General features: G+C 67.2%; 194 protein-coding genes, 4 tRNA genes, 1 pseudogene and 1 riboswitch (2 of these 200 cut by a window edge). Of the genes and pseudogenes, 62 read left to right on the top strand and 137 right to left on the bottom strand.

The window, feature by feature from the left end; translation table 11 throughout:
- On the top strand, positions 1 to 938 hold the 3' portion of the coding sequence (locus FPY90_RS19785) for a GNAT family N-acetyltransferase (RefSeq protein ID WP_498682936.1). The gene continues 58 nt to the left of window position 1, outside the view; only the last 938 of its 996 coding nucleotides appear in the window; its start codon lies beyond the left edge, outside the window; its stop codon occupies positions 936 to 938.
- Positions 939 to 1,141: 203 nt separating this feature from the next.
- Here the strand turns inward: FPY90_RS19785 and FPY90_RS19780 are convergent, their stop codons facing one another.
- Together FPY90_RS19780 and FPY90_RS19775 are read right to left on the bottom strand one after the other, a co-directional pair.
- Positions 1,142 to 2,770 (bottom strand): monocarboxylic acid transporter, encoded by a 1,629-nt coding sequence (locus FPY90_RS19780; protein WP_071215627.1) that lies wholly within the window; start codon positions 2,768 to 2,770, stop codon positions 1,142 to 1,144.
- A gap of 3 nt (positions 2,771 to 2,773) precedes the next feature.
- Positions 2,774 to 3,073, bottom strand: coding sequence for a DUF485 domain-containing protein (locus FPY90_RS19775; RefSeq protein WP_286135462.1), 300 nt, complete (start codon positions 3,071 to 3,073; stop codon positions 2,774 to 2,776).
- 287 nt (positions 3,074 to 3,360) lie between these two features.
- Here FPY90_RS19775 and FPY90_RS19770 point away from each other — a divergent pair, with 287 nt between their 5' ends.
- From FPY90_RS19770 to FPY90_RS19755, 4 genes are all read left to right on the top strand, one after another.
- Positions 3,361 to 4,560, top strand: coding sequence for a sensor histidine kinase (locus tag FPY90_RS19770; RefSeq protein WP_498682934.1), 1,200 nt, complete (start codon positions 3,361 to 3,363; stop codon positions 4,558 to 4,560).
- A 47-nt stretch (positions 4,561 to 4,607) separates the two neighbouring features.
- Entirely contained in the window at positions 4,608 to 5,324 is a 717-nt protein-coding gene (locus FPY90_RS19765; RefSeq protein WP_071215622.1) for a LytR/AlgR family response regulator transcription factor, read from the top strand.
- A 65-nt stretch (positions 5,325 to 5,389) separates the two neighbouring features.
- Positions 5,390 to 5,746 carry a hypothetical protein gene (locus FPY90_RS19760; protein ID WP_071215621.1) on the top strand — a complete coding sequence of 119 codons (357 nt, stop codon included), beginning with the start codon at positions 5,390 to 5,392 and terminating at the stop codon, positions 5,744 to 5,746.
- Positions 5,746 to 7,227 (top strand): sodium/solute symporter, encoded by a 1,482-nt coding sequence (locus FPY90_RS19755; RefSeq protein ID WP_071215757.1) that lies wholly within the window; start codon positions 5,746 to 5,748, stop codon positions 7,225 to 7,227. Before FPY90_RS19760 ends, FPY90_RS19755 begins: the two co-directional genes overlap by 1 nt.
- Before the next feature lie 130 nt (positions 7,228 to 7,357).
- Here FPY90_RS19755 and FPY90_RS19750 read toward each other — a convergent pair whose 3' ends face one another.
- The 6 genes from FPY90_RS19750 to rpsB form a co-directional block, all read right to left on the bottom strand.
- A complete protein-coding gene (locus FPY90_RS19750) occupies positions 7,358 to 7,942 on the bottom strand; it encodes a DivIVA domain-containing protein (protein ID WP_071215620.1) in 585 nt (194 codons plus the stop codon).
- Between the two features lie 129 nt (positions 7,943 to 8,071).
- Positions 8,072 to 9,004 carry a phosphatidate cytidylyltransferase gene (locus tag FPY90_RS19745; protein WP_498682932.1) on the bottom strand — a complete coding sequence of 311 codons (933 nt, stop codon included), beginning with the start codon at positions 9,002 to 9,004 and terminating at the stop codon, positions 8,072 to 8,074.
- Positions 9,004 to 9,561: a ribosome recycling factor gene (gene frr, locus FPY90_RS19740; protein WP_071215618.1), complete on the bottom strand. Its 558-nt coding sequence runs from the start codon at positions 9,559 to 9,561 to the stop codon at positions 9,004 to 9,006. Before frr ends, FPY90_RS19745 begins: the two co-directional genes overlap by 1 nt.
- A 99-nt stretch (positions 9,562 to 9,660) precedes the next feature.
- Complete coding sequence (pyrH, locus tag FPY90_RS19735; protein ID WP_071215617.1) at positions 9,661 to 10,404, bottom strand: UMP kinase; 744 nt, start codon at positions 10,402 to 10,404, stop codon at positions 9,661 to 9,663.
- 207 nt (positions 10,405 to 10,611) lie between these two features.
- Positions 10,612 to 11,451 (bottom strand): translation elongation factor Ts, encoded by an 840-nt coding sequence (gene tsf, locus FPY90_RS19730; protein ID WP_498682931.1) that lies wholly within the window; start codon positions 11,449 to 11,451, stop codon positions 10,612 to 10,614.
- A 137-nt stretch (positions 11,452 to 11,588) separates the two neighbouring features.
- On the bottom strand, positions 11,589 to 12,506 hold the full coding sequence (rpsB, locus tag FPY90_RS19725; RefSeq protein ID WP_071215616.1) for a 30S ribosomal protein S2: 918 nt from the start codon (positions 12,504 to 12,506) through the stop codon (positions 11,589 to 11,591).
- 436 nt (positions 12,507 to 12,942) lie between these two features.
- Between rpsB and FPY90_RS19720 the strand changes: the two genes are divergently transcribed.
- Entirely contained in the window at positions 12,943 to 13,464 is a 522-nt protein-coding gene (locus tag FPY90_RS19720) for a M23 family metallopeptidase (RefSeq protein WP_071215755.1), read from the top strand.
- Between the two features lie 16 nt (positions 13,465 to 13,480).
- Here FPY90_RS19720 and FPY90_RS19715 read toward each other — a convergent pair whose 3' ends face one another.
- The 13 genes from FPY90_RS19715 to dusB form a co-directional block, all read right to left on the bottom strand.
- A complete protein-coding gene (locus tag FPY90_RS19715) occupies positions 13,481 to 14,683 on the bottom strand; it encodes a glycosyltransferase (protein ID WP_498682929.1) in 1,203 nt (400 codons plus the stop codon).
- A gap of 287 nt (positions 14,684 to 14,970) precedes the next feature.
- A tRNA-Ile gene (locus FPY90_RS19710) sits at positions 14,971 to 15,044 on the bottom strand.
- A 126-nt stretch (positions 15,045 to 15,170) separates the two neighbouring features.
- Positions 15,171 to 16,358 (bottom strand): glycosyltransferase, encoded by a 1,188-nt coding sequence (locus tag FPY90_RS19705; RefSeq protein ID WP_071215614.1) that lies wholly within the window; start codon positions 16,356 to 16,358, stop codon positions 15,171 to 15,173.
- A 92-nt stretch (positions 16,359 to 16,450) separates the two neighbouring features.
- Entirely contained in the window at positions 16,451 to 17,362 is a 912-nt protein-coding gene (locus FPY90_RS19700) for a DMT family transporter (protein ID WP_071215613.1), read from the bottom strand.
- Positions 17,350 to 17,970, bottom strand: a complete 621-nt coding sequence (locus tag FPY90_RS19695; protein ID WP_071215612.1) for a CDP-alcohol phosphatidyltransferase family protein — start codon at positions 17,968 to 17,970, stop codon at positions 17,350 to 17,352. Before FPY90_RS19695 ends, FPY90_RS19700 begins: the two co-directional genes overlap by 13 nt.
- A gap of 124 nt (positions 17,971 to 18,094) precedes the next feature.
- Positions 18,095 to 18,907 (bottom strand): phage holin family protein, encoded by an 813-nt coding sequence (locus tag FPY90_RS19690; protein WP_498682926.1) that lies wholly within the window; start codon positions 18,905 to 18,907, stop codon positions 18,095 to 18,097.
- A gap of 225 nt (positions 18,908 to 19,132) precedes the next feature.
- Positions 19,133 to 19,205 (bottom strand) — tRNA-Asn (locus FPY90_RS19685).
- A gap of 97 nt (positions 19,206 to 19,302) precedes the next feature.
- Positions 19,303 to 20,985: an ABC-F family ATP-binding cassette domain-containing protein gene (locus FPY90_RS19680; RefSeq protein WP_498682924.1), complete on the bottom strand. Its 1,683-nt coding sequence runs from the start codon at positions 20,983 to 20,985 to the stop codon at positions 19,303 to 19,305.
- 89 nt (positions 20,986 to 21,074) lie between these two features.
- Entirely contained in the window at positions 21,075 to 22,499 is a 1,425-nt protein-coding gene (locus FPY90_RS19675) for a lipase maturation factor family protein (protein WP_071215609.1), read from the bottom strand.
- Positions 22,500 to 22,604: 105 nt separating this feature from the next.
- Positions 22,605 to 22,680 (bottom strand) — tRNA-Asn (locus tag FPY90_RS19670).
- A gap of 66 nt (positions 22,681 to 22,746) precedes the next feature.
- Entirely contained in the window at positions 22,747 to 24,624 is a 1,878-nt protein-coding gene (gene dnaG / locus FPY90_RS19665) for a DNA primase (RefSeq protein WP_071215608.1), read from the bottom strand.
- A gap of 74 nt (positions 24,625 to 24,698) precedes the next feature.
- Positions 24,699 to 25,982: a deoxyguanosinetriphosphate triphosphohydrolase gene (locus FPY90_RS19660; protein ID WP_498682922.1), complete on the bottom strand. Its 1,284-nt coding sequence runs from the start codon at positions 25,980 to 25,982 to the stop codon at positions 24,699 to 24,701.
- A gap of 8 nt (positions 25,983 to 25,990) precedes the next feature.
- Entirely contained in the window at positions 25,991 to 27,187 is a 1,197-nt protein-coding gene (gene dusB, locus FPY90_RS19655) for a tRNA dihydrouridine synthase DusB (RefSeq protein ID WP_175475495.1), read from the bottom strand.
- A 130-nt stretch (positions 27,188 to 27,317) separates the two neighbouring features.
- Between dusB and FPY90_RS19650 the strand changes: the two genes are divergently transcribed.
- Positions 27,318 to 28,337: an LLM class flavin-dependent oxidoreductase gene (locus tag FPY90_RS19650; RefSeq protein ID WP_498682919.1), complete on the top strand. Its 1,020-nt coding sequence runs from the start codon at positions 27,318 to 27,320 to the stop codon at positions 28,335 to 28,337.
- A 70-nt stretch (positions 28,338 to 28,407) separates the two neighbouring features.
- Here FPY90_RS19650 and FPY90_RS19645 read toward each other — a convergent pair whose 3' ends face one another.
- The 6 genes from FPY90_RS19645 to FPY90_RS19620 all read right to left on the bottom strand — a co-directional run bounded on the left by FPY90_RS19645 (position 28,408) and on the right by FPY90_RS19620 (position 34,492).
- Positions 28,408 to 29,622, bottom strand: a complete 1,215-nt coding sequence (locus FPY90_RS19645) for a hypothetical protein (RefSeq protein WP_498682917.1) — start codon at positions 29,620 to 29,622, stop codon at positions 28,408 to 28,410.
- 159 nt (positions 29,623 to 29,781) lie between these two features.
- Entirely contained in the window at positions 29,782 to 30,216 is a 435-nt protein-coding gene (locus FPY90_RS19640; protein ID WP_498682916.1) for a GntR family transcriptional regulator, read from the bottom strand.
- Positions 30,217 to 30,387: 171 nt separating this feature from the next.
- Positions 30,388 to 31,305: a GNAT family N-acetyltransferase gene (locus FPY90_RS19635; protein WP_498682914.1), complete on the bottom strand. Its 918-nt coding sequence runs from the start codon at positions 31,303 to 31,305 to the stop codon at positions 30,388 to 30,390.
- Positions 31,306 to 31,309: 4 nt separating this feature from the next.
- Positions 31,310 to 32,695: a glycine--tRNA ligase gene (locus tag FPY90_RS19630; RefSeq protein WP_498682912.1), complete on the bottom strand. Its 1,386-nt coding sequence runs from the start codon at positions 32,693 to 32,695 to the stop codon at positions 31,310 to 31,312.
- Between the two features lie 594 nt (positions 32,696 to 33,289).
- Positions 33,290 to 33,706: a hypothetical protein gene (locus tag FPY90_RS19625; RefSeq protein ID WP_498682910.1), complete on the bottom strand. Its 417-nt coding sequence runs from the start codon at positions 33,704 to 33,706 to the stop codon at positions 33,290 to 33,292.
- A 210-nt stretch (positions 33,707 to 33,916) separates the two neighbouring features.
- Positions 33,917 to 34,492, bottom strand: a complete 576-nt coding sequence (locus tag FPY90_RS19620) for a hypothetical protein (protein ID WP_498682908.1) — start codon at positions 34,490 to 34,492, stop codon at positions 33,917 to 33,919.
- A gap of 676 nt (positions 34,493 to 35,168) precedes the next feature.
- Here FPY90_RS19620 and FPY90_RS19615 point away from each other — a divergent pair.
- A complete protein-coding gene (locus FPY90_RS19615; RefSeq protein ID WP_498682907.1) occupies positions 35,169 to 38,099 on the top strand; it encodes a helix-turn-helix transcriptional regulator in 2,931 nt (976 codons plus the stop codon).
- A gap of 118 nt (positions 38,100 to 38,217) precedes the next feature.
- Here FPY90_RS19615 and FPY90_RS19610 read toward each other — a convergent pair whose 3' ends face one another.
- Positions 38,218 to 38,472 carry a hypothetical protein gene (locus tag FPY90_RS19610; protein ID WP_071215597.1) on the bottom strand — a complete coding sequence of 85 codons (255 nt, stop codon included), beginning with the start codon at positions 38,470 to 38,472 and terminating at the stop codon, positions 38,218 to 38,220.
- A 147-nt stretch (positions 38,473 to 38,619) separates the two neighbouring features.
- Here FPY90_RS19610 and FPY90_RS19605 point away from each other — a divergent pair, with 147 nt between their 5' ends.
- A complete protein-coding gene (locus tag FPY90_RS19605; RefSeq protein WP_498682906.1) occupies positions 38,620 to 41,553 on the top strand; it encodes a helix-turn-helix transcriptional regulator in 2,934 nt (977 codons plus the stop codon).
- Between the two features lie 26 nt (positions 41,554 to 41,579).
- Here the strand turns inward: FPY90_RS19605 and FPY90_RS19600 are convergent, their stop codons facing one another.
- The 3 genes and pseudogenes from FPY90_RS19600 to FPY90_RS19590 all read right to left on the bottom strand — a co-directional run.
- Positions 41,580 to 42,173 (bottom strand): carboxymuconolactone decarboxylase family protein, encoded by a 594-nt coding sequence (locus tag FPY90_RS19600; protein WP_498682905.1) that lies wholly within the window; start codon positions 42,171 to 42,173, stop codon positions 41,580 to 41,582.
- Between the two features lie 143 nt (positions 42,174 to 42,316).
- Positions 42,317 to 43,306, bottom strand: a complete 990-nt coding sequence (locus FPY90_RS19595; RefSeq protein WP_498682904.1) for a DMT family transporter — start codon at positions 43,304 to 43,306, stop codon at positions 42,317 to 42,319.
- Positions 43,307 to 43,419: 113 nt separating this feature from the next.
- Positions 43,420 to 44,217: pseudogene (locus FPY90_RS19590) on the bottom strand (DMT family transporter); the annotation flags it as partial.
- Between the two features lie 210 nt (positions 44,218 to 44,427).
- Between FPY90_RS19590 and FPY90_RS19585 the strand changes: the two are divergent.
- A complete protein-coding gene (locus FPY90_RS19585; RefSeq protein WP_071215594.1) occupies positions 44,428 to 44,655 on the top strand; it encodes an RNA-binding S4 domain-containing protein in 228 nt (75 codons plus the stop codon).
- A 395-nt stretch (positions 44,656 to 45,050) separates the two neighbouring features.
- Here the strand turns inward: FPY90_RS19585 and FPY90_RS19580 are convergent, their stop codons facing one another.
- Complete coding sequence (locus FPY90_RS19580; RefSeq protein WP_071215593.1) at positions 45,051 to 45,707, bottom strand: alpha/beta hydrolase; 657 nt, start codon at positions 45,705 to 45,707, stop codon at positions 45,051 to 45,053.
- An 88-nt stretch (positions 45,708 to 45,795) separates the two neighbouring features.
- On the opposite strand from FPY90_RS19580, the gene FPY90_RS19575 reads away from it, so the two are divergent.
- Complete coding sequence (locus tag FPY90_RS19575; protein WP_498682903.1) at positions 45,796 to 46,659, top strand: SGNH/GDSL hydrolase family protein; 864 nt, start codon at positions 45,796 to 45,798, stop codon at positions 46,657 to 46,659.
- A 168-nt stretch (positions 46,660 to 46,827) separates the two neighbouring features.
- On the top strand, positions 46,828 to 47,214 hold the full coding sequence (locus FPY90_RS19570) for an SHOCT domain-containing protein (protein WP_071215591.1): 387 nt from the start codon (positions 46,828 to 46,830) through the stop codon (positions 47,212 to 47,214).
- Positions 47,215 to 47,307: 93 nt separating this feature from the next.
- On the opposite strand, the gene metX is transcribed toward FPY90_RS19570, so the two are convergent.
- Together metX and FPY90_RS19560 are read right to left on the bottom strand one after the other, a co-directional pair.
- Positions 47,308 to 48,456: a homoserine O-acetyltransferase MetX gene (gene metX, locus FPY90_RS19565; RefSeq protein WP_498682901.1), complete on the bottom strand. Its 1,149-nt coding sequence runs from the start codon at positions 48,454 to 48,456 to the stop codon at positions 47,308 to 47,310.
- A complete protein-coding gene (locus FPY90_RS19560; protein WP_071215590.1) occupies positions 48,453 to 49,796 on the bottom strand; it encodes a bifunctional o-acetylhomoserine/o-acetylserine sulfhydrylase in 1,344 nt (447 codons plus the stop codon). Before FPY90_RS19560 ends, metX begins: the two co-directional genes overlap by 4 nt.
- Before the next feature lie 72 nt (positions 49,797 to 49,868).
- A riboswitch (SAM riboswitch) is annotated at positions 49,869 to 49,984 on the bottom strand.
- Between the two features lie 168 nt (positions 49,985 to 50,152).
- Here FPY90_RS19560 and FPY90_RS19555 point away from each other — a divergent pair.
- A complete protein-coding gene (locus FPY90_RS19555) occupies positions 50,153 to 50,797 on the top strand; it encodes a VOC family protein (protein WP_071215589.1) in 645 nt (214 codons plus the stop codon).
- Between the two features lie 72 nt (positions 50,798 to 50,869).
- On the opposite strand, the gene FPY90_RS19550 is transcribed toward FPY90_RS19555, so the two are convergent.
- The 3 genes from FPY90_RS19550 to FPY90_RS19540 all read right to left on the bottom strand — a co-directional run bounded on the left by FPY90_RS19550 (position 50,870) and on the right by FPY90_RS19540 (position 52,498).
- Positions 50,870 to 51,160 (bottom strand): hypothetical protein, encoded by a 291-nt coding sequence (locus FPY90_RS19550; protein WP_071215588.1) that lies wholly within the window; start codon positions 51,158 to 51,160, stop codon positions 50,870 to 50,872.
- An 84-nt stretch (positions 51,161 to 51,244) separates the two neighbouring features.
- Positions 51,245 to 51,538, bottom strand: a complete 294-nt coding sequence (locus tag FPY90_RS19545; RefSeq protein WP_498682898.1) for a hypothetical protein — start codon at positions 51,536 to 51,538, stop codon at positions 51,245 to 51,247.
- Between the two features lie 147 nt (positions 51,539 to 51,685).
- Positions 51,686 to 52,498 (bottom strand): CPBP family intramembrane glutamic endopeptidase, encoded by an 813-nt coding sequence (locus FPY90_RS19540; protein ID WP_498682894.1) that lies wholly within the window; start codon positions 52,496 to 52,498, stop codon positions 51,686 to 51,688.
- Positions 52,499 to 52,561: 63 nt separating this feature from the next.
- Here FPY90_RS19540 and FPY90_RS19535 point away from each other — a divergent pair, with 63 nt between their 5' ends.
- On the top strand, positions 52,562 to 53,401 hold the full coding sequence (locus FPY90_RS19535) for a phosphotransferase family protein (RefSeq protein WP_498682892.1): 840 nt from the start codon (positions 52,562 to 52,564) through the stop codon (positions 53,399 to 53,401).
- On the opposite strand, the gene FPY90_RS19530 is transcribed toward FPY90_RS19535, so the two are convergent.
- From FPY90_RS19530 to FPY90_RS19480, 11 genes are all read right to left on the bottom strand, one after another.
- Positions 53,398 to 54,201 (bottom strand): DeoR/GlpR family DNA-binding transcription regulator, encoded by an 804-nt coding sequence (locus FPY90_RS19530; protein ID WP_071215586.1) that lies wholly within the window; start codon positions 54,199 to 54,201, stop codon positions 53,398 to 53,400. The genes FPY90_RS19535 and FPY90_RS19530 overlap by 4 nt on opposite strands.
- A 151-nt stretch (positions 54,202 to 54,352) precedes the next feature.
- Positions 54,353 to 55,210: a carbohydrate ABC transporter permease gene (locus tag FPY90_RS19525; protein ID WP_498682890.1), complete on the bottom strand. Its 858-nt coding sequence runs from the start codon at positions 55,208 to 55,210 to the stop codon at positions 54,353 to 54,355.
- Positions 55,211 to 55,214: 4 nt separating this feature from the next.
- Positions 55,215 to 56,138, bottom strand: coding sequence for a carbohydrate ABC transporter permease (locus FPY90_RS19520; protein WP_071215585.1), 924 nt, complete (start codon positions 56,136 to 56,138; stop codon positions 55,215 to 55,217).
- 115 nt (positions 56,139 to 56,253) lie between these two features.
- Positions 56,254 to 57,519, bottom strand: coding sequence for an extracellular solute-binding protein (locus tag FPY90_RS19515; protein ID WP_498682887.1), 1,266 nt, complete (start codon positions 57,517 to 57,519; stop codon positions 56,254 to 56,256).
- A 262-nt stretch (positions 57,520 to 57,781) separates the two neighbouring features.
- Positions 57,782 to 58,624, bottom strand: coding sequence for a class II fructose-bisphosphate aldolase (locus FPY90_RS19510; protein WP_498682885.1), 843 nt, complete (start codon positions 58,622 to 58,624; stop codon positions 57,782 to 57,784).
- Between the two features lie 35 nt (positions 58,625 to 58,659).
- Positions 58,660 to 59,595, bottom strand: a complete 936-nt coding sequence (locus FPY90_RS19505) for a 1-phosphofructokinase family hexose kinase (protein WP_498682883.1) — start codon at positions 59,593 to 59,595, stop codon at positions 58,660 to 58,662.
- Complete coding sequence (locus FPY90_RS19500) at positions 59,592 to 60,521, bottom strand: ROK family protein (RefSeq protein ID WP_498682881.1); 930 nt, start codon at positions 60,519 to 60,521, stop codon at positions 59,592 to 59,594. Before FPY90_RS19500 ends, FPY90_RS19505 begins: the two co-directional genes overlap by 4 nt.
- A 26-nt stretch (positions 60,522 to 60,547) precedes the next feature.
- The gene (locus FPY90_RS19495; protein ID WP_498685627.1) at positions 60,548 to 61,426 is read right to left on the bottom strand and encodes an SIS domain-containing protein; all 879 of its coding nucleotides are present in this window, start codon (positions 61,424 to 61,426) and stop codon (positions 60,548 to 60,550) included.
- A gap of 393 nt (positions 61,427 to 61,819) precedes the next feature.
- Positions 61,820 to 62,317, bottom strand: a complete 498-nt coding sequence (tpx, locus tag FPY90_RS19490) for a thiol peroxidase (protein ID WP_498682879.1) — start codon at positions 62,315 to 62,317, stop codon at positions 61,820 to 61,822.
- A gap of 61 nt (positions 62,318 to 62,378) precedes the next feature.
- Entirely contained in the window at positions 62,379 to 62,849 is a 471-nt protein-coding gene (locus FPY90_RS19485) for a hypothetical protein (RefSeq protein ID WP_498682877.1), read from the bottom strand.
- A gap of 266 nt (positions 62,850 to 63,115) precedes the next feature.
- Positions 63,116 to 63,850 (bottom strand): TetR/AcrR family transcriptional regulator, encoded by a 735-nt coding sequence (locus FPY90_RS19480; RefSeq protein WP_498682875.1) that lies wholly within the window; start codon positions 63,848 to 63,850, stop codon positions 63,116 to 63,118.
- A 104-nt stretch (positions 63,851 to 63,954) separates the two neighbouring features.
- On the opposite strand from FPY90_RS19480, the gene FPY90_RS19475 reads away from it, so the two are divergent.
- Entirely contained in the window at positions 63,955 to 65,175 is a 1,221-nt protein-coding gene (locus tag FPY90_RS19475; RefSeq protein ID WP_498682873.1) for a glycosyltransferase, read from the top strand.
- A 127-nt stretch (positions 65,176 to 65,302) separates the two neighbouring features.
- On the opposite strand, the gene hutI is transcribed toward FPY90_RS19475, so the two are convergent.
- The 5 genes from hutI to FPY90_RS19450 all read right to left on the bottom strand — a co-directional run bounded on the left by hutI (position 65,303) and on the right by FPY90_RS19450 (position 71,475).
- Positions 65,303 to 66,508: an imidazolonepropionase gene (gene hutI, locus FPY90_RS19470; protein ID WP_498682872.1), complete on the bottom strand. Its 1,206-nt coding sequence runs from the start codon at positions 66,506 to 66,508 to the stop codon at positions 65,303 to 65,305.
- Positions 66,505 to 67,734 carry a formimidoylglutamate deiminase gene (locus tag FPY90_RS19465; RefSeq protein ID WP_498682870.1) on the bottom strand — a complete coding sequence of 410 codons (1,230 nt, stop codon included), beginning with the start codon at positions 67,732 to 67,734 and terminating at the stop codon, positions 66,505 to 66,507. Before FPY90_RS19465 ends, hutI begins: the two co-directional genes overlap by 4 nt.
- Positions 67,731 to 69,002: an allantoate amidohydrolase gene (locus tag FPY90_RS19460; RefSeq protein ID WP_498682869.1), complete on the bottom strand. Its 1,272-nt coding sequence runs from the start codon at positions 69,000 to 69,002 to the stop codon at positions 67,731 to 67,733. The genes FPY90_RS19465 and FPY90_RS19460 overlap by 4 nt, the downstream gene beginning before the upstream one ends.
- A gap of 95 nt (positions 69,003 to 69,097) precedes the next feature.
- Positions 69,098 to 70,777, bottom strand: a complete 1,680-nt coding sequence (gene hutU, locus FPY90_RS19455; RefSeq protein ID WP_498682866.1) for a urocanate hydratase — start codon at positions 70,775 to 70,777, stop codon at positions 69,098 to 69,100.
- Positions 70,774 to 71,475, bottom strand: a complete 702-nt coding sequence (locus FPY90_RS19450; RefSeq protein ID WP_071215746.1) for an IclR family transcriptional regulator — start codon at positions 71,473 to 71,475, stop codon at positions 70,774 to 70,776. Before FPY90_RS19450 ends, hutU begins: the two co-directional genes overlap by 4 nt.
- Before the next feature lie 140 nt (positions 71,476 to 71,615).
- Between FPY90_RS19450 and hutH the strand changes: the two genes are divergently transcribed.
- The 4 genes from hutH to FPY90_RS19430 all read left to right on the top strand — a co-directional run bounded on the left by hutH (position 71,616) and on the right by FPY90_RS19430 (position 75,089).
- Positions 71,616 to 73,178 (top strand): histidine ammonia-lyase, encoded by a 1,563-nt coding sequence (hutH, locus tag FPY90_RS19445; RefSeq protein ID WP_498682865.1) that lies wholly within the window; start codon positions 71,616 to 71,618, stop codon positions 73,176 to 73,178.
- Positions 73,179 to 73,314: 136 nt separating this feature from the next.
- Entirely contained in the window at positions 73,315 to 73,737 is a 423-nt protein-coding gene (locus FPY90_RS19440; protein WP_498682864.1) for a hypothetical protein, read from the top strand.
- A gap of 70 nt (positions 73,738 to 73,807) precedes the next feature.
- On the top strand, positions 73,808 to 74,464 hold the full coding sequence (locus FPY90_RS19435) for a LysE family translocator (protein ID WP_498682862.1): 657 nt from the start codon (positions 73,808 to 73,810) through the stop codon (positions 74,462 to 74,464).
- Between the two features lie 19 nt (positions 74,465 to 74,483).
- Complete coding sequence (locus FPY90_RS19430) at positions 74,484 to 75,089, top strand: HutD/Ves family protein (RefSeq protein ID WP_498682860.1); 606 nt, start codon at positions 74,484 to 74,486, stop codon at positions 75,087 to 75,089.
- A gap of 63 nt (positions 75,090 to 75,152) precedes the next feature.
- Here FPY90_RS19430 and FPY90_RS19425 read toward each other — a convergent pair whose 3' ends face one another.
- The 3 genes from FPY90_RS19425 to FPY90_RS19415 all read right to left on the bottom strand — a co-directional run bounded on the left by FPY90_RS19425 (position 75,153) and on the right by FPY90_RS19415 (position 76,253).
- Positions 75,153 to 75,416: a hypothetical protein gene (locus FPY90_RS19425; protein ID WP_498682859.1), complete on the bottom strand. Its 264-nt coding sequence runs from the start codon at positions 75,414 to 75,416 to the stop codon at positions 75,153 to 75,155.
- A gap of 103 nt (positions 75,417 to 75,519) precedes the next feature.
- A complete protein-coding gene (locus FPY90_RS19420) occupies positions 75,520 to 75,798 on the bottom strand; it encodes a ribbon-helix-helix protein, CopG family (protein WP_498682857.1) in 279 nt (92 codons plus the stop codon).
- Positions 75,799 to 75,860: 62 nt separating this feature from the next.
- A complete protein-coding gene (locus FPY90_RS19415; protein ID WP_498682855.1) occupies positions 75,861 to 76,253 on the bottom strand; it encodes a HesB/IscA family protein in 393 nt (130 codons plus the stop codon).
- A gap of 418 nt (positions 76,254 to 76,671) precedes the next feature.
- Here FPY90_RS19415 and FPY90_RS19410 point away from each other — a divergent pair, with 418 nt between their 5' ends.
- The 3 genes from FPY90_RS19410 (at position 76,672) to FPY90_RS19400 (ending at position 80,288) form a co-directional block, all read left to right on the top strand.
- Positions 76,672 to 79,209: a PEP/pyruvate-binding domain-containing protein gene (locus FPY90_RS19410; protein WP_498682854.1), complete on the top strand. Its 2,538-nt coding sequence runs from the start codon at positions 76,672 to 76,674 to the stop codon at positions 79,207 to 79,209.
- Positions 79,206 to 79,820 (top strand): TetR/AcrR family transcriptional regulator, encoded by a 615-nt coding sequence (locus FPY90_RS19405; protein WP_498682852.1) that lies wholly within the window; start codon positions 79,206 to 79,208, stop codon positions 79,818 to 79,820. The genes FPY90_RS19410 and FPY90_RS19405 overlap by 4 nt, the downstream gene beginning before the upstream one ends.
- Positions 79,821 to 79,892: 72 nt before the next feature.
- Positions 79,893 to 80,288 carry a hypothetical protein gene (locus FPY90_RS19400; RefSeq protein ID WP_498682850.1) on the top strand — a complete coding sequence of 132 codons (396 nt, stop codon included), beginning with the start codon at positions 79,893 to 79,895 and terminating at the stop codon, positions 80,286 to 80,288.
- Positions 80,289 to 80,299: 11 nt separating this feature from the next.
- Here FPY90_RS19400 and FPY90_RS19395 read toward each other — a convergent pair whose 3' ends face one another.
- Genes FPY90_RS19395 through FPY90_RS19385 form a run of 3 tightly spaced genes read right to left on the bottom strand, consistent with a single transcriptional unit; the run spans position 80,300 to position 84,314 of the window.
- Positions 80,300 to 81,712: an alanine racemase gene (locus FPY90_RS19395; protein WP_498682849.1), complete on the bottom strand. Its 1,413-nt coding sequence runs from the start codon at positions 81,710 to 81,712 to the stop codon at positions 80,300 to 80,302.
- Positions 81,709 to 83,325: an FAD/NAD(P)-binding protein gene (locus tag FPY90_RS19390; protein ID WP_498682847.1), complete on the bottom strand. Its 1,617-nt coding sequence runs from the start codon at positions 83,323 to 83,325 to the stop codon at positions 81,709 to 81,711. Before FPY90_RS19390 ends, FPY90_RS19395 begins: the two co-directional genes overlap by 4 nt.
- Positions 83,322 to 84,314 (bottom strand): pyridoxal-phosphate dependent enzyme, encoded by a 993-nt coding sequence (locus tag FPY90_RS19385; protein ID WP_498682845.1) that lies wholly within the window; start codon positions 84,312 to 84,314, stop codon positions 83,322 to 83,324. The genes FPY90_RS19390 and FPY90_RS19385 overlap by 4 nt, the downstream gene beginning before the upstream one ends.
- A 362-nt stretch (positions 84,315 to 84,676) precedes the next feature.
- Between FPY90_RS19385 and FPY90_RS19380 the strand changes: the two genes are divergently transcribed.
- The 4 genes from FPY90_RS19380 to FPY90_RS19365 all read left to right on the top strand — a co-directional run bounded on the left by FPY90_RS19380 (position 84,677) and on the right by FPY90_RS19365 (position 92,556).
- The gene (locus tag FPY90_RS19380) at positions 84,677 to 85,198 is read left to right on the top strand and encodes a peroxiredoxin (protein WP_498682844.1); all 522 of its coding nucleotides are present in this window, start codon (positions 84,677 to 84,679) and stop codon (positions 85,196 to 85,198) included.
- 574 nt (positions 85,199 to 85,772) lie between these two features.
- Positions 85,773 to 88,373 carry a biotin carboxylase gene (locus FPY90_RS19375; RefSeq protein WP_498682842.1) on the top strand — a complete coding sequence of 867 codons (2,601 nt, stop codon included), beginning with the start codon at positions 85,773 to 85,775 and terminating at the stop codon, positions 88,371 to 88,373.
- A gap of 80 nt (positions 88,374 to 88,453) precedes the next feature.
- Entirely contained in the window at positions 88,454 to 89,749 is a 1,296-nt protein-coding gene (locus FPY90_RS19370) for a serine hydrolase domain-containing protein (RefSeq protein ID WP_498682840.1), read from the top strand.
- A gap of 62 nt (positions 89,750 to 89,811) precedes the next feature.
- The gene (locus FPY90_RS19365) at positions 89,812 to 92,556 is read left to right on the top strand and encodes an aminotransferase class I/II-fold pyridoxal phosphate-dependent enzyme (protein ID WP_498685626.1); all 2,745 of its coding nucleotides are present in this window, start codon (positions 89,812 to 89,814) and stop codon (positions 92,554 to 92,556) included.
- Positions 92,557 to 92,629: 73 nt separating this feature from the next.
- On the opposite strand, the gene FPY90_RS19360 is transcribed toward FPY90_RS19365, so the two are convergent.
- The 10 genes from FPY90_RS19360 to FPY90_RS19315 form a co-directional block, all read right to left on the bottom strand.
- Positions 92,630 to 93,115 carry a universal stress protein gene (locus FPY90_RS19360; RefSeq protein WP_071215559.1) on the bottom strand — a complete coding sequence of 162 codons (486 nt, stop codon included), beginning with the start codon at positions 93,113 to 93,115 and terminating at the stop codon, positions 92,630 to 92,632.
- Between the two features lie 44 nt (positions 93,116 to 93,159).
- A complete protein-coding gene (locus FPY90_RS19355; protein WP_498682838.1) occupies positions 93,160 to 94,347 on the bottom strand; it encodes a TerC family protein in 1,188 nt (395 codons plus the stop codon).
- A gap of 361 nt (positions 94,348 to 94,708) precedes the next feature.
- Positions 94,709 to 95,245: a ferritin gene (locus FPY90_RS19350; protein WP_071215557.1), complete on the bottom strand. Its 537-nt coding sequence runs from the start codon at positions 95,243 to 95,245 to the stop codon at positions 94,709 to 94,711.
- A 342-nt stretch (positions 95,246 to 95,587) separates the two neighbouring features.
- A complete protein-coding gene (locus tag FPY90_RS19345) occupies positions 95,588 to 96,559 on the bottom strand; it encodes a PDR/VanB family oxidoreductase (RefSeq protein ID WP_498682836.1) in 972 nt (323 codons plus the stop codon).
- Between the two features lie 45 nt (positions 96,560 to 96,604).
- Positions 96,605 to 97,408 (bottom strand): amino acid ABC transporter ATP-binding protein, encoded by an 804-nt coding sequence (locus FPY90_RS19340; protein ID WP_498682834.1) that lies wholly within the window; start codon positions 97,406 to 97,408, stop codon positions 96,605 to 96,607.
- Positions 97,405 to 98,340: an amino acid ABC transporter permease gene (locus tag FPY90_RS19335; RefSeq protein WP_498682833.1), complete on the bottom strand. Its 936-nt coding sequence runs from the start codon at positions 98,338 to 98,340 to the stop codon at positions 97,405 to 97,407. The genes FPY90_RS19340 and FPY90_RS19335 overlap by 4 nt, the downstream gene beginning before the upstream one ends.
- 17 nt (positions 98,341 to 98,357) lie before the next feature.
- Positions 98,358 to 99,284: an ABC transporter substrate-binding protein gene (locus FPY90_RS19330; protein WP_498682831.1), complete on the bottom strand. Its 927-nt coding sequence runs from the start codon at positions 99,282 to 99,284 to the stop codon at positions 98,358 to 98,360.
- A 67-nt stretch (positions 99,285 to 99,351) separates the two neighbouring features.
- Positions 99,352 to 100,395, bottom strand: coding sequence for a M14 family metallopeptidase (locus tag FPY90_RS19325; RefSeq protein ID WP_498682829.1), 1,044 nt, complete (start codon positions 100,393 to 100,395; stop codon positions 99,352 to 99,354).
- The gene (locus FPY90_RS19320; protein ID WP_498682828.1) at positions 100,392 to 100,841 is read right to left on the bottom strand and encodes a hypothetical protein; all 450 of its coding nucleotides are present in this window, start codon (positions 100,839 to 100,841) and stop codon (positions 100,392 to 100,394) included. Before FPY90_RS19320 ends, FPY90_RS19325 begins: the two co-directional genes overlap by 4 nt.
- Positions 100,842 to 100,846: 5 nt before the next feature.
- Positions 100,847 to 101,887, bottom strand: a complete 1,041-nt coding sequence (locus tag FPY90_RS19315) for a Rieske 2Fe-2S domain-containing protein (protein WP_071215549.1) — start codon at positions 101,885 to 101,887, stop codon at positions 100,847 to 100,849.
- 169 nt (positions 101,888 to 102,056) lie between these two features.
- Here FPY90_RS19315 and FPY90_RS19310 point away from each other — a divergent pair, with 169 nt between their 5' ends.
- Positions 102,057 to 102,719 (top strand): GntR family transcriptional regulator, encoded by a 663-nt coding sequence (locus FPY90_RS19310; protein WP_071215548.1) that lies wholly within the window; start codon positions 102,057 to 102,059, stop codon positions 102,717 to 102,719.
- An 89-nt stretch (positions 102,720 to 102,808) separates the two neighbouring features.
- Here FPY90_RS19310 and FPY90_RS19305 read toward each other — a convergent pair whose 3' ends face one another.
- The 3 genes from FPY90_RS19305 to FPY90_RS19295 form a co-directional block, all read right to left on the bottom strand.
- Positions 102,809 to 103,033: a helix-turn-helix domain-containing protein gene (locus FPY90_RS19305; RefSeq protein WP_071215745.1), complete on the bottom strand. Its 225-nt coding sequence runs from the start codon at positions 103,031 to 103,033 to the stop codon at positions 102,809 to 102,811.
- 210 nt (positions 103,034 to 103,243) lie between these two features.
- Positions 103,244 to 103,717, bottom strand: a complete 474-nt coding sequence (locus tag FPY90_RS19300) for a hypothetical protein (protein WP_498682827.1) — start codon at positions 103,715 to 103,717, stop codon at positions 103,244 to 103,246.
- Entirely contained in the window at positions 103,609 to 103,992 is a 384-nt protein-coding gene (locus FPY90_RS19295) for a hypothetical protein (protein ID WP_498682825.1), read from the bottom strand. Before FPY90_RS19295 ends, FPY90_RS19300 begins: the two co-directional genes overlap by 109 nt.
- A 499-nt stretch (positions 103,993 to 104,491) precedes the next feature.
- Between FPY90_RS19295 and FPY90_RS19290 the strand changes: the two genes are divergently transcribed.
- Positions 104,492 to 104,752, top strand: a complete 261-nt coding sequence (locus tag FPY90_RS19290) for a GlsB/YeaQ/YmgE family stress response membrane protein (RefSeq protein ID WP_071215546.1) — start codon at positions 104,492 to 104,494, stop codon at positions 104,750 to 104,752.
- Between the two features lie 147 nt (positions 104,753 to 104,899).
- On the opposite strand, the gene FPY90_RS19285 is transcribed toward FPY90_RS19290, so the two are convergent.
- From FPY90_RS19285 to tdh, 3 genes are all read right to left on the bottom strand, one after another.
- Positions 104,900 to 105,130, bottom strand: a complete 231-nt coding sequence (locus FPY90_RS19285; protein WP_498682824.1) for a hypothetical protein — start codon at positions 105,128 to 105,130, stop codon at positions 104,900 to 104,902.
- A gap of 259 nt (positions 105,131 to 105,389) precedes the next feature.
- Complete coding sequence (locus FPY90_RS19280; protein ID WP_071215544.1) at positions 105,390 to 106,589, bottom strand: glycine C-acetyltransferase; 1,200 nt, start codon at positions 106,587 to 106,589, stop codon at positions 105,390 to 105,392.
- A gap of 49 nt (positions 106,590 to 106,638) precedes the next feature.
- Positions 106,639 to 107,685, bottom strand: a complete 1,047-nt coding sequence (gene tdh, locus FPY90_RS19275; RefSeq protein ID WP_071215543.1) for an L-threonine 3-dehydrogenase — start codon at positions 107,683 to 107,685, stop codon at positions 106,639 to 106,641.
- Between the two features lie 131 nt (positions 107,686 to 107,816).
- Between tdh and FPY90_RS19270 the strand changes: the two genes are divergently transcribed.
- Positions 107,817 to 108,725, top strand: a complete 909-nt coding sequence (locus tag FPY90_RS19270; protein ID WP_498682823.1) for a LysR family transcriptional regulator — start codon at positions 107,817 to 107,819, stop codon at positions 108,723 to 108,725.
- 130 nt (positions 108,726 to 108,855) lie between these two features.
- Here FPY90_RS19270 and FPY90_RS19265 read toward each other — a convergent pair whose 3' ends face one another.
- From FPY90_RS19265 to FPY90_RS19235, 7 genes are all read right to left on the bottom strand, one after another.
- Positions 108,856 to 110,037 carry a Gfo/Idh/MocA family protein gene (locus FPY90_RS19265; protein WP_498685625.1) on the bottom strand — a complete coding sequence of 394 codons (1,182 nt, stop codon included), beginning with the start codon at positions 110,035 to 110,037 and terminating at the stop codon, positions 108,856 to 108,858.
- Positions 110,038 to 110,169: 132 nt separating this feature from the next.
- Positions 110,170 to 111,237, bottom strand: a complete 1,068-nt coding sequence (locus FPY90_RS19260; RefSeq protein WP_498682822.1) for an ABC transporter ATP-binding protein — start codon at positions 111,235 to 111,237, stop codon at positions 110,170 to 110,172.
- On the bottom strand, positions 111,224 to 112,255 hold the full coding sequence (locus tag FPY90_RS19255; RefSeq protein ID WP_498682821.1) for an ABC transporter ATP-binding protein: 1,032 nt from the start codon (positions 112,253 to 112,255) through the stop codon (positions 111,224 to 111,226). Before FPY90_RS19255 ends, FPY90_RS19260 begins: the two co-directional genes overlap by 14 nt.
- A gap of 1 nt (position 112,256) precedes the next feature.
- Positions 112,257 to 113,240 (bottom strand): ABC transporter permease, encoded by a 984-nt coding sequence (locus FPY90_RS19250; protein ID WP_083411338.1) that lies wholly within the window; start codon positions 113,238 to 113,240, stop codon positions 112,257 to 112,259.
- Positions 113,237 to 114,160 carry an ABC transporter permease gene (locus tag FPY90_RS19245; protein ID WP_071215539.1) on the bottom strand — a complete coding sequence of 308 codons (924 nt, stop codon included), beginning with the start codon at positions 114,158 to 114,160 and terminating at the stop codon, positions 113,237 to 113,239. The genes FPY90_RS19250 and FPY90_RS19245 overlap by 4 nt, the downstream gene beginning before the upstream one ends.
- A gap of 115 nt (positions 114,161 to 114,275) precedes the next feature.
- A complete protein-coding gene (locus tag FPY90_RS19240) occupies positions 114,276 to 115,877 on the bottom strand; it encodes a peptide ABC transporter substrate-binding protein (RefSeq protein ID WP_498682820.1) in 1,602 nt (533 codons plus the stop codon).
- A gap of 251 nt (positions 115,878 to 116,128) precedes the next feature.
- Positions 116,129 to 117,355 carry an ROK family transcriptional regulator gene (locus tag FPY90_RS19235; RefSeq protein ID WP_498682818.1) on the bottom strand — a complete coding sequence of 409 codons (1,227 nt, stop codon included), beginning with the start codon at positions 117,353 to 117,355 and terminating at the stop codon, positions 116,129 to 116,131.
- Positions 117,356 to 117,675: 320 nt separating this feature from the next.
- Here FPY90_RS19235 and FPY90_RS19230 point away from each other — a divergent pair, with 320 nt between their 5' ends.
- Positions 117,676 to 117,849, top strand: a complete 174-nt coding sequence (locus tag FPY90_RS19230; RefSeq protein WP_498682817.1) for a hypothetical protein — start codon at positions 117,676 to 117,678, stop codon at positions 117,847 to 117,849.
- A 343-nt stretch (positions 117,850 to 118,192) separates the two neighbouring features.
- Here the strand turns inward: FPY90_RS19230 and FPY90_RS19225 are convergent, their stop codons facing one another.
- From FPY90_RS19225 to FPY90_RS19215, 3 genes are read right to left on the bottom strand one after another with little or no spacing between them, the layout of a single operon-like run.
- The gene (locus FPY90_RS19225) at positions 118,193 to 119,101 is read right to left on the bottom strand and encodes an aminoglycoside phosphotransferase family protein (protein ID WP_071215536.1); all 909 of its coding nucleotides are present in this window, start codon (positions 119,099 to 119,101) and stop codon (positions 118,193 to 118,195) included.
- Complete coding sequence (locus tag FPY90_RS19220; RefSeq protein ID WP_071215535.1) at positions 119,098 to 119,499, bottom strand: VOC family protein; 402 nt, start codon at positions 119,497 to 119,499, stop codon at positions 119,098 to 119,100. The genes FPY90_RS19225 and FPY90_RS19220 overlap by 4 nt, the downstream gene beginning before the upstream one ends.
- On the bottom strand, positions 119,496 to 119,867 hold the full coding sequence (locus tag FPY90_RS19215; protein WP_217641916.1) for an ArsR/SmtB family transcription factor: 372 nt from the start codon (positions 119,865 to 119,867) through the stop codon (positions 119,496 to 119,498). The genes FPY90_RS19220 and FPY90_RS19215 overlap by 4 nt, the downstream gene beginning before the upstream one ends.
- 108 nt (positions 119,868 to 119,975) lie before the next feature.
- On the opposite strand from FPY90_RS19215, the gene FPY90_RS19210 reads away from it, so the two are divergent.
- Positions 119,976 to 121,757, top strand: coding sequence for an HNH endonuclease signature motif containing protein (locus FPY90_RS19210; protein ID WP_498682814.1), 1,782 nt, complete (start codon positions 119,976 to 119,978; stop codon positions 121,755 to 121,757).
- Positions 121,758 to 121,881: 124 nt separating this feature from the next.
- On the opposite strand, the gene gatB is transcribed toward FPY90_RS19210, so the two are convergent.
- The 5 genes from gatB to FPY90_RS19185 all read right to left on the bottom strand — a co-directional run bounded on the left by gatB (position 121,882) and on the right by FPY90_RS19185 (position 126,647).
- Positions 121,882 to 123,396 (bottom strand): Asp-tRNA(Asn)/Glu-tRNA(Gln) amidotransferase subunit GatB, encoded by a 1,515-nt coding sequence (gene gatB / locus FPY90_RS19205; RefSeq protein ID WP_286135432.1) that lies wholly within the window; start codon positions 123,394 to 123,396, stop codon positions 121,882 to 121,884.
- A 1-nt stretch (position 123,397) separates the two neighbouring features.
- Complete coding sequence (gene gatA / locus FPY90_RS19200) at positions 123,398 to 124,945, bottom strand: Asp-tRNA(Asn)/Glu-tRNA(Gln) amidotransferase subunit GatA (protein ID WP_071215533.1); 1,548 nt, start codon at positions 124,943 to 124,945, stop codon at positions 123,398 to 123,400.
- Between the two features lie 3 nt (positions 124,946 to 124,948).
- Positions 124,949 to 125,245, bottom strand: a complete 297-nt coding sequence (gene gatC / locus FPY90_RS19195) for an Asp-tRNA(Asn)/Glu-tRNA(Gln) amidotransferase subunit GatC (RefSeq protein WP_071215532.1) — start codon at positions 125,243 to 125,245, stop codon at positions 124,949 to 124,951.
- Between the two features lie 131 nt (positions 125,246 to 125,376).
- Positions 125,377 to 125,961 (bottom strand): maltokinase N-terminal cap-like domain-containing protein, encoded by a 585-nt coding sequence (locus FPY90_RS19190; protein ID WP_071215531.1) that lies wholly within the window; start codon positions 125,959 to 125,961, stop codon positions 125,377 to 125,379.
- A gap of 161 nt (positions 125,962 to 126,122) precedes the next feature.
- The gene (locus FPY90_RS19185; protein ID WP_071215530.1) at positions 126,123 to 126,647 is read right to left on the bottom strand and encodes a GNAT family N-acetyltransferase; all 525 of its coding nucleotides are present in this window, start codon (positions 126,645 to 126,647) and stop codon (positions 126,123 to 126,125) included.
- Between the two features lie 320 nt (positions 126,648 to 126,967).
- Between FPY90_RS19185 and FPY90_RS19180 the strand changes: the two genes are divergently transcribed.
- Complete coding sequence (locus FPY90_RS19180) at positions 126,968 to 128,509, top strand: glycoside hydrolase family 3 N-terminal domain-containing protein (protein ID WP_498682813.1); 1,542 nt, start codon at positions 126,968 to 126,970, stop codon at positions 128,507 to 128,509.
- A gap of 70 nt (positions 128,510 to 128,579) precedes the next feature.
- Complete coding sequence (locus tag FPY90_RS19175) at positions 128,580 to 129,368, top strand: glucosamine-6-phosphate deaminase (protein ID WP_498682812.1); 789 nt, start codon at positions 128,580 to 128,582, stop codon at positions 129,366 to 129,368.
- Positions 129,369 to 129,472: 104 nt separating this feature from the next.
- Here FPY90_RS19175 and FPY90_RS19170 read toward each other — a convergent pair whose 3' ends face one another.
- The 7 genes from FPY90_RS19170 to FPY90_RS19140 form a co-directional block, all read right to left on the bottom strand.
- The gene (locus FPY90_RS19170) at positions 129,473 to 130,501 is read right to left on the bottom strand and encodes an inositol monophosphatase family protein (RefSeq protein ID WP_498682810.1); all 1,029 of its coding nucleotides are present in this window, start codon (positions 130,499 to 130,501) and stop codon (positions 129,473 to 129,475) included.
- Positions 130,502 to 130,585: 84 nt separating this feature from the next.
- Complete coding sequence (gene ligA, locus FPY90_RS19165) at positions 130,586 to 132,934, bottom strand: NAD-dependent DNA ligase LigA (protein WP_498682808.1); 2,349 nt, start codon at positions 132,932 to 132,934, stop codon at positions 130,586 to 130,588.
- 83 nt (positions 132,935 to 133,017) lie between these two features.
- The gene (locus tag FPY90_RS19160) at positions 133,018 to 134,169 is read right to left on the bottom strand and encodes a PP2C family protein-serine/threonine phosphatase (protein ID WP_498682807.1); all 1,152 of its coding nucleotides are present in this window, start codon (positions 134,167 to 134,169) and stop codon (positions 133,018 to 133,020) included.
- Positions 134,170 to 134,199: 30 nt separating this feature from the next.
- On the bottom strand, positions 134,200 to 135,495 hold the full coding sequence (locus tag FPY90_RS19155; protein WP_071215527.1) for an adenylate/guanylate cyclase domain-containing protein: 1,296 nt from the start codon (positions 135,493 to 135,495) through the stop codon (positions 134,200 to 134,202).
- Complete coding sequence (locus tag FPY90_RS19150) at positions 135,488 to 136,117, bottom strand: hypothetical protein (protein ID WP_071215526.1); 630 nt, start codon at positions 136,115 to 136,117, stop codon at positions 135,488 to 135,490. The genes FPY90_RS19155 and FPY90_RS19150 overlap by 8 nt, the downstream gene beginning before the upstream one ends.
- A gap of 226 nt (positions 136,118 to 136,343) precedes the next feature.
- Complete coding sequence (locus FPY90_RS19145; RefSeq protein ID WP_498682804.1) at positions 136,344 to 137,309, bottom strand: biotin--[acetyl-CoA-carboxylase] ligase; 966 nt, start codon at positions 137,307 to 137,309, stop codon at positions 136,344 to 136,346.
- Between the two features lie 93 nt (positions 137,310 to 137,402).
- The gene (locus FPY90_RS19140; protein ID WP_498682802.1) at positions 137,403 to 138,263 is read right to left on the bottom strand and encodes an SDR family oxidoreductase; all 861 of its coding nucleotides are present in this window, start codon (positions 138,261 to 138,263) and stop codon (positions 137,403 to 137,405) included.
- Between the two features lie 195 nt (positions 138,264 to 138,458).
- Between FPY90_RS19140 and FPY90_RS19135 the strand changes: the two genes are divergently transcribed.
- The 3 genes from FPY90_RS19135 to FPY90_RS19125 all read left to right on the top strand — a co-directional run bounded on the left by FPY90_RS19135 (position 138,459) and on the right by FPY90_RS19125 (position 142,193).
- Positions 138,459 to 140,072, top strand: a complete 1,614-nt coding sequence (locus FPY90_RS19135; RefSeq protein WP_498682800.1) for an acyl-CoA carboxylase subunit beta — start codon at positions 138,459 to 138,461, stop codon at positions 140,070 to 140,072.
- On the top strand, positions 140,069 to 140,299 hold the full coding sequence (locus FPY90_RS19130; RefSeq protein ID WP_071215523.1) for an acyl-CoA carboxylase subunit epsilon: 231 nt from the start codon (positions 140,069 to 140,071) through the stop codon (positions 140,297 to 140,299). Before FPY90_RS19135 ends, FPY90_RS19130 begins: the two co-directional genes overlap by 4 nt.
- A gap of 226 nt (positions 140,300 to 140,525) precedes the next feature.
- Complete coding sequence (locus FPY90_RS19125) at positions 140,526 to 142,193, top strand: DUF885 domain-containing protein (RefSeq protein WP_498682799.1); 1,668 nt, start codon at positions 140,526 to 140,528, stop codon at positions 142,191 to 142,193.
- A 517-nt stretch (positions 142,194 to 142,710) separates the two neighbouring features.
- Here FPY90_RS19125 and FPY90_RS19120 read toward each other — a convergent pair.
- A complete protein-coding gene (locus FPY90_RS19120; RefSeq protein ID WP_498682797.1) occupies positions 142,711 to 145,284 on the bottom strand; it encodes a helix-turn-helix transcriptional regulator in 2,574 nt (857 codons plus the stop codon).
- A 234-nt stretch (positions 145,285 to 145,518) separates the two neighbouring features.
- Between FPY90_RS19120 and FPY90_RS19115 the strand changes: the two genes are divergently transcribed.
- The 7 genes from FPY90_RS19115 (at position 145,519) to FPY90_RS19085 (ending at position 155,024) form a co-directional block, all read left to right on the top strand.
- Entirely contained in the window at positions 145,519 to 146,916 is a 1,398-nt protein-coding gene (locus tag FPY90_RS19115; RefSeq protein WP_071215520.1) for a dicarboxylate/amino acid:cation symporter, read from the top strand.
- A 201-nt stretch (positions 146,917 to 147,117) separates the two neighbouring features.
- Positions 147,118 to 147,762 (top strand): TetR/AcrR family transcriptional regulator, encoded by a 645-nt coding sequence (locus tag FPY90_RS19110; protein ID WP_071215519.1) that lies wholly within the window; start codon positions 147,118 to 147,120, stop codon positions 147,760 to 147,762.
- A 6-nt stretch (positions 147,763 to 147,768) separates the two neighbouring features.
- Positions 147,769 to 151,257 (top strand): MMPL family transporter, encoded by a 3,489-nt coding sequence (locus FPY90_RS19105; RefSeq protein ID WP_498682795.1) that lies wholly within the window; start codon positions 147,769 to 147,771, stop codon positions 151,255 to 151,257.
- Positions 151,254 to 151,967, top strand: a complete 714-nt coding sequence (locus FPY90_RS19100) for a Maf family protein (RefSeq protein WP_498682794.1) — start codon at positions 151,254 to 151,256, stop codon at positions 151,965 to 151,967. The genes FPY90_RS19105 and FPY90_RS19100 overlap by 4 nt, the downstream gene beginning before the upstream one ends.
- A gap of 192 nt (positions 151,968 to 152,159) precedes the next feature.
- Positions 152,160 to 152,381, top strand: coding sequence for a hypothetical protein (locus tag FPY90_RS19095; RefSeq protein WP_498682792.1), 222 nt, complete (start codon positions 152,160 to 152,162; stop codon positions 152,379 to 152,381).
- Between the two features lie 162 nt (positions 152,382 to 152,543).
- Complete coding sequence (locus FPY90_RS19090) at positions 152,544 to 154,310, top strand: acetyl/propionyl/methylcrotonyl-CoA carboxylase subunit alpha (protein ID WP_498682789.1); 1,767 nt, start codon at positions 152,544 to 152,546, stop codon at positions 154,308 to 154,310.
- A gap of 177 nt (positions 154,311 to 154,487) precedes the next feature.
- The gene (locus tag FPY90_RS19085) at positions 154,488 to 155,024 is read left to right on the top strand and encodes a DinB family protein (RefSeq protein ID WP_217641915.1); all 537 of its coding nucleotides are present in this window, start codon (positions 154,488 to 154,490) and stop codon (positions 155,022 to 155,024) included.
- A 63-nt stretch (positions 155,025 to 155,087) separates the two neighbouring features.
- Here the strand turns inward: FPY90_RS19085 and FPY90_RS19080 are convergent, their stop codons facing one another.
- Positions 155,088 to 156,485 carry an MFS transporter gene (locus FPY90_RS19080; protein ID WP_498682788.1) on the bottom strand — a complete coding sequence of 466 codons (1,398 nt, stop codon included), beginning with the start codon at positions 156,483 to 156,485 and terminating at the stop codon, positions 155,088 to 155,090.
- Between the two features lie 250 nt (positions 156,486 to 156,735).
- Entirely contained in the window at positions 156,736 to 158,142 is a 1,407-nt protein-coding gene (locus FPY90_RS19075; RefSeq protein WP_498682787.1) for an NAD(P)H-quinone dehydrogenase, read from the bottom strand.
- Positions 158,143 to 158,287: 145 nt separating this feature from the next.
- On the opposite strand from FPY90_RS19075, the gene FPY90_RS19070 reads away from it, so the two are divergent.
- The 5 genes from FPY90_RS19070 to FPY90_RS19050 all read left to right on the top strand — a co-directional run bounded on the left by FPY90_RS19070 (position 158,288) and on the right by FPY90_RS19050 (position 162,674).
- Positions 158,288 to 159,097: a purine-nucleoside phosphorylase gene (locus FPY90_RS19070; protein ID WP_071215513.1), complete on the top strand. Its 810-nt coding sequence runs from the start codon at positions 158,288 to 158,290 to the stop codon at positions 159,095 to 159,097.
- A gap of 60 nt (positions 159,098 to 159,157) precedes the next feature.
- Positions 159,158 to 160,903, top strand: a complete 1,746-nt coding sequence (locus FPY90_RS19065; RefSeq protein ID WP_498682786.1) for a phospho-sugar mutase — start codon at positions 159,158 to 159,160, stop codon at positions 160,901 to 160,903.
- Between the two features lie 58 nt (positions 160,904 to 160,961).
- Positions 160,962 to 161,645: a deoxyribose-phosphate aldolase gene (gene deoC, locus FPY90_RS19060; RefSeq protein WP_071215511.1), complete on the top strand. Its 684-nt coding sequence runs from the start codon at positions 160,962 to 160,964 to the stop codon at positions 161,643 to 161,645.
- A 51-nt stretch (positions 161,646 to 161,696) separates the two neighbouring features.
- Positions 161,697 to 161,945 carry a hypothetical protein gene (locus tag FPY90_RS19055; protein WP_071215510.1) on the top strand — a complete coding sequence of 83 codons (249 nt, stop codon included), beginning with the start codon at positions 161,697 to 161,699 and terminating at the stop codon, positions 161,943 to 161,945.
- A 291-nt stretch (positions 161,946 to 162,236) separates the two neighbouring features.
- Positions 162,237 to 162,674, top strand: coding sequence for a universal stress protein (locus FPY90_RS19050; RefSeq protein WP_071215509.1), 438 nt, complete (start codon positions 162,237 to 162,239; stop codon positions 162,672 to 162,674).
- 91 nt (positions 162,675 to 162,765) lie between these two features.
- Here FPY90_RS19050 and mfd read toward each other — a convergent pair whose 3' ends face one another.
- Entirely contained in the window at positions 162,766 to 166,380 is a 3,615-nt protein-coding gene (gene mfd / locus FPY90_RS19045) for a transcription-repair coupling factor (RefSeq protein WP_071215508.1), read from the bottom strand.
- Positions 166,381 to 166,553: 173 nt separating this feature from the next.
- On the opposite strand from mfd, the gene FPY90_RS19040 reads away from it, so the two are divergent.
- A complete protein-coding gene (locus FPY90_RS19040; RefSeq protein WP_498682784.1) occupies positions 166,554 to 167,051 on the top strand; it encodes a DUF2505 domain-containing protein in 498 nt (165 codons plus the stop codon).
- Between the two features lie 278 nt (positions 167,052 to 167,329).
- Entirely contained in the window at positions 167,330 to 168,682 is a 1,353-nt protein-coding gene (nhaA, locus tag FPY90_RS19035) for a Na+/H+ antiporter NhaA (RefSeq protein ID WP_498682782.1), read from the top strand.
- Between the two features lie 92 nt (positions 168,683 to 168,774).
- Here nhaA and sufU read toward each other — a convergent pair whose 3' ends face one another.
- From sufU to FPY90_RS19015, 4 genes are all read right to left on the bottom strand, one after another.
- Complete coding sequence (gene sufU, locus FPY90_RS19030) at positions 168,775 to 169,224, bottom strand: Fe-S cluster assembly sulfur transfer protein SufU (protein WP_071215505.1); 450 nt, start codon at positions 169,222 to 169,224, stop codon at positions 168,775 to 168,777.
- A complete protein-coding gene (locus tag FPY90_RS19025) occupies positions 169,221 to 170,564 on the bottom strand; it encodes a SufS family cysteine desulfurase (protein WP_498682780.1) in 1,344 nt (447 codons plus the stop codon). Before FPY90_RS19025 ends, sufU begins: the two co-directional genes overlap by 4 nt.
- 327 nt (positions 170,565 to 170,891) lie before the next feature.
- Positions 170,892 to 171,476, bottom strand: a complete 585-nt coding sequence (gene pth / locus FPY90_RS19020) for an aminoacyl-tRNA hydrolase (protein WP_498682778.1) — start codon at positions 171,474 to 171,476, stop codon at positions 170,892 to 170,894.
- A 22-nt stretch (positions 171,477 to 171,498) separates the two neighbouring features.
- Positions 171,499 to 172,080 carry a 50S ribosomal protein L25/general stress protein Ctc gene (locus tag FPY90_RS19015; RefSeq protein WP_498682777.1) on the bottom strand — a complete coding sequence of 194 codons (582 nt, stop codon included), beginning with the start codon at positions 172,078 to 172,080 and terminating at the stop codon, positions 171,499 to 171,501.
- Positions 172,081 to 172,350: 270 nt separating this feature from the next.
- Here FPY90_RS19015 and FPY90_RS19010 point away from each other — a divergent pair, with 270 nt between their 5' ends.
- Positions 172,351 to 173,472 (top strand): glycosyltransferase, encoded by a 1,122-nt coding sequence (locus tag FPY90_RS19010; RefSeq protein WP_498682776.1) that lies wholly within the window; start codon positions 172,351 to 172,353, stop codon positions 173,470 to 173,472.
- A gap of 80 nt (positions 173,473 to 173,552) precedes the next feature.
- Here FPY90_RS19010 and FPY90_RS19005 read toward each other — a convergent pair whose 3' ends face one another.
- The 3 genes from FPY90_RS19005 to FPY90_RS18995 form a co-directional block, all read right to left on the bottom strand.
- Positions 173,553 to 174,533: a ribose-phosphate diphosphokinase gene (locus FPY90_RS19005; protein ID WP_071215501.1), complete on the bottom strand. Its 981-nt coding sequence runs from the start codon at positions 174,531 to 174,533 to the stop codon at positions 173,553 to 173,555.
- Positions 174,534 to 174,579: 46 nt separating this feature from the next.
- A complete protein-coding gene (glmU, locus tag FPY90_RS19000; protein ID WP_498682775.1) occupies positions 174,580 to 176,052 on the bottom strand; it encodes a bifunctional UDP-N-acetylglucosamine diphosphorylase/glucosamine-1-phosphate N-acetyltransferase GlmU in 1,473 nt (490 codons plus the stop codon).
- 96 nt (positions 176,053 to 176,148) lie between these two features.
- A tRNA-Gln gene (locus tag FPY90_RS18995) sits at positions 176,149 to 176,220 on the bottom strand.
- Positions 176,221 to 176,372: 152 nt separating this feature from the next.
- Between FPY90_RS18995 and FPY90_RS18990 the strand changes: the two genes are divergently transcribed.
- The 4 genes from FPY90_RS18990 to FPY90_RS18975 all read left to right on the top strand — a co-directional run bounded on the left by FPY90_RS18990 (position 176,373) and on the right by FPY90_RS18975 (position 181,005).
- On the top strand, positions 176,373 to 177,026 hold the full coding sequence (locus tag FPY90_RS18990) for a TetR/AcrR family transcriptional regulator (protein WP_498682774.1): 654 nt from the start codon (positions 176,373 to 176,375) through the stop codon (positions 177,024 to 177,026).
- 102 nt (positions 177,027 to 177,128) lie between these two features.
- Complete coding sequence (locus FPY90_RS18985; RefSeq protein WP_498682772.1) at positions 177,129 to 177,719, top strand: acyltransferase; 591 nt, start codon at positions 177,129 to 177,131, stop codon at positions 177,717 to 177,719.
- 326 nt (positions 177,720 to 178,045) lie between these two features.
- Positions 178,046 to 179,845, top strand: a complete 1,800-nt coding sequence (locus tag FPY90_RS18980; protein ID WP_498682771.1) for a glycosyltransferase family 2 protein — start codon at positions 178,046 to 178,048, stop codon at positions 179,843 to 179,845.
- Positions 179,842 to 181,005, top strand: a complete 1,164-nt coding sequence (locus FPY90_RS18975; RefSeq protein ID WP_498682770.1) for a glycosyltransferase — start codon at positions 179,842 to 179,844, stop codon at positions 181,003 to 181,005. Before FPY90_RS18980 ends, FPY90_RS18975 begins: the two co-directional genes overlap by 4 nt.
- Here the strand turns inward: FPY90_RS18975 and FPY90_RS18970 are convergent.
- From FPY90_RS18970 to FPY90_RS18875, 20 genes are all read right to left on the bottom strand, one after another.
- Positions 180,971 to 182,584: a glycosyltransferase gene (locus tag FPY90_RS18970; RefSeq protein WP_498682768.1), complete on the bottom strand. Its 1,614-nt coding sequence runs from the start codon at positions 182,582 to 182,584 to the stop codon at positions 180,971 to 180,973. The genes FPY90_RS18975 and FPY90_RS18970 overlap by 35 nt on opposite strands.
- Before the next feature lies 1 nt (position 182,585).
- Positions 182,586 to 183,326: a hypothetical protein gene (locus tag FPY90_RS18965; RefSeq protein WP_498682767.1), complete on the bottom strand. Its 741-nt coding sequence runs from the start codon at positions 183,324 to 183,326 to the stop codon at positions 182,586 to 182,588.
- A complete protein-coding gene (locus tag FPY90_RS18960) occupies positions 183,323 to 184,585 on the bottom strand; it encodes an O-antigen ligase family protein (RefSeq protein WP_498682765.1) in 1,263 nt (420 codons plus the stop codon). Before FPY90_RS18960 ends, FPY90_RS18965 begins: the two co-directional genes overlap by 4 nt.
- A gap of 77 nt (positions 184,586 to 184,662) precedes the next feature.
- The gene (locus FPY90_RS18955) at positions 184,663 to 185,535 is read right to left on the bottom strand and encodes a hypothetical protein (RefSeq protein ID WP_498682764.1); all 873 of its coding nucleotides are present in this window, start codon (positions 185,533 to 185,535) and stop codon (positions 184,663 to 184,665) included.
- 143 nt (positions 185,536 to 185,678) lie between these two features.
- Positions 185,679 to 186,971 (bottom strand): hypothetical protein, encoded by a 1,293-nt coding sequence (locus tag FPY90_RS18950; protein ID WP_498682763.1) that lies wholly within the window; start codon positions 186,969 to 186,971, stop codon positions 185,679 to 185,681.
- Positions 186,964 to 188,424 carry an oligosaccharide flippase family protein gene (locus FPY90_RS18945; protein WP_498682761.1) on the bottom strand — a complete coding sequence of 487 codons (1,461 nt, stop codon included), beginning with the start codon at positions 188,422 to 188,424 and terminating at the stop codon, positions 186,964 to 186,966. Before FPY90_RS18945 ends, FPY90_RS18950 begins: the two co-directional genes overlap by 8 nt.
- Positions 188,421 to 189,593, bottom strand: a complete 1,173-nt coding sequence (locus FPY90_RS18940; RefSeq protein ID WP_498682759.1) for a DegT/DnrJ/EryC1/StrS family aminotransferase — start codon at positions 189,591 to 189,593, stop codon at positions 188,421 to 188,423. The genes FPY90_RS18945 and FPY90_RS18940 overlap by 4 nt, the downstream gene beginning before the upstream one ends.
- Entirely contained in the window at positions 189,590 to 190,285 is a 696-nt protein-coding gene (locus tag FPY90_RS18935) for a NeuD/PglB/VioB family sugar acetyltransferase (RefSeq protein WP_498682757.1), read from the bottom strand. Before FPY90_RS18935 ends, FPY90_RS18940 begins: the two co-directional genes overlap by 4 nt.
- Before the next feature lie 3 nt (positions 190,286 to 190,288).
- A complete protein-coding gene (locus FPY90_RS18930; protein WP_498682755.1) occupies positions 190,289 to 191,455 on the bottom strand; it encodes a DegT/DnrJ/EryC1/StrS family aminotransferase in 1,167 nt (388 codons plus the stop codon).
- On the bottom strand, positions 191,452 to 192,501 hold the full coding sequence (locus FPY90_RS18925) for an NAD-dependent epimerase/dehydratase family protein (RefSeq protein WP_498682754.1): 1,050 nt from the start codon (positions 192,499 to 192,501) through the stop codon (positions 191,452 to 191,454). The genes FPY90_RS18930 and FPY90_RS18925 overlap by 4 nt, the downstream gene beginning before the upstream one ends.
- A 34-nt stretch (positions 192,502 to 192,535) precedes the next feature.
- Positions 192,536 to 193,609: a Gfo/Idh/MocA family protein gene (locus FPY90_RS18920; protein WP_498685624.1), complete on the bottom strand. Its 1,074-nt coding sequence runs from the start codon at positions 193,607 to 193,609 to the stop codon at positions 192,536 to 192,538.
- Positions 193,610 to 193,618: 9 nt separating this feature from the next.
- Positions 193,619 to 194,920: a sugar transferase gene (locus tag FPY90_RS18915; RefSeq protein ID WP_498685622.1), complete on the bottom strand. Its 1,302-nt coding sequence runs from the start codon at positions 194,918 to 194,920 to the stop codon at positions 193,619 to 193,621.
- 833 nt (positions 194,921 to 195,753) lie between these two features.
- Positions 195,754 to 198,396: a LuxR C-terminal-related transcriptional regulator gene (locus FPY90_RS18910; RefSeq protein ID WP_498682753.1), complete on the bottom strand. Its 2,643-nt coding sequence runs from the start codon at positions 198,394 to 198,396 to the stop codon at positions 195,754 to 195,756.
- A complete protein-coding gene (locus FPY90_RS18905) occupies positions 198,393 to 200,489 on the bottom strand; it encodes a helix-turn-helix transcriptional regulator (protein ID WP_498682751.1) in 2,097 nt (698 codons plus the stop codon). The genes FPY90_RS18910 and FPY90_RS18905 overlap by 4 nt, the downstream gene beginning before the upstream one ends.
- Positions 200,490 to 200,641: 152 nt before the next feature.
- Positions 200,642 to 203,401: a helix-turn-helix transcriptional regulator gene (locus FPY90_RS18900; protein WP_498682749.1), complete on the bottom strand. Its 2,760-nt coding sequence runs from the start codon at positions 203,399 to 203,401 to the stop codon at positions 200,642 to 200,644.
- 144 nt (positions 203,402 to 203,545) lie between these two features.
- Positions 203,546 to 205,354: an ABC-F family ATP-binding cassette domain-containing protein gene (locus tag FPY90_RS18895; RefSeq protein WP_498682747.1), complete on the bottom strand. Its 1,809-nt coding sequence runs from the start codon at positions 205,352 to 205,354 to the stop codon at positions 203,546 to 203,548.
- 18 nt (positions 205,355 to 205,372) lie between these two features.
- Positions 205,373 to 206,314, bottom strand: coding sequence for a 4-(cytidine 5'-diphospho)-2-C-methyl-D-erythritol kinase (locus FPY90_RS18890; RefSeq protein ID WP_071215474.1), 942 nt, complete (start codon positions 206,312 to 206,314; stop codon positions 205,373 to 205,375).
- Positions 206,311 to 207,192, bottom strand: coding sequence for a 16S rRNA (adenine(1518)-N(6)/adenine(1519)-N(6))-dimethyltransferase RsmA (gene rsmA, locus FPY90_RS18885; protein WP_498682745.1), 882 nt, complete (start codon positions 207,190 to 207,192; stop codon positions 206,311 to 206,313). Before rsmA ends, FPY90_RS18890 begins: the two co-directional genes overlap by 4 nt.
- Before the next feature lie 185 nt (positions 207,193 to 207,377).
- On the bottom strand, positions 207,378 to 208,475 hold the full coding sequence (locus FPY90_RS18880) for a resuscitation-promoting factor (protein ID WP_498682744.1): 1,098 nt from the start codon (positions 208,473 to 208,475) through the stop codon (positions 207,378 to 207,380).
- 321 nt (positions 208,476 to 208,796) lie between these two features.
- Positions 208,797 to 209,756: a TatD family hydrolase gene (locus FPY90_RS18875; RefSeq protein ID WP_498682742.1), complete on the bottom strand. Its 960-nt coding sequence runs from the start codon at positions 209,754 to 209,756 to the stop codon at positions 208,797 to 208,799.
- 184 nt (positions 209,757 to 209,940) lie between these two features.
- On the opposite strand from FPY90_RS18875, the gene FPY90_RS18870 reads away from it, so the two are divergent.
- Genes FPY90_RS18870 through FPY90_RS18860 form a run of 3 tightly spaced genes read left to right on the top strand, consistent with a single transcriptional unit; the run spans position 209,941 to position 214,810 of the window.
- Complete coding sequence (locus FPY90_RS18870) at positions 209,941 to 210,921, top strand: AAA family ATPase (protein ID WP_498682740.1); 981 nt, start codon at positions 209,941 to 209,943, stop codon at positions 210,919 to 210,921.
- 32 nt (positions 210,922 to 210,953) lie between these two features.
- Positions 210,954 to 212,378 (top strand): DUF58 domain-containing protein, encoded by a 1,425-nt coding sequence (locus FPY90_RS18865; protein WP_498682738.1) that lies wholly within the window; start codon positions 210,954 to 210,956, stop codon positions 212,376 to 212,378.
- Complete coding sequence (locus FPY90_RS18860; protein WP_498682737.1) at positions 212,375 to 214,810, top strand: transglutaminase TgpA family protein; 2,436 nt, start codon at positions 212,375 to 212,377, stop codon at positions 214,808 to 214,810. Before FPY90_RS18865 ends, FPY90_RS18860 begins: the two co-directional genes overlap by 4 nt.
- On the opposite strand, the gene FPY90_RS18855 is transcribed toward FPY90_RS18860, so the two are convergent.
- Positions 214,792 to 216,207: a sugar nucleotide-binding protein gene (locus FPY90_RS18855; RefSeq protein ID WP_498682736.1), complete on the bottom strand. Its 1,416-nt coding sequence runs from the start codon at positions 216,205 to 216,207 to the stop codon at positions 214,792 to 214,794. The genes FPY90_RS18860 and FPY90_RS18855 overlap by 19 nt on opposite strands.
- Positions 216,204 to 217,250 (bottom strand): dTDP-glucose 4,6-dehydratase, encoded by a 1,047-nt coding sequence (gene rfbB, locus FPY90_RS18850; protein ID WP_071215466.1) that lies wholly within the window; start codon positions 217,248 to 217,250, stop codon positions 216,204 to 216,206. The genes FPY90_RS18855 and rfbB overlap by 4 nt, the downstream gene beginning before the upstream one ends.
- Positions 217,251 to 217,306: 56 nt before the next feature.
- Here rfbB and rfbA point away from each other — a divergent pair, with 56 nt between their 5' ends.
- Positions 217,307 to 218,191 (top strand): glucose-1-phosphate thymidylyltransferase RfbA, encoded by an 885-nt coding sequence (gene rfbA / locus FPY90_RS18845; protein ID WP_071215465.1) that lies wholly within the window; start codon positions 217,307 to 217,309, stop codon positions 218,189 to 218,191.
- Between the two features lie 131 nt (positions 218,192 to 218,322).
- On the opposite strand, the gene FPY90_RS18840 is transcribed toward rfbA, so the two are convergent.
- Both FPY90_RS18840 and rsmI read right to left on the bottom strand, forming a co-directional pair.
- Positions 218,323 to 219,807, bottom strand: a complete 1,485-nt coding sequence (locus FPY90_RS18840) for an NAD-dependent succinate-semialdehyde dehydrogenase (RefSeq protein WP_071215464.1) — start codon at positions 219,805 to 219,807, stop codon at positions 218,323 to 218,325.
- Positions 219,808 to 219,978: 171 nt separating this feature from the next.
- Complete coding sequence (rsmI, locus tag FPY90_RS18835; protein ID WP_071215463.1) at positions 219,979 to 220,827, bottom strand: 16S rRNA (cytidine(1402)-2'-O)-methyltransferase; 849 nt, start codon at positions 220,825 to 220,827, stop codon at positions 219,979 to 219,981.
- Positions 220,828 to 220,907: 80 nt separating this feature from the next.
- Between rsmI and FPY90_RS18830 the strand changes: the two genes are divergently transcribed.
- Both FPY90_RS18830 and FPY90_RS18825 read left to right on the top strand, forming a co-directional pair.
- Positions 220,908 to 222,500 carry a dolichyl-phosphate-mannose--protein mannosyltransferase gene (locus FPY90_RS18830; protein WP_071215462.1) on the top strand — a complete coding sequence of 531 codons (1,593 nt, stop codon included), beginning with the start codon at positions 220,908 to 220,910 and terminating at the stop codon, positions 222,498 to 222,500.
- Between the two features lie 74 nt (positions 222,501 to 222,574).
- Complete coding sequence (locus tag FPY90_RS18825) at positions 222,575 to 224,422, top strand: AMP-dependent synthetase/ligase (protein ID WP_071215461.1); 1,848 nt, start codon at positions 222,575 to 222,577, stop codon at positions 224,420 to 224,422.
- 85 nt (positions 224,423 to 224,507) lie between these two features.
- Here FPY90_RS18825 and FPY90_RS18820 read toward each other — a convergent pair whose 3' ends face one another.
- From FPY90_RS18820 to FPY90_RS18805, 4 genes are all read right to left on the bottom strand, one after another.
- The gene (locus FPY90_RS18820) at positions 224,508 to 225,902 is read right to left on the bottom strand and encodes a TIGR01906 family membrane protein (RefSeq protein ID WP_071215460.1); all 1,395 of its coding nucleotides are present in this window, start codon (positions 225,900 to 225,902) and stop codon (positions 224,508 to 224,510) included.
- Between the two features lie 268 nt (positions 225,903 to 226,170).
- Positions 226,171 to 227,637 (bottom strand): adenosylhomocysteinase, encoded by a 1,467-nt coding sequence (ahcY, locus tag FPY90_RS18815; RefSeq protein WP_498682733.1) that lies wholly within the window; start codon positions 227,635 to 227,637, stop codon positions 226,171 to 226,173.
- Between the two features lie 12 nt (positions 227,638 to 227,649).
- Positions 227,650 to 227,847, bottom strand: coding sequence for a Trm112 family protein (locus FPY90_RS18810; protein ID WP_071215458.1), 198 nt, complete (start codon positions 227,845 to 227,847; stop codon positions 227,650 to 227,652).
- Between the two features lie 10 nt (positions 227,848 to 227,857).
- Positions 227,858 to 228,256: a DUF3499 domain-containing protein gene (locus tag FPY90_RS18805; protein ID WP_498682730.1), complete on the bottom strand. Its 399-nt coding sequence runs from the start codon at positions 228,254 to 228,256 to the stop codon at positions 227,858 to 227,860.
- A gap of 99 nt (positions 228,257 to 228,355) precedes the next feature.
- Here FPY90_RS18805 and FPY90_RS18800 point away from each other — a divergent pair, with 99 nt between their 5' ends.
- Positions 228,356 to 228,871: a metallopeptidase family protein gene (locus tag FPY90_RS18800; RefSeq protein WP_498682729.1), complete on the top strand. Its 516-nt coding sequence runs from the start codon at positions 228,356 to 228,358 to the stop codon at positions 228,869 to 228,871.
- Between the two features lie 7 nt (positions 228,872 to 228,878).
- On the opposite strand, the gene FPY90_RS18795 is transcribed toward FPY90_RS18800, so the two are convergent.
- Positions 228,879 to 230,686, bottom strand: the 3' portion of a protein-coding gene (locus FPY90_RS18795) for a DUF5719 family protein (RefSeq protein WP_498682727.1). It continues 76 nt past the right edge of the window; 1,808 of the gene's 1,884 nt are visible here — the last part of the coding sequence; its start codon lies off the right edge, out of view — the gene reads right to left on this strand; it ends in the stop codon at positions 228,879 to 228,881.

Here is a 230,686-nt window from a genome sequence, read left to right as displayed (position 1 = left end):
CATCACCGGAACGATTCAGCTCCCTCGCGCCCGACCGCGGCGCGGACCTGGAGCGGCTGACGCACAACATCGAACGCGGCTCGGTCAAGGCCCGCCACCTGGTCGTCGCCAGCGACGAGGACGGCGTCGACGTGGGCCGGGCCGGCCTGTTCACCCATCCCGACGGCACCACCGTCGCCTACGCCTTCCAGTTCGGCCCGGGGTGGACCGACGCCGAAGAACTGTACCGCGTCCTTCTCGACGGCCTCGCCCATGCCGCCCGGGCGACCGGCCTGCGGAGAGCCGAAGTGTCGGTGATCGACCGCCGGGACCCTGCGCCGGAGGCCAAGCGCGCGGCACTTCAGTCACTCGGGTGGGTGGTGGACAGCGATCGGCTCGAATTGGAGGCGGGCACCGAAGGCCGCTCCCTCCCCGTCGATGCCCGCGGGACCGGTCCCGCGGCCCGGCCGGGAGCGGACCCAAGGGAAAGCCGGATCATCGAGATCGACCCGACGGACGAGGACGTCGTCCGCGTCATGGCGGCCGCCATGGGCAACAGCCTGGACGACTACGACCGGACCCGAGTCGCCGAGGTAGGCGCGCAGCAGGCAGCCATTGCCTACCGGGACATGATGGCCGATAGGCAGGTCAGGGTGCCGTGGTTGGCCCACCGCGATCGGTCAGGGATCAGCGGCATCGCCGCGATCCAGGCGTACCCCGCCGACTGGAATCTCGGTTACCTGGCCGTGCTGCCTGAAGCGAGGCGTACCGGGGTGGGCGCCCGGCTGGCATCGGCCGTGCTGGCGGCCACCGCGCAGGCAGGAGTTCCGTTGGTGACAGCCAGCGTGGCAAGGGCCAATCCACCGATCTTGCGGACGCTTCGGAAGGCGGGGTTCCGCATCGCCTCGGCACGGACGGATTTCGTGCTGCAGCTGGATCGGGGGAACCACGTAGCCTGAATCCTTCCGCCACCTGGCGGCTGCACGGCGATGGGCCCCGGCCAGGGCCCTTCCATGACCGTCGATCCGGGGCCGGAAGGGCAGCCTCCCGGGCACGACACAGGCGGTGCCGTTTCCCCATGGTGGGAGGAAACGACACCGCCTGTGCGGTTCGGCGGGGGGTGGGACGCTGCCCTCCCCCGCCAGGGGGGAATGCCTGCTTGCTAGTGGTCGACGGCCTTTTCGGCGCCGACACCGGTGAGCGAGCGTACTTCCATTTCCGCGGACTTGATCGGGTCCTCGGTGTTCTTGTCCAGGACCGAACCGAGCCAGCCCAGTGCGAAGGCCAGCGGGATCGAGACGATGCCCGGGTTGGCCAGCGGGAAGAGCGCGAAGTCCGCACCCGGGATCATGGAGGTCGGCTGGCCCGACATGACCGGGGAGAAGACGATCAGCAAGATGGCCGAGACCAGTCCGCCGACCATGGACCAGACAGCGCCCTGGGTGGTGAACTTCTTCCAGAACAGCGAGTACAGGATGGTGGGCAGGTTGGCCGAGGCGGCGACCGCGAAGGCCAGCGCCACCAGGAACGCGACGTTCTGCCCCTGGGCGCCGATGCCGCCGACGATCGCGAAGATGCCGATGACAACCACCGTGCGGCGGGCCACCTTCATTTCCTTCGCCGGGGTGCTCTTGCCCTTGGCGATGACCGAGGAGTACACGTCGTGGGCGAAGGATGCCGCGGCGGTGATGGTCAGCCCGGCCACCACCGCGAGGATGGTGGCGAAGGCGACCGCGGAGATCAAGCCCAGCAGCAGCGGGCCGCCGAGTTCGAAGGCCAGCAGCGGGGCCGCGGAGTTCACACCGCCCGGGGCGGCCTTGATCTTCTCGGCACCGATCATGGCACCGGCACCGTAGCCCAGCACCAGGGTGAAGAGGTAGAAGCCGCCGATGAGCCAGATCGCCCAGACCACCGAGCGGCGGGCCTCCTTGGCGGTGGGAACGGTGTAGAAACGCATCAGCACGTGCGGCAGGCCGGCGGTGCCGAGCACCAGGGCCAGGGCCAGGGAGATGAAGTCGATCTTCGAGGTTTCGGACTTGCCGTACTGCAGGCCCGGGTTCAGGATGTCAGGGGTTCCGGCCGACTCGACCGCCGCACCGAGCAGGGCGGAGAAGTTGAAGCCGTAGGCGGCCAACACCATGATGGTCATGATGAAGGCGCCGGCGATCAGCAGGCAGGCCTTGATGATCTGCACCCAGGTGGTGCCCTTCATGCCGCCGATCAGCACGTACACGATCATCAGCGCGCCGACCACGACGATGACCAGGGACTGTCCCAGCTTGCCGTCGATGCCCAGCAGCAGGGAAACCAGTGCACCGGCGCCGGCCATCTGCGCGAGCAGGTAAAAGACGCAGACCGCGAGGGTGGAGATCGCCGCGGCGATGCGCACCGGGCGCTGCTTCAGGCGGAAGGAAAGCACGTCGGCCATGGTGAACTTGCCGGTGTTGCGCAGCAGTTCGGCGACCAGCAGCAGGGCCACCAGCCAGGCGACCAGGAAGCCGATGGAGTAGAGGAAGCCGTCGTAGCCGTTGATGGCGATGGCCCCGACGATGCCCAGGAACGATGCGGCCGAGAGGTAGTCACCGGCGATCGCGGTGCCGTTCTGGGTGCCGGTGAAGGAACGCCCGCCGGCGTAGTAGTCCGCAGCGGTCTTGTTGTTGCTCGAGGCCTTGAGCACCACCACCAGGGTGATGCCCACGAAGAGGCCGAAGATCCCGATGTTGACCCACGGGTTGCCGACCTTGGTCGATTCGCCGGCAGCGGCGAGGAGCGTTGAGGAAAGGACGTTCATGGCCTACTCCCCTTCCTGTGCTTCGAGGCGCTGGCGGATCGCCGTGGCCTTCGGGTCGAGCTTCTTGTTGCTGTAGGACACGTAGGCGGCGGTGATGCCAAAGGTGGAGACGAACTGCAGCAGGCCCAGCAGGATGCCGACATTGACGTTGCCCCACACCTTGATGGACATGAATTCGTGTGCATAGTCCGCCAACAGCACGTAGGCGAAGTACCACAACAGGAAAATAACGGCCATCGGGAAAACGAAGCTGCGATGGGTCTTGCGCAGCTCCCTGAACTCTTTCGAGTCCTGTTCCGCCATGAAATCGATGCCGGTTCCAAGGTCAGACTCTTCGGTGGTGCTCATGGTTCCTCCTTCTCAAAGGGATCCAGGCGCCAGGCGCGGAGCCTTCTGCTTGGTGAACCGGCTCATCCCGGCCTGCGAGGCGCGTCACCTGGCATGGTGACTGAGATCACTGTGTGCCATGCGGACACCGCGCGGGAAGGGGGTTGGCTGGAACTACCGCCAAGCGGTCACCCGGATGCGCCAAGCGGTGCGGCGCAGCGACGAGCGGCATGCCCGTTTCCTGCCCGCGTAGGCTTGTGCCCATGCTCTCCACCGCACTGCAGATGACCCTGATTGTCGCCACCGTCGTGGTCGGCGCCGCCCTGGTGGGCTACCTGGGATTCAAGATCGCCCGTTCCACCCGCGACCTGGGCACGGACGCAGAAAAGGCCACCTTCGAGACGCTGCACCGGGTCTCGGTTGCGGCCCCGCACCTGGCCCAGGGATTGACCCCGGAGGGCGCGGCCACCGCCTCCAAGCACCTGCGCGCGCTGCTGGCCGCCCGCGCCCTTCTCATCACCGACACCTCCGCGGTGCTCGCGCTGGACGGCACGCTTCCGGACACCGAGGAGCGCGGCAGCGCCGCGGCACTGGAACTTGCCGCCGCGGCATTGTCCGCCACCCGCACCCAGGTCAAGCGCTCCGAGGGCTTCGACATGGTCTGCGCACCGATCATGGTCGGGGACACCCCGGTGGGCACGGTGTGCGCGTACATCCCGCGGGCCGGGGCAGGGTTCGTGCGCGCGGTGGCGGAGGTCGCCGCCTGGGTCGCGGCCCAGGTGGGCCTGGCCGAGCTGGATGCCTCCCGCGCGCTGCTCATGGAGGCCGAGGTCCGCGCGCTGCGCGCCCAGATCTCCCCGCACTTCATCTACAACTCGCTGAACGCCATCGCCTCGTTCATCATCACCGATCCGGCCCGGGCCCGGGAACTGGTGGTGGAGTTCGCCGACTTCACCCGCTACTCCTTCCGCCGGCACGGGGACTTCACCACGCTGTCCGAGGAACTCACCGCCATCGACAGGTACCTGTTGCTGGAAAAGGCGCGCTTCGGCGAACGCATCAAAGTCTCCCTGGCCATTGCCCCGGAAGTGCTTTCCACCGCCATCCCGTTCCTGTCCCTGCAACCGCTGGTGGAAAACGCGGTGCGCCACGGGCTGGAATCCAAGCCAGGCGGCGGACGCATCACCATCAGCGCCTCCGATTCCGGGGAGTACGCGCTGATCACCGTGGAAGACGACGGGGTCGGCATCGACCCCAAGGCGCTCGCCTCCGTGCTGGCCGGGACCACGGAGTCGATCCACGTGGGGCTGCGCAACGTGGACGTGCGGCTGCGCCAAGTCTACGGGGACGCCCACGGGCTGGTCATCGACACCGCACCGGGCGCCGGGACGCTGATCACCATGCGCATCCCCAAGTTCCGTCCCGGCGTGGAGCCCACCGCACCTGCCCTCAACCCGCATTAACGCGCCACCAGAGAACTTTGTCCACGTGGCCGGGTAAAATGTCATGCATGATTAATGTGGTCGTGGCCGACGACGAATTGCCTGCCGTTGCGGAGCTGGCGTATCTGCTGTCGCTCGACTCGAGGGTGGGCACCATCCACCGCGCCAACTCCGGTGCCGAGGCACTGAAGGCCCTGGAGGAGTTCGAGGTCGACGCGCTCTTCCTGGACATCCACATGCCCGCCCTGTCCGGCCTGGACATCGCCCGGGTCATCTCCCGCTTCACCCGTCCCCCGGCGGTCGTCTTCGTCACCGCCGACGAGGACCAGGCCCTGGAAGCCTTCGAGCTAGCGGCCCTGGACTACGTGCTCAAGCCCGTGCGCCCCGAGCGCCTGGCCGAATCGATCCGCCGGATCTGCGAGCTGGTCGAGGAGGACACCGCCAAGCCCGAGGTGGTCACCGTGGACCAGGGCGGGATCACCAAGATGATCCGCCGCGACGAGATCCGCTACGTGCAGGCCCAGGGCGACTACGCCCGGCTGCACACCAAGGACGCCAGCTACTTGATCCGGGTCCCACTCAACGACCTCGAACAGCAATGGGCTTCGGCCGGGTACGTCCGCATCCACCGCTCCTACCTGGTGGCCATGGACAAGATCGACACCGTGAAGCTGGCCACCGGCAAGGCCGCGGTGCTCATCGGCGGGATCGAGCTTCCGGTCTCCCGCCGCGCGCTGCCCTACCTGCGCGAGCGCCTGGCCGCGAACCGCGTCCGGCCGCTGTGAGCGGGCCGGACCCCGGCACCCCTCCCCCGCCCGCCGGCGGGCCGGTCCCGGCGCCGCCGGACGGGATGTTGCCCCCGCCCACCGGGACCCGCGTGCGGGTCAGCGCCCCGGCCGGGACCATGCTGAACATCGCCCGCCGCTCGGCGCCCGATGCGGCCGACACCTTCTACGTCCATTCGCTGATCCGCTCGCAATTGCGCCTGGCGGTCTCCGTGGCCCTGGGCTTCCTGCTGCTGCTCGTGGGCCTGGCCGTGATGGTGTTCACCTGGCCCGAAATCAACAACATCCGGCTGGCCACCATCCCGCTGCCCTGGTGGATCCTGGGCGTGGGCGTCTACCCGCTGATCCTGATCTCGGCATTCCTCTACAACAAGGCCGCCGCACGCAACGAGGCCAAGTACCGGAGCATCGCCAAGCCATGATCAATCCCGCCGTCGCCCTGCTCTCGGTGCTGCTCGTGTCGGTGGCCACCGTGCTCATCGCCGTCAACGGGCTGCGGCTCTCCCGGACCACCGGGGACTTCTACGTGGCCTCGCGCACCGTCAAGCCCTGGTGGAATGCGAGCGCCATCGGCGGGGAATACCTCTCGGCCGCATCGTTCCTGGGCATTGCCGGGCTGATCGTGGTCTCCGGGCAGGACGGGCTCTGGTTCCCCATCGGGTACACCGCCGGGTACCTGATGCTGCTGCTCTTCGTGGCCGCCCCGCTGCGCCGGTCGCGCGCCTACACCATCCCCGACTTCGCGCAGATCCGCTTCGGCTCGATGAAACTGCGCCGGCTCACCAGCTTCCTGGTGGTGGTCATCTGCTGGCTCTACATCGTCCCGCAGCTGCACGGCGCCTCGCTGACCCTGGGCATCAGCACCGGGCTGCCGGGCTGGCTGGGCTCGTTGCTGGTCATGGGGATCGTGTGCCTCACGGTGCTGGCCGGCGGGATGCGCTCGATCACCTTCGTCCAGGCCTTCCAGTACTGGCTCAAGCTCGCCGCCCTGGCGATCCCGGCGGTGTTCCTGCTGCTGCACCTGGGGCTGAACGGGGAGTCGGCAACCCTCGACGGGGCCATCTTCGATACGGCCACCGACCCGTCCGCCAACCGGGGGCTGTACTACAACATCTCGCTGCTGGTGGCCCTGCTCTTTGGCACCCTTGGCCTGCCGCATGTGCTGGTGCGCTTCTACACCAACCCCGACGGGCCCTCGGCCCGCAAGACCACCGCGATCGTGCTGGGCCTGCTGGCCCTGTTCTACCTCTTCCCCACGGTGCTGGGCATCCTGGGCCGGGCCTACACCCCGGAGCTGTCCACCAGCGGGAACGCCGACGCCACGGTGCTGCTGCTGCCCGGTCGGATCCTGGGCGGGGTGGCCGGGGACGCGCTGACCGCGATCATCATCGGCGGGGCGTTCGCCGCGTTCCTCTCCACCTCCTCGGGCCTCGTGGTCTCGCTGGCCGGGACCATCTCCCAGGACCTGTTCCGCGGCACGGTGCGCGGTTTCAGGATCTCCACGCTGATCGCCACCGCGGTCCCGCTGCTGCTGGCCCTGGGCACTTCCAGCTTCGCGCTGGCCGGGGCCATCGGCTCGGTCTTTGCGTTCACCGCCTCGACCATCTGCCCGCTGCTGCTGCTGGGCATCTGGTGGCGCGGCCTCACCGTGGCCGGCGCAATCTCCGGGATGGTGGCCGGGGCCCTGGGCTGCGGGTCGGCCCTGATGCTGGCGGCCGCGCTGCCCAACGAGCCGGATTCCTTCCACGCCCTGGTCTCCCAGCCGGCCGCCTGGTGCGTGCCCCTGGCCTTCCTGGTGATGATCACGGTGTCCCTGTTCACCCGGCACCGCGCGCCCGGGCGCATCGATGCGGTCATGGCCCGGCTGCATGTTCCCGAGGCGCTGGACGAACCGCTTCCCTGAGCCGCCGCCGCCGCCGAACGATTCCGCGGTCCTAGCCCCGCCACAAATAATGCGGCCGGTTGCCGGGGAACCCCCGGCAACCGGCCGCATTCTTGTTCGTCTTTACCTGTGTCGGCGATCCCCCCAGGGATCAGTCGATCGAAGCCATCAGCTCCACAACGCGGTCCAGGAACGCGTCGACCTGCGATTCCTCGTAACCGTGCTCGCCCTCGGCCCGGCGGAATTCGGCGCGGCGCACCGCATCCACGCTCATCGGGACGTCTTTTTCGAAGTAGTCGATGAGCTGGCTGCAGAGCTTGTCCACGTCCTGGACGTTGTAGCTCGACGCGTTGGCGCGCGAGGGGCGGCGGAAACGCTCGCCCGGGGAGCGGTGCAACCGCCCGCGCAGGATCGCCGAGAGCCGCCCGACTTGCTGCAGCCAGGCTTCCTCGCCGTTGGTCTGGATCAGGGCGTCGCGTTCACGCTGGGCGAAGACGTCCTCCAGGCGGTCCAGGGCGCCGTCGACCTCGCGGGCGCTGTAGCCGCCGCGCTGGGCCGGGAAGACGGTGCGGCGCACCATGTGGCTGGTGACAATCGAATCGTCGTCCCCGTCGCCGTTGAACGTGGCGCGGGCGCGGGCGAGGAACACATCCACCTGTTTGGTGTTGTAACCGAATTCCTTCTCCCCCACGCGCTCAAAAGGGGCGGGGACCGGCTGTGCCTTTTCCTGACTCACAATTCTTTCCTTGATCTCGGTAATGCGTACCGGTGAACCGGCACTGTGGTGCTGCGGGTGACACGCGGCCCCGGACGGGGCTGCACCTGCCTGCACATCCATCTTAGGGAGGCGCGGGCGGCCACGGGACTAAAGCGCGCCGGGGATCAGCAAAATGGTGAGGATATACGTCACGGGGATCGCGAAGACCACCGAATCGAGCCGGTCCATGACCCCTCCGTGCCCGGGCAGGATGCTGCTCATGTCCTTGATGCCCAGTTCGCGCTTGACCATGGATTCGGCCAGGTCCCCCGCCGTGGACGCGGCAACCGTGGCCACGGCCAGCGGGATCCCGACCCACCAGGGAAGATCCAGCAGGAACACCGCTGCGGCAACGCCCACGACCGTGGCACCGGCGACCGAGCCGGCGAAGCCCTCCCAGGACTTCTTCGGGCTGATCTTCGGCGCCATCGGGTGCTTGCCGAAGAGCACGCCCACCAGGTAGCCGAAGGTGTCGTTGGAGACCACCAGCAGCAGCATCGTGGTCACCAGCAGGTGCCCGCGCGGTTCGTTGAGCAGCAACACCGCGAAGGAAAGCATCAGCGGAACCCAGGAGAGCACGAACAGGCTGCCGGTGATCGAGGCCACCGACTTGGCCGGGCCCTCGATGATCCGCCAGAGGAACACCAGCAGCGCACTGGCGGTGAACGCCATGCCCAGGGCCTCGAGCCCCCCGTAGTACGCGGAGAACGGCATGGCGATCCCGCCGACGGCCAGCGGAACCAGCGGGGTGTCGATGCCGGTGCTGTTCAGCGCACGGGACACCTCCCAGCAGCCCACGACCCCGAAGACCGCCACCGTGGCGACGAATGCCAACGGCAGCCAGAACAGCCCGGTGAGCACCACGGCCAGCAGCAGCAGGCCCACGACGATGGCCGCCGGGAGGTCCCGGCCGGCCCGCGAGGCCTTCTTGGCGGTGGCCTTGCTGCTTCGCCGCGTCTTTGGTTCAAGCCCGCCGGAATCCGGCGACGGCTCCGGAAGGGACCTTGCGGCTCCCTCGCTCGGCTCGGTGGGGTTGGACATTAGACTTCCAGCAGCTCGGTTTCCTTGCGCTTGAGCAAATCGTCGATGCCGTCGGTGTGGGACTTGGTCAGGGCGTCGAGTTCCTTCTCGGCGCGTGCGCCGTCGTCCTCGCCGACCTCGCCGTCCTTGACCAGCTTGTCGATGCCGTCCTTGGCGCGGCGGCGCACGTTGCGCAGCGCGACCTTGGCGTCCTCGCCCTTGCCGCGGACGACCTTGACGTATTCCTTGCGGCGTTCCTGGGTCAGCACCGGCATGATCACGCGGATGGTCTTGCCGTCGTTGGACGGGTTGGCCCCGACCTCGGAGTCGCCCAGGGCCTTTTCGATCTCGCGCAGGGCGGAGACGTCGTAGGGGCTGATCAAGATGGTGCGTGCGTCCGGGATCGCGAAGGATGCCAGCTGCTGCAGCGGGGTCGGGGTGCCGTAGTAGTCAACCATCACCTTGGCGTACATTCCCGGGTGGGCGCGGCCCGTGCGGATCGCGGAGAAGTCTTCCTTCGCGTTCTCGATGGTGCTGTCCATCTTCTCGGCTGCCTCGACGAGGATATCCTCAATCACGTTCTACTCCTTTGAGTTCGGCCAGGTATGCGTACGGTGACCGGTAGTTTCTGGGCTTGTGAACAATCCTATGCCACGCAGGGCCGTGGCACGGGGCACCTAGATGGTGACGCGGGTGCCGATCTTTTCGCCAAGGATCGCGCGGGTGACGTTTCCGTCGCCCTCCATGCCGAAGACCATCATCTCCAGCTTGTTGTCCTTGCACATGGTCATCGCGGTCTGGTCCATCACGCGGATGTCCTTGATGAGGGCCTCGTCGTAGGTGAGGTGCTCGAGCTTGGTGGCCGTGGGGTCCTTCTTCGGGTCCGCGGTGTAGACGCCGTCGACGCCGCTCTTGGCCATCAGCACCACGTCCGCGTCGACCTCGAGGGCGCGCTGGGCGGCCACGGTGTCGGTGGAGAAGTACGGCAGGCCGGCGCCGGCGCCGAAGATGACCACGCGGTCCTTTTCCATGTGGCGGATGGCGCGGCGCGGGATGTAGGTCTCGGCGACCTGGGCCATGGAGATCGCGGACTGCACGCGGGTGTCGACCCCGGCCTGTTCCAGGAAGTCCTGCAGGGCCAGACAGTTCATCACGGTGCCGAGCATGCCCATGTAGTCCGCGCGGGAGCGGTCCATGCCGGAGGCCGAGAGTTCGGCGCCGCGGAAGAAGTTGCCGCCGCCGACGACGATGGCGACCTCGACCTTGCCCACGGTGGCAGCGATCTGCTCGGCCACTCCGCGCACCGTGACGGGGTCGACGCCCAGCTTGCCGCCGCCGAAGACCTCTCCGGAAAGCTTCAGCAGGACCCGGCGGCGACGCGGGGCGTGGGTGTGTTCAATCGGTTCAGGGGTTGCGTCCATGGGGGTGTGATTCCTCCTGCATGCGGGTCGGTGCCGGCCCACGTCGTTGCTGTTGGGGGGCGGCCGCCGCGCGCGTGCGCGGGGCCTGGGTGCTGGCAGGAAAAAGGGGCGGCCACCGTGAAGTGGCCACCCCCTTTACCTTGGTGTGAAGCAATCGGTCATCGGGGCCTATGGCCCGGGAACCAATTTACCTGCTGTTGGAGCTACTTATGCACCAACGCGGAAGCGTGCGAAAGCAGTGGCGTTGACGCCGGCTTCTTCCAGCACCTTGCCCACGGTCTTCTTGGCATCCTTGGCGAATGCCTGGTCGACCAGCACCTGCTCCTTGAAGAAGCCGGTCAGGCGTCCTTCAACGATCTTGGTCAGTGCGGCTTCGGGCTTGCCCTCGGCCACGGCGGTCTCCATGGCGATGCGACGCTCGGACTCGACGACCTCCGGGTCGATCTCTTCGCGGGACAGCACGGTCGGTGCCATGGCGGCGGTGTGCACTGCCACGTCGTGTGCAACGGTGAAGGCACCGTCGCCGGCGCCATCGACGGCCACGAGGACGCCAACCTGGGCCGGGAGGTCCTTGGAGGTCTTGTGCAGGTATGCATCAACAGTTGCACCCTCGACACGGGACAGGCGGCGGACGATGACCTTCTCGCCCAGCACTGCGCCCTCTTCGGTGACGATGTCGCCAAGAGCCTTGCCGTTGACGTCGACGGCCAACAGGGTTTCCAGGTCGGCTGCGCCGGAGGAGACTGCAACGTCCAGGACCTGGGCGGCCAGGGCGATGAACTTGTCGTTCTTGGCGACGAAGTCGGTCTCGCAGGAAAGCTCGATCATGACGCCGACGGTGCCGTCGATGACCTTGGCGGCAACGAGGCCTTCCGAGGTCGAACGGCCTTCGCGCTTGGTGGCGCCCTTGAGGCCCTTGATGCGGATGAGCTCCATGGCCTTCTCGGCGTCGCCGTTGGCCTCGTCGAGGGCCTTCTTGACGTCCATCATGCCAGCGCCGGTGCGCTCGCGCAGTGCCTTAATGTCAGCAGCGGTGTAGTTTGCCACGTGCAACCCCATTCATAAGTGGTTTTGAGCTTTTTCGCCGAAGGACGGGCCGAATGTGGCCCGTCCCGCGGTTTGTCCCCGATGCCGGCGTTCCCCCGTGCGGGGAAACACCGGCATCCGGAATCTTGGTTTTGTGACTACTCGGCCGAAGCGGCCGGTGCCTCGTCTGCAGCCGGGGCTGCTTCTGCGGCAGGTGCCTCTTCGGCTGCCGGGGCAGCTTCTGCGACGGGTGCTTCTTCGGCTGCCGGAGCAGCTTCAACAGCAGCCTCGGCGGCCGGTGCCTCGGCCTTGGAGGCCTCGAGCAGTTCGCGCTCCCACTCGGCCAGCGGCTCGGCCGGGGCTTCGGTGTTGCCTGCAGCCTTGTTGTTGCGGGCGATCAGGCCAGCGGCAACGGCGTCTGCAACAACGCGGGTGAGCAGGTTGACGGAGCGGATGGCGTCGTCGTTGCCCGGGATCGGGTACTGGACTTCGTCCGGGTCGCAGTTGGTGTCGAGGATGGCAACAACCGGGATGCCCAGCTTGTGTGCCTCGTCGATGGCCAAGTGCTCCTTCTTGGTGTCAACAACCCAGATGACCGAAGGGGTCTTGGTCAGGTTGCGGATGCCGCCAAGGTTGGTTTGCAGCTTGGTGAGCTCGCGCTTGAGCAGCAACAGCTCCTTCTTGGTGTGGCCCGAACCGGCAACATCCTCGAAGTTGATCTCTTCCAGTTCCTTCATGCGCGAGATGCGCTTGGAAACGGTCTGGAAGTTGGTGAGCATGCCACCGAGCCAGCGCTGGTTGACGTACGGCTGGCCAACGCGGGTTGCCTGCTCGGAAATTGCTTCCTGAGCCTGCTTCTTGGTGCCGACGAACAGCACGGTGCCGCCGTGGGCAACGGTCTGCTTGACGAACTCGTAGGCGCGGTCGATGTACGACAGCGACTGCTGCAAGTCAATGATGTAGATGCCGTTGCGCTCCGTGAAGATGAATCGCTTCATCTTCGGGTTCCAACGACGGGTCTGGTGTCCAAAGTGAACGCCGCTGTCGAGCAGCTGGCGCATGGTTACGACTGGCATGTCGCAACTCCTTCCGGCAGTAGCTGGCCGGCCCATTGCTGGACCGCGGTAACTGCCATTGTTATCGGTTGATGGTGCGCATCCGGAATTGGAGGCAACCCCTGGCATGAAAGCAACGGAAGAACCGTCATGCCAAGCCTCAACCGAAGTGAATCGGACCGTGGGCCTAGCCATCGCACGCTGCCATCCGCCACAAAAGTGTTGGAATTTGGCTGCATGGATCATTCATGCGCGAAGTCGGTTTCATGTGTTCCGCTTTTCGCGCAGGCGAGAAGAAGGCACAGAGAACCGCGTGTTCCAGTGTACTACAGGCCAAGGACCGCGAAATTGACCCATCCGCACAGAAGCGCGGGACGTGCATCACATCCCAGCAGTCGCTCCACAGCCCGGCGGCGACCCGCTGCGGGGCGCCGGGTTCGGGCCCATGCTCGTGGACATGAAAACCGTTTCCGCCTTCGCCGGCCTCGTGGTGGGCGCGGCCGTGCTGCTGGCCCCGGCCGGGGCCTCCCCGCTGTCCCCCGTCCGCGCAAACCCGGCCCCGGCAGCGGCCGGTTCCTGGAACTGGCCGCTGCCGCCGGTGCCCGAGGTGCTCAGGGCCTTCGACCCGCCGGCCAAGCGCTGGCTCAGCGGACACCGCGGGGTCGACCTCGCCGGGTCCCCCGGGGACACCGTCAGTGCCCCGGCCGCGGGAATCGTTTCCTTCACGGGGCGCATCGTGGACCGGCCGGTCATCGTCATCGACCACGGCGCGGGCCTGCTCACCAGCCTCGAACCGGTGCGCAGCACCCTGGTGGTCGGTGCGATCGTCGGGACCGGCGACGAGATCGGGATGATCGCCACCGGTGCCCACTGCGATGCCCGCTGCCTGCACTGGGGCCTGCGGCTGGACGGGGAGTACATCGACCCGCTGCTCACGATCCGTGACACCCGTCCCTCGATCCTGCTGCCGCTGGGGTAGGCGCTTCGCGGACTGGCTAGGCTCCCGGGCGCGACTCGGCGGCAAAGCCCGCGATGGCCTCTTCGTAGACCGTGGCCATGAGCCGGGTTTGCCGGCTTTGCAGGAAGGACTCCGGGTCGAAGGATCCGGTCTGCGGTCCGCTGCCGTCGCGCACCTGGGAAACGCAGTGGTCCAGGGCCTTGGCCAGTGCCTCGATCGAGTCGTCTTCCGTGAGCCAGTAGACGCCCGGGGGCAGGTCCTCGGCGATGGCCCGGTCGCTGAGCAGCGACGGGGTTCCCAGCGCGGCTGCCTCGTAGACCGTCATGCCCTGGGTCTCGAATCCCTGGGAGGTCTGCACCAAGGCATCGGCCCGGCGCAGTTCGGCGAGCATTTGCCGGTAAGGGACCTTTCCGCGGATCAGCACGGTTGGCTTGTCCAAGGCGGTGGCCTTGGCTTCGGCCTTGGCGCGGTCCGCGCCGTCCCCGAAGACGTGGACCTCGGCATCCAGGTTGGCCAGGGCCACCGCGTCCAAGAAGGGAAGCAGGCGTTTTTCGGCGCTGAACCGGCCCACCCACACCAGGCGCGGGCGCGGATTGCGGGCCGCCGGGGGCTGGGCCAGGAGCTCGGCGGCGATCCCATCGTCCATGCCGTTCGGCACCACGTCCACGGCGCCAAAGACGCCCTCCTGTTCCAGCAGCCGGGCGAAGTGGCTCGAGGGAGCTGTCACCCGCCGCGCGTGGTCGGTGAAACGTGCCAGATAGGTCCACGCCGTGGCCGCCACGCCCCGGCCGGTGTGCAGGAAGGCCTTCTGGGCCAGGCCGAATCCGCGTTGGACGAGTCCCGGGAACGGCATGGTGGCCGCGATCCCGACGTCGAGGCGGTTGTGCATGGTGTGGACCACCGGCAGGTTCTGTTCCTTGGCGAAGCGGTAGCCGATGATGGCCTGCCAGAAATCGGCCTGGATGTGCACCACGTCCACCGGGCCGCGGCCGGCGATCGCCCGTGCCAGGGCCTTGTCGCTGCGTTTCCCGGGGATGCACAGCGAGTATTCCCCCGGACCCAACGGAATCGAGGGCAGTTCGATGACTGCCGGGTCGGATGCGTGCTTGCCGCGGTACCGCGGGGAGACGATGGTGACCCGGTGTCCGGCCAGTTCAAGGAAGCGTCGCTGCAGCCGCACGGAGGTTTGCATGCCCCCGAGCGTGTCGGGGTGTTGGTCGACGAAGATGACGCAATGCATGGACCGGTTTCGTCCTTTCGGCGGTGATGCTTGGAGTTAACGTGTTGCGGGCGCTGCTTGGGCGAAGTCGCTGCCTCGGGATCGATTCCCCCAGGCCTTTCGAGCCTAACGGAGTCGGCGGCCACCGCCGCGGAGGGTTGCAGGATGCGCCTCGTTCCGTTTGGTTTCCCGTTGTGGTTGGTTTCTGCGGGAAATCCCACCAAAACTCCCGCCAAATAACGCAGAAAGCACGAAAAACGGCCTAGCCAGAATCCCTGTCTGCAGGGTCCGACTAGGCCGTCCAGGTGTAGGGCGGGTGGGGCTTGAACCCACGACAAAAGGATTATGAGTCCTCTGCTCTGACCAACTGAGCTACCGCCCCAATACCGGGTGGACCAGCAAACAATCCGCCAAGAACGGCGATCACTGAAACATCCCCAGCCATCCTAATGGATTACGTCGCGGGTTTTCATCTTCAACATCCAAAAACCGTTGGCCATCGCGAAGATCAGGGCAGGAAGTCCTCGGCGCTCGCGCCCCGATAGATCGCCTCGAAGGTGTCCATTGTCTTGCTGTGGCTGTGCAGGGCGGCCTTGGCATGGCCCGCCTTGCCCATCACGGCCAGGTCCTCGGGGGCCATGGCCAGGATCGAGTCCAGCTTGTCGGCCAAGTCTGCGCGGTCCCCCGGTTCGAACAGGTAGCCGTTGACGCCGTCATCGACCAGGTGGGGCAATGCCATGGCGTTGGCCAACACCACGGGCTTGGAAGCGGAGAGCGCCTCCAACGTCACCAGCGATTGCAGTTCCGCGGTGCCCGGCTGGCAGAACACGTCGCAGCGCAGGTAGGCGCTGCGCAGTTCCTCGTCATCGACGTGCCCCAGGAAGTGCACGCGGTTGGCCACGCCTTTTTCGCGTGCCAGCTTTTCCAGCGGGCCCCGCTGCTCGCCGCCGCCAATGACCTCCAAATGCGCGTCCGGGACGTGCTTCATCAGGGTCAGGGCGTCAATGAGTTCGTTGACGTTCTTCTCCACCGCCAGCCGGCCCACGAACAGGATCGTGGGATACGGGTTGCGGTCGATCGCTTCGGCGGATCCGAGCTCGTAATTGCTGGATTCGATGCCGTTGGACAGCGGGAGCACCTTGCCCAGTCGCGCGTACTGGGTCATGGCCCGGGCGGCCAGTGGGGTCGGGGTGGTGACGACATGCGCCTTGCCCATGATCTTGCCCATGTCGCGCCAGGAATTGCGTGCGACGATCCGCTTGAACCACTTGGGGAACGGCAGGAACGGGTCCAGGTTTTCCGGCATGAAGTGGTTGGTGGCGACCATCCGTATGCCCCGCTTGCCCGCGTAGGCCAAGGCTCCCTGGCCGATCATGTAGTGGCATTGGGCGTGGACGACGTCCGGCTTGATCTCGTTGATCAGCGCCTTGATCTCGGGGTTGACCTCCCAGGGGAAGCAAATGCGGAAGTACTCGTGCGTTGGCACACCATGCGAGCGCAGCCGGTGGACGGTCGCCTCGGGCAGGACCTCGGTGACCGTGGGCCCCTTGTCCGGTCGGGTGGCCATGACGTGCACTTCGTGCCCGCGCTCGGTCATCGCCGTGGCCAGGCGATAGCAAAAGACCGCGGCGCCGTTCACATCCGGATGGTAGGTATCGGCCGCAATCAGGATCTTCAATGGTTTCTCGCCCGTCACGGGGTGTGTTCACTCCTTGACATGACCACTACTTGAGGCCACGGTTGTCGTTTCATTGTCTTGGTTGGGCTGTCGCAGGAAATCGATGCCGGCTATTTGCCGTCGGTGATCCTGGTTCGTCGCTTGGCTTCTGCCTTGCGTTCGAGCACGTCCGGATGGTGCCGGGACAAGGCGATCACCCCCACGATAGCAATGCATCCGGCGCCGACCATGCTCAACGCCACGGCGGGTTGGACATTGGGATCGAGTTCACCAAAGATCGCAATCCCGATGGAGATGCCCACGATCGGATCGATCACGGTCAAACCGGCAATCACCAGGTCGGGCGGTCCCTTGGAATACGCGTTCTGCACGAAATAGGAGCCCAGCAGTCCCGCGACGATCACGGCCAGGATCGAGTACCAGGAAACATTCGCGATGAAGCGGCCGTTGGGATCGAGCAGAGCCACCGAAATGGTCCTGACCAATACCGCCACGAATCCAAAGAGGACCCCGGCCCCGAGGATGTAGAAGAACGCGCTGAGCCTGTGCGGGAACAGCACCACGGCACCGCCGAAGACCGCTACGGCAATGGCCAGGATCATGATCGTCAGCAGCTCCTGGCCGCTGGTGATCTCGTGTTCCTTGGCGCTGACCTCGATGGCCAGGAACACAAATGCCGCGCTGCCCACCATGCAGGCGGTGATCGCCAGGATCGTGGGCCGGTTCATCTTGATGTGGTGTTCCCTGGCGTTGACCACCGTGGTGATCACCAGCGCAATGGCGCCAATGGGTTGGACCACGGTCAAGGGTGCGCTTGCCAGGGCATACACGTTCAGGCTCATGCCCATCCCCAGCAGGATCAACCCGAACACCCAGCGGGGCGTCCGGAAAAGTCGCAGCAGCCCCAAACCCGTGACATTCAACCCGCCGGCGCTCGCACGCACCGCGCTGGATTGCCGTTGGGTGCCGAAGGCCAAAAAGAACGCCCCGGCGATCGCGGCGGTGACCGCTAGCCAGACCATTCAGTTCCCGACTTCAGTGCCTTGGCCTTGCGGTGGGCCAGTATGAAGTAGTGGACCGCCGCGATGACATGCAGGACGCAGGCCAGTGCCAGGCTCCACGTTGCTATGTCCCCCAGGATGGTTCCCTTGCCCCAGTCGGTGTTTCCCATGAGCAGCAACGGGGTCCCGACCAACAACAATGCGGTACGGATCTTTCCAAGGTTGCTCACCGGGAGGTTGGGGCTGCCGCGGAAGAGCACCCACGTGTTGACGATCAGGACGATATCGGGAATCACGATCGAGAACACCAGCCAGGCCGGGGCGATGCCGGTGGCGACGAAGGTCGTGGCGATGACGATCAGGGCAAGCCTGTCGGCGACCGGATCCAGCCACTTGCCAACCGTTGAGATCTGGTCCAGGCGGCGGGCCGCATAGCCGTCGATCCAGTCCGAGGAACCCAGGATCACCAGGGTGAGCGTCGCCCAGCCGTAGTGCATGTCCAGGGTCTGCCAGACGAACAGCGGAACCAGCAGGAACCTGAGAACGGTGATCAGGTTCGGGACCGTCCAGAAGGTGGTGAGCAAGCGGTATTCGAAATTGTCGCGTGTCCCCGCTCCAATGATGCGCATGCTCGCCTCCTTCGTGGGTCTGCGTGATCCTTGGACAGATTTTCCGGTTGTGGGGGGTGCCTCGGCCCTCCGGCTCTTATCCACCGGGGTGGGGGTGAAGCGGAAGCGGTGGGCGGGGAGTTGGCTACTTGCGCAGCAGCTTGCGCAGGAAGACGGCGAACATCGCCATCGAGCCGGCCATGATGGCCAACGGACGCCAGCGTTCGCGCAGGGCTTCCTTGGCGTTCTCGCCTTCGAGGCCACTGAGCGAAGCGAGCTTTTCAGTGGCCCGCTCCATGCCTTCGGTGACCTTCTCCGAAGCGGTGTCCGCGAGGTGGCGGGCTTGGCCGGCGGCCTTGCTCACGGCATCTCCGGCAGCTTGTCCGGCGTCGGAGATCTTCTCGCCCAGGTGCAGGGGCACTTCCAGTTTCTGCCCCAGCCCGTCGCGGTGCAAGGCAATTTCCTCGCGGCGCTCACGCGTGCGGATGACCAGTTCGTTGTGTGTCGGCTTCGGGGCCTTGGGTTCCTTCTCCCCGGCCTGCTCCGCATCCTGCTCGTCCTTCTTCTTCGAAGGCCGTGGCTCGTCAAGCGTGGAGACGTCGAAGGCGCTGCCTTCCTTCACCACGCCGATGTCGTGCCGGAATCCGCGGATTGCCTCCTCGGGCAGCAAGGGCATGGCCTTCTTGACCCTCAGGAACGCGAACAAGCCAAGGATGACGGCCAGGACCAGGAATCCCGCGGCCACCAGCAGCGCGGCAAGCCACGGTGCGATGACGGTGCCGATGCCCATGACCAGAGCGACGACCAGTGCGATCACCATGAGGCCGAGCAGGGCGAGGGCCAGGATTCCGGCGCCTGCGGCAACGCCGACGTTGATGCCCTTTGACTTCAGGACGTTGGCGGCGATGCGGGCTTCGTCGGCCAGTTGGTTCGGGATCAGGCGGCCCAGACCGCTCACTTGTCCCTTTAAAGTTGTTGGCGCTGACTGGTACTGGCTTCCAGTCGATTCCGATCCAGACATGCTGTCTCCATTTCATGCGGCCCCGGCCCGGTCCGCTCAACCCAAAACTACCACTCGGACGTGCTTAAACGACTCAACCCGAAGGGGTACTCCCACGGTATGAGATTGCCCGGACACAAGAAATCCCCGCTCTCCCAAGGAGAGCGGGGATTCCATTTTGCGCTCCCCCGAATGGACTTGAACCAGTAACCTTCCGATTAACAGTCGGACGCTCTGCCAATTGAGCTACGGGGGAATGAAGCGAGTTATACGTTACCAGAGCCCCAAATGGAACCCAAATCCGGGTCCGGATTTTCCGGCCGTGTCCTTGGCCACAGCCGGAAAAGCGCCGCCTACCGGTCCCGCTGCACCCGGGTTTCGTCCCAAACGGGCTCCGTGGATTCGTAGACCTTCCCGTTGGAACCGAACACCAGGAATCGGTCGAACGACCTGGCGAACCACCGGTCGTGGGTCACCGCCAGCACGGTTCCCTCGAACGATTCGATGGCCCGTTCCAGCGCCTCCCCGGAGTGCAGGTCGAGGTTGTCGGTCGGTTCATCGAGCAGCAGCAGCGTCGCGCCGGAAAGCTGCAGCAGCAGGATCTGGAAACGCGCCTGCTGGCCGCCGGAGAGCGAATCGTACTTCTGCTCGGCCTGGCCGGCCAGGCCGTAGCCATCCAGCGCGCCCGAGGCCGCCTCCCGGGCCATGCCCGAGCGGTGTTCGTCGCCGCGGTGCAGGATCTCCAGCAGGGACCGGCCCATGAGGTCCGGGCGGCTGTGGGTCTGGGCGAAGAACCCGGGGCGGATCCGTGCGCCGAGCTTCACGGTTCCGTTGTGCGGGACCTCGGCGATCTCGAAGTCGGCCACCGGCAGGTGCTCGCGTTCGGGATCCGTGCCACCGGAAGCCAACAGGCGCAGGAAGTGGGACTTTCCCGAACCGTTCGAGCCCAGGATCGCCACGCGGTCCCCGAACCAGATCTCGTTGCTGAAGGGCTTCATCAGCCCGGTGAGCTCCAATTTTTCGGCGACGATGGCCCGCTTGGCGGTGCGCCCGCCCTTGAGCCTCATGTTGACGTTCTGTTCCAGCGGGATGGCCTGGGGCGGGCCGGCCTCGAGGAACTTGGCCAGGCGCGTTTGGGCCGCGTGGTAGCGGTTGGCCATGTCGGAGCGGAACGCCGCCTTGTTCTTGTACATGTTCACCAGCTCCTTGAGCTTGGCATGTTCCTCGTCCCAGCGCTTGCGCAGCTCCTCGAAGCGTTCGTTGCGTTCCCGGCGCGCGTCGACGTAGGAGCCGAAGGCGCCGCCGTGGATCCACGCGGTGGCGCCCGAGAGGCCCGGTTCCAGGGTGACGATGCGGTTGGCGGCGTTGTTGAGCAGTTCGCGGTCGTGGCTGATGAACAGCACGGTCTTGGGCGACTCGTTCAGCGTTGCCTCGAGCCACCGCTTGCCCGGGACATCGAGGTAGTTGTCCGGCTCGTCGAGCAGCAACAGCTCGTCGGGGCCCTCGAAGAGCGCCTCGAGCACGAGGCGCTTTTGCTCGCCGCCCGAGAGCGTGGAGGCCAGGCGGTGGGATGCGCGGTCGAAGGGCACCCCGAGGGCGGCCATGCAGACCTTGTCCCACGCGGTTTCCAGCTCGTAGCCGCCGGCGTCTCCCCAGTCGATGATGGCCTGCGCGTAGCGCATCTGCACCTTCTCGTCGTTGGATTCCATCATCAGCAGCTCGGTCTCGTCGATGGCCTTGGCGGCCGCCGCAAGGTCCGCCGAGGCGGTGGAGACCAGCAGGTCGCGCACCGTGGACTCGTCGCGGACCTGGCCCACGAACTGGCGCATGATGCCCATGCCTCCGGAGCGGGAGACCACACCCTCGTCGGATTTCAGGTCGCCGGCGATGATCTTGAACAGCGTCGTCTTCCCGGCGCCGTTGGGGCCGATCAATGCGGTCTTGCTGCCGCTTGTCACCTTGAAGGTGACGCCGCCGAGCAACTGGGTGCCGTCGGAGAGGAAGTAATGGATGTCGGATACGTCGATATGAGCCACCGTCCCATCCTACTGACACCCGGCCCGGCGGACCTGCAGCCTTCCCACGGCCATCCCCGGCCGGTGCGCGCCAGCTGGCGGAGGTCCGTTCATTGCCGCTCGATGGGACCGATCACCAACCGGCGCCGGTCGCGCACCCACAGGTCGCCGGTGCTCCGGTGCTGGGCCGCGGTGGCAAAACGGTAGCGGTAGGTCAGCACGCGGATGAAGCGCGGTTTCCTTCCGGCGAACGGGTCGTGCCGCAGCAGCGCCAGGGTCCGGGCATCGGCCTCCAGCAGCCGGGCCAGCAGCGTGTAGAACCAGCGCTGGTGGATCGAGCCCAGCGGCAGGAACCACATCATCCAATCCAGGCGCAGGTGGTAGGGCGCGAACTGGCGCGGCCGCCTGGCCGGATCCCCGGGCTTGCCCTTGAACCCGTATTCCAGCCAGTTCGCCGCGGCGGCCGCTTCGTCCTCGGTGCCTTCGATGACGATCTCGATCCGTTCCCGGGTGACCGTACCGAAGGCACCGTAGGCGTTGCCCAGCTGCCACTTGTTGAACGCGGCATTCATGAGCTGGGCCGGGGTGGCGAGGTTGCGCAGTGCCGGGATGGAGAGCACCACCAGCAACAGCGTGCCGGCCAGCACCAGCACGGTCCACCAGATCGGGGCCTCGGCGGGCACCCCGCTTTCCGGCGGCAGCCACGGAAGGATCCCCCGCAGCACCGGATCGCTGATCCGGCAGGTGGCCAGCACGATGGTGAGCCAGTTCAGCCAGGCGAAGTTGCCTGTGATCACCAGCCACAGCTGCGTGGCGATGACGACCCCGGCCGCGGCGGAGGCAACCGGCTGGGGCGCAAAGAGCAGGAACGGGACCAGCAGCTGGGCTCCGTGGTTGCCCGCAGCCTCGATGCGGTGCCACCATTTCGGGGCCAGGTGAGCGAGCCTGCTGAGCGGGCCGGGCATCGGCTGGGTCTGGTGGTGGTAGTACATGGCCGTGAGGTTTCGCCAGGCCGGGTCCCGGCGCCACTTGATCATTCCGGCACCGAATTCCAGCCGGAACACCAGCCAGGCGACCAGCAGCAGGATGGTCAGCGGTGGCGGGACCTGCCGGGAACCGAGCAGGCCCACGGTGAACCCGGCCTCGAGCAGCAGCATTTCCCAGCCGAATCCGTAGAAGACCTGCCCCACGTTCACGATCGACATGTACAGGCCCCACAGGGCCAGGAAGGCGGCCAGCGGCAGCCACGGGGGCCCGGCCTGGGGAAGACCTGCAACCAGCACCGCGGAGATTCCGATCCCGGCGGCGCACACCGCCACCAGTTTCCGGTCCGAGTAACCGATCCGGCTGAACAACGAAGGCCGTCGGGCACCGGGCCCGGCAAGCAGCCTTGGCACCGGAAGCAACCCGTGCTCGCCGGCCAGTGCCGGGAACTGGTTCAGCGTGGAAACGAAGGCAACGAGGTAGATCAGCGCGACCCCGCGTTGCAGGATTTCGCGGGCCATGCCGTAGTCGTACGCCGCCAGCCACTCCATGGCACCAGCGTAGATTCACGCGGCGGTCCCGGCCATGCCTGAAACGGGCAAAAACCGGTGTTAAACCAGGAAATCCCGGACCAATTGGACCGGGATTTCCTTCTCTGGCTCCCCCGAATGGACTTGAACCAGTAACCTTCCGATTAACAGTCGGATGCTCTGCCAATTGAGCTACGGAGGAATGCAACGAGGAATACTCTACACAAGGTTTCGGGAAAACAAAAATCGCTCCCGGCCCCGTTGGCGACTACTCCTGGCGCAGTGCCCGGCGACGCAATTCCAGCTCCAAAAGCTCGCGGTTGATGCGCTGGAACCCCTCGGGATCGCCTTCCGGATCCATGCGCTGGAGCTCCCCCATCTTCTCCGCCTTCAGGTGCGTGATCTGCAGTTCGAAGAGGCGGTTGATGATGTCGTTGCAATAGCGCAGCAGGGCATCGGTGGTGCTCGCCGGCAACGGGGTGACGGCCAGCTCGGAGACGAACGAGCGCAGCGGTTCGGGAACTTCCTGGCGGATCGCCTCGACCCACTGCGAGGGGGTGGCACCGGAGAGCCCGGCGGCACGCACGGCGTCGTGGACCGCGGCATGGGCCGGGGCCATGAACCGGGCGTCGTAGAACGCCTGCCACTGCTCGGCGGTCAGTTGCGCCGGCTGCTGCAGCACCACTTCCAGGGCCTCGCGTTCCATCCGGGACACGGGGTCGCGCGGGTCCGGGCGGGAGTAGACCGGTGCGGCGGGTTGCTCCTGCGCCGCGTGGCCCGCGTTTCCGTGGAGGGGCTCGGCGCTCTTGGGCATCCGGTTGCGGCGCACCGAGGCGCCCACGGCGCGGTTCACGTCCTCCATGTCCATGCCGAGCCAGCCGGCCAGTTCGCGGGCGTAGGCCGGACGGATGGCCGAGTCGCGGATGCCGGCGACGATCGGCGCGCTGACGCGCAGCGCCTGCACCCGCCCCTCGACGGTGTTGAGGTTGTAGTTCTTCAGGCCCGCCTTGATGGCGAACTCAAACAGCGGCCGCTTGGAGTCGATGAGTTCGCGCACGGCCTCCGGGCCGCGGGTCTGGCGCAGGTCGCACGGGTCCGCCCCGGTGGGTTCGACCGCGACGTAGGTCTGCGCGATGAACTTCTGGTCTTCCTCGAAGGCGCGCAGCGCGGCCTTCTGGCCGGCGGCGTCGCCGTCGAAGGTGAAGACCACCTCGCCGCCGGATCCGTCGTCGCGCAGCAGTCGGCGGGCGATCTTGATGTGGTCGGTGCCGAAGGCGGTGCCGCAGGTGGCCACGGCGGTGCCGATGCCCGAGAGGTGGCAGGCCATCACGTCGGTGTAGCCCTCGACCACGACCAGTTGGCGGGTCTTGGTGATCTCGCGCTTGGCCAGGTCGACCCCGTAGAGGACCTGGGACTTCTTGTAGAGCTGGGTCTCGGGGGTGTTCAGGTACTTGGGGCCCTGGTCGTCCTCGTAGAGCTTGCGCGCCCCGAAGCCGATGGTGGCCCCGGTGAGGTCGCGGATGGGCCAGATGAGCCGGCCGCGGAACCTGTCGTAGATCCCGCGGTTGCCCTCGGAGAAGATTCCGGTCAGCTTGAGTTCCTCGTCCTGGAAGCCGCGGCCGCGCAGGTGCTTGAGCAATGCGTCCCAGCCCTGCGGTGCGTAGCCGACGCCGAAGTGCGCGGCGGCCTCGGCATCGAAGTCGCGCTCGGAGAGGAATTTTTGGCCGGCCGCTGCACCGGGGGTGGTCAGTTGTTCGCGGAAGAACTCCTCGGAGATCTTGTGGGCGTCCAGCAGGCGCTGGCGGCGGCCGGTCTCCTCGCGGCGCGGCCCGGTGCCACCGTCCTCGTAGTGCAGCTCGATGCCGACGCGGGCGGCCAGCTGCTCGACGGTCTCGGAGAAGGTGCCGTGGTTGATCTTCTGCAGGAAGGCGATCACGTCGCCCGATTCCCCGCAGCCGAAGCAGTGGAAGGAACCGACCTGCGGGCGCACGTGGAAGGACGGGGAGCGTTCGTCGTGGAAGGGGCACAGGCCCTTCCACGAACCGACACCGGCGGATTTCAGCGTCACATATCCGTCGATGACTTCCTTGATGTCCGTGCGGTTGCGGACTTCGTCGATATCTTCACGCTTAATCAGGCCTGCCATGCCCTCCAGTCTAGTGACCATTCACCGGTGGCAGGTTCCGCCGGGCCACGGGCTGTGGATCGGGCGGGCCGGGCCTAGAAGAGCCGCTCGGAAAAGCTCTTGCCCAGCACCAGGGTGGCGTGCCATTCGATGGCCGAGGCGTCGGTGAGCGAGGCCACCTGGTCGATGACGGTGCGCAACCGGTCGGCGTCGTCCGCGGCGTCGCGCCAGTCGGCGGCGAACAGCGGTTCCAGGTACCTGTCCCCGGTCTCGTTGAGCAGTGTCACCAGTTCCATGAGGGTTTCGCGCTGCCGGGCGTAGATGGGCTTGCGCTCGTCGCTGGTCATCACGTACGCGGTGGCCAGGCCCTTCATGGCGGCGATCTCGTGCTCGGTGGATTCGGGGACGATCAGGGCCGCGTTGAAGCGGGTCAGTTCCCCGTGGCCGAACTGCTCGCGGGTCGCATCGATCGCGGACTGGCAGAAGCGGCCGATGAACTGGCTGGTCATGTCCTTCAGCGCGGCCATGGAGCGGCGTGAGCCGTCGGTGTGCGGAACCCATTCCGCGGTGGCCTCCAGGCGCTTGAACGCCGCGTCGATCACGGCGTCCTCGACGTGCGGCAGGTACCACTGGCGGGTGAAGGTGATGACGCGGGCGCGCTGGTCAGGATCCTTGATCCAGCGCAGCTGGAAGCGCCCGGCGTTGATGGCGTCCTCGACGTCGTGCACCGAGTAGGAGATGTCGTCGGCCAGGTCCATGACCTGGGCCTCGATGCAGGTCTGCCGGGCCTCGGCGCCCGAGCCGGAGCGCAGCCAGTCGAAGATCGGGGCGTCGTCGGCGTAGACGCCGAACTTGGAGGTCTTCTTCCCGTTCCTTTCCGGGGCGTCGGCGCGCAGCCAGGGGTACTTGCATGCGGCATCCAGCGAGGCGCGGGTGAGGTTCAGCCCGGCCGAGGCGCCGTTGTGCCGGAAGGTCTTGGTCTCGATGCGGGTCAGCAGGCGCAGGGTCTGGGCGTTGCCCTCGAACCCGCCGATGTCGCGGGCCAACTCGTTCAGGGCGGTCTCGCCGTTGTGCCCGAAGGGCGGGTGGCCCAGGTCGTGGGACAGGCAGGCGGTGTCCACCACGTCCGGGTCGCAGCCCAGGGTGGCACCCAGCTCGCGGCCCACCTGGGCGACCTCCAGGGAGTGGGTCAGCCGGGTGCGCACGAAGTCGTCCGAGGACGGCGCGACGACCTGGGTCTTGGCGCCCAGGCGGCGCAGCGCCGAGGAGTGCAGCACCCGGGCGCGGTCACGTTCGAACGCGGTGCGGTAGGCCTTCTTGGGCGGTTCGGGGGCCCAGCGTTCGGCATCCGCTTCGGTGTATCCGGGAATCTGCAACATGGAGCTCCTTAGCCGCCGGAAATGTCTAGTTCGGCCGCGGCGATCATGGCCTTGTGGTTCTCGTTCATCTCACGGGTCGAAAGCCAGCCGTCGGGCAGGTGCGTCTTTTTCGGGGAGCCGGCGCGGCCGCGCTGGCCCTCGGCATCCTTGCCCGGGTAGGGCATGTCCAGGTCGAGCTGGGCCAGCAGTTCGCGCAAGACCTCCAGGGTGGGGACCTGGGCCAGGGCGGAGCGGATGTCCCCGCCGACCGGGTAGCCCTTGAAGTACCAGGCCATGTGCTTGCGGATATCGCGCAGGCCCTTGAATTCGTCCTCGAAGTACTCGGTGAGCAGTTCCGCGTGGCGGTAGACGGTCTCGGCGACCTTGGCCAGACCGGGCGTGTAGCGCTTGTCGGTCCCCTCGAAGGCTGCCTGCAGGTCCCCGAAAAGCCAGGGGCGGCCCATGCAGCCGCGGCCCACGACGATGCCGTCGACACCGGTCTGCTGGACCATGGCCACGGCGTCCTCGGCGCTCCAGATGTCCCCGTTGCCCAGCACCGGCATGTCCGGCAGGGCCTCGCGCAGGCGTGCGATCGAGTCCCAGTCGGCCTTGCCGGAGTAGTACTGGCTGGCGGTGCGCCCGTGCAGGGCGACGGCCGCGACGCCGTGGTCGCGGGCGATCTTGCCCGATTCGATGTAGGTGAGGTGGTCCTCGTTGATGCCCTTGCGCATCTTGATGGTCAGGGGCACCTCCCCGCGGGCGGCCTCGGTGGTGGCGGCCTCGATGATGGCGGTGAACAGGTCGGTCTTCCATGGAAGCGCCGCTCCCCCGCCCTTGCGGGTGACCTTGGGGACCGGGCAGCCGAAGTTCAGGTCGATGTGGTCGGCGCGGTCTTCCTCGACGATCAGGCGCACGGCGGCGCCGACGGTCTTGGGGTCCACGCCGTAGAGCTGGACCGAGCGCAGTTCCTCGTCCGGATCGTGGGAGATGATGCGCATCGACTCGGTGTTGCGTTCCACCAATGCCCGGGAGGTGACCATCTCGGTGACGTACACCCCGCCGCCGTATTCGCGGCAGAGCCGGCGGAAGGCCTTGTTGGTGATGCCTGCCATGGGGGCAAGGATCACCGGGGTGTCAATGGTGTGCTTGCCCAGTTTCAGCGGGGGCAGCTCAAGCTTCGCCGGGGTGGGCGCGGCGTTTTCGGTTACATCGGCAATTGCAGTCACTAACCCATTCTCTCAAATAGATGCAAATCCGTGTCACCGCGGGGCAGACTTGTGGATCACATCGGGAATATTCACGAGCGTCCCGCCGCTGTAGCCGAAGTAGATACGTTTGCATGAAAAAGGGTGAAGCGTGAAAAAGATCGGTTTCTTGACCTTCGGCCACTCGGGCGGCTCCAGCAATTCGCCGGTGCCCACCGGCGCCGACGCTGTGCGCCAAATGGTGGACCTGGCCGTGGCGGCCGAGGAATCCGGGTTCGACGGAGTCTGGATGCGGGTGCACCACTTTGGCAATTCGCTCTCCACGCCATTCCCCCTGTTGGCCGCCATGGCGGCGAAAACCACGACGCTCGAGGTCGGCACCGGGGTGATCGACATGAGGTACGAAAATCCCCTATACATGGCAGAGCAGGCCGGTGCCGTGGATGCGATCAGCAACGGCCGGCTGCCGCTGGGCGTCAGCCGCGGCTCGCCCGAGCCGGCCCGCGACGGACAGCACCAGTTCGGCTACCACCTGGAACCGGGCAACAGCTGGGCCAACGAGACCCGCGAACGCACCGCCCTGTTCCGCAAGGCGATCTCCGGGGCAGGCATCGCCCACCCGGAACCCGGCGGACACCACCACCACGAGCAGGACGAACTGCTGCCGATCAACCCCATCTCCCCCGGCCTGGAAAACAGGATCTGGTGGGGAGCGGCGACCATCGGCTCGGGGCTGTGGACCGGAGGGGTGGGCATGAACCTGCTCTCCTCCACCTTGCTGCTGGAGGACGACGGGCGGCCCTTCCATGTGCTGCAGGCCGACCAGCTGCGCCGGTACAAGGCTGCATACGCCGCCAGCGGGCACACCACCGGCGGGATGACCGCGGTGACCCGCAGCGCGTTCCCGATCACCACCGACAAGGACGATATCTACTTCGGGCGCCGCGAACGCGGGGACTCGGTGGGGATCCTGGACGGCTCGGTGGCCCGCTCGGGCCCCACCTACTCGGGCTCCCCCGAGGAGGTCGCGGCCCAGTTCATGGCCGACGAGGCGATCGGCGAGGCCGACTACGTGCTCTTCGCCCTGCCGAACCAGCTGGGCGTGGACTACAACGCGCACGTGATGACGGAGATCGCGAACATCGCCCGCGAAATCGGCTGGAAGAACTAGCCATCCCTTATGCCGTTGGCATCCAGCCCTCCCGTTCCGGGGCTGGCGGCCAGCGGGTTCCTACTGCCGGCTACGGCGTTGGGGATGCCGAACCCTGTGGTTCCTCGTCCAGGGCCACCGCAACCGCCAGCGAACGTGCCGCCACCAGTTCAACCACGGCAGCGAAGGCCAGTACCAGCATCAGGATCGCCAGCACCCAGTACAGCAAGCCAGCAACGGCAAGATAAACACCGCTGAGCATGCTGTCGTGATAGAAGAACTCAGCTTGCCCTTCAACCTGACGCACATCCCCCGCCAAGGTCAGCATGGCGCCACCGGCATGGAGCCCCATCGAGCCCAGCGCGGTCAGCAATCCCGCTCCTGCAACACCGGCAACAAACTTGGCCTTCAGGGTGCGTGCCAGGTCATCTACCCCCAGAAGGCCCGGATCCACCGGACGCGGGGCCTGGGCCAGCGACCGCAGCAAGGCACCGGCAATAAGCAGCAGCACCAGCGCCGCCACGATGACCGGAACACCGTAGAACCACCCGGGGAACAGTGCCGATTCGGTCCCCGGGGTCAACGGCAGCCCGTATCCTCCGCTCGGTGAGGGCGCTGAGCTGTTGCGCGGAACAACCAGCTGGGTAAACCTGCCCCAGCCGTCCGGGCTGGAGGCAAGCCCGGTGACCAGGAGCAATCCGAACAGCATCAGGGCTGCGATCCCGGGGATGGCCAGTGCCCAGCGAGGACCAAAGCTCACGATGCCCCGTGGGCGTAGCTGTGCCGAAAGAACCACGGGCTCCGGGGCCGCGGATGCACGGTGCCGGGCCAACATCAGGGCCAGCAGGGCCAGGACGACCAGTGCCGCGACCAGGGGTGCGATCCAGCCAAGCAGTATTGGCCACGCCTCATTGATTTCCGGCGGGCCTGCGGGCGCCTCAACCAAGGCATCCATGCAGCGCTGAACGTCGGTCTCCGTGGCGCCGGGGCTTGCTTCCGGCAGCCTCTGGCAGGCCATGAAACCCTGGAAATTCTCGTCGCTCACCGCAGAGTACGGCTCTAGAACCGCGTCAATCCGGGCCCTCAACCAGAGACCGGCGACCACGCGCGTCGCCACGTAAACCGCGACGCCCGCGCCCAGCGCCCAACCGGCAGCGGTGCCCCATCCGGCCAGCAGCGTGGCGGCGGATCTCCGGGTTGGCGAATCCAGCCGCCCGGTTTCCGCCTTGAGTTTGCCACGGGTGCGCGGCACCGAGCGGGCGACCACCCACACCAGGGCCACCACGAGGATTGTCGCTGCAATCAATATCAGGATCGTACTTGTCGGAATATCCATCGTTCATCCCACCTTGAGCCGGGAGACCCCTGCCGGGGTCCGTCATCCGCAGCCCCTCGACGTGCCCTCGAGGTCCCCGGCACCTGGCGTGCGGACGCCGGCAGGTGGTGGCGGGGACGAAGTGATTTCTCAGCTTGCCGTGCGGTCCCACCCCACCGCGAGCAACGCCTGTGCCTGTTCAAGGTTCAGGCCCGCGGCGCGTGCCGCCCTGGCGAAGACCAGGGCTTCGGCGCGTGCCGGTGCGGCCAGGCCCTGGCCCGGGTTGACCCGGGTTCCTGCGGCGCGGCCGGTGCGGACCAGCCCGGCTGCTTCCAGTTCCCTGTAGGCCTTGGCCACGGTGCCTGCGGCCAGACGCAGGTCCCCGGCGAGCTGGCGCACGGTGGGCAGCTTGGCATTGGCTGCCAGCACACCGCCCTGGATCAGTGCAGCGAGCTGGCTGCGGACCTGTTCGGCGGGACCCGACGGATGCGCCGGGTCCACGGTGACCGCACCGGCGCCCAATGCTTCCGGTGTCGGCGGCGCGGGTGGGCGGGGAGATCCGTCGGACGCGATTGATGCGTTCATGATTCCCCCTCCCCAACTTGTACCAGTGCAACAATACAAGCACCGCCAGCACCTTGTGTCAATAGAGTGATACAAGATGGTGTGCCATCGTTATCCACCCGAAAACGCCAACGGCGCCGAACACTCCCCGAGCAGGGGAAGCATCCGACGCCATCGGCGTTGCAGGTGAAACTACGCGGTCGCCACGATGTGCGTGGTGGCGGTGACCGTGGCGTGCTTGGCCGCGACCAGGATGTCGATCAGCGAGGAGAGCACGACCATGGAACCGTCGACCTCCAGCTTCACCGGGTACTGGTGGGCCAGCATGGCCAGCATCCCGCGGATCGGCTCGGCCGATTCGTCCTGGCCGAGTTCCGGGTTCCAGCCCAGCAGCACGTCGGCGGGCGCATCGGCGCGCGCCGGGGTGTAGCTGATGGCGAAGGACAGGATCTTCCCGCCCTGGGCCTTGGGCTTGTCGCGGAACACGATCACGCCCTGGGCACCGGTGGCGTCATCGAGCAGCATCTTCTGCGCGCTGCCCAGGGTCATGTTCGCCGGATCCCACGCGTGGATCGAGTTGTAGAACCCGATCACCAGCTTGGTGAGCTCGACGCTGCCGGTTCCGATGTCCTCCAGGGTCAGCCCGTCGTCGTCGAAGTGCGGCAGCGCCAGGCCGCCGGGCTCGACGACCACGTCGCGGGCCACCTGGATCTGCTTCATGCCCAGCGACGCGCAGAACCCGGCCGCGGCTCCCGCATCGGTTCCCGCGGTCACGGTGTAGCGGGCCTTCAGCTCGGCGCTTTGCCCGGCCGGGACCAACGCCCGAAGGCGCGCCACCAGCTCGGTGCCCACGCCGGTGCGGCGGTGCTCCCGCGCAACCTCCACATACAGCCACAGCCGCTGCGGATGCAGCGTCGAGGCGAACACCACGCCCGCGGCCACCGCGATGCCCTGGTCGGTGGCCACCAGCGCGCGGCTGAAGGGCGCATCCGAATCCTTGCGGAACATCGTCCGGTCCTGGTGGGCGTGCGGGGAAGCCGGGTCGCCGAAGATCTCCAGCAGCGCCAGATCGTCCCCGTCCGCCCAGGGCCGGTACTCGAGTGTCGACATGGCCCTAGGCTCCGTTGAGGCGCTCGGACAGGTAGGTGCGCACCTTGTCCAATGCCACGCGTTCCTGGGTCATGGTGTCGCGGTCGCGGATGGTCACGGCCTGGTCCTCGAGGGTGTCGAAGTCCACGGTGATGCAGAACGGCGTGCCGATCTCGTCCTGGCGGCGGTAGCGGCGGCCAATGGCGCCGGCGTCGTCGAAGTCGATGTTCCAGGACTTCCGCAGCTCGGCGGCCAGCGCCTTGGCCTTCGGGGACAGGTCCTCGTTGCGCGAGAGCGGCAGCACCGCGGCCTTGACCGGGGCCAGGCGAGGATCGAGCTTGAGCACGGTGCGCTTGTCCACCCCGCCCTTGGCGTTCGGGGCTTCGTCCTCGACATAGGCGTCGACCAGGAAGGCCATCATCGAACGGGTCAGGCCGAAGGACGGCTCGATCACGTACGGGGTGAAACGCTCGCCGGTGGCCTGATTGAAGTAGGACAGCTCGGTGCCCGAGGCCTTGGAGTGGCTGGACAGGTCGTAGTCGGTGCGGTTGGCGACGCCCATGAGCTCGCCCCACTCCGAGCCCTGGAAGCCGAAGCGGTACTCGAAGTCGATGGTGGCCTCGGAGTAGTGGGCGCGCTCGTCCTCGGGGACGTCGAAGCGGCGCAGGTTTTCCTCGTTGATGCCCAGGTCCAGGAACCAGGCCCAGCAGTCCTCGACCCACTTGTCGAAGAACGCCGGGGCGTCCTCGGGTGCGGTGAAGAACTCGATTTCCATCTGCTCGAACTCGCGGGTGCGGAAGATGAAGTTGCCCGGGGTGATCTCGTTGCGGAAGGCCTTGCCGATCTGGCCGATGCCGAACGGCGGCTTCTTGCGGGACGCGGTGAGCACGTTGTTGAAGTTCACGAAGATGCCCTGGGCGGTTTCCGGGCGCATGTAGGCCATGCCGGCGGCGGTGTCGACCGGGCCCAGGAAGGTCTTCATCAACCCGGAGAACATCTGCGGTTCGGTGAACTGGCCCTTGGTGCCGCAGTCGGGGCAGGCGATTTCGCTCATGCCGTCGACCGGCTTGCGCTTCTTCTTGACCTCGAAGGCCTCGAGGAGGTGGTCCGCGCGGTGGCGCTTGTGGCAGGAGGTGCACTCGACCAGCGGATCGGTGAAGGTCTCCACGTGGCCGGAGGCCTCCCAGACGGCCTTGGGCAGGATGATGGAGGAATCCAGTCCCACCATGTCCTCGCGTCCGCGGACGAAGGTCTGCCACCACTCGCGCTTGATGTTTTCCTTGAGCTCGGTGCCCAGGGGTCCGTAGTCCCATGCCGAGCGGGAGCCACCGTAGATTTCACCGGCCTGGAAGACGAAGCCGCGCCGTTTGGCGAGGGAGATGACTTGATCGAGCTTGGACTGAGGCGCCATAACAACTCCAATGGTTCACGAGGCCGCTGGTTGCGGTCCGTTGGGCGAAAACATACTCGCCAAGCCTAACGCGTTTGCCATGTGAAGTCCGAGTTTCCGCCTCGGCCCCGGGGCATGATGCGCGGCACCCCGTATCCACGCCGCACCGGCGGCGTCCGAACCTCCCGATTGCTGCCTCGGCCAGGAGGTTCATGCGTTGCTGGGTCCTTCCCCTGCACGTCACGTGCACGTTTGTCCAGGTTCCGAGTGAGCCCCAATATTGTCGACAACAGGCAGAACAGGACGATCCGTGCGATGACCACGATCGGTAGCATGTCCATGCCTTAATGCGAGTATTGTTTGCACCTTCCAGGTGGTTCGGGGCGGAGAAAAAACCGCTTGAATGCGGTGCCGCACGGTGCGCCATCCTGCGCAGCAGGCGCACCTCGGTGCTGTCTGGTTTCCTGCCTTGGCATTCCGGCGCCAGCCGTCGATCCGACACGGGGGGAACACCGCCCGGACCGTTCCGCCGCAGCCTGCCCTCCGGGCACCGATGGCCGTCGGCCGATACGGCACCGGCCATGGCCGATCCGCAAGGAATCCCCGGCAGCCCTTTCATCGTTCGGGCACGCCCCTGCCGGTGCGTGGCTCCGAGGAAATGACACTCAGGTCGTACTCCACGTCCGGGCTGGTCCAGATCTCCACCAGGGTCGAGGTGCCGTCCTCGGTGCCCCCGCCGCCCTCGGCCTCACGGCAAGGCTCCAGATCGTAGCGGGCCACCACGACGCCGTAGAGGTTCAGCGACCGGATGGTCAACGGCGCCTCGCTCCGGCAGCCGACCAGGATCCACAGCAGCGCGCCGGAACGTTGGGCCGGCAGCACGATCCTGGCCTCGCCCTTGCCGTGGAAGTGCATCAGGACCTTTTCGCTGCCAGGCAGGGCACCGGGCAACGGGCTCTTGCCTTGGGCAATGAGCTCTGCATGGGTCGGGCGCCTGGTGCCCCCGCCGGGTTCGTGCGGGGAAGGGACCACGGGCAAGACCTGGGTTTCGGGGATGAAGGACGGCCCGGTAACCGGTGGACCGGGCTCACCAGTGGGCGGGGGCTCTACGTTGAGCGGGGTGCACCCGGTGGCCAGGCACACCAAGCACAGCCGGGCTGCCAGGGCAAGGAAGGGATGTGGTCCTGGACCTGAACGCCGCGCCGGGCCGGACTCGCGGGCGAGATCCTTCATGTCCGTTCATCACCGCAGGAATTTTCGCGGCCAACGGGTGCCTGCCCGGTCATCGGCGTTCGCGAGTTGGCCGGAGACCAGCGTGAAATGCAACGGGGAGCCGTTCGGGATGGTGAGGATGCCTCTGGTTTCCGTGGTGTCCAGGGGCCCGGCCACCAAGTCGGCCCCAGGGCAGTGGTCCGGCGTGTACATGAGCGTGGTGCGGCCGGCGGCGTCGAAGGCCAGCAGCGACAGCGGAACCGGACGCCTGCAGCGCACCGCGATCCACAAGTACACGCCCCTGGCCCGGGCAGGGAGGGCGAAGGAGAAGCCGCGGTTACGTTCGACACTGAGCAGGACCTGCTCGGAACCCGGGACGGCACCGGCCAGCGGGTGTTCGCCGGAGCGCAGCAGCGCCTCGATGCTGCGCGATGCCTGTTGTGGATCCGGGGCAGCCGACATGGTGGGGGTGGCGACGGCCGGCGGAAGCATGGCAACGGGTGGCTGGGGCGTGCGGCGGGACGACAGCTCGGTGGTGGCCACGTCCACGTCATTGACCACCGCGGTGCACCCCGAAAGGGTCGAGACAACTGTGATGGCGACCATGAGATAAAACGCCCAGTGCTTCTTGTCCAAGGGGAAGAAACGTGTCGTGGTCGGCGCCAGATCGGGCCGGTCCACAAACGGGAATTCACTTGGGTGCGATGGCACAGTAGCAGGGGGTTCATGTGGTTCGCCGAAAAGCGCTGTGCCCACGAGGCCGCACGGAATGTGCACTGCGCTCGGACGCCGCCACCCGGCAAATTCCCGCCAAAAGGACCGAGTCATGTCCGGGACACCCGGGTCTTTCCACCGTGGCCCGGAAGGACCGGGAAATGGGCCAGGCCCTGTTCAGGCTTATGCAGCCACGGCGGAGTACCGACGCCGTCACCGGCGGGACAGACACAACGAACCACTTGCCCCCCAACCCCTGGCAGCACGCAAAAGTACGTGGTTGTCTCTTGGATCGTCGTCCCAGTCGGTGCTGGGTCTGCCGTTGCCATCGCGGATAGAGAGCCCAGACCCGTCAAAAACAGTAGGCTGGCGGCCAAGCCGGTGACCCCCGACGCCTTGTGCGGGAAAAACATGATGCCACCTTCCATATTTCCTGAATTCGATACCTCAACGCTGCTCCCGGGCACATTGCGGCCGCATCGGAACCTGACCCCCAGATCAGGAGGCCACCCCCCTCAGATTCCAGGCGCTCTCGTCTGAGGGGGCCTCAGGTGCGACACTTGTCCACATGGCCCCCGATCGTGAATGGAGCGGTCCGGAACTCGTGGGTCGCTCCCTGGAACTGGATCTCATTGGCGACACGCTGCACAGCGCCGTCGCCCATATGGCGGACACCCTGGTGGTTTCCGGGGACCCTGGCGTTGGAAAGACCGCATTGGTCAGGCATGCCTGCGCAAAGGCGGATCCAGCGGCCTTGGTCCTGGTGGGCGAGTCCCTGCCCCTGGCTTCGGTAAACCTCCCCTTCCTTCCCCTGCGCACAGCATTCCGCGGCGCCAGTCTCGAGGAAGGTTTCCCCCGGCCCGTATTCGGAGCCGGCGGCCAGGCAACAAATGATTCCATTGCGGCCATCGACAATTGGCTGTCGGTGGTCAGCCGGGCCCGACCGGTCGTGCTGGTGATCGATGACCTGCATTGGGCCGACGAGGCCACCCTCGACACCCTGAGGTATCTCATCGCGGGGCCCCGCGACAGGCCACTGTCCATCCTCGCCACCGTGCGCAGCGGCGCTGTCGGCGGCGAGCGCCCGTTGCAGCGCTGGCTGGCGGATGTCCGAAGCATGCCACGTGTGTCCTGGCTGCCGCTGGGGCCCCTGGACTACGCGGCGACGGGGGCCCAGCTGGCCCAGGCGCTGGGCGCGGAACCGCACCGGTCCTTGATCAGCGAGGTTTTTTCGCACACGGCCGGGAACCCCTACCTGAACCGGCTGATGGTTTCCGGTCTGCCGGCGGACGCGCGGCACCTGCCCCCACGCCTGCCGGCGAACCTGAGAGCGGCGGTCCTGCGATCCTGGCATTCGCTTTCGCCCCAGACGCGCGAGCTCACCGAGGTGATGGCCGTCGGCGGGCATCCGATGCGCGCCGAGGACCTGGATGACCTGGTACAGCAACCAGCGGCACTCGGCGAGGCACCGGCGCTCTTGGACGAGGCGGCGGCCGCGGGAATCACCGACCGCGAACCCGGCGGAAGCCTGTGGTGGTTCCACCATCCGCTCATCGCCGAAGTCCTCGAACAACGGCTCGAGAACGGACATCGACGGCGGTTGCACGCGGCTTTCGCGGCACACGAGGCCAGGCGGCTGGATCGCGGGTCCCCCGCGGATTTCGAGACCCTGGCCGCCTTGGCCCACCACCATGATGCTGCCGGGAACACCGCCGACGCCTTCGCATGCACCCTGCGCGCCGCAGCGGCCGCCACCGAAACCGGCGGAATGGTCGGTGAAGTGCGCCTGCTGCGCCGCGCCTTGGAGCTCCAAGGAAGCCTCGGCCACGACCCGCAGGAACGTGAAGCGCTGCTCAAGTCCTTGCGCGCCGCCGCGGCAAACGCGGGGGCCATGGAAGACGAGCTGGAAGCCATCGAAACCTTGACCGCGGAGACCGACCCCGGCCAGCGGCCGCTCGAGCTGGCCGAGTTGCTGGTGCGGGATGCCGAGCTGCGCTTCACCACCGGCCGGGAGTTCCTGGCACGTGCCCGGATGCAGCGCGCCGTCGAACTGGCCGGTGCGGATGCGGACAGCTGGCAATATGCCCTGGCCCTGGCCGGGCTTGCCGCTGCCGAGTTGTGGAACAACGAACCCCGCGGTGCCGCCCATGCATCCGAGGCACTGGCCGCCGCCCGGCGGCCGGGCAATTCCCGGGCCCTGTCATCGGCCCTGAGCGCCAACGCCATGGCCGCCATAGCCACCGGGGACCTGGCCCGGTGCCGCGAGCTCTCGGGACTGGCGGTGGAGGCGGCGGCGCCCGCCCGGGACTTCTGGGCCTTGTTCAGCGCCATCATGTGGCAGGCAAGCGCCACGGAGGCCTGGGACAGCCTGCCCTATATCGATTGCCTCGAGGCGGGGCGCCAGACCCTGGCCGGGTTGGGGGCCCCGCACGTGTACATCGCCACGATCTCCGGATACATGGCCAGCAGCTACATGGCCATCGGCCGGTGGAGGGAATGCGGCACGGCGCTTCGCGTGGCCCTGGGTTCGGACCCCGGGATCATGGGAGATGCCGGGGTCAGGCTGACGGCCGCCCGGCTGGCGCTGTGGCAGGGCCGGCAACACGAGGCGGAAGCGCACCTGGCCCGTGCCGAGGAAATCTCGGCGCAGAAGTCCGAGTTCATGAATCTTCCCTTTGATCCCGTCAGTGCCGAGGTCCACCTGGCGGCGGGCAATCCCGGCGCGGCCTATGAGGCCGCCATGCGCAACGCCAACCCCGAACGCATGGGCCGGAACATGAACGAATGGAAGCTGCCGCTGGCCGCCCGCGCGCTGGCCGACCTGATCCACCGGGCCACGGACGAGGACCGGCCCACCGATGGGCTGTTGGCGCTCGTTGAGGACCTGCTGCGGCGTTTTCCCCGGCTGCCGCACGAGGCCTTCGAATCCGAGCTGTACACCCGGCAGCTCGAGGCCTTCACGCTGCTGTATCGGGCCGAGATCGGCCGTGCCCGTTCCGGCACCGGAACCCCGGAGGAATGGGTACTGGCCGCCGATGCATTCCGGGACACCTCGCTGTGCTGGGAGGAAGCCTATGCCTGTTGGCGGGCCGTGGAGGCCCTGCTGGTGCCTGCCCGCACCGAACGCGCCATGGCCACCGAAATCCTTCGCCGCGGACTCGAGCTGTCTGGGCGGCTCAAGGCGCTTCCGCTCCTCGCCTCGCTGAAGGAAATTGCCGCCCAGGCCGGGATCGCCACGCTCGGACCGGTCCGGGGATCCCCTGCGGGTGGCCCGGTGCAATGGCCGGGCCTGACCGTGCGCGAACGGCAGCTGCTTGGCCATGTGGTCTCCGGTGCCACCTACGCCCAGATCGCCCGGGCATTGGACATCAGCGAGAAGACCGTCAGCACGCACGTGTCGAGCATGCTGCGCAAAACGGGCACGGCAAACCGCAAGGAACTCTCCCGGCTTGTCACTGGCCAGGCAACCGCCCGGGCGCCCGGGCACGGCAGGCCCTGAGCCGGCCACCGGCGGCAGGACACCGGCGGCAGGACACCGCGGTCCACGCGGGCCTCGGATCCGACATGGGTTTGCCGGCCGGGCCGAAGCCCGGCCGGCAAGCCGGTGTCGTTGATGCCTAGCGCTCGGGGACCCAGGACGGGGCCTGGACGCCGGCCCCGGTCAGGCTGTCGCAGTGGACCAGTTGCATTCCGATCCGTGTCAGCGAACACGCCGAGGTGTCCGTGGTGACGGTGCTGACCGTAGTTTGTTCATCGACGATTGGTCCTCCGGGATCCAGCCTGGCATAGGCCGGGGAGGAAGCAGCGAGGGCCACTGCCAGCGAGGCGAAGACCAGGCCGGCGATCCGTGTTGTCTTGCGTGCGGAATACATGGGACTTGCCTTTCGTGTGCAGTGATTCCGATACCTCAACCTTGCTCGCTGGACCCACTCGGGGGCATCGGGAACGGCCCCTTAAAAAACCGGTCAAACCCCTGAGATTACGGTTCCCTCGGGGCCCGATGGTGGCAAACTGGATTTGTGGCACTGGAACTTGGGGTGATGGGCCCGGAACTAGTGGGGAGGGCGACGGAGCTCGACGACATCGGCGCGTCCTTGGAGGCGGCGATATCCGGTGCGGCCTGCACCCTGGTGGTTTCCGGGGATCCCGGTGTCGGGAAAACCGCTCTCGTGCAGCATGCCTGCGCGGCGGTATCCTCCGAGATGTGGATCCTGGCCGGGGCCGCGCTGCCGCTGGCCTCGTTGACCGTCCCGTTCCTGCCGCTGCGCTCGGCCCTCCGGCGTGGCCCGGTTCTCGAGGGGATCCCGACCCCCGGTCTCGGTCCAGGAGGCTGGGCGGCCAACGACGTGGTTGTCGCAATCGATGACTGGTTGACCGAGCTGTGCCTGGTACGGCCGGTGGTCTTGGTCGTAGATGACCTGCAGTGGGCGGACCAGGGCACCCTGGATGCGCTGATGTACCTCATCGCCGGGCCCGCGGGCCGGCGCCTGGCGATCCTCGCCACGCTGCGCAGCGGCGAACTGGGGGAACTGCACCCGCTGCAGCGCTGGCTGGCCGACATCCGGCGCATGCCGCGGATCTCCTGGGTGGCGCTGGAGCCGTTGGACCGCACCTCGACCGGGGCCCAGATTGCCCAGGCCATGGGTTCCGCGCCGCACCAGTCGCTGGTGCAGGAGGTCTTTTCACGCACCGCCGGCAACGCCTACCTCAACCGGCTCATGGTCAGCGGCCTACGCCCCGAGGCGCGGCACCTGCCCCGGACGCTGCCTGAGGACCTCCAGTCCGCCGTGCTGCGGTCCTGGCGCGGCATGTCCGTTGGCGCGCGGCAGCTGACCCAGCTCATGGCGGTGGGCGGGCGGCCCATCCGAGCCCAGGACCTGGCCGGCCTGTCGCAGCAGGCCGGGACACGGCACGACGCCGCGGCCATCCTGCGGGAAACGACGGAGGCCGGGATCACCGAGCGGTGGCCGGACGGGACGCATTGGTGGTTCCACCATCCGTTGATCTCGGAGGTCCTGGAACAGGGCCTGGAAAGCGGGCAGCGCCGGGACTGGCACGCGCTGTTCGCCGCGTACGGGGCACGGCTGCTGGCCCAGGGAACCGCCCCGGACTTCGAATTCATGGCGGCCCTGGCCCAACACCACTACGATGCCGGGAACGCCGGCGAGGCCTACCGCTGGACGCTGCGGGCAGCCGCGGCCGCGGGATCGGCCGGCGGGTCAAACGAGATCCTGCGCCTGCTGCATCGGGCGCTGGCCCTGCACGGAGAGCTGCCGCAGGTCGATGAAAGCCGCGAGGAACTGCTGCATCGGTTGCGCACCGCTGCCGAGGCATCCGGGGCCATGGATGATGAACTCGGTGCGTTGGAGGCCCTGTTGGCGGAGCTGGACCCCGCCAAGCGGCCACTGGACGTCGCCGAGTTGATGGTGCGGCGTGCCTTGCTTCGTTTTTCCTCGGGGCTCGAATTCCTCTCGGTCGAGGCCTTGCTGCAGGCTGTCCAGTTGGCACAGGCCTTCCCCGAGAGCTGGCAATATGCCTATGCCTTGGCCGAGCTCGCCCATGTGCGCCTGTGGAAGGACGATCCCGATGCACCGAGGCAGGCAGCACTGGCGCTGGAGGTGGCCCGGGAGGCGGGAAACCCGCGGGCCCTGTCCTACGCCCTGACGGCCAATTCCATGGCCGCGCTGCTCGGGGAACGTCCCGACGAGGCACGATTGCTGGCCGCCCAGGGGGCCAGGGCGGCCGCGCGGGCCCGGGATTTCTGGGCCTTGCTCCACGCCACGACCTGGCAAGCCAACGCAACCGAGGCCTGGACCAGCCAGGTGTTTGCCGACCTGATGCGCTCGGGCAGGCAACAACTGGCGCTGCTCGGCGCCCCGCACGTGTACCTGTCGAAGATGGCCGCCGACGAGGCCAGCAGCTATCTTTCGATCGGCCGCTGGCGCGAATGCGGGCAGGCGCTGCGCGTGGCCCTGGGCGCGGATCCGGGCCCGTTGGGCGATGTCGCCGCCCGCCTGACGGCCGCACGCCTGGCTGCCCTGCAGGGCAGCCAGGACGAGGCCCGGGCGCACCTGGCCCGGGCGGAGGAATTGTTCGCGCACAAGTCCGGGTACAACAACCTCGACTTCGACGCGGTCCGCGCGGAGGTGCTGCTGGCAGAGGGCGACCCCGCGGCGGCCTACCTCGCGGCCATGGCCGGGGCCGGCAAGGAGGGCCAGCCCCCGACCATGTGCGAGTGGCTGGTGCCGCTGGCGGCCCGCGCCCTGGCGGACATGGTCCAGGGCGCCCGCGACGAAGGCGGCGGCACGGCCGGCATGCTGGCGTCCACCGACGAGCTGGTGGCACGGTTCCCCTCCGTGTTGCGGGAATCGGGCAACGACACCCCGTACTACTCGGTGCAGGTCGACGCCTTCGAGTCGCTCTACCGGGCGGAGACCGGGCGCGCCCGATCGGAGGCCGGAAACCCGGCGCAGTGGACCGCCGCCGCCGATGCCTGCCAATCGGGTTCCCTGCGCTGGGAGGAGGCCTATTGCTGCTGGCGGGCGGTGCAGGCGCTGCTGCTTCACGGCCACTCCGGCCATGGGCGGGCCGCTACATTCCTTCGCCGCGGCCTCGCCCTGGTCATGGAGCTTCACGCACGTCCCATCCAGGATTCGCTGCTGGAGATCGCGGCCCGGGCCAGGATCGCCACCTACCTGCCGGGCATCGGGCAGGCATCGGGCGGATCCTTTGATTTGCCGGGGCTGACGGTGCGTGAACGGGAGATCCTCGGCTACGTCGTGGCCGGGCGCACCTATGGGGAAATCGCCCGGTCCCTGGTCATCAGCGAAAAGACCGTCAGTTCGCACATCTCAAACATGCTGCGCAAGACCGGCGCCGCCAACCGCCTGGACCTGGCTCGCCTGGCAACCCGCCACGGCACGGGACGTTCCTCCCCGGACGGACCGCGCTGACCAACCGGCGCCACCGCGGGGGGCTGTCAGCCGGCTGAGGTCCTCAGGGCCTCGATCGGGTCCAGCAGGGCGCCGCGCATGTCGTCGCTGAGTTGCGGGGGCACATCGATGTCCACGGCCAGTGCCTGCAGGATCCGGCTGAGGTAGTTTCTGGCCGCCGCCGCGAGCGTGATGTCAACGATCTCCCGGTCGGTGAAGCCGAAGTCGCGCAATCGCCGGCTGTCCGACTCGTCCATGGCGGCCGAGTCGCCGCTGAGCTTCACGGCGTAATCCATCATCGCGACCTCTGCCTCGGCCAGGCCGGCGGAACGGTAGTCCCTGGCGATTCCCAGCAGTTCCTGCTCGTCGATGTATTTCAGGGCCTTGTTCCCGTGGGCCAGCCGGCAATGCCGGGACCCGATGCCCAGCGCCGCGGCCAGGGTCACCAATTCGTAGCGGCGCATGCCCATGGATTTGGCGATCGAGGACTGCAGGGCCTTCCACGCCTCGAAGGCCTCGGGGTTCAGGGCCAGGACCCTGGTGTGGCTCGGGACGTAGCCGAGCGCGGCGCGGTCCGCGGCGTAGGCTGCGGCGGTTGCGCCGACGGCTTCGGCCTCGCTGGTGGTCTGGAGAATGCCCATGGCGTCCTGCTCCTTGGTCCTTCGGATGTTCCTGTTCCATCCAAAGCGTAGAAGCGCCGGACACCTTGGCGCATGGGGAAGATGCCCCATCTTCCCCGCGAGGGTGCGGCGGCTGCCTCCGTGCCGGGAAGCCTGCCGCGCCGCTATTTGCGCAGGCGCCGGAACGTGCTGCCGGGGATCGAGGCCAGCGACACCGCTGCCAGGGTGAGCAGCGTCCCGGCGATGGTCGCGGCATCGATGACGGTGCCGGGGGCCGGCACCAACACATCGATCAGCAGGGAACCGAGAAGCTGCCCGCAGATCATTCCCAGCCCGGTCAAAAGAACCCCGAGGTGCTTGACCAGGAACGCCGAAAGCCCGATGAACACGCAGCCCAGCGGACCACCGAGGTAGTACCACCACTCGGTCGGCAGTGCCGCCGGGGGGCCCGTGATCGGCAGGCGCACCAGCAACAGGATGGCCAGCAGGATCCCGCCGACCACGAAGTTCACCAGTGTCGCCGCCACCGGCGTTCCGTAGGCCTGCGCCTGCACGCCGTTCATGGCGGCCTGGAAACCCATGAGGAAGCCCACCACCAGGGGCACGGCCATGGGCACCAGCAACGTGGCGATGGCCCCGGCCGACCCCATCCGCGGGCTGACCGCCCAGATGACCCCGGCAATGGTCAACATGGCACCCAGCGCCCGGATGGTGCTGATGCGCCGGCGTCCCCCGGGCCCGAAGCCCAGGCTGTCGACCAGCAGGGAGCCCAGGGTCTGGCCCGTGACGATGGAGACCGTGAACAATGCGACACCGACCAGCGGCACGGTGAGCGTCTGGGAAATCACCACGAACGCGCCGACGCATCCGGCGGCCAGGTACCAGAGCGGGAAGCGCTTTTCCCGCAGGGCCCGCGGAATGGCCAGCGCCCCGGCCCGTGGCCCCGGCAGAACCAGCGAGGCGACCACCAACAAGATGAGCCCGGTGGTGAAGCTGACCAGCGAGGCTGCCACAGGGTCCCCGAGCTTGGCGCCCAGGGCTCCGTTGATGCGGCTCTGGATCGGCATCGCGAGCCCGGCAAACACCGCCGTCGCCAGGTACAGGGGCATCAGCGAACGCTGGTTGGTCCGGGTGGCTGTTGCTGGTGGATTCATGTGGCATTTCCTGTCCTCAATCGCGGCCTGCCGTTGGGTTGCCAGGAGGCGACCAGGACGGCGAGCAGTGTCACGATGGTTCCCACGATTTCGTTGCCTCCCACTTTCTCGGGAGCGATCAAGAGGTCCATCGCCAGGGAGCCCACCAGCTGGCCCGTGACCAGCCCGATTCCAAGCACCAGGGCCCCGAGCCTCGGCACCAAGGTTACCCCGGTGACCACAAACAGGATTCCCAGGGGCCCGGCGAAGTACATCCACCACAGCGGCACGATCTGGAAACCGAAGGATTCGATGTCAAGTACCGCCAGGGTCACCATGGCCACAAGCAGGCCCGCGGTGGAGGCAAGGTAGTTCAGTGCCGTGGCCGTGGTGGTCGACCCGTACGCCTTGCCGGCACGGCCGTTCATTGATTGCTGGAAGCTCACCAGGATCCCGGCGCCGAGGGCGACCACCAAGGAGATCCACGCCAAGGGCGATTCGGAAATGCGTGCAGCCGTCCCCCAGGAGGCAATCACGGCACCGATCACCAACAGTGCAGCGCCCAGGATGCGTATCCGGGTGATGGGTTGCTTTCCCGCCGGGCTGAAACCGATCATGTCGATGACGATGCTGGTCAACGTCCGGGCGCCGACCACCGCGACGGCGAAGAGCGCCAAACCGATGTTGTTCACGCTGACGGCCTGGGCAACCATGTAGTAGGCGCCCACCAGTCCCGCCAGCAGGAACCAGCGCGGGATCGGGCGATCGCGCCATACCGTCCCGAACCGCCGCCAGCCTTCCCGTGCTCCGGGCAGCGCGAGGCTGGCCACCACCAGGCAGACCAGTGACGTGAGTGAACTGAGCATCGCCGCGGCGAAGTAGCCGCCCAGGTAGCCGGCCGCACTTGAGGTGATCAAGGCCTGCAGGGGCATCAACAGGCCCGCGGCACCCGCCAGCCCGAGCGGGACTGCGTGCGTGTGTGATTCGGGTCGGGCCACGGTTCTCCTCGGGACGTTTTTCCTACAACTGAAACTTACTGGCAAGCGCGTCGGGACTGGGCATTTTGTCGTTCACAGCACAATGCGGGCCCTTGGCCCCTTTTGGGTGCAAGGTCATGGACTCGCATGCGCCATGATGGATACATGGCAAAATCCGAAGCATTCCACCTCCAAATCCGCGACGAATCGATCCGACTGGGCCAGCTGTTGAAGCTGGCCTCGTTCGCCGAAGACGGATTCCACGCAAAGCAGATGATCGAAGACGGCCTGGTGAAGGTCAACGGCGAGATCGAAACCCGCCGCGGCGCCCAGATCCGCAACGGCGACACCGTGAGCGTCAACGGCGAATCCATCACGGTCGAGACGGCCTAGCACCTCGCATCGAACCGGCGGCGGCCGTCGGCCCTACCGGCTGACCGTCACCGGCCCCTGCACTTCTTCCGGGCCCATGCCGGCGGCCGATGTCCCGGCGACCAGGCCCTGGCCCGAGTTCACCCGGGTTCCGGTGGTGCGCCCGGCGCACACCGGTGCGGCGGGCTCGGGTACATTGCCTGCCCTGGCCGCGGCCCAACGGCCCCCATGCGTTCCAGCGGACGCACCAGCGAGTTGCCTCGGACGCGAAACCGATGAACAGCAGCACGGCAATCGGCCAATCGAGGGCGCAGTCCACGGCGTGGGCCGAGCACAAAAACCTCCTGCTTGCACCAATGGTTCACGGCAAGCAGGAGGTTTTGTTTACGTCTTCAGCCCGACAGGCGCCGGAAGCGCTAGATCGAGGCACCCTTGAGCACGACGTGGCTGAGGAATTCATGGACGTGCGCCATTTCCTGCGCATTGACCGAGTGGAGCATGTTCGCATAGAGAACCTTGGTGACGTGCACGTCGGTGGTTGCCCAGGCGTGGGTGTATTCGATCTTGTCCTGGGTGATGACTGGGTCGGCCTGGTCGCGTCCCCAGAACACCGGCTTCTTCATGCCCTTGAGAACCTCGTCCTGGAAGAAGCCTTCGCCCTCCTCCGGCACGGCGAATCCCGACAGGCCAATGACCGTGGAAAACGCCTGGGGCTGGTGGCGCAGCAGGGAGGTGGCCACGGCCATGCCCATGGAGAAGCCCAGCAGGCTCACCGAGGAGTGCTGCTTGGAAACAGGTTCGAGCCATTCCCACAGGTCGGCGATGGCCTTCTTGACGGCATCGAACGAGTAGTCGAGGTCCTGCATCAGCGGGAACCAGGTGTACCCGGGGCCCAAGGCCTGGGGCGCCCTCACCGATACCACGGTGAACTCCTCGGGCAGCATGGGAGCCAGGCCCATCAGGTCTTCTTCATTGGACAGGTAACCGTGCAGAAGCACCAAAAGCGGGGTGCCGGCACGTTCGGCTTCCGGGCGGGACCAAATGACAGTGGGGTTCCAACTTGTTTCACTCACCCGACCAGTCAAGCAGAAATCCGCCTTCCCGGGGGAATCCGGAAGAAACCTACGCCTTGGTAACTTACGTATTCTTTGGTAGGAATAAATGGTGAACAACATCAGTGAGACCCCTTCGACGGAAACAACCGCACCCGGCTCCGCCCTTCATCCCTGGCGACGCTTCGTGGCCCTGGGCGATTCCTTCACGGAGGGGATCGGCGATGCCGACCCACAGAGCCCCGGCGGGTACCGCGGCTGGGCGGACCGCGTGGCCGAACAGCTCAGCCACGGCATTGACGACTTTGCCTACGCCAACCTGGCCATCCGAGGCCGTCTCATCAACCAGATCTTTGACGAACAGGCCGGCCCGGCCCTCGAGCTCAAGCCCGATCTCATCAGCCTCTGCGCCGGCGGCAACGACGTCATCCGGCCCGGCGGGGACCCGGATGCCATTGCCGACAAGCTCGATGCCTTGATGCGCATCCTGGCCACCTCGAACGCCACCATCCTGCTCTTCACCGGACCCGACATCCGTGACACCCCGATGCTCGGGGGTATTCGGGGCAAGGTCGCGATCTACAACGAAAACGTCCGCACCATCGCCGCACGCTACGACGCGGTGGTCGCCGACCTGTGGTCGCTGCGCGAATTGCACGAAACGCGGATGTGGGCAGATGACCGCCTGCATTTCTCCCCCTTGGGCCACCACACGATTGCGGCCATGGCCCTGGACGCGCTGAACGTGCCACACGACCTGCAGCACCTCGAGCCGGGCGAGACCGAGGTCAAGAACTGGCGCGAAGCCCGGCGCGACGACTTCATCTGGGCACGCACGCACCTGGCCCCCTGGGTCCTGCGTCGTATCCGGCACCAGTCCTCGGGCGATGGAATCTCGGCCAAGCGCCCGCTGGCCACGACATTCACCATGCAGCCGCCCAACGACTCGCTGGGAAACGGCCCGGCGATCTAGGGGCCCGAAGGATCGACAGCAGAACGGCAGGCAACCATCAAAGGTGAGGTCACGGTAGGAAAACGTTTCCCGGCCTGAGGGCCTCAGATCCCTGCCCCGTGATCTACTGGTGCAAAGCGAAGAATGTCCGCCGACCCCGCGGGCCGGCCCCAAGAGAACGGTTGACACATGAACTTCACCGAGGAGTCCCTGGACGGGCAGGAAATTGTCGACTTTGGCATGGTGCAACCCGACCCCTTTGGCAATTCAAACCCCTTCGACGACCTTGTGGTTGGATTCGGCGTTTTCGGCGTGCTCTTCGCGGTCGCCTTTGTGGCGGTGATCGGATTCATCGTCTTCGTGGCCGTCCGGAACTACAAGGCCAGCAAGAACGCGGGCCTCGATCCCTTCACCCTGCAAACCGAACTGGCGGTCCGCGCCGCGAAGTCGCAGATGCTGGCACCCAGGCAAAGCCGCGAACAGCGTCTGGCCGAGCTCGAGGACCTGCTGGCCCGCCGGGTGATCACGCCCGAGGAGCACCAACGGGCGCGGATGAAGATCCTGACCGAGGACTGAAGGCAAGAAAGGCGGCCCGGGGCCCGAAGAAGGTTTCACTTCTTCGAGCCCCGGGCCGCCTGCCCCCGCCGCGGATGTGCGGGCGAGGTTGCGTCAGCTGAAAATCTCCCGCTTGAGCGGCTCGCTGAGCTGCTCGATGTCGGTCAGGAATCCGTCGTGGCCGATCGGCGAGGTGATGTACTTGACCTCGCACGGGTTCGGCAGCATCCTGGCCAGAAGCTCGGACTGCTCGGGCCAGTAGAGGCGGTCCGAGTCGACGGCACCCACCAGGAAATTCACTTCTTCGAGCCGCCCCAGGGCATCCCGGAGCGATCCATGCCCGCGGCCGACATCGTGGCTCATCAAGGCCTCGGTCAGCACCAGGTAGCTGTTGGCGTCGAAGCGGCCCACCAGCTTGTCGGCCTGGTGGTCCAGGTAGCTCTCAACCTGGTATCGGCCCCGATCCAGGCCGGCGCCGGCCACCGGCTGCTCGGCCCCCTGCGGGGCACGGCCGAACCGGACATCCAGTTCAGCTGCCGTGCGGTAGGTGATGTGGGCAATGCGCCGTGCGATGCCCAGGCCTGCCGACGGAACGCGCTCATTGGCGTAGTAGTCGCCCCCGGCAAAGTCCGGGTCCAACCTGATGGCCGCGGACTGCGCCTGCGCAAAGGCGATCTGCTCGGCCGAGGATTCGGCGGCGGCAGCCACCACCACGCAGTTCTTCACCCGTTCGGGGAACTCCACGGCCCACTCCAGGGCACGCGCCCCGCCCATCGAACCGCCCAGCACGGTATGCCAGGCCTTGATGCCCAGGGCATCGGCGAGCCGCACCTCCAGGCGCACCGAATCCTTGATCGTGGTGAAGGGGAAGCGGGATCCCCACGGCACGCCCTCCGGGTCGAGGCTGGCCGGACCGGTGGAACCGGAGCAGCCGCCGACCATGTTGGCCGCCACGACGAAGTAGCGGTTGGTGTCCACCGTCTTGCCCGGGCCCACGAAACCGTCCCACCAACCGGGTTCGGTCGATGCGCCGCGGGCCACGTGGCTGTCTCCGGTCAGCGCATGGGCGATGTAGACGGCGTTGGTCGCCTCGGCGTTCAGCGTGCCCCAGGTTTCGTAACCCAGCACGATCTGCGGAAGCGTTGCACCGGTCTCGAAGGTGTAGGGACCGGTGTGCAGATGCCGGAGGATGCCGTCGGACACGCGGTCCGGCGCCGCGGCGGTTTCTGCGTCATAGAGCACCACGTTGGTCTCCACGCTCACCGGGCGGCTTGCAGCTCAACATCGCCCAGCGAGGCCACGGCCTCGAAGCCCCCGCGCAGGTCGGCGATGATGTCTGCAATGTTTTCGATGCCCACGCTCAACCGGACCAGGCCCGGGGAAACACCCGCGGCGACCTGCTCGGCCTCGGTGAGCTGGGAGTGCGTGGTGGAGGCCGGGTGGACCACCAGCGAGCGCACATCCCCCAGGTTGGCGACGTGGGAGTGCAGCTTCAACGCGTCGACAAAGCCCTGGCCGGCCTCGCGGCCGCCGGAGATCTCGAAGGAGACGATGGCGCCGGTTCCCTTGGGGCCGTACTTGCGTCCGCGCTCGAACCACGGGCTGGAGGGGATGCCGGCATAGATGACGCGTTCCACCTGCGGCTGGGCCTCGAGCCACTGGGCCACTTCCACGGCGTTGGAGACATGTCGCTCGATGCGCAGCGAGAGGGTCTCGAGCCCCTGGGCGATGAGGAAGGCGTTGAAGGGGGCAACGGCCGAGCCAAGGTCGCGCAGCAGCTGCACGCGGGCCTTGAGCACGTAGGCAAGGTTCGCACCCAAGGCTCCGTTGACACCCAGGTCCCGGGCGTACACCAGGCCGTTGTAGGACTCGTCGGGGGTGTTGAAGCCCGGGAACTTTTCCGGGTCGGCGGCAAAGTCGAAGTTGCCCGAGTCCACGATGACTCCGGCCATCGCGGTGCCGTGCCCGCCGAGGTACTTGGTCGCCGAGTGCACGACGATGTCCGCTCCCCATTCGATGGGGCGGATCAGGTACGGGGTGGACAGGGTGTTGTCGACGATCAGCGGGACGCCTGCCTCGTGGGCAATCGCGGAGACCGCTTCAATGTCGAGCACGTCCTGGCGGGGGTTGGAAACCACTTCGCCGAAGAAGGCCTTGGTGTTTGGCTTGACGGCGGCCTTCCAGCCCTCGAGGTCATCGGGTTCCGAGACGAACGTGACCTCGATGCCGAGCTTGCGCAGCGAGTGCTTGAACAGGTTCTGGGTTCCGCCGTAGAGGCTGGGGCTGGCCACGATGTGGTCGCCGGCCTCGGCCAGGTTCAGGATCGCGAAGGTGGTTGCCGCCTGGCCCGAGGCCAGCAGCAGCGCACCCACGCCGCCTTCGAGGCTGGCGATGCGCTGTTCGACGGCGTCCTGGGTGGGGTTGCCGATGCGCGTGTAGATGGGCCCCAGGTCGCCCAGGGCGAAACGTGCCGCGGCGGTCTCGGCGCTCGGGAACACGAAGGCGGTGGTCTGGTAGATCGGCAGTGCACGTGCGCCGGTCGTGGCGTCGGGCTCCTGCCCTGCGTGGATCTGGCGTGTTTCAAAGGACCAGTCGTTAGACATTTCTTCCCCTTCAAGGATTCTGGGGTATGCCCATGGCCGGCTCCGTGATGGAGTCGTTGGTGTGCTGGGGCATTCCCGCGCTTGTCCCGCGTCTTTTTGACGTGGGGCCTGGTCTTCACCCGGGGCACCCCACCGCGGTGGAGGGTTGCCGTTCAGCAAGCCGGGGCCTTTTGCTGAAACTCATGACCTTGGCAATAAGTCTGGCCCACGGCGCCGCAAGTCCGCAACCACGTCTCAAATTGTGACAAGTCGATTGGACTGCACAGCGCTCCTGCGCTTACCCCGAACGGACAGCCAAGATGCAAGTTAGGCAGTCCTAAGTCGAGAGCCAGATCACAAAGTGCCATGATAGGCACATGATGAGGTTGGACCATGTAACTTACGCTTGTGGACCCGACGGCCTCGCGGCTACTGCCGCTCGGATCGGCGAGGCCCTTGGACTCGAATCTGTAAAGGGCGGTGTACACCCACGTTTTGGTACGCGCAATGTCATCTTCCCGCTGAAGAATGGCCAGTACCTGGAAGTTGTTGAAGTCCTGAACCACCCGTCGTCTGACAAGGCGCCGTTTGGCCAGGCAGTTCGCGCCCGATCCGAACTTGGTGGCGGATGGATGGGCTGGTGCGTTGCGGTTGACGACCTGGCTCCGGCGGAAGAACGACTGGGCCGCGGATCCGTTCCGGGCAACCGGAAATTCCCGGATGGGCAGGAACTGACCTGGCGCCAGATCGGCATCAATGGATTGATCGCCGATCCGCAGGTTCCTTACCTTTTGCGCTGGGATGACGGAACCGAGGACCTGCATCCGTCAAAGGCCCTGGAACCGGTTGGCAAGATCTCCTCGATCAGCATTGCCGGTTCCAGCGAACGCGTTGCCGACTGGCTCGGACAGCCCGAGCAGCTGCCCGTCGGCGAGGTCGCTGTCGATTGGCAGGCTCCCAACGGGACACCGGGAATCCTCTCGGTGACCTTTGAAACGCCAAAGGGTTCAATCACCCTTTAACCACGCAGTCGCAGGACTCTCCGCCAAGGCGGGGGCCGGCCGGTTCAACCGGCCGGCCCCCGCCTTGCTTCGTTACTGGTTGGTCCCGCCACCGGATGCGTTGCCTTCGGCGGCATTGAGCAGTTCGTCCTTCAGGATCTCGAAGTGCTTGGCAGCGACCGATCCGGCGGCCAGGAACAGGCCTCCCAAGAACAACGCCAGTTGAAGGCATGTGGTCAGCGCGCGGACAATCACTGCGCCCGGCAACATCGAGCCGTAGTACCAGCTGGCGATCGGGTCTCCCATCAGGGCGTAGGCCGCGCCCGCCACGAGCATCACAAGTCCCAGCCGGAACATGGCCTGGGAGCTCAGGGGCCCGGGCATGTGTCTCCCGCCTTTCCAAGGTCGGCGTGGGAGCCGTCGTGCGTGCGGGGATCTTCCCTCGGTGCCGGTGTCCGGGGCGGGAAATCAGCCATCGCAGGACCCTGGCCTTGGGGTTCCGCCACCACGCACCCCGGCCACGGCTTCCTCGGCGGAGCGCACCACGAAGGATCCCGCCATCAGGAACAGGCCACCAAAGAACGTGCCTTGCTGAAGCAGCGAGAAAAGCCCTCCGAGCATCGTGATTGCGGCGTTGTAGAAGCTGAACCGGGTGATCGCCCAGCCCAGCAGCGGCGTCAGGACGACGTAGAAGAGCACCCCGACGATCCCCAGGAGCAATCCCAGCCGGAACATCGTCTTCGCGCTCATGGGATTGGGCATGTCCGGCTCCTTGCTCGATGCGCCGGGCTCCTGCCGCCGGGCGTCCGGCCGGAAAGCGCGCCTTGGGCGCGGTTGCCGGCTTCCCCCGAGCCTAATGGGGTTGCCCAGGAACTCAAGCCTTTGCATCAAACGTCATCAAACCGTGGTTTACGTGCCCAGCCCAATGGCCGGGCCGAGCAACGCGTAACCGACGAACCCTGCGATGTCCAGCAAGGCGTGGGCGATCACCAGGGGCATAACCCTTCCCTTCCTGGAATACACCCAGCCAAAAACAACTCCCATGGCGACGTTGCCGATGAATGGGCCGATCCCCTGGTACAGGTGGTAGCTGCCGCGCAGCACGGCACTGGCACAGATGATCTGCCACTTGCCCCAGCCCAGGCGCCCCAGGCGCTCAAAGAGGTATCCGACGACAATGACTTCTTCCAGGATGCCGTGGCGGATCGCGGAGAAGACCAGCACCGGAACCGTCCACCAGTAGTCGTCCAGCGCCGCCGGCACGATGATGGTGGTCAGCCCCAGGGCCCGGCCGGCCGCATAAACGCCCAGGGTTCCAAGCCCCATGGCCAGAAACAATCCGGCTCCCCACCCCAGGTCGCGCAACGGCCTGGCCGCATCGAAGCCGAGCCGGGCAAAGGGATTGCCTCCCGGAATCCTCCAGAGCAGGTAGAAGACCAGCATCACCGGCACCAGGGCAAAAAAGATATCCAGCAACTGGTAGGTCAAGTCGAAGTACTGGCGCTGGTTCAGCGAGTTGTTCAACGAGGTGGTCTGCGAGCCCAGCGGTGCCCGGGTCATCTTGTCGATGAGGTTCACGATCGAGTAGATGCCCGATTGCCCCAGGGACAGCCCCAGGACAATCAGCAACTCGATCTTCAGCCCGCGGCGGGTTACGGGCTCGGGGCCGGTGCGCCCCAGGGACTCGCTGGATGCGGTGTTCTCCGACGCGTTTGGGCTCATGCCTTCGATCCTACGTGCTGGGCCTGTGTGCCCACACACCCGCTGACCTGCAAGGATGGAAGGATGAGTAGAGAAGCGCTGCCCCGTGAATACGAGCTGGCCAACGCCCTGTTCCCGGGTCCGAATTGGAAGTCCGGGCACGTCGACGAGGGAGGACAGTTCCACCTGGTGCTGGTGGCCCCCGGGGAGGCGGTGATGCGCATGAGCCGCACACCCGGCGCCGCCCGGGAGATGCAACGATGCGTGGACCTCATCGAGGCGCTCTCGGGCCGGTTCAGCTTCCTGCTGCCCACCGCCCTGAGCGAGGTGTGGGACGGCGCGGGGTTCTCCGCCGTCGTCCAGCGCTATGTCCCGGGCGCCGCGCATCCGCCGCACACCGGCGATCCGGCCGCGCTGCGCGCGGTGCTGGAGGAACTTGCCGTCGTGGACCTCGGGCCGATCGCCCACCTGCTGGCGCCGCCGTTTTCCTTCCGCGGACCATGGACCGGGCAGAAGGCCGACGCGGCGCTGGCGGCGCTGCCCGCCGATCTGGCCGGGGCCGCCCGGCGGGTCCTGGACACCATCGGGGATTTTGCATCGGTGCCCGCCTCGCTGGTCCACGGGGATCTGGCCGGGCACAACATGCGCTGGAGCGAGGGTACGCTGCGCGGAATCATCGACTGGGACCTGGCCTCCGCCTGGGATCCGGCGCTGAACACCGCCTACCTGTCCATGTGGCACGGCGCGGATGCCATCGACGCCATCGCACCGGGCCCGGATGCGGCGTGGCGCGCCCGGGTTTGGCTGGGCGCCATGGCCCTGGAAAGCGTGTACGACGCGTCGCTGGACCCCGGACGGGATCTGGCCGCGCTGGTGGAAAAGATCGGGCCGCGCCTGCTGGCCGCTGCCGAGGCTACCGGCTAAAGGCCGCCGGCCCCCGGGTCGGCAACGATGACCGGGATGCCCGCTTCCACCAGATCGCGCTTCTGCTCCTCGGTGATCCCTCCGTCGGTGATCAGCGCGCTGAAGGTCGAACGGGTCAGCGTGGCGAAGGCGCTGTGCCCGATTTTCGAGGAGTCGCAGACCAGGTAGCTGCGCCGGGCCCGGCGGATCATCAGGTCGTTGATGGATGCCTCGAACTCGTCCGAGACCGTCGGGCCGATGTGCGCCTCCAGCCCGTTGATGCCCACGAAGGCCACGTCGAGGGTGACCTTCTCCAGGGTCTGTTCGGCAAAGGGGCCCACCAGCTCGTAGGACCTGGGGTTGAGCACTCCCCCGGTGACCATGACCTTCACGTGTGTGCGCACCGCCAGCATCGAGGCGATGTTCACGGCATTGGTCACCACGGTGAAGGTGGTGCGCCCGGAGTCGTCGACCAGGTCCCGGCGCATCCCCAGCTGCGTGGCGATGGCGCTCGAGGTGGTGCCCCCGGACAGTCCCACGACCATGTCACGGGTGACCAGGGAGGCTGCGAGCACCGCGATGGCGTGCTTCTGCACCGCGGCGTCTTCCTTCTGGTAGCGCGCCGGCAGGTCGTAGGCCACGGTGTTGGACACCGCTCCCCCGTGGGTGCGCGAGAGCAGCGAGGATGCTGCCAGCGAGTCCAGGTCCCGGCGCGCGGTGGCCGGGGAGACCGCGAGCCTGCGCACGATCTCATCGACCTCGATCTTCCCGAACCGCGAAAGCAGTTCGAGGATGGTGTTGAGGCGTTCTTCGCGTTTCACCCTTGCACCCGTCTGTCGTCATGTGTCTGGTTGGAGCCGTATCCGGCCCCCTTGCGGATCCCGGGCCTTCGGTCCCCATGGCCCGGTTCCGCCGGGGCGATGCAAGGCCATGTCACAACCGAGTTGGCGTCCGGGACGCGGGCACGGAAACCTACTTTACAGCTCCGGCGGACAGTCCGCCGATCAGCCGCTTCTCAATGAGCATGAACAGCACGATCACCGGGATGATGGCCACGATCGAGACGCCGAAGACGTACTGCCAGGCCGTGGAGTACTGGCCCACGAATCTGGTCAGCGCCACCGACAGCGGCTGGTTCTCCGCGGTGGAGAGGATCACCAGCGAGGCGGCGAATTCGTTCCAGCAGGACACGAAGGTGAAGATCACCGCGGTGACGATGCCGGGCCAGACCAGCGGCAGGTTGATCCTGAACAGCACCCGCAGCTTCCCGGCCCCGTCGATCTGGGCCGCCTCGTCGATTTCCTTGGGCACCGAGGCGAAGAAGGAGTGCATGATCCACACCGCGAAGGCCAGGTTGAAGGCCGCGTTGATCAGGATCATGGCCAGCCAGGTGTCGTACAGGTTCATCGCGAGCATCTGCTTGAACAGGCCCGCGGTCAGCACCGCCGGCTGCAGCATCTGGGTGACGATCACCAGGAACATGAAGACCATCTTGCCCGGGAACTTGAAGCGCGCGGTGTAGTAGGCGGCCGGGGTGGCCACCAGCAGCACCAGCAAGGTGGCGCATAGCGAGATCACGATGGTGGAGATGAGGTTGTAGGCCACCGGGGTTTCGGGGGTGTCCCACATGGTGAGGTAGTTGGACCACTGGGCGCCCTCGCGGGGCATGTAGCTGGGCGGGATCGCCAGGATCTCGGAGCGGGTCTTGAGCGAGCCGATGAGCATCACCGCGTACGGGATCAGGAACACGGCGGCGACGCCAAGTCCGGCGATCATCCGCCAAATGACGGTCTTTTGGGAGGCGCGGTCTTCGGTAACCAGGAACGACATTGTTCTAGACCTCCTTCATGGGCTTGACGGTCTTGACGTAGATCGCGACGATGACCAGCACGATCGCGAAGTTGACCACCGAGAGCGCGGAGGAGATGTCCAGCCGGCGGTCGAATTGCAGGACCTTGAAGATGTAGGTCATCAGTGTGTCGGCGCTGTAGCCGGGGATGGCTCCGGTGATGATCTTCAGGATCGGCAGGTTGTTGAAGACGTTGATGATGTTGATCAGCACCGCGACGGCCAGGGCGCCGCGCAGTTGCGGCAGGATCACGAAGAGGTAGGTTCCCCAGCGGTTGGCGCCGTCCATGCGGGCGGCCTCTAGGGTCTCGTTGGGGATGGCCTGCAAGCCGGCGAGGATCGTGTAAGTGGTGAACGGGATCGAGACGAAGATGGCCACCACGATGGCCACGGCCATGGCCGGGACCGCGTTCTTGGTGAAGCCGAAGCCCCCGTCGAGGATGCCGATGTCGGTGAGGAATTTGTTGAAGATCCCGTAGTTGGGGTCCACCGCGTAGTAGAACACGGTGGTGGTCATGACGACCGAGGCGGCCCAGGGGACGATGACGGCCATGCGGACCAGGGTCCGGCCGGGGAAGGGCTTGTTCAGGAACTGGGCCAGCGCCAGGGAGATCAGCACCGTGAAGGCCACCACTACCACGACCCAGACCACGGTGTTCAGCAGGATGCGCGGCAGCGCGGGGTCGGCAAAGACCTTGGCGAAGTTGTCCAGGCCCACGCCCTTGAGGTCCGTTCCGACCTGCGAGATCTTTCGGGTGGAGTTGTAGATCATGTACCCGGCGGGAAACACCACGATCGCCAGGATCAGCAACAGCGCCGGGCCGATCCACGGCAACGCGGCAAGGAACGATCCCCCTTCCCGGGCGGATGAGCGCTTGGTGGTGCGCTTCGGTGCGGTGGCGACGCTCATGGGGGTTCTCCTGCGTGACGGGGTGGAAATTCTGTGGCCCGGCCATGCGACGGGGCCCACCCGTTGGTTCAGGTGGGCCCCGTCGCGTGGTTGGGTTGGCGGAAGGGCGGTGCGGCTACTTGGCCGCGTCGGCCTTGGCCTGGATTTCCTTCAGGACATCCGAGGCGGACTTGCCGGTGGCGATCTGGCCCATCAACGACTTGAAGGCGCCGTCGGTGGCGTTCCAGGCCGGGTTGGTGGTCGGGTAGAACACCGCGTTGGGCAGCATGTCCAGGAACGGCTTGAGGGTTTCGTCGCCCGCAAGCTTCTCGGAGCCCGATTTGGTCGTCGGCAAGAAGCCCTCGGTGGAGACCCAGTCGGTGTAGACATCGGCGGAGAAGAAGTAGTCCATGAACTTCTTGACCGCGCCGGCCTTGGAACCATCGTTCTTGAAGGACATCAGGCGGTCTGCAACGCCCAGGGTGGCCGGTTCGCCTGACTTGGTGGCCACCGGTGCGATGCCGTATTCAAGCTTCGGGTTCTCGGTCTTGATCTGTCCCACGGTCTGCGGCAGGCCGTAGGCGAAGCCGAGCTTGCCCTGGATGAAGGTGTTGAGCATCGGGGTGCGTTGGGTGGCGCCCGGGTCCTTCTGGGTGACGCCGTCCTTGATCATCTTCTGCATGAACTCTGCGGCCTCGACGTTGGCCGGGGTGTCGACGGCGATGTTGGTGGCGTCGCCGAAGTTCCCGCCGTTGCCGGCGAACCAGATCAGCGATTCGCCCTGGGCCTCTTCACTGCCCAGCGGCATGCCGTAGCCGTCGGACTTGGTCTTGTCGCTGATGGCCTGGGCCGCGTCGTGCAGCTCGTCCCAGGTCTTGGGAACCTCGGTGACACCCGCCTCTTCCATCAGGGCCTTGTTGTAGAACAGGGCCCGGGCCGAGGCGATCAGCGGCAGGCCGTACTGCGTGCCGTCAACCTTCTCGTTCTCTGCAAAGGACGGCTGGAAGTCGGCCACGGTTGCCTCTGAGGCGATGTCGGTGGCCGGTGCGAGCAGGCCCTCGGCGGCGAACTCGGCAAAGGCTCCGCCGTTGTAGATGTCCGGTGCCTTGTTGCCCTGGATCTTGGTCTTGAGCACGCCTTCGATGTTTTCCCACGACTGCATTTCAAGGTTGACCTTGACGTCGGTGTTGGCTGCCTCGAAATCCTTGATGACCTTTTCCCAGAGGGCCTTGGTGCCGTCGGAGTAGCTCGGGACCATCATGTCCAGGGTGGTGACGGCGCCAGGTGAGTTGGCATCGTCGTTTCCGTCGGTGTTTCCCCCGCCAAAGCCGCAAGAGGTCAGCAGCAGTGCGGCGGCGGCAGCACCGGCAACGACCGCTCCTCGGAGATTGCGCTTTTTCATTGATCCTCGTTCCATGGGGTCGATGTGATCGTTTGACATGTCACAACGACAAGAATGATGTTATGTGCTTTATTTACATTTAGAACGATCAATAAAGTACATACACCCATGATTATGGTGTGACGACGGACACGTGGTCAAGCAGATTGGGTCACAAAGCCGATACATTTCAGACGGATCACGGTTTTGCCCCGACCGGCCCTCGATTTCGGGCTCGACGGACTTCCCGGCGCCGGGAAAGGCGCCGGCGAACGGGGTCGGTCTAGATCGAATCCCCGGCAAAGAGGCGCAGCAAGCGGGCACTCTCCTTCGCCATGGCCTCGCGGCCGCGGGCCAGGTACTTGCGCGAATCCACGACGCTCGGGTTTTCCTGAAGGTATTCGCGGATGGCCCGGGTGAAGAAGCCGTTCAGGTGCGTGGAGACATTGATCTTGGTCATGCCCGCATGGATCGCGGCCACGATGTTCTCGTCGCTGACGCCGGAGGACCCGTGCAACACCAGCGGCACCTCGAGGGCCGCGCGGATGCGGGCAATCAGATCGATGTCCAGGGCGGCGGAGCGGTCAAGCATGGCATGGGAGGAACCGACCGCCACGGCCAGCGCGTCGACGCCCGTGGCCTGGACAAACGCGCGCGCCTCATCGGGGTCGGTGCGCACGCCCGGCGCATGGGCGCCATCCTTGCCGCCGACCTTTCCCAGCTCGGCCTCGACGTAGACGCCCGCCGCGTGGGCGTACGCGGCCACCCGCCGGGTGGCCGCGACGTTCTGCTCGTAGTCCAGGTGCGCGCCGTCGAACATGATCGATCCAAAGCCCAAATCGACCGCGGCCTTGGCCAGGTCCTCGGATTCGGCGTGGTCAAGGTGCACGGCGACCGGGACGCCGGCATTGCGGGCGGCGGCCAGGGATGCCAAGGCAATGGGCTCCAGGGAGCCGTGGTAGCTGACGCAGTTTTCGGAGATCTGCAGGATCACCGGGGCCTGGGCGAGCTCGGCGCCGTGGATGAGCGCCTCGGCGCTTTCCAGGTGGACGACGTTGAAGGCGCCCTGGCCGATATTGGCGGCGCGCGCGGCGTTCATGATTTCAGCGGTGTTGACCAGGGGCACGGTGGGTGCGTCCTTTCAAAGTGGGTGGGTGCGCCTTAGGGCGCCACGGAGGAGGAAAGCACCAGGGCCTGGGCCAGCTCGGGGTGGGAGGGGTGCAGTTCCCCGGCCGTGGGCATGAGCACCGCGGAGGCCGACCAGGCCGCGGCCCGCGGCAGTACCACCGTTGCGTGGTCCTCGTCCAGGTGCAGGCCCGCCGCGATGGCTGCGACCACCGCGTCCCCGGCCCCGGTGGGGTTGCCCACCAGCGGTTCGGGCAGCCGGGCGCCGTGCCACTGCCGCGGTGCATCGGCCCCGAAGTGGAAGAGCCCCTCTTCCCCGGCGCTGGCGTAGATGTGCCGGGCGCCGGCTTCCAGCAGGATCGCGGCACCGGATTGGAGCGAATCGGTGCCGGTGATTTCGGCCAGCTCATGGTGATTGGGCTTGAGCACCGTGGCTCCGGCGCGCGCGGCGGCCAGCAGCGCGGGGCCGGAGGTGTCGATGATGCTGGGGATGTTCCGGCGTGCGGCCTCGCGCACGCACCACTGGTAGAAGTCCTCATCCGCGCCCTCGGGCAGCGATCCCGAGGCGGCCAGCACGGTGGCTCCCTGGTCCAGCAGCGCGATGACCTGTGCCCGCAGGGAGTCCCACTCGTGACCGTCCAGGGCACCGCCGCGTTCGTTCAGGACCGTGGTGCGCCCGGTGCCGTGCTCGACAACGGCCATGCTGCGCCGGGTCTCGGGGGCGACGTGGACCAGCGAGTGGGCGACGCCGGCGGTTTCCAGTTCCCTGGCGAACTCCCGGCCGTTGGCGCCACCCACGGGGGCCAGGGCGATGACGGGCAGGCCCCGGGAGTGCAGCACGCGGGCCACGTTCAGGCCTTTGCCGCCGGCCCGACGGCGCGGGGCATCGACGCGGTTGGTCCCTCCGACATCCAGTGCCTTGAGGCCGTAGGTTTCATCCACGGCGGGATTCGGGGTAATGGTCAGGATCACTGGTGCACTTCCCTGGCTTCGGCTGCCTTCAGGTAGGCGCCGCGCAGGCCGGCGTCCTGGCCCAGTCGGGCCGGGACGATCAGCGGTTCGCGGTGGTAGGAGAGCTTGTCGCGCACCTTGCCGCGCAGCGGTTCAAGCAGCGCCTCGCCGGCCTGGGCAAGCCCGCCGCCGATGATCACCGCTTCCGGTGCAATCGAGGAGCAGAGCTGCGCGATGGAGAAGGCCAGGGCCTCCACGGCCTCGTCCCAGATGCGTGCGGCCACCGGGTCCCCGGCCTCCATGGCCACGAGCACCTCGCGGGCGCCTTCGACGCTCTTGCCGCTGGCCTGGGTGTAGCGCTTGGCAATGGCACCGGCCGAGCCAATGGTTTCAAGGCACCCATGGGCGCCGCAGGCGCAGTCGAGCCCGCCGGGAACCGCGGCGTGGCCCAGTTCCCCGGCGTAGCCTCCGGCCGAGACGGCGTGCCCGTCAACGAAGAGCGCCGCGGCAATCCCGGTGCCGATGACCAGCATCACCGCGTTGCGCACCTTGGCGCCCAGGTTTGCGCCTGCACCGTAGCGCAGTTCGGCCGCCCCGGCCATTGAAACGTCGTGGCCGAAGCCCACCGGCAGGGCGAAGGCCTCGGAAGCCATCTGGCGGAGCGGAGCATCGCGCCAGCCGAGGTTCGAGGAGAAGACCCCGATCCCGCTGTCCTCGTCGACGATTCCGCAGACCAGCAAGCCCACGGCCTGCGGTATGACCAGGGGCGATTGGGCCATCAGGCCGGTTCCCAGGCCGTGGAGCTGGTCGATCAGCGAGGCGGCCGGATCGGGAGTGCCGCGCCGGGTGGGGACCCGGCGGATGCCCAACAGGTTTCCCGCATCGTCGGACAGCGCCGTCTTGATGTCGGTGCCTCCAACGTCAAAGAGCAGGTATGGAGCGTTCATGGTGTGCGGCACTCCCGGTCGGTTCCCTAGGAGTCTTCGGACAGGATGACCGAGCGCGACAGGTTGCGCGGGGTGTCCGGGTTCATGCCGCGGGCGCGGGCGCGGTCCAGGGTGACCCGGTGGATGCGCGCCAGCTCGGCCAGCGGGTGCACGTCGTTGTTGATGTACAGGGCGCCGGTGCGCACCATGTCCCCGGCCAGGCCCTCGGGCTCCTCGCCCAGCATCCAGGTGACGCGGTTCGGTGCGGCGATGGCGATCGGGCCGTGGCGGTAGTCCATGGCCGGGTAGGACTCGGTCCAGCCCTGCACGGCCTCGCGCATCTTCAGCGCCGCCTCGTGGGCCAGGCCGATGGTCCAGCCGCGGCCCAGGAAGGTGAACTGCTCGGCGTCGATCAGTTCCTTCGGGGTCTCGGCCGTGACGGCGGCGCGGGCATCCGCAACCGCCGCAGTCAGGTCGACCCCTACGCTGGTGAGCAGGTATGCCAGCGCGGTGGTGGCGAAGCGGGTCTGCACGACCGACTGCTCGTCCGCGTAGGGCAGCTCGACGACGGCGTCGACCTTGGACACGATCGGGGAGGTGGTGTCGCCGATGACCGCGACGGTGCGGATCGAGCCGTCAAGCTGGCCGATCAGCTCCAGGACCTCGGAGGTGGTTCCCGAGCGGGTGATGGCCACCAGCACGTCGTAGTCGCGGGTGGCGATGAAGGCCTCGGAGGCGGCGAACGCGTCGGTGACGCCCTTGCCTGCGGATTCGCGGGCGGCGGCGTAGGCCTGGGCCATGAACCACGAGGTGCCGCAGCCGACGACCGCAACGCGCAGGCCGTCCGCGGGAAGCAGGCTCTCGGCCCTGGACTGGGCAATGGCGCGTTCCCACATCTCCGGCTGCGAGGTGAGTTCGATGTCCATGTGGTGGCCAAGCTGGCTGATGTCGCTCAAGGCTGTCTCCTTCTGTGGCCCGAGGCCCACGAATGCGCCCGGGAATGGCAAGATCTTCCCTACTATGATCGCTTATGATCGTTTGACTTGTCTACCGATCATAAAAAATCTCAACGAGTTCATTCCGTTTGGCTTACCGTGGCGGCATCTTTCGTTCGGGGAAACCGTGTATTTGGCATCCGGACCCGGAGCCCGCCACTTCCCGCAGCGCACCGTTTCCGGGCTCTGGCGGTTTCGGGAATCGCCCGGCCGACTTAAAACAGTGAAGCCCCGGCACCCGGGAATCCAAAGTGATTCCGGGTGCCGGGGCCCACCCCCAGGCTGCGGCCCAGCTGCGAGGCAGCCAAGCCGAAACAAGGATGCTTAGGACAGCGCGGCGATTGCTGCGTCGTAGTTCGGCTCGGTGGTGATTTCGGGAACCACCTCGTGGTGCAGGACCACGCCGTTCTCATCGAGGACCACGACGGCGCGGGCCAGCAGGCCGCGCAGCGGGCCGTCGGCCTGGGTCAGGCCGAATTCCGCGCCGAAGTCGGAGCGGAAGCTCGAAGCCGGAACAACGTTCTCGAGGCCTTCGGCACCGCAGAAGCGGCCCAGGGCGAACGGCAGGTCGGCCGAGGCGCACACAACGGCGGTGTTCTCCAAGCCGGCGGCCAGTTCGTTGAACTTGCGGACCGAGGAGGCGCAGACACCGGTGTCGATCGACGGGAAGACGTTGAGCACGATGCGCTTGCCGCGCAGCTCGCTGCTGTTTACGTCGCCGAGGTCGGCGCCGGTGAAAGCAAAGTCGGGAGCGGTTGCGCCAACGGCGGGCAGCTCGCCAACGGTTTGGACAGGGGTACCTTTGAGTGCAGTAATAGCCATGCTCCTTGTTTATCACGAGCGCGAGGTGCATCACTAAAAAATTCGCTGGCGGCGTCTGACATCAAGTCAGCCGCGTAATATCCGGCTCGTTGGGCAAATGCCGGTCACGGATCGCAGGGCGAGGACCCGGCCCCCATGCGATGACGGCCAACTCGTCGTCAACCAGGCCACAAATGATGCAGTATTCCCCAGCCCTGTATCGCCACAGGCCGGCCAAGGAGCCGGGGAGTCCCTTGCCCCGGGAACGGGGGTCCGCCAGGGCGGAGACCTCTTCCAGGCCAGCATCATTCGCCTCGCCGAGGGCTTGTCCGGCTTTCGCAGCCCTTGCGCAGCGCATTGCGAGAACCCAATCATCCGGGCGAAGATCACGCGTCAATTCTTCTTGGCTGACGGACAGCTCGCGACCGGCACGTATGTCTGGGGCCAACCGGGCGATGCCATGCTCGCGCCCCAGGCGGGGCAGCCCGGATTCGACGAGCTCTCGCAAGCAGAAGGCCTTCGAACGATTGGTTTGGGCGGCGAGGCGCTCCAAACGGGCTTCGGTCTCCTCGTCCAGTCGAACCGACGAAACGATGCTCCCCTACATGGAAACGATGATTGCACGTAATCAGATCAGTGATCTCTTCACTGGAAGATCCACGGAACAGGTGCTTCCGGCGGTTGGAATCTCATGGCACCTCGGCTTTCGTCATGGTGTTCCGCAGTCAGGCCGTCATCAGGATGGCGCCGCTGCGGGCCTAGAGGGCCAAGCCGCCAATCCGCCCGGCCCGGAACACCGGCAAACACTCCGGGCCCTGGTCAAGCTTGAATTTCACCGGCCCCGGGTGTTTCTTGGGGCAGCTGGCGAAGGCCCACGCCGGCCAGGTAGCCCACAATGATGCCGTTGAACATGTCGTCAGGCGTCTCGGGTTCGTTCCCTCCAGAGAATGCGCTGGCGAGCCGCGGGTAATTGCCTGACCGAACCGCTTCGGAAAGATATTCCACTCGATCGCTCGCTGCGCCGTTGGCTGCCCCCGAATTTCCGGGTTGGGACAGCTCGTTTTGCACGAATGCGGAGGTGAGCGCCGTCAGCATGGCCACGGTTTGAAGTTTGGAGGGGCCGGGCAAGTCGATCGACTCCATGGCGGTCAGGGCGCTTTCCAGGTACCGGAGGGTGCTGGGTCCCATTGACGGCCTGGTCAGCAGCAGCGCGGCCAGCCACGGGTGCCGGTGCATGATGCTCCGGCCTTGCCGGGCCAGGGCCAGCAGCTGGTCCCTCGGTGTTTCGCCGGAAGGACCAAGGTCGTATTCACCACTCACGGTGTCGACCATGAGTTCGATGAGCTCGTCATGGGATCGCAGGTACCTGTAGAGGGACGCGGGGCCGGTCCCCATGTCCCTGGCCACTCGCCGGACAGACACCGCCGCCAATCCGTCCCGGTCGGCGATGTCGATGGCCGCGGCGGCAATCTGCCCACGGGAGTGTTGCGGTTTCGGCCCGACGCCGGAACGCTCCGGCCTCCGCCAAATATCAATGGGGTCGCGAGCAGTCATTCTTGGTCCGCCTTTCCTTCGGTCACCGGCGTTGGGTCCTGCAACCATTTCACTATATCCTTGATTGCGAACACTGTTCGCAATCAATAGGAATGAGGATCCCCATGCGCGTACTCATGGTCACCCCCGGCACCCGGGGCGATGTAGCCCCGATGGCAGGACTCGGCAGCAGGCTCCAGTCCGCCGGGTTCGACGTCGCAATCGCGGCCAACGCCGCCCATGCCCCGTTGATCACCGCGGTCGGGTGCGAGCATCGCGAACTGCCCGGAGACATGAGCCGCCTGGTCAATCCTGCGGCCCCCGGAAAAAGGGCGTCGGCCACGGACCTGTTCCGATATATGCGCGAACTCGGTGAATACATGGAGCTGGCCGCGACAGGTACGGTGGCCGCAGCTGAGCGCGGTGCCGACGTGATACTGGCCAATTCGGTCGCGCCCTATGCCTACGACGTAGCCGAGGCCTTGGGCATCCCCGCCATTGGCGCACACCTGCAGCCGATCGAACCCAGCTCCGCCTACCCGCCCGTGGCATTGGGGAGCGCCCGAAGCCTGGGCCCGGTCGGAAACAAGCTGCTTGGCTCTCTGGTGTCCGCCGGCAGGGCGCCCTACGACCTCCCGAGCGCACGCGTCCGGCAGTCCCTCGGGCTGGCGAAAAAATCACGGGCCGGCAGCGAACGGCTCCGCCGAAAAACCAACCGTCCCGTACTCCACGGATTCAGTCCCACCGTGTTTCCGGCACCGTTGGACTGGCGATCAGGACTCGTGGTGACCGGATACTGGTGGCCGGAAACCGATCCAGGTTGGCGCCCGTCCACCGAGCTGCTCGAATTCCTCGCCGACGGACCGCCCCCGGTCTTCATCGGTTTTGGCAGCAGCGAGGCCATGGACGTCGAATTCATGCTCGACACGATTCGCCGCGCCGGCGTCCGAGCGGTGTTGCAGGGTGCGGAAGGCATCACCGGTCCCAATGCTCTTGGCGTCGGAGCCGTTCCCCACGAATGGTTGTTCCCGCAGATGGCGGCGGTGGTCCACCACGCCGGAGCGGGGACCACAGCGGCCGGGTTGCGCGCCGGGATCCCAACCGTCAGCGTCCCGATCTACACCGACCAGCCGTTCTGGGCCGCCCGGATCACGTCCCTCGGTGCGGGCCCCCAACCGGTCCCCTACAAACACCTCACCACCGAACGGCTGGCCACCGCCATCAAGCAGGCCACCACAACCCCGGCCTATGCCGCCAAGGCACGCCAAGTCGCCGCGGCGCTCGCTACGGAAGACGGAACTGTTCCGGTGGTTTCCGCGCTTCGCGATGCCGCTCGGCGGATGTAGTCCATCCGGGAAACGACCGCGCCGTTGGATTCCGCCGGCACCCGTTCCAACCACCACCATGGATACTGCTGGTGATCCTCCGCCCCGCCGGCAACCAAAAGCGGGGGGTTGCACCGTCAATGCGCACCTATCCCGGGAGTTTGCCCGCGACCAGCTTCCCGGCCCGGAACACCGGGCCCGAAAGGTTCATCCCCGGCCGGTAGGCCAGGTGTGCCACCGAGGGGGCGTTGAGCAGCTGGATGTCCGCGCGCTTGCCCACTTCCAGGGTGCCGACCTCATCCTGCACGCCCAGGGCGAGCGCCCCGCCGTAGGTCGCGGCGATGACCGCTTCCTCGATGCTCAGCTTCATCTGCAACACGGCCGTGGCCACGCAGAAAGACATCGAGGAGGTGTAGGAGGTGCCCGGGTTGCAGTTCGAGGCCAGCGCAATCTGCACGCCCGCGTCGATCAATTCACGTCCCGGGGCCAAAGGCTGGCGGGTCGAGAGGTCGCAGGCCGGCAGGCACGTTGCCACCGTCCCGGCGACACCGCTGCGGGTGGCAGGATCCCAGCGGCTCCAGGAACCGGCCAGTGCCGCCACATCCGCTGCATCCAGGTAGTTCACGTGGTCCACGCTGGCCGCGCCGAACTCCACCGCAAGCCGGGTGCCGGGACCGGGGCCCAGCTGGTTCCCGTGCACGCGCAATCCCAGCCCGGCATCCCGGGCGGCAGCGAGCACCTGGCGGGACTGGGCCTCGTTGAAGGCCCCGCGTTCGCAGAAGACGTCGGCGAACTGGACGTAGGGGGCCACCCGCTCGAGCATCTCCCCGCAGACCAGGTCCGTGTATTCCTGGGCGTCCATGTCGGCCGGAACCAGGTGGGCGCCCAGGAACGTCACCTTGTCCACCACGGTGGAGGCGATGCGGGCGTGCCGCGTTTCCTCCTCCACGTTGAGCCCGTACCCGGTCTTGGTCTCCAGGTAGGTGGTTCCCCCGGCCAGGGCCTCGGCGGCCCGACCCATGACCAGGCGCGTGAGGTCGTAGTCGGACGCCGCCCGCGTGGCGGCGGTGGTCACCGCGATACCGCCGGCGGCATAGTCCTGCCCGGCCATGCGGGCCACGAATTCGCGGCTGCGGTCCCCGGCGAAGACCAGGTGGCTGTGCGAGTCGACCCAGCCCGGCAGCGCGGCCCGGTATCCGGCGTCGATGACGGTGCCGGCCGCCGGGGCGTCGGACGCCCTCCCGATCCAGGCGATCTTCTCCCCGTCGATGAGGATCGCCGCGTTCTCGACGAGCGTGGCGGCGGCATCGGAGGTGAAGGCCTCGGACAGGTTGGTGATCAGCGTGGTGCTCATGAAAACTCCCGGTGGTCGGTGAAAAAGGCTGCGTAGAGGTCGGCCGGGTCCCCCAGCCTGGTGTGGATGCCGTCGCGGGCCACCAGCCGGCCGTTGATGTGGACCTCGGCGATGTCCGCGGCGGTGGCGGTCAGCGGGAGCTGGGCGGTGCGCGACCCGGCGGTGCGCACGCTGTCGGTGCGCACTTCCAGGTAGTCGTCGTTCTCCCCCAGGCCCAGCGAGCGCAGGCCTCCCTCGCGGGCGGCGGCGGAAAGCTCCGCGGGCGAGAAGCGCCCGCGCTGACCGCTGCGCAGCCGCTCGCCGTGCTCCAGGGCGCGCTGCTCCAGGTAGGGATCCAGCACCGCGTGCTGGTCGCTGCCCAGGGCGATGACCGCCCCGGCGTTTGCCAGTTCGCGGGCCGGGCCGATCCCGTCGCCCAGGTCCGCCTCGGTGCTCGGGCACATCACGATGCCGGCGCGCGCCGCTCCGAGCGCGGCGATGTCCGTCGCGGACAGGTGCGTGGCGTGCACGGCCGAGAGCCGCGCCGCCAGCAGGCCGGAGCGTTCCAGCAGCCCGGTGGGGCTCAGCCCGTAGGCCGCATGGCAGGACTCGTTCTCCGCCGGCTGCTCGGAAAGGTGCACGTGCAGCGGCAGCGCGGGATCCAGCCCGGCGGCGATCCGTTCCAGGGCCGCCGGCGGGACGGCGCGCACCGAGTGGATGGCCGCGCCCAGGGACACCAGCCCCTCGCCCGCGTCGATGCCGGCCAAGGCTGCGGCCAGCGACCCGTGGCGTTCCAGCCAGCCTTCGACATCCCCATCGGAGAAGCGTTCCTGGGTCTGGTTGAGCCCCAGCACGGTCCCGTCAGCGTCCAGCCCGCCCTGCAGGTAGCAGGTGTCCAGCAGCACCAGGCGGATCCCGGCGGCCTTCGCGGCGCGGGCCAGCGCGAGCTCCATGCCGTGCTCGGCCTCCCCCGTGTAGGGGGCGCCGTCAACGTCGTGGTGCAGGTAGTGGAATTCGCCCACGGCGCTCCATCCGGATACCGCCATCTCGGCGAACACCGCGGTGGCCAGCTGCTGGTAGCCGGCCGGGGTGAGTCCGGCGGCGGCCTCGTACATCTGCTCGCGCCAGGTCCAGAAGTTCCCGGCCCCGCCGTCGGCACCCTGGTGGGTGCGCCCGCGCAGGATCCGGTGGAAGGCGTGCGAGTGCGCGTTGACGGGGGCCGGGACCCGGATGGTTTCCCGGCTCACAGCAGGTCTTCCAAGGCGTCGGCCAGCGCCAGCACGCCCGCGGCGGCGTCGTCGTCCTCCACGTGTTCCTCCGGGGAGTGGCTGATGCCCGAGGGGTTGCGCACGTAGAGCATGCCCGAGGGGACCACGGCGGCGAGCACCCCGGCGTCGTGCCCGGCGCCGGTGGGCAGCAGCGGGGCGTCGGGCACCAGGCGGCGCACCGAGTTGGCCAGCGAGCGGGCCAACCCCGAGTCGAAGTGCACGGTGTTGGAGAAGGACTCCTCGGTCAATTGCACGCTGCAGCCCTCGAAGGCGGCCAGCTTCTGCGCCTGCCCGTGGATCTTTTCCACCAGCATCGCGGTCACGGCGTCATCCGGGTGGCGCACGTCCAGCCACATATCCACGCGGGAAGCGATCACGTTGGTGCCCCCGGGCACCGGCTCGAGCCGGCCCACGGTGGCCCGGGCGTTGTCCTGCGCCGCGGCGACCTGCCGGAGAGCGACGATGGTCTGGGCCGCGGCGATCATCGGGTCCGAGCGGTCGGCCATCAGCGTGGTTCCGGCGTGGTTGCCCTGGCCGGAGAAGGACAGCTTCCAGCGGCCGTGGCCCAGGATGGTGTCGCCCACCGCGACGGCCGGGCCGCGCCCGGCGTGATCGGTGTGTGCCTCGGAGTTCAGGCCCTTGCCCTGCTCCACGTGGAGCTCGATGAAGTCCCCGATGCGGGCCAGCGCCGCGTCGTCGCGTCCCATGCGGGCGGGATCCTGTCCGTGGGCGGAGGCCACGTCGGCGAAGGTGTTGCCGGCTTCGTCGCGCAGGTTCAGCGCGCGGGCCGGGTCGATGGCGCCGGTGAGCAGCCGCGAGCCCAGGCAGGCCACGCCGAAGCGCGAGCCTTCCTCCTCGGGGAACACCGTGATGGCCAGGGCGCGGTTGCGCACCAGGGAGCCGGCCCGCTCGCGATTGGCGAGCTCGTCGTAGGCGGCCAGCGCGCTGGCCACGCCCAGCGGGCCGTCGAATGCCCCGCCGCCGGGCACCGAATCCAGGTGCGACCCGGTGACCAATGCGCCGCGGCGCGAGGCCTCGTCCCTGGCCGATCCGGGCATGTCCCACCAGGCCCAGATGATGCCGTTGGCATCGGTGGAGACCTCCAGGGACCGGGCGGTGGCCTCGGCGATGAACCATTCGCGCAGCGTGGTTTCGGCGGCCGAATACACGGGGCGCGAGTATCCGCCGCGCTTGGCGTCGCGGCCGATGTCTTCGATTGCCGCCAGCAAGGAATTTACGGTGCTCACAGGGTGTGTCATCTCTTTCGGCTATGGCCCGGAGGCCGGGAGGGTGGTGCGGCCGGGTGTGGGCAATCTTGCCCGCACCCCAAGGACGGATCGGGCTATTCGGACATCGGGATGCGCACGCCGCGCTCGTTGGCGACCTCGATGGCCCGCTCGTAGCCGGCATCAACGTGGCGGATCACGCCCATGCCCGGGTCATTGGTCAGCAGCGCCTCCAGCTTGGCGGCGGCCAGCTCGGTGCCGTCGGCCAGCGAGACCTGTCCGGCGTGGATGGAGCGGCCGATGCCGACCCCACCACCGTGGTGGATGGAGACCCAGGTGGCACCGGAGGCGGTGGCGGTCAGGGCGTTGAGCAGCGGCCAGTCGGCGATCGCGTCCGATCCGTCCTTCATGGATTCGGTCTCGCGGTACGGGGATGCCACCGAGCCGGAGTCGAGGTGGTCGCGGCCGATCACGATCGGCGCGGAGACCTTGCCCTCGGCCACCAGCCGGTTGAACAGCAGGCCGGCCTTCTGGCGCTCGCCGTAGCCCAGCCAGCAGATGCGTGCCGGCAGGCCCTCGAACTCGACGTGCTCGGCGGCAGCATCCAGCCAGCGGTGCAGGTGATCGTTTTCGGGGAAGAGTTCCTTCAGCGCCTCGTCGGTTACGCGGATGTCTTCCGGGTCGCCGGAGAGTGCCACCCAGCGGAACGGGCCCAGGCCCTCGCAGAAGAGCGGGCGGATGTAGGCCGGGACGAAGCCCGGGAACTCGAAGGCGCGCTCGAATCCGCCCTGGCGTGCCTCGTCGCGGATGGAGTTGCCGTAGTCGAAGACCTCGGCGCCGATGTCCTGGAAGCCGACCATGGCCTCGACGTGCAGGGCCATGGAGGTCTGGGCCTTCTTGGTGAAGCCGGCCTCGTCGGCCTTGGCCTCGGCATCCCACTGCTCGATGGTGTATTCAACCGGCAGGTAGCTCAAGGGATCGTGTGCGGAAGTCTGGTCGGTGACGATGTCGAAGGAGACCGTCCCGGCCTGCTGGCGGCGCAGCAGCTCCGGGAACACTTGCGCGGCGTTGCCGACATAGCCCACCGACAGGGCGCGTCCCTCGTTCTTCGCGGCGGTGACCTTGGCGATTGCAGCATCCAGGTCCAGCTCGACGTCGTCCAGGTAGCGCTTGCCCAGGCGGCGGCGCAGGCGTTCCTCGGAAACATCGACGATCAGGCAGGCGCCGCCGTTGAGGGTGACGGCCAGCGGCTGGGCGCCGCCCATGCCGCCGCAGCCGCCGGTCAGGGTCAAGGTGCCGGCCAGGGTGCCGTTGAAGCGCTTGGCGCCGATGGCGGCGAAGGTCTCGTAGGTGCCCTGCAGGATGCCCTGGGTGCCGATGTAGATCCAGGAGCCGGCGGTCATCTGCCCGTACATCATCAGGCCCTCGGCCTCGAGCTTGCGGAACTCGGGCCAGGTGGCCCAGTCGCCGACCAGGTTGGAGTTGGCGATCAGCACGCGCGGGGCCCACTTGTTGGTGCGAAAGACTCCGACCGGCTTGCCGGACTGGACCAGCAGGGTCTCATCCTCTTCCAGGTCGGTCAGGGTCTTGATGATCGCGTCGTAGGCTTCCCAGGAGCGGGCCGCGCGGCCGGTGCCGCCGTAGACGACCAGGTCCTCGGGGCGCTCGGCGACCTCCGGGTCCAGGTTGTTCATGAGCATGCGCAGCGGGGCCTCGGTCTGCCAACTCTTGGCGGTCAGCTTGGTGCCGCGGGGGGCACGGATGACGCGGGAGGGATCATGTTGGGTGAAGCTCATGGCTGGTTCTCCTGTTGGTATGCGGTCAACACGTTGTGGGCCTCGGCGGCGACGAGTTCGCCGATGGTCCTGATCTTTTCGGGGTTCATGCGGTAGCTGGGGGCCACGACGCTCAGCGCCGCAATCACCCGGGTCCCGGTGGTGGTTCCGTCCGGAGCGTGCGTCTGGACGGCGATCGGCGCGGCAATGGCGGTGACGTCGGCTTCGACGCCGCGGTCCACCACCACGTACCCGGCCTGGGGGGTCTTGCCCGAGAGCACCGCGCCCGAGGCGCTGCCCTCCATCGGGACGGTTCGCCCGACCCATGAGGAATGGCGCACCGAGTGTGTGCCCTCGCGCATGGCGATGTACAGCCCGTGGTCCCCGCCGGGCCCGTGGTGGGCCTGGACGTTCACGTAGGCCGATTCGCCGGTGGCTTCCACGATCCGATCCAGCGCCGGCTCGGCGAGGGAGATGATCGATTCATGGCTCAGGGCCTGGGCCCCGAGCTGCACGATGCGCAGTCCCGGCCGGTAGGCGCCCTCGTCGTCCTTGCGGACGAAGCCGGTGGATTCCAGCGTGCGCAGCAGGCGCAGCGCGGTGGATGCCGAGAGTTCGGTTCCCCGTGCGGCATCGGCAAGCGTCAGGAAACCGGCGTCGCAGACCGATCCCAGCAGCTGCAGGGCCCGCTCCACGGTGCGGGTTGACGGTTCGGCCACGGTGATCTCCAATGTCGGAATTTGATGGTAAAACTGCCCTGGGGGTTGCCCTTTGGCACTCACTGCGTTTCACTTATTGAAACGTGTATTTCATCCAATGGCAAGCATTCGCCACATTTTGTTCCCGAAAGGACATCCCCATGGCCCCCACCGTCATCGTTTCAACCGGAGCCCTGAACCCGACCGCCGTCGTGGATGTGGCCCGCCATCTGGTCCCGGTCGAGCTGTCCAGCGATTCGCTGGCGGCGATGGCCGACTCGCGCGCCGTCATCGATGCACTGGTCACCGACACGGTTCCGCACTACGGGGTGTCCACCGGATTCGGGGCCCTGGCCACCAAGCAGATCCCGATCGAGCTGCGCACCCAGCTGCAGCGCTCGCTGATCCGCTCGCACGCCGCATCCTCCGGCGCCGAGATCGACCGGGAAATCGTGCGCGGGCTGATGCTCAACCGCCTCTCCACCATGGCCACAGGCCGCACCGGGGTGCGCCCGGTCGTGGCGCAGACCTATGCGGCGCTGCTGAACGCGGCCATCACCCCGGTCATCGGGGAATACGGGTCGCTCGGTTGTTCCGGGGACCTGGCACCGCTGTCCCATTGCGCGCTGGCCGTGATGGGCGAAGGCAAGGTCCGCAATGCCGACGGAGTTCTGCTCGACGCCGCGCAGGCCATGGCCGCTGAAGGCATCGAGCCTGTCGTGCTGGCCGAAAAGGAAGGCCTGGCCCTGATCAACGGCACCGACGGCATGCTGGGCATGCTGTTGATGGCGGCATCCGACCTGCGCCGCCTGGCCTCGATCGCCGACATCTCCGCGGCCATGAGCGTCGAGGGCCTGCTGGGCACCGATGCCGTCTTCGCCGCCGACCTGCACGCCCTGCGCCCGCACCCGGGGCAGCGCGACGCCGCTGCGAACATCCGCACCGTGCTTGCCGATTCAACGTTGATTGCCGAGCAAAAGGCCGGAGCCCACAAGTTCACCCGCGTGCAGGACGCCTACTCGCTGCGTTGCGCACCCCAGGTCCACGGCGCGGTGCGCGCGACACTGGCCCACGCCGAATCGGTCGCCGCCATCGAGCTGGCCTCGGCCATCGACAACCCGGTGGTCACCGTCGACGGCCGGGTCGAGTCCAACGGCAACTTCCACGGCGCCCCCATCGGCTACGTGCTGGACTTCCTGGCCATCGCCGTGGCGGACCTGGCTTCGATCTCCGAGCGCCGCACCGACAGGTTCCTGGACACCGCCCGCAACCACGGCCTGAACGCCTTCCTGGCCGACGACCCGGGCGTGGATTCCGGGCACATGATCGCCCAGTACACCGCCGCCGGCATCGTCTCGGAACTCAAGCGCCTGGCCGTCCCGGCCTCCGTGGATTCCATCCCGTCCTCGGCCATGCAGGAGGACCACGTCTCCATGGGCTGGCATGCCGGCCTGAAGCTGCGCCGGGCCATCGACGGCCTGGCCCGCGTGCTGGCCATCGAGCTGCTCACCAGCGCCCGCGCCCTGGACATGCGCGACGGCGGGCTGGAAACGTCCAAGTCCTCCCCGGTCATCACCGCGGTGCGCGAAGCCATCCGCACCAAGGTCCAGGGCCCGGGCACCGACCGCTTCATCTCCCCCGAGATCGAGGCAGTCTTCCAGATGGTGAGCGACGGTTCACTGCTGGCCGCGGCCAACTCGGTGACCGAGACTCCCCTGGCCTGATTCGCCGGGGCCTGCAGCCGGTGGCTGCGCGGTACGCCCACCATTCCTACCCCGCAGCCACCGGGCTACAGTGATCCAAAGAGGACGTTGGCCCCACGATCGGGATGCCTCCACCCGGTCATCCGAGGAAGGCCCCATGCCCACACCGCGACTGCAGGTTCTTGCTGACCTGGGCATCCTGGGCCTGGCCGGAAGCTTCCTCGTTTCCGGATGCGCCTCGTCGAACCCCTGCCTTACCGAACCGATGTCTGCAAGTGCGGCTGCCGTCGAAGCCGGTGCGAGTCTCGTGGTCAGTGCGCCTTCGGCCACCTGCAACCTGGGCTACGGGCCGGAGACGACCTATGGGCTCACCCTGATTTCCGTGGTTCCCCCGGCGCGGCCGCCGGTTTCGATTCGGGTCCCCGTGAACCAGGACGGATCGTTCAGCACCCGGGTCCGGATTCCCAAGGACTTTCCGGCAGGAGATGCCACCGTCCTGGTCACGGGCAGTCCACTTGATGGATGCGGCGCCGAAGGATCCTGCGCCGCCTATTCCGTCTCGTTCACCGTGCAGCGGTAACACTGGAGACCCTGCCCACCACCACGGGCCCCGTTTCGTTTCGCAACCCACCAAGCCAGATAATGGTTTCATGCCGCTTTCATCTCTCCTTGGCTTTGCCGGGGTCGCCCTTGTCGTGGTGCTTGCCCCGGGGCCCGACACCTTCCTGACACTTCGCTATGCCCTGAACCGCCCGCGCAACGGGGTCGTCGCCGCGCTGGGAATGATGGTTTCCATCATGGGCTGGGCGGCGCTTGCGGGACTCGGAGTGGCAGCACTGCTGCAGACCTACCCGGCAATCCACCAGGCAATCGCCATCGTCGGCGGCCTCTATCTGCTTTATCTTGGACTCGGCTCCCTGGTCAAGGCACGCTTCCTGGCCGGGGCATCGGCGGCGACGGCCCGCACCGCCACCCGCTCCGCGGCCGCCGCCGAAACCGAATTCAGCGTGCTGCAGTCCCTGCGCGCCGGGATGCTGTCCTCGGCGCTGAACCCGAAGCTTGGCCTGCTTTTCCTGGCTCTGATGCCGCCGTTCATCCCCGTCGGGTCCAACATGCTTGGTTCCGCGCTGTTGCTCGGTGCGGTGTTTGCGCTCATGGGCGGCGCCTACATGATGATGCTGGCGGCGATCGCCGCCCGCGCCATGGCCTGGTTCAAGAGCCCGACCGTGGGCATCTGGCTCGAGCGGGTCTCGTCCGCGGCCCTGGCCGTCATGGGCGTCGTGGTTCTCATCGGGGCCTTCCTCTAGCCCCGTTAGACTTCTTACCATGACTACCACGAACCGCGCTCTGGCCACCGGCACCGTCTTGCACCTTGCCGATTCCGCCAAGAGAAAATGGGCACACGGCGAGGTGCGGGAAATCGTTGCCGGAAGGCTGGGCCCGGATGCGGGCTTGCTGCCCGCCGAGGGCAATAGGTGGGATTGGCGCCTGAGCGTTGCTTCCATCGAGCGTGCCGGGGAGTTCACCCCCTACGACGGGTTCGACCGCACGCTCACGGTGATCGCCGGGGAACTGCTCGAGTTGACCGTCGACGGAACCGCCCAAGCGGTGGAGGCGCTGCGGCCCTTGAGGTTCTCCGGCGGCAGCGCGGTCACCGCCGCGCTGCCCACCGGCGAGGTGCTGGCGCTGAACTTGATCACCCGGGCCGGAGCGGTGCGGGGCAGCGTGCGCATCGTGGAGCTGTCCAAGAAGCGCGAGCAGCATCTGTTCGGCGCCCAGTTCGGTGTGTTGCTGCAGGGCCAGGCCGTCGTGCGGCACGCCGACACCGAAGGGCCACTTCAATTGCGTGACACCGTCATTGGCGGCGAAGAAGACTCCCCGCGAATTTCCGGCCGGGGCTTCATGGCCGTGGTCTCCCTGGACCTCCCGTAACTCGCGGCCCCGGCAGCGGCGACGTTGCCCGGGACCGACGACCCACCCCGCCCGGGCTTTCGACTACTTGGTGAGACCCGGTGAGACCTGGACGAACCCGACGGCGTTCTTGCGGTGGATCTTCACCGGCGAGCGCGAAAAGCCCTTGGCGTCCATGTTGTTCCCCAGCCGGAAATCTGCCAGGGCCGCATCATAGAGCTCATTCATCCGGCGGCCGCTGACCTCTTCCTGGGTCCCGTCGGCGAAGGTGACCATCAGGGTCATCTTTTCGGGAAAGTGCCGGTTCATCCGCACGAATCCTTCGGCGTCCTGCTTGAGGTTGATCATGTGCTTCCTTCAGTCGATCACGGGTGTCCCCCAAGTCTTCACCATGCCCCGCCAATTTCTGCCACGCCGTGCAATGCGGCGGCAAGTTTTTCAAGTCGGCCCTTCAGTCCAAGTACACCGCCAACGCCTCGCGCATGATCTGGGAACGGGTCTTGTGTTCATTCCTTGCCCAGGCGTCAATGGCCGCAAGCTCCTTTACGGTCAACCACACCGGGACCACCTGTGACGGCAGGGCACCAGGACCGGGTCGACCGCGCCCACTCTTCTTGAGGGCCTGCACCTCGTATCCGCGCTCGGCTTCTGCAACCCAGACCGTTATGTGCCCTTCGGTGAGCAGAACCCCATTGATCGTCTCCTGGTCGCTCAGTACGAATATTGTCATGCGGGAAGAATTGCACCGGCCAGGCCCGGCATCACCCCCGTTGCCTGGAAACCGGACTCGTGTCAGGGTTCGGGTGCATCCCACGGCATGACACACCGAGACCGGCAGTCTTCCTGCCTCTTGCCCGGCCACTGGGTGCCGAAGGAACGGTTGCAAGGGCAGCGATTCGGGGTGTTCGGATTGCCGATGACCCTGAAGCGCGGCGGCTTGATGCGCGCGTTGTAGTCGAGCGTCGCCGAGGGCAGCAGTGATGCCGCCCTGTCACTGACGACCAGTTCGGCGCCCGGGCAACCATAGACGACATCGAGCGGCCCGCCGGGCTCGAGGGAGAACACGTAGGTGCTTCCGCAGCACCCACCGGTCTCGACATCGATCCGCACGGTCCCGCCGAGTGCCGCCAGCTGCAAGATGGCGGCCGGGGTGACACGGAAGGGAGGGAACACGGTATCGCTCATGCCCGCCAGCCTAGCGATGACCTCCAGGCCGCGGAACCCCCGGGCCGCGGAACCATCATCGCCCTCCCGGGAAGTTGCGCTTCCGCGAGGGCATCGCACCTTCCGGCTGGAATTGGAAACTGTCCACGGCACCGTGCGCAGCACCACCGCCGCCGCTACTCGGTGGCGAACCGGGTGACACCCTGCAGGCAACCGGCCGCATCTCCTATGGCGGCATCACCATCGGCCGCGCCCGCCCGGTCCGCTGAACGGCACGGGAAAACACCCCGCGATCGGTCCCTGTCTGGAACGGGCAGGAACCCCTGGGCCAGGCCGTTGCATCCATCCGGTCCCGGGGTCTACATTTAGAGAACGCATAGTTCTCTAACACGTTCCGGTTCCGGCCGTGCGGCGCAGGACCACTTCCCCAGGAGAAAACATGGGCTCCACGACGGATTCCCGCCCCGTGGCCGTTGCACCGCTGGCCGGGTTCGGCTCGGCAGACCTCCCCGCGGTTGGCGGCAAGGCGGCAAACCTCGGCGAGCTGATGCGCGCGGGGCTGCCCGTGCCCGACGGATTCGTTCTCACCACAGACGCCTATGCGCAGGCCGCGCAGCTCGCCGGGCTGCAGGCGCTCTTCACGGACCCGGGCACCACACCGGCGGCCCTGCGCGAGGCAATCCTGTCCACCGGGATGCCCAAGGACATCGGCCAGGCGGTCACGGCCGCCTACCGCCGGCTCGGGGACAGCGTCCCGGTCGCGGTGCGCTCCAGCGCCACGGCCGAGGACCTTCCCTGGGCCGCCTTCGCCGGCCAGCAGGACACCTACCTCAATGTCGTCGGGGCCGAGGCGGTCCTCGATGCGGTGGGCCGCTGCTGGGCCTCGCTGTTCACCGACCGCGCCGTCGACTACCGGCGCCAGCGCCTGATCAGCCCGGACGAGGTCCGCATCGCCGTGGTGGTTCAGGTGATGGTCGAATCCGACACGGCCGGGGTGATGTTCACCGCGGACCCGCTCAGCGGGGCACGGGACCGGATCCTCATCGACGCCGGCGCAGGACTGGGCGAGGCCGTGGTTTCCGGCCTCGTCACCCCCGACCACTATGTGCTTGAGACCGGCGGGAAGCTGCTGGAATGGAAGCCCGGACGCGGCGAGGTCGCCATCCGCCCGACTGCTGGCGGCGGGGTGGCCCACACGGCGGCGACGCGGGACGCGGCACCGGCCGGCGGCACCGACCTGGACGGCGCGTTGCTCACCGCCGAGGAACTGGCGTCCCTGGCCGGGCATGCGCGCACCATCGCCGAGCATTTCGGACGCCCGCAGGACATCGAATGGGCGATCTCCGGCGGCAAGACCTGGATCGTGCAGGCCCGGCCCATGACCGCATTGCCCGTGCCCACCGCACCCCTGGGACGCTTCGGCCGCCTGCAGGGCGCAATCCTGGCCGAGTACTTTCCCGTGCGGCCCTACCCGCTGGACATGACCACGCAGGTCTCCCACGGACCGGCCGAGATGATGCGCGAGATCGCCCACCACTTCGGGCTGGAGGGCGCCTTCACCAACTACCTGCGCGAGCAGGACGGGGTGGTCGTTGCCCTGGTCCCGCCGTCCCCGCGCCCCACCCCGCGCATGCTCCTCACCCCGGCGAAGCTGGCCCGCAAGGCCCACCGCTTCAAGCCCGCGAACTGGTCCGCCGATCCCCGGCAGGCCGCCTTCATCGCCGAGGTCGACGTGCTCGAGTCCCTCGAGCTTGCGGCGCTGCCCTGGGCCACGCTCCTGGATGTGCCGGCCCCGGCCATGGCCACCCAGGATTATTGCCGGGACCTGCGGATCGACTACCTGCCCGGAAGCGGGCTTGCCCTGGCGCGACTGGTCGGGCTCACCGCCGTGCTGGGCCGCCGCACGCTCGTCGCCGACCTGCTCGGCGGCGCAAGGACCCGCACCGAGGATTCCAGCCAGGCCTTGGCCAGGCTTGCCGACGAGCTGCGGGCCGACCCGCAGCTGCGTGGGGCACTCACCAGACTCGACGCGGAACAGGTTTCCCTCGCGCTGTCGCGGGATCCGCGGCTCTCCGGATTCGCCGCCCGGCTGGAAGCGTTCCTGTCCGAGTTCGGCCGCCGCGAAACCACCTCCCCGTTGCTGGTCAGCCCGCCGACCCTGGCCGAGTCCCCGCAGATCGTGCTGGGCATGGCGCTGTCCCTGGCCAGCGCCCCGGCCGCGGACGCCGCAGCGGATTCGCGCTCCGCCACCGCCCTGGAGAAGCTGCTGGAACACCGGCTGCTGCGCGGCCCGAGCCTGGCCAAACTCGCCCGCGCCTGGGTCCAGGCCGCCCGGGAAGCGGTGGCCTTCCGCGAGGACACCCACTTTTACTTCACCGCCGCTCTGCCGGTGCTGCGCCGCTCGCTGCTGCAGATTGGGGCCCGGCTGCAGGCAGCCGGGGTGCTGCACGCACCGGAGGAGGTCTTCCACCTGCGTTGGGAGGAACTCACCGGGATCTTCGACGCCGCGGCCATCCCCGCCGGGCAGGCCGAGCGGCTGCGTGCCGCCGTGAGGGCGCGCACGGCCAAGCGCGCCGAGCTCGCCGGCGTGCCGATGTTCGACGCTTCGGTGTTCTTCCCCGCCGCGGCCGCCTCGGATGCCGTGGCCACCGGCACCCCGGCGGGCTCGGGAACCGCCACCGGCGTGGCCCGGATTATCCGCGACGCCGCCGACTTCGAGCGGCTGGGGCACGGCGAGATCCTGGTGTGCCCCTACACCAACCCGGCCTGGACGCCGCTGTTCCGGCGGGCCGCCGCCGTGGTGGTGGACACCGGCTCCGTGGCCTCGCACGCGGCGATCGTGGCGCGCGAGTACGGGATCCCCGCCGTCATGGGGACCGGAAACGGTACCGCGGTGATCTCCGACGGGGAACAGGTCACCGTGGACGGGACGCGCGGGCGCATCACCCGCGCGGCGCGGGCAGCGGCCACGGCATGAAAACGCAGCCCCCGGACCACCGCACGCTGCCGCGCCGGCACGGCCAGGAACTGGAAGAGGCCATCCTCGCCGCGGCCCTGGCCGAGCTGTCCGAGCACGGCTACCCGGCCTTGACGATGGAGGCGGTCGCCAAGCGGGCCGGTGCCAGCAAGGCCTCGCTGTACCGGAGGTGGCAGACCCGCGCGGCGTTGGTCATGGACGCCGTCTACACGCTGGCACCTTCCCCGCAGTCCCTGCCCGACACCGGCGCGCTGCGTGGCGACCTGCTCGCGGCCCTCCGCCTGGGCGCGACCGCGCTGCGGGGCCCGGCCGGGGAGGCAATGCGCGGGATGCTCGCCGAGGCGCTTCCGGATGCCGAACGCAGCAAGGCGCTGCGGGCCCGCTCCCAGGGCAGGAACCGCCAGCTGATGGCCGAGGTGCTGGGCCGCGCGAGCGCACGGGGCCAGGTCCCGGACGGAGCGGTGACCCCCGCCCGGCTGGAGGTCGGGGCCGCATTGCTGCGCAACCACTTCCTCTTTCGCGGGGAAGCGCTGGACGAAGGCACGCTCGCGGGCTTCGTGGACGAGGTGCTGCTGCCGCTCTTCGGCACACTCCCGCACCAGCCGGACTGAGCCGCCGGTTCCCTGCGGCGGCCCGGATAGGATTGCCCCTTCACCGCCTACCAGGAACGGGGAACGGCAGCCATGGACTACAACGACTTCGAGCTCGTCGCCTTCTGGGTGCTCTGCCTCGCCGCGGCACTGCCGCTGGTGGCCATCGGGATCCACATGCACGTGCGCCGCGGTGCCAGGGCACTGGACTGGTACATGTTCCTGGGATGCCTCGGTTCGATCGTCTACGGGCTCTTCGCCGGGCTGGCCGTCGGGGCGGTGTTCCCGCCGCCCTATGTCCCGGGCCTGGCCGAGGGCAAGGGCCTGGACCTGCGCGGAATCTCCCTGGTCTTCGGCTCCTGGTTTGGCGGAATCCTCGGTTTCCTCGCCACCCTGGCCACCTTCGCGACCTCCAAGTCCGTCCGCTGGCGCCGGCACCGCCGAGCCGCGCAATCCATCGTGCACACGCCAGGCACCGGGCAGGAATAGCGCCCCCGGGCTCAGGCGCGCAACACCCGCTCCTCGATCAGGTCGGGCACCCAACCGTTCCCCTCCCGGACCAGGTTCACCGCCAGCGGCAATTGGTGCGAGGCGCTTTCCACGATGTGCATCAGGTAGCCCGCGGTGTTGGGAAACGCGACCATATCCCCCGGGGCGGCCCCTTGGGGGAACTCGAACCGCCGGCGCAGGATCAGCTCCTCCTCGATGCAGTAGGCACCCACCAAAAACCCGCTGAACGGCTCGCGGGCCCGCCGCGGCCCGGACGCGTGCAGCAGGATCGGGTCCAGCAGGAAGTCCGCCGAGGTCGAGCGGCACTGGGTCCTGTTCATGTGCAGGCCCAGCAGCGGGACCCCGTCGCTGCGTTCCTTCCCGAAGGCCACCGCGGCCAGGGTCAGGCCGCACCCGTCCAGCAGTGAACGCCCCGGTTCGCAGCGCAGCTGGAGGTTCCGTGCCACCAGCAGCTGGGCGATGGTTTCCGAGGCTCCGGCGGGCCGGGAGCCCAGGACGGCATCGAGCCACGGTCCGCGGACCAGCTCCTGGTGGTAGGGGTAGACGCCGGTGCCCGGGTTCGTCCCCACGGACCCGAGCGAATCGGCTTTCCAGGTGATGTCCTCGCTGCCGGCGGGCTGGCCGGCGAGCGCCTCCCAAAACGCCGTCCATTGCCCGGAGTCGTCCAGGTAGGACATCGGGATGCCGCCTCCCATGTCGATGAATCCCGGTGCATGCCCCAACCCGGCCAGCGCATCGACGAGCCGGAGGGATTCGGCCAGCACCAGGGCGCGATGTTCGGCGCTGTAGCCGTTGAGGTGGAAGTGGATCCCGGCGACCTCCAGTCCGGAGGTGTCGTGGTGCCCGCCCAGGAACGCGAGCCAGTGATCCGCCCGAAGCCCGAAGCGGGTCGGCGGCAGCAGGGGGTTGGCCGAGGCCAGGCGCAGCGCGACCCTGGCCCGCACCCCGTGGGCGGAGGCGACCTCCAGGAGGTCCTCGGCCTCGTCACGGTTGTCCAGGCTCACCACCACGCCGTTGTCCAGGGCCAGTTCCAGCAGCTCGCGGGATTTCACGGCCGCGGTGACGATGACCCGGGCCGGGTCCACGCCGCGGCGCAGGGCCTGGTCGAGTTCGTGGAAGCCGGCCACGTCGATCCCGCAGTCCGCAGCCACCGCCGCATCGATGGCGCCGATGGTCTTGTTGGCCTTGCGCGCCAGGTACACCCGGAAATCCACGCGGTGCCCGGCGGCCGCGGCACGCAGCTCGTCGGCGTTGCGCCCCAGCGCGGAGAAGTCGTGGAGGTTCACCGGGGAACCGTAGGCGTCGATCAGTTCCCGGCACCCGGCGGGGTCGGCGAGCAGGGCCTCCATCCAGGGTTCCAGGCGGGCGGTGAGCGGGAGCGTTCCGTGCATCAGGGGTTTCATGTTCGTTCTCCAAGGTGTTGGGGCAGCCGTTGCCTTGCGATGCGTCGGGCCCACCGCACAGGTTCGTCGTGCAGCGAGCGGTTCAGGGTGTCGTGGCCCAGCGTCGGGCCCTCGGTGGGGCGTCCGAGCGCGGCCAGGGATTCGTTGCGGTTTCCGCGTGCATCCAGGCAAGTTCCATCGGTGTCGGTCAACAACCCGGTTTCCCCCGCGCGCACCGTAACCTCCCCGGCGGCCAGCAGGCCCGCCATCACGGGCGAGAAGGCCGCTCCGCCGGGTGCCGGGGCCGCCAAGACACCGGGAGGCGGGGTGACCGCATCGATGACCAGCGTGCCGGCCGGTTGGTGTGGCGGGAATACGCCTTGTTCCAGCAGTCCGGAGTCGAAGAGCGCCAGCAGCTTCAAGGCCGTGATTTCGGGAGGCCCGAAGGCCAGGCGCTCCAGGGACCTGGCCACGCGCCGGAAGACCCGCGCCTGCGCGGGGTCCCAGCGCACCCGGCAGACCGCGCGGACCAGCTGGGGATACAGCCCCGACCAGACCCTGCCCCAGATCCACTCGGTGCCCGGGACCGTGTGCCCCCGGTTCATCGCGATGCTGCGGCGCAGGTGTTCGGCGGCCGTTTCGGTGCCGCGTCCCGGTTCCGCCCGCCCGGTCAGGGCCGTGCGCCACAGGGCCAGGGGCGTGGCCGGTGCCCCGGAGAGTTGCGCGCATTCCATGGCGCAGGTCAGCAGGACGCCGAAGAGCCCGGTGTATCGGGCGCCGGGCCCGCCCGGGCCGGAGGCGAGGCCGGCGCCCCACGCCAGGACCTGGTCCCGGTACGCGTCCAGGCACCGGTTGATCGTTTCGGGCACCTGCGCGGGCTTGGGTTCCATGGGCAGGTTGCTCAACGATCCCATGGTGATCTTTCCAGGTTCCCGGCCGGCTGGGACATAGCAAAGCGTCGGGCCGCCGGCCCCCTCGATCGGCATCCAGTGCCCGCCGCGGCCCTCGGTCAACATGAGCACCGCATCGTAGGCGGTCAGTGCGGCACCCCGGACCAGGACCGTGCTTCCGGCCGGGACGGCTGCCTCCCCCAGCGCGCCGTAGTCCCCGATGAGTGCCTCCGGGTTGCGCGCGCCGGCAAGCCGGGGCCCGGGGGCCTCGCCGGGCAGCCCGTGGCCGGTCGCCAGCACCACCTCGTCGTAGAACCCGGTCCCGGCGTCGCTGGCCACTTCCCATTGATCCCCGGCGCGTGCCACGCCCGTGACCCGGGCCGGGACGTGGGCCAGCGGGAAGTTGGCGGTTTCGGCCAGGGTCCGGAACCGCTCCTGCAGGTACCTGCCGACCACGGCCCGGGGCGGGTAGGGTTCGGTGCCGTACCGGGGCTCGACCCGGGCCACCCAGGAAGCGAAGGATCCGTCTCCTTCGGCGGATGTGGCGTCAATGATGCCCGCCGCCACGTTCAACCGCACGTGCCTGGGCTGGCCGGCCTGCCAGACCCGCCCGGCACCGGGCGGGTAGGGGTCGAAGACATCGACGACCGGGCCTTCGCTTCCCCCGGGGGAACATCGGTCATTCAGTTCCAGCAGCGCAAACAGGGCCTTGGGCCCTCCCCCGATGAAGGCTATGCGTGTCATCGGGTGCTGGTGCCCTGCACCTGGTCCAGGGTGCTTGGTTCCGGCTCGTGGCCGAGGTTGTTGCGGACCCAGTCGTCGTCATAGACGGTGTGCAGGTACGGCACGCCCGAATCGTGGACCAGGAAGCCGATGCGCGAGCCTTCCCCGAGGCCGGGCATGTGCCGTTCCATGGCCGCCACGATGGCACCGGTGGAGGCGCCTGCCAGGATCCCCTCGCGCTGGGCCAGCTTGCGGCACCCGCGAACCATCTCGATCTCCTCGATCCTGCACACTACGTCGGGGTCCGCCTGCAGGGACAGCTCCGTCACGATGCCGGCGCCCAGCCCCGGGAAGCGCCGCTGGCCTTCCTCGCCGCCGAACAACACCGAACCGACGGCGTCCACGGCCACCAGCGTGGTTTCCGGATGGTGTTGGCGCAGGTACCGTTGGCAGCCCAGGAGCGTGCCGGTGGTGCTGGTGGCCACGAACAGCATGTCCAGCCGCCCGCCCACGGCCTCCATGAACTCGGGCATCGTCGTGTTGAAGTGCGCGTCCGGGTTGGCGGGAGATCCGTATTGGTTGGTGGTCACCGCCCCGGGGATATCGTTCAGCAGCTGCTGGACCCGTTGCCGCCGTGCGGCGAGCTTGTTGCCGTCGGCCGGCGTTGGCACCAGCTCGATCCTGGCCCCGTAGGCGCGCATGATCTCGAGTGCCGAGCGGTTGGCATTCTCGTCGACGACCGCCACGAACCCGATGCCCCGGACCACCGATTGCCGGGCCAGCGCGATGCCGAGGTTCCCGGAGGTCGATTCCACGATCAGGCCCCCGGGTTGAACCCGCCCGGAAGCCATGAGGGATTCAATGAGGCTGTGGGCAGTTCGCTCCTTGGTGCTGCCCGAGAGCTGGAGCAGGTCCAGTTTGGCAAAGACCTCCCTCCCGGAGTCCTCGAAGAGGCGATTGAGCTTGGCCGTCGGGGATTTCATCGGGCTCAGCGTTCCGTCGCTGTACATGTTCGCTCCTTGCATCTGGTTGGACAGATCATCCGGCCCGGTGGCCCTGGAACGGATGGGACCGGGCTGGAGCCGGGGCCATCCGTTGACACGCCCCGGCGTGGGGAACGCCGAAACCGACATCACGGACGTACCCGTGGTGGCCGGTTGCGGCTGTGGCCAGTCTAGGAGCGGGGCACAGGTTCTGAACAGGAAATATCGACGGAATCGACTTTCCCCGGGAAATTCGCAGGAAGCAGGTGTTCGACGCGGCCGGAGGTTGGCCGGGCGCAGGTTCCGGAGGCACCAAGCCGTGTGGTGGGGGCAGTGGCAGGCAAGCCGTCAACGGCTGCGCCGGCGCCCGGCGTGGGAAGATGATGGACATGCCCACAACCTTCCCCGCCGAGCACTTGGTCGGAGAGCAATTCCCGTTGCTTTCCCTGCCGTCCACCACAGGGGAAACCATGGGGCCGATGGATTTCGCCACCGGTTCCTTCGTGCTGTTCATCTATCCGCGCACCGGGCGCCCGGACCGTGTGGAATCGCCAGAGTGGTCGCTGGTTCCCGACGCCAAGGGCTGCACCCCGGAGGCCTGCGAATTCCGCGACCTCGCCGCCGACTTCGCGTCAATCGGCTACCGTGTCCTTGGCCTGTCAAGCCAAGAGACGGACTACCAGCGCGAGGCCGCCGAACGCCTGCACCTGCCCTACCCGCTGCTTTCGGATCCCGGCTTCGTGCTGGCCACCGCGTGCGGCCTGCCGACCTTCGGCTTCGACGGCGAGCTGCTCCACGTCCGCAGCACCTTGGTCGTGCGCGAGCGCCTGATCACGCACGCATTCCTCGGCATCACCGAAGCGGCGGCGCATCCGCGCGACCTGATCAATCGGCTCCGCACCGGCAGGTAGCCGGCGCCCCCACCGTTCGACCCATGGCATGGCAGGTCCGTACCGGCGCCGGGCTTTCCCGCGAGTGTCTTCAGGCCTGCCACAGGTCACATTCGGAATTCTTACGGATTATTAACCATCCTCGATTCCGCCGACGACACATCGATTCCATCTCGGCCGGTCTCCCCCCACACCCCGGAAGGCGCACCGGCGGGACGCCCATGAGGCCCACGTCACCCCACGTCGGAGGACGTTTTTCCGGAATATTGCCCGCATCCCGGGCAGCGTCCGGCCCGGGACAGCCCGGGTCTGCGCCACGGGTGGCAAAATCCGCCGCACGAGACCAACACCTGTCGTACACACGTCGTTCACCTGCCCCACTTACGTTGGCTGGACTTGACGAAGGAAAGGGTGAATCCGCAATGGAAGGTCCTGGGCAGCCGCCCCGGGCCCGACGCGGAGGACGATGTCCACGGTTTTGCCTGATGGCCGCCGTGCTTCTCGCTTGAAGGCGCGCTGCATGCGGGAATCGGGCACGCCGGAGGCGTCCTCCACCACGGGATTCGACCTCTTCCCCCAACAAAGGAGTAGGGCCATGACCGCACGCGCGAACACTACCGGCAAGAAAATCGGCCAGCCAAGCAAGCTCGACCAGCGGGTGGCCACACCCGTGACCGGCAAGACCCCTGAAGCGTCCAAGGCCACTCCCGCCGAATCTGCGGCGCAGACCTCGCCCGGGGCCGCTCCCACGACACGAACCACGGCGGCCAAGACCGTGGCAGCGGCAGCGAAGAAGGCCACGGAATCGTCGGCGTCGCGGACCGGCGCAGCCGCAAAGACAGTAGCCCAGAAGCCGGCGGCAGCAAAGGCCGCCAAAGCGGAGCCCAACGCTGCAAGGACCGCGACCACGCCGGCAGCCAAGGTTGCCGGCGTGAAGCCGGTCGCGGCCAAGGCCCCCGCAGATAAGCCGGCCACGGCAAGGGCCATGGCACCAGACACGACGTCCTCCGCAAAAACCACCGGTCTGAAGCCCTCGGCAGCCAAGGCCACCGAAGACAAGCCCGCCACGGCACCCGCCACGACGTCCTCCGCAAGAACCACCGGTCTGAAGCCCTCGGCAGCCAAGGCCAGCGAAGACAAGCCCGCCGAGCCCAAGACCACCGAGGCGAAGCCCGCCGCCAAGCTTTCACCGGCCCTTGCCGTGCCCCCGCGAGCGACAACGACCACGAAGCCCGCTACCTCGCCGATCTTCGCCGGCCCGAGCGACGAGGCCAAGAGCACGGAAACCAAGCCCACGGAAACCGCTGCTTCCCCGGGTTCCGCCGCGGCCCTGCCCCGGACCACGACGACCACCGGCGACACCACCACCAAGGCGCCAGCGGTCCCCGGCACCCCGGCTTCTACCTCGGGCCACGCCGCAACACCGGCTGCGACCACGCCTGCCGCGACGGCACCGGCACGAGCTGCCGCCACAGCGTCGATCGACACTGCGGCGCTCACGCCCGAGGCAACGTCCCCGAGCACCAAGCCACAAACCCCTGCCATCGGCACCGCAGAAACCAAGCCGGCAACCCCGGTGGCGGAGCCGATGCCGCGCGCCACCCCTTCCGGTCCGGAGGCCCCCGAGGCCACCGTCGGCACCGACGCGGCCTTCGCCTCCACCGTTCCGTGCCCGACCCTCCCGCACACCCTGCGCAACATCTCCGAGGTCCGCCACTTCTTCCGCACCAACGACGTACCGATCTTCTTCATCGGAGCCACCCCGTTCAACCTGCTGGGCCTGGACCGCTGGGTCCGCAACTTCACCTACGTCAGCTACTACGACGCCTGGGACGGCGCCCACCCACGGGTCTTCACCCCCGCGCACAAGCCCTACCGCGAGTTCGGCTCGGGCGAGGAAATCAACAACTGGCTGCTGCTGAATCCCGAGGTCCGCGCCCGCATGACCAAGGACTTGCGTCCCGGGGTGCGTCCCAAGGTCGCGATGGTCTTCTTCGACACGGAGACCGAGCAGATCTGCGAGGAGCTGGGCTACGACCTGATCCTGCCCTCGGCCGCATTGCGCCACCGGCTCGACTCGAAGATCACCACCACCGTCCTGGGCAACGAGGCCGGGGTGTCCTCGGTGCCCAACGTGCTGGGCACCGGCAGCGACTACAAGACGCTGCGCGCGGCCGCCGATGCCGCCGGGCTCGGCGACGAACTCGTCGTCCAGACACCTTACGGGGACTCGGGCAAGACCACCTTCTTCATCAACTCCGAGGCGGACTGGGAGAAGCACGGCTCCGGGATCGTCGGGGAGGAAATCAAGATCATGCGCCGGATCAACAACCTGCCGGTGGCCGTCGAGGCGGTGCTGACCCGTTCGGGCACCCTGGTCGGCCCGTTCCTCACCGAGCTGGCGGGCCACGCGGATCTGACCCCGTACCCCGGGGGCTGGTGCGGCAACGAGATGCACCCCGACGTCTTCACCGACTCGCAGCGGACCCGGGCCACGGAACTGGTCAAGCGCATGGGCGACCGCCTGGCCAAGGAAGGCTACCGCGGCTTCTTCGAGGTCGACGTGCTGGTGGACACCGATTCCGACGAGGTCTACCTCGGCGAACTTAACCCGCGCATTTCCGGGGCCAGCGCCATCACCAACGTCACCGCAGGCGCCTACGCCGATGTCCCGTTGTTCCTCTTCCACCTGCTCGAGTACATGGACGTGGAATTCGAGCTGGACATCGAGGAGATCAACGAGCGCTGGGAAGCGCTCTCCGGGGCCGATGTGTGGAGCCAGATGGTCATCAAGGAAACCTCCGAGACCCTCGAGCTGCTCACCGCCACCCCGGCCACCGGCCAGTACCACCTCGACGCCAACGGCGCCCTGGTCTTCGGCCGCGCCGCCATGGACTGGCACATGTTGCAGAACGAGTCCGAGGCGTTCTTCCTGCGCGTCTACGGGCCGGGTGACTACCGCTGGAAGGGCGGGGACCTGGGCATCCTGGTGACCAAGGGGCGACTGCAGGTCGAGCGCAACGGGTCGCGGCAGCTGAGCATCCGCGCCCGGCACTTCATCGACTCCATCCGGGCGGGCTTCGCCGGGCTGCCGCTGGGCGGCGCCGTGCTGGAGCAGGAGATTCGCTCCGACGGCGTCGTCGAGGTGAACGTCCACGCGGACGGCACCGGGATCGGGGTGCAGTCGCGTTGGTAACACCCGTGAATCCGGACGCCGCACACCGGCGGCGTCCCTGATGCCGCACCGATGCGGCGCCGCCGGCGGCGGGGGCAGCCGTGCTGGGAACTGACCCCGGGTACGGCGCCCCCGCCGCGGGCGTGGGAGTGGGCAACTGGCAGCTGCCGCACAACCTGCGCTGGTCCTTCCAACACATCTCCGAGTTCCTGCCCACCGCGCTGATCTCGCGCGGGACCACCCCGGTGTCGGTGCTGCCGTGCGCGCCCCGGGACCTGGGTCCCATCGTGCTGCCCGCCGCCTACCCCGGCGAGCCGCCGATGACCGTGGCCTCGGTCATGGCGGAAACCAACACCGACGCCTGGATGCTGCTTCACCGCGGAAACGTGCTCGCCGAGTCCTACCTCGGCGGGATGCTCCCGAGCACGGAGCACCTGCTGATGTCGGTGAGCAAGTCGATGGTCGGAACGGTGGCGGGGGTGCTGCATGATGCGGGGCTGCTGGACACCGCGGCTCCGCTGACCGACTACATCCCGGCGCTGGCCGGCACCGGCTATGCCGGGGCCACGGTGCGGCACCTCTTGGACATGCGCTCGGGCATTGCGTTCTCCGAGGAATACCTCGATCCGCACGCGGAGGTGCGGATGCTGGAGGAGGCGATCGGCTGGGCCCCGTCCGTGCGCCCCGGACCGGTGGGGATGTACCCGTACCTCAAGACGCTGCGGCAGAAATGGGGGCACGGCGGGGTCTTCGAGTACCGGTCCTGCGAGACCGACATGCTCGGCTGGGTCTGCGAGGCCGTGGCCCGGGCACCCATGCCGATGCTGCTCTCCCACCTGCTCTGGGGCAAGCTCGGCGCCGAGCACAACGCCTCGATCGGCACCGACCAGTTCGGCACCGGCATGTTCGACGGAGGCATCAACGCCACGCTGCGGGACCTGGCCCGCTTCGGTTCGCTGTACCTGCATGACGGGGTGGCGCCCTCCGGCGAGCGCGTGCTCTCCCGCTCCTGGATCTCCCAGACGCTGGCCGGGGCCCCGGACTCACGGGCCGCGTTCACCAACAGCCCGGGCGACAACCGGATGCCCGGCGGGATGTACCGGAACCAGATGTGGTTCCCCTACGCGGGCAACGACGTGTTGCTGGCCCTGGGCATCCACGGACAGATGATCTACATCAACCGCCCCGCCCAGGTGGTGGCCGTGAAGCTCTCCGCATGGCCCTACCCGCAGGACGCCGCGAAGCTCTTTGCCACGCTGCGCGCCTTCGATGCGGTTTCCGCGGTGCTCGCCGCCGAGCACCATGCCGAGCGACAGTCCTACCTGCCGCTTTTCTCCGTCCCCCCGCGCGAAAAACCCCATCCCTCCGCCCCGGGAGTCCCGGGAGCACCAGCTTGAGCTCTACCCGCGAGGCCCGCTTGGGCACGCCTTCGAGAAACGGAACAGCAGTGACAGCGCCCATGGCGATCATCGAGCACGACCAATTTGCAACACCTTCCAGCGTCTGGCGGCTGCGCACCGACGCCTGGGAGTACCTGGGCTACGCGGCCAAGCAGCTTCAAGCCCCCACGGATCCGGGCGGCGGCGAACATGCCGTCGAGCCGGGCCTGCTGGCCGAGGTCACCCGCCAGCTGCACGTCCTGGAGGCCGTGGAGACCTATTGGGCGGTTCCCGGCAAGGCGCACGTGCTTGAGCTCGCGACGCGGATCCGGCAAGCCGACTTCGCCGCGGCACTGGCCCTCATCGAGACCGTGACCCGCGGGTTCGCCCGTTTCCGGCACGAGCTCGATGCCAAACTGCCCGACCCCGATCCCGCGGCCGAACCGCTGGACGAACCGCTGGACGCGGCCGTCCCGGCCGTTGCCGATCGCCGCCCGCGCTTCGAGGTGCTGGTCATCGATGACATCTCGGCAACGGTGCGCGAGGAACTCGTCGCCGAGATGGCCGCCCAGCGCCGGGACTCGGACGCCTTCACCTACCAGATCAACGTGGTCCCCTCCCTCGAGGACGCGATCATCGCGGTGCTGCTGAACCCCACCATCCAGGCCTGCATCCTGCGCCCCGGATTCGGGGTCACCGCCCGCCACACCCCGGGAGAGGACCTGCGCCGGTACCTGGACAATTTCCTGGATCCGGCGATCGCCTCCTATCCGCCCAAGGCACGCATCCTGGCGCTGGCCGACAAGCTCAAGGAACTGCGCCCGGAACTGGACCTCTTTCTGGTGGCGGACGTGTCCATCGAGGAACTGGCCGGGCTGGCGAACCGGCGCTTTGCGCGGCTCTTTCGCCGCGAGGAGTCCATGGAACTGCACCTGTCCCTGCTGGGCGGGGTCGCGGCACGCTACAAGACCCCGTTCTTCGACGCCGTGCAGGCCCACAGCCGCAAGCCCGCCGCGGTCTTCCACGCGCTGCCGGTCTCGCGCGGCGGCTCGGTGGTCAACTCCCGGTGGATCAAGGACATGGGCGAGTTCTACGGAATGAACCTGCTGCACGCCGAGACCTCCGCGACCTCCGGCGGGCTGGACTCGCTGCTGGAGCCGCGTTCCACCATCCGCGACGCCCAGGTGCTGGCGGCCCGCGCCTTCGGTGCCCGGCGCTCCTACTTCGTCACCAACGGCACCTCCACGGCCAACAAGATCGTGCACCAGTCGATCCTGGCCCCCGGCGACGTGGTCATCGCCGACCGCAATTGCCACAAGTCCCACCACTACGCGCTGATGCTCGCCGGCGCGCAGGTCGCCTACGTGGACGCCTACCCGCTGAACGAGTACGCCTTCTATGGGGCGGTGCCGCTGCGCACCATCAAGTCGATGCTGCTGGACTACCGCCGGGCCGGGCGGCTGGACCAGGTCAAGATGGTCACGCTGACCAATTGCACCTTCGACGGCATCGTTTACGACGTCGAGCGGGTCATGGCCGAATGCCTGGCCATCAAGCCGGACCTGGTCTTCCTCTGGGACGAGGCTTGGTTCGCGTTCGCCGGCTTCCACCCGATCTACCGGCGGCGCACCGCGATGGCCGCGGCCGCCAAGCTGGTTGCCGATTTCAAGGACCCCGCCTACATCGCCGCCGCCAAGGCCCAGCGGGCGACGCTCTTCGATCCGGTGACCGGGGAACCGGCCGACGACGAGGCGTGGCTGTCCACCCGGCTGCTCCCGGACCCGGAGGCCGCCCGGTTGCGGGTCTACGCGACCCAATCCACGCACAAGACGCTCACCGCGCTGCGCCAGGGCTCGATGATCCACATCTTTGACCAGGACTTCGCGCAGCTGAACGAGGTGACGTTCAAGGCCGCGTACATGACCCACACCTCGACCTCGCCGAACTACCAGATTCTTGCCTCGCTGGACATCGGCCGGCGGCAGGCGGAGCTGGAGGGCTACGAGCTGGTCCAGCGCCAGGCCTACCTGGCCCTGTCGGTGGCCCAGGCGGTGGCCCGGAACCCGCTGCTGAAGAAGTACTTCCGGGTCTTGAGCACCTGCGACTTGATCCCCGAGGAGTTCCGCGAAACCACCCGGCCGATGCCGCTGCGCGACGGGATCGCCGCGATGGACGAGGCCTGGCGCACCGACGAGTTCGTGATGGATCCCAGCCGGCTGACCCTGCACGTCGGGAACACCGGAGTCGACGGGGACACCTTCAAGCACAAGTACCTCATGGACCGCCACGGGATCCAGGTCAACAAGACTTCCCGGAACACGGTGCTGTTCATGACCAACATCGGCACCTCGCGAAGCGCTGTCGCATACCTGATCGACGTGCTGCTCAAGCTCGCCGAGCACTTCGAGACCGAGCGGGCGGAGATGTCCCCGCACGCCCTGGCGGCCCGCGACGCCAGGGTCGCCGGCATGGTCGCCTCCCCGCCGCCGCTGCCGGACTTCAGCCGCTTTGCGCAGCGGTTCCGCAGCGACGCGGACACCATCGACGGGGACATCCGCAGCGCCTACTTCACCACCTACAAAACCGGTTCCTGCGGCTACCTGATGCCCGGCGAGCTCCATGAGCGGGTGGCCGCTGGCGAGGAGGTGGTCTCCGCCGGATTCGTCACCCCCTACCCTCCGGGTTTCCCGGTCCTGGTCCCCGGGCAGGTGTTCACCCGTCAGATCCTGTCCTTCATGGAGGCGCTGGACACCCGGGAGATCCACGGCTTCGACGCGGAGCTCGGCTACCGGGTCATCAACGAGGTCCCGAACCCCAAGTCCTGAGACCAAAACCCATGCCCGAAGGGGCAACGGGCAGGCAGTGGCGATCGGCCTCCGGTGGCCGGGCGCCACTGCCTCAGGACCGCGGCCGCACCACCAGCACCGGGCAGGCTGCGTGCCGCACGCATTGCTCGCTGACCGATCCCAGCAGCATCCCCTTCAGTCCCCCGCGCCCGCGCGTCCCCACCACCAGCATGCGCGCGTCGTGCGAGATGGCGACGAGGCTCTTGAGCGCCGGCGCATGCGCCGGGCTGTAGCTGATCTCGACGCCGGGGAACTTCTCGGCGACGGGACGCGCGTCGCGCTCCATCTCGTCCTTGACCGCGGCGGCAAACTCCTCGAACGGCGGGACGTATCCGGAGGTCCACTGTGCCGGCTTCGGTGCCGTGACGATGGACCATGCCCGGGCGACGACCACCGGCAGCGCCAACTGCCCGGCAAGTTCCACGGCCATCTCCAGGGCGAGCTGCGCTCCCGCGGACCCGTCGTGCCCCACGACGATGCTTCCTGCCGCTGCCGGCTGGATGGTAGGTGTTGCGCCAAAGGGGTTTTCGCTGTCCATGGTCGTTTCTCCTTGCTGGTCGGATTCCTGCCCGCGGGCAATGGCTATTGCTGCAGGTACTCATCGTGCTGCCGGTGTGCCTCGGCCACCAGCGCGCGGATCTTGTCGACGTCCTTGGCCTTGTTGCGGTATTTCAGGTCCATCGCATGGATTTGCGCCTCCTCCTGCGTCAGCAGCCGGTAGACCCGCTCGCGCTCGGCGGGATCGGCGGTATAGCCGAGGTCCATGAATTCAACGGCATGCCGCCGGGCACTGTTGATCGCCGTCTGCGCCTTGCCCGCCTTGCTCAGCAGCGAGGCAACCACCGTCACCAGCAGCACCCCGATGATGAAGCCCAGGGACAGTCCCGTGGTGATCTCGATGACCGGGACGGGTTCGCCGTCGTTGATGAAGGGCAGGTTGTTCTCGTGCAGCGCGTGGAGCACCAGCTTGATGCCGATGAACGCCAGGATCGCGGCCAGCCCGTAGGAGAGGTAGATGAGGCGGTCCAGCAGGCCATCGAGCAGGAAGTACAGCTGGCGCAGCCCCATCAGCGAAAAGGCGGTGGCGGTGAAGACGATGTACACGTTCTGCGTCAGGCCGAAGATCGCAGGAATGGAGTCAAGCGCGAACAGGATGTCGGTGCCGCCGATCGACACCATGACCAGCAGCATGGGGGTCAGCGCCCGCTTGCCGTGGTGCATGGTGAACAGCTTGTCGCCGTCGAAGTGGTCGGTCGTGTGCAGGAACCTCTTGGCCAGGCGCATGATGAAGTTGTCCGACTGGTCCGTCGCGTGGTCCCCGGGCTTGAGCAGGTTGCCGGCGGTGAGCAGCAGGATCAGGCCGAAGAGGTAGAACACCCAGGCAAAGGAATTGATCAGCGCCGCACCCAGGAAGATGAACCCGGTCCGGGCGATCAGCGAGAACACGATGCCGAACAGGAGCACCTTTTGCTGGTCCTCGCGCGGGACCCGGAAGCTGGCGATGATGATGAGGAAGACAAACAGGTTGTCGACCGACAGCGCCTTTTCCGTGATGTAGCCGGCGAAGTACTCCGAGCCCATCGTGGTCCCGCCGAAGACCAGGACCAGGATTCCGAACAGGATGGCGATCCCCACATAGACCGATGACCAGATCGAGGCTTCCTTGAGCGTGGGCACGTGGGCCTTGCGGATGTGGAAGAAGTAGTCGAAGGCGAGCAGGGCAAGAATGGCGACGATGGTGATGCCCCAGATAAGGGGTGAAACGCTCATGTGTCCCTGCTTTCGGACGGCGGTGCGCGGGTCGGGCGCCGTGGGCTGCGTTGCCGAGCCTGAGCCAAGACACCCCCTTCCGGGCCGTGGCCGAATCCGCGGTGACTAGCAACGCAGCAAGTCCATTTCGACAAAAGTAGCATCTGGACTGGTCGTTTGTTAACCCCTTCAGAGCTGCGAGAAGCCCTCGGCCCCCTTCTCCGGACGGGGCCGCAGGATCGCTGGCCGTTTAACGGAACCGGTACAGGCCTGCGGACGCGTCCGCACGCCTGTGCCGGCGCGTGGAATCACCGCGCGAAGGGTTTAATCGTCCAGTTCGGTGTCCCCGGGAAGGAAAATTCCTCGGCCGTTGCGGATTGGCCTAGAGCGCCCCTCCGGCGGCTTCCGGCGTCCCGCCCGATCCGCCGGACTGTCCTGAATCCCCCACCGACTCGCGGGCCAGGAACGTTTCGACATCGAAGAGGTTGCTCGCCCGCCGGGCCACGTTCAGCAGCGTCGACATCGAGGCCACCTCCTCGACCTGCTCCTTGAGGAACCACAGCATGAACTGCTCGCCCAATGGGTCGTCCTCGGCACGGGCCAGGGCAAAGAGCTCCTTGATCCGCTCGGTGACCTCGAGTTCCTGCTCGAGCGCCAGCACCAGTGGATCCTCCGCCGATTCGAAGTCGTTGCGCACCGCTTTGACGCCCGGGATGCTGGCCCTGATGCCGCGGTCCAGCATGTAACGGACCATCATCATGGCGTGGTTCCGTTCTTCCAGGGATTGGCGGTAGAAGTGTTTCGCCAGCTGCGGCAGGTCCTTGCCGTCGTACCAGACAGCGACGGCAATGTATTGCTGGGAGGCGGCGAACTCGTTGCCGATCTGGTCCGTCAGCATGTCGTTGAACTTCGTGCTCATGATGCTCTCCTTGGCCGGGTGTGCTCGGTTGGGGTCCGCCGGTTCTCAACCCACCGGGCCGCAACCGACAGAGTGCCTAGTTCGAGGTTCCCCGCCCCCGCTTGCCTAGTCAAGGGGCCGGGAAGCCCAGTGACCTCGGTGGAGCGACGATCTGCCGCCCCTTTGAACCGCGGAAGCGCATCTTCTTGTACCGCCCCGGGACGGTTTCTCCCGGGACGAATCCGGCAGCACGGGATGCAAGCACCCAGCTCCCCCGCTTTGGCAATGTCGCCATGCGGTTCCCCTCCGCCAAGAATTCGACGGCCACGGTCGCTCGACAAAGTGCGGGCGCCCCTACAGCGCCTAGCCCAGGTCGAGCACCAGGCGCTTGCCCTTGCACCGGGACACGCAGATCATCATGGTGTCCCCGGCCTCACGCTCCTGATCCGAGAGCAGGGAATCGCGGTGGTCGATCTCCCCGGAGAGCACCGGCGTCTCGCAGGTGCCGCAGATCCCCTCGCGGCAGGAGTTCAGCGGGCTCATGCCTGCATCCTCCAAGGCCTGCAGGATGCTCACCCCTACCGGGACGCTTACCTCCGTCCCGTCGGTGCCCTGCACCGTGAATTCGTGGTCGCCCTCGTGCGGTGCCACGGCCGCTCCGGCCGACCCGGGGTCCGCGGCAAAGCGTTCGAAGTGCAGGCGGGACGGGTCCTGCCATCCCCCGGCCAGGGATTCGATCACTTTCAGCAGCGGACCCGGACCGCAGGTATACACGTGGAAGTCCGCAACCGGATCGGCGAGGAGGTCGGCCAGGGGATAGAAGCCGTTCTCGTCGTCGGCGTGGATGTGCACATGGTCCCCGTAGCCAGCGAGCTCGTCGAGGAAAGCCATGTTGTTGCGGCTGCGGCCCATGTAGATCAGTCGCCAGGGCTGATCCCCGGCGGCAGCGGCCCTAACCATGGGAAGGAGCGGGGTGATGCCGATGCCTCCGGCCAGGAACACGTATTGCGGTGCCGGTGCCAGGGCGAAATTGTTCTTGGGTCCGCGCACTTGGATCTTGGTCCCGGGACGCAATTCGTCGTGCACGTAGGCCGATCCGCCGCGCCCGGCCGGTTCGCGCAGCACCGCCAGGCGCCACGAATCCCGTTGGCCGGGATCCGAGCAGAGGGAGTATTGCCGGATCAACCCGTTAGGCAGCAGCACGTCAAGGTGTGCCCCTGCATTCCACTCGGGCAGCGCCCGTCCCAGCGGGTGCCTCAGCTCGAGGGACAGGACGCCGTCGGATTCGCTGGTGATGCGGTGGACTTCGGTTTCAAAGAATTCCAGGGTCGACATCGTTGTGTGCCCTTTCGAAGATGCGTGGATATATGGGTGGATGGGTCAGAGGACCGAGGCCAGGAAGGCGCGGGTGCGTTCATGCTGTGGATTGCCGATGACGTCCCGTGCCGGGCCCTGCTCCACTACATGCCCGTCGTCCATGAACACCACCCGGTCCGCGACGTCCCGGGCGAAGTTCATCTCGTGGGTCACCACGACCATGGTCATGCCGGTGGCCGCCAGGTCCTTCATCACCTTGAGCACCTCGCCAACCAGCTCCGGATCCAACGCGCTGGTCGGCTCGTCAAAGAGCATGACCTTCGGCCGCATGCACAGCGCCCGGGCGATCGCCACGCGCTGCTGCTGCCCGCCCGAAAGCTGCCGCGGATACGCCTTGGCCTTGTCGGCCAACCCCACCGACTCCAACAGGGACAGCGCCCGCGCCGTCGCACTCGAGCGCTTCTCCTTCAGCACCAGGCGCGGCGCCTCGATCAGGTTCTCCAGCACGGTCATGTGCGGGAACAGGTTGAAGTGCTGGAACACCATCCCGATCTCCACCCGGCTGCGGCAGATCTTCGCGTGCGGCTGCTCGTGCAGCTTGGTGCCCTTCAGGTCATAGCCCATCACCGCCCCGTCCACCCACATCCGCCCGCCCTCGATCGTTTCCAGGTGGTTGATGCAGCGCAGCAGCGTCGACTTGCCCGACCCGGAAGGACCGATCAGGCACACCACCTCCCCGCGCTGCACCTGCAGGTCGATGCCCTTCAGCACCTCCAGCCGGCCGTAGCTCTTGCGGATAGCATCGGCCTTGATCATCGGCGCGGGCGCCGTGGCCGTGGCGCCGGTTTCCAGGATGGTCGCACTCATTTCTTCGCTCCCTTGAGGGTCAGCGGGTCGTGCACCCGCATGAACCGCTTGAGTTGTTGCCACGGGGTCTGCGGCAGGCTACGCTGCCCGCCCCTGGCGTAGTGGCGCTCCAGGTAGAACTGCCCGACGCTCAGGATCGAGGTGACCACGATGTACCAGATGCTGGCGACCATCAGCAGCGGGATGGTCTCGAAATTGCGGGCATAGATGATCTGCGCGGAGTACAGCAGCTCGGGCACCGAGATGACCGAGACCAGGGCGGTGGTCTTGAGCATGCCGATGGTTTCGTTGCCCGTGGGCGGGATGATCACGCGCATGGCCTGCGGCAGGATGATCCGCCGCATGGTCTGGAGCCGGTTGATGCCCAGTGCCCCGGCCGCCTCGGACTGGCCGTGCTCCACCGAAAGGATGCCGGCCCGTACGATCTCGGACATGTACGCCGCCTGGTTCAGCCCCAGCCCCAGGATCGCGGCGGTCAGCGGCGTGATCATCGCATTCGTGTCCAAATCCACCCCGGGGATGCCGAAGGTGATGGAGGGATAGAGCGCGGCCAGGTTGTACCAAAAGAGCAACTGCACCAGCACCGGGGTGCCGCGGAAGAAGTTCACATAGGCGAAGGCCGCGGTGCGCACCACCGGGTTCGCCGAGATCCGCATGACGGCCAGCACCACGCCCAGCACGATGCCGATGAGCATGCAGACGGCGGTCAGTTCCAGGGTGATGCCGATGCCGCGCACGATGGAGACGTCGCGGATGTACATCCCGACGGTCTCCCACCCGAAGTTCGGGTTGGTGACCACCGAGCGGGCCAACAGCAACCCCAGCAACACGATCACCGCCGCCGAAATCCAGCGCCCCGGGTGCCTGGCCTTGACGATGCTGTACTCGTCAACCGCGGCCGCGGTCTTCTTGGGTTCGGTCATGAGGGTCATGGGAGCCATCTCCATCGCTACTTCAGCACGACATCGGCCGGGGTGATCTGCGTGCTGGCCGGCAGACCCCACTTGGCGTTGATCTCTGCGTACGTCGGGGATTCCAACACCGCTGCCGTGGCTGCCTGGACGGCAGGCAGCAGTTCGCTCTTCTTGCCCAGCGCCGTGCCGGTGAGTTCCGGTTCGTAGTCGGGGCCCTGCGCGACCTCGAACTTCCCGCCGGCGAGCTTGCCCTGGTAGGCCAGGGAGACCGAGTCCGCCATGACCCCTTGGACGCGGCCGGAGGTCAGGGCGAGGTTCGCGTCGTTCTGCGTGGGAAAGAATTGCATGTCTATGGCGGGGCTGCCGGCCTCGGTGCAGTTCTTGGAGAACGCCGGAAGGATGTCCAGGGACTGGATCGATCCCTTCTGTGCGGCTACCGCCTTGCCGCACAGGCTCGTCGCGTCAACGCTCAACTTCTGCGGATTGCCCGGGGCCACGGCCAATCCGGTACCGCCTTGCAGGTAGGGGACGAAGTCCACGGCCTTGCGGCGTTCGTCGGTGACGCTGAAGGTGGACATGCCCAGGTCGTACTTGCCCGATTGCAGGCCGGGCAGGATGGTGTCGAAGGTGGCCGGAACATGCTCGACCTTCAGGCCCAGCACCGCGCCGATGGCGTCGCCCATGTCGGCGTCCCAGCCGATCAGCGTCTTGTTGTCGGTGTCGTAGAACTCGAACGGGGGGTAGGTCGGGTCCGAGGCAATGCGCAGTACCCCCGCCTCGCGGATGTCTGCCGGGAGCAGGGCCCGGGCGGCCTCGTTGACGCCCAAGGCCACGGCGGACGCTGAACCCGACGCGCCGGAGCCCTGGGTGGATTCGGCCTGCGAGACGGTGGTGCAGCCGGTGGATGCCAAGACGAGCAGCATGCCGGCGGCCAGGAAACGCGTAGTGCGGTGCGAGATCATTTTCTGTCCTTCTTCGGTGGTGTCCGGGCTGCCAGGGGCGCCGGGCGTGGTGGGAGAACGGGAGAAACTAAAGGGAGTCGGGATCGAGCAGCGGTGCAATGTGCAGCAGGTGGGTGCCCGGGGCCACCAGCGTGGGTCGGCGCATGATCGCGACCACCCCGTCAAGTCGGGCATGATAGGCACGCGGCTGCCGGTCCAGTTCGTCGATGAAGTGCACGCGCGCCACCGGTTGCCCGGCGCTCACAGCTTCCCCCAGGTCGACGAGCGGTTCAAAGAGCCCGGCGGCCGTGGAGGTTACCGGCGATTCGGGCACCAGTTCAATCCACTGCGGTTCGGCCTCCACCGGAGCCTCGGCGGCCCCGTTGAGGATCCCCAGGTCGGCCAAGAGGCGCGGCATGCCGCGGCGCATGGCCACCAGCGCATGCCGGTCAACGGTCCCGGACCCGGAAAGCTCGGTGGAAATCGTGAGGACCCCGGCCAGGTCCCCGGCGCTGGACAGCGAGCCGGGCTCCAGCAGCGGGGCGACCACCATGACGTACGGCAGGCCCAGCAACCGGGAGGCCCGAAGCTTCGCCCGCCACAGCTCTTCGTCGGGGCCGCGGTAGATGAAGGCACAGGGCAAGTAGGTCGAGTTCGATCCGCCCGAGTGCATGTCGATCACGAAGTCGGCGCGCGGCAGCAGGGCACCGGCAATCAGCGCGGCAACCTGCTCGGTGGGCCCGCCCTCGGCACGGCCCGGGTAGCTGCGGTTCAGGTTTCCCGCGTCGATCGGCGAAACGCGGGCCGCGGAGCGCACGGCCGGCGAGTTGGCCGCCGGCACGACGATCACGGTGCCGGACAGCCGGGCCGGATCCAGTTCACGGATCAGCTCGTGGGCCAAGACCTGCCCCTCGTATTCGTCTCCGTGGGTGCCGGCCACCAGCAGGGCCACCGGTCCGGGACCCGAGGAAATCACCGCGACGGGAACCGGGATGATCGCCCCATCGTGCACATTGTCCGAGTGCACCACGTGTCCGTAGCCCAGCTGCTTGCCCGTGGCGGAGAAGTCGATCCCGGTGAAGGACGCGCCGACCGGTGCGAGCGGCCGCGCCGGCGCCGTCCCGGCGCTCACGGTACCCACCTCAGGGCCGCGGCTCGGCGAGGGGCCAGCATCGTGACCGAGACCCGGGCCTCGGGTACGGTCAGCGAGATGCGCAGCGACTCGTCGTCCTCGCCCTCCACGATGAACACGTCCCCGGGGTTCAGCCAGCGTTCCCACGGCCCATCCACGGCCGCGACCAGCACCTGGCCGTGCAGCGAGGTCACCACCATCTGGTGCCCGGCGGGGCGTTCGACGACCCCGGTATGTCCGTCGGCGTAGACGGAGGTCTGCACCCCGATGTAGTCGGGGTCGGCCTCGATGAGCACCTCTGGCCCGGACGCATCCTCGGCCAGCCGCGCGGTCCAGCGCCAGGGATCCCCGCGCTCGTCGGTGTCCGGGCAGGCGGCGAGGGTGCGTTGCCCCTGCCCGGCTTCCCAGTAGTCGTCCTGCGAATCGGCACGTACCAGCATCCACATGGCGACTAGGCCCTTGCGCCGGCGACGGGCCGGTCCGCGGCGGCGGCCTGCTCGCGCTTGACCAGCGTGGACAGGATGCGCCGGGCCTTGGCGACGCCGCCGTCCTGGGCGATGAGCACGTCGAACTCGCCGTCAGGGCGGGACTGCATGCCGATCTCCTGGGCTTCCAGGGCATCGGCGTCCTCCTGCAGGACGGTGTTCAGTCCCACGCGCAGGTCCTCGGTGGCCTGCGCGTCATCGACGGCGAAGTTGCGGCTGAAGGCGTAGTAGTACCAGGAGTTGTGCTCGTCGATGGGGGTGATGCCGTTGAGCACCTTGATCAGGTAGCCCTCGGCGCGAGGCTTGCCTTCCCCGGTGATCCCGGAGTGCAGCACGTGCAGGTTGGGCACGAAGAACTCGGTGCAGTGGAAGCGGTCGAACAGCCCGCGGGCGTCCATGGTGTCGGCGTACAGCGGCGGTGCCTGAACGGAGGGCATCAGCCGGTCGACGCTGACCACCGATCCTTCGACCTCCACGGTGATGCCGTGCTCGTAGATGTAGTCGTCGCCCACGGTGGTCTGGTGCAGGAACGATTCGTGGGTCAGATCCAGCAGGTTGTCGTGGATCAGCCCGGCGCGGCACTTGAAGTGGAACGAATGGGTGACGGTGGCCCACCCGGGGTCGGTCATCCAGTGCGTGTCCGGTACGTCCGCGGGGTCGGCCAGGTCCGCATCCCCCATCCAGGCCCAGATCCAGCCGTCTTTTTCCACCAGCGGGTACTTGCGGACCTTGGCGCGCTCGGGGATGGTGCTTTGCGCGGGGACCTTGGTGCACATCCCATCCGCGCCGTAGGTGAACCCGTGGTAGCCGCACTCGATGGAATCGCCGACGGTGCGGCCTTCAGAGAGCGGGAAGGCGCGGTGGGCGCAGCGGTCGGCCAGGGCCACCGGCGTGCCGTTCTGGGTGCGGAAGAGCACGATCGGCTGCTCGCAGATTACCCGCTTGACCGGCTTGCGGTCGACCTCGCTGCTCCAGGCCGCCACGTACCAGGTGTTCAAGACATACATGTTTTTTCCTTTGTCGGGAGGTGGAACGCCACTGATTGTATTCACCGTATACAGTGGATACAGATGGGTCAAGGGTTTTTTGTGACCCGCGCCACCAGCACCGCGGAGCGGAGTGAAAACCACACGCTAGACTGCTGGGAACCGCGACGAAACATTTTCAGGGAGACGCATGGCTACGGGAGTCCACGACGCAAGACCACTGGCGGTGCGCGTCCACGAACAAATCGCTTCCGAAATCGTCAGCGGCGCGCTGAAGCCGGGAACCGCACTGGTCCAGGAACAGGTTGCCGCCCAATACGGCGTCTCACGCACTCCGGTGCGTGACGCCCTGGCCCAAGTCGCAATGGAGGGCTTGGCCACGCTGGTGCCGGGGAGCGGGTACGTGGTCAACGACCTCACGGCGCAAGACGTGCACAACGTCTTCGAGGTGCGTTACCACCTGGAGCAGCTGGCGATGGCACAGGCCATCGGCAGGCACTCCCCCGCGCAACTTGTGCGGCTGCGGGCGCTCATCGACGAATTCGAGACGGTGGAACCCACCGATGCGGAGGAGCAATTCCGCCTTGGCAAGGAATTCCACCTCAGGCTCATCGACCCCTGCCCCAACCAATACCTGCGCGAGACCCTGGGAAGCATCTGGGGACACCCGATCCAGCGGCGGATCACCCGCGCCTACCAGTTGGGGCCGGAACACCAGGCCTCCATCGCACGGGCCCACCGCGACATCCTCGAGGCGCTGCCCGCGGGCGACCTGGAAACGATCATCCGGGTCCTGGGCTACTGCCACGACGCCGGCGACATCGACCCGCAGGCACTTCCCTCCCGCGGGTGAACCGCGAGGTCAGTCATGGATATGCCTAGGCGGTTCGTTGCCCCCGCCCGGCAGGATCCAGAGTCATCGCGAACAACGCCCCATCGATGTCAGTCGGCCGGGGGATGGTGGCCAGGATCTGCCGCATGTTGCTCAGAACCCAGGTATTCCTTCACCGCCTGGGCCGGAACGCGGTAGGAACGCCCGAATCGCACCGCCGGCAATTCCCCCGCATGGACCAACCTGTAGACGGTCATATTCGAAACACGCATCGCCAAGGCGACCTCTGCCACCGTCAGGTAGTGTGCGTCCTCAAACCTCGCAAGGTCCACCATTTCGTCCCCCAATCGAAGCGCCTTCATCCCCAGATGAAACAACCGACCCCATGTGCATCATCCGCCGCATGGGCAAGATTGATTCCATCGTAGGCGCATGGCGAAGGCCGCACCACGGTCTTGAGTTGCGTTTGGGCCGCAGTTTTCCGGCTCGGACCCCGGAATCGGCCGTCACGGACCCATCCCCCGGCGAGGGACTGCGGGATCCGGCTACCCCGCGGGTGCCGGTTCCTTTGGCACGGGGGCGGACGCAGTCTCGGCCTCCACCACAAGTGCGGCCGAAATCGCTTCGAACGCGCGCAGGACGGGAAAGAGCCTGGCCGGATCCTGCGGCACCGGCCAGTTCGACAATTTGGCCGCCACCACCCCGGCAAGGCGGTTGACGTGGACCAGCTGGCCGTGGATGCCCAGGCAAAGCACCACGTCGCTGCCCGCATAGGGGAACCACATCTGGTTGCGGTGCATCCCGCCGGGCATCGTGTTGTCTCCCGGGCTGTCGGCAAAGGCGTCGCGTGAATCCGGTGCTTCGGCCAGGGTCTGCCCGAACCACTCGCCGGAGAGCACCCGCTTACCGGTCAAGTAAAGCCCGTCGCCCAGGAACAGCGACCCGAAACGGGCAATGTCGCGCAGCGTAGCGTTGATTCCCCCGCCGAAGACCCCGGTGCCGAACTTGTCGATACCCATGGAGGCGTCCGATTCGGCTCCGATTCTGCCCACACCAGCGCGTCCATGGGGGTGCCCGCGGCGGCCTCGCCGATCCAGCCCAGCATGTCCGTCTCGCAGGAACGGTACTCGAAGACCCCGTCGTGGGCGGTCTTGCGCTCCAGCGTCCGCAGGAACGGGAACATGCCGGTGGGTCCGGGAGCATTGGAGGCGGCCCAGCCAATCGCCTCCTCCAGCTTCCGGACCCCGGCGGCCGGGCCCAGGTAGTTCTCGGAGAAGTCGATGCCGGAGCGCATGTCCAGCAGCCGGTGCCCATTGCCCCGGCCTATCCGGTTTCGACCAGTTCCGGCAGGCAGTCGGTCAGCTGCCCCTCCGGGCCAAGCCTTCCGGCGTCGCACAGCGCGCCGGCCACCGCTCCCCCGGGAGGTTTCCGCAGTGGTCAGGATCTCTGCCATGTGTTTGAAGGACCAGCGAAGGCTCTCCGGCGACCTCCATGTGTCCATGTCCACCGCAGGGGCATGGAGATCCAGGTTCGTGCCATCCCTGAGAGCCACCTTCCCATGCTTCACCGTTTATTGCTTGGGACCTCACCACCGGGTAACCGCTATGCCGGACACCGTTCGCACCGCGCGTCCACGGTGTCGCCACACCCACGGGCGGGGCGACACCGCGTGGGGAATGTCCCATGGGCTTCCGCCGCATGGTTGACCGCGCGCGGGAGAGGCATGCTCTAGGGTCGAAAGTGGTGAAGCCGCCACCGCGCTGCACCCACAACCTAGAGAAAAGGCCGGAAACATGATCGGATTCATCGTCGCGGGACTCGTCATTGGCGCACTTGCACGGCTTATCAAGCCCGGCAAGCAGAACCTGAGCCTGCTCGTCACCCTGCTGCTGGGACTTGCCGGGTCCGTCATCGGCGGGGTGATTGCCAGTCTGCTGGGCACCGGGAACATCTTCGAACTCAATGTCCTGGGATTCGTCGTGGCCGTCATCGCGGCGGTCCTGCTCGTTGGCACCGCCGAGGGCCTGGCTTCTCGCCGCAACTCCGTTCGGTGACCGCCCCGGGGCACTGCCCCGGACGAGGAATGAGCGAGGCACCTGCATTGGCTTATCAATGCGGGTGCCTCCGTCATTTTCCACCGGGTCCGGGGCATCGTCGACATCACCGTCCCTGGCCTCTACGCGGTTTCGGGCCGCGTTTCCTCAGACGTCGAACCCGCCGCCATCCAGAACACGACACACAACAGGAACTTCGAACGCCAGGATTGGGGCCATCGCTACCTTGAACGCGGAACGCATCGCTTCACCGCGCACTTCACGGCGCCAGACTACGCCTCCCTGGACTACATCCAGTTTGATCGCGCCGTAGAGTAATTGATCGTTCTGGACTTCCAACCCCAAAATGTCTGCACCGCCCGATACGGTGTGCTCCATCTGCACCAGTGGCAGGGAACTCCGGAAAGGCGGTGAAACATGGGTAAGTCGTCCACGCCGTCAAAGGCCGCGCTTTCCAAGGCTGGATCGAAGCTTGCCTCGAACTCTTCGAGCAAGTCCACCAAGTCCAAGGCAGGATCAACGCTGGGAAAAGGCTAGGCATCAAGAAGTTGGCGGATCGTTTGCCCCTGATTGATTAAGCAGGTATCGCCCGCACTCCCCCATGACAGGGAATGCGGGCGATACCTGTTTGGAGCATTTAGCGGCTGGCGACGAACGCCTGCACGCAGGCCTCGATGTCCTCGGCCGAGTGCGCTGCCGAGAGCTGCACGCGGATGCGTGCGGCGCCCTTCGGGACCACCGGGAAGCTGAACGCGGTGACAAAGACGCCCTGCTCCAGCATCTTGCCGGCCACCTCTGCGGCCTTGACGGCATCGCCGAACATCACCGGAACGATGGCGTGCTCGCCGTCGAGCAGGTCGAAGCCTTCCTCGGTCATGCGGCGGCGGAAGTGCGCGGCGTTCTCGAAGAGCTTTTCGCGCAGTTCGCCCGAACCCTCGACGAGCTCAAGCGCCTTCAGCGTCGCGGCAACGATGGCCGGGGCCAGCGAGTTGGAGAACAGGTAGGGGCGCGCCTTCTGGCGCAGCATCGCCACGATCTCGCCGCGGCCTGCCACGTAGCCGCCCGAGGCGCCGCCTAGGGCCTTGCCGAAGGTGCCGGTGTAGATGTCCACGCGGTCCGAGACACCCGCGTGTTCCGGGGTGCCGGCGCCGGTGGCGCCCATGAAGCCCACGGCATGGGAGTCATCGACCATGACCAGCGCGCCGTACTTGTCGGCCAGGTCGCAGATGGCTCCCAGCGGGGCGATGAAGCCGTCCATGGAGAAGATGCCGTCGGTGACGACGATGGTGCGGCGGGCACCCTTGCCGTCGTTCAATGCGGCGGCTGCCTGCAGCTGGGTCTCCAGGTCCGCCATGTCCTGGTTCGCGTAGCGGAAGCGCGCGGCCTTGGACAGGCGGATGCCGTCGATGATCGAGGCGTGGTTCAGCGCATCGGAGATGATGGCGTCTTCGGCGCCGAAGAGCGACTCGAAGACGCCCCCGTTGGCGTCGAAGCAGCTGGAGAACAGGATGGTGTCCTCGGTGCCCAGGAACTTGGAGACCGCAGCCTCGAGTTCCAGGTGCAGGTCCTGGGTGCCGCAGATGAAGCGGACGCTGGCCATGCCGAAGCCGCGGGTGTCCATGGCGTTCTTGGCGGCCTCGATGATGCGCTCATCGTCCGCCAGGCCCAGGTAGTTGTTGGCGCAGAAGTTCAGCACCTTCTTGGCGCTAAAGCCGAGCTCTCCGGCGGAAATGCGGTTGGACTGGGCCGAGTCGATGTGGCGTTCGGACTTGAACAGGCCGTCGGTGCGCAGCTGGGCCAGTTCGGCTGCCAGCTCGTCCTTCATGGTGGTGTACACGGTGCTTCTCCTAAAAGTCGCGGGAATGTGGAAGAGGCTTGGGGGATCTCTAGAAGACGGTCCAGTCCAGGACGACCTTGCCGCCGTGGCCGGAGCGCGCGGCGTCGAAGCCGGCTTCCCATTGGGTGGCCGGCAGGTAGTCGGTGACCACGGAGGCGACGCGTTCTCGCAGCACCGGGTTGGAGGTGAGCATGGCGCTCATGGCGTACCAGGTCTCGAACATCTCGCGGCCGTAGATGCCCTTGAGCGTGAGCATGTGGGTGACGACCTTGCCCCAGTCGATGTCGATGGAGCTGGAGGGCAGACCAAGCATGGAGATGTGCCCGCCGTGGTTCATGTTCTCGATCATTTCCGGCAGCGCGGTGGGGTGGCCGGACATTTCCATGCCGAAGTCGAAGCCCTCGCGCATGCCCAGTTCGCGCTGGGCATCCTTGATGCGGGTCGCCGAGACGTCGATGGCCAGGTCCACGCCCATGCCGCGGGCCAGTTCCAGGCGCTGCGGGGAGATGTCGGTGATGGCGATCTTGCGGGCGCCTGCGTGGCGGGCCACGGCGATGGCCATCAGGCCGATGGGCCCGGCACCGGTGATCAGCACGTCCTCGCCGACCAGCGGGAAGGACAGCGCGGTGTGCACGGCGTTGCCGAACGGGTCGAAGATCGCGCCGAGTTCCGGGGTGATCGAGGGGTCGCGGTGGACCCAGACGTTGGTCTCGGGGATGACGACGAATTCGGCGAAGGCGCCGTCGCGCTGCACGCCGACCGAGACGGTGTTGATGCACATCTGGCGCCGGCCCGCGCGGCAGTTGCGGCACATGCCGCAGACCACGTGGCCCTCGCCGGAGACGCGGTCGCCGATCTTCACGTCGGTGACTTCGTCGCCCACCTCGACGACCTCGCCGTAGAACTCGTGGCCCGGGATCATCGGGGCCTTGATCATGGCCTTGGCGGCGTCGTCGTAGGCCTGGATGTGCAGGTCGGTGCCGCAGATGCCTGCGGTCATCACTCGGATCTTCACGTCGCGGTCGCCGGTCACGGGCTCGGGGCGGTCAACCAGCTCGAATCCGGCGTGTGGCCCGGACTTGTACAGTGCCTTCATCGATGGCTCCTCAATTGCGCCGCCTGGCGCGCCTTTCATGGACGATTCGCCTCCAGTCTGGCATCTCGCACCCGACATAGACACCTTAGAAGATACGCATGTTTCTCAATCAACGATTTAGGATTGACTACATGGAAGTCCACCAGTTGCAGATCCTGCGCGAACTCGGCGACCTCGGCTCGGTCAAGGCCGTGGCCAGCGCCATGTATGTCACGCCCTCGGCCGTTTCCCAGCAGCTGGCCCTGCTCCAGCGCAACATCCAGGTCCCGCTGACCCGCAAGGAGGGCCGGAACCTGGTGCTCACCGAGGCCGGTCAGGTGCTGGCGGCCGCCGGCGCCACGGTGGTCTCCTCGCTGGCCGCGGCACGGGCCGCTATCGGCGAGTTCCAGGAAAGCGCCGCTGCCCCGGTTTCCGTGGCCGGGTTCCACTCCGTGGGCCAGGTGCTCTTCGCCCCGCTGCTGAGCAAGCTCGCAACACCCGGTTTCCCCGCGCCGCGATTCTTCGACGAGGACGTGGCCCAGCAGGATTTCCCGGCGCTGACCGCCCGCTACGACCTGGTCCTGGCCCACCGCATGGACCACACCCCGCATTGGCCCGCCGACCGGGTCGTCGTCACCCCGCTCGCGCACGAGCCCCTGGACATCGCGTTGCCGGCCGGCCACCGGCTGGCGGCGAAGGACACACTGCGCCCGGCGGATTTGGTCGGCGAGCACTGGGTGGTCAGCCGCGAGGGCTTCTCCCCGGCCGACGTGCTCGGAGCCATCAGCGCGGTTTCCGGTGCCGCCCCGGAGATCATCCACCGGATCAACGACTACGCCACGGTCGCTGCGCTGGTTGCGGCCGGGGATGTCATCGGCATCATTCCGCGCTACACCGCCGGCGCCGCGCTGGGCGAGAACGTGGTGCTGCGCCGGCTCGAGGGCATCGCCAACCGCCGGCGCATCGACCTGCTGGCGCGGCCCGAATCCATGCACCGGCGCAGCGTGCAGCTGGTGGCCACCGCCATGGGCCAGGCCATGGCCGAGCTCACCGGCGACTGACCCTCCGGTGCCCCGCCACCGGGCCGGAAACGCCGAAGGGGAGCGTCCCTCCCCCCGGATGCCGGAGGAGGGATGCTCCCCTTGGGACTGGTGCGCCGGCAGCGGTTGTCCGGCCGGGCACCGGGCCGCCTCAGGCGTTTACGCGCTCCTGGTTGGCCGCGAAGTAGGCCAGCAATTCCCCGCTGAGCGCAGGAACGATCTTGGCCGACCCGTCGGTGCGCAGCGACTCGGTGGCCAGCACGCCCGCGGCAACCGCCGCGCGTGCGGCAACCGGGGAGGTCTCGGTCGGCCCGCCCGAAGCCGCAAAGCGCAGGAACTCGGCGATCAGGCGTGGATCCGCACCCCCGTGCCCCCCGTCGGCCGCCTCGATCTCGACCTCGAGGTCCGCCTCCACGTAGCCGGTCTGGCTGCGGGTGTTCCACACCTTGATCTTGTTGCCCGCGTCGTCCCCGAAGTTCTCCAGGCGGCCCGCGGTGCCGATGACCGTGTAGTTCCTCCAGTAGTCCGGGGTGAAGTGGCACTGCTGGTAGGAGGCCAGCACGCCGTTGTCCAGCTTCATCTGCATCATCGAGATGTCTTCCACGTCGATGACCGGGTTCAGGTCCTTCTGGTCGGTCGGCGGCCAGTTCTCCAGCGAGAACCAGTCCCACATGCGGCGGTCGGTGTTGTCGCGGCGGGATTCGACGTCCCCGTAGACCGCAAGGTCGCCGACGGCGGAGACCGACGCGGTGTAGCCTCCCGCGAGCCAGTGGATCACGTCGATGTCGTGGGCGCCCTTTTGCAGCAGCAGGCTGGTGGTGTTCTTGCGCTCCGCGTGCCAGTCCTTGAAGTAGTAGTCTCCGCCGTTGCCCACGAAGTGGCGGCACCACACGGCCTTGACCTCGCCGATGGCACCGGATTCGATGATCTCGCGCATCTGGCGAACCACCGGCATGTGGCGCATGTTGTGCCCGACGTACAGTTTGGTGCCGGTGCGGAACGCAGTTTCGAGCAGCTCGTCCACTGCTTCCAGGGTGACATCCAGCGGCTTTTCGCAGAACGTCGGGATGCCGGCATCCAGGGTGCGCTGGGCGACCACCGCGTGTTGGTTGTCCGGGGTCAGCACCAGCACCGCATCCAGGCCGGCGCCCAGCAGCTCGTCCAGGTCCGCGGTGATGATGGCCTCGGGCAGCTTGGCCGCGGCATCGGCGCGGCCGCGTTCGGAGGTGTCACACACCATGGTGACGACCGAGCCCTCGCCGGGGCGGTGTGCGTGCTTGTAGAGTCCGGCGCGCAGGCCGAAGCCGACGACACCTACCTTGAGATCCACGATTTTTCTCCTTCATTGTGCAAGTTTGTTGGCGGCGGCCGCCCGCAGGGAGGCCGTCGTCGGCGGTGCCGGGGTCCCCTGGAACCCGGGGTGGGTAGATCGGCGTGCTGGTCCGGTGGCTGGGCGGATGTTTGTTCAGGCGCCCGCGCGTTGGACGAATTCGGCCGCGAGGTCCTTGGCGAAGTGGCAGCGCGCCTCATGGCTGTCCCCGACCGCGATGAGCTCCGGTTCCCGTGTCGCGCAGATCGCCTGGGCCATGGGGCAGCGGGTGTGGAACCTGCAGCCTGCCGGCGGGTCGATCGGCGAGGGCGGATCGCCCTGCAGGATGATCTTCTCCCGGTCGTTCCCGTCGTTCCTGCGCAGTTCCGGGGCCGCGGACATCAATGCCCGCGTGTACGGCTGCGCGGTGGAGTCATAGACATCCGAGTAGGTCCCCAGCTCCACGACGCGGCCCAGGTACATGGTCGCGACCCGGTCGGAGATGTGCCGCACGATCTGCAGATCGTGGGCGATGAACAAGTAGGACAGGCCCAGTTCCTTTTGCAGGTCATCGAGCAGGTTGACCACCTGGGCGCGCACCGAGACATCCAGCGCGGAAACCGGCTCGTCGCAGATGAGCATCTTGGGGTTCAGCGCGATGCCGCGGGCGATACCGATGCGTTGCTGCTGGCCGCCGGAGAAGTTGTGCGGGTAGCGGTCGGAGTGGTTGGGGTTCAGCCCGACCAGTTCGAGCAGTTCCTTGATCTTGGCCTTGCGTCCGGCCTTCGGGGCCACCTCGGGGTGGATCTCGTAGGGCTCGGAGACCAGTTGCTCCACCGTCATCCGCGGGTTCAGCGAGGAGTACGGGTCCTGGAAGATCAACTGGATGTTCCGGCGCATCTCCTTCTTCTCGTCCCCGCGCAGCGTGTTGATGTCTTCGCCGCGGAAAAACACCTGGCCCTGCGTGGGCTTCTCCAACCCGGCCATCACGCGGGCCAGGGTGGACTTGCCGCAGCCGGACTCGCCGATCACGCCCAAGGTCTCCCCGGCGTGCACGGACAGGTCGACTCCGTGCAGGGCCTTGACGAACTTGCGCGGGCCGATGGGCAGGTGGCGGTGCACGGCGTAGTGCTGCTTCACGTCGCGCATTTCCATCAACGGCGTGCATGCCGGATAGTTCGCCGTTCCCGGCAGGGTCTGCGTGCTGGTGCTAGGCGTTGGCATGGGCCAGGACCTCCGAAGTGTGGAAGCAGGCGCTATGCCGTGCCTCGTCGATCAATTCCAGTGCGGGGACGGAGGCCGCACACGCCTCGCTGGCGAAGGCGCAGCGGTTGGCGAACGAGCACCCGGCCGGCAGGTGCAGCAAGTCCGGCGGCGTGCCGAGGATCGCCGGCAGGCGCCGGCCCTTGAGCTCCTCCCCGGCAATCGAGGCGGCCAGGCCGCGGGAATACGGGTGGCCGGGGCGCGAGAGCACCTCGGCGGTGGGCCCGTGCTCCACGACCCGTCCCGCGTACATGACCGCGACCTGGTCCGTGACCTCCCTGACCACGGAGATGTCGTGGGTGATCAGGATCAACCCCATGTTGCGTTCCTCCTGCTGCTCCTTGAGCAGCTCGAGGATCTGCGCCTGCACCGTGACATCCAAGGCAGTGGTCGGCTCGTCGGCGATCAGCAGCACCGGATCCAGGGCCAGCGCCATGGCGATGACGATGCGCTGGCGCATGCCGCCGGAGAACTGGTGCGGGTAGTCGTTCACGCGCTTCGCGGCCGCCGGTATGCGCACCTTGTCCATCATCTTGATGGCCGCTGCCTTCGCGTCCCGGCGGGAGTAGCCGCGGTGCACGCGGTAGAGTTCGCCGATCTGCCGGCCCACCGGGTGGACCGGGTTCAGTGCGGTCAGCGCATCCTGGAAGACCATCGTGACCCGCGAGCCGACCAGCTGGCGGTGGCGCCTGGGGGTGACGGTGAGCAGGTCCTCGCCCTCCAAGAGGATCTCGCCGCGCGGGATGTGGGCCGGGGGCATGTCCAGGATTCCCATGATGGCGCGGGCGGTCACGGATTTCCCGGAACCGGATTCGCCAAGGATGCCCAGCGCCTGCCCGCGCTTGACCTCTAAATTCATGCCGTTGACCGCGGTGGCGACACCCTTGGAGGTGTTGAATTCGACCTCAAGGTCTTTCACGCGCAGCAGCACGTCGTCGGCGGCATCGGCAGCGGGGTTCGCATGTTGGTGGATGCCCATGCTATTTGCCTTTCGGGTCGAACTCATCGCGCATGGCCTCGCCAAAGAGCACGAAGCCCAGCACGGTGATGGTCAGGAAGATCGCGGGGAAGATCAGCAGGTGCGGGGCCGCGGAGATGTATTCGCGCGCCGCGGCCAGCTGGAGCCCCCAGGACACCGAGGGCGGTGTGAGCCCGATGCCGATGAAGGTCAGCCCGGCCTCGGCGGAGATCACCCCGCCGATGCCCAGGGTCTGGAGCACCAGCAGCGGCGTCAGCGAGTTGGGGATGATGTGCTTGGCGATGATCCGCCCGTTGCCGGCACCCAACAACCTGGAGGCCTGGACGTATTCCCGGTTGCGGACCTCCATCACCGAGGAACGCATGAACCGCACCCCGCCGGGCCAGGAGAACAGCGCCAGGGCGAAGATGACTGTCCACACGGTGCGCTCCGAGAACAGCTGCAGCACCACGATCGCGGCCAGGATGAACGGCAGGCCGAAGGCCATGTCGCAGGCGCGGGAGATCAGGGTGTCGACCCAGCCGCCGAAGTAGCCGGCCAGCGAGCCGAGCAGCGCGGAGATGACGAAGGAGATCGCGGTGACCACGATGCCGACCAGGATCGAGGCCCGCGCCCCGTAGATCACGTTGGTGTAGTAGTCGCAGCCCTGGATATCCATCCCGAAGATGTGCTCCGGGCTGGGCGCCTGGTTGGTGTTCATGATGTCGCAATTGGCGGTCGGGTCCGAGCCGAACCCGGCAAAGAGCTGCGGGAACGCGGCCATCAGCAGCATGAGCGCCACGATCGTGCCGGACACCAGGAAGCGGGGCTTGAGCCACACCGGCCCGCGGTTGACCTTCTTCGCGGGCTTGCGCCGGAAGGACGCGGCCGGTGCCGGCGGGCCGGCCGGGGGCCTGATGCCCGACGGGACGGTGATCGGGTTGGTCGGTGCCAACGGGTCGGTTGCCGGCGCGGTGCCCGGGGTGGTTTCGGTGTTCTGGCTCATATCCGCACCCTTGGATCGATGATGCCGTAGAGCAGGTCCACGAGCAGGTTGAAGACGAGGTACACCAGCACGAGCATCGTGGCGATGCCCACCACGACGGTGCCCTCCTTGTTGTTGATGGCCGTGACCATCAATCCTCCGATGCCTGGCATGTTGAAGATCGCCTCAATGATCACCGCTCCGCCGAGCATGCCCGCCAGGGACAGGCCCAGGTAGGTGACCACCGGGATCATGGCGTTGCGCAGGGCATGGCCCCAGACGACCCGGCGCGGGGACAGCCCCTTGGCCCGGGCGGTGCGCAGGTACTCGGCACGCAGCACGTCCACCAGTGAGGTGCGGGTCAGCCGGGCCAGGCCTGCGGAGGCCTCGATCGCCATGACCAGGGCCGGAAGGATGAAGGCCAGCGGCCAGCCGGCGCGGATGCCGGCCGGATCGACCCAGCCCAGCTGCACGCCGAAGACGGTCTGGGCGCCCAGGGCGATGACGAACCCGGGGATGCCCAGGAAGATCACGGTGAACACCAGCGCGAAGTGGTCTCCGGCCTGTCCGTTGCGCAGGCCGCCGTAGACGCCGATGGCCAGGCCGATGGCCAGCTTCAGCACCCAGGCGGTCATCGCCAGGGCGAAGGTGACCGGCAGGCGCTCGAGGATCAGCCCAAGGACCGGGCGTCCGAAGAAGTCGATGCCGAAATTCCCCTGCAGCAGCCCGAGCATGTAGTTGCCGTACTGGACCAGGAACGGGTCATCGAGGTGGTAGGCCAACCGGATCTGCTGCACCGTGGATTCGGGCAGCGGGCGGGAGCCGGTCAGGGCCGCCACCGGATCCCCGGGCATCAGGAAAGTGAGGGCGTAGATGATGAAGGTGGCCCCCAGGACCACCGGGACCATCTGCAGGATTCTGCGTACTGTGTAGCCGAGCATGCAACTGCTTCCTTTCGCGGCCCCTTCGAGGGGTCCGCCTCCGCACGGGGGTGCGGGAGGGCGCCGGCGTCTAATGTCCGGCGCTCCCGCACCACCTTTCAAGTGTTGTGCTGGTTTAGCAGCCGTATTCGGCGCGGTAGAACTGCAGGTCGCCCTGGGCATCGTTCATCACGGCGCACTTGGTGTGCAGGCCGAAGTCCGTCGGGATGAACAGCGGGATCGCCGGCATGTCCTTCATGATCAGTGCCTCGGCCTGCGCGTAGAGCGCGGCCGACTTGGCTTCGTCCTGCTCGCCGCGGGCCGAGCGCAGCAGCGTGTCGACGGCCTTGTTCGAGTAGCCGGTGGTCACGTTGCCGTCTCCACCGGTCTCGTACTGGCTCAGGTACTGGTCCGAGCTCTTGTACGACCAGCCCCAGAGGCCGAAGACGGCGCCCTCGAGTTTCTGGTTGTTGCGGCGGGCCTCGAGTTCGGTGCCCAGCATCGGCTTGAGCTGGACCTTGATGCCCAGGTTGTCCTGGATCTGCTTGGAGATGGCCTGGACCAGCTGCACGTCCGAGGTCGAGGTGTGCTCGATGATCAGGGTGCCGTCGAATCCGCCGGCCTTCTTCAGCAGGTCCTTGGCGCCGGCGGCGTCAAAGGTGCACGAAGCGCAGGAACCTTCCTTGTAGGAATCCAGCGACGGCGGTACCAGCGAGTCGGAGGAGGTGGCGTAGCCCTGCAGCAGCGAGGCGGCGATGGCATCACGGTCGATCGACATGGAGATGGCGCGGCGCAGGTCCGGGTCTTGAAGGCCCTTGACATAGTCGGGGATCTGCAGCGTGTACTGCTTGGAGCCGGTCTTGACCTCGTAGAGGGATTCCTCGCCGAGCTGGCTCTTGGCCTTGGAGACCATGGTCGCGGGCACGTTTCGGATCATGTCCAGGTTGTTGGCGGTCATGTCCGTGTAGGCGGCGTCGACGGCGGTGTAGATCTGGCCCACGAGCTTGTCGGCCCCGCCGGAGAAACCTGCTGCGCCCTTGAAGCCGTCCCACTTTTCCAGCACGACTTCCTGGTTGTGGTTCCAGGAGACGAACTTGTACGGGCCGTTGGAGACCGGGTTCTCCTCATAGGCCTTCGCATCGGTGAAGGCGACCTCGGGCAACGGGCACAGCGGCGAGGTGCTCAGCACCTTCGGGAAGTCCGCGTTGGGCGCATTGAGGGTGACCTCGAGGTTGTTCGCGTCGATGACCTTCACTCCGGAGAGCGAATCGGTTTTCGGCTTGGAGCCGTCGGTCGGGTTCAGGTCCTTGTAGCCGGCGAAGGAGACGAAGCTGCCGTTGCCCTGCCAGGCGTTGGAACCGGTGGCGGTCTTGGACCAGGCCTTGGCGAAGGAATCGGCGGTGACCGGGGTGCCGTCCTGGAAGGTCCAGCCCTCCTGCAACGCGATCTTCCAGGTGGTGGCGTCTTGGCTCGTGACGGACTTGGCGGCCAGCGGTTCCAGCTCCTGCGTCTCGACGTTGACCTCCATGAGGTTCGCACAGGTCGCCATGCCGACCTGGCTTCCCGGGGACTCGTGCGGAACCAGCGATGTTGGTTCGGCAAGCTGGAACGACAGGCGCTTGGCGCCATCCGCCGCGGTGCCCGCCGTCCCGGCGCCGGCTCCCGCCGAACAACCGCCGGCTACCAGCATGAACGCTGCGGATGCCGCTGCAACGGCTATCAACTTCTTCTTCGACATGATGCTCCTCGTGTACGAATGACCCGTGTTACTCCGCCCTGCGTGGCGGTGTTGGCCAGGCAACCACATGCTGTGATCGACCTCACCAACTTATTTCACGCTCTAAAATAAACCAGATGCGGCACCATGTGTCAATAAATCCTCAGAGCACCACCGGATGGCATCGGGCATTTGCGCTCCGGCGCACGGCTCGGGCAGCTGCCGGACGGCTTGCCCCGACCCCGCCGGCTGCGTCGGGAAACCCGCGTTGCCTAGGGGTTCAACAGGCCTTCGGGAAGCGCGTGGCCCAGCGGATCGTTGAGGACCGCATCGACCATCGTGGAGGCGGCAAAGAGCGAGAGCGAAAAAACATGGTCCGAGGAAAGCACGACGCGGCCCGCGGCGCCGGAACCCGCATGGGCCCGCCGGGCCACCTCCGCCACCAGGGCGGCGAAGACCGCCGGGGTTTCGGCCGGGGTGCCGGCCACGACCAGCAGCTCGGGGTCGTGGATGTCGATGAGCTGGCTCGCCGCCCGGCCGACGTAGCGGTTGCGTTGCTCCAGCACCTCGATGGCCACCGGGTCCTGGGCCCCGGCCAGTTCCAGCACGTGGTCGATGTTCTGCGCGCCTCCCAGCCCGCGATCCCTGGCCTCGGCCGCGACCGCGTCATCGGAGGCCATCACCGCCAGGCAGCCGGTCTTGCCGCAGGAGCACGGCACCGGCCGGTCGCTGACCCGCAGGTGCGCGATCTGCCCCGCCGTCTGGCTGAACCCGGCTCGGATCCGCCCGTCGTCGACCATCACCGACCCGATGTCGGCGGTGATGACCATCAAGACGAAGTCGTTGGTCCGTTGCCCGTGGCCGTAGAGCAATTCCGACTGCGCAGCTGCCCGCGCGTTGTTGTCGACGATGACCGGGGAGGGCAGCCGCCCGCGCAGCAGCTCCGTCATGCGCACATTGCGCCAGCCCGCACCCGGGTTGTCGATGATCACCGCCGCATGCCGGTCCACGATGCCGCCGGTGGCGATGCCTGTCCCCAGCAGCGGCCTGTCCCGGGCGTGGTCCGCGACCAGCTTGTGGGCCGCGGCAACCACCCGGTCGATGGTTTCGGTCGGGCCCATTCCGGCGTGGGGCACCAGCACGGAGGCATGGCCCACGCCGTCGAGCCCCATCAACACCACGCCCGCGGTGCGCGGCCCCAGGTGGATCCCGAGCACCAGTGCGGACGTGCCGATTTCCAGGGGCACCCGCGGCCGTCCCTGCGCCCCGGTCGGTGAGGGCAGGGCCCGCAGCAGCCCCGACTCCAGCAAGGTGGAGGTGATGTTGGTGACCGAGGCTGCGCTCAGGCCAAGGTGGGCAGCGATCTCGGACCGGGACAGCCCCGGGTGGCCGAAGACGTGCTTCATGACCGCCGCGGTGTTCAGCCGGCGCAGGTCGTCTCCTCGATGCCCGCGTCCGTTGCGTGGCCCGGTCCCCGGATCCTGTTCGCGTATCTGCATTCCAGGCACACTTTCTCTTGGTTCGGTGTTCCGCGCCGGTCGCCGAGCTGCACCCGGCGGCCGCGGAATGCGGGATGTGGCTCCCCCAGGGCGGTTGCGACACGGAACACGTCAAGCGCATCACACCGGGAACGGTTTTCCGACCTTACCCAGCGCATCCGCCGAAACCGAAATTCGCGGGCTTCATGAAACATTGTCGTCCACCGCTACGTACTCCGGCCCGACCAGGAGGCACGCATGGACGACCCGACGCCGAGGACCTCCGCAGGGCAAGCGCAACCGGGATATTCCCAACCGACACGACACGCACCGGCCCACCGGTGCGGTCCCCGGATGCCTGCCGCTGTCCCGGCCGAGACGGGATCGCCCTGGCCTGCGCCGCCCTCGCCAACCTGGCCACCTTCGATGCGCTGCCCGGCGCCCTGTCGCAGTTGTTCCTGCCCCCCGTGTCCCTGGCCAGGTGGGGCCCGTACCTCTCGCGCCGGGTCAATTAATCCACGCCCAAGGCCAGCCACGTCGCCACCGTGCATGCCAGCTGCAGCGTCGCCGGCAAACGGATCATGGTCGCGGTGCCCGGCGTTCCGCTGTGCGCCATCGTGCATATGGAGCTGGTTACACAGTTCGACGGCACGAGCCGCGGGGCACCCGCCTACGCCGGGCACCAGCTGGCCCTACTCGCCGGCATGACCGGTGTCTTCTTCCTGCCCGGATACTTTTCCGCGCACTCCCGGCGGGATCTGCGCCGGCTCGTGGCCGGCAACCCCCGCATTCGCGCCGGGGTCCGGGAACTGTCGCGGTGCCGGGTCGATCCGATCGGAACCACGTCATTCGGACCGCTTAAACCTCGGCCAGCAGCTGCCCGATGCCGTGGACCCCCACGCCATGCAGGGGATCACCCACCGGCAGCCCGGCCATGAGCACCGCGTAGTTCACCGCCCAGGCCCGGGCCCGTTCCCAGGTGCCCGGCGAATAGAGCCGATGATTCTCCAGCTGCCGCCGGAACTCCGCGCGCCCCGCCGCGCTGAAATGCAGCCAAGCCACGGCCAGGTCGCTGGCCGGGTCCCCCGCGGTCATATCGCCGAAGTCGATGACCGCGCCCAGCCGGGACTTCCCGGTGCCCTCGGCATCGAGCACCAGCATGTTGTGCGGGTGCGGATCCCCGTGCAGCCACAAGCGCGGACCGGCGTGCAGGACCTCGGCGATTCCCCGCTCCCAGATAGCCAGCAGTGCCGCGCGCTCGGGCTCTTCCACCGCCTCCAACCGCCCGCGCAGCGCCGCGTCCCGATCCCGCAGCGGCACTCCCCGCACCGGGTTGCGCGGGGCATCGGCCGGGGCCGGAACATGCAACGCCCGGAAAAACGCGGCCAGTTCCCCGGCGTACCCGTCGCGCACCTGCGCTCCCACGAAGGCCGCGCTGGAACCGGGCAGCCACGGCACCACCGCCCAGTGGTACGGGTAGCCCTCCCCCGGCCTGCCGCGGTGCAGCGGCACCGGAACGGGCAGCGGCAGCCGCGGCGCCAGGAACGGGAGCCAGCGCACCTCGTTGAGCAGCAGCGCATGGGCAATGTCCCGGCGTGGCAGGCGCACCGCCAGCTCGTCTCCCAGCCGGTAGATCACGTTGTCCCAGCCGTCGTCGGCGAACCGAAGTTCCAGCCGGGCCAGATCCGGGTGCTGGGCGCACAACAGGGCCCGCACCAGCCCCGGATCGACGGCCACGTCGGCATCGGGCACGGGCGTGGGGGTCATTCCCCCGGCGCCTGGACCATCGCGGCGATCTGGATCAGGTTCCCGCAGGTGTCATCGAAGACTGCGGTGGTCACCGGCCCCATGGCGGTCGGCGGCTGGGTGAACTGCACGCCCAGGCCCACCAGCCGCTCGTATTCTGCCTGCACGTCGGCGACGGCGAAGGAGGTGAACGGGATTCCGTCGGCCACCAGCGCGTCGAGGAAGGGCCGCACGGCGGGGTGGCTGTCCGGCTCCAGCACCAGCTCCACCCCGTCCGGGTCCTCCGGCGAGACGACCGTCAGCCAGGAAACCTCGCCCATCGGCACCTCGTTCTTCTTCACGAACCCCAGCTTGGTGGTGTAGAACTCAAGCGCCTTGGCCTGGTCGCTGACAAGGACGCTGGCTAGATTGATCCTCATGGTTTTTTCCCTTTCGATGCCGGCAATGCGCCCGCGCGCGGCACGCCCGGGTCCGTGGTGCCGCCGATGCCGTCGGCTTCCCTTGTTGAATCCTGCCGCCCGGCGTTCGGCCAGCGCTCCGTGATCCGGAGCAACGGCGCGGTGTCCACGTAATGGAACTTGTAACGCCCGGAGCGTTCGCTGCGCACCAGCCCGGCCGCCTCGAGCACCTGAAGGTGCTGCGAGATCGCCTGCCGGCTCGGGTTGATGCCATGCCGCGACGACAGCCGGTTGCAGATCTCAAAGAGCGTCTGGCCGGTGTGTTCCACCAGCTCGTCCAGGATCACCGCCCGGGTCGGGTCCGCCAGCGCCTTCAACAGTTCTTCCACATCCACCATTAAGGCAAGTGACCGCTTGCCTGTCAAGACCCGGCCCACGTTATCCACATCCCCGCGCACACCGTCCCACCGCCGCGCCCGGGGGCGCATGCTTGAACCATGACCACAGCAGCAGCCATCGCCCTGCTCGCGGGCAACCGCGAGGATCCGAGGTACCCAGCGACCCCGGACGATGAGCTGCGCGCCTACACCGCACTGGCGTTGGCCCTCGACGAACTTGGGCCGCGCATCGCCGAGCACACCAGCTCCCCCGCGGACGCGGCCTACTTCGTCCAGGTGGTCGAACGCACCCACCGAGCCACCGGATTCGCCCAGCTCTCGGCCACCGATCTGGCGCAGCGCACCCTGGTCCACGAGCTGCCCGAGGACACCCTCGTCGGGATCAATCGGTGCCTCGCGGACCCGCCCGCCTACATCGACGGAACCATCGATGTGCCCGAAGCCCCCGCCACCCCGCCGAAGGGGCGCCCCACTTTCAAGGACACCACCGAGTTCCTGCAGCGCACCTTCCGCATCGGCTTCATCGAGGCCCGCGACCGCGTGCAGGCCGCCACCCGATTCTTCCCGCACACCGATGTCCACGGCATCGAACAGCCCCCGCAATTCCCGTTGCTGGCCGAGGCACTCGCGGGCGGCCAAGCCTCACCGGACCAGCTTGCCGAGGCCGCCAAGAAGCTGGAGCGGTTGCACCCGGAGATCAAGCAGTATCCGAACGCCGAGGAGCTTGCCGCCCGGCTTGAAGCGCAGGTGGCCGACTCCGTGCGGGAAGAAGACCCCCGCAGCACCAACAAGTTGCTCAGCGCCATCGGGGTCGAGCTCGCCGGCGGCGTCAAGGAACCTTCCGAGGAAGTGCTGCGCGCCAAACTTGGTGCGTTCTACCGCGGCACCAACGCCGGAATCGCCGAATTCCTGCTGCGGGTCCGGGCGGCCGACGCCGAGACCCTGCTTGCGCTCTTTGCCCAAATGGACAACCCGCGCACCAAGGCCGGGGACCGCGACACGTTGCTCCAGCAGGCACGGGACCTTTGGAACGGTGCCGAGGCCTCCAATGCTTCCAACGGTTCCAACGGTTCCAACGGTTCTCATGCTGCCACCCCCGAGGACGGAAACGGCACCCAATCCGGCACCGCACCTTCACTCCCGGATTTCCCCGACTTCCTGGTCGATCCTGCAACCGGCCTCCCGCTGACCGACCCCGCCGAGGCCGACAAGCTCACCCTGGACCCGGTGCCTTCCGAAGCCAACATCCTGGAAGCCATGAACAACACCGAATACGGCTCCGACGGCCTCACTCCACCGCAGCGGCATCTCCAAGGTTTGATGAATCTGCTCAAGACCAATGGCGGGCCACCCAAGGGAACCAGGACAGCGGGGCTTCCCTCACCGGAAATATTCATCATCACGACGCTGGCCGAGCTCGAAGGCCGGGCGGCGCAATCCGGGCTCACACTGCACGGGCAGAAATACACCCCGGCCGAACTCAGGCATGCCCTGTGCGTTGGCGGGGCGATCCCGATCACAATGAACGGGGAGAGCCGGATCCTGGATCTGGGCACCGAGCAGCGCTACTTCCCCGACTACATGCGCAAGACAATCCTTGCCGTCTACGGCGGGTGCATCTTCCCGGGGTGCACCGTGCCGCCGGAGCACTGCGAGATCGACCATGAGGACGAATGGGCCAAGGGCGGATCCACCAAAATCGACGAGGGCAGACCATTTTGCTCGAACCACCATCACGCCAAGCACACCGGACTCATCGACGTGGTCCGGGATGCCGACGGGCTCTTCTCCGTCATCCTGCCCAAATTCATGGACCCCGAGCAACGACCGCGACGCAACACCTACTGGCGGCAGTTCAACAGCAACCCGCCACTGTTCTGAGCCCAACAGACGTTCTGCGGCCAGGCCGTCCATGCGGCAAAAGCCATCCTTAACGAGGTCGAGCCCCGGTCCCCCACACAGTGGATGACCGGGACTCGACGCCGTCTCTAGCGGAAAACGGGGACTAGCCCTCGATGCCCAGCTTCTGGAGCACCAGCTCGCGCACGCGGCCGGCATCGGCCTGTCCGCGGGTGGCCTTCATGACCGGGCCCATCAGCGCGCCGATGGCCTGGAGCTTGCCGCCCTTGACCTTGGCGACCACGTCGGGCATGGCCTCCATGGCGGCGTCGATCGCGGCACCCAAGGCCGAGTCGTCGTTGACGACAGCCAGCGAACGCTTCTCAACGACCTCGGACGGGGTCCCCTCGCCGGCAACCACGAACTCGAGCACCTGGCGGGCGATCTTGTCGTTGATCTTCTTGGACTCGATCAGCGAGTTCAGCTCGACGATCGTGGCTGAGGTGACGCCCAGGTCGGCAACGTCCTTGTCGGCGTTCTTGGCCAGGCGGGCGATCTCGCCCATCCACCACTTGCGGGCCACCGCAGCGGTCGTGCCCGCGGCAATGGTTTCCTCGATCTGCTCGGTGACGCCGGCGTTGACCACGTCGCGGAACTCGGCGTCCGAGTAGCCCCAGTCGGCCTGCAGGCGCTTGCGGCGCTCGGCCGGCGGCTCGGGCAGGCGGGAGCGCAGCTCCTCGATCCACTCGACGGTGGTCACCACGGGAACCAGGTCCGGCTCCGGGAAGTAACGGTAGTCGTCCGCGTCGGACTTCGGGCGGCCCGAGGTCGTGGTGCGGGTGTCCTCGTGCCAGTGGCGGGTTTCCTGCACGATGGCTTCACCCGAGTTCAGCACCGCTGCATGGCGCTCGATCTCGAAGCGGACCGCGTGCTCGACGGCGCGCAGCGAGTTCACGTTCTTGGTCTCGGTGCGGGTGCCGAACTTCTCCGCGCCCTTGAGCATCAGCGAGACGTTGGCGTCGCAACGCACGTTGCCGCGCTCCATCTTCGCATCGGAGACATCCAGGGCCTTGACGATTTCGCGGATCGCCGCGACGTACGCCTTGGCCAGCTCGGGGGCGCGCTTGCCGGCACCCTCGATGGTCTTGGTGACGATCTCGACCAGCGGCACGCCGGAGCGGTTGTAGTCGACCAGCGAGTAGTCGGCGCCCTGGATGCGGCCGGTGGACCCGCCCATGTGGGTGAGCTTTCCGGCGTCCTCTTCCATGTGCGCGCGCTCGATCTCCACGCGGAAGACCTCGCCGTCGGACAGCTCGATGTCGATCCAGCCGTCGTACGCGATCGGGTCGTCGTACTGGGAGGTCTGGAAGTTCTTCGGTGTGTCCGGGTAGAAGTAGTTCTTCCGGGCGAAACCGCAGCGCTCGGCGATCTTGCAGTTCAGCGCCAGGCCGATCATGATCGCGTACTCCACCGCGGTCTTATTGACCACCGGCAGCACGCCGGGCAGGCCCAGGCACACCGGGGTGACGTTGGTGTTGGGCACATCGCCGAACACGTTCGGTGCGGAGGAGAACATCTTGGTCTTGGTGTTCAGCTCGACGTGGACCTCGAAGCCCAACACCGGATCGTACTTTTCCAGGGCGACGTCGAAGTCGACAAGTTCTTCTTGGTGCATGGCCATGTTAGGCAACCCCTCCGGTGGTGGCAGCGGACAGTTCGGGGGCCTGGTCCAGCAGACGGCCGCCCCACTTGTCTTCCAGCAGTTTCTCAAGTGCCGCTCCGGCACGGTACAGGCGGGCATCCTCGCGGGCCGGGGCCAAGAACTGGATGCCGACCGGCAGGCCCTCGGACAGGCCGCCGGGCACGGTGATGCCCGGGATCCCGGCCATGTTCGCCGGGATGGTGGCCACGTCGTTGAGGTACATCGCCAGCGGGTCGTCGGTCTTCGAGCCCAGCTCGAAGGCAACGGTCGGGCTGGTCGGGGAGATCAGCACGTCGGCCTGCTCAAAGGCGGCGTCGAAGTCGCGCTGGATCAGCGTGCGGACCTTCTGCGCCGAACCGTAGTAGGCGTCGTAGTACCCGGCGGAAAGCGCGTAGGTGCCCAGGATGATGCGGCGCTTGACCTCGTCGCCGAAGCCCGCGGCACGGGTGGCACCCATGACGCGTTCGATGGTCAGCGGACCCTCCGCGGGCAGCACGCGGGTGCCGAAGCGCACGCCGTCGAACTTGGCCAGGTTGGAGGAGACCTCCGAGGGCATGATCAGGTAGTAGGCACCGAGTGCGTACTTGAAGTTCGGGCAGGAAACCTCGACGATCTCGGCACCCGCGGCACGCAGCGCCTCGAGCGATTCGTCGAAGCGCTCCTGGACTCCGGCCTCGTAGCCCTCGCCCTGCAGCTCCTTGATGACGCCCACGCGCACCCCGGTCATGTCGCCCGAGGCGCCCTGCTCGGCGGCGGCGATGAGTGCCGGCACCGGCTCGTTCAGCGAGGTGGAGTCGGCGGCGTCGTGCCCGCCGATCAGCTCGTGCAGGTACGCGGAGTCAAGCACGGTCCGGGTGACCGGGCCGATCTGGTCCAGCGAGGAGGCCATGGCGATGGCACCGTAGCGCGAGACCCCGCCGTAGGTCGGCTTCACGCCCACGGTGCCGGTGACGGCGCCGGGCTGGCGGATCGAGCCGCCGGTGTCGGTGCCCAGGGCCAGCGGCGCCTCGAAGGCAGCCACGGCCGCGGCCGAGCCGCCGCCGGAGCCGCCCGGGATCCGGTCCAGGTCCCACGGGTTGCGGGTCGGGCCGTAGGCCGAGTGCTCGGTGGAGGAACCCATCGCGAACTCGTCCAGGTTGGTCTTGCCCAGCATCGGCAGCTTCGCGGCGCGGATCTTCTCGATCACGGTCGCATCGTAGGGGCTCATCCAGCCCTCGAGCATCTTCGATGCCGCGGTGGTGGGCTGGCCCTTGGTGACGATGAGGTCTTTGATGGCGATCGGCACGCCGGCGAACGGGTGCAGCGCCTGCGCGTCGGTACCGCCGGCGGCGCGGATGGCGTCGACCTCGGCGGCCACGGCCAGCGCCTCTTCGGTGTTCACGTGCAGGAAGGCGTGGATGCCGCGCTCCCCGCCGTCAACCTCGGCAATGCGGTCCAGGTGTGCCTGCACGGCGGCCACGGACGTGATCTCGCCTGCGCGCAGCTTGGCCGCGAGCTCGGTGGCGGAAAGTTGGATGATCTGGTTCATGGATTACTCTCCATCCAAAATGGCCGGCACCTTGAAGCGGGTGTCGACGGAGTCCGGTGCGTTCATCAGCGCTTCCTCGGCGGTGAGCGTCGGACCCACGACGTCCTCGCGGAAGACGTTCGACAGGGCAATGGGGTGCGTGGTGGCCGGGACGTCGGCCGAGGCGGCCTCGGAGACCGACGCGATTGATTCGACAATGACACCGAGTTCGCCGGTCATTTTGTCCAGCTCGGCATCGCTCATCTCGATGTGGGCCAGCTGCGCCAAATGCGCAACGTCCTCACGGCTGATGGCAGACATGTATCTCCCTAGGTGGGCGGATGGGGTTTCCCCCCTAGTCTAGTACGCCCGGACCCTGCCAATGGCTTCGCGCGGCCCGCCCGCCGGGCCCTCCCCGGCCCCGGTCTTCCCGGGGCCGGGGCGCCTTGCGGCTAGGAGAATTCGATGACCGCGCCGCGCACCGGCGCACCGGCTTCGGTCCATGGTGAGCTGACCCACGCCGCGGCGCCCGACGAGCCCGCGCCACCGGCCGCGGGGTGGCGGATCACGGTGGTCTTGCGGTTTCCGGCAGCCTCGCCGGTTCCGTGGCCGGCGGTGCGGTCCACGCCCACCAGCGGCTCGAGGGTGTGGGAGATGTTCTGGTGCTGCGCAGCCGCGTCCCCGGCCAGCAACGCACGCACCTGCGCCTGCCACACCGGGTCGCCCTCGCCGTCGTAGATCCATCGCATGCCCAGCACCCCGTGCTCGCTGGTGCCCAGCAGCGATGCTTCGGCCCCGGGCAGCTCCGCCCCGCGGTAGCTCAGCGGCACGTGGTAGATGACCGGCTCTGCGGGTGCGGTGTCGGCCACGACGATGAATTCCATGCCCACCTCGCCGGCCGGGTCATCGAGCCGGAAGCCGCCGAGGGTCTGGAGCACCGGCTCGCCTTCGCCGGCGAACCATTCCTGGCGCGGCAACCACGCCGCGATCAGCTGGTGCTTGGTGGGATCCATGGTGGTGGCAAAAATCTCGCTCATGTTGCGCTCCTGCACGACGTCGACGGATGGAACCGGCAGCCCAAGGCCGCCCGCCCGTGCGGCGGCAGCCCGGCCGTGGCCCCAACCCTATCGAATCGGCCCACGTCGGCGAGCGGAACCGCGTCACACACTGTGAGGCGGCGGGCGCCAAGTACTGGGCGCTAGAGCGTGAGGGTGTAGACGACCAACACGATCTCGGTGTTCGGGATGTACCAGTCGCGCGCCGAGGCATGGATGAAGCCGTCGGCCTCGTACAGTGCGCGGGCCGCGACCCAGTGCCCGCCGGTGGTCAGCGACACGGTGTGCACGTCCTCGAGCTCGCGGGCGCGGGCAATCACCGCGCCAAGCAGGGCGCGTCCGGCACCGGAGCGCTGCACGGCCGGGTCGACGACCAGCATGCGGAATTCCAGCTCGCCCTCCAGGGCGATGTCCGCATACTCGCTGCCCGGGCGCACCAGGGTGACCGAGCCGATGACCACGCCGTCGCGCTCGGCGACCAGGATCTCGGATTCGACATGGCGCTTGGCGACCTGCTGCACGAACTGCAGGTACTCGTGGTCCGGGTCGTCGAAATGTCCGGCGTGCAGGTAGGAGTCCACGGTGATCCGCGCGATGTGCGGGTAGTCGGCTGCGGTGGCCGGACGGATCAACAGGGTGCCGGCGGGTGCGAGGGTTGCGGTAGTCATCACCTTCCAGTGTGCCAGCCCGCGCCATCGCCGGGCACCCGGCGACGGCAGCTTGTTGCCAACCTCACCCAGGAGGCAACAGCGGACGCGGTGCCCCTCCGACCCACCCCGTCCCCGCCCCGCGGCGCCGTCGCACCGTGCCTGCGTCACCGCGTCGATCCTGCAGCAACGATCCCGGACCTCTGGTCTTTTGCCCGTTGGTGCCGTTGGCTGGTTGGCATGACCAATCCACGCACGTCTCGGTGTTCCCCGCCCCGCCCGGGCGCACGCCTGCACCCCCACCCCTGCGCCCGCGGCCGCTCCCGGGTGGTGCTGCGCTGATGTCGTCCGGAACCCCCGCTCCATTCCGCCTGCCGGAGGGCTTCATCGCCACCACGCCGCCGACGGCGGCCAAGGCCCCGCCCCGGCCCGGTGAGGCCCGGCTGCGCACCCTGGCCGCGGCCACGCTGATGCCCGGGTTCACCGGCACGCGGATGCCTGGCTGGATCGCCGACGCGCTGGCCGCTGGGGTGGGATCGGTGTGCATCTACGGCACCAACCTCGCCTCCCCGGCACAGCTGGCAACGCTGGCGGCCCAGTTGCGCGCGGCCTCCCCCACGGTGCTGCTGGCCCTGGACGAGGAGGGCGGGGACGTCACCCGCCTGCACTACCTCACCGGTTCCAACCAGCCGGGCAACGCGGTCCTCGGGCGCATCGACGATACCGCCGCTACCGAGGCCTCGGCCGCGGCCATCGCCGCGGAACTCGTGGCGCTGGGCTTCAACCTGAATCTGGCCCCGGACGCGGACGTGAACTCCACCGCCGCCAATCCGGTCATCGGGGTGCGCAGCTTCGGTGCCGACGCCGCCTTGGTCGCCCGGCACACCGCGGCCTTCACTTCCGGGCTGCAGCGGGCCGGGGTCGCCGCGTGCGCCAAGCACTTCCCGGGCCACGGCGGCACCGCCACCGACTCGCACCTGGCCCTGCCCACCATCGCGGTGGACGCACACACGCTGCGCACCCGCGAGCTGGTGCCCTTTGCCGCCGCGATCGCCGCGGGCACCGCAAGCATCATGACCAGCCACATCATGGTCCCGGTGCTCGACGCGGAAAACCCCGCAACGTTCTCCAGAGCGATCCTGCAGGACTTGCTGCGCGGGGAGCTCGGCTTCACCGGTGCGGTCATCACCGATGCACTGGACATGGCCGGGGCCAGCGCGATCACCGGCATCCAGGCCGCAGCGGTGCGGGCCCTGGCCGCCGGCGCCGATCTGCTCTGCCTGGGCTCGGAAACCTCCGCGGAGCGCTACGCGGGGATCCTGGGGGCCATCATCGATGCCGTGTACGCCGGGGACCTGCAGGCCGCCCGGCTTCGGGACGCCGCAAGGCGCGTCGCGGTGCTGGGCGCCGCCTACCGCCCGCGGGCGGCCGGTTCCCCGGTTCCCGCGGCCATCACCGCAGGAGCGGTCCCGGATGCCGCGGCCATCACCGCCGCCTTCGACGTCGGCCCGGCAGCGCGCGCCTGGCTGGCGGACCCTGCCGCACCGCTGCTCATCCAGGTCGACAGCGAAGCGAACCCGGCCGTCGGGCACGTCCCGTGGGGCCCGGCCTCCGCCGGGGCGGCGGGCACCCTGAAGCATGCCGACCCGTCGGCGAAGATCGCCCTGGTCGGCCGCGGGCTGGATCCGGACCACCGGATCTGGCAGATCGCCGACGGGCTGCGCGCCGATGCCCGCACGCTCATCGTCGTGGAGTGCGGCTGGCCCCGCGGCGGGGCGGACCTGGTGACCTTCGGCGCCTCGCGCACCGTCTCGCGGGCGCTGGTCGGGCTTTTGGCCCCGGGCCCGGCTGGAATGCCCGGCCGTGATCGGGATACGCTCTAGGTTCGCCATGCATGCCCTCACGGCCGCACCGCTGGCCCACTTTCCCGCACCACCTTGAAGGAACACACACATGGAAGTACTGATCGCCGCCACCGCCGAGGAAGCCGCGAAGTTCGCCGCCGAGGCGGTGCTTGACGGGCTGCGCTCGCGCACCGAGGGCAACACCGTCCTGGGCGTGGCCACCGGGTCCACCCCGCTGGGCCTCTACGGCGAGCTGGCCAAGGCGGTGGCCGGCGGCGAGGTCGACTTCGGCGACACCCTGGCCTTCGCGCTGGACGAGTACGTCGGGCTGGAGGGCACCCACGAGCAGTCCTACCGCCAGACCCTGATCCGCGAGCTGTGCGAGGTCATCGGCATCCGCGAGGAAAACCTGTTCACCCCCAACGGCTTCGGGGATTCCGAGGAGCAGATCCGCTCGCAGTCCGCCGCCTACGATGCGGCCATCGCCACCGCCGGGGTCGACGTGCAGATCCTGGGCATCGGCGCCAACGGCCACATCGGCTTCAACGAGCCCGGTTCCTCGCTGCGTTCCCGCACCCGCATCAAGCGCCTCTCCTCCAAGACCCGCGAGGACAACGCGCGCTTCTTCGACGGGATCGACGCGGTCCCCACGCACTCGGTGACCCAGGGCCTGGGCACCATCCTCGAGGCCCGCCGCGTGGTCATGGTCGCCACCGGCAGCCACAAGGCCGCCGCGGTGGCCACCGCGCTGGAGGGGCCGCTGTCCTCCGCCTGCCCCGGCTCGGTGCTGCAGCTGCACCCGGACGCCGTGGTGGTGCTGGACGAGGCCGCCGCCGCGGGCCTGAAGAACCGCGACTACTACGACGACTCGGCCGCCGGCCTGCAGTTCGGCATCTAGCCTTTCGCCCGGCAGCACGCGCCGGGCCCCGCAGGGGGGCCGACGAGGAAGCCCGCCGCACCCGTGGTCCACGAGTGCGGCGGGCTTTTGCGTGTCCGCTGCGTCTAGGACGCGGGCTGCTCCTTGGGCAGCGCGTCGAAGTCCAGGTGGCCGGCGGCCTGCCAGCCCGGGTCGGTGCGCGGGCGCAGCACCGGCAGCCCGGCCTCGGCCGCGACCAGCGCGCCGGCTGCCCAGTCGAATTCCTGGGTGCCGTACTCCGCATACGCATCGAGCGTGCCGTCGGCAACCAGGCACAGGTCCAGTGCGGCCGAGCCGATGCGCCGCACATTGGCGAACCCGGGCATCAATCCCAGCAGCGCGCCGACCTGGAACTGGCGGCGGTCCGCGTCGTACCCGAAGCCGGTGGCCAGCAGGCGCCCGGCCTCCTCCTTGTCGCCGCCGGACAGCCGCTGCGCCCGGGTCGCGCTGCCGCCGCGGCGGGCGTCGGAGCCCACGTGCAGCGTCGAGTCCACCAGCCAGGCACCGTCCCCGGCGGCGGCGTAGTACTCGGTGCCCAGCGCCGGGGCGTTCACGGCGGCGGCCAGCCAGCCGTGCGTGCCCGCATCCATGGCCGCGGCGTCGGCGGCCAGCGAGCTGCCGGTGGGTGCGGCCGGGTGCCCCGGGACCGCAGCTGCATCGGCCGCGGCCGCATCGGGGGTGTTCCGGGCGGGCGTTGCCGCAGCACTCTCGTCAAGCGGCCCGAAGACAGCCACCGAGGTGCAGTAGTACACGATGCCGCGCACGAAGTTCGCGGTGCCGTCCAGCGGGTCGATGGACCAGCGGTAGCCCGAGGGGTCCGCCGGCACCGTGCGGCCATACTCCTCCCCGGTGATCGCGTCGTTGGGGCGGGCCGCTGCGATCACGTCGCGCACCGCCATTTCCGCCCGGCGGTCGAAGTCGGTGACCCAGTCGCCCGCGGCACTCTTGGTGTCCGCGGCAACCCGGCCGCGTCCGCGTTCGGCCAGCACCGCGGCCCCGGCGGCGGCCGCCTCGCGGGCCACGGCCAGCAGCTGGCGGCGCAGCGAGGGTTCCTGGCCCTCGGATGGCTCGGCGGCACCCCGTGCCGATTGCTTGTGCTTGGGGTTGGTGCTCATGTGCTGCTCCTTGGTGACGTCGGGACCGGGACCTGCGAACAGGACGGCCGGGATTGCGGGCCGGGCCGGCGCGGGCCCGCGGCGCTAGGCCTCGGGGTTGGGCCGCCCCTGAACCGCCTCGGGTCCGCCGTTGATCAGCAGCACGAAGCCCTCCTCGTCGAGCACCTGCACGCCCAGGGCGACCGCCTTGTCCAGCTTCGAACCGGCGGCCTCGCCGGCCACCAGGTAGGCGGTGTTCTTGGAGACCGACCCGGCGGCCTTGCCGCCGCGGATGATGATCGCTTCCTTGGCCGCGTCCCGGCTGTAGGTCGGCAGCGTGCCGGTGACCACGATGCTCATCCCCTCCAGGTGCTTGGTGATGGACTCGTCCTGCTCGTCCTTCATCAATACCCCGGCCGCGGCCCAGGCCGCAATGATCTCCCGGTGCCAGTCCACGGAGAACCACTCGATCAGTGCGTCGGCGATGATCGCGCCGACCCCGTCGACCTCGGCCAGCGCCTCGCGGGCGCCCTCGGCCTCCAGCGCCTCGATGATCTTGTCCATCGAGCCGTACCGGGTGGCCAGCGAGCGCGAGGCGGTGGGCCCCACGTGCCGGATGGACAGCCCGACCAGCACCCGCCACAGCGGCTTGGCCTTGGCCTTCTCCAGCTCGTCGAAGAGCTTTTCGGTGGTCCGGGTCGGTGCCGAGGGCTTCTTGGCGGTGGCCTTGGAGTAGAAGTACGGGACCAGCGCGAACTTCCCGGTGCCCTCGCCCTTGGAGCGGATCTCGCGCCACACCTGGACGTCGGCGAGGGTCTCGCGCAGCGCGGGATCCGGGTTGCCGGCGGCCAGATCGAAGATCGCCGCCTCGTTGCGCAGCGGGCCGGGGCCGGCCGGGACGATCACCCCGCCGTTTTCGGCCGGGTCTTCGCCCGGGCCGATGGTCAGCGCCTGGGCTGCCTCGTAGCCCAGCGCCTCGATGTCGAAGGCGCCGCGCCCGCCCAGGTGGGCGACGCGTTCGGTCAGCTGCACCGGGCAGGATTCGGCGTTGGGGCAGCGGATGTCCACGTCGCCCTCCTTGGCCGGGGCCAGCGCCGTCCCGCAGGAGGGGCAGTGCGTGGGCATCACGAACTCGGTCTCGGTGCCGTCGCGCAGCGGCAGCACGGGGCCGACGATTTCCGGGATCACGTCCCCGGCCTTGCGCAGGATCACGGTGTCGCCGATGAGCACGCCCTTGGCCTTGACCACGTCCTGGTTGTGCAGCGTCGCGCGCTCCACGGTGGACCCGGCGACCAGCACCGGCTCCATGATGCCGAAGGGGGTGACCCGGCCGGTGCGCCCGACCTGCACCTGGATGTCGATCAACTTGGTGTTGACCTCCTCGGGCGGGTACTTGTAGGCCACCGCCCAGCGCGGGACCCGGGAGGTGAAGCCGAGGTTGCGCTGGATCTCGAAGGAGTCGGTCTTCACCACGATGCCGTCGATCTCGTGCAACAGGTCGTGGCGGTGCTCCCCGTTCTCGGCGATGAACGCCAGCACCTCCTCGAGGGTGTCCACGACGCGCGAGTACGGGGAGACCGGCAGCCCCCAGGAGGCCATCAGCGCGTAGGTTTCCGACTGCGTGGCGGCGGAAAGGCCAGCGCGCACGCCGAAGCCGTGGACGAACATCTGCAGCGGGCGCTTGGCGGTTTCCGCGGGGTCCTTCTGCCGGATGGAGCCGGCCGCGGCGTTGCGCGGGTTGGCCAGCGGGGCCTTGCCCGCCTCGATGAGCGCCTCGTTGTAGGCGGCGAAGGCGTCCGAGGGGATGAAGATCTCCCCGCGCACCTCGACCTCCTCGGGCCAGTTCTCCCCCGCCAGCTGCGTGGGGATCGACTTGATGGTCAGCACGTTGTGCGTGACGTCCTCCCCGGTGGTGCCGTCCCCGCGGGTGGCGGCGCGCACCAGCTGGCCGTTGCGGTAGAGCAGGTTCACCGCCAGGCCGTCGATCTTGACCTCGCAAAGCCACTTGAGTTCGTGGCCCGACGCGCGCAGCGCGGCGTTGGCCGCGGTCTTCTCGCCCCAGGCGGTGACCTCCTCCAGGGAGAACACGTCCTCCAGCGAGTACATGCGCGAAAGGTGGACCACCTCGGCGAAGGCCGCGGAGACCTCGCCGCCGACCTCCTGGGTGGGCGAGTCGTTGGCGACGATTTCGGGGTGCTGCGCCTCGAGCAGCTCCAGGCGGGAGTACAGCTTGTCGAACTCGGCGTCGGAAATCAGCGGGGCGTCGTCGTTGTAGTAGGCGGCGCGGTGCTTGCGGACTTCGTCGGTGAGCTGCTGGTATTCGGTGCGCAGGGCCTCGTCGGGGACCACGGCCTCGGCCTCGAGCGCTTCGGCCAGGGCGTCGGCTTCCTCGGGCGGGCGGGCGGCAACGGGCTGGTGCGTCTCGGGCTGCGGGGTCGGTTCTTCGTGGCTCACCCCTCCATTTTGCCCCAGAACGTCCCCGGGTTGGTGCCCGGGGGCGGCGTGCGTGTGGCGCGGCGTGCCCGGCGTGCGCCCGATCAGGCCGCTGGGCCCTCGATATCGACGATGACCACCGAGATGTTGTCCCGTCCGCCGCTGGCCAGGGCGGCATCGATGAGCCGGCCCACGGCCTCGGTGCGGTCCGGGGTGTTGGCCAGGATGTGTTCCATGGCGGCGTGCTCGACCTCGCCGGTGAGCCCGTCGGTGCACAGCAGGTAGCGGTCCCCGGGGCGCGGGTGGTGGAACTGGGTGTCGGGGACCGAGTTGCCGCCGGCGCCCAGCGCCCGGGTGATCAGGTTGCGCTGCGGGTGGATGCGGGCCTCGGCCTCGGTGATGATGCCGCCGTCGATGAGTTCCTGGACCGCGGAGTGGTCGCGGGTCAGCTGCCTCAGCACGCCGGCGCGCAGCCGGTAGCCGCGCGAATCCCCCACGTTCAGCAGCATCAGCCGGACCTCGTCGGCCTCCGCCGGGGTGCCGGCCCCCGGAAGCGGGATCTCGGTGACCTTCGCGGAGGTGGCGGCAACCGCCGGCGGCACGGCGCCGGCGGCCAGTGCCGCGTCGGCCTGCGCGCGCGGGAGCACATCGGTGGTGGGTTCCGGGTCGGCATGCGGGCGTTCGGCTTGCGGGTGTTCGGCTGGTGCGTCGGCCGCCGCCGCTGCCTCGGGCCCGTCGCCTGCTTGCTGGGAATCCCGGGATGCGGCCGGCTCGTTGGATTCGCGGGTGCTGGAGAGGTAGCGCGGGGTGCCCAGCGCCGGAAGCGGCAGGTGCAGCGCCTCGGTGGTGCCCGGGCCCTGCCCGGCGGGACCGTCGATAGCCGGAAGGGCCGAGGTTTCGGGCGTGGCCGGGGTGCAGGCGGTCTCCGCCGGCCAGGTGCCGCCGTCGTCCTCCACGCGCACCAGCGCCAGCGCGCACAGCGTGGTTCCGCCCCGGGCCCCGATGGCCTGGCGGATGCGGACATCGGCCGCGGTGACCTGCGCCAGCACGTCGCGGGCGTGCGGCAGCAGCGTCTGCTGGTCGCCGGCCTCGCAGGGGCCGGCGGCGATCTCGTTCAGCGTCCCGATGCCCAGGCGCGAGGCCAGGTCGCCGGCCTCGTGCCCGCCCATGCCGTCGGCCACCGCAAAGATGGTTCCGGCCTCGAGCACCGCGTCCTCGTTGACCGCGCGGCGCAGCCCGATGTCTGTTGCCGCCACGGCATGAACCTGCCCGAATCCGAAGCGCATCTAGTCCAGCACCAGCCCCGAGCCGGTGCCCGGCGCCAGGAGCACCGGGTTGATGTCGCCGAAGCCGCGCACCGAGGTGGTTTCCTGCGGCTGCAGCACGAAGCGGGCATCCCCGGCCAGCGTGGAGGCGGTCAGCTCGTCGGTGAGCACGGTGCCGGGCTCGGCCAGCGAGGTCAGCCGCGCGGCCAGGTTCACCGTGGGTCCGTAGATGTCGCCCAGGCGGGAAAGCACCCGGCCCCAGACCAGCGCGACCCGGGTGTTGGGCAGCAGCTCGTCGGCCGCAAACTCCCGGGACATCGCCAGGGCGATCTGCGCGCCGGCCTGCGGGGTCTCGGCCACGAAGAGCACCTCGTCGCCGACCGTCTTGACCAGCCGGCCGCCGCCGATGGAGATGATTTCCGCGCACTTGGATTCGAAGCGCTGCACCAGCTGGGCCAGGGTGCGCTCGTTCATCCGGCGCGAGAGCGAAGTGTAGGAGACCAGGTCCGCGAAGCCGACGGCGCGGGCCAAAGGCAGCGGGGCGTCGTCCTCGGAGCCGTCGCGGCCCTCGGCGGAGGCGGCCAGGCCGGTCTCGGCGCGCACGGCCAGGCGGTGGACCGCGGCATTCAGCTGCCGGCGCCAGGAGTACACCAGCAGCTCCTCGAGCGGCGAGATGAGCTCGGGCAGCAGGTTCACCAGGTTGCGACGCGCCTCGGGGTCGCTCATCTTCTGGTTCTGCACCATGTCCTCGACCAGTGCCTCGACCTGCCAGACCACCATGCGGTCGGTCATCTGGCCGATGGAACGGGTCAGCGAGATCGCGGTTTCCTCGGTGAGGATGCCGTCGCGGACCATGTTGAGCATCAGCTTGAGCGCGTCCTGGTCGACGGTGGTGAAGAAGACCTCTTCGTCGCCCAGGTTCGGGAAGCCCATGGCGCGCCAGATCTTGCGGGCCGAGAGCAGCGAGACGCCGGCCCCGGCGGCCATTTCACGCCGGCGCATGGTGCGGTCGGCGCCCAGCAGGCGCCGCTCCAGTTCGCGGACGGCGTCGCGTGCGGGTTCCGGGGTGGACCCGTCGACCTGGTCCGGGCGCTTCATCGCCTCGACCAGTTCGGCCAGCGGGTCATCGAGCGCCGGCTCGATCTCCGCCGCCCGGTGCACCGTGGCGGGGTGGGCCGTGGCCGGGTGCGCCGCGCCGTTGCCCTCTGGCGCCGGGGTCTCGGGCGCCTCGGCGGGATGGCGCTGGGCACGTGCCGCGTCGCGGGCAGCGGTGGGCGCGGCGGGTTGGGTGCCCGTCGCCGGCGACCGCTCACTCATGCTGCGTCCATTCTCTTCGTTCGTGGGGGTGTTGCTGGTCATGCTGGTGGGGCGCTTCGTTCGTCGGCTTGGCCGGCGGCCCGCTGCCGTCGGCTTCTTCCATGTTTACACCATCGACCCGGGGGAAGTGCGGCAGTGCACCGATCGCCCCGATGCAGTATCCGCGCATGCGGGCCACCGCCGGGACGTGCGGGATGTTGAAACGTTGTTCGGCCAGCACCAGGGTCAGCGTCCCGGGGGCAAGCTGCGGCGCATTGGGTCTCACCACGGCAACGATATCGTGGATTGCGTACAACCCGATGGAATGTTGCCCCGCGGCCCGGCGTCCGCGCTTGGTAACGATGCGCTCGGTGGTCAGGTAGATGAAGCTGTTGGCCCAGCGGATCCATGGGCGCAGGCACCAGATGACCAGCAGCACGGCGAACACCACGGCCAGCAGCGCCAGCGCCAGCGGGCGCGCCTCGATGACCCAGCCGGGAAGGTCCTCGCGCAGCAACAGGCCCAGCAGGTAGCAGGTGCCGGCGACCAGGAGCAGGAAGCGCAGCAGCGGCCCACGCAGCACCCGGCGGTGCGCACGGGTCTTGACGAGGACTCGCTCGCGCTTCTCCAGTATCAATTTCACGTCCCGGCTCCTTCAACCCACACACCGGTTGTGCGTGCCGGTCTTGCTCCTTCCATGGTAGGGCCAGTGCACCCACGTTTCGGATCCGGGCACCGCACATCGTTGCGTGATGTGCCCTGCATTGGCCGCATTGCTTCGGCGTCCGGGGACTTGTGCCGCCGGTTCGAGGCACCGGCCGGCCGGCGATTTCGCGAACGCCCGCCGGGCGGCCCCGACGCCGGGAGCTCTAGGCGTAGGAGCCGTCGGAGCGGCGCAGGTGCGTCACGTCCCCGGCCATCACGCTGTGCACCGTGCCGTCGTCCTCGCGCACCTTCAGCGATCCGTCGGCGTCCAGGTCGATGGCGGTGCCGCGCAGCACCGCGCCGTTGGGCAGGTGCGCATCGACGCGGTGCCCGATGGTCACCATGACCGAGCGCACCACCTCGCGCAGCGTGGCTTCCGGCGCCTCGGGCGCTTCCGCGTCAGGGGTTTCCGCGTCCGTTGTCCCGGCCCCCGCCGCGTAGCGGGCCTTGGCCGACGCATTCCCGCCGGCGGTCTCGAAGGTCCGGAACAGCTGCGCCACCCGGCGCAGGTAGCCGTCCAGCAGTGCGGTGCGATCGAGCGTGGCAGCACCCAGCATCCCCAGGCTGGCGGCGGTGTCCACCGGCAGCTCGGCGGCGGTGAGGCTCACGTTCAGCCCGGCACCGACCACGACCACCGGGCCGTCGGGCCGCATGACCAGCTGGGCCAGCACGCCGCACACCTTCCTGCCCTTGGCCACCACGTCGTTGGGCCATTTCAGCCCGGCGGCCAGGGAGGCGTCCTCGCGCAGCGTCTGCACCATGGCCGCGGCGCAGAGCATCGACAGCCAGGCCAGGCCCGAGGAGTCGAACCCGGGGCCCGGGCGGAAGTAGATGGACGTGGCCAGGGCGCTGCGCGCCGGGGTCTGCCAGCCGCGCCCGAGCCGCCCGTGCCCGGCCATCTGGTGCTCGGTGGTTTCCACCGACAGGTTGGCCAGGTCCGCACCGTGGGCGCGTGCGGCCAGGTCGTCGTTGGTTGACCCGGTGTGCTCGGAAATCCACAGCTCCCCCAGGCCGGCCGCGGCCATGCCCCGGCGCAGGGCGGCGGCATCCAGCGGCGCGCGGTCGGCCTCGGAGATCTCGAAGGCGCTGTTCGTTTCGTGCTCCGGCCCGGGGCCCTGTGGGTTGCTCATGAACCCAAGACTAGCCAGTCTTTCTCGGCATTCGCCACGGAGCCGGCGGCTCGTCGCCGCCGGCGGCATGCGGCTGCGGCCACCGGCGGGTTCCTAGAGGAAGATGTCGCCGATCAGGTCGGATTCGGCCGCTCCCATGGAATATCCGGACAGGTCGGTGGTGCCGGCCGCGGCCAGCACGGCCTCGTCGGTGAAGAAGTTTCCGCTGCAGGCCCGCGCGTCCGAGGTGAGGATCGCGTGGGCGGCATCGGCCACGATGCTTGCCGAGCGGGCCGCCTTGACCAGCTGCTCCCCGCCGGGCATGTTGCGGATCGCGGCGGTGTCGATCAGCGTGGCGGGCCACAGCGAGTTCACCCCGATCCCGCTGCCGCGCAGCTCTTCCGCCAGCCCCAGGGTGGTCATGCTCATTCCGTACTTGGCCATGGTGTAGGCCAGGTGCATGCCCGCCCACTTGGGATCCAGGTTCAGCGGCGGGGAGAGCGTGAGGATGTGCCCGTTGGCGCTTTCGCGCAGGTGCGGCAGCGCGGTCTTGGACAGCAGGAAGGTGCCGCGGACGTTGATGTCCATCATCAGGTCGTATTTCTTCATGGACACCTCGTCGGTCTTGGACAGGTCGATGGCCGAGGCGTTGTTGACCACCACGTCGATGCCGCCGAAACGCTCTTTTGCCTGCGCGACGGCGGAGATCACGTCCTCGTCGTTGCGCACGTCCCCCACGATGGCCAGCGCATGGCCCCCGGCGGCGGTGATCTGGTCCGCGGCGGTGAACACGGTCCCGGCGAGGTTCGCCTGCGCGGTGGCGGTCTTGGCCATGATGGCGACATTCGCCCCGTCGGCGGCCGCGCGCAGCGCGATGGCCAGCCCGATGCCGCGCGAGCCCCCGCTCATCAGGATGGTCTTGCCCTTCAGGGGCATGGCGTTGGCGGCGATCTTCCCGCGGTTCGATTCACTCATGTGAGCCACATTACGGGAACCCGCGGCACTAAAGCTACTCACGAGTAACTTGTTTTATGGACGACTTGGCCCCCGACGCGACACGATTTTGTAGCTTTCCTACACACGGAAGCGCCCAGAGCCTCATTAGACTGGCCAAGGTGGCATGGTTGTTGTGCCTTTCCTACTACGTAACTACTTCAAGGGAGCCATGGGATGACCCAGAGCCGCGTCGCTGACGCCACGGAATCGATCGACCTGTCGACAACTGCCGGCAAGATCGCCGAGTTCCGTCGCCGCGAGGCCCTCGCCCAGGCACCCTCGGGCCAGGAAGCGATCGAAAAGCAGCACGCCCGCGGCAAGCACACCGCCCGCGAGCGCATCGAGATGCTGATGGACGAAGGCTCGTTCGTCGAGTTCGACGCCCTGGCCGTGCACCGCACCTCCGCCTTCGGGATGGACAAGAAACGCCCTCTGGGCGACGGACTGGTCTCCGGCTACGGCACGGTGGACGGGCGCCAGGTGGCGGTCTACTCGCAGGATTTCACCGTCTACGGCGGCTCGCTGTCCCAGGTCAACGGCGAGAAGATCGTCAAGGTGCAGGAATTCGCGCTGCGCAACGGCTGCCCCGTGGTCGGCATCCTCGACGGCGGCGGCGCCCGCATCCAGGAGGGCGTGGCCTCGCTGGCGATGTTCGCCGACATCTTCCGCAACAACGTCCACGCCTCGGGCGTGGTCCCGCAGATCTCGCTGATCATGGGCCCGAGCGCCGGCGGCGCGGCGTACTCCCCCGCGCTGACCGACTACGTGATCATGGTCGACAAGACCAGCCACATGTTCATCACCGGCCCGGACGTGATCAAGACCGTCACCGGCGAGGAAGTGGACATGGAGACCCTGGGCGGGGCGCGCCAGCACAACGCCACCACCGGAACCGCCACCTACCTGGCCACCGACGAATCCGATGCGATCGAGTTCTGCAAGGAACTGCTCGAGTTCCTGCCCTCGAACAACATCTCCGACGCCCCGGCCACCGAGTTCGACGAGGAGCTCGAGTTGACCGCCGAGGACCTCGAACTGGACACGCTGATCCCGGACTCGGCCAACCAGCCCTACGACATGCGCAAGGTCATCGAGCACATCGTGGACGACGGCATCTTCCTGGAAATGCAGTCGCTCTACGCGCCGAACGTGATGATCGGCTACGCCCGCGTCGAGGGCGCCACCATCGGCATCGTCGCCAACCAGCCGATGCAGTTCGCCGGAACGCTGGACATCGCCGCCTCCGAGAAGGCCGCCCGCTTCGTGCGCAACTGCGACGCCTTCAACATCCCGCTGCTCACCCTGGTCGACGTGCCGGGCTTCCTGCCGGGCAAGGACCAGGAGTTCCAGGGCATCATCCGCCGCGGCGCCAAGCTGCTCTACGCCTACGCCGAGGCCACCGTGCCGAAGCTGACGGTGATCACGCGCAAGGCCTACGGCGGGGCCTACATCGTGATGGGCTCCAAGAAGCTGGGCGCGGACATCAACCTGGCCTGGCCGACCGCGCAGATCGGCGTCATGGGCGCCCAGGGAGCGGTCAACATCCTCTACCGCCGCGACCTGGCAACGGTGGCCGCCGAGGGCGGGGACGTGGAGGCACGCCGCACCGCGATCATCGAGGGCTACGAGGCCGAGCTGCTCAACCCGTACCAGGCCGCGGAGCTGGGCTACGTCGATGCGGTCATCGCACCCTCGGAGACCCGCCTGCAGATCGTGCGCGGGTTGCGCGCCACGCGCGACAAGCACGCCTCGCTTCCGGCCAAGAAGCACGGGAACATCCCGCTGTGACCGGCGACCGAAACATGCATCCCGACGCCCAGGCCGCGGCGCTGTCCATCACCCGAGGGAACCCCACGGCCGAGGAAGTCGCGGCCCTGGCCACCGTCGTTTCCGCGCTGGTGTCCCAGGATTCCTCCGCGTCGATGCCCTCGGGCACGGAGCTGCGCCGCGGGCGCATCCGTCGGCGCCGCGAACTGGCCGGGGCTCCGCTGCCATGGAAGGTCGGGCGGCACTAGCCAGGCACCCGGACCCCCACCCACCGGGGAACCGCCAACGGCATTGCGGGGGCGGTGCGTGGCACACAGGCTCACCCTGCGTGCCACGCACCGCCCCTTGTATCTGGAATCCGGTGCGTTGACGCCGGACCCGAGGTGCTGCCCGGAGTGCCCAGCGCCGCCTACAACGCGAAATTGGTCGTGGAATATCTTCAACAACGCTTTCAGAAGCGTTTAGGCTGGTGCCATGACCAACACCACAGCCGTGCGCACCCCCAGCGCCATCGATGCCGTCGCCAACGAGTACTTCGCCCGCCTGCTCGAGCTCGTCCCGGAGTTCGCCACCGAGCTGGGCCTTCCCGGCAGCGAGGCCGCCTACTCCGACTATTCGCCTTCCGGCGTGGCGGCCCAGACCGCCGCGGCCCGCGAGGCGCTGGCCAAGCTCGAGCCCCTGGCCCCGGTGGACGCGATCGATGCAACCACGCTCGACGCGATGAACGAGCGCCTCGGGCTGGACATCGAGATCGCCGAAACCGGGCGCACCGAGCTGAACAACATCGCCTCCCCCGCCCAGGACCTGCGCGCCATCTTCGATTTGATGCCGCAGGAGACCTCCGCCGACTACGGGTTCATCGCCGAGCGCATGCACAACCTGCCCGCCGCGATGGACGGGTACATCGCCTCGCTGCGCGATTCGGCAGCCCGCGGACTGGTCGCAGCCTCCCGGCAGGTGAAGATCGTCATCAGCCAGGGACGGGAGTACGCCAAGGAAGGCGGCTTCTTCGACGCCCTGGCGGCCGCCGGCACGAAGATCGACCCCGAACTCGGCGAGCGCCTGTCCGGCGGGGCGGCGGCCGCCAACGCCGCCTACCTGCGCCTGGCCAAGGTGCTCGAGTCGGAGCTGCTGCCGCTGGCGCCGGAAACGGACTCCGTGGGCCGGGAATACTATGCGCTGATGTCCCGCCGCTTCCTGGGTGCCGCGGTCGACCTGGAGGAGACCTACGCCTGGGGCGTGAATGAACTGGCGAACATCATCAAGGAGCAGGAGCGGGTGGCCGACCAGATCCGACCCGGAGCCTCCATCGCCGAGGCCAAGGAGATCCTGAACCAGGACCCCGCACGCCAGCTGGCCGGGACCGACGCGTTGCAGGCCTGGATGCAGGAGAAGTCCGACGCCGCGTTGCTGGCGCTGGCCGGCACGCACTTCGAGATCCCCTCCCCCATGGACCGGATCCAGTGCATGATCGCCCCCACCCAGGAAGGCGGCATCTACTACACCGGGCCCTCCGAGGACTTCAGCCGCCCGGGCCGCATGTGGTGGTCGGTGCCCGAGGGCGAGGACCAGTTCACCACCTGGTCCGAGCTGACCACCGTGTACCACGAGGGCGTACCGGGCCACCACCTGCAGGTGGCCACCGCCGTCATGTCCCGCGACACGCTCAACGACTGGCGCCGGCATGCCTGCTGGGTCTCGGGTCACGGCGAGGGCTGGGCGCTGTACGCCGAGCGGCTCATGCACGACCTGGGGTACCTGGCGGATCCGGGCGACTACCTGGGCATGCTCGATGCCCAACGGATGCGTGCGGCCCGCGTCGTCTTCGACATCGGCGTCCACCTGGGGCTTCAGATTCCCGAGGCCTGGGGTTCGGGGACCTGGGACAGCGAGTCGGGCTTCGCCTTCCTGGAAAAGAACCTGGACATCTCGGCCGGACAGCTGGAATTCGAGTTCACCCGCTACCTGGGTTGGCCGGGCCAGGCGCCGGCGTACAAGGTCGGGCAGCGCCTGTGGGAGCAGATCCGCGACGAGCGTGCCGCCCGCGCCGGGGACCGGTTCGACCTGAAGGCGTTCCACACCCAGGCGCTGGGGCTTGGTTCGGTGGGACTGGACACCCTGCGCCGGGCCCTGCTGGCGTAGCCCGGGATCCTTTCCTCCCCCGATTCGGACAACCGGTGCCCGGCCGCTGGCTTGAAGGCCGGGCACCGATTTGGCGGCATCTTGGCACCGAATCCCGTCCTGACGAAATTTTGGAGCCTGATTAGGCGTTTTGAATCCGTTTCGGATACCGTGCCGGACCTTTTATCCATTTGCGTTGGTTTGAGGGTGAAGGCAAGGGTGAAACCGCGCACCGACACTGATATCCCGCTTGATTACCTGCGATAGTTGGTCATGTTGCTGCAGAACACGTCGAGGTGACCACAACCCGGGAAACCGGAAAACTCCACTTCGCGTACAAAAGCGTTAACCGCTGGGGAAGTTCGCAGTGCGGCATGGATGCATTGCTTGGGGGCTGCATCGGTGCCGATTGGGGGGAATGCTCCGAGTTGTGTTTGGTGGAAACCCTGCCCCCGCCCCGGGCACCGCATGCACCCCCGAACCCTTCGGGTTTCACCTTGCGGACCTCGCCGCTTCCGGACCGACAGTCCGCCCTTTCCTAATCGGCCGCTTCGACGTCCTTGCTCGGGATCAGTCCCTGCACGCGCGCCGCTTCCAGTGCGGAGGCGCGGTCGGACACCCCCAGCTTCCGGTAGATGCTGCGTAACTGGCTCTTGACCGTGTTCACGGAGACGAATTGCCGCTCGGCGATCTCGGCAGCACTCCCAGTGGAGACCAGCTCCCCCAGCACCGCCAGTTCGCGGGCGCTGAGCACCGCACGGCCCAGGCCGCCGGGGATGTTCGAGACGGTGTTCGTCTCGACCTTCAGCGTGATGCCCAGTTCCCTGGCTTCGGCGAGTATCCGCTCCAGGTCAGGAGCGGGCAACAGGTTCAGGGCCATGCCCAGGCCGTATTCCTCACTCAGCGCGGCCACCATGCGCAGGGCCCCACCGATGGCGGGGCGGTTGTTTTGCTGCAGGGTTGCGGCCAGAACCAGGACCGCCTGCTGGAAGCGGGTGCGCGGTTGCACGACCGCTCCCAGCGAGGTGCATAGCCGCAGGACCTCCGCGGCATCCCCCTGGGCCAGACGCACGCGCGCCTGCATCAAGGTCCGCGACGTCTCCGAGACGGACTTGGCGGCGACCTTCAACGCATTGACCGGATCACCCACCGCCAGGTTCAGCAGGCAGGAGGCCGAAACCAGCATCTGCTTGCCGTACTTCTGGGCCACGGGTTGTTCGCGTTCGCGCACCAGGTAGCCCTGCATCCGCACCAGGGACGCCGTCGTTTCGCCGGTGACCACTGCCAGTATCGCCTCGGCCAACCGGATGGCCGGCCAGAACTCGTTGTTGTGCTGGTCGATGCGCAGCAGTTCCACCCAGCGTGCGGCATCCTCGAAACGCTGTTCCTCCATGGCGCACACGAAGGACGCGGCCCTGAAAGGGGTGGCGAAGTAGGCGCTGGTGGCGGGATTGGACCAGTGCTCGGGCAAGGACTCGGCCAGCAGTGCCGACGCCTTGTGGATGTCCCCGCTGAGCGTATAAAAATAGGCTTGGACCGTGGTTGCGTAATGGTCGTTGTCGACACGGTTGTGCCGCTGGTCTGCGGAGACCCCCAGCTCGGCGGCGATGAGCGCCTCATCGTGGGCACCGCCGGCGTGCAGGCTCAGTGCCAGCTGGACGAGCATCGGGCCCTCGAACGGCCCCAGATCGTCGCGCTGCGCCGGGGCCATGTCGCGGTGCAGCGCGAGGGCGCTGCGTGCGGTCTTGACCGACAGCTCGCCGATGCCGCTGAGCCTCGCCGCGACCGATTCAATCAGGACCATGACCATCTTGTCCGCGGGCGGGGCATTGCGCCCCACCGTGCGCGCGCCGGTGGCGGCCAGGGCCAGCAGTTCCAGGGTCTTGAGCTTGAATTTCCCGGTCGCGCTGTAGGCGATCGCCAGGCAGATGGCCAGCAGCGGGTACCGCGCCAGCACCGTCAGGGGCAGTTCGTCCAGCAGCACCGACCCGCGGGTGCCCAGTTCCCCCTCGAGGTATTCGTCCGCATGCATGCGCAGGATGTCGGAGGCCAGCTGGTGGTCCGGCGCGGCCAACGCGTGGCGCAGCGCCCGGAATGCGGACCCATGGGTCATCTCGTACCGTGCGCAAATCCGGTGCAGCGAGCGCAGCCGGTCCTTGTCCGAGGCCAGGTAGGTGCTTGTCAGCACCCGGCGCAGCACGGGGTGCAGGCAGTATTCCTCATCGGGGTTCCGCGACGAGCGATAGACCAGGCCCCTGCTCTCCAAATCCGGCAACCATGCCGCGAGGTGGTTTTCGGCCACGAGCGGCAGCAACGCCCGGGGCACCGTGGTGGGCACGGCGAGCACCGCAAGGAAGTCGAGCTGTCCGGGCTCGAGTGCTTCGCTTTCCAGCATCGCCTTCAGGTCGCGGTCCACCGCGGCATTCACTTCGGCCAGAAACGCCCGGGCCGGCGGGTCCAGTTCCAGCAGTGCTGGCATCGGCGGGCCCAGCGGCGAAGCGTGTTTGCCCTGCTTGACCCGCGCCTGCGCCGGCTCCGGAGCGCGCATGGTCTGCGCCCGGAGCTTGGCCATGCGCATGAGTTGCGGTGTACCGCACAAATCGAGGCACAACGGCTCGGCGAAACGCTCGAGCGCGCTACCCCGGAAATAGTCCGCCGCCTCATCTGGGGTAAAGCGGAATTCATGTGGCGGAACCACGGCCACTTCGAACGGCAGCAGCGTGCGCCGGCGCTCGAGGTCAAGGTATTCGGTGGTGAGCACCAGCGCGCGTCGCCCGGGATGCTCGCGTGCCATCTGCTGCACGAAGCCGGTGAGGCGGCCGTTGAACGCCGCGGTGCAGTCCTCGAGTACGACCAGGTGCGAGTCCGGGTCGGCGGCCGCCTCATAATGCTTGGCCAGCACGAGGTCCAGCGGCTCCTCGAGCTCGCTGCAATTGATCCAGCTCCAGCTCCGGGCCTGGGGGTCACGCCGGGACAGCCAGTCGCGAACGGCTACGCGCTTGCCGGCGCCGCGCGGTGCCCTGGCGATCACTGCCGAAGATGCCACCGCCTGGTCAAGCAGGCGCTCGAGGCGTGGCCTGGACAGCGTGTCGTCGAATTTTCCCCAGATCATGCGTTCCGGCCTCCGTTCCCCAGCTGCGATTCATCGGGCCCCGAGTCCTGCATTTACCGCGGGCACGAACAAGTAACATACAAACCGATTGCTTGAAAGATCAGCTTAACACCGGGGCGCACCGCTATGTAATGGAACACAAAATCCCCGCAATAAACCGCTGGGGAGGACTTTTGCGTAACATTGCTCAATACTGGCTATCCTTTGCTATGGTCCACCGCCTAGCTTCGTAGCGTGACTACCTCCAATACGACGCCCACGAGGCGCATCCCAGCTTGGGCCACCGCATTCGGCCCGCAAATCATCATTGCCCTGGTCCTGGGTCTTGGTCTTGGCCTGCTGGCCAAGTACACCGGCCACACCGCGGACACCCCGACCGGACTGGGCACCACGCTGGCCACGCTCGGGTCCAGCTACATCTCGCTGCTCAAGGCGGCGGTCATCCCACTGATCTTCTTCGCGGTCGTGGCATCCATCGCCAACTTGGCCAAGGTGACCAATGCGGCACGCCTGGCCTGGCAGACCATCCTCTGGTTCGCCATCACCTCGGCCATCTCGGTAGTCATCGGCATGGTGCTGGGCACCGTGCTTCGCCCCGGCGCCGGCACCGGACAAAGCGCCCCTCCCGAATACGACGGGCGCACCGGCGACTGGTGGGCATTCCTGATCGGGCTCATCCCGTCGAACTTCCTGGGCCTCGGCGCAACGACCAAGGTTGCAGAGGGCGGGGATGTGACCACCGCGCTCAGCTTCAACGTGCTGCAGGTGCTGGTCATTGCCATCACCGTGGGCATCGCGGCACTCAAGGTGGGCGACGCCGCCCGCCCGTTCCTGGACTTCTCCGCCGCCACCCTGGCCGTCATCCAAAAGGTCCTCTGGTGGATCATCCGCCTGGCCCCGCTGGGCACCGTGGGCCTGATCGGCAACGCCGTGGCCACCTACGGCTGGGACACCATCGGCGCGCTGGGCAAGTTCACCCTGGCCATCTACATCGGCCTGGCGCTGGTGATCTTCGGCCTCTACCCGGTGCTGGTCCGCGCCCACGGCCTGAGCATCAAGCAGTACTTCTCCGGCGTCTGGCCCGCCGTGCAGCTGGCCTTCGTCTCCCGTTCCTCCATCGGCACCCTGCCGCTGACCCAGCGCGTGACCGAGCGCAACCTGGGCGTGCCCTCGGGCTATGCCTCCTTCGCCGTGCCGCTGGGCGCCACGACCAAGATGGACGGCTGCGCCGCGATCTATCCGGCGATCTCCGCGATCTTCGTCGCCCAGTTCTTCGGCATCGACCTGGGCCTGACCGACTACCTGCTGATCGCCATGGTCTCGGTGCTGGGCTCGGCAGCCACGGCCGGAACCACCGGCGCGGTGGTCATGTTGACCTTGACGCTGTCCACCGTCGGACTGCCGCTGGCAGGCGTCGGACTGATCCTGGCCGTCGACCCGATCCTTGACATGGGCCGCACCGCGGTCAACGTCGCCGGGCAGGCCCTGGTGCCGGCCATCGTCGCCAAGCGCGAAGGCATCCTGGACGAGGAGCTGTACAACGCACCGCGCCACGGCGACCCGTTCAACGACGAGTTCAAGGCGGCCACCGACGCCCAGGCGCGCGAGCCGCAGCCGGCCCGGGCCAATTAGCCGCAACGCCGTGCGGTAGTCACGATTTTTTCACCAGGGCGGGTCGCCTGGTTCCCGGGATGCAACATCCCCGGGCGCCGGGCGGCCCGCCCTTTGTTGTGCCCGGGAACCGCCCCCTGTCGTGGGGCCGGCGGGAAATCGCCAATAAAATTGCACGGCATGCAAGTTTGCACGTAGTGTAGAAAGGTGAGCCACTCCCCCATGCCCCCGCCCTCGCGGCGCGAACTGAACAAGGCCGCCACCCGGGCAGCCATCGTCCAGGCGGCCTTCGCCCAACTGGAATCCGCCGGCTATGCCGCACTGACCGCCGAGTCCGTTGCCGACGCCGCCGGGGTCTCCCGCCGCACCTTCTTCAACTACTTCCCCTCGATCGAGGCGGCCCTGAACGAGCCGACCAAGCTCTTGCTGGAAAACGCCGTGGCCGTGCTCGACGAGCTGGACCCGGAGCTGGACCTGCTCTCCGCCGCGGTGACGACGGTCGAATCCCTCGTGGACCCGGCACTGCTCGAGCCCATCGCCAACCTGTACCTGCTGGCCTCCGAGCACCCGCAGATGGCCCGGATGCAGCTGGAGGCGTGGAACGACTGCGCCGAGGCGCTCACCGGGATCATCACCGCCCGCGCACCGCAGGGCACCCCGCTGGCCGCCACGGTCTTCGCCCACTGCGTCATCGGCGCCGGCAAGGCCGCCTTCGCCCAGTGGTCCCGCGAACTCGCCGCCACCCCGGACCCCGCCGATCCGCGCCGCACGCACCTGCTGCGCGCCACCCTCGCCGAGGCCATCGCCCAATTGCGCGACGGCTTCCCCTCCCTGCAACAACGTGCACAGCACACACGAAAGGCCTAAAAGACCATGGCTTCCTTCCTTTACCGACTGGGTGCACTGGCCTACCGCAGGCGCTGGGCCGTGGTGGGCATCTGGGCCGTCCTGCTGCTGGCCATCGGCCTGTGCGCCGGCGCCTTCATGGGCAAGCTGTCCAACACCTTCACCATCCCCGGCACCGAAACCCAGCGCACGCTGGACCGGATGAAGGTCGAGATGCCCGAGCTGGCCGGCGGCACCGGGTCCATCGTCTTCCGCACCCAGGACGGCGAGGCGCTGAGCCCCGCCCAGCACCGGGCCATCGAATCCTCGCTGGAAGACCTGGCCTCCCAGTCCGAGATCACCGAGGTCGCCAAGCCCTTCGCGCTGCAAAAACAGCTCGACGAGGCCAAGCCGAAGCTCGCCGAGGGGCAGGCCAAGCTCGACGACGCCGCCACGCAGCTGGCCGACGGCAAGAAACAACTGGCCGAGGGCAAGAAGCAGCTGGCCGAGGCGCAGGACGGCCTCGACTCCGGGCGCGTGCAGCTGGGCGATGCCAAGAAGGAACTCGCCGAAGGCCGCACGCAACTGGCCGCGGGACAGGCGAAGCTCGATGCCGCCGCCAGGGAACTGGCCACCGGCGCCGCCGCGCTCAAGAACGGCCAGGGCCAGCTGGCAGCCGGGCAAAAGAAGTGGGATGCGGGCAACCGCGAGTACCAGGCAGGGGCGAAGCAGGTCGCCGATGGCCACAAGGCACTGGCCGCCGGAGCGGCCAAGCTCGATACCGCCGCCAAGGAACTGGCCACCGGGCGGGCGCAGCACGACGCCGGCATGAAGGCCATCCTGGAGGGCCAGTCCCGCGCCACCGTGGAGAAGCAGCTGGCAGCCGGCAAGCAGCAAGCCACCGCCGGGCTGGCCAAACTGGATGCGGGGATCAAGGACCTGGACACCGGGATCGCCAGGACAAAGCAGCAACTCCAAGCCGCTAAGACTGCGCTCAAGAATGCCGACACCGACGCGAAGAAGCAGGCCGCCGAGCAGGACATCGCCACGCTGGAGGAAACGCTCGCAACCCTGAACGGGCAAAAGGCCGGGCTGCTCAAGCAGAAGGAATCCCTGGAAGGCACCCTCGCCCAGGTCACCCAGGGCCTCGAGGGCCTGAAGGCCCTGGACGCCGCCAAGGCGAAGCTCGATGCCGGGGCCAAGGAACTGGCCACCGGGCAGGCGACGCTGAAGGCCAAGCAGGCCGAGCTGGAGGCGGGCGCCGCGAAGCTTCCCCCAGCCAAGGCGAAACTGGACGCCGGGGCCAAGGAACTGGCCGCCAACCGCTCCAGGATCCAGGCCGCAGCGGCGAAGATCTCCGCCGGCCGGGCGCAGTTGAGTGCCGGGCAGGCCGAGATCGACGCCAATGCCGCCAAGCTGGCCGCGGGCCAGAAGACCATCGAGGAGAACCAGGCCAAGCTTCTCGCCGGGCAAAAGACCGTGGACGAAAAGACCGCGGCGCTGCCCGAAGCCGAGGAGAAGCTTGAGACCGGTGCCAAGGACCTGGCCGCCGGACGGGCCGAACTGGCGTTCGCCGAACGCCAGGCCGGCGCCTCGGCGGGCATGCGCTTCATCTCCGCGGACGGTTCCACCGCCGTGGCGCACGTGACCTTCGTCGGCTCGACCGACGCGCTTTCCACCGCGCAGCGCGCCGACATCCAGTCCATTGCCGCGGCGCCCGAAGCCGCCGGGGTCGAGGTGCTCTTCTCCAAGGAGATCCTGCAGGACCTTTCCTCGATCTTCGGGGCCGCGGAAATCATCGGCCTGGCCGTGGCCGCCGCGGTGCTGCTGGTCATGCTCGGCACGCTGGTCGCTGCCGGGCTGCCGCTGCTCATGGCGGTGCTCGGCGTGGGCGCCGGCGTCGGAGGAACCCTCGCGCTGTCCTCGCTCATCGACATGGCCTCGATCACCCCTGCCCTGGCGCTGATGCTGGGGTTGGCGGTGGGCATCGACTACTCGCTGTTCATCGTGCACCGGCACCGCCGCCAGCTGTTGGAGGGCGTGCCGCTGGGCGAATCCATCGCCCGGGCCACCGGCACCAGCGGCAACGCCGTGGTGTTTGCCGGGCTGACCGTGGTCATCGCGCTCTCCGCGCTGGCCGTGCCGGGGCTCCCGTTCCTGGCCGTGCTGGGCTTCTCCGCCGCGTTCACCGTGATGATGGCGGTGCTGATCGCGATCACGCTGACCCCGGCGCTGCTGGGGTTCATCGGCACGAAGCTGGTGTCCAGGCGGGCCTGGGCCCGCCGGGATGCGGCCGGCGCGGGGCAGACGCGGGCCCCGCGCAACGACGCGGGCAACCGCGGCTGGGGCGCGGTGGTCACCCGCCGCCCGTGGATCGCCGCCATCGCGTCCATCGCGCTCCTGGCCATCGTGGCACTGCCGGCCCTGCAGCTGCGCACTGCGCTGCCCGACGGCAGCGCCGAACCGGTGGATTCGGGCGCCTACAAGGCGTACGAGCAGATGAGCGACGCGTTCGGGGCCGGCTACAACGGCCCGCTGCTGGTGCTCGCCGACCTGCCGGCCGGGCTGGATGCCCGCGGCGCGGATGCGGCGAACCTCGATGTTGCCGACGCCGTGCGCAACATCCCGGGCGTCGTGGCGGCGATCCCGGTACAGGTCAACGACGCACGGAACCTCGGAGCGATCCAGGTGATCCCGGATGCGGGGCCGGCCAGCGCCGAAACCGAGGCCCTGGTGCACGCGCTGCGCGACGCGGCCCCGGGAATCGAGCAGGCGACCGGTGCCCACATCGCGGTGACCGGACAGGTCGCCGCGCAGGTGGACGTCTCGGAGAAGCTCGCCGAGGCGCTGCCGATGTACATCGGCATCGTCGTGGGGCTCTCGTTGGTCCTGCTGCTGCTGGTCTTCCGCTCGGTCGTGGTGCCGCTGCTGGCCACCGCGGGCTTCCTGCTCTCGCTGCTGGCCGCCTTCGGCGCCACCGTCGCGGTCTACCAGTTCGGTTGGCTCGGCGGCTTCTTCGACGTGAACGTGCCGGGGCCGATCATGAGCTTCCTGCCGATCCTGCTCACCGGCATCCTGTTCGGGCTGGCCATGGACTACCAGGTGTTCCTGGTGGCCGGCATGCGCGAGTCCTTCGCGCACGGGCAGCCGGCGCGCGCCGCGGTGCGCTCGGGCTTCGCCCACTCCGCGCCGGTGGTCACCGCCGCGGCCCTGATCATGACCTCGGTGTTCGCCGGGTTCGTGTTCTCGCACCTGACGATGATCCGGGCCATCGGGTTCTCGCTGGCCATCGGCGTGCTCTTCGATGCGTTCATCGTGCGCATGACGCTGACCCCGGCGATCATGCACCTGCTGGGGCACCGCGCCTGGTACATCCCGCGCTGGCTGGATCGGATCCTGCCGGACGTGGACGTGGAGGGCGCCAAGATCGCTGCGCTCGCCGCCGACGGGCAGGAAGGGTCCGTGGCACCGGATACGGGCCGCGGCGACGGGCACGGGCCGCAGGCGCCCTCGGCCCGGGATACGGTTGATGCATGAGCCAGAACCTGAACCCCAGCGCCAACGCCGCCACCGATCCGCGCGGTGAAATCGAGAATCCCGAGGACCTGCCCTTGCTGGTGCTGGCCTCGGCCTCCCCGGGACGGGCCAAGGTGCTCACCGACGCCGGCATCGACTTCGCTGTCCAGGTCTCCGCGGTCGACGAGGACGCGGCACTGGCAAGCGCCGTCCAGCGCTTCGGCGAGCTGGGCCCGGCTGACACCGCGCTGCTGCTGGCCAAGTCCAAGGCCGAGGACGTCGCCTCCACGGATGAGGCCGACGGTGCGGTGGTGCTGGGCTGCGACTCGGTCTTCGAATTCGAGGGCGTCATCTACGGCAAGCCGCACACCGCGGAAGTCGCCACCGAGCGCTGGGCGGCGATGAGCGGGAAGTCCGGGATCCTGCACACCGGGCACTGGCTCATCGACAACCGCTCCGAGGAAGACGAAGACGGCGGGTCCGGGGCGACCATCGGCGCCGTATCCTCCACCCGCGTGGACTTCGAGCAGGTCGGCGCGGAGGAGATCGCCGCCTACGTGGCCACCGGAGAGCCGCTGCCGTGCGCCGGCGGGTTCACCATCGACGGGCGCGGGGCAGCCTTCATCCGCAGCATCGAGGGCAACCCGCACACCGTGATCGGGCTGAACGTGGCCACGCTGCGCGAGCTGCTGCACGAGGCCGGGCTGTCGATCTCCGACGTCTGGGTCTAGCCACGCCTTGCACGCTCCGAGGGGCCCGCACCAGGTGCGGGCCCCTCGGGCGGTTAACCCGCCAAGGTAGGCACCGAACGCCCGCAACAGGTCCCTCGCGCGACGAGTCCTGAAATATTTCCAGAAACTACTTGCTAAAATGGAAAGTAGTTTCTAGGCTGGGTGAACACGCCAACCAGGAGGACCACCCCCATGGACACCAGGAACAGCACCCAGGGCCGCAGCAACTCAGCGCAGTACGCCTGGACCGGCTTCGCCGCAGGAATCGCCTGCATGGCGGTCCTGGTCGCCTGCGGGCTGCTCAAGGACAGCGCCGGAATGGTCGTCATGGGCTCTTCGATGGGGGCCATGCTCGGCGCGGCGTGGGCATCAACGAGCGCCGCCGGCCGAAGGAAGGCCCGGGCGCAGGCATAGGCGCCTCCCGGGCCGCGGGAGCCACCGGCCGCAACGGCGGTCCCTTGTAGGACTCCTACAAAGAAATCACGACCTACTCCCGACACAGGGGGTTTTGGGGGTGCACATCCCACAAACGCAGGTAGGCTCCACAAGAGCATATTTAAGGAGATAACCCCTGCCATGAGTCAGTTGACGAAGGTTCTCATCGCCAATCGCGGAGAAATCGCCGTACGCATCATCCGCGCCGCCCGCGATGAGGGGATTGGATCGGTTGCCGTGTACGCCGAACCGGACCGCGATGCCTTGCATTCCCGCCTGGCCGACGAGGCCTACTCCCTGGGTGGTTCCACCGCCGCGGAGTCCTACCTGGACATCACCAAGATCCTCGAGGTCGCCAAGCGCTCCGGCGCGGACTCGGTGCACCCGGGCTACGGATTCCTGGCGGAGAACGCCATCTTCGCCCAGGCCGTCATCGACGCCGGGCTGACCTGGATCGGCCCGCCTCCGTCGGCCATCGACCAGCTCGGCGACAAGGTCCGGGCCCGCCACCTGGCCGAAAAGGTCGGCGCACCGCTGGTGCCGGGCACCAAGGACCCGGTCGCATCCACCGACGAGGTGTTGGCCTTCGCCGATGAGCACGGGCTGCCGCTGGCCATCAAGGCCGCCTACGGCGGCGGCGGGCGCGGCATCAAGGTCGTGCGCAACCGCGAGGAAATCGCGGAGTCCTACGACTCGGCGGTCCGCGAGGCGGTTGCCGCCTTCGGGCGCGGCGAGTGCTTCGTCGAACGCTTCCTGGATGCCCCGCGCCACGTGGAGACCCAGTGCCTGGCCGATGCGCACGGCAACGTCGTGGTGGTTTCCACCCGCGACTGCTCGCTGCAGCGCCGCAACCAGAAGCTCGTAGAGGAGGCCCCCGCGCCGTTCCTCAGCGACGAGCAGAACGCCCGCCTCTACGAGGCATCCAAGGCCATCATGCGCGAGGCCGGCTACGTGGGAGCGGGCACCTGCGAGTTCCTCGTGGGCCAGGACGGGGTCATCTCCTTCCTGGAGGTCAACACCCGCCTGCAGGTCGAGCACACCATCTCCGAGGAAGTCACCGGCATCGACCTGGTGCGCGAGCAGTTCCGGCTGGCCCGCGGCGAGGAGCTGGGCTACACCGACCCCGAGGTGCGCGGGCACTCCTTCGAGTTCCGCATCAACGGCGAGGACGCCGGGCGCGGCTTCATGCCGGCGCCGGGCACCATCACCACCATGAACCTGCCCACCGGGCCGGGCGTGCGCATCGACTCGGGCGTCGAGGCCGGGGAAACCGTCTCGGGGAACTTCGACTCGATGATCGCCAAGCTCATCGTCACCGGCGCCACCCGCGCCCAGGCCGCCGCCCGCGCCCGCCGCGCACTGGACGAGTTCCGCATCGAGGGCATGCCCACGGTGCTGCCCTTCCACCGCGCAGTGATGGCCGATCCGGCGTTCACCCCGGAGTCGGGCCCGTTCTCCATCCACACCCGCTGGATCGAGACCGAGTTCTCCAACGAGATCCCCGCCTGGGACCCATCCACCGCGGGCACCCCCGGTGAGGACGAGGGCCGCAACGCCATCACCGTCGAGGTCGGCGGCAAGCGCCTGGAGGTCGTGCTGCCCGCGTCCCTGGGCACCGTGTCCTCCTCGTCCAACGGCAAGACGCGGAAGAAGAAGCGCTCCTCGCGTTCCACCGCCGCCGCCGGCAGCTCCGGGGCGGACCTGGTCTCCCCCATGCAGGGCACCATCGTCAAGGTGGCCGTGGCCGACGGTGACACCGTCTCCGAGGGCGATTTGATCGTGGTCCTGGAGGCCATGAAGATGGAACAGCCGCTGACCGCGCACTGCGACGGCGTGGTCTCCGGGCTCAGCGCCGTTCCGGGCGACACCGTCTCGGCAGGGGCCGTGCTGGCCTCCATCGGCGACTGACCACGCCCGCACACCGCACCGAACGGGGCGGCCCGGTCTTCCATGCGAAGGCCGGGCCGCCCCGTTGCGTTGCCCGGCCACCCCCTTGTTGGGCCGGCGCGGTGGCGCCGGGTTCCCGCCGGGCATCCGAGCGGGCCTTCGCCCACGGAACGGGTGACGGGCCCTAGGCTGGTGGCCATGACGGCAGAAATGAAGGCGGCGGGCGCACCGGACCCGCGCACCGACCCGCCACCGTGCGCCAGCGAGCGCGAGACGCTGCTGGCGTTCCTGGACTACCAGCGCCGCACCCTGGAGCTCAAGTGCGCGGGGCTCACCGCGACGGCGCTGGGCACCCGCGCGGTGCTGCCCTCCGGGTTGTCCCTACTGGGCCTGGTGCGGCACCTGGGCGATGTGGAACGATTCTGGGTCCGCACGTGCCTGGCCGGCGACCCGGCGCCGCCGCTGTACTGGGGCCCGGACGGAAACGACACCGACTTCGACTTCCCGGAGCCCGATGACCGGATGGTGGAGCTGCCCCTCGCCGCCTGGAAGGCCGAGACGGCCTTCGCCGATGCCGCACTGGGCTCGGAGCCGCTGGAGCGTGCGGTGGAGGCCGGGCACCACGGGATGGTGTCTGTGCGCTGGATCCTGGTGCACCTCATCGAGGAGTACTCCCGGCACAACGGACACGCGGACCTGCTGCGCGAATGCCTCGACGGGACCGTGGGCGAGTAGCCCCGGCGTCAACGCACGCTGCCCGCCCTCCGTGGGGAGGGCGGGCAGCGTCGGCAGTTGTCGCTAGGAGACGTTGTTCTCGTAGTCGACGTCCTTGGTGTCCTTGGTCAGGAACAGGGCGACGAGCGTGAGCACCGCGCCGAGCGCCAGGTAGGCGCCGACCCAGACGGTGTTGCCGCCGCCGAACTGCCACAGCGCGATGGCCACGAACGAGGCCGGTGCCGCGCCGATGACCGAGGACATGTTGTAGGCGATGGCAGAGCCGGTGTAGCGCACGTTCGACGGGAACAGCTCGGGCAGGTAGGCGGCCATCGGGCCGAACGTCGCACCCATCAGCGTGAAGCCGACAACCAGGCCGACCATGGCCGCGCCCTTGCCCGGGCCAAACATCAGGGTCCAGGCCAGGCCGAAGACGAGGATGCCGCCGGTCACGTACATCAGGAACTTGCGGCGGCCGAACTTCTCGGCCAGCGGCCCGGAGACCAGGGTGAAGATGCCGAAGAAGACCACGCCGATGATCAGCATCGTGAGGAACTCGGGGCGGGCGATGCCCAGGCCCGGGGCGAAGGCGGCCTCGGCGGCGGCGTCGAAGACCTTGCCCTTGGCCTCGGCAGCGGCGCGGGCGGCCTCGACGGTGGCCGGGGCGGTGCCGTAGGTCAGTGTGAACGCGGTCATCAGGTAGAAGAGCACGTAGGTGGCCAGCATGATGAAGGTGCCGGCGAGCACCGGGCGCCAGTGGTACTTCATGGTGGTCTTGAACGGGGACTTGGCGACCTTCTTCTGGTCAACGACCTTCGTGAAGGCCACGGACTCGACCAGCTTCAGGCGGACCCACAGGCCCACGGCGACCATCACGGCCGAGAGGATAAACGGCACGCGCCAGCCCCAGGACATGAACTGCTCCGGGGTCAGGCCCAGCTGCAGGCCCACGAACATCAGGTTGGCGATGATGAAACCGATCGGCGCGCCCAGCTGCGGGAACGTGCCGTAGATGGCGCGCTTGTTGGCCGGGGCGTTCTCGGTGGCCAGCAACGCGGCACCGGACCATTCCCCGCCGAGGGCCAGGCCCTGGGCGAAGCGCAGCAGCACCAGCATCAGCGGCGCAAGCACCACGAAGTTGCCCTGCGCCGGGGGCAGGAAGCCGATCAGGAAGGTGGCGATGCCCATCAGCAGCAGCGAGGCCACCAGGGTGCCCTTGCGGCCGATCTTGTCACCGAAGTGCCCGAAGAGCACCGAGCCCACCGGGCGGGCCACGAAGGCCACGCCGAAGATCGCGAACGAGGACAGGATCGCGTTGACGTTCGAGGCGTTCGGGAAGAACAGCGTCGGGAAAACCAGCACCGATGCGGTCGCATAGGCGTAGAAGTCGAAAAATTCAATGGTGGTGCCGATGAGGCTGGCAAACAACACGCGTCCGCGTGTGTTTTCCTTCGGTGCGACGACCGCGGTCTTGTTGGACATGGGCTCGTGATTCTCTTGGTGGGTTCCTGCAAGTTACTAGGAGTCAAGTTTAGGCTGGACGTCCACCCTTCGGACAGTCCTTCCACTATTTGGACAAGTGTGCTGTGAGTCTCACCCGTTCCGAGCCCCCAGCATGCCACGGGGCGGCCCCGAACCCGGGCTTAAAGGGAACGAACCGCCGCAACGGGCCCCAAGGTTGGCGCACATTGCGGCGGTTGGGCCACGGTGCCGGCGTACCGGCGGAAGGTCCCTAGAGGTGGACGTGGAGGCGGCGGGCCGCCTCGGAGATGGAGCCCGAAAGCGAGGGGTAGACCGAGAAGGTCTCGGCAATGTCATCGACGTGCAGCTTGTTGTGCACCGCCAACGCGATCGGGAAGATCAGCTCGGAGGCGCGCGGGGCGACCACCACGCCGCCGATGACGGTTCCGGAGCCGCGGCGCGCAATGATCTTCACGAAGCCCTGGGTCACGTTCATCATCTTGGCCCGGGCATTGGTCGCCAGGTCCAGCTTGATGATGTCGGCCTGGTACTTGCCCTCGTCGACCATCCGCTCGGTGACGCCGACCGTGGCGATTTCCGGGGAGGTGAAGATGTTGGAGGAAACCTCGTTGAGCTTCAGCGGCTTGACCGAGTCGCCCAGGAGGTGCGCCATGGCAATGCGGCCCTGCATCGCGGAGACCGAGGCCAGCGCGAACACCCCGGTGCAGTCGCCCGCGGCGTAGACGTTGGTGGCGGTGGTGCGCGACACGCCGTCGACCTGGATGTGGCCGGACTCGGAGAGCTTGATGCCGGCCTCCTCCAGCCCGATGCCGGCGGTGTTGGGGATCGAACCGACGGCCACCAGGCAGTGGCTGCCCACGATGACCTGGCCGTCGCCCAGGGTGACCCTGACGGAGTCGCCGTCGCGTTCCACGGCCTCGGCGCGGGACTTGGCCACGACGTTGACGCCGTTGAGCTTGAAGGCCTCCTCGAGGACCTCGGCGGCGTCGGCATCCTCGCCGGGAAGCACGCGGTCACGCGAGGAGACCAGGGTGACCTTGGTGCCCAAGAGGTTGTAGGCCGAGGCGAATTCGGCGCCGGTGACACCGGAACCGACGACGATCAGGTGCTCGGGGATTTCCTTGAGGTTGTAGACCTGGGTCCAGTTGAAGATGCGTTCCCCGTCGGGAATCGCGGTGGGCAGCTCGCGCGGGTGGGCGCCAACGGAAACCAGCAGCGCGTCGGCCTCGATGGTCTCGGTGCTGCCGTCGGCACGGGAGACCACAACCCGGGAGGCGTCGAGCAGCTTGCCCTCGCCGATGACCACGCGTACCCCGACGCGCTCCAGGCCCACGTGGATGTCCGAGGACTGCTCGCGGGCCAGCTCCAGCAGGCGGGCGTTCATGACCGAGAGGTCGGCCACGGCCACGGCATTGGCATCCCCGAGCTGGACGCCGAATTCGCGTGCCCCGACCACCCGGCGCATGGCATCGGCCGTGGCCACGAGGGTCTTGGACGGGACGACGTCGGTCAGCACGGCCGAGCCTCCCATCCCCGCCCGTTCGACGATGGTGACCTGGGCGCCGAGTTGGGCGCCAACCATCGCGGCCTCGTAGCCACCGGGGCCACCGCCGAGAATTACAAGCCTGGGGGAATTGAAATCGCGTTGTGCACTCACGATCCCCCATTCTTCCCTACCGCGCGGTTAAGTGCACAACGCACACGCTGGGGCACGGACGGCAATCGGCCGCTCGCAGGGCGGGCCGGCGGCACCGGGCCCCTCCCACCTGACAAGGCGGGGTTCCGCCGGTAGGTTTAACCCCGTGATCAACAACGAATCCGCCCCCTTTGACCTGGCCAACGCCGCCGCCGCCAAGATCGCCGAACTCACCGGCGTCCCGACCCACGACATTGCCCTGGTGCTCGGTTCCGGCTGGGGCGAGGCGGCGAACCTGGTCGGCGAAACCACCCACCGCATCGATGCCACCGAGCTTCCCGGCTTCCATGCAGCCGCGGTGCCCGGGCACGTGGGCACGATTTCCTCGGTGCTCACCGCCGGCGGCAAGCGCGTGCTGGTGCTCGGCGCGCGCACCCACTTCTACGAGGGCAAGGGCGTGCGCGCGGTGGTCCACGGGGTGCGCACCGCCGCCGCGGCGGGTGCCAAGACCCTGGTGCTGACCAACGGCTGCGGCGGGCTGAACCCCGCGTGGACCCCGGGCACCCCGGTGCTGATCTCCGACCACCTCAACCTCACCGGCACCTCCCCGCTGGAGGGTGCGACGTTCGTGGATTTGACCGACCTGTATTCCCCGCGCATCCGGGACCTGGCCCGGCAGGTGGACCCGTCCCTGGACGAGGGCGTGTACGCGCAGTTCACCGGACCGCACTACGAGACCCCCGCCGAGGTGCGCTACGCCAAGGTGATCGGCGCCGACCTGGTGGGCATGTCCACCGCCCTGGAGGCCATCGCCGCACGCCACGCGGGCATGGAGGTCTTCGGGATCTCGCTGGTCACCAACCTGGCCGCCGGCATCTCGGCCACCGCGCTGAGCCACGAAGAGGTCATCGAGGCGGGCCAATCCGCCGGCCCGCGGATCTCCGCGCTGCTGGCAGACATCGTCGCCAAGCTCTAGCCGCCACCAAGCACCACGCACCCCGCACCCAGAACCCGCCGCACAAAGGAAACCAACCACATGAGCAGCCCCGCACAGGACACCGCCTTACTGGATCGCGCCGCCGCCTGGGCCCGCCAGGATCCCGACGCGGCCACCGCCGCGCAGCTCAGGGCCCTGTGCGCGAAGGTTGCCGCCGGGGACCGGGACGCACACGCCGAGCTGGCGGACCGCTTCGCGGGGAACCTGGCCTTCGGCACCGCGGGGCTGCGTGCTGAACTCGGCGCCGGGCCGAACCGGATGAACTCGATGGTGGTGCGCCGCACCGCCGCCGGCATCGGACGCTTCCTGCTCGCCGCGGCCGACGGCGCCTACGTCCCGCGCGCGGTCATCGGCTACGACGCGCGGCACAACTCCGACGTCTTTGCCCGCGAGTCCGCCGCGGTGCTCACCGCCGCCGGGATCCAGGTGCAGCTGCTGCCCGCCGCCCTGCCCACCCCGGTGCTGGCCTGGGCCGTGCGCGAGCTGGGCACCGAGGCCGGGATCATGGTCACCGCCAGCCACAACCCGCCGGCGGACAACGGCTACAAGGTCTACCTCGGCGGGCGCGCCGAAACCGGATGGGGGCAGGGCGCCCAGATCGTGGCTCCCGTCGATGCGCAGATCGCCGCACGGATCAACCACGACGAGCCCATGGCGGAGATCGCGCTGGCCGCCGACGGCTGGGAGGTGCTGCCCGGCGCCGGGGAGCCCGGGGACGTGGAGGGCGCCTACCTGGATGCCATCGCCTCGGTGGTGCCCCGGGCCGGCGGCACGGGAAACGACGCGCTGGCGGCGGCGCGGGAAAGCCTGCGGATCGTGCTGACCCCGATGCACGGGGTCGGCGGGCACACCATGGCCCAGGCCCTGGGCCAGGCGGGATTCTCGCGGGTGCGCCTGGTGGCCGAGCAGGCCGAGCCGGACCCGGATTTCCCCACCGTCGCCTTCCCGAACCCGGAGGAGCCCGGCGCCCTGGACCTGGCTCTCGCGCTGGCCGGGGCCACCGACGCCGACCTGGTCATCGCCAACGACCCCGATGCGGACCGCTGCGCCGCGGCGGTGAAGTTCGAGGGCACCGGCTGGCGGATGCTGCGCGGGGACGAGCTCGGCTGGCTGCTGGGCGACCGCGCCGCCGCGAACGCCGCGCCGGGCACGGTGCTGGCCAACTCCATCGTCTCCTCGCGCATGCTCGCCTCCATCGCCGCGGCCCATTCCCTGGCGCACGAGAACACGTTGACCGGGTTCAAGTGGATTTCCCGCGTGCCGCACCTGGCCTTCGGCTACGAGGAGGCGCTGGGCTATTGCGTGGCCCCGGCCCTGGTGCGCGACAAAGACGGGCTCTCCGCGGCGCTGCTGCTGGCCGACTACGCCGCCGAGCTCAAGGCCGCCGGATCCTCGCTGCCCGAGGTGCTCGATGCCCTGGCGCTGGCCCACGGGCTGCACACCACCGACCAGCTCTCGGTGCGCGTGGCGGACCTGGGGCTGCTGGACGGCATGATGGCCGCGTTGCGCTCGGCCCCGCCGGCCACCCTGGGCGGGGAAGAGGTCACCGGGTTCGAGGACCTGTCGCTGGGGGCGAACCTGCCGCCGACCGACGGGCTGCTCTTTGCCACCGCGGCCAACACCCGGGTGATCGTGCGCCCCTCGGGAACCGAGCCCAAGCTCAAGTGCTACCTTGAAACCATCACCCCCGTAGCCGGCCCCGCCGGGCTTCCGGCGGCCCGTGCCGCGGCCACCGGGGCGCTGGGGCGCATCAAGCAGGAACTTGCGGACCTGCTCCGCCGGTGACCCGCTCCCCCACACCCCGACTTTCCTTCATCTCGACCAGGAGCCTGATACACACGCCATGAGCACCAACGACACCAATATCGCCTCGTACATCGACCACACGATCCTGAACGCCGATGCCACCGGCGCCGACATCGAACGCATCTGCGCCGAGGCCGCCAAGTACAAGTTCAAGTCCGTGTGCGTGAACCCGATCTGGGTTTCCACCGTGAGCGCCGCACTTGCCGGTTCCGGGGTGCTGACCTGCTCGGTGATCGGCTTCCCGTTCGGCGCGACCCCCACCGCGTCCAAGGTCTTCGAGGCCCGCGGGGCCATCGCCGACGGTGCCAACGAGATCGACATGGTCATCAACGTCGCCGCGGCCAAGGCCGGGGACGAGGAGGCACTGGTGGCCGACATTTCCGCCATTGCCGACGCCGTGCACGAGGGCGGGGCGATCCTGAAGGTCATCATCGAAACCTCGATGCTGACCGACGATGAAAAGATCCTGGCCTGCCGCGCCTCGGTGCGTGCGGGAGCCGACTTCGTGAAGACCTCCACTGGCTTTGGCGGCGGCGGCGCCACGCTCAAGGACGTGGCGTTGATGCGCGCAACCGTCGGCCCGGACCTGGGCGTCAAGGCCTCCGGCGGGGTCCGCTCGCTGGAAACCGCCCGTGCCATGATCGATGCCGGGGCCACGCGTCTTGGTTCCAGCTCCGGAGTTGCTATTGTGGAGGGTGAACAAGGCGCCGAGGGCTACTGACCACCCACCCTCGAACGCGCATTGAAACCAGACCATTTTAGGAGAATCGCTGTGTACTCGAACGGCAAGAACGTAGCCCACTCGGGCCAGGGCCGCTTGGCCGGAAACCTCATCGCCTTCGCGGTGTTCTTCATCCTGTTCCTTGGCTGCCTCTACTCGCTGTCGTTCTGGACGCTGGAAAACGCCTGGATCCCGGGCATCTCCTGCTTCGTGCTGGCCATCCTGGCCTTCGGCATCCCGCAGCACATTCTGGGCATGTCGGACAAGAACCCGTCGAAGACCGCTTCGCAGCGGGACTAGTCTCCCGCACGGTTTTCTCCGAAGGAGGCCGGAGCGCCACGCAGCATCCAGACCCGCGCGCCAGCAGGTGCACGGTCGTTGGTGTTGGTGGCGCCCCGGCCTCCTTTTTGCATGCGCCGCGCCAGTGCTGCCCGCGGGACCGGAATCGGGTGTCCCGGCAGCGTGAAGCTTCACCGCCGAAATTCTACAATTCGTAGAAAATCACTGGTGGGCGAGGGTATGATGAACCCAACGGGACCCTTGGGCCCCGTTGGACCAGCCTTCCCCGATTGAGGAAATGAGCGTTTCACCATGGAAAAAACTGACCGCAGCAAGATCGTTGTCGGCATTGACGGTTCGGCGCAATCGATTTCCGCGCTGCGCTATGCTGCGTCCCTGGCCGCATCCCTGGGCCACGACCTGGTGGCCTTCTCCTCGTGGCTGCCGCGCATCGCGCTGGAGGACTACACCCCGGAGTGGGCGCCGGAGCAGGACGCCCGCGACGCACTGGACAAGTCCATCACCGAGGCCTTCGGCGAGAACGTCCCGGCCAACCTGGAACGCGAGGTCACCATGGGCCCGGCGGCCCCCAACCTGATCGAGGCCTCCAAGGACGCGGCCATGCTGGTGCTGGGCACACGCGGCCGCGGCGGCTTCAAGGGCCTGGTCATGGGCTCGGTGTCCAGCTCGCTGGCCGCCCACGCCAAGTGCCCGGTGCTGATCCACCACGGCGAAACAGCCACCGCCTAGGAACCGCCCCGCGGACCCGACAGGCACCGATGCCGGGCCGGCCGCCCCCACCAGGGGCAGGCCCGCCCGGCATCGGCGTGTCCGGCACTAATCAGGCCTTGGCGCGCGGTGCCTCGACCTCGAAGATGTTGGAGAGCACGGACGAGACCCACTCCAGGATCTGCTCGTCCACCAGGTCCCTGCCGCCGATCGCCGAGGTTTTCGGCTTCGGGATGGTGATGGCGTTCAGCGCCGGCTTGTCGGCGGCGCCCTTGTACATCCGCGCCAGGCGCAGCTGGCGCGAGTCGGGCAGGTTCGCGATGGCCGCCGGGGCGAACTTGATGGCGTTGCCCATCATCGCCACGTCGGTCAGGCCCAGGGCCCGGGCGCGGATGCGGATCCGGGCGACCTCCAACAGGTTCACCACCGGGGCCGGCGGCTGCCCGTACCTGTCCACCAGCTCCGCCAGCACGTCGTCGAGGGCCGCGAAGTCGGTCGCCGCGGCGATCTTGCGGTAGGCCTCCAGGCGCAGCCGCTCACCGGGCACGTAGTCGTGCGGCAGGTGCGCGTTGACCGGCAGCTCGATCTTCATCTCCGCGGTCTTCTCGTCGGACTCCCCCTTGAAGTCGGCAACCGCCTCGCCCACCAGGCGCAGGTACAAGTCGAAGCCGACACCCGCGATGTGCCCGGACTGCTCCCCGCCGAGCAGGTTGCCCGCCCCGCGGATCTCCAGGTCCTTCATGGCCAGCTGGTAGCCCGAGCCGAGCTCGTTGTGCGCCGCCACGGCCTTGAGCCGCTCCAGGGCGACCTCGCCCAGCGGCTTCTCCGCGTTCCACAGGAAGTAGGCATACGCCCGCTCGCGGCCGCGGCCCACGCGCCCGCGCAGCTGGTGCAGCTGGGACAGCCCGTAGTTGTCAGCCCGGTCAACGATCAGCGTGTTGGCGTTGGAGATGTCCAGGCCGGTCTCGATGATGGTGGTGGAGACCAGCACGTCGAACTTCTTCTCCCAGAAATCCTGGATGATCTTCTCCAGCCGGGACTCGCTCATCTTGCCGTGCGCCACCTCCACCCGGGCCTCGGGGACCAGTTCGCGCAGTTCCGCGGCGACCTTGTCGATGGAGGAGACGCGGTTGTGCACGAAGAAGACCTGCCCGTCGCGCATCAGCTCGCGGCGGATGGCCGCGGAGATCTGCTTGTCGGTGCGCGGGCCCACGTAGGTGAGCACCGGGTGGCGCTCCTCCGGCGGGGTGGCCAACGTGGAGGTCTCGCGGATGCCGGTCAGGGACATCTCCAGGGTGCGCGGGATGGGGGTGGCGGACATGGACAGCACATCCACGTTGGTGCGCATCTTCTTGAGCTGTTCCTTGTGCTCGACACCGAAGCGCTGCTCCTCGTCGACCACCACCAGGCCCAGGTCCTTGAACTGCACGGTGTCCGAAAGCAGCCGGTGGGTGCCGATGACCACGTCGACGGTGCCGTTTTTCAGCCCCTCGATGATGTCCTTGGACTCCTTGGCGCTCTGGAAGCGCGAGAGCGTCTTGACCCGCACCGGGAAGCCGGAGTAGCGCTCGGTGAAGGTCTGCTGGTGCTGGGAGGCCAGCAGCGTGGTGGGCACCAGCACGGCGACCTGCTTGGAGTCCTGCACGGCCTTGAACGCGGCGCGCACCGCGATCTCGGTCTTGCCGAAGCCCACGTCCCCGGAGACCAGCCGGTCCATCGGGATCTCGCGCTCCATGTCGGCCTTGACCTCGTTGATGGTGGTCAGCTGGTCGGGGGTCTCCACGTAGGCGAAGGCCTCCTCCAGCTCCGACTGCCAGGGGGTGTCGGCTCCGAAGGCGTGCCCGCGGGACGCCATGCGGGCGGAGTAGAGCCGGATCAAATCCCCGGCGATCTCCTTTACTGCCTTGCGCGCCTTGGACTTGGTGCTTGACCAGTCCGAGCCGCCCATCTTGGACAGGGTCGGGGCCTCCCCGCCGACGTAGCGGGTGACCTGGTCCAGCTGGTCGGTGGGGACAAAGAGCTTGTCCCCCGGTGCCCCGCGTTTGGACGGCGCGTACTCCAGGACCAGGTATTCGCGCTTGGCATCTGCCCCGCCGGCAACCTTTCGGGCGATCAGCTCCACGAACCTGGCGATGCCGTGCTGTTCGTGGACGACGAAGTCGCCCTCGGTGAGGGTCAGCGGGTCCACGGCGTTGCGGCGCTTGGCCGCCAGCCGCTTGGCCCCGCGCGGGGCGTAGGCGCTGGAGCGGCCCAGCAGGTCGGCCTCGGTGAGGAAGCCGAGCTTCAGCGAATCCAGGGCGAACCCGCGCCCGGCCTGGCCGGTGGTGATCTCGATCAGCCCGTGGGTGGGCGCCTCGTCCAGGGAATTGATGCGGTGGGTGGGGATGTCGGCGTCGTGGAAGAGCTCGGCCAGCCGCTGGGCGGGACCGGGGCCGTCGGTGGCCACCACGATCGACCAGTCGTCCTTGATGCGCCCGGAGATGAACTCGAGCATCTCGGCCACATCCCCCTGGTAGCCGCGCGGCTCGCGGGCGTTGATGCGGATCGAGTCGGCCTCGGGCAACAGCTCGGTGTCGGATCCCAGCGAGGTCAGCGACCACCAGGACACCGCGGCGGCCTGCGCATGGGTGCGGGTCGCGGCCAGGGAGGTGAAGTTCCCGGCCTCAAGTTCGTCCACCGCGGCCTGCGCCTGGGCCTGGGACAGGTCAAGGGGTGCCGCCCCGCCGTCGGAGGCCGTGGCCCAGGCGGCGGCCAGGAACTCGGCGTTGGTGGCTTCCAGGTCGTGGGCCCGGGCCCGGACCCGTTCGGGTTCCATGACCACGGCGATCGATTCGGCCGGCAGCACCGACAGCAGCGGGACCATGGCATCGACCAGCAGCGGGGCCAGGGACTCCATGCCCTCCACCGCGACGCCTCCGGCGATCTTGGCGAGCATGTCGCGTGCGGCGGGCATCTGGGTTTGCAGCTTCGCGGCCCGGGACATCACCGCCGGGGTGATCAGCAGCTCGCGGCAGGGCGGGGCCTGGATCGCTGTGGGCGCGTCGCCCTCCAGCGAGCGCTGGTCGGCGATCGAGAAGTAGCGCATGGCCTCGATCTCGTCCCCGAAGAAGTCGATGCGCACCGGGTGGTTGGAGGTGGGCGGGAAGACATCGAGGATGCCGCCGCGCACGGCGAATTCGCCGCGGTGCGTGACCATGTCCACCCGGGCGTAGGCGGCGTCGGCCAGGGCCCGGACGACGGCGGAGAACTCGTATTCGTCCCCCACCGCAAGCTCCACGGGTTCCAGCTTGCCCAGGCCCGCGACCAGCGGCTGGATGACGGCGCGGATCGGGGCGACGATGACCTGCAGGGAAGGATCCCGGGTTTCCAGCCGGCGCAGCACGTGCAGGCGCCGGCCCACGGTGTCCGAACGCGGGGAGAGCCGCTCGTGGGGCAGGGTTTCCCAGGAGGGGAATTCCGCCACGGCGTCGGCGGGCAGGAACCCGTGCAGCCCGGCCACCAGTTCCTCGGCCTCGCGGCCGGTGGCGGTCACCGCCAGCAGCAGGCCGCCGGCGACCTTGGTGCGCAGGGCCTCGACGGCCTCAGCGGTGATGACCGCGCGCATCCCGGCGGGGGCAGCGATCTCCAGCTCGTTGGCGCGGGCGGCATAGGTCGTGGCCGCATTGGATCTGACGCGGGAAAAGGAAATGTCTTCTCGCAGGGCGGTGCGCAGGCCGTGAAGCGCCATCGAGTGGGGTCCTTTCCGAAGACCGGGTACGCGCACAACACAAGTACCCGAGATCCATGCCGGGTCCCGGGGTGCGCCATTCAAGCGTACCGCCGCGCGCGCCCATGCCCGGTACGCTGGTGGGGTTGCAAGAACATTTGGTTCGGCCAATCTATTTTACGGAGTTTTGCCCCATGGCCCTTAACGCCACCACTGATTTGATCCATGCCCCCGAGGCCGTCATTGCCACGCTGGCAGACCGCGACTTCGCCGAGCACCTGACCGGTTTGGTTGGCGGCACGCTGAAGAGCTTCGAGGTCGCCGGCGACACCGCCGCGGCGTTCACCCTGACCACGGTGCGCACCCTGCCCACCGACCGGGCCCCGGAAATCGCCCGGAAGTTCGTCGGCCAGACCGTCGACGTCACCCAGGTCGAGTCCTGGTCCGCCCCCGCCGCAGACGGCTCGCGCCAGGCCACCTTGAAGGTCACCGTCGGATCGCTGCCGGTCTCGGTCGCCGGCACCGAGTCGCTGAAGGCCACCGATGGGGGCTCCGCACTGGGCGTGGAAGCCACCGTGTCCTCCTCCATCCCGTTCGTGGGCGGCAAGATCGCCTCGGCCGCCGAGCCGTTCATCTCCAAGGCGCTGGCGCTGCAGGGCGCCAAGGTGTCCTCCTGGATCGAACGCGTCTAGGGATCGGGCCAAACCAATCCGCCGATTTCTTCGGTGGGCTGGTGCCCTCCCCGGGACCGGTGCGTGCGTGCCCGTCAAGGCATGTCAGGCACCGGTCCTGTCGTCTTCCACGACTACCCCGGCGACGCAGCCGGCGGCCACGAAGCACCCTGTTTTCAAGGTCATGCGGTTGCCTCGGTGTGCATCGGGACACGTTTAGGCGTTAGTGTAGTTCTTGGTGTGCCGGGAAGTCTGGTCGGCGATAACTTCAGCGTCCCCGAAATGAAACGAAGTAGACCATGAGCCAAACCCCCACACCCACGCCGAAATCCAAGACGGTTTTTGGCCCCGGCAGTTACGCCGAGTCCCTGCGCATCGGGGAGATCCTCCGCAAGGAGACCGTTGGCGGCCTCGTATTGATCATCGGCGCCGTCGTGGCGCTGATCTGGGCCAACTCCCCCGCATCCGACAGCTACTTCGCCCTGCGCGACTTCACCATCGGTTTCCAGGCCTTCGGCATCGACCTGAACCTCTCCCTCGGCCACTGGGCCGCAGACGGCCTGCTGGCGGTGTTCTTCTTCCTGGTCGGCTTGGAGCTGAAAAAGGAATTCGTCGCCGGGGACCTGCGCGACATGAAACGTGCCATCGTCCCGGTGACGGCGGCCTTCGGCGGGGTGCTGGTCCCGGCCCTGATCTTTGCCGCCCTGAATGCTTCCACCGGCGGGGAAACCCTGCGCGGCTGGGCCATCCCCACCGCCACCGACATCGCCTTTGCGGTTGCGGTGCTTGCGGTCATCGGGTCGAACCTGCCCTCCCCGCTGCGCATCTTCCTGCTGACGCTCGCGGTGGTCGATGACCTGATTGCCATTGTCATCATCGCCTTCGTCTTCACCGATGACTTGCGCCCGCCGTACCTCCTGATGGCGATCGCGCCCATCGGCCTCTACGCATTCCTCACGCACATGTGGCCGAGGTTCTTTGCCGCGAACCTCTGGGCACCCTGGGTCATCCTGTTGCCGCTGGGCATCGCGAGCTGGGCTCTGGTCTTCGGCTCGGGCATCCACTCGACCATTGCCGGCGTTGTCCTGGGCTTCTGTGTCCCGGTGCTGCGCAAGAACAAGCATGAAATCGACAAGCCGGGCCTGGCCGAGCAATTCGAGCACCGCTTCCGCCCGCTCTCCAGCGGTTTCTGCGTCCCGGTTTTTGCGTTCTTCTCGGCCGGCGTGGCCGTCGGTGGCGCCGAGGGCTTCGCCTCGGCCCTGGGCGACCCGGTGCTCTGGGGCATTGTCTTCGGACTGGTCTTCGGCAAGCCCATTGGCATCCTGGGCGCCACCTGGCTGGTGACCCGGTCGTCGAAGGCCAACCTGGATCCCGACACCAAGTGGGGCGACCTCCTGGGCGTGACGTTCCTGGCCGGAATCGGCTTCACCGTGTCGCTGCTGGTCTCGGAGTTGTCCTTCGGCCTGGCTTCGCCGCACTACGACCATGCCAAGGTCGCGATCCTGACAGGGTCCCTGCTGGCAGCGATCCTCGGCACAATCTGGCTGCGGCCACGCGACCGCCGCTACCGCCAGGTGAACGAACGCGCCGCCAGGGACGAGAACAAAGACGGCATCCCGGATGTTTTCCAGGCTCCGGAGAACAACGCCTAGCCCGACTGCGCACGAACAAGGGCCGGGTTGGCGGGCCACAGGATCTCCTGCGGCCCGCCAACCCGGCCCTTTGCCATACGGGGGCGTGGCTCCTAGCCGTTGGCGGCCAACAGGGCTGCCTCGGCGGCCACCCAGGAGAGCATGGCGCACTTGACCCGGGCGGGGAACTTGGAGACCCCGGCAAAGGCCGCTCCGTCGCCCAGGACTTCCTCGTCACCGGCCCGGGATCCGCGCGAGCGCATGAGCTCGCGGAACTCGTCGAGGATGACCATGAATTCATCCCGTTCAATGCCTTCGGCCATCTCGCTGAGCACCGAGGCCGAGGCCATCGAGATCGAACAGCCGTCCCCCTCCCAGGAAACGTTCTTCACGGTGCTGCCCTCAAGCTGGATGCGCAGGCGGATGTGGTCACCGCACACCGGGTTGTGCTGCATCGATTCGCCGCTGGCCACGCCCTCGGGCGCCTCGACCAACCCGGCACCGTGCCGGGCCTTGGCATGGTCCAGGATGATTTGTTGGTACAGCTGGTCCAGATCGCTCATTTGCCGACTCCGAAGTATCCGCGCACATCGGACACCGCGTTGAGCAGGCGGTCGATGTCGCTGGTGGTGTTGTAAAGGTAGGTGCTGGCACGGGTGCTGGAGACGACGCCCAGCGCGCGGTGCAGCGGTTGGGCACAGTGGTGCCCAACCCGCACGGCCACGCCGCGCGAGTCCAGGAACTGGCCCACGTCGTGCGGGTGCACGCCTTCGACGACGAAGGGCGCGGTACCGATGCGGGCTGCCCCCCGGTCCGGGCCCAGGACGCGCACGCCGGGGATGGCTCCCAGGCCGGTGAGCATGCGCTCGCCCAGCAGTTCCTCCCAGGCGGCGATGCGGTCCATGCCGACCTCCTGCAGGTAGGAAACGGCGGTGGCCAGGGCGTGGGCCTGCGAGATCCGTTGGGTGCCGGCCTCGAAGCGCATCGGGGCGGGCAGGTATTCGGCCTTCTCCATGGTCACCGAGGTGATCATGGAGCCTCCCGTGAGGAAGGGCGGCATGGCGTCCAGCAGCCCGGCGCGGCCGTACAGCCCGCCGATCCCGGTGGGGCCGAGCATCTTGTGCCCGGAGAACGCCATGAAGTCCACGTCGAGCTTCTTGACGTCCACCGGCAGGTGCGGGACCGACTGGCAGCCGTCAAGGACGGTCAGCGCTCCGACGTTGCGGGCCAGTGCCACCAGTGCGGGGACATCGGTCACGGTGCCCAGGACGTTGGAGACATGGGTGAAGGCGAGCACCTTGGTGGCCGGGGTAATGATCTTCCCGGCCAGGTCCATGCGCAAGGCACCGGACTCATCCACGGGAATGTACTTCAGGGCGGCGCCGGTGCGCAGTGCCAATTCCTGCCACGGGATCAGGTTCGCGTGGTGCTCGAGCTCGGTGACGACGATCTCGTCCCCGGCGCCCAGGGCAAAGGCCCGGGCGGCTTCTCCCCCGAGGCCGGCACTGGCGTTGCCGAAGGAATAGGTTATGAGGTTCAGCGCCTCGGTGGCGTTGGAGGTCCAGATGACCTCGTTGTCCTTGGCGCCGATGAAGCCGGCGACATCCGTGCGGGCCTGCTCGAAGACGTCGGTGGCCTCGACGGCCAGCGAGTGGGCTCCGCGGTGGACCGCCGCGTTGAAGTTCTCGTAGAAGTGCTGTTCGGCTTCGTATACGCAACTTGGTTTTTGCGAGGTGGCCCCGGAATCCAGGTATGTCAGCGGAACACCGTTGACGCTGCGCCCCAGGATGGGGAAGTCGGCCCGCAGTCGGGAGACCTCCACGTCATCCAGGTGCCGGGGAAGGGTATCTTGCGTCGTGGGCGAAGCACTGGACACGTTGGGATCCTCCGAAGGTTGTTCCATGCCGGATGTGCCCGCGGGTGCATCCTCGCCCGTCGGGCGGCGGTCTTCGCGGGCCGCATCTTGAATACGGCATCATTTGCTTCGCTAATTCTCCCACGTCCTGGCCCCCAAGGCATATAAGTGGACCCTTACCACTGCACCACGGGGCCCGTTCCCGGGCACAAAAAAGAGGTCGGCAGCGGGTGGGGGGTGGCCCAGTCTCGGAGGCCTCCCGCTGCCGACCCCTCGATTTGGGGCCGAAACGGCACTAGAACAGTGTACGAGTCGCAAGATCGTTGACCAAATTGCGGAAATCACGCAAGATGTTTCGCCGAACCATTCACGTTCTTATGGCGCAACATGGAACTTGCGCTGCGCCACTTCCAGCCCGTGGGCCACCAATTCCTCCACGGCGTCCGCCGCCGTGTCGGTCAGGAACGGAAGGTCCTTCTTTTCATCCTTCGAGAAGTCCTTCAACACGTAGTCCGCGGTTTCCATGCGGCCCGGGGGCCGCCCCACGCCCACGCGCACCCGCAGGTAGTCCTTGGTGCCCAGGGCCTTGGAAATGTCGCGCAGCCCGTTGTGCCCGCCCTCTCCCCCGCCGAGCTTGAGCTTGACGGTGTCGAAGGGGATGTCGATCTCGTCGTGCACGGCAATGACGTGGGCGGGGTCGATGCCGAAGAACTTCGCAAGGTTGGCCACGGGGCCGCCCGAGAGGTTCATGTAGGTCATCGGCTTTGCCAGGACGAGACGGGGGCCGCCGATTCCCATGCGCCCCTCGAGGATCTGGGCGCGGGAGGCGTGCGTCTTGAACTTCCCCCCGAGTCGGGAGGCCAGTTCGTCGAGGACCATTTGGCCAACATTGTGCCTGTTATGCGCGTAGCCGGGCCCGGGGTTGCCGAGCCCGGCTACAAGCCAGGTTTCTCTAGTCATGCGAGAACCAATATGAGGATGATTACTCGGCGGAAGCTGCCGACGCTGCATCCTCTTCGGACTCGACTGCTGCGGCGTCGATGGTTGCAACGACGACGTCGGCTTCGATGGCCAGTGCGGTGCCCTCCGGGAGGATCAGGTCCGAGGCGAGGACCTGGGTGCCTGCCGGCAGGCCGGCGATGTTGGCAACAACGTGCTCCGGCAGTGCAACGGCTTCTGCTTCGACGGCGATGACCGGGTGGTCAAGCGACAGGGAGGAACCGGCGGTCAGGTCGCCCTGGATGAGGACGGAAACCTCAACGATGACCTTTTCGCCCTTCTTGACGATCAGCAGGTCAAGGTGGTCGACGGTCTGGCGCAGTGCGTGGCGCTGGATGTCCTTCACCAGGGTGATGGTGTCTTCGCCCTCGACCGAGATGTTCAGCAGGGCGTTGGCGCCACGAACGGCAAGGGTGGTTGCGGCGACCGGGAGCAGGACGCGGACCGGGTCGGTGCCGTGGCCATAGATGACTGCCGGGATCTTGCCGGCGCGGCGTGCCTGGCGTGCGGCACCCTTACCGAAGTCGGTGCGCAGTTCGCCGTCAAGCTTGATGGTGTTAGCCATGGTGTTCTCCTGTGGAAGATGATTGATTGTTTCCTGCCCCGCTCGGGCCTAGAAGCATCATCATCCGATTCCTGCGAAGGAGAAGGACGCTAAGTGCGTTTCTAGCCTCGTCGATAACGGCCCTCCATTTGCATGGAGTTCCCTCGCCTGGGCACAAGTAAATATTTTAGCAGATGGATTGCGTGGCCCCGATTCGAGTGTCAAATACGCTGTTGGGACGATATTTCCGCACGTAGCGTGGGTAATGAGGTACTTATGGAGGGAATACCCATGCGCACGAGCTTTCTTGAGCGTTCCATGTCGGTCCTGCCGCTGCCCGCAATCCGTGGCAACCGCAGCCATGGCCAGAATCAGGAACCATCACCCCCGCGTCAGCCCCGGTTCCAGGACCAGGATGGCGATCGCGCCCGCCGATATCTCATGGTGGCCACGTCCGGCGGTCACATTGAGGAGGCACTGCGGCTCAGGGAGCGGTTGTTTGGCCCCAACGACGCCGTTGAATGGGTCACGCATCCACAGGCACAGGTTGGATTCCCGTCAGGGGAAGTCGTACACCGGACACCCTACATCGGTCCCCGCGAGGCTCGGAAGGCAATCCAGCAATTGCCCCAGGCCCTGGCGATACTTCGGAATAGGGAAATTTCCGGTGTCGTCTCAACCGGGGCAGCGATCGCGTTGCCCTTCCTGATGGCGGGCCAGCTGTTGGGCCTTGACTGCCATTACATCGAAAGCGCAGCCCGGGCCGCCAGTCCAAGCCTTACTGGAAGGCTGGTTTCGCAGCTGACCCACAGCCGGCTCTACACGCAGTACCCGTCCTGGGCGAACAAGCAGTGGACCTACGGGGGATCGATTTTTGATGCCTACTGCGCAGTGCCCACCCCATCGCTGGAGCGCATCGACAAGGTCGTGGTCACACTGGGGACCATGCAAAAGTATGGGTTCCAGCGGGCGGTAGAAGCGATTCAGCGATCTTTGGCCGAATTGGGAGGCGCCAGGCCCGAGATCCTGTGGCAAACGGGGTGCACCCAGGTGGGCGATTCCGGCATTCGCGCCCGCGAAGCGGTGCCGGCTTCCGAGCTTCGACAGGCTGTCGGCGAAGCAGACCTGGTGATCGCCCATGGCGGCGTGGGCTCGGCGTTGATGGCCCTGGAATGCGGCAAGGCACCGCTGCTTTTGCCGCGTTCGCACGAAAATCACGAGCACGTGGATGGGCACCAAAAATGGATAGCCCAAGAGCTGTCGCGCCGCTCACTTGCCATCACCTGCGATCCCGATTCGCTGAGCGCCAAATACATGGTGGCTGCCACGAGCGGAATGGTGGTTGCCGCCAGTGCTCCACCCTCTTTCCTTCTGGATGCAAGGCCTCGGGAAAACCTGCGAATTTCTGCCTGAGGCAAAGCGCTGGATAAAGGTGTGGCCCTCCTCCCCGGCCGGGAATGAGGGCCACACGATTGCGGTTTGATACCAGCAGGTTAGGCGTCGCCGTCAAAGAGGCTGGTGACCGAGCCGTCCTCGAAGACTTCCTTGATGGCGCGGGCCAGCAGGGGTGCGATCGAAAGCACGGTCAGGGTCTCGAATCGCTTGGATTCCGGGATCGGCAGGGTGTTGGTGACCACGACCTCGCGGGCACCGGACTCGGCCAGGCGCTGCGCGGCCGGGTCGGAGAACACCGCGTGCGTGGCGGCAATGATGACGTCCTTGGCACCGGCGTCCTTGAGGACCTTCACGGCACCGGCAATGGTTCCGCCGGTGTCGATCATGTCGTCGATGAGCACGCAGGTGCGGTCCTTGACCTGGCCCACGACGGTCTTGGAGACTGCCTGGTTCGGGACGGTCAGGTCGCGGGACTTGTGCACGAAGGCCAGCGGGGCGCCGCCGAGGCGCTCGGCCCACTGCTCGGCCACGCGGACGCGACCGGTATCCGGGGAAACCACGGTGACCGGGTCGTCGCCGACAACTCCGCGGATGTAGTCCGCGAGCAACGGGATGGCAAAGAGGTGGTCGACCGGACCGTCGAAGAAGCCCTGGATCTGCGCGGTGTGCAGGTCAACGCTCATGATGCGGTCCGCGCCGGCAACCTTGAACATGTCAGCGACCAGGCGGGCGGAGATCGGCTCGCGGCCGCGCCCCTTCTTGTCCTGGCGTGCGTAGGGGTAAAACGGGGCCACCACGGTGATGCGCCGGGCCGAGGCACGCTTCATGGAGTCGACCATGATCAGCTGTTCCATGAGCCAGTTGTTCAGCGGGGCCGGGTGTGCCTGGATGACGAAGATTTCCTTGCCACGGACGGACTCGCCGGAGCGGACGTAGATCTCCCCGTTGGCAAAGTCGTAGGCACTCATCGGGAGCAGCTCGGTGCCCAGCTCCGCGGCCACCTCTTCGGCAAGCTCCGGGTGGGCACGCCCGGAAGCCAGCACCAGCTTCTTATCGACGTTATAGCTTAGTTCGCTCATGGGATCGCTTTCTCACTCAGACGGGGATCGGAAATGATGTGGAGGGTTACTTGACCTGGTCCGCGGACTCGGCGGCTGCGCCGGAATCCAGTGCGGACCTGAATGCGGCCTCCGCGGCGGCGGAACCGGGACGCTTGGTGATCGTCCAGCCCTCCGTGTTGCGTTGCGGGGCCACGGATAGGGCAAGGGCCCCGGCCGGAACGTTCTTGCGGACGATGGCACCGGCACCGGTGTAGGCGCCGTCCCCGATGGTGACCGGGGCGACAAACACGGTGTTGGAGGCGGTGCGCACGTGCGATCCGATGACGGTGCGGTGCTTGTTGACGCCGTCGTAGTTGGCGGTGATGTTGCCGCAACCGATGTTGGTGTATTCACCGATTTCGGCATCCCCGGCGTAGCCCAGGTGCGAGAGCTTGGACCCACGGCCGACCGTGATGTTCTTGGTCTCGTAGAAGGCGCCGATCTTGGCGTCGGGGCCGAGGTTGGTCTTGGGCCGCAGGTAGGCGAAGGGGCCGACCGACGAGCCTTCGGCAATGGACGAGTCGGTGACGTCCGAGCGGACGATCTTGGCTCCGCGGCCGACATGAGTGTTGACCAAGGTGGTGTCGGGGCCGATGACCGCGTCGGTGCCGATCGCGGTGCTGCCGTGGAGCTGGGTCCCGGGCTTGATGGTCACGTCGTTGGACAGGGCCACGTCGACGTCGATCCAGGTGCTGTCCGGATCAATGATGCTCACCCCGGCGCGCATCCACTTTTCCAGGATGCGGCGGTTCATTTCCTTGCCGAGCGCGGCGAGCTGGACGCGGTCGTTGGCGCCCTCGACCTGCCAGGCATCCTCGGTCACGACGGCCGCGACCCGTCCCCCGGTGGAGCGGGCAATGCCCAACACGTCGGTCAGGTACATTTCGCCCTGCGCATTGTCGGTGGTGACCTCGGCCAGTGCAGAGCGCAGCACCTGCGCATCGAAGGCGTAGATGCCGGAGTTCACTTCGCGGATGGCGCGTTCGGAATCGCTGGCATCCTTGTGCTCGCGGATGCCGGTGACGGTCCCGTCCTCGGCGCGCAGGATGCGGCCGTACCCGGTGGCATCCTCAAGCAGTGCCGTGAGCACGGTGACGGCGTTGCCCTCGCGGTCGTGGGCGGCAACGAGTTCGCCAAGGAGTTCGGTGGTCAGCAGCGGGACGTCGCCGTAGGTGACCACCACGGTGCCTTCGAGCGCCGGATCCAGCTTCTCGAGGCCCTGCTGGACGGCTCGGCCGGTGCCGGGGATTTCGTCCTGGTCGGCGATGATGACATCGGGCTTGATCTGCAGAAGGTGCTCAACGACGCGTTCGCGCTCAAAGCGGACCACGGCAACGAGCGTTTGGGGCTGGAGTCCCTCTGCCGCGGCCAGCGCGTGCCCCACCATGGAACGGCCACCGAGTTCGTGCAGGATCTTGGGTTTTGCCGATTTCATTCGGGTTCCCGCCCCTGCGGCGAGAACGATGACAGCGGCTGGTGCGTTGGCGTGAACGCTCAAGATTGGTACTCCCTGTACATTGGCTAGCCGGACCGGCCGGGCCAGGCCTCACCATTCTATCCCGGGAAAATTCCCGGAAATTCAATGAGTGATGTGTTCCGCCCATAGGATTCGAACCTATACTCCACAGCTCCAAAGGCTGGGGTGCTGCCATTACACCAGGGCGGAATGTGCGTTGAGCTCGCCTCACCGGCACAGTGAACTATTCTGCCACGACTGGGGCCATGGATGCGACTTGGACAAAGGTGCGTGTCAGTCCTCTTGTCACAGCTCTGCGACTAGGCCTCGTTTAGGCCATACCTGTGGTTACCATGATCACTATGAGCCCCACCGCACGCCCACGCACGCGCATGACCGGAGTACAGCGCCGATTGCAGCTGATCGACATTTCACGCCATCTCTTCTCCATGCGAGGGGTCGACGGGACCACGATCGAGGAAATTGCCCGAGCCGCAGGCGTGTCGAAACCCGTGGTTTATGAGCACTTCGGCTCGAAGGAAGCGCTCTACATGGAAGTGGTCACCAACGAATACCGGGAGCTGCTGCACCGGATCACGGAGTCGCTTTCCGGCGAGGAGGATTCCTCGCGCGTGCTCCTGGAAAAGGCGGCGCTGGCGATGCTGACCTATATCGAGGAGTGCACGGAGGGTTTCCGCATCCTGGTGCGCGACGCCCCGCCGTCCCAGCCCGAAGGCACGTACTCCACGTTGTTGACCAAGGTGACCGAACAGGTCGAGCACATCCTGGCGGACGAATTCACCCACCGGGGATTCAGCGCCGAGGACGGCTCGATCTACGCGCAGATGCTCGTCGGGATGGTCGCGATGACGGCGCAGTGGTGGCTGGATGCCAGGCACCCGGACAAGCGGACCGTCGCCGCCCACGTGGTGAACCTTGCCTGGTACGGCTTGACCGGACTGCGCAAGGACCCGGGACTGCGGGACATCGGCCCTGACACCACCACGGCCGAATAACCGGTTTCCCCCCGGCTGGCCCTTGCATTCCGTCGACTCCCTGCCGCATGGTTGGAAAAAGGCGGAAGCAGATCGCGTGATACATACTCTGGGGGAATGTAAATGAACCACATTGAGCCGAGCGCCGATGTCGCAATCGACGCAATGATCGGCGCTGGAACGAATATCTGGCATTTGGCCCAGGTCAGGGAAAATGCCGTGGTGGGCAGCGAATGCAATGTCGGCAGGGGCGCCTACATCGGACCCGGCGTGCGTTTGGGCGACCGCTGCAAAATACAAAACTACGCCCTGGTGTATGAACCGGCGGTCCTCGCCGATGGCGTTTTCATTGGTCCTGCCGTGATACTGACCAACGATCTCTTCCCCCGCGCCATCAACCCGGACGGCACCTTGAAAGCCGCCTCGGACTGGGAGATGGTCGGAGTCAACATCGGGACCGGGGCAGCCATCGGAGCCGGAGCCACCTGTATCGCACCATTGAGCATCGGAAAATGGGCGATCGTGGCTGCGGGATCCGTGGTGACCAAGGACGTCCCGGATTACGCCATGGTTGCGGGGGTACCGGCACGGCAGATTGGTTGGGCGGGAGAGGCCGGCCATCCACTGCGACCGGAAGAGGACTGGTGGGTGTGCCCCCGCACAGAGCGCAAATACCTTGTGCACAACGAGGTTCTCCGCCCTGTGGCACCCTAGCTTTCTCGCCGGCCGCACGACGCGGGATTGCCCTTGGGCACCGGGCCCGGCTTGGCCGGATCCAATGCTTGCAGGGTTCCACCTTGGAGAAGGCTAGTGCACGAACTTCCGGGGAACCCCTAGCCTGATGGCCTGTCCACGCGTATGTTGGTGGCAATGGGGCTTGGTTGCTTGGGGCAAAACAAGCCGGAAACCTGAGGCAAGAAATGGTGCCATGGCATTGGGGGCAATAATTGTTACATCATTCCACTGATGGTTCTCCTGCGAAAAAAGCGACTTCCGGAAACCCGGTGTTTTCGGGTCCGCACGACAAACCGCAGGTCACCGTGCTGACCGTCACCTATAACAGCGCCGAAATGGTTGACGATTTTATTGAAAGCCTGCGGCGGCAATTGACTACCACCAGCATCCGGGTGGTCGTCGTTGACAACGATTCAACAGACGCGACGGTTTCCCGTCTGCAGCGACACGACGACATCTCCGTCATCGAGGCCGGGGCAAACCTCGGGTATGCCGGTGGCCTGAACCTGGCCATGAAGAGCGTTGGCCAAACGGACTCCATCCTTGTCCTCAACCCCGACCTCCAGGTCGAACCAGGTGCGGTCGAAGCGCTGCTGGCGCGGCTCACGAGTCTGGGCGACGCCATCGTGGTTCCGTGTCTCCTGACTTCTCATGGCAGCATCTACGAATCGCTGCGCCGGGAACCCCGGATCCTGCAGGCCCTGGGAGATGCCGTTTTCGGCGGCCATTTCACGAACCGTTCACAAGTCTTCGCAGAGACGGTCTACGACCCGGCGCGATATCGGCGAGCGCAATCGGTTGAGTGGGCCACGGGTGCGGCACTGCTCATGAACTCCGGACTTGCCCACCGGATCGGTCCGTGGGACGAACGGTTTTTCCTCTACTCCGAGGAGACCGATTTCATGCGCCGTGCACGAGATCTCGGCGCGCAAATCTATTTTGAACCCGCAGCCCGCATGACTCACCACATGGGCGCCTCCGGATCTTCGTCCGCCCTGTCGACGCTGATGGCTGTTAATCGCATTCGCTACATCCGAAAGCATCGTTCGGGCCCATATGCGGCAGCCTTTCGTGCGGTGACCGTGCTGGGTGAAGGCGTGCGTTCCTACGACCCGGTGCACCGCGCCATCGCGGCCACGTTGCTCCATGAATCCTCGTGGCAGCTGTTGCCTGGTCCCGTGGCACGAGCGGAATCCGCTTCGACCGATTTTCCACCCGTATCCGTGATCATCCCGGCGCACAACGAGGAACAGGTCATCGGTGCAACATTGGAGCCGTTGCGCCAGTTGGCCAAGAACGGCTCCATCGAAGTCATTGTCGCCACCAACGGCTGCACCGACGACACCATCAGGATCGCGAGCGCGTACCCCGGTGTTCGGGTGCTGGATGTTCCCGTCGCATCCAAAACCGCTGCCATGAACGCGGCCGACAGGGTGGCGCTCCATTGGCCGCGCGTGTATCTGGACGCCGACATCGTGGTTTCACCCTCGGCATTGCGCCTGGTGGTCGACGAACTCAACGACGGAAACTTTCTGGCGGCCCGCCCCTCGTTCCGCTATGACGACTCGGGTGCTCGACCCCTGGTCCGGGCCTTCTACCGAGCCCGCCGCAGGATCCAGGCGACCGACAATGCACTGTGGGGCGCCGGGGTATTTGCCTTGAGCCGGAGCGGGCATGAACGTTTCGGAGAGTTTCCGGCCGTCACGGGCGACGACCTGTTTGTCGACCGGCAGTTCACCGACCTGGAGAAGGGCATCGTGGATACGCCCCGGGCCACGGTGGTGACCCCGAAGACCTGGAACGACTTGATATCCATATTGCGCCGCAACTACCGGGGGCAAACCGAAGCCAATGGGCTCCAGGATTCCGGTGTCCTTCCTCCGTCCCGGAACAACCACAAGACCTCCCGAACCCTTGGCCAGTTGCTCTCCGGTGTCCGCGGCCCGCTCTCCGCCGCCGATGCGCTCGTCTATACGCTGGCCGTGGTCGTCGCAAGGGCATCGAATCGGGTTGCGCCCGGCACCGGTTGGGAACGCGACAACAGTTCCAGGGCCGCTGCGTACGGTGCCGCGAATTCCCGCTTGGACCCTCAGGAACAGTCATGAAGGCCGCGGTCACCGGTCTGGTGCCGGTTTCTATCATTTGTGTCTCGAACGACGAGGAAGTCCTGCGCGACTGCCTGCAACGATCGTTCGACGCCCGGGAGGACCGCGGATCCCGTTCCGAGCTCATAGTCATCAACAACACCGGCAATCCATTTACCAGTGCCGGGGCTGCACTCAACCACGGTGTGCAGGGGGCCGCAAACGATGTTTGCGTTTTCGTGCACCAGGACGTGTACCTGCATTCGATCGCCAAGTTGGAAGAGGCCGCCTGGCGGGTTGCCAACGACGACAAGGTCGGGATGGCCGGAGCGGTCGGCATCACCACTGCGGGCGACTTGGCGGGGCGAATCCGTGACAGGGTCCTGTTGCTTGGCCAACATGCATCAACCGCCCTCGACGTCGACAGCCTCGATGAGGTGCTCTTCATGGCTCGGCGTTCGATGCTGATGATGGAACCGCTGAGCGTCGATCCGCTGATGGCCTGGCATGCCTACGCCGTCGAATACGGCGCACGCATGCTCCGCAAGGGCAAGCGGGTGGTTGCCCTCAACGTCCCGCTGACTCATAATTCCCTCACGATCAATCTGGCAAAACTCGACCAGGCCCATGCCAAGGTCGGACGGATGTACCCGGAGTTGCTGCCCCTGCAGACCACATGCGGAGTCATCCAACACAGCGTTGCCGCCCGCCCTGGCTGGATTGCTGCCTTGCGCGCCGCGGCACGCAAGGCGCAATCCCAGGTGCTGTCCCGCGGGGCCCGTCGGGTGGTGGCGCCGGGCAAGCTCTTGCTGGGCGATATCCGTTTTGACATTGATGGGTTTGCGGCATCCCAACCAGCCGGGGAAATAAGTGTTGTCAACGCCCTGGACAGCTACACGGACGAGGCAATGGAAGCCCCCTTGAAGTTGAACAGGATCGATCGAAGCTTCAATTTTTCAACGCTGCCAATCTCGGACATTTCTCAATCCCTGTCCACCGGCGCGTTCGCATCAGAACCGGTTATCATCACCAACCTGGGTAGGAAGTCGTTGGGCTTCCTGATCAACAACACCGGTTCCCCGGGCATCACGGCAGGCTACGACAAGTCCACCGGGTACTGGCTCGCGATAGGCTTTGCTGCTTCACCTACCTTCGAGCCGACCGGGCCGAAACCGGATTAAGCATCACCGGCCCGACCGCAAGCACCATTGCCTTGACAGCTTTCAGCCGCATTGCGGTGCGTACCCGGGCGAGTTCCCTGGGCTTGGTCTTGACATTGCGGGTTCGAAGACGCGCCCATGTCGCCAGGCGTTCCAACGGCGGGTAATTGGGCAGCGCGGCACGCATGGCCCCATCGATTCCGGCCGCATACCCGGTCTCGCATTGCAACCTCAGGATTGCCCGATCCAGTTTTCCGGTCTGCGGCGCGCGGGGCGCAACAACATATGAATGTTGCTGTTGACCGGCTGCCGCATAAAGTGCCTGCAGGTTGCCCGACCATGTGTCGTCATGAGTCAGGCGGATCGCTTTGGTGACTTCCTGTCCACGTTGTGCCCGCTGGGCCGGGTCATGGGCCAACGTCGCAAGCACGTCATGGAAACTTTGCGGGTTGTCCGGGTACAGCACGAATTCGTCGATCCCTGGTGAGTCGGCCCCCAGTACGTCGGTTCCCTCCCCAAGGCCTCGAAAGCTCACGAGCGGAAGTCCGTGCGCACCTGCCTCGAGCAACGAGGTCAACGATGAGAAGGGAAAGGAATCGACATAGATGTCGGCCGCGGCGAGCAGGTCGCGGATGGAATCCAAGCGTCCCAGGGCACGCATTCTTCCCTTCGTCGCGTGCTCCGCATCTCGCCATGGTCCTTTCGCGTCCGGCCCGGCAACCCTTACCTGCATGTTTGCGTTTTCCAGGACGGCGTGCTCAAGCATGGCGACCATGTCGCCGGAATCGATCGGGACGTACTTGTTGGCCGATGCCGCACTGACGACCAGCACGTCCGACTCCCCCAAATTCAGGGATGCCCTGGCCTGCGCCCGGCTCCGATCCGATGCCTCGACTTCCAATGGACGATTCATCAGCCAGCTGCTCTGGCTTCCGAGGCCTCTTCTGCGTGTGCCCAGGTCGGCGCCGCTGCGTCTCATGTGGAGAACCGTCTTGGCAACCGACGGGCCCACCCAGAAGACGTGATCCGCATGGTTGACCCAGATTCTCGGCGTGGTGCTCCCGCTCAACGCGACAACGGGCAAGACGTCGTCGGGGTGGGCATGGACCACGACATAGTCCGCACGATCCGCAAGGGACCTGAGCATGCGGGCCCGTTTGAGCATGTCCCCGGATATCCGGTCCAGGTGCATCAGGGGCGCGGCCTTCAGGTTGCTGATCTTTTCGGGTGTCGCCCCAAGTCCCTGGCGCGTGGTCGCAATGCAGTGGGATGATCCTGGGTCTCCTTGGACCCATTTGACCAGCATCTGGGTGTGTCCTCCGCTCTGGTAGAGCGCCGAGGCAATGTGCAGAACCCGCCGCCCGATCGCTGCCGGTTCGGTGATCGGCCAGGGGTCCAGCTGCGAGCCGATGCGCGTCAGAAGCTGTTCAAGGCGGGAATCCACGAACATTCCGGAATGGTTGAACCACGCAAAGGTGGCCGCGATCTGGGCACCGATGAGTGCTTGCCCGGTCTTGCTCGCGTCGAGGCGTGACTCCGCGCGGTCGACAGCCGCGGTCAACGTGGCGAAGTTTTCGAGTATTTCTTGAGCGTCGGACATTTCATCGCCTCGAGGTCTGACGCTGCTGGATCAAGTGGCCGCTTCTTGGTGCGAGGGCCGGAGATTTGCGCCGGCGGATCCGGATGATGATGCGGTCGGTGTAGTACGCCCCGGTGACTCCAATGACGAGACCCAACAGCAGTTCTGTCGCAATGGCGCGTTTGTTGCGCAAGGGAATATAACTGGTTTCCGGATGCTCCGGACTCACCCTCGTCGTAATCCGTGCATGTGGCACCACACCCAGCTTTTCCTGCGGAGCCAGGACGTCGTGCTTAATCTGGGCGACAAGTTTGTTTGACATTGCGTCCAATTTTTCCTGTGATTCATCGACCACTTCAACGGTCAGAGCGGCCTTCTCAAAGTTTGATTGCCACTGGCCGCCGGAATTTGGCAGATAGACAAGGTAGCCGCTGTGGATCCCGGTGCCATAAAGCGGGGCACTGGTTGCCCTGATTGCAGCATTGCCCCGCGTGGCGTTCGATTGTTTTTCGATCATGGCGGCGTAAAAAACGATGTTCCGGCTGTCTTGCCGCATTGCATTCGGACCGGTGGCACCCGGCGGGAGAACGAATTCCACATCGAATTTGGTCCAGTAAACACCGGGTTGGTCCTTCGAATAGGAAACCACCGGGAATGCCAGGCACAGCGCCAGGACAACTACATACCACCTGCGCAACACCGAGCGCGCAGCATTCGGTTCCTGGTTTGGATGAGTCGCGGACACCCCTGGCCGGGATTTCATGGAATTTTCACCGGTTCCAGGGCGCAGACGTTCCGGTATGCGCCACAGAGACCAACCATGACAAAGAACGTTCCGCATGCCTGCGGAAAGCTAAAGGCGTCAAAAAATGCGAATGTGACGGCTCCCCCCAGTACCGCGGCCATGAGTGCCGAGCCATAATGCGAGAAGTCAGGACCGGCCGTGAGTCGGGCCTTCGATATCACGACCACCGCGGCGAGCACGATGGCAAGAAATGCTGCAATGCCGAACGCACCTGTTTCAATGAGCAGGGCCAGATATTGGTTGTCAATGATCCGATATGCCGGAAGGAACGTTCCGAGCCCGCGCCCGAATAGGGGGCGTTGCTCCACGAATTCCGCGGCGATTCCATAGCTGTCCACGCGCGAGCCAATGCTCGGGTCCGTTGTCGTTCCGGTGAACATGGACAGCAGGGTGCCCGCCATTCCCGGGATCAGGAAGTACATGGCTGTTGCGCCACACAACCCCACGATCAGGGCAATCCTGCGGACGGCTGCGTCCCATGACACAAAGAGGACCAGTCCGCCGACTGCCAAGCCAATCATGGCGGACCTGGACACGGACATCACGGCGGCCAGCGCAATCAGACCCGCGGGTATCCAGCGAAGCAGGAAACCCCGGTCGCGGTCATACATTGCCAAAGTGATTGCGATGGGAAGCAGCATTGCCAGCACTGTCGCGTATTCAAGGGGGTGCATGGCGGTTGCGGCCGCGCGCACGAATCCTCCTCGGATATCTATGCCACCGATATTCGATGATTGCAGGCCGGGAATGTTAATCCTGTCTACGAATGCGTGACCGAGAAAGAACTGCATCAATCCCAAGGCCGAGTACAGGGTCCCCAGGAACGTGAGGCGCCTCAGCAACACGATCAATCGTTCACGAGACGGAATGCCGTCGTTGGCGACAAGCAGGAGGCCGGCAAAGGATCCCATGCGCAGCAAGGCACGGTCCGCTGCGCTAACTTCAACGCCGGGAATGGCCGACAACGACGCCATTGCGTAGCTGACCAGTACACAGATACCGAAGGCGACGAAGGCCATGCGCACCCACTGCGACCTGGGCAATTTCGCGTTCGAGGTCGCGCGAATCTGGTGCCAGCACCACCACAGGAGCATGGCCAGGGCAAACAGGGCGGATGGGGCACCCGCCGCTCCCATTGCACCCACCGACCGATCGCTGGGAATCGCCAATGACAAGACCAGATACACGGAAAGGACCGTTGTTGCATCGGTCAGCACCCCGTGTCTGGATGGCTGCACCCTCCAGTGTGCCTTATGAACGCCAGATACCTGGTTCGCCGGCCTTGACATGGCATCTACTCTCCGCGCCCGCTACGGCCACGCATCTTGGCCGGAACAGAGCCGACAGTCTCCACCGTCTCGAAAAGCCCTCGGACCTCAGGGTCAGGAGTTTGCCTCTTGGCTTCCGAGGCCACATCCGGCGTGTGCCGTGGCGACTGGAGCTTGTTCAGCGTGGTGTTTGAGATGTCCCGGGTGTCACGCTGTGCAGTCATGTCGTATTCCAGCGCCTCGAGTTCGGTTCCCTCGGGGAAAGACACTTCGGGGGCCCGTCCCTTGCGCAGCTTCCTGTCCTTCAGCGCGCCGATCATCCTATCGATCAGTCCGGTGAGAAGCAGTGTCCCGGCACCGCCGGCGGCGACGACCACCAACAGCGATCGGATCTTCGCTTTGTCGTTTTCGACAGGAACCTTGTCCACGGACAGCACCAAGGTGGCCAGCTTGGATTGCTTCGGGACCTTGAGATCGTTCTGGAGAATGTCCAAGAATTTCGGGGTTTCGTCGACCACGGCGCCGAGCGTTTTCAATGCGCCTTGGGCCGAACTACTTGAGGCGTCGATCCGCATGATGGGACCCGTGGTGTCCGAGTCCTTGGCCACGGTGTAACTGTTGTCCTGCGAACCGGCAAGAATAACGGACTGGGCCTCTGACGAGTTCAATTTGACCGTCAATACGCCCAGTGCCTGGTCCAGCCCGCCCAGGTACAGAAACGGGTTGTCGCCGATCGTTACCGAATCCGGCGGAGGAATCAGCACGAGGCTGGCCTCCGCCTGATACGTCACGGGCGCCGACTGGTAAGCCTGCAGCCCCATGAATCCGGTCAAGGCGATGCCCAACAGAACCACATACCAACGTCTTAGGATGCTCTTCACCAGATCACGAAGGAACATTTGATCCACCTGCCCCCAGCAAGCGTTGTGCACTCATCTTCTTCTCCCAGTCTTCCGATGCGTTCGTTATTGGCAACTGCCATTGGTGTTGGGGCGCTGATCCTTGTGGGACAGCTGTTCCCCGTCGGTTCATCGACCCGTGTTCAAGGCGCGACCGAAAACTTGTATATGTGAAAGCTGTACTCGTGGCTGAATTCGTCCACAAAAACTCCCTTGTCGTCAACCGGAATTTCCCGATTTTCGTTCAGGACCTCAACATTCGAGGGCCTGACCCCCGGCGGCAAGGCGAAGGTCCTAGGACCGGGCAATGAATCCCCATCGACCATGGAGAAGATGTAGGCGTGGTCATCTGACATCTTGAACATGGTCTTCAGGCCCTCACCGAAACTGAAGTCGTAGGACTGGCTATTGAGCACGGTTGCCAAGCCCTGGATCAACTGGTTTATTTGGGACGCGGCAGCAACCTGGTCCGCTCCGCAGTATGTGCTGGTGGCCTCGGATTCACGAAAAACGCTTCCAGCACGGCACTTCCCGGACAGGCTCTGATTGAAGTAGATCAGCCCCCGGGCTTCGCTGATGATCGAACTCATGACGGCACCCTTGAGTTCGTCGGCACCAATGTAGCGAACCAGGGGTTCGCCGAAGTAGCCGCCATTGAGGTTTTCGACAAATTGCCAAACGGGCTGAAGCCGCGTATCGCTGGAGTCTCGTTGGCGAAGAGACTCGACCACTTTGCCGTAGCTGGCGGCTCTTCGGCAGTTTTCCTTTCGCACTGGAACCAAGGTTTCGTCCCAGTACGGTTCATTCGAACAGTAGGGGACGGTGTACCAATACATGTCCGCCGAAACCACATCGGTGAAGTTGTTCACGAAGGCATTGGCGACATCATCGGGAAGATTCTTGCTGGCAACATTGAGCGTGTAATTGGAATAGGAAAAATAGCCGTCAGGTACGGCCGAAGCAGCCTTCTTCATGATGTCGAGGCCGCTTTGTGCATCCTGGTGGGCATCAATTTCATCGCCGAGAAAGTACCCCACCCAATTCTTGGATTCCTTGGTGAACGTGTCGTTGAGTTTTGGCCCAATGAAGTAGGCGCCATTGTCTTCCAGGAGCTTGTAATCCGTTCCTTCCCAGAGACCCACATACGTATTGATGCCCAACGACTTGTCGTATTGCATCTGTTCGTTGGTGGAAACCGAATTGAACCACACCGCTATCGGGAAGAAATCCTGCCGGTCCCACCCCGCATCCCGTGCCCGCTCGAATTGGGTCCAGTAGGAGCTTCCGCCCTCCCACGGAATCCTGGGAAGGGCTTCGATGCTTTGGCGGACAGACGAATTCGTCGGTGGTTGGACACCGGCCGACGCGGTGCATCCAGCCAGCAGCAGCACCGCGAGCAGCAAGCCGATACTTCGTGCGTTCTGGAATCTACGCATGGATTGGAGCCTCCGTCCGGCCAATGCCCCAGAGGAACCCGAGGTCCGTGCGGCGCAGCCAAAGCAGTGCCGCGGCAGCGGTACCTGCAAGCACGGTAACCACTGCCAAGCCAGGAAGCGATCCAACCGCGAAGAGGTCCAAGGCAACGGAGCACAGCACCACTGCTGCGGCGCCGGCCATCGGCCAGAGGATGAGTCGGGCGAATTGCCCGACCTTTGTTCCGCTTCTGGATAGGTTCCAGAAGTACAACGGAAGAACGACGAGCCAAGAGACTGCGGCTTGCGCCGCGGCCAGGCCTCCTATGCCCCCCATGGCCGCACCGAGGACAAGCACGGGAATGGCCACGACCAGGCTGCCAGTCTGTACGGCGAAGACCCGTGAGGTCTGGCCGATCACCACGAAGTAGTCGTAGAAGAGATCGGAAATCACCTTGCCGAGGGCGGCGATCACGAGCCAGCGCAGTGCCACGGAGGCAGGTTGCCACACCTGTCCGTAGATCAGCACCACGAGGGATTCCGAAGAAACGGCGATTGCTGCAAAAACCGGGAATGTCGCGGCCGCAACAACCGAGTACAGCTGCCTGAGGGCACCGCTAAGCCGAACCGGATCATGCTGCAGGGTTGCCAGGGCGGCGGGGCCTACTCGCCGAAGCGGCTGGGAGATGATGTTCACGGGCCACGACGAAAGGTTGAATGCAAGAACATAGAAGCCCAAGGCAATCGCGCCCAGCATGGAACCCGCGATCAGCTGGTCCGCGTAGCCGACAAGAAACATGACAATGCTCGTGCCAGCCAGAGGCAGACCGAACTTGAATAACGCTGGCGCATGCGTGGTGTTCCAGCCAAACCGATATGGAATCGGTGAAGCCTTGAGAAAGAAGGCTGCGGAAACGAGGGATCCTGCCAGCCTTCCAATTGCAAGGGACATTGCCCCCATTCCCAGCACTGCCAGGACAACCGAAACGATGGCGCCAACCCAGACGTTGACCTGGTCAATGGCCATTCGCTGCTTTTCCTTGAAGCTGCGTTGCAGCAGCGCAGCCGGGGTCGACACGACTCCGCTGACGACGATGCTCAGGGCCAGGACCTGGACCACGGGAGTTGCCTCCGTGGCTCGCATGGCCTGGGAAAAGGCCGGTGCCACCAGGATTGCAACGCCGCAGAAAACAACGGAACTAATCGTTGACATCGTGTTGATGGTTGGGGCGATCTGCCGCGGATCCATACGCCATCGAACGATCGCCAAGCTAACTCCCAACTCGTTGAAACTCAAGACAGCCAACAGTGCAACAAGCGCAACGGCATAGGTTCCGAACTGCTCGGGGCCCAGAACCCGGGCCAGGACAATGCCAATCCCCAAGGTCCCGATCCGGGTCACCACGGTGTTGAAAAGACTCCAAGCGAATCCCGATCCGGCGTTGGTAGTCAGTTGTTGCGGCTGAGGCTTCTTCATGTGGCGCCCAATGCCCTGTCCAGCATCTCGCATACGTAAAGCTGATCGTCCTCCGCCAGGTGTGGATGCATCGGCAACGACATAATGGACTGTGCTGCAGCTTCCGAAACCGGAAATGATCCACGCCCGAACCCCAGTGATCGGTATGCTTCGGTCAGATGGATGGGCGTGGGGTAGTGAATCCCCGTAGCTATTCCCGCGGCGTCCAGGTACTCCATGACTTCACGGCGCCGTTGGACCCTGACTACATAAAGGTGCCAGGCGTCCAGATTTCCTTCCGCCGATTCCGGGAGCACGACTCCGTTCAGGGTTCCCAGCATTTCCGAATACCTTTGAGCCGCCTTGGCCCGCATGGCGTTCCACTTCTTCAAGCGAGCCAACTTTGCGTTCAGCACCACGGCCTGGACCGAATCAAGTCTGCTGTTAAAGCCGATCCTTTCATGCTCGTACTTGATCCGGCTTCCGTGCGCGGAGATTGTCCGCACCTTTTGAGCTAGGTCCAAGTCGTTGGTCAAGACAGCCCCTGCATCGCCGGCGGCCCCGAGATTCTTTCCCGGGTAGAAGCTCGTCGCGGCCAGCAGTCCCATTGCCCCGGCGGCATTGCCGAACCGACTGGCACCTTGTGCCTGCGCGGCATCCTCAATGATTGATGCCCCGCATTCATCGGCGATCTCCTGCAGTTGCTCCACAAAAGCGCATTGTCCATACAGATGCACCGGAATGATGGCCCGGGTCTTTTCAGTGACCGCTTCGGCCACCTTCTCGGGGTCAATCAGCAGGTAACGGTTATCAACGTCGACAGGAACCACCGTCGCCCCGCATCTGCTGATGGCTTCGGCTGTCGCAATAAAGGTGTTGGCCGGCACGATGACTTCCGCTCCGGGGCCGACGCCCGCTGCCCGCAAGGCCAATTCGAGGGCATCTGTACCGTTGGCAACACCGACGCATTCGTTGACTCCGATGAAATCTGCGTAACTGCGTTCAAAGAAGGAAACCTGGGGCCCACCGATATATGCCGATGTGGCAAAGATGTCGTCGAGGCCCAGCCTCACTTCCCCACTGATTTCGGCATACTGCGCCGCCAGGTCCACAAACCCGACGCTGCGCCCAAGGGCCGTGCCCGGAATCCCTGCGAGCGCGCTTCGCTCACCGATGTGTGCATCTTTCATTGGTCCTGGCCTCCTTCGCTGGGAACCGTCATGGATTCTTTCTGTGTCGAAATATCCGCGGGCGGTCTGTCAATTGGATGGGCGGGAATTCCTACCCACACGCTCCCGGCCGGCTGATCGCTCAGGAGGACAGCTCCCATCCCCAAGATGGAGCCGTTCCCCACCATCAGGCCCTGCAGGACGCAAGCATTCATCCCCAAGTAGGCGGCGGACCCGATCCGGGTTCCCCCGCCCAAGGCCACGCCTGCGGCCAGGGTCGAGTAGTCGCCCAGTTGGTTGTCGTGGGTCAGCACCACATTCGGCATGAGCACTACGTGCGCACCGATGGAGACATCACAGGTCAGCACGCATCCCGGCAACACGATGCTCCCGGGGCCCAGCGAACACCCCGCGCCCACGCTTGCGTTGCGGCTGACATGGCGTGCGTACCGGTCCGGCCCGACGCCCAAGGAACGCAGCCGTTGCACGATGCCGCGTCGGGCTTGCCCGGAGCCGGCACACACCAGCAGCAGCTCGCTGCGTCCAGCGGCCAGGTCGATGCCGCCGAGCACCCGGACCCCGGCCACCAGGTGGCCGTGCAGGGCCTCGGAGTCATCGAGCATGCCCACCACTTCGTGGTCGCCCGTGGCGGCGATGGAGGAAGCGGTCTCCCGCGCCAGTCCCCCGGCCGCCAGCAACAACACCCGAGCCATGGCCTACTCCTTGGGGTTCGCCAGCGCGTCGATGACGCGTCGCTGGTCTGTGTCGGAGAGCTGGTGGTACAGGGGCAGGATCAGCGTGTTTCGGGTCAGCTGTTCGGTCACCGGCAGTTCGCCGGCGGCCACGTGGGCGTAGGCGGGTTGCAGGTGTGCGGCCATGATGCCGCGCCGGGCGGAAATCCCGAGGCTGCCCAGGTGTTCGAGCAGTCCCTCGCGGTCCAGCGGGTAGTCGGGCAGCACCTCGAGCCAGCAGGACTGGAAGTTGGAAGTTCCGTGTTCCGGGTCCCGCACCAGTTCCAGCCCGGCGTTCCCCTCCAGCGCGTCCCGGTACCGTTGCACCAGGTCGCGGCGTCGGGACACCATCGCATCCAGCTTGCCCAGTTGCACCAAGCCCATGGCCGCCTGCAGGTCGGTCATGCGGAAGTTGTAGCCGATCTCCGCATAGCTTTCGGCCGGGGCGACGAGCGCGGAGTGGCGTTCGGCGGCCGAGGTGCCCATGGCGTGTTCACGCAGGGTCCGGGCGCGGGCGGCCCACGCCTCGTTGTTCGTGGTGAGCATCCCGCCTTCGCCGGTGGTCAGCAGCTTGCGGGGGTGGAAGGACCAGGCAGTGACATCCGCCCCGCGGCCCACCGGTTCTCCGCGGTAAGTGGATCCCGCGGCGCAGGCGGCATCCTCAATGAGTTTCAACCCGTGGCTGTCGCACCAGTGGCGGATGGGCGCCAGATCGACGGGAATGCCACCCTGGTCCACGACGATCACGGCGGTCGTCGCCACGGTCAATCCCCGCTCGAGGGTTTCAACGGTGACGTTTCCGGTGCCGGGCTCCACATCGACGAAGACGGGGTGCGCACCCACATAGGTCGGCGCGTTGGCCGTGGCGATGAAGGAGAAGGAGGGAAGCAGGACGTCGTCTCCGGCCTTGACCCCGGCTACGAGCAATGCCAGGTGAAGCGCGGTGGTGCAACTTGAGGTGGCTACCGCATATGCCGCCATCTGGTGCTTGGCAAACGCCGATTCGAAGGCTGCGGTCTTCGGGCCCTGGGCCACCCAACCCGAGGCCACGACCTCCGCGATGGCCTGGGCTTCCTCCTCGCCCAGCCATGGCTTCATGACATTGATGCGTTCAAGGGTTGCCGGTGCGGCGGTCGACGGGACGGTGTTCATTTCAGCCCCGCCCCCGTCTTGGACCCGGCCAGGCGTCCGGCAGCGACTTCCTCGCGCAGCGGTTCCCACCAGGTGACGAGGCTGCGCAGGCCTTCCTCGAGTCCGACCTGGGCGGTGAATCCGAGATCGCGTTGCGCCTCCGAAGTGTCCGCCAGACGGCGTGCCACCCCGTTGACGGCGCGTTCGGGCCCGAGCTCCACCTCCAGGTCCGATCCCATGACCCTCAACAGCGCCTCGGCGAGCCCCAGCAGGCTGGTCTCGGTGCCGCTGGCGATGTTGTAGGTGCCCTCGTTGATGCCGCTGGCGGCGGCCAGGAGGTTGGCGCGGGCGATGTCCCGGGTGAACACGAAGTCCATGGTTTGGTCCCCGGTGCCGAAAATCAGCGGCGGCAGCCCGTCGGCGATGCGTTCCATCCAGCGAACCAACACCTCGGTGTAGGCGCCGTGCACGTCCATGCGCGGCCCGTAGACGTTGAAGTAGCGCAGGGCGACGTAGTTGGTGCCATACATGGCCCGGAAGGCGCGCAGCATCCCTTCGTTGAAGGTCTTTGCGGCCCCGTAGAAGGTGTCGTTGTTGTAGGGATGGTGGCGCTCGGTGGTGGGGAAGTTCTCGGCCTGGCCATAGACCGAGGCGCTGGAGGCCGCAACGAGCCTGGGCACCTTGGCGCGCGCGGCCGCTTCCAGGACGTTGAATGTCCCATCGACCAGCACTTCCAGGGCCAGGCGCGGCTCTTCGGCGCATTGGGTGATGCGGATGGCTGCTTGGTGGAAGACGACGTCCTTGCCCTCCACCAGCTCGCCCACCAGCTTCGTGTCGGCCAGGTCCCCCTCCACGAGGGTGCAACGTCCCGTGGCCAGTGCCCCGGCCAGGTTGCTGCGCCGGCCGCGGACCAGGTTGTCCAGCACGTCCACCTGCCCGGCCCCGGCGGCCAGCAGCTGGTCGACGACTTCCGAGCCGATGGTTCCCGCACCGCCGGTGACCAGGTATTTCCCACCGGCCAGGACGTCCGTGTTCACGGCACGGCCGCCTGTGATGTCCTTGTTCATGATGCCCCCAGTTTTTCTTGTGCTTTCCGTGTGCTTATTTGGCTACTTCGAGGCGCAGCGCTTCTCCTTGCACCCGAGCTCGGCGGCCGCCCTTGGCAAGGCTGCGGCTGGTGGCCTCCAGGACCGAAAGGACCCGCATCGCCGCCCGGCCGTCGGTCGGCGATGCCAGGCCTTGGCTGATGCTGGAGTGGAACTGCTTCACCATCGCCCCCAATGGCTCGAATTCCTCCAGCGCCGGGGACCAGGTGTCGCCCAGGCGATAGGAGATCGAGGCGTTGCGCCGGTGGGCGCTGTCCTCGTTGGTTAGTTCCTGGGCCTGCAGGTCAACGCCGCGGTCGTAGATGCTCAGGCGCTGCTGCGGATTCAGGTCGTCCCACACCAAGGTCCGCTTGGACCCGCCGACGACCATGCGCCGGATCTTGGTGGGGCTGAGCCAGTTCACGTGGATGTGTGCCAGTCCGCCGCCGGGCAACGGCAGGGACAGGTACCCCACGCAGGCCTTCCCGGCCCCGAGCGGGTCAGCCGACTGCGCCGTCACCGTCAAGGGACTAAGCCCCTCGGGAAGGATGAAGTCCAGGATGGACAGGTCATGCGGCGCCAGGTCCCAAAACACGTCCACGTCGGGCTGGATCAGCCCCAGGTTGATGCGGACCGAATCGATGTAGAGGATCTCCCCCAGGTCTCCGTCGGCAATGAGCTGACGCATCTTCATCACCGCAGGGGTGTAGCAGTATGTGTGGTCCGCCATCAGCACCAGCCCGCGGTCGTGTGCGGTGTCGACCATTTCCTGGCCGGCGGTCCCGCGATCGGCCAAGGGCTTTTCCACCAGCACATGCTTTCCGGCCATCAGTGCGGCCATGGCAATGGCCGAGTGGGTGCGGGCGGGCGTGGCGATGGCGACGGCGTCGAGTTCATGTTCCTCGAGAAGTTCGGTGACATCCGGAACCACCGCGGGGTGGCCCACCTTGGCGGACAGTGCCGTGGCACGCTCGGTGTCCAGGTCGCAGATCGCCGCCAGGTTCCACAACGGCGAGGCGGAAAGGTTGCGGGCCAGATTCGGTCCCCAGTATCCGGCCCCAATGACCGCGATGTTCAACGGTTGACCCATGTTCGACATTTAGTATGCACCTTCCGGTTTGATCATGACCTTCACGGTCCGCCACATGATCATGAGGTCCCCGGTCACCGACCAGTTCTCCACGTAGTACAAATCGAGGCGGATGCTTTCATCCATTGGCAGGTCCGAACGTCCGCGGGTCTGCCACAGTCCCGTGACGCCTGGCTTGATGTACAGGCGACGTTCGGTGGCTCCTTCGTACTGGGCCACTTCGCTCGCCAAGGGCGGACGGGGACCCACCAAGGACATGTCGCCCTTGAGGACGTTAAACAGCTGGGGCAATTCATCGAGAGAATACTTGCGCATCCATCTGCCCGCGCCGGTGATCCTCGGGTCGGCCTTGTGCTTGAAGAGGTAGCCGTGGCCCTCGTTTTCGCCTTGGAGGCTTTCCAGCTGGTCCTCGGCATCAACCACCATCGAGCGGAACTTGTACATCTTGAACGGTTCCCCGCTGCGGCCGACCCGATACTGGGAGAAGAAGGCCGGGCCTTCGCTGTCTTTCCTGACGATGATTGCCAGGACGGCCAGGACCGGGGCGAGCAGGATCAGCGCGGTCCCCGACAAGACGATGTCCATGGCGCGTTTCACCACGTGGTGCCCGCCGTCGAAGTTGGGCAGGTCCACATGCATCAGTGGCAGGCCCTCGACCGGGCGCATCCTGATACGGGGGCCGGCGACATTCGTCAGGCTCGAGACCAGGATGATCTGGGTGCGTGATTCTTCCAAACGCCATCCCAGCTTGCGGATCTCTTCATTGCCGGCACGCAGCGAACCGGCGACGATGACGGCATCGGCCCCCGTGCTGGCCACCACGTTTTCCAGGTTGGCCAGGCCCGCGCGTTGCAGGTAGGCCGCACCGTGCCCGGGCACAACCTCTTCGTCATAAACCGCGCCTACGACCTTGTAGGCTGCACCGGAGTGCTGGGCGAGCCGTTCGGTGACATATCGGATATCCGGGATCTGGCCGACGACCACGACGTGCGACAGGTAGTGCCCGGACTTGGTGCTTTGCCGCGTCAACCACTGGCGCCAGAGCCACCGTTCCAGCAGCAGCGCCAGCAGCCCGACGGGGTAGACGGCCAAGAGGATCCAGCGGTTCTCCATCGAGTTGGTGAGGATGATGGCCATGGCGGTCCAGCCGGCGGAGACTGCAGAGGCATCGACAACACGCTTGTATTCCAAGGCTCCTGCACCGATGCGCTGCAATGAGCGGGTTCGATAAAGCGCAAGGAGAAGCATCCAGAACATGGCCGCGACGGCTACCTCCAGCCTCCCCGTGCTCGCGACTCCGGGAAAGGCCATCGAACCGATGGCGGATACCAACACGATGGTTGCTACATCCGTTGCGGTTAGCCGCCACGTGAATCTGCGCCGCCACGCCCTGGCGGGCGCTTCGACCGTAATCGCTTCGGTGCGGGACCGAACATTTGCGCGCACCGGCCACCAATGCGAGGCCGCATCGAATGACTCGTTGATGTTGGTCATGTGAGTGATCCTTCGCCATGAATCGGGCTCATGGAAATTGCACGCACACGCGAATAGGATGCGCTGTACATTGTTCCCCAAGTCCCCAAGTTTTGTCCTACAGGTTTTATCAATTCCCCAATGTCGATCTGTGTCGAGCCTAGTTCTGGCTCCTTCCGGGTACACGCGTAAACGACTACTCGATTCGACTCCACGAGGAGCCAAGTAGACACTCGGGTCTTACGTACGTACCGACCCACAAGGGGCAAGCGGTGGATCCCCGGGCAATGAAAAACCCCGGCACAACGCACCGGGGAGGTTTTTTACGGAAGGAGCCGGCGGTTGCTGGGGGGTCGATCACGCCCGAAAGCGGATCGCCAACCGCCGACTCCAGTCCTGATGTTCAAGTGATGCCCCACTCGTGGGGACCACTTGCCCCCTTGCCGTGTTCCGGCTCCGGAACCGTGTTTCAGGCGGGGGCACCTGACACGGTCTCTGCCGGGAACAGAATCCCTCGGGGTAACTCAAATACTAGGCAGGGGCCGCCGCGGTCTCACGCGTACGTCCTACCTGATTCTCGGCCGGACACTACGCGGTTTCCGGCTCGTGGCTACTCGGTGAAATTCGCGGCATGGCCACGGCGGTGCCGGCCATGAAGCGAGAGCAGGAAGCTACGTTTCTGTCGCGCCCAGTTCTTCCCGGCCGCTGATGCCGAGCTTGGCAAAAACCCGATACAAATGACCTTCCACAGTCCGCTGGGACACCGTCAGTTTTCGAGCAATTTCCTTGTTGCTTTTTCCCTCTCGAACCAACGAGATGATTTCTTCCTCGCGTCTGGTCAAGCTTCTCTCACGCACCACCGGTCGCAGCGGTCCCCAGGCAGTCCCGCCCAGTTCCTGGATCCACATGGCCAAACGACGAAGAACGAGCCCACGGCGGCGTTCATGGCCCTCTGCAGTGAGCTCGTGCAGAGATGAGGCCAACAGCTCCGCGCCCAATCCCGTTTCGCCCACCGAGAACAGCTCTTCTGCCACTTGGTCGATCATTTCCGTCCCCGCCGAGGTAGTCAGCTCGAGTGCCGCCGCCAGTGCATTGCTTCTTTGCGAAACGCCCTTGACACTCAATTGCCGCAGCCGCTCGCACCCAGCGGGTCCGGCGGCGGTGGAAAGCCCCATCTGCCAACGCATCAGCAGCAATTGGTGTTCGGTGTGCGCGTGCCGTTCTCGCTTGGCACGATCAATGAGCTGGTTCAGTCGGTCTGTGTTGGCCGGGGACGATGCCAAGGCCAGATAGCCTTCGGCGAGGAGCTTCGCGTCTTCGTTTCCAAGTCCGTGGTAACCACGTAGTAGCGCGGTTTCCCGGTATTCGGGTATCTGCTGAGCCTCGGCCCCGTGAAGCTGCGCGTCTTCGTAGACCCCCAGAGCCTCGGCCAATTCATGCAGTTGGTCCGGATCGTTGATGGCGAGCTCCGCACGAGCTTCGGACAGCAGCCGTCCGGCGCGTTGCCAGCGTCCCTGCTGAACAGCCGCGAAGCCCGCCCAAAGATGCAGTGTGCCGCTCCAGTGCATCTGCAGGCTCGGATGAGCCGACTCCCGGTACGAGGCAATTGTCCCCACGGCGTCGTAATCCCCCACCGCGATCAATGCCCTCAGCGCGGTTGTCATGAATTGGTAGCCGTCCATCGATTCAACTTCCGAACTTGCGCGAATCAGGTCCACCGCCTCGAGGGCGGCATCGGCCGCTTCAACGAATCTGCCCAGGTCCAGAAGCACCCGGCAGCGCACGTCACGGCAGTTCAGGAATTCCACGCTCCCGGCGATGCTCCGTCGTTCGCATTCCAGGGCATGATCCAGGAGTGATAGAAGATTTTCCCGCGCCCCAAATTCCAGCCACAGGTTCAAGACCTCGATCCCAAACAGGGATTTTTCGAGGGCCCCTGCTTCCTGCCTCGATCCTCCGGAAGCAATGGTTTCGGTGCGTTGCGCCCAATCGCTGACCAGCGAGCCGATGTCGTTGGCGGAATCGCCTTCCTGCCACAGTGAACTTGCCTCCACCGATTTGAGCTCGCTGATCAATGCAAGGTCCGTCGTCTGTGTCAGCGCGTGCCTGATGGTTTCCGTGAGTAACTGGTGTTGTCCCATGCCCAGCATGGAACGCGCGGCAAGAAGCGCAAGGAAGGGGTCTTCTTCCCAAACTCCCGTGAGTTGGCAAAGTTCCCAGGCCTCGATGAAATCCAGGTTCTTGTTGGCAAGGTCAATGGCGTCCACGAATCTCTCGTAGGAGACGATCTCACCGCTTTCGCAGGCCCACAGCAGGGCCTTCGGGGACGTAACCATTTCCGAGACCTGCGATGAAAAGCGTTCCCACAGGGCTGCGCTTCTCCCGGGTGGGACCAGGTCGCGCAAAGCGTGTGCGTATATCGGCGCAGATACCTCGATTCTTGAATCATCGATATAGCGAACAAGACCTGTTCCCACGAGCCGTCCCAAGTTGGTGCCCGAGAAATGCTGAAGTGTCTTCGCTTCGGCGGGTCCTCCCAGGGCAAGGATTTCCAGCGCCTCGGCATCATCAGCATTAAGCCGCTTTTGGATTTCCGAGACCACTGAACTCAGGTGAACGCGATCATTCGCCTGCGGTCGAGTCAGCACTAACCAGTCGGGTGACTCCACGAAGAGGCCTTGTTCAATCGCGGCCCGTAGGAATGCGTCAATCAGCATGGGGTTTCCACCGCATATTGATGCAATCGCCTTGGCCGAGGTGCCGGTGGGCGGCTTCCCAAAGAATCGTTGTACGTGCTCGGCCACTTCACTGGGTGTAAGAGCACTCAATGAAAGGTGACCCAATCTGGCACCAAGCTGGGTGCTGGCCACCACAGTATCAATGTGGCCATCGCCCACGGCCAGCAAGATGAGTTTGATGGTTCCAGCCAAGGCCAATTGTGAGAGCACGAAGGCGCTCGCGGCGTCGAGAAATTGGGCTTCTTCAACTACCACCAACTGCTTGGAACCCGTGGTCGATTCGAGTCGCTGTGTGAGGTAGCGCAGCAGCTCCAGTTCGCCCAGATGTCCATCGAATTCTATGAGCAAAGGCGAGAGAGCCCCGAAGGCACTTTCACCCAGTACGGGGGAACAAAGCAAGTGCACCGCATTCGCGAGTTCCTCTCCCAACACTTCCAGGAGCAACTGCCTCTTTCTGCTTCCGATCGGTCCGGAAACGACAACGCCCGTGGATCCCGTTCGATCCAGCAACTCGCGCAGCTCCTGCCGAAGATCGCGCGCAGGAGCCTGGTCGGGCTCGAGACCGGGAATTCTCATGGGGCAACTCGGTCATCTACCCGTAGTGTCGCGACGAGGGTGCTCAACTCCCGCCGTCCTCCCAAGGCCAGCTTGGAATATATCTGGTAAAGGTGCCCTTCCACGGTGCGAATCGAAACACCGGCGTCGCGTGCGATCTGCTGGTTGTTCATTCCTTGGGCCGCGGCACTTGCAACGAATTTTTCTCGCTTGGTCAGGACCTCCAGCACGGGATTGTCCCGCATCATGAGTTCTACATCTTCGGTGCCCGAACGCACCGCATTTCCCTTTCTGCGCTGCTTCAGCCACCCCGCAACGGCCAACCGCCCCGCGACCGATATGCCGGCAAGGATGCGGTTGGACCTGGGCAAGGCAAAAATTGACAGATCGTCGCCGACAAGAAGGTCCAGCGCATCCAAGACGCTCTTTTCCCGGTTCCCGTTGGTTCCCGCGAGCAGCAGGTCGATGGCTTTTGCCACGTTCGATTCAGCTGCGGGATGTGCGTGAGCGGGAGGCGGTCCGTCGATCGTCGCCCCATGATGCAAGGCGACCAGGGCATCCATTGTCTCGCACTTTGTGGACCCTCGCAGCGGCGAGCCATTGAGGGAAACCGCTGAGGCATCGGCATCAACGGAGGCAAGAAGGTCGCTGAACCACCAGCGAGCCTTGCTCCATCGTTCCTGGAAGTCGAGGGCGTTGCAGGAAGCCGGCTCGTCCTTAGTGCGCAGGTGGAACAGCATCGATTTGACAAGCCAACGGTCATGGCCCGCGTCGTCCTGCTCGAATTGCGCAAGCACCGATTCCAGTACCTTTCGGTCGTTTCCGGGCCTGTCACCAACGATATTCAAGATGCAATTGACCATGACGAGGAGTTCGAATAGCGCAGGGGAGATATTCTCCAAAAATTCGTTGACAATGCATTTCAGGTACGCATTTGCCCGCTGCATCTCCCCGCAAAGCAGGCACTTCCGAAGTTGCACCAGCAGCGCACCCAGGTTCCGGGCAGAGTCTTCAGAGCTATTGGAAAGCTCATTCACCACGCGTGACTCCCCGGCGATGAAATCATGGAAGTTCCCCTCGACGGACAACGACCCGGCATCCACCCCATGGACGTCGACGCGTGATTCCGGATGAAGCACTCCCGCCAGGAGCTGGGAGCTGAGCACCACCAGCTGCCGGTGTTCTCGATCCCGTTGGGCAAACCCCCAGCCAATGAGGTGGTCGAGGTCCATGAGCTCGTCGTTCGCCAGCCCACGGATGTGCATGGGTTGCTCAACTGCAATCCGCTCCAACAAGTTTCTCTGCGAAACGGTGAGAATCGCTATTTGCGACAGGGCCATCGACTCCAATTGGCCATCCCGCGGCCAGGGTCTTGGGCCCAGCACCAAATGTCCCTCGTGGACAAGCAGCTTCCCACTGGCAATCGCATCCTGGCCCAAGGCATACAACCAGCCCGGGTTGCCTTGGCTTTGGCGCCACATGGCCGCCGTCGCCATGGGTGTGGGAACGGCATCAAATTCTTTTTGCAGGGCTGCCTGGACTTCGTCGATGCGAAGTGCCCCCAGCCGGATTTCGCGATGTCCACGACCGCTGCTGACGGGGGCGAACTCAGGCGGCAGGAACTCGGCCTGTTCGGTCAAGACGACCAAGAGAATGCTTCTGTTGTGGGTCATCTGGGCGAGAACCGCCCGGGACTGAGCGTCCAACAGGCGGGGGTACTGCACCACGACCACCGGCCGCTGGCCGTGGGTGGTGACGTGTTTTGAAATCACCCGCATGACATTGGCCGGGCTAATTGCCTCGTTTGCCTCCAGCTGCGCGAGCAGGAAAGCCAAGGCCCCGTAAGTGAGATGCTGCGCATATGGAGTGCCGATGACATGGATCGGCTCGGCCAGCCCCAAATCGTTTCGCTGGATTGCGCGCACCAAGGCCGCCCGATCATCGCCGTGCTCCCCGAGCAACACGATCGAACTGGTCTGGGCATCACCCAGTGCCGTCTGCAGCTCCCTCAGGCCCTGCCTTCGTGGTGAATCCCCAAGTAGTTCGGCAAAGATCGATTGTCCAGATACCTCGGCATTATTCGAAATTTCTGCATGCCAAGAAAGTTCCATCATGCTGTTCACCCGTTCCCCAATTCCGGTTAAACCAGCCATGGACCTTCCCCAAGTACGTCCATGGCGGCTCTGTGATCATCCTACGGCGTCTCTACGGACCACGCATCAGTAGCGACGACACTTAGTCCACTCATTCGTCTTGCCTTCGGTACTTAAGTACTCCATCCCTCAACGGCGACTTCCAGATCGGAACCGGGAATCGAATCCAGAAAAATCTGGATCAGCCCATCGCGGGAACCCACATTGAGTCGCTGGTAAATCTGGTAGAGATGGCCCTCAACTGTCCGAATTTTCAGTTGCAACCTGTTTGCGATCTCGCGGTTGCTGGCGCCGGTGGCAGCTTCCGCCACGATCATCCGCTGCCGCTGGGTCAACAAGGAAAGGACACTGCTTGCCGAGCTTCTCCCGGACACACCCAGAGATGCGCCCGCACGCTCAGAAGCGGCTTTCCAGGGTGTCAATTCGATGTCGGATCCGGATCGGACAAGCATTACCTCAATTGAATCGGTAAATGAGCGAAGGCCCAAGCCGCGAAGGGCGCCGAGCACTTCCCGCTGCAATTCGCGGTTGTTTCCCTCAAGGCTTCGCACCAATGCGGCCACAAGTTCCGCCACCGGCCCATCGATCTGTTGCGCGCATTCAAGCAGTTGGGCGTCGCTTTCCCGGTGGCCCATGCGCAGCAAGGACATTCGCTGGGCCAGCTCAAGGCTGAGGTCGCCGTGGGCGGCGCTCACGATAGCGCCGGCAAGCAGGCAGGATACCGCTTCGCCCGCATGGCCAAGGTGGAAGAGCGCCTCGGCTCGCAACATAGCAATCGTCTGCCCGGACACCCAATCGGCCGCAGCAGGCATGGCATCCAGTTCCGCGAGGTAGCGCTCGGCTGTTTCCCGGTCCAGGAATGAGGCCGCCACCGCCGCCGCGGCAATCGCCAGCGGCAGGTACCCGGCGGTATCTACCGTCCGCAACTGTTCGATCTCGACGGTCATCAGCTCCAGCGCCTCCCGCGGACGGCCGCTCAGCACGCTTTTGAGCGACGAGTACAACCCATTGACATCGGCGATCCGGGGGGATCCCTCGCCACCGATCCACGCCGCAGCAATGAGCTCGAAGGCATTTTTCCATTCCCCGGAGAGCAGATACAGGTCAACGAGATGCAGTTTGATGCTTTGTCCAACGGCCGGCGGGAGCGACTCCTGCCGCAACGAGAAAAGCAGTTCGCGTCCGCGTCTGATCCCTTCCCTGACCTCGCCACGGCGCACCGAGTGCAGGTTCTGGAAGCACTGCCAACTTAGCTGCTCGTGCCTGCCCAGCACTGGGTGGATATAGGTTGTCCCGCCGGTGTCAAATCGTTCACCCAGCAGGAAGCTGGTTTCGGCTTCCATGAGATCGAGCCTGCCTCGAAGCACGAGGAAACCCTCCCGGTTTTCCGGTTCCCCGGAGAGGCACGCATCGATATCGACCCGAGCACGCTTCATTCCCTGCTGGAAGGCATCGGTTGGTGCATCGGGGCTCAGCGACTCAAGAACCGTCGAAGCCAGCTCCAGGCGGATCAGGTCGATTGGGCAGCGCGGATTGCCCCGGGAGCCGGGAACCGGGAGTCCTTCTCCCAGCTCCAGCCGCAAAAGCGAGCGAATTTCCCTTGCCCGTTCAAGTTGACCACCGCGGACCGCCGCGTCCAGCGCCAACAAACGCGCCTCGACCGGAGGGTCTTCGAGCGCCGCCAGTATTTGGAGGCACAGTTCGACTTGTCCCTCGGCGTAGGCCTGTTCCGCCGCCTGCAACCGGAGCCGGGCGCCGGAGTTGATCCCGGAGGCCTGTTCCCACTTCAGCAGGACCAACGGTGTGAGAACCTCGTCGGCCCCGGGCGTGTTGCGTATTTGCTCGAGCAGCTCCAGTGCGACGCCGGGCGGAGTGTCCTCGGCAATGCATTGGTTGCTCAGCCCCCCGCGCAGCCGCACCTTGCGCGCATACATCCCGCGGATCTCCAGCATGCCCTCGGAATAGATTGAATCCACGGCCTGCGCGGGGTTGAGCGCCACCAGCAGGCTAAGCGGGATTTCCTCGGAGAACGCCAGGATGCGCAGCACCCGTTGCTCCGGCTTCGAGAACCGCCTGAGCTTTTGAACGACCAGACCGCGGCTGCGCGGCCCTGGAGGACCGGCAACGCCATGAACCACCCACGAGTTTTCCGCGAAATCAAGATACCCCTGTTCGCGCCAGTCCAGGGTAACCGCAGCGAGCAGGTGCACCTGCCCTGCAGAAGCGCACCACAATTGGTAAGTGGCAATCCGGCTGATTTCTGCCCCCAAGGCCTTGGCCAGCAGGTCATGCGTCATGCCCAGGGTCAACGGATGCAGCCTGACCGGATGCAGGTCGACGGCGGCACCCAAGTCGTTTCCCGCCCCGGGTTCCGTCCCGTCCTGCCCGCCGGCGATGCACAGCAACGAAATGCTGCTCGCCAGGGTCAGTGAGGACAGGAAGGAAACGCTTGACGCTCCAAGCCGCAAACCGGCGGGGATGAAGACCACCACATGCCGGCCACCGGCTCTCGAATCCAGGAGTGTCTTGACCACTCCGAGTTCGTGGAAACGGGCCACCTCGCCGAGCCGTTCGATTCGCCGCAGTTTGCTTGCCAATTCCATGGAGGTCCGATGGCGTTCGGGGTGCTCGAGGTCGACGATGAACGCCCTGTCTTGCAGTTTCAGCATCACGGCGTTGGCAAGGGTACGCTTGCCGACCCCGCCGGGCCCCTCGAGCAAGGCACCGGGACCATTGAGTACCGCCCCAATGGTCTCTTCCAGCAATTCGTAATGCGCGAAAACATCCCAGTCAAAATCATGATCCGGCGTTGTTGCCTGGTCATGGTTCGGTGGTGATGCTGATGTCGCGGTCCCCAAACCGTTGATCTGCACTGCCCAATCACCTTTGCTCCCGTGGATAAGTCTGTCACGGCAGGGATCGGATTGGTAGAGCGGAACGAGTCGGATCGGAGGCCGCGGCCCGGCTTCGAACAGGTGTCCGTCCGGGCCCGATGCCTCCCCATTGCCGCCCGGGGACTACTCCCCGAGCATCTCCGCGGCCTCCAGCCAGGCCAGCTCCAGCTCGTCCTTCTCACCCTGTGCACCCTGCAAGGTGGCATTGAGCGTGGCGACCTGGTCGAACTTCATCGCCTCGGATGCCACGGCCATCTCGGTGTGGAGCTTCTTGATCAGCGATTCGAGCTTGCCCATCTGGCGCTCGACGCGGTTCAGTTCCTTGCGCGCCTCACGCTTTTCGGCCTCGGTCGGTCCGGCGGCCTCCGGGGTCGCGGCGGGGCCGGTCTTGTCCGTTGGTGCCCCGGTGTTGGACGTGCCGTGCACCCCGGCGCGCAGTTCCAGGTACTGGTCGACGCCGCCGGGCAGACCGCGCAGCTTGCCGTCGCCCAGCAGCGCCAGCTGGTGGTCGGTTACGCGCTCGAGCAGGTAGCGGTCGTGGCTGACCACCACAAGGGTGCCGGGCCAGCCGTCGAGCATGTCCTCGATGGCTGCCAGGGTGTCGGTGTCCAGGTCGTTGGTCGGCTCATCGAGCATCAGCACGTTCGGCTCGCCGATGAGCAGGCGCAGCAGCTGCAGCCGGCGGCGCTCGCCACCGGAGAGCTCCTTGACCGGGGTCCACTGCTTGTCGGTGCCGAATCCCAGCTGCTCGGCCAGCGCCCCGGCGGAGACTTCCTTGCCGCCGACCTCGAAGGACATCCGTTCGGCCTTGATGACCTCGATCAGGCGCATGTCCTTGATCTCGTCGAGCTCCTTGACTTCCTGGGTGAGGATCGCGGTCTTCACGGTCTTGCCTCGCTTGATCACCCCGGAGGTGGGTTCGATCTGCCCGTTGAGCAATTGCAGCAGCGTGGACTTGCCCGCTCCGTTGACGCCCACGATGCCCAGGCGCTCGCCCGGGGCCAGGCGCAGGGTGATGTTGTTGAACAGCGGCTTGCCGGTCCCGAAGTCCAGGGACACGTTCTCCAGGTCGAGCACGTCCTTGCCCAGGCGGGCGGTGGCCATCTTGTTCAGTTCCACGGTGTCGCGGGCCGCCGGCACGTCGGCGATGAGCGTGTTGGCTGCCTCGATGCGGAACTTGGGCTTGGCGGTGCGGGCCGGGGCACCGCGGCGCAGCCAGGCCAGTTCCTTCTTGACCAGCTGCTGGCGCTTGTTCTCCACCACGGCGGCGGTCTTGTCGCGCTCGGCGCGGGCCAGCACGTAGGCGGCATAGCCGCCGTCGAACGGATCCACGGTGCCGTCGTGCACTTCCCAGGTGCGCGTGCAGATCTCATCGAGGAACCAGCGGTCGTGGGTGACCACGAGCAGGCCGTTGGCATTGGCGCGCCAGCGGTTCTTCAGGTGCGCCGCCAGCCAGGCGACGCCCTCGACGTCGAGGTGGTTGGTGGGCTCGTCGAGCATGATGACCTCGTGGTTGCCGATGAGCAGCTTGGCCAGGGCGACGCGGCGCTTCTGGCCGCCGGAGAGCGAGTTGACCTCGGCGTGCCAGTCGACCTCGCCGACCAGCCCGCCCATGACCTCGCGCACCAGCGGGTTCGAGGCCCATTCGTGGTCCGCGGCCTCCCCCACGATGGCCTCGCCGACGCTGAGCGCACCGTCGAGCACGTCGGTCTGGTCCAGGTAGGCCACCCGCACGTCCCCGCGCTTGGTCACCCGGCCCTCGTCGGGGCTGATGCGGCCGGCCAGCAGGCGCATCAGCGTGGACTTGCCATCTCCGTTGCGCCCGACCATGCCGATGCGGTCCCCGTCCTCGAGTCCCAGCGAGAGCGAGTCAAGGACGGTACGGGTGCCGAAGGACATCGAGACGTTTTCGGCGCCGAGCAGGTGGGCCACGGTGTGGTGCTCCTTTTGTTAAGGGGTTTCGATGACGGCGGGCAGGATGACGGCGCCGGGGACCGGGCCGTGGACGGACAGCGTTGCCACGCCCGCCTCATCCGAAAGCTGGGTGATGATTTGGGCCGCATGGTCCGGGTTGCGGGCCAGCAGCGCCAGGGTGGGGCCGGATCCGGAGACCAGGGCGTGCAGCGCGCCGGCGGCCTCGCCCAGGTCGCGCACCACGCCGAGTTCGGGGGCCAGGGCCAGGGCGGCGCGGGTCATGTCGTTGGCCAGCAGCGGCGCCAGGGCATCGAGGTCCCCGTCGAGCAGCGCCCCGACCATTGCCGGGTCGACCTCGACGGGGGTGGTGACCTCCTCGTTGGCCCGCAGCCGGTCGAGCATGCCGTAGACCCTGGGGGTGGACAGCCCGTAGGAGGCCGGGACCAGCACCCAGTCGGTGCGGGTGCGCAGCAGCAGCGGGGCCAGCTCGTCGCCGACGCCCAGCCCGACGGCGGCGCCCCCCTGCATCGCGAAGGGCACGTCCGCGCCCAGGCGTGCGCCCAGCCGGGCCAGTTCCTCGCGGTTCAGCCCGGTGCCCCACAGCGCGTTGCAGGCCACCAGGGCGGCGGCGGCGTCGGCCGATCCCCCGCCCATGCCCCCGGCGATCGGCACGCGCTTGGTGATGCACAGATCGACACCGGCGTAGTGCCCGGTGTGTTCGCGCAGCATCAGTGCGGCCTTGACGACCAGGTTGTCCGGGCCCAGCGGGAAGGACTCGGGGTCCGCGACCGCGGTGGAATCGGGGTGCAGGAAGACCTGGATTTCCTCGTCGGCGCGTGCGGTGGCCGAGACGTCCTCGTAGAGCGAGACGGCCAGGTACAGGCTGGCCACCGAGTGGTAGCCGTCTTCGCGGGGCGGGCCGACCCTGAAGTAGCAGTTGATCTTTCCCGGGGCGCGGGCAACGACGGTGTGGGTCATGGGGTACCGGGTACGGATGCGACCTTGGCCTCGGCAATCGCGGCGAATTCGGCGATGCCGAGCTTTTCGCCGCGGGCCTGCGGGTCGACGCCGGCGGCCACGAGCGCGGCCTCTGCCAGCGCCGGGGATCCGGCCCAGCCGGCCAGGGCGGCGCGCAGCGTCTTGCGGCGCTGGGCGAAGGCCGCGTCGATGACGGCGAAGACCTCTTGGCGGGTGGCGGTGGTCTGCGGCGGGTTGCCGCGTTCGAAGCCGACCAGCCCGGAATTGATCTTGGGGGCGGGCCAGAACACGTTCATGCCTATGACCCCGACCTTGCGCATGGTGCCGTACCAGGCGCCCTTGACTGACGGCACGCCGTAGGTCTTGTTGCCCGGGCCCGCGGCCATGCGATCGGCGACCTCGTCCTGGACCATGACCAGTCCGTGTTGCAGGGAGGGGAAGTGCTCGAGCAGGTGCAGCACCACGGGCACCGCGACGTTGTAGGGCAGGTTGGCCACCAGCGCGGTGGGCGCGTGCGGCAGCTCGGTGACTTTCATGGCATCGGAGAGGATCACCGTGAGGTTCTCCGCCTTCTCCGGGCGCATTTCGGTGACGGTCTGCGGCAGCCGGGCGGCGAGCTTCGGGTCGATTTCCACCGCCACCACGCGGGCGGCGGCATCCAGCAGGCCCAGGGTCAGCGAGCCGAGGCCCGGCCCGACCTCCAGCACGGTTTCGGCCGGGTCCAGCTTGGCGGTGGCCACGATGCGCCGGATGGTGTTTCCGTCTATGACGAAGTTCTGCCCCAGGGTCTTGGTGGGGCGCACGTCGAGTTCGCCGGCGAGGCGGCGGATCTCGGTGGCGCCGAGCAGTGGTGGCGGGGTCGATTCTACGGAAGTCACGGTTCAATCTTAGTTCAGGGCCCGCCGACCGCCGACCGGGGCGTTTGCCCCGGCGGGCAGGGAGGGCCGGTTGTCGGAAATGGCCAATGGGCCCCGCCCGGTGTCGGCGGAACCCATTGGTCCTGGTGTTCTTGTGTGCACCGGCGATGCCGGCGCCCCGGGGGCAAGTGCCCTGGGTCTTGGTATTAGCGCAGGCCCAGCTTGCTGGAGCAGGCCGGCCAGTGGCCCCAGCCGCCGCTGCGGCGCAGCACCTCGGCGGTGGCTACCTGCTCGGCGGGGGTGGCCTGGTGCGGCAGGGATGCGTACTTGCCGCCGCCGGCGCCGCGCCAGCTGCTGGCGGAGAACTGCAGCCCGCCGTAGTAGCCGTTGCCGGTGTTGATGGACCAGTTGCCGCCGGACTCGCACTTGGCCAGGGCGGCCCAGGTGGCCGAAACGCTGCCGGGCGTGCTGGTGGACTTGGGCTTCGGCTTGGGCTTGGTGCCCACCGACACCTCGGCGTCTACGGCCTTGGTGGTGAGCTTGTCGCTCTCGAGCTTGCGGTCGGTTTCCTTGCCGTCGCGCAGCGTCACGGTGTAGGTGAGGGTGCGTTCGCCGTCCTTGCCCTTGACCAGGGTCTTCTTGGAGCCGACCAGGGCGTCGGAGTCCTTGGTGGTGTCGGTGCCGTGGGCAACGACCTTGGTCTTGGTGACGGTCTGGGTCTCGACGCGCACGATCTTGAGCTTCATCTCGTCGGTGACGGCGTCGGTGGCCTTGGCGTTGAGTTCGTCGTCCTTGCCCAGGGTGAGCTTGGCTTCTTCGAGTACCGCCTCAACGGTCTCGGCGGTGGTGTTCAGCTTCTTGGTCTTGCCGTCGACCTTGATCGAGACGTCTTTGGGAGTGGAGATGTCGATCGCGGTGGACAGGGAGGCCAGGGCGAGTGCCGGGCCCTGGCCGATCTGTGCCTTTTCCGAAACGTTCAGCTGGTCCACGACATCGGCGACGGTCAGTCCGGTGGTGTGCACGACGCGGTCGACGCCGTCGATGCTCACGTTCACGGACTTGTTGCGCTTGATGTCGATCAGGGCGCCGTCGGCAACCGGTGCATCCAGTGCCGGGGTGACCACGTCGCGGTCTCCCACGGGGATTGCCGAGTCCTTCAAGACATCGCCAACGGTGGCGGCGCGCGTGGAGACGGACTGGCTTTGGCCGTCGATGGCCACGGCAATGGTCTTGCCGGCACCGACGAACATGACCAGGCCGAGGATCAACGCGGTCAAAACGGCTGCTTGCGCGCCGACTTTCACCCAGCGATTCTTAAGGGCATTCTGCACAGGATTCCAAACTTCGGTCGATCCCGGGCACGGGGGCAGCAATGCCACACGGTGGGTGAACGGTTGCCCCCGGCGAAAAACCGGGCGCAGCCCACCGTGTGCTCATTGGTTGGTGCGAGCACAATCCAATTCTTTTTCATCTCATCGATGTTGCGCCGGGGCGCTTGCGAACACGCCCCGTGCAGAATCAAATGCACCCGGGAACCTTCCCCGATCCCGGCTACTAAAGATCAACCGTAACCGAATCGTAATAAGGCCGCAAGCACTTCGTGCTTGCCTTGTGCATGAAACCGGCTAGAAGTCCCCGTAGACGCGCCGGGTGTTTGCGGCCAGGGCGCGGCAATATTCCTCGAGGTCCGCCCCCATGGTTTCGGCCATGAAGCGCACGGTTTGCGGGATCAGGTAACTGGCGTTCGGCCGTCCCCGGTAAGGGTGCGGGGTGAGGAACGGGGCGTCCGTTTCCACCAGCACCAATTCCGGCCTGGCCACCAACAATGCCGCACGAAGGGCGTGCGAGTTCTTGAATGTCACGGTGCCGGAGAAGGACAGGTACCAGCCGTTTTCGTTGCAGATCTCGGCCAGCTGCGCGTCGCCGGAAAAGCAGTGGAAGACCACGCGCTCGGGAAGCGGTTCATCCCGCAGGACGCGCACCACATCGAGATGTGCGTCACGATCATGGATTTGCAGGGCCTTGGAATGCTCGCGGGCAATGCGGATGTGCTCGCGGAAGGAGTGCTCCTGGGCCGGGCGGCCCGGCTCCCGGGTACGGAAATAATCGAGTCCGGTCTCACCCACGGCCCGCACCCGCTCGTGGGCGGCGAGTTCCTCGATGCGCGCAATGGCCGCGTCCAGGTCCCCGGCCTCGGCCAGGCGCGCGGCGTCGTTGGGGTGGATCGCCACGGCGGCCAGCACCCGGGAATCCTCCGTGGCCGCACGCACCGCGAACTCGGAGGATCCCACGTCGCACCCGACCTGGACAACCCCGGGCACACCGACCGCGTTGGCCGCGTCGAGGGCCTGGGCGACGGTGACGTGCACCGAGCCGTCACGGAAGTCCAGGTGGGTGTGGTTGTCCGGGACGCCGAAGGGCAGCGGCGCCGGTGCCGGCGGGTAGGAGAGGTTGCGTTTCTTGCCGTGCTCGTCCTGGTCGCTGCGGTTCGGGGCCCCCGGTTCGTGCCCGGCATCGGGCCGAAGGTAGGCGGTTGGCACGCCCAGGGTGGCACCGAGGTCCGCTTGCTGTTTTGAGACTGGCATGGTGCCTTCTCCCCCTTCGCTTGGTGACCCGGCTTTGCGGGCCGATGGCCGTTGGCCCATCCAGCGTACGCGGCCCGGCACACCGGTGCGCCCCGGCGTGACGCAGCGCACGCCAATGACGGTATCGTTGGAAAGAAGAATTACATACCTTCCACCGTACGGATGCGTTCCAGGAGGACCTTGCATGTCGCTTTCCACCGAGTCCCAGATTCTTCCGGCCGATGAATTCGGCCGGGTCTGCGAAGAAGTGCTGGCCGGTATCGCCACGGTGATCGATGGCAAGGCGGAGGTGGCGCGCACCGCGCTGATCGTCCTGCTGGCCCAGGGCCACCTGCTGCTGGAGGATGTGCCGGGGGTCGGCAAGACCATGCTGGCCAAGACCCTGGCCAAGTCGGTGGACTGCACCGTGCACCGCATCCAGTTCACCCCGGACCTGCTGCCCTCGGACGTGACCGGGGTGTCGATCTTCAACCAGAACACCCACGAGTTCCAGTTCCGGCCCGGACCGGTGTTCGCGCACATCGTCATCGGCGACGAGATCAACCGGGCCAACGCCAAGACCCAATCGGCGTTGCTTGAATGCATGGAGGAGGGACAGGTCACCGTCGACGGGACCACCCACATGCTTGAAAGCCCGTTCATGGTGATCGCCACGCAGAACCCCATCGAGCTGGAGGGCACCTTCCCGCTGCCCGAGGCACAGCGCGATCGGTTCATGGCCAAGATCTCCATGGGCTACCCGGACGCCGCTGCCGAGATGGCGATGCTCGAGACCCACCAGTCCACCTCGCCGCTGGACGACCTGCGCCCCGTCCTGGACCTGGCCTCGCTGCACACCCTGATCAACACCGTGGCCGCGGTCTTCGTTTCCGACCCGGTGAAGGAATACGTGGTGGCCCTGGGGCGGGCCACCCGCGAGCACGCCGACATCCGCCTGGGCGCCTCCCCGCGGTCCCTGCTGCAGCTGCTGCGCGCCGCCAAGGCCGAGGCCGCACTCAACGCCCGGGACTACGTGTTGCCCGAGGACGTGCGAAACATCGCCGCGAAGGTCCTGGGGCACCGGCTGATCCTGCACCGGAGGGCCGAGGCCGCCGGCTCGAACGCCGAATCGATCCTGGTGTCCATCCTCAACGCGATACCGGTGCGCGCCGGGGCACGCGGCTAGCCGGTACATCACAGGCCAAGGCAGCGACCTCCATGAGCATCCCGTCGGCGGAACCCAACGAGTTCCGCGAATCCCCATCCGGCAACCGGTGGATCACCGCAGAAAAACCCGCAACGCTGCGCGAAAAGGTCCACCTCGGATTCCTCACCGCGCGCGGCTGGGGGCTCTTTGCCGCCGGGGCGATATCCCTGCTGCTGGCCTTCCTGATGGGCCGGCGCGAGCTGCTGGCCATCGCCCTGTTCCTGCTGCTCACTCCGCTGCTGGCGGCCTTCCTGCTGCGCTTTGGCAATTCCGAGCTGGCCGTCACCCGGACCTTCAACCCGCAGCAGGCCACCACCGACTCGGGGGTCCGGGTGCGGCTGCACATCACCCACCAGGGTCGCGGGGCCGGACCTCTCACGCTGCGCGACACCCTGCCGGAGGATTTCGGGGCGGGCCCGGAATTCCGCTACCCCTCGCGCACCGCCGTCCCCGGCCCCGGGGGCTCGGGCAGCTGGTACGAATACCGGCTGCGCCTGGCCACCCGCGGCATCTATTCCATCGGGCCGGTCCGCGCCCAGGTCGGCGACGTCTTCGGGCTGGCTTCCCGGCCCGCGGCCCTGGATGCGCCCAGCGCGCTGCTGGCGCTGCCGGTGTGCGAGATGCTCGAACCCACCGGCATTCCCGGCGAGCACGGCTCCCACGGGCAGGCAGCCTCGAACCGCCGGCTGACCCCGGACTCCTTCGAGGTGATGACCCGCGAATACCGCCCCGGAGACACCGTGCGCCGCATCCACTGGCCGGCCACCGCCCGGAAGGGCACACTGATGGTGCGCCAGGAGGACTACCGGGCCACCCCGCGCGCGGTGCTGATGCTGGACCGCTCCCGCGCCGCGTTCCTCGCCCAGGGCGTGGGTGCCGAACCGGTGCTGAAGATCCCGCAATTCACCTCCACCCCCAAGGACTCGAGCCGCCGCTTCGAATGGGGGCTGCACGCGGCCCTGGGCATCGGCGCCTACCTGGCCCAAACCGGGTTCGGCATCGACCTGATCGACCACCGCGGCACCTCCATCAACGCGGTCTCGGCCTCGGGCACCGAGGACTCCGCAGAGCTCTTTGCCGGGCCCCACGCCACCGCGCGGATGCAGCAGGCATTGTCCGCGCTGGGACTCGAGGACGCCGCCGGGGAACGCCGCGAACCGGCCCGGGCCACGCTGGCCGCGGCCCTGAAGGAACGCATGCGCGAACGCGGGGACCGGCTGGTGCTGATCCTGGGTGAGCTCACCGAGGCACAGGCCGACAGCTGGCTCGAGGTGGTTGGCGCCCGCAGCAAGGTCACGGTGCTGTGCGTGGCCAACCGCGAGGGACACCTCGCCCCGGTCATCTCCCGCTTCCGGCAGGCCGGCTGGGCTGCCGTTGCGGTCAACCCGAAATCCACGCTCGCCGAAGCCTGGGCCGAATTGGGGCGCACCTCATGAGCACACCGACACTGGACAAGCCACGGGTCCCGAACCCCGACCCGCCGGCGCCACGCCGCCGGGCACCGGCCCGGAGCCTGCCGGCCACCGCCTTCTGCGCATTCGCCGTGCTGGTGGGCGTGCTGGGGGCCGCCGCCTCGCTGCACGGGGTCGTCAGCGACTGGGGCTGGATGCTGCAGGTCACCACGGTGGTCGGCGCCGTGGTGCTGGCCGCCAACCTGGTCCGGGCCCTGGGTGCCCGCCGCTACCTGGGCACCGCGGCCGGGGCCGTGGTGGCGGTACTGGTGCTGACCTTCCTGTTTTTCGCCAACACCGCCTGGCTGGGCCTGGTGCCCACGGCCTCGACCTACCGCGCGCTGCTGCGGGTGTGGGCACTGGCCAACGAGCAGATGGGCTCCCAGGTGCCCCCGGTGCAAAGCACCGGGGTGATCGTCTTTTCCGTGTGCGTGTGGGCCGCCGCGGTGGCCCTGGCGGTGGACGCCCTGGCCTTCGAGATCCGGGCCGCGGCCCTGGCCGGGCTGCCGCTGGCGATGCTGCTGTCGATCTCCTCGCTCTTCGAGGCACACGGGGCGGGCATCGGCACGGTGTCGGTCACCGCAGTGGGCTACCTGCTGGTCCTGGCTGCGTCCCGCTGGCAGGACGGTGCCGGGTCGGGGCGCCGGGCCATGGAGCTCGGCGGTCCGGGCTCCGGGCCGCGGGGAACCCCGCGGCCCGGGGCGCGTTCGGCACTGCTGCAGGGCACCGCGATCATCGCCGGGGCGCTGGCCACGTTGCTGGTGCTGCCCTCGGCCATCCCCGGCTTCTCCAAGGGGATGCTCACCGAGGGCACCCGGCCCTCCTGGGGCCAGCTGGCCACCAACATCGACCCGATGGTCGCCCTGGGCAACGACCTGCGCAACAGGTCCTCGGGAACGGTGCTGCACTACTTCACCGATTCGCTCGCCCCCGTCTACCTGCGCACCTCGGTCATCGGGGACCTCACGGCCGAGAGGTGGGAACCGGATCCGGAGATCTACCGGGTCCCGGCCACCGAGAACCTGGTGACCCGTGCCTTCCCGACGGTCTTCGAGTCCGCGCAGCCGGCCTTCACCCGCGTGGCCACCGACAAGTACCGGGGAGCGTGGATGCCCCTGCCGGCCAACGCCATCACCCTGAACGGGCTGGATGGTTCCTGGGGCTGGAGCCCCGACACCGGGACGCTGCGCGCCGCGAAGGGATCCACCCCGGAGGCCGAGGACTACACCGTGATGAGCGTGAACCCCGAGATCACCGCCAAGTCGCTGCGGGAGCTGTCGACCTCGATGCCCGGCGGTTTCTTCGCCGAGGTCGACCCGGAGTACCTGGCGCTGCCCCAGGACACCCCCGATTCGCTGGCCAAGGCCACCAGGGACGCGGTGGCCCAGGCGGGGGGCGACAAGTACGAGCAGGCCGTGGCCGTGCAGGACTACCTGCGCTCCACGGTGTTCACCTACTCGGAAAAGACCCCGGTGGAGGACGGCTACGACGGCAGCGGGATGAAGGTCATCGACGCGTTCCTGCAGGAAAAGGCCGGGTACTGCATCCACTTCGGCTCCACCATGGCGCTGATGGCCCGCGAGCTGGGCATCCCCAGCCGCCTGGTCACCGGCTACTCCCCCGGCACCCCCACCGGGGTGAAGATCACCGGGCAGAACGGCGTCGAACTGAACGAATACATCGTGAACTCGCGCAACGCCCACCTCTGGCCGGAACTCTACTTCCCCGGCGCCGGCTGGGTCGCCTTCGAGCCGACCCCGGGGCGCGGGGTCCCGCCGGCCTACGCGCCGGCCCTTCCGGCGTCCACCGCCAGCTCCGCCGAGGACCCGCGTCTGCTCAACCCTTCCAGTTCCTCCTCCGGGCCGTCATCGGCCGAGTCCTCTTCGAGCGCTCCGGCGGCGGCCCCGGGCTCCGGCCCCGATGCCGGGACCCCCTTCTCCGGCCTGCTGCCGCTGGCGCTGATCGTGCTGCTGGCCGGGGCCGGTCCGTGGGCGGCCCGCCGCATCCAGCGCACCGGCAGGCTGTCCCGGATGCGCCGGACCGGTGAAATCGACCAGCACTACGGCAGGGAAACCGGCGCCGCCGCGGCCTGGGCCGAAGTGGTGGCCCTGGGCCTGGACCATTCGATGCCCATGCGCCACGACGAATCGGCCGGGGACTATGCCCGGCGGCTGGCCCGCATCCTGCCGCAGGCCGCAGCGCCCCTGTCCGTCCTGGCCCGGGCCTACGAACGGATGCGCTACGCGCCGGGGCGCGGGCAGCCGGACGCCGCGGTGTTGGCCGAGGCGCTGTCCGGGGTGGGACACGCCCTGGCCGCCGGCATGGGTCCCGGCGAGCGCCTGGGCCGGGCGCTGTGGCCACGTTCGCTCTTTGCCCCGCGCCCGCTGGAGCCCTTCGGTTACGCCTCGGGCACGTAGGTGTCCAGGTAGTCGGCCAGGGCCTCGAACTGGTCCCGGGGCGTGAATCCGGTGGCCTTGAGCTTGGCCAGCTCCAGGGTGCTGTGCATCGGGCGCGGGGCCATGGAGGGGTGCCCGGCCCGGTAGGCATCGGTGCTCGTGGCGGTGATGCGCCCCGGGTCGTGGCCCAGGGCCGCAAAGACCTCGGCGGCGATGCGCGCCCAGGAGACCGCTTCTCCCTCGTTGGTCAGGTTGTAGGTCCCGTGGGGAGCCTGCGAATCCAGCAGGTGCACGATGCCGGCGGCCAGGTCCTTGGCGAAGCAGAGGCGTCCGTATTGGTCGTCGATGACGCTCGGGTCCACCCCTGCGCGGGCCAGGCGCGCCATGGTGGACACGAAGTTCTTCCCCTCGCCGACCACCCAGCTGGTGCGGACCAGGTAGTGCCCGGGCACCTGGGCCACCACGGCGTCCCCGGCCGCCTTGGTCTGCCCGTAGACCCCGAGCGGGCAGGGGGCGTCGTCCTCGGTGTAGCCGGGCTTGCCCCCGTCAAAGACGTAGTCGCTGGAAAGGTGCACCAGCGTGGTCCCGTGCCGGGTGCAGGCGGCGGCCAGCTGCCCCACGGCGGTGACGTTGGCCGCCCAGGCGGCCCGGCGCCCGGCCGGGGTTTCGGCCTCGTCGACCTGGGTGTAGGCGGCGGCATTGATCACCGCCCGGTACCCGGAGAGGTCAAGGGCGGCCAGCTGGCGGGCATCGGTGATGTCCACTTGCCCGCGGGTGGCGAATTCGTAGCTGCCGTCGACGGGTGCCAGGGCGGCCAGGGCGCGGCCCAGCTGCCCGTTGGCGCCGAGCACCAGGGTCTTGCGCGGGGCCACCGGGGTGAGCGCATCGAGCATCGGGTGGGTCCGGTCGGCGTCCGAGACGGTGGCCTTGGCCAGCGGGATCGGCCAGGGGATGCCGGCGGCCGGGTCCGCCAGGTTCAGGAAGGTGTACCCGGAACGGGCCTTGTCGGACCAGTGTTCGGTGACCAGGTAGCTGTATCCGGTGTCCGGTTCCAGGGTCTGGAAGCCGTTGCCGACCCCGCGCGGCACGAACACCGCCTGCCCGGGGCCCAGCGTGGCGCTGAAGCTCGCCCCGAAGCCCGCCCCGGCGCGCAGGTCCACCCAGGCGCCGAAGACGGACCCGCCGACGACCGCCACGTACTTGTCCCAGGGCTCGGCATGGATGCCGCGGGTGGTCCCGGCCAGCCGGTTGAAGGAGACGTTGTTTTGCACGGGGCGGAAATCGGGCAGCCCGGCCGCCACCATTTTTGCGCGTTGCCAGCTTTCCTTGAACCAGCCGCGGGCATCCTCGTGGACCGGCAGGTGGACCAGCAGCAGGCCGGCGATCCCGGTTTCTTGCACGATCGGCGCGTTGTTCACTCCCCCGCCCCGCTCTCCGGTGCCGCGATGCCTTGCGCCGCGTGCGCGGCCTCCTGGAGCAGGTAGCGCTGCTCGGTCCCGGCCTTGGTGCCCTCCCACCACCACGCGTTCTCGCGGTACCAGGAAATGGTGTGGGCCAGCCCGGAGGACAGGTCCCGGTGTGCCGGGCGCCAGCCGAGTTCGGTGCGCAGCACCGAGGCATCGATCCCGTAGCGCAGGTCGTGGCCGGGCCTGTCGGCGACGGTGTCGTACGCGTCGGGGTCCTGGCCCATCAGCTCCAGGATGGACCGGAGGACCTCGCGGTTGGACTTCTCGCCGTCTGAGCCGACCAGGTAGGTCTTGCCCACCGTTCCACGGTTCAGGATTTCCCACACCGCCGAGGAGTGGTCCTCCACGTGGATCCAGTCCCGGACGTTGGCCCCGGTGCCGTAGAGCTTGGGCCGGACCCCGGCCAGGATGTTGGTGATCTGCCGCGGGATGAATTTCTCCACGTGCTGGTAGGGGCCGTAGTTGTTGGAGCAGTTGCTGATGGTCGCCCGCACGCCGAAGGAACGCACCCAGGCCCGCACCAGCAGGTCCGAGGCGGCCTTGGTGGCCGAGTATGGGCTGGAGGGGTTGTAGGGGGTGGTGTCGGTGAACCGGTTCGGGTCATCGAGTTCCAGGTCCCCGTAGACCTCGTCGGTGGAGATGTGGTGGAAACGCTTTTCGTGGCGGCGCACCGCCTCGAGCAGGGTGTAGGTGCCCAGCACGTTGGTGTCCACAAACGGCCTGGGGTCGAAGAGCGAGTTGTCGTTGTGCGACTCGGCGGCAAAATGCACCACGGCGTCGGAAACGGCGACGAGTTCGTCGACCAGCGGCGCATCGGTGATGTCGCCGATGGCCACGGTGAGCCGCGGCCCGGGGACTCCCTGCAGCGAGGCCAGGTTTCCGGCATAGGTCAGCGAGTCAAGGACGGTCAGATGCGCATCGGAGTGCTCGATCAAATAGTGCACGAAGTTGGCCCCAATGAATCCCGCACCCCCGGTAACCAGGATTCTTTTCATGATTGCAAGGCTAGCTCCCCTCCCCATCCATGACTAGGTGTGCCTAGGATGGGGCCATGAAGGGGATCATACTTGCCGGGGGAACTGGATCGCGCTTGCATCCGATCACGCACGGGATTTCAAAACAGCTGGTGCCTGTCTATGACAAGCCCATGATCTACTACCCGTTGAGCACGCTGATGCTCGCGGGAATCACCGAGGTGCTGGTGATCACGACCCCAGCCGATGCACACCAGTTCCGCGGGCTGCTGGGAGATGGATCGCAGTTCGGGATCACCATCGACTACGCCATCCAGCCCTCGCCCGACGGGCTGGCCCAGGCCTTCGTCATCGGTGCCGAACACATCGGGGACGGCCCGGTGGCCCTGGTGCTGGGCGACAACATCTTCTACGGCCCGGGCTTCGGTTCGCAGCTTGCCGATTTCCATGCCGATTCCGGGGCATCGATCTTCGGCTACTGGGTCAAGGACCCGGGCGCCTACGGCGTGGTGGAATTCGACGCCGCGGGCACCGCGGTGTCGCTGGAAGAAAAACCGGCCAAGCCGCGCAGCAACTACGCGGTGCCCGGGCTGTATTTCTATGACAACTCGGTGATCGACCGGGCGCGGGACCTGGAGCCCTCGGCGCGTGGGGAACTGGAAATCACCGACATCAACCGCCAATACCTGGAGGAAGGCTCGTTGCGCGTGCACGTGCTGGCCCGCGGCACCGCGTGGCTGGACACCGGGACCTTTGATTCGCTCAACGACGCCTCGAACTTCATCCGCACCATCGAGGCCCGGCAGGGGCTGAAGGTCGGTGTTCCCGAGGAGGTCGCCTGGCGCCGCGGGTTGATCGACGATGAGGCGTTGGAGGCCTGTGCGGCGAAACTGGGCAAGAGCGGCTACGGCGCCTACCTGCGCACGCTGCTGGCCCACGACTTCGAGGACCCCTACCACTAGGGATCGCCGGCCGGAGGCGACCGGCGGCAGCAAAGCAGACGGCGGCGCCCCCTGGTCCCCCTGTGCCCGACCGGTGGGTGGTTGGGCGAAGAAGGGCAGGAAGCGCCGCCGTCGGCGTGCCGGTGGGCCGCTTAGCGGGCCGCGTACGGGTCGGCGATGCCGATGTACTGGGTGGTGGTGTACTCGGCCAGGCCCTCGGCGCCGCCCTCGCGGCCCAGGCCCGACTGCTTCACGCCGCCGAAGGGTGCCGCGGCGTTGGAGATGACCCCGGCGTTGAAGCCGACCAGGCCGAACTCGATCTGCTCCGCCACGCGCAGGAGGCGGTTGATGTCGCGCGAGTAGAGGTAGGAAGCCAGCCCGTACTCCGACGCGTTGGCCAGTTCGATGGCGTGCGCCTCGTCGCGGAAGGTGGTCACCGGGGCGACGGGCCCGAAGATCTCCTGGCGCAGGATCTCGGCGTCGTTGGCAACGTTCGACAACACGGTGGGTGCGTAGAAGTAGCCCGGGCCCTCGACCGGGGCGCCGCCGGTCTCAGCCACGGCGCCGGCCTCGACCGCCTTGGCAACCAGGGCGTGGATGTCGTCGCGGGCGCCGGCATCGATGATCGGGCCGACGTTGGTGGTGGCCTCGGTGCCGCGGCCGGTCTTCAGCGCGCCCATGGCGGCGGAGAACTTGGAGATGAACTCCTTGGCCACCGACTCGTGCACCAGGAAGCGGTTGGCTGCGGTGCAGGCCTCGCCCATGTTGCGCATCTTCGCCGCCATGGCGCCCTCGACGGCGGCGTCCAGGTCGGCATCCTCGAAGACCAGGAACGGCGCGTTGCCGCCCAGTTCCATGGAGGTGCGCAGCACCTTGTCGGCGGCGTCCTTCATCAGCATCTTGCCCACGGCGGTGGAACCGGTGAAGGAGACCTTGCGCAGGCGGTCGTCCTGCATCAGCGGGCCGGAGATCTTCGAGGCGCTCTTGGAGGAGACCACGTTGAGCACGCCGGCCGGAAGGCCCGCTTCCATCATGGTGGCGGCGAAGAGCTGGGAGGTCAGCGGGGTGAGCTTGGCGGGCTTGAGCACCATGGTGCAGCCGGCGGCGATCGCCGGGGCGACCTTGCGGGTGGCCATGGCCAGCGGGAAGTTCCACGGGGTGATCAGCAGGCACGGGCCGACCGGCTTGGTCTGCACGATCATCTTGTTCTTGCCCTCGGGGGTGGTGAGGTAGCGGCCGTAGTCGCGCACCGTCTCCTCGGAGAACCAGCGCAGGAACTCGGCGCCGTAGGTGACCTCGCCGCGGGCCTCGGCCAGCGGCTTGCCCATTTCCAGGCTCATGAGCAGCGCGAAGTCCTCGGCGCGGGCGGTGACCAGGTCGAAGGCGCGGCGCAGGATCTCGGCGCGCTCACGCGGTGCGGTCAGCGCCCAGGTCTTCTGCACGGCGTCGGCGGCGTCCAGGGCCGCCATGGCGTCCTCGGAGGTGGCCGAGGCCAGGGTGGCAAGCTTTTCTCCGGTGGCCGGGTCAACGACGTCGAAGGTTCCGCCGTCGGAGGCCTCGCGCCATTCGCCATTGATCAGCAAACCGGTCGGGACGGAGGCGAGTAGTTCGGCTTCGCGCTCGGGGGTAATGGTCATTGGGGCGTTCTCCCTTGAACGGTGGGGTGTTGCGAAACGTGCAGGTTCTTGTTGGTCTCCACGCTAGTGCCGCGGCAAGTCACTGTAAATTTCCAACTGCACTATGACGCAGCCCCCGTTTTGTGCAGGTACCCCAAGGGGCGCACCGACGGCGATTCCGGGGCGCAGGGCTCAGGCGCGGGCCTCGAGCACCGCCGCATAGAGTTCGCGCTTGGACACCCGTTCGGTCTCGGCCACCGCCGCCACCGCTTCCTTGAGCCGCAGGCCCTCGGTGACCAGCTGCTGCACCTGGGCCACGTGGTCCACCGCACGGGCCGGTTCCCCGGCAGGCGCACCGGCGACGACCACGGCGATTTCCCCGCGGACCTCGCCCTCGGCCCAGAGCAGCAGCTCGTCGAGGCTCCCGCGGATCACTTCCTCGTACATCTTGGTCAGTTCCCGGGCGATGGCGCCCTTGCGCTCGGGTCCGAAGGCGTCGCGCAGCGCGCGGATCATCGCGTCTAGCCGGTGCGGGGCCTCGAAGAAGACCATGGTGCGTTGCTCGGCGGCCAGGTCTTCGAGGCGTTTGGAGCGTTCCCCGGCCTTGCGGGGCAAGAAGCCCTCGAAGGTGAAACGGTCGGTGGGCAGCCCGGACAGGGCCAGTGCGGTGAGCACGGCCGAGGGCCCGGGCACCGCGGTGACCGTGACGCCGGCGGCCACTGCGGCCTCGACCAACTTGAACCCGGGGTCCGAGACCGCGGGCATGCCCGCGTCGGAGACCACCAGGACCGTGGCGCCGCCGGCGACCAGTTCCAGCAGCTCGGTGAGCCGGTGGGTTTCGTTGTGTTCGTGGTAGCTGATCAGCCGGCCGGGCACCCGGACGCCAAGCCCGGTGGCCAGGTGCAGGAAGCGCCGGGTGTCCTCGGCCGCCACGATGTCCGCGCTCTTCATGAGCTCGATCAGGCGTGGGGACGCGTCGGAAAGGTTGCCGATGGGGGTCGCGGCAAGGACGATCTGGCCCGGGGTTTCTTGAGTTTCCACGCCCCAAGCCTACTGCCCGCGCGTGCCTCCAAGTCCCGCAGGGGGCCGCCGGTAGAGTGTTGACGGTGACTACCGCTTCCATGCACAGAACGCGCCGCTGGGTCCAGACCCCGGCCGACGCCTTCGGGATCCAGGCCCTGGGGGACCGCTTGTCCGGCCCCTTGCACCGGGCCGGGGCCTGGGGCTGGATCGTTCCGCTGGCCATGGCGATGCTCGGGGCGGTGCTGCGTTTCACCAACCTCGCCCATCCCCACCTGCTGATCTTTGACGAGACCTACTACGTCAAGGACGCCTACACCATGATGCACGCGGGCTACGAGCTGGAGTGGGGCGAAAACCCCAACGAGGCATTCATCTCCGGACAACCGGAGCCCAAGGAATCGGCCTCCTTCGTGGTCCATCCCCCGCTGGGCAAGTGGCTGATTGCCGCCGGAATGTGGCTTTTCGGGACCGACAACGGGCTGGGCTGGCGTTTTTCCGGAGCGCTCTTTGGCACGCTGTCGGTGCTGCTGTGCGCACTGGTGGCCCAGAAGCTGTTCTCCTCGGTGCTCCTGGGCGGGATTGCCGGCCTGCTGGCCGCGGTGGATGGCCACCAAATCGTCATGTCCCGCACCGGGCTGTTGGACATCTTCTTGATGTTCTTCATCCTGGCAGGCTTCCACGCGTTGCTCCTTGACCGTTTCCACGGGCGGGCGAAGCTGGCCCGGGCGCTGTCCACCGCGGATGGTTCACGGCCCTCCGACAGGTTGCTGGCCTACGGGCCATGGCTGTGGTGGCGCCCCTGGCGGCTGGTCGCCGGGGTGATGCTGGGGGCCGCGGCCGGGGTGAAGTGGTCCGCGCTGTCCTTCATTGCCGTCTTCGGGCTGATGACGGTGCTCTGGGACCTGTCGGCACGGCGCCGCGCCGGGATCCGGCACTGGGTCCTCGCCGGGCTGACCCGCGACGGGATCCCCGCATTCCTGCTGATCATTCCCACGGCCGCGGCGGTGTACCTGGCAACCTGGATCGGTTGGCTGCGCTCCGCCGACGGCCGCTACCGCCAATGGGCGGTGGAAAACCCCTCGGAAACCTGGGGTTGGGTGCCGGATGTGTTCCGCTCCCTGGCCGAGTACCACCGGGCCGCCTATGCGTTCCACCAGGGACTGGGTTCGCCGCACGGCTGGGAATCATCGCCGTGGAGCTGGCTCTTTGCCGGTCGCCCGGTGCTGTTCTTTTACGAGTCGCGCAGCAACGGCGAATTCGGGTGCACCAGCACCAATTGCGTCCAGGCGATCACCGATCTGCCCAATCCGGTCATGTGGTGGTCCGCGACCCTGGCCATGCTGCTGGTGCTGTTCTACTGGATCGGGGCGCGCGATTGGCGTGCCGGGGCGATCCTTGCCGCCGTTGCCGCCGGGTTCCTGCCGTGGTTCGCCTACCCGGATCGCACCATGTTCTTCTTCTACACCCTGCCCTTCGCCCCGTTCATGGTCCTGGCCCTGACCTACGTGCTGGGCAGGTTCCTGCCCACCGACAAGCAGGTCCCCTGGCACCGGCGGCGCGTGCTGTGGGGCGTGGGGATCTTCCTGGCGCTGGTGGTGGCCGTGTCCGCGTTCTTCCTGCCGGTGTGGACCGGGGACATGATCACGTACGAGAATTGGCGCATCCACATCTGGATGCCCAGCTGGGGATAGGCCATGGATTACTCGTCAGTAACATAGACTATGGTCCACACCACATGACGACCACCACGGGAACACACCACACCATGCGCGAAGCAAGCACCGGACTGATCACTGGACTGCCTCAGGATTCGAACACCACGGACCTGCTGCTGGCGCGCCTGGCCCGCGGGGATTCGGCACCGCTGTTCAGCGTCAAGCGCGGCGCCTCGTGGACCGACGTGTCAACCGCCGATTTCACGGCCTCGGTCCGGTCCCTGGCCAAGACGCTGCTCGCCCACGGCCTCGCCCCGGGCGACACCGTGGCGATCATGTCCTCCACCCGCTACGAATGGGCACTGGCCGAACAGGCCATCTGGTTCGCCGGCGCGGTGTCGGTGCCCATCTACGAAACCAGCTCCCCGTTCCAGGTCGAGTGGATCCTCAAGGATTCCGGGGCCCGGCTCGCCTTTGCCGAGGACCCCCGGCGCGCGCAGGTGATCGACCAGGCCGCCGCCGCCCTCGGCGAAAAGGTCACGGTGCTCGCCTTCGAGGACGGCACGGATGCCGATCCGCAGGGCATACCGTCGGCGGGGCTGAAGGAGCTGGTGGATGCCGGCTCCCGCAGCGCCGTGACCGACGAGCAGCTCGAGGCCGCACGGACCTCGGCCGGCCTGCAGGACCTGGCGACCCTGGTCTACACCTCCGGAACCACCGGGCGGCCCAAGGGCTGCATGATGACCCACGCGAATTTCTCCCTGATCGCCGTGAACCTGGCCCCGCACATGGCCCCGGTGCTGGGCACCGGTGAGCGCACCTTGATGTTCCTGCCGCTGGCCCACGTGCTGGCCCGCGCCGTGCAGCAGGTCTGCGTGCACGCCGGCTCCACCATCGCCCACACCTCCACCGCCTCCACCCTCGTGGAAGACCTGGCCGCGGTGAAGCCCGGTTTCCTGCTGGCCGTGCCCCGGATCTTCGAGAAGATCCGCACCACCGCGTCCAACACCGCGCAGGCCGCCGGCAAGGGCGCGCTCTTCGCCCAGGCCGAGTCGGTGGCCATCGAATACTCCCGTGTTGCCGACGACCGCGCCCGCGGGATTCGCACCCGCCGCTCCCCCGTGCTGCTGGCCAGGCACGCCCTGTTCAACAAGGTGCTCTACCCCAGGCTGCGGGCGGTGTTCGGCGGCCGGGTCCGCTACGCGATCTGCGGCGCCAGCGCGCTGAACCCCGAGCTGGCGCACTTCTTCCGCGGCGCAGGCATCGGCCTGCTGGAGGGCTACGGGCTCACCGAGACCACCGCACCGGCCACGGTGAACATGGCCCGGGACGTGCGGGTGGGCTCCGTGGGCATCCCCGTGCCGGGCACCGCGATCCGCATCGCCGACGACGACGAGATCCGCATCAAGGGCATCGGGGTCTTTGCCGGATACCACCGCAATGCCCGGGCCACGGCCGAGGCCTTCGACGAGGACGGGTTCTTCAAGACCGGGGACACCGGGACCCTGGACGATTCCGGGTTCCTGAGCATCACCGGCCGCACGAAGGACATCCTGGTCACCGCCGGGGGCAAGAACGTGGCGCCGGGCCCGCTGGAGGAAATCATCCGGGCCTGCCGCCTGGTCAACCAGGTCGTCGTGGTCGGTGAGAACCGCCCGTTCGTCGCGGCCCTGGTGACACTGGATCCGGACGAACTCGGCCCGTGGTGCCGCGCCAATGCGCCCGGCGGGCTTTCGCTGGGGCAGGCAGCGGTGCACCCGCGGGTGCTGGCCGAGATCCAGGCGGCCGTGGATGCGGCCAACGAGACGGTGTCCAAGGCCGAGGGCATCCGCAAGTTCACGATCCTGGATGCCGAGTTCACCGAGGAATCCGGGCACCTGACCCCGTCCCTGAAACTCAAGCGGGCCAGCGTCATCGCCGACTACTCCGCGGCGATCGACGCACTCTACGAGCGCTGAGAACCACCCGGGAAAACACAGATCCCCCCGGTGCTGCCGTGGGGCACCCCGGGGGGGATCGCGTCGTGGTCCGCCGCGGCGGCAGCTACAGTCCGAAGACGCGCTTTTCCTGGCGCAGGCGCGCGGCCTCGCGGCGCTTGGCCGTGGGCCAGGTGCGGATCAGCGTGATGAGCGCGGTGAGCACGACCAGCCCGGCGATGCCGATCGCGGCGTCCACCCAGAACTGCGGCGGATACAGGCGGATCAACGTGTCCGAGTAGTTGAACGTCCAGTTGCCCTGGGCGAAGAAGATCTCGTGGAACGTGGTGAAGAAGCTGTCCCAGCCCAGGATCGCCACGGTGGTCAGCCCGGCCAGCAGCACCAGGGTCACCACGGATCCGGCAAAGAGCCCGCGGCGGATGCCACCGGCATAGCGCTTGCCCAGGTAGGCCAGCGCAATGACCGCAATGACGCCCAGGATGATCCCGCCCAGGTAGGTGAAGGACATGACGTTCTTGACGTCGGCCATGTGCTGGACCTCGGTGCCCAGGAAGAGCGGGTTGCCGTTGGGGAACCTCAATTCGCCCAGGTAACGGTTGTCGGCGACGTTGTTCAGGAAGTCCACGCCGTAGGACCCGTAGGTCATCCGGTCCGCGGTGGTGAAGCCGAAGCCGTCGGCCGGGAAGCCGGGGCGCTGGTAGGCGATCCAGAGGAAGATCGGGCTGGCGATCAGCCGGATGGCGAGGATCAGCAGGATGAAGGGGTAGGCAATCGCCAGCAGCACCTGCAGGGTGCGGGCCAGCGGAGGCTTGGAATCCAGGGCGGCCTCGCGGGCGGCGCGGCGTTCGCGAGCGGCCGGGGTCGGCTCGGGCACCGGGGTGTAGGCGCCAAAGACCCGGCTGCGGGCCTCGGCGATCGCGGATGCCGTTTGCGCAGGCGTGCCGGCACCCGGTGCCGCGGCACCCGGGCGCGGCAGCGTCTGGGTCTTGTCGTCGCCCACCGGGGCGGCCGCGGTTGCCGGTGCCGTGGACACGGCGACCTTGGTGGTCTCGGGCAGTGGTTCCACCGGGATCTGGGCAATGATGTCCTCGACCTCCTCGGGTTCCTCCGGCTTCGGCTTGGCCACCGGCTTCGCGGCGGGCTTCAGCGGTGCGCCGGCCTGGGCGACCGGGGCCTTGGCCGCAGGAGCCGCGGCGGCCGGAGCCTGTGCCGGCTTGGCCGGTGCGGCGGAGGGAGCGGCAGGGGAAGACGTTGCGGGCTTCGACGCGGCGGCCGGCTTGGCAGCTGCCTGCGGGGCGGCGGCCGGCTTGGCGGCCTTCTGCGCTGCGGCGGCGCGCGTTGCCACCAGCGAGGCCTCGATCTTCGCGGCGGCGGCCGCGGCCGCGGCGCTCAACGAGCCGGAAGCCGGCTTCGCCTCGGCCTTGGCACCGGGACCGGGCACTGCCGGTGCGGTCGCCGGCGTACCCGGCTTGCCGGTCTGCGGTTCGTCCTGCTCAGCCATGCTTCTCCCTCAAAACTCTGACATGCGGTGCGCGTGCGGTGCACGGCAGCACCGGACACTTGCCGACCACTGCCAAACACACAGTCCCAAGACTATCGAGCCAACGGTTCCCCCGGGGCCCACTGGCGGCTTTGGACCCCGCGTGTCGGCAAGGTGACCTGCCTGTAACCTGCCTGGCCAACGTCGGTTGACGCCCGGGATCGCGGTCTGCACGGCGGCACCGGAACCCCTCCGGCGGCCACGGTTGGCGGCCGCCCGAAGCCATCGCTCAGTAGCGGTACGTTTCCGCTTTGTACGGCCCGGAGACCCCGAGGCCCAGGTACGCGGCCTGGGCCTCGGACAGCTCGGTCAGCTCCACGCCCAGGGCCGCCAGGTGCAGGCGGGCCACCTTCTCGTCGAGGATCCTGGGCAGCACGTGGACGGCCGTGGCGTATTCCCCGGTGCCGGCCTTGGTGAACAGCTCGATCTGCGCGATCACCTGGTTGGCGAAGGACGTGGACATCACGAACGAGGGGTGGCCGGTGGCATTGCCCAGGTTCAGCAGGCGGCCCTCGGAGAGCACGATGACCGAGCGCTCCGCCGCGGTCCCGGCCGCGAAGGTCCATTCGTGCACCTGGGCCTTGATCTCGACCTTCTGCACGCCCGGGACCCGGGCCAGGCCGGCCATGTCGATCTCGTTGTCGAAGTGACCCACGTTGCCCACGATGGCCTTGTCCTTCATCCCCTGCAGGTGCGCGGCGGTGATGATGTCGTTGCCGCCGGTGGTGGTCACGAAGATGTCCCCCTGCCCCAGCACGGATTCCAGGCGCGCGACCTGGTAGCCGTCCATGGCCGCCTGCAGCGCGCAGATCGGGTCGATCTCGGTGACGATGACCCTGGCGCCCTGCCCGCGCATGGCCTCGGCGGCGCCCTTGCCCACGTCCCCGTAGCCGCAGATGACCACGACTTTCCCGCCGATGAGCACGTCGGTGGCGCGCATGATCCCGTCGGGCAGCGAGTGGCGGATGCCGTACTTGTTGTCGAACTTGGACTTGGTCACCGAGTCGTTGACGTTGATCGCCGGAAAGAGCAGCGTGCCGGCGGCGGCCATCTGGTTCAGCCGCATCACCCCGGTGGTGGTTTCCTCGCTGACGCCCTTGATCTTCGCGGCGATGCGGGTGAACTTTTCCGGGTCCCTGGCCAGGGAGTCGCGCAGGGTGTCAAGCACGATGGCATGCTCGTGGCTTGTGGCGGCCTCGGGTCCGGGCACCGCGCCGGCGGCCTCGTACTGCGCCCCCAGGTGCACCAGCATGGTGGCGTCCCCGCCGTCGTCCAGGATCAGGTTCGGGCCAAGTTCCGGGTCCTGCCCGGCTCCGGGCCAGGAAAGGATCTGTTCGGCGGTCCACCAGTAGTCCTCCAGGGATTCGCCCTTCCAGGCGAAGACCGGGACCCCTGCGGGGTTTTCGGGGGTGCCGGCGCCCACGACCACCGCGGCGGCTGCCTCGTCCTGGGTGGAGAAGATGTTGCAGGAGGCCCAGCGGACCTGTGCACCCAGGGCGACGAGGGTTTCGATGAGCACGGCCGTCTGCACCGTCATGTGCAGGGAGCCGGCGATGCGGGCTCCGGCCAGCGGCTGCGCCGCCGAGTACTCGGCGCGCACGGACATCAGGCCGGGCATCTCGTGTTCTGCCAGGCGGATCTGGTGGCGTCCGGCCTCGTGCAGGGAGAGGTCGGCGACCTTGTGCTCGGGTCCCATCTCGCCACCCGCCTAGCCGTGGGCCTTGGCGGGGATCACCGTGGCCTCGGGGGCCAGCATGACCGGGATGCCCTCGACGATGTCGTAGCTGTAGGTTTCGCCGTCGGCACCGGTGCCGGTGGAAACCAGGATGTCCCCGTGCTGCACCAGGGTGGAGCCGGTGACGGGGCAACGGAGCTGGGCGGTGAGTTGCGCTGAGAGGTTCGACATGGAACCCAGTTTAGGGCTCCAGGTTCCCTTCGCGCAGCACCCGCAGGTGGCGACGGGTCAGGGATTGGGAATCGCCGGGCTCGATGGCCGGCGGGGCGCTGCGCGGGGACGGGGTCTCGAGGGGCGGGGCCGCGACGGTGTGCGCCTCGTTTTCCCGCACCGCGTTGGCCAGGGCGTAGAGGTCGTCATTGCGCAGCCTGCCCTGCTCGGGCAGTGCCAGGCGCAGGACCTGCCAGCCCAGCGGCGCGGTCAGGCGCTCGGCATGGACGGCGCACAGGTCGTAGCAATGCGGTTCCGCGTAGGTCGCCAAGGGACCGAGCACCGCCGTCGAGTCGGCGTACACATACGTCAAGGTGGCGATGGCCGGCTGGCGGCACGCCGAACGTGAACAAAGTCTATTGGATCCCACGGTTACACAGACTACCGCAGCGCGGTGCCCGCCACGGCCGCGCACCGCCGTGCGGGCCAACTGATCCGCAGCGGGCATTGCGTGGCTTAAGCTAAAGACATGTCCGGAAAACTGTCGATCGATTTGGACGGGCGCGATCCTGCCTCGTTGAACAGCGGCTCGACCCGCCGGTTCGCCGACCGCAAGCGCAACCGGCACGGACGCGGACGCCGCGGGCCGCTGCTCCTGGCGCCGATGCCCGGTGCACGCACCCGGGCCGAGCGCTTCGAGGACCTGCTGATCGAATCCGCCGAGCGCCTGGCCGATCGCTGGGGCGAGCGGGTGACCTCGATCGATTTCCGCATCATGATGGTCCCCAATGCCAAGGTGCTCGAGCGTGCCAGGGCCGAAGGCACCCGGGTGCCCTGGGCGACCAACCGCTCCGCGCGTCCCGGGCGATCCGACCGCATCACGCTTTACCGCCGTCCCATCGAGGAGGCGTGCGTCCACGGACCGGAGCTGCTGCCCGAGCTGGTGCATTTCTCCATCGTGGAGCAGCTGGCCGACCTGTGGGCCATGGACCCGCAGGCGATCGATCCCGAGTACGGGATCTGGGGCCCCGGCCCGGGCGCCTGACCGATCCCTAGTCCCGCAGCACGACCTGGACGCCCTCGCGGCCCAGCGGTGCGGCGCTGACCGGAAGCGCGGCAATCCCGTAGGCCCCGTCGGTGAGGACGGCCGCGGCATAGCTTGGCGCGCCGGTGGCCGAGAGCACCAGGGCCGCCGCGCCGGACCCGAAGTCCTTCTCCCCCAGCGCCACGGACTTGGAGCCGGACAATTCGATGGTGCGGCTGGCCGAGAGCTTCCCGTCGGCGCCCAGCGAACGCACCGACACCGTGGCGGTGTCTTCCGGTGCGCTCAGCACCACGGTGGCCTTGCCCGCCGCCGGCAGCACCATCAGGTGTTCGCTGCCCAGCCGGCTGGCCGCACCGGCCCAGGCCAGGTCGATCGGTTCGTTGGCCTTGGTGCCGCGGACCATCTTCACGCTCGCGCTCACCGCGGAGTCGCCCTCGACGACGATGGTGTAGTTCCCGGCCGGGAGCCCGCCCAGCGGCATGCGCGCGGTGGCGTTGGAGGCGATGACCACCTCGCCGCCCCCGGGGATGGCAACCTCGCCGTTGGGACCCAGGGCCCGCACCTGCACGGTGGCCCCCTCGGCCGAGGTGGCGGCCAGCACGAGTTCGGCGACCGCGTCGGCGTTGGCCGCGGGCTTGCCCAGCTCGCCGGCCAGCTTCGGGTCCAGGATCGCCACCCCGGGGATCACCTGGGTGTTGTTGGCGGTGGCCGCGGATCCCAGGTAGTCAAGGCCGCCGGGGACCAGTCCGCGCAGCGTGGACTGCTGGATGGTCGCGTTGACGCGTCCGCCGCTTGAGGTGACCTTGGCCGAGAGGGCCTTTTCGTTGGGCGCGTAGCCGGCCAGGACGATGGATTTGGATTCGCCCGGGGCCACGGCCAGCGCCGAGAGGTTGGGGGCCTGGATCATGCCGTCGGCGCCGCGCAGGTCCACGCGCACCTGGGCCACGGAAGCGGTGGGATTCACCAGGTTCAGCACCGCGGTGGACCCGGGCGTGGTGACCCCGCCGGTCAGCCAGGTCTCGGCCGCCGGTGCGGTGCAGGCCGCGGCTGCGAGCCCTGCCAGGTCGCCGTCGGTGGCGCGGTAGGAGCGCACGGCCGAGACCAGGGACTGGACCCCGCCCAGCGGCTGGGCGTGCACCGTGAGCGGCTCGGAGTACTTGCTCACCGGGCCCAGGGCGCCCTTGCGCTGGTTGGTGCCGTCCGCTCCGGCTCCGGTCAATTTTTCGGCCTCTTGCGCCGGCAAGCGAGGGGCGATGGTCTTTTCGACCGCCAGGTCGCCCTTGAGCATCTGGGCGCCGGGAATGCGCCCGGCAGAGTCGGAAAGCACCGCGGCGCGGATGGAGGTCTGGGCGTCCTTGGAGGCCGGGGCGAATTCCGGGTCGACACCGGTTCCGGCGCCGGTGAACAGCTTCATCGTTGCCGGGCAGGAGGCCAGTGCGTCGCCCGCGGGCAGCGAGGTCACCGGGACCTCGGAGCCCGGCGCGGCGGTGGCCGGCGGGAAGACGGAACCCGCGGCGATGGCGGCCGCGCCCAGGCACAGCACGCCCACCGAGCCCAGTACGCCAAGGGTCCGGCCGCGGGCCTTGGAGCGTTGCCCGCGTGCCCCGGCCTTGGCAGTGGATTCCCGGGAACCGGCCGGTGCAGCGGAAGCCCCGGTGTCCTTGGCCGCGCCGGCGGTGTCGGCCGCAGCGGGCTCCGCACCGGTTGCCGGGGCCTTGGGTGCCTGCGCGCCGGCGGCGGCCACGGGTGCCGGGGACGGCGCCGCGGCGGGATCCTTGCCCGGGGCTTCGTCGGCGGGCAGCTTGGCGCCGGGAG

Origin of the sequence: Arthrobacter sp. C2, assembly GCA_024207135.1 — a bacterium.
GTDB lineage: Bacteria > Actinomycetota > Actinomycetes > Actinomycetales > Micrococcaceae > Paeniglutamicibacter.
The sequence above is the reverse complement of the archived record's forward strand: the minus strand, read 5'-3'. Positions and strand labels throughout refer to the sequence as shown.

Coding starts and splice junctions, on each gene's coding strand:
- FPY90_RS19780 (WP_071215627.1), bottom strand. CDS start 2,770: ATGAACGTCCTTTCCTCAACGCTCCTCGCCGCTGCCGGCGAATCGACC.
- FPY90_RS19775 (WP_286135462.1), bottom strand. CDS start 3,073: ATGGCGGAACAGGACTCGAAAGAGTTCAGGGAGCTGCGCAAGACCCAT.
- FPY90_RS19770 (WP_498682934.1), top strand. CDS start 3,361: ATGCTCTCCACCGCACTGCAGATGACCCTGATTGTCGCCACCGTCGTG.
- FPY90_RS19765 (WP_071215622.1), top strand. CDS start 4,608: ATGATTAATGTGGTCGTGGCCGACGACGAATTGCCTGCCGTTGCGGAG.
- FPY90_RS19760 (WP_071215621.1), top strand. CDS start 5,390: ATGTTGCCCCCGCCCACCGGGACCCGCGTGCGGGTCAGCGCCCCGGCC.
- FPY90_RS19745 (WP_498682932.1), bottom strand. CDS start 9,004: ATGTCCAACCCCACCGAGCCGAGCGAGGGAGCCGCAAGGTCCCTTCCG.
- pyrH (WP_071215617.1), bottom strand. CDS start 10,404: ATGGACGCAACCCCTGAACCGATTGAACACACCCACGCCCCGCGTCGC.
- rpsB (WP_071215616.1), bottom strand. CDS start 12,506: ATGCCAGTCGTAACCATGCGCCAGCTGCTCGACAGCGGCGTTCACTTT.
- FPY90_RS19720 (WP_071215755.1), top strand. CDS start 12,943: ATGAAAACCGTTTCCGCCTTCGCCGGCCTCGTGGTGGGCGCGGCCGTG.
- FPY90_RS19715 (WP_498682929.1), bottom strand. CDS start 14,683: ATGCATTGCGTCATCTTCGTCGACCAACACCCCGACACGCTCGGGGGC.
- FPY90_RS19700 (WP_071215613.1), bottom strand. CDS start 17,362: ATGGTCTGGCTAGCGGTCACCGCCGCGATCGCCGGGGCGTTCTTTTTG.
- FPY90_RS19695 (WP_071215612.1), bottom strand. CDS start 17,970: ATGCGCATCATTGGAGCGGGGACACGCGACAATTTCGAATACCGCTTG.
- FPY90_RS19675 (WP_071215609.1), bottom strand. CDS start 22,499: ATGGAGTGGCTGGCGGCGTACGACTACGGCATGGCCCGCGAAATCCTG.
- dnaG (WP_071215608.1), bottom strand. CDS start 24,624: ATGGCAGGCCTGATTAAGCGTGAAGATATCGACGAAGTCCGCAACCGC.
- FPY90_RS19660 (WP_498682922.1), bottom strand. CDS start 25,982: ATGTTGCAGATTCCCGGATACACCGAAGCGGATGCCGAACGCTGGGCC.
- FPY90_RS19640 (WP_498682916.1), bottom strand. CDS start 30,216: ATGAACGCATCAATCGCGTCCGACGGATCTCCCCGCCCACCCGCGCCG.
- FPY90_RS19635 (WP_498682914.1), bottom strand. CDS start 31,305: ATGTCGACACTCGAGTACCGGCCCTGGGCGGACGGGGACGATCTGGCG.
- FPY90_RS19630 (WP_498682912.1), bottom strand. CDS start 32,695: ATGGCGCCTCAGTCCAAGCTCGATCAAGTCATCTCCCTCGCCAAACGG.
- FPY90_RS19620 (WP_498682908.1), bottom strand. CDS start 34,492: ATGGTCGCCATCACAGTTGTCTCGACCCTTTCGGGGTGCACCGCGGTG.
- FPY90_RS19615 (WP_498682907.1), top strand. CDS start 35,169: ATGGCCCCCGATCGTGAATGGAGCGGTCCGGAACTCGTGGGTCGCTCC.
- FPY90_RS19610 (WP_071215597.1), bottom strand. CDS start 38,472: ATGTATTCCGCACGCAAGACAACACGGATCGCCGGCCTGGTCTTCGCC.
- FPY90_RS19600 (WP_498682905.1), bottom strand. CDS start 42,173: ATGGGCATTCTCCAGACCACCAGCGAGGCCGAAGCCGTCGGCGCAACC.
- FPY90_RS19595 (WP_498682904.1), bottom strand. CDS start 43,306: ATGAATCCACCAGCAACAGCCACCCGGACCAACCAGCGTTCGCTGATG.
- FPY90_RS19585 (WP_071215594.1), top strand. CDS start 44,428: ATGGCAAAATCCGAAGCATTCCACCTCCAAATCCGCGACGAATCGATC.
- FPY90_RS19575 (WP_498682903.1), top strand. CDS start 45,796: ATGGTGAACAACATCAGTGAGACCCCTTCGACGGAAACAACCGCACCC.
- FPY90_RS19570 (WP_071215591.1), top strand. CDS start 46,828: ATGAACTTCACCGAGGAGTCCCTGGACGGGCAGGAAATTGTCGACTTT.
- FPY90_RS19560 (WP_071215590.1), bottom strand. CDS start 49,796: ATGTCTAACGACTGGTCCTTTGAAACACGCCAGATCCACGCAGGGCAG.
- FPY90_RS19555 (WP_071215589.1), top strand. CDS start 50,153: ATGATGAGGTTGGACCATGTAACTTACGCTTGTGGACCCGACGGCCTC.
- FPY90_RS19550 (WP_071215588.1), bottom strand. CDS start 51,160: ATGCCCGGGCCCCTGAGCTCCCAGGCCATGTTCCGGCTGGGACTTGTG.
- FPY90_RS19545 (WP_498682898.1), bottom strand. CDS start 51,538: ATGCCCAATCCCATGAGCGCGAAGACGATGTTCCGGCTGGGATTGCTC.
- FPY90_RS19540 (WP_498682894.1), bottom strand. CDS start 52,498: ATGAGCCCAAACGCGTCGGAGAACACCGCATCCAGCGAGTCCCTGGGG.
- FPY90_RS19535 (WP_498682892.1), top strand. CDS start 52,562: ATGAGTAGAGAAGCGCTGCCCCGTGAATACGAGCTGGCCAACGCCCTG.
- FPY90_RS19525 (WP_498682890.1), bottom strand. CDS start 55,210: ATGTCGTTCCTGGTTACCGAAGACCGCGCCTCCCAAAAGACCGTCATT.
- FPY90_RS19520 (WP_071215585.1), bottom strand. CDS start 56,138: ATGAGCGTCGCCACCGCACCGAAGCGCACCACCAAGCGCTCATCCGCC.
- FPY90_RS19515 (WP_498682887.1), bottom strand. CDS start 57,519: ATGAAAAAGCGCAATCTCCGAGGAGCGGTCGTTGCCGGTGCTGCCGCC.
- FPY90_RS19500 (WP_498682881.1), bottom strand. CDS start 60,521: ATGAACGCTCCATACCTGCTCTTTGACGTTGGAGGCACCGACATCAAG.
- FPY90_RS19495 (WP_498685627.1), bottom strand. CDS start 61,426: ATGGACATCGAACTCACCTCGCAGCCGGAGATGTGGGAACGCGCCATT.
- tpx (WP_498682879.1), bottom strand. CDS start 62,317: ATGGCTATTACTGCACTCAAAGGTACCCCTGTCCAAACCGTTGGCGAG.
- FPY90_RS19480 (WP_498682875.1), bottom strand. CDS start 63,850: ATGACTGCTCGCGACCCCATTGATATTTGGCGGAGGCCGGAGCGTTCC.
- FPY90_RS19475 (WP_498682873.1), top strand. CDS start 63,955: ATGCGCGTACTCATGGTCACCCCCGGCACCCGGGGCGATGTAGCCCCG.
- hutI (WP_498682872.1), bottom strand. CDS start 66,508: ATGAGCACCACGCTGATCACCAACCTGTCCGAGGCCTTCACCTCCGAT.
- hutU (WP_498682866.1), bottom strand. CDS start 70,777: ATGAGCTTCACCCAACATGATCCCTCCCGCGTCATCCGTGCCCCCCGC.
- hutH (WP_498682865.1), top strand. CDS start 71,616: ATGGCCCCCACCGTCATCGTTTCAACCGGAGCCCTGAACCCGACCGCC.
- FPY90_RS19440 (WP_498682864.1), top strand. CDS start 73,315: ATGCCCACACCGCGACTGCAGGTTCTTGCTGACCTGGGCATCCTGGGC.
- FPY90_RS19435 (WP_498682862.1), top strand. CDS start 73,808: ATGCCGCTTTCATCTCTCCTTGGCTTTGCCGGGGTCGCCCTTGTCGTG.
- FPY90_RS19430 (WP_498682860.1), top strand. CDS start 74,484: ATGACTACCACGAACCGCGCTCTGGCCACCGGCACCGTCTTGCACCTT.
- FPY90_RS19425 (WP_498682859.1), bottom strand. CDS start 75,416: ATGATCAACCTCAAGCAGGACGCCGAAGGATTCGTGCGGATGAACCGG.
- FPY90_RS19420 (WP_498682857.1), bottom strand. CDS start 75,798: ATGACAATATTCGTACTGAGCGACCAGGAGACGATCAATGGGGTTCTG.
- FPY90_RS19415 (WP_498682855.1), bottom strand. CDS start 76,253: ATGAGCGATACCGTGTTCCCTCCCTTCCGTGTCACCCCGGCCGCCATC.
- FPY90_RS19410 (WP_498682854.1), top strand. CDS start 76,672: ATGGGCTCCACGACGGATTCCCGCCCCGTGGCCGTTGCACCGCTGGCC.
- FPY90_RS19405 (WP_498682852.1), top strand. CDS start 79,206: ATGAAAACGCAGCCCCCGGACCACCGCACGCTGCCGCGCCGGCACGGC.
- FPY90_RS19400 (WP_498682850.1), top strand. CDS start 79,893: ATGGACTACAACGACTTCGAGCTCGTCGCCTTCTGGGTGCTCTGCCTC.
- FPY90_RS19395 (WP_498682849.1), bottom strand. CDS start 81,712: ATGAAACCCCTGATGCACGGAACGCTCCCGCTCACCGCCCGCCTGGAA.
- FPY90_RS19390 (WP_498682847.1), bottom strand. CDS start 83,325: ATGACACGCATAGCCTTCATCGGGGGAGGGCCCAAGGCCCTGTTTGCG.
- FPY90_RS19385 (WP_498682845.1), bottom strand. CDS start 84,314: ATGTACAGCGACGGAACGCTGAGCCCGATGAAATCCCCGACGGCCAAG.
- FPY90_RS19380 (WP_498682844.1), top strand. CDS start 84,677: ATGCCCACAACCTTCCCCGCCGAGCACTTGGTCGGAGAGCAATTCCCG.
- FPY90_RS19375 (WP_498682842.1), top strand. CDS start 85,773: ATGACCGCACGCGCGAACACTACCGGCAAGAAAATCGGCCAGCCAAGC.
- FPY90_RS19365 (WP_498685626.1), top strand. CDS start 89,812: ATGGCGATCATCGAGCACGACCAATTTGCAACACCTTCCAGCGTCTGG.
- FPY90_RS19360 (WP_071215559.1), bottom strand. CDS start 93,115: ATGGACAGCGAAAACCCCTTTGGCGCAACACCTACCATCCAGCCGGCA.
- FPY90_RS19355 (WP_498682838.1), bottom strand. CDS start 94,347: ATGAGCGTTTCACCCCTTATCTGGGGCATCACCATCGTCGCCATTCTT.
- FPY90_RS19350 (WP_071215557.1), bottom strand. CDS start 95,245: ATGAGCACGAAGTTCAACGACATGCTGACGGACCAGATCGGCAACGAG.
- FPY90_RS19345 (WP_498682836.1), bottom strand. CDS start 96,559: ATGTCGACCCTGGAATTCTTTGAAACCGAAGTCCACCGCATCACCAGC.
- FPY90_RS19340 (WP_498682834.1), bottom strand. CDS start 97,408: ATGAGTGCGACCATCCTGGAAACCGGCGCCACGGCCACGGCGCCCGCG.
- FPY90_RS19335 (WP_498682833.1), bottom strand. CDS start 98,340: ATGACCCTCATGACCGAACCCAAGAAGACCGCGGCCGCGGTTGACGAG.
- FPY90_RS19330 (WP_498682831.1), bottom strand. CDS start 99,284: ATGATCTCGCACCGCACTACGCGTTTCCTGGCCGCCGGCATGCTGCTC.
- FPY90_RS19320 (WP_498682828.1), bottom strand. CDS start 100,841: ATGTGGATGCTGGTACGTGCCGATTCGCAGGACGACTACTGGGAAGCC.
- FPY90_RS19315 (WP_071215549.1), bottom strand. CDS start 101,887: ATGTATGTCTTGAACACCTGGTACGTGGCGGCCTGGAGCAGCGAGGTC.
- FPY90_RS19310 (WP_071215548.1), top strand. CDS start 102,057: ATGGCTACGGGAGTCCACGACGCAAGACCACTGGCGGTGCGCGTCCAC.
- FPY90_RS19305 (WP_071215745.1), bottom strand. CDS start 103,033: ATGGTGGACCTTGCGAGGTTTGAGGACGCACACTACCTGACGGTGGCA.
- FPY90_RS19300 (WP_498682827.1), bottom strand. CDS start 103,717: ATGGGTATCGACAAGTTCGGCACCGGGGTCTTCGGCGGGGGAATCAAC.
- FPY90_RS19295 (WP_498682825.1), bottom strand. CDS start 103,992: ATGCGCTCCGGCATCGACTTCTCCGAGAACTACCTGGGCCCGGCCGCC.
- FPY90_RS19290 (WP_071215546.1), top strand. CDS start 104,492: ATGATCGGATTCATCGTCGCGGGACTCGTCATTGGCGCACTTGCACGG.
- FPY90_RS19285 (WP_498682824.1), bottom strand. CDS start 105,130: ATGGAGCACACCGTATCGGGCGGTGCAGACATTTTGGGGTTGGAAGTC.
- tdh (WP_071215543.1), bottom strand. CDS start 107,685: ATGAAGGCACTGTACAAGTCCGGGCCACACGCCGGATTCGAGCTGGTT.
- FPY90_RS19270 (WP_498682823.1), top strand. CDS start 107,817: ATGGAAGTCCACCAGTTGCAGATCCTGCGCGAACTCGGCGACCTCGGC.
- FPY90_RS19260 (WP_498682822.1), bottom strand. CDS start 111,237: ATGCCAACGCCTAGCACCAGCACGCAGACCCTGCCGGGAACGGCGAAC.
- FPY90_RS19255 (WP_498682821.1), bottom strand. CDS start 112,255: ATGGGCATCCACCAACATGCGAACCCCGCTGCCGATGCCGCCGACGAC.
- FPY90_RS19250 (WP_083411338.1), bottom strand. CDS start 113,240: ATGAGCCAGAACACCGAAACCACCCCGGGCACCGCGCCGGCAACCGAC.
- FPY90_RS19245 (WP_071215539.1), bottom strand. CDS start 114,160: ATGCTCGGCTACACAGTACGCAGAATCCTGCAGATGGTCCCGGTGGTC.
- FPY90_RS19240 (WP_498682820.1), bottom strand. CDS start 115,877: ATGTCGAAGAAGAAGTTGATAGCCGTTGCAGCGGCATCCGCAGCGTTC.
- FPY90_RS19235 (WP_498682818.1), bottom strand. CDS start 117,355: ATGCAGATACGCGAACAGGATCCGGGGACCGGGCCACGCAACGGACGC.
- FPY90_RS19225 (WP_071215536.1), bottom strand. CDS start 119,101: ATGACCCCCACGCCCGTGCCCGATGCCGACGTGGCCGTCGATCCGGGG.
- FPY90_RS19220 (WP_071215535.1), bottom strand. CDS start 119,499: ATGAGGATCAATCTAGCCAGCGTCCTTGTCAGCGACCAGGCCAAGGCG.
- FPY90_RS19210 (WP_498682814.1), top strand. CDS start 119,976: ATGACCACAGCAGCAGCCATCGCCCTGCTCGCGGGCAACCGCGAGGAT.
- gatB (WP_286135432.1), bottom strand. CDS start 123,396: ATGGCCATGCACCAAGAAGAACTTGTCGACTTCGACGTCGCCCTGGAA.
- gatA (WP_071215533.1), bottom strand. CDS start 124,945: ATGAACCAGATCATCCAACTTTCCGCCACCGAGCTCGCGGCCAAGCTG.
- gatC (WP_071215532.1), bottom strand. CDS start 125,245: ATGTCTGCCATCAGCCGTGAGGACGTTGCGCATTTGGCGCAGCTGGCC.
- FPY90_RS19190 (WP_071215531.1), bottom strand. CDS start 125,961: ATGAGCGAGATTTTTGCCACCACCATGGATCCCACCAAGCACCAGCTG.
- FPY90_RS19185 (WP_071215530.1), bottom strand. CDS start 126,647: ATGACTACCGCAACCCTCGCACCCGCCGGCACCCTGTTGATCCGTCCG.
- FPY90_RS19180 (WP_498682813.1), top strand. CDS start 126,968: ATGTCGTCCGGAACCCCCGCTCCATTCCGCCTGCCGGAGGGCTTCATC.
- FPY90_RS19175 (WP_498682812.1), top strand. CDS start 128,580: ATGGAAGTACTGATCGCCGCCACCGCCGAGGAAGCCGCGAAGTTCGCC.
- FPY90_RS19170 (WP_498682810.1), bottom strand. CDS start 130,501: ATGAGCACCAACCCCAAGCACAAGCAATCGGCACGGGGTGCCGCCGAG.
- FPY90_RS19155 (WP_071215527.1), bottom strand. CDS start 135,495: ATGAGTGAGCGGTCGCCGGCGACGGGCACCCAACCCGCCGCGCCCACC.
- FPY90_RS19145 (WP_498682804.1), bottom strand. CDS start 137,309: ATGAGCAACCCACAGGGCCCCGGGCCGGAGCACGAAACGAACAGCGCC.
- FPY90_RS19140 (WP_498682802.1), bottom strand. CDS start 138,263: ATGAGTGAATCGAACCGCGGGAAGATCGCCGCCAACGCCATGCCCCTG.
- FPY90_RS19135 (WP_498682800.1), top strand. CDS start 138,459: ATGACCCAGAGCCGCGTCGCTGACGCCACGGAATCGATCGACCTGTCG.
- FPY90_RS19125 (WP_498682799.1), top strand. CDS start 140,526: ATGACCAACACCACAGCCGTGCGCACCCCCAGCGCCATCGATGCCGTC.
- FPY90_RS19120 (WP_498682797.1), bottom strand. CDS start 145,284: ATGATCTGGGGAAAATTCGACGACACGCTGTCCAGGCCACGCCTCGAG.
- FPY90_RS19110 (WP_071215519.1), top strand. CDS start 147,118: ATGCCCCCGCCCTCGCGGCGCGAACTGAACAAGGCCGCCACCCGGGCA.
- FPY90_RS19105 (WP_498682795.1), top strand. CDS start 147,769: ATGGCTTCCTTCCTTTACCGACTGGGTGCACTGGCCTACCGCAGGCGC.
- FPY90_RS19100 (WP_498682794.1), top strand. CDS start 151,254: ATGAGCCAGAACCTGAACCCCAGCGCCAACGCCGCCACCGATCCGCGC.
- FPY90_RS19095 (WP_498682792.1), top strand. CDS start 152,160: ATGGACACCAGGAACAGCACCCAGGGCCGCAGCAACTCAGCGCAGTAC.
- FPY90_RS19090 (WP_498682789.1), top strand. CDS start 152,544: ATGAGTCAGTTGACGAAGGTTCTCATCGCCAATCGCGGAGAAATCGCC.
- FPY90_RS19085 (WP_217641915.1), top strand. CDS start 154,488: ATGACGGCAGAAATGAAGGCGGCGGGCGCACCGGACCCGCGCACCGAC.
- FPY90_RS19080 (WP_498682788.1), bottom strand. CDS start 156,485: ATGTCCAACAAGACCGCGGTCGTCGCACCGAAGGAAAACACACGCGGA.
- FPY90_RS19065 (WP_498682786.1), top strand. CDS start 159,158: ATGAGCAGCCCCGCACAGGACACCGCCTTACTGGATCGCGCCGCCGCC.
- deoC (WP_071215511.1), top strand. CDS start 160,962: ATGAGCACCAACGACACCAATATCGCCTCGTACATCGACCACACGATC.
- FPY90_RS19050 (WP_071215509.1), top strand. CDS start 162,237: ATGGAAAAAACTGACCGCAGCAAGATCGTTGTCGGCATTGACGGTTCG.
- mfd (WP_071215508.1), bottom strand. CDS start 166,380: ATGGCGCTTCACGGCCTGCGCACCGCCCTGCGAGAAGACATTTCCTTT.
- FPY90_RS19040 (WP_498682784.1), top strand. CDS start 166,554: ATGGCCCTTAACGCCACCACTGATTTGATCCATGCCCCCGAGGCCGTC.
- nhaA (WP_498682782.1), top strand. CDS start 167,330: ATGAGCCAAACCCCCACACCCACGCCGAAATCCAAGACGGTTTTTGGC.
- sufU (WP_071215505.1), bottom strand. CDS start 169,224: ATGAGCGATCTGGACCAGCTGTACCAACAAATCATCCTGGACCATGCC.
- FPY90_RS19025 (WP_498682780.1), bottom strand. CDS start 170,564: ATGGAACAACCTTCGGAGGATCCCAACGTGTCCAGTGCTTCGCCCACG.
- pth (WP_498682778.1), bottom strand. CDS start 171,476: ATGACTAGAGAAACCTGGCTTGTAGCCGGGCTCGGCAACCCCGGGCCC.
- FPY90_RS19015 (WP_498682777.1), bottom strand. CDS start 172,080: ATGGCTAACACCATCAAGCTTGACGGCGAACTGCGCACCGACTTCGGT.
- FPY90_RS19010 (WP_498682776.1), top strand. CDS start 172,351: ATGCGCACGAGCTTTCTTGAGCGTTCCATGTCGGTCCTGCCGCTGCCC.
- FPY90_RS19005 (WP_071215501.1), bottom strand. CDS start 174,533: ATGAGCGAACTAAGCTATAACGTCGATAAGAAGCTGGTGCTGGCTTCC.
- FPY90_RS18990 (WP_498682774.1), top strand. CDS start 176,373: ATGAGCCCCACCGCACGCCCACGCACGCGCATGACCGGAGTACAGCGC.
- FPY90_RS18985 (WP_498682772.1), top strand. CDS start 177,129: ATGAACCACATTGAGCCGAGCGCCGATGTCGCAATCGACGCAATGATC.
- FPY90_RS18975 (WP_498682770.1), top strand. CDS start 179,842: ATGAAGGCCGCGGTCACCGGTCTGGTGCCGGTTTCTATCATTTGTGTC.
- FPY90_RS18970 (WP_498682768.1), bottom strand. CDS start 182,584: ATGTCCGACGCTCAAGAAATACTCGAAAACTTCGCCACGTTGACCGCG.
- FPY90_RS18965 (WP_498682767.1), bottom strand. CDS start 183,326: ATGAAATCCCGGCCAGGGGTGTCCGCGACTCATCCAAACCAGGAACCG.
- FPY90_RS18955 (WP_498682764.1), bottom strand. CDS start 185,535: ATGTTCCTTCGTGATCTGGTGAAGAGCATCCTAAGACGTTGGTATGTG.
- FPY90_RS18950 (WP_498682763.1), bottom strand. CDS start 186,971: ATGCGTAGATTCCAGAACGCACGAAGTATCGGCTTGCTGCTCGCGGTG.
- FPY90_RS18945 (WP_498682761.1), bottom strand. CDS start 188,424: ATGAAGAAGCCTCAGCCGCAACAACTGACTACCAACGCCGGATCGGGA.
- FPY90_RS18940 (WP_498682759.1), bottom strand. CDS start 189,593: ATGAAAGATGCACACATCGGTGAGCGAAGCGCGCTCGCAGGGATTCCG.
- FPY90_RS18935 (WP_498682757.1), bottom strand. CDS start 190,285: ATGGCTCGGGTGTTGTTGCTGGCGGCCGGGGGACTGGCGCGGGAGACC.
- FPY90_RS18930 (WP_498682755.1), bottom strand. CDS start 191,455: ATGAACACCGTCCCGTCGACCGCCGCACCGGCAACCCTTGAACGCATC.
- FPY90_RS18925 (WP_498682754.1), bottom strand. CDS start 192,501: ATGAACAAGGACATCACAGGCGGCCGTGCCGTGAACACGGACGTCCTG.
- FPY90_RS18920 (WP_498685624.1), bottom strand. CDS start 193,609: ATGGGTCAACCGTTGAACATCGCGGTCATTGGGGCCGGATACTGGGGA.
- FPY90_RS18915 (WP_498685622.1), bottom strand. CDS start 194,920: ATGGCCTTTCCCGGAGTCGCGAGCACGGGGAGGCTGGAGGTAGCCGTC.
- FPY90_RS18910 (WP_498682753.1), bottom strand. CDS start 198,396: ATGAGAATTCCCGGTCTCGAGCCCGACCAGGCTCCTGCGCGCGATCTT.
- FPY90_RS18905 (WP_498682751.1), bottom strand. CDS start 200,489: ATGATGGAACTTTCTTGGCATGCAGAAATTTCGAATAATGCCGAGGTA.
- FPY90_RS18890 (WP_071215474.1), bottom strand. CDS start 206,314: ATGACCCACACCGTCGTTGCCCGCGCCCCGGGAAAGATCAACTGCTAC.
- FPY90_RS18875 (WP_498682742.1), bottom strand. CDS start 209,756: ATGCCAGTCTCAAAACAGCAAGCGGACCTCGGTGCCACCCTGGGCGTG.
- FPY90_RS18870 (WP_498682740.1), top strand. CDS start 209,941: ATGTCGCTTTCCACCGAGTCCCAGATTCTTCCGGCCGATGAATTCGGC.
- FPY90_RS18865 (WP_498682738.1), top strand. CDS start 210,954: ATGAGCATCCCGTCGGCGGAACCCAACGAGTTCCGCGAATCCCCATCC.
- FPY90_RS18860 (WP_498682737.1), top strand. CDS start 212,375: ATGAGCACACCGACACTGGACAAGCCACGGGTCCCGAACCCCGACCCG.
- rfbB (WP_071215466.1), bottom strand. CDS start 217,250: ATGAAAAGAATCCTGGTTACCGGGGGTGCGGGATTCATTGGGGCCAAC.
- rfbA (WP_071215465.1), top strand. CDS start 217,307: ATGAAGGGGATCATACTTGCCGGGGGAACTGGATCGCGCTTGCATCCG.
- FPY90_RS18840 (WP_071215464.1), bottom strand. CDS start 219,807: ATGACCATTACCCCCGAGCGCGAAGCCGAACTACTCGCCTCCGTCCCG.
- FPY90_RS18830 (WP_071215462.1), top strand. CDS start 220,908: ATGCACAGAACGCGCCGCTGGGTCCAGACCCCGGCCGACGCCTTCGGG.
- FPY90_RS18825 (WP_071215461.1), top strand. CDS start 222,575: ATGCGCGAAGCAAGCACCGGACTGATCACTGGACTGCCTCAGGATTCG.
- FPY90_RS18820 (WP_071215460.1), bottom strand. CDS start 225,902: ATGGCTGAGCAGGACGAACCGCAGACCGGCAAGCCGGGTACGCCGGCG.
- ahcY (WP_498682733.1), bottom strand. CDS start 227,637: ATGGGACCCGAGCACAAGGTCGCCGACCTCTCCCTGCACGAGGCCGGA.
- FPY90_RS18810 (WP_071215458.1), bottom strand. CDS start 227,847: ATGTCGAACCTCTCAGCGCAACTCACCGCCCAGCTCCGTTGCCCCGTC.
- FPY90_RS18800 (WP_498682729.1), top strand. CDS start 228,356: ATGTCCGGAAAACTGTCGATCGATTTGGACGGGCGCGATCCTGCCTCG.